The sequence below is a fragment of the Pseudomonas sp. GW531-T4 genome, from assembly GCF_017349615.1.
Classification (GTDB): domain Bacteria; phylum Pseudomonadota; class Gammaproteobacteria; order Pseudomonadales; family Pseudomonadaceae; genus Aquipseudomonas; species Aquipseudomonas chlororaphis_I.
Genome location: NZ_JACMZT010000004.1, coordinates 56980 through 243177 on the forward strand (window position 1 = coordinate 56980; position 186198 = coordinate 243177).

The following is a 186198-nucleotide window of genomic DNA, read 5'->3' on the forward strand; positions in this document are numbered from 1 at the left end:
GTGCACAGCGGGCATGCCCATGGCGAAGGACGCAACGTGCTGCTGGTGGAAGACAACCCGGTCAACCAGACCGTGATCCAGGCCATGCTGCGCAGCCTGGGCTTCACGGTCAGCATCGCCACCGACGGCGCCCAGGCCATTCGCAGCGCCGAAAGCCTGATTTTCGAGGCGATCCTGATGGATTGCCGACTGCCGCTGATCGACGGTTACGAGGCCACCCGGCAGATCCGCCAACTGCCCGGATGCGCCGACCTGCCGATCATCGCCTTGACCGCCAACGCCTTGCAGGGCGACCGCGAAGCGTGTTTGTCGGCGGGAATGAACGATTACCTGGCCAAGCCGTTCAAACGCACGGATCTGCAGCAAATACTCCAACGTTGGGTGCAGTAGCGGCCATTTATCGACCATCTGCGACTGGCGTGAAGGGCGAAAGTGCGGCAGTCTTAGGCACCCGAACAGGCCCCTCACAGGGCCTGTATAATAATTTCAGTGCACAAGTGTACATTCATGTCCCTTGTGCTGTGACTTTCACCACAACGCAATAGTCTATGAGTAGGCTGCCGGCTCGAGGCATGAACGCTTCGATCGGCCGGGAAGATTTGCCCCACCCTGCCGCATGGGACTATTGAGGAGCTCGCATGACCAAACAAAACGCCTTTACTCGGGAAGATCTGCTGCGCTGCAGTCGCGGTGAGCTGTTCGGCCCAGGTAACGCGCAACTGCCCGCCCCGAACATGCTGATGGTGGATCGCATCACTCATATCAGCCAAGAGGGTGGCAAGTACGGCAAAGGTGAATTGGTCGCCGAGCTGGATATCACCCCCGACCTGTGGTTCTTCGCCTGCCACTTCGAAGGCGATCCGGTGATGCCGGGCTGCCTGGGCCTCGACGCCATGTGGCAACTGGTTGGCTTCTTCCTGGGCTGGCAAGGCCTGCCGGGCCGCGGTCGCGCCCTGGGTTCGGGCGAAGTGAAGTTCTTTGGCCAGGTGCTGCCGACCGCCAAGAAAGTTACCTATAACATTCATATCAAGCGCGTCCTCAAGGGCAAGCTGAACATGGCCATCGCCGATGGTTCGGTCAGCGTCGACGGCCGCGAAATCTACACCGCCGAAGGCCTCCGGGTCGGCGTTTTCACCTCCACTGACAACTTCTAAGGGTTATCCGCATGCGCCGCGTCGTTATCACTGGTCTGGGCATCGTTTCGTGCCTGGGCAATGACAAAGAGACCGTCTCCGCTAACCTGCGTGCAAGTCGCCCTGGCATCCGCTTCAACCCGGAATATGCCGAAATGGGTCTGCGTAGCCAGGTTTCCGGCTCCATTGACCTCAACCTCGAAGAGCTGATCGATCGCAAGATCTATCGTTTCGTCGGCCACGCGGCGGCTTACGCCTACCTGGCCATGAAAGACGCCATCGCCGACTCCGGCCTGACCGAAGAGCAGGTTTCCAACCCGCGTACCGGCCTGATCGCCGGCTCCGGCGGCGCCTCGACCCTGAACCAGATGGAAGCGCTGGACATCCTGCGCGAGAAAGGCGTCAAGCGCGTTGGCCCATACCGTGTCACGCGGACCATGAGCAGCACCGTTTCCGCGTGCCTGGCCACTCCGTTCAAGATCAAGGGCCTGAACTACTCCATCGCGTCTGCCTGCGCCACCAGTGCCCACTGCATCGGTACCGCCATGGAACAGATCCAGATGGGCAAGCAGGACATCGTGTTCGCCGGCGGCGGTGAAGAAGAACACTGGAGCCAGTCGTTCCTGTTCGACGCCATGGGCGCCCTGTCCAGCCAGTACAACGAAACCCCGGACAAGGCTTCCCGTGCCTACGACGCCAAGCGTGACGGTTTTGTCATCGCCGGCGGTGGCGGCATGGTGGTGGTCGAGGAGCTCGAACACGCCCTGGCCCGCGGCGCGAAGATCTACGCCGAAATCGTTGGCTACGGCGCGACGTCCGACGGCTACGACATGGTGGCGCCAAGCGGCGAAGGTGCAATCCGTTGCATGCAGATGGCCATGTCCACTGTCGACGCACCGATCGATTACCTGAACACCCACGGCACCTCGACTCCGGTCGGCGACGTCGCGGAAATGAAAGGCGTGCGTGAAGTGTTCGGCGACAAGGCTCCAGCCATCAGCTCCACCAAGAGCCTGTCGGGTCACTCCCTGGGCGCCGCCGGCGTTCACGAAGCGATCTACTGCCTGCTGATGATGGAAGGCAACTTCATGGCCGGTTCCGCCAACATCGAAGAGCTGGATCCGGAAGTGGCCGACATGCCGATCCTGACCAAGACTCGCGAAGACGCCACCATCAACACCGTGATGAGCAACAGCTTCGGCTTCGGCGGCACCAACGCCACCCTGGTCCTGAAGCGCTGGCAGGGCAAGTAAGCCCCGCCGCTTCGCTCTATGAAAAACGCCCCGACTGGTTCGGGGCGTTTTTTATTGGGCGACTGTTTTCCCGAAGCCCTTACACCGAGAAACGCGCCACCAGGGTGTTCAGGTCCACCGCCAGCCGTGACAGCTCCTGGCTCGCGGCGCTGGTCTGGTTGGCCCCGGCCGAGGTCTGCATGGCCAGGTCGCGGATGTTCATCAGGTTGCGGTCCACCTCCCGAGCCACTGCCGCCTGCTCCTCCGAGGCGCTGGCAATCACCGTGTTGCGCTCGTTGATCAGGGTGATCGCCCCGGCGATTTCCTCCAGCGCCGCCCCCGCCGCCTTGGCCAGCTCCAGGGTCGAACGGGCCCGGCTGTTGCTCTGCTGCATGGAGCTGACGGCCTGCTCGGTGCCCAGCTGAATGCCGCCGATCATCTGCTCGATCTCCTGGGTCGATTGCTGGGTGCGATGAGCCAGCGCCCGCACCTCGTCGGCCACCACGGCGAACCCGCGGCCGGCATCCCCGGCCCGCGCCGCCTCGATGGCGGCATTCAGGGCCAGCAGGTTGGTCTGCTCGGCCACCGAACGAATCACATCCAGCACCTTGCTGATGCCATAGACCTTCTGCGCCAGCTCTTCGACCTGGGAGGCGTTGGCGGTCACGTCGTCGGCCAGGGACTCGATGGACTGTACCGTCTGTCGCACCTGCTCACGCCCATGCTGGGCAATCAGGTCGGACTGGCGGGAGGCCTCGGATGTCGCCACGGCATTGCTGGCCACCTCCTCCACCGCGGCGGTCATCTGGTTCACCGCCGTCGCCGCCTGCTCGATTTCTTGGCTCTGCTGGTGCAGGCCGCGCGTGGCGTCCTCGGTCACGCAACTGAGTTCCTCCGAAGCGGAAGCCAGCTGGCTGGAAGAGTCGGAGATGCGCCGGATGGTCTCCCGCAGGCTGTGCTGCATGGCCTTGAGCGCCTGCAGCAGGCGCGCCGGCTCATCCTTGCCGCTGATGCGGATGTCCTCGGTCAGGTCGCCGCCGGCCACCACTTCGGCCACGTTCAGCGATTGCGAGAGCGGCAGCACAATGCTGCGGGTCAGCAACAGGGCCAGGACAATGGTCATCAGGCCAGCCACCACGACCATCACGACTACCCAGACCTTGGCGTTGCTGAACACCGCCCTGGCCAGCTCGGTGGCCAGGTTGGCGTTGTGCCGGTTCAGGGCCACCAACTCATTGAGGGTGCCCGCCAGCTCATCGGCCAGCTGGCTCATCTCGCCATTGACCACCGCGACCGCATCCTCGACCCGCCCCTGTTGCGACAGTGCCATTACCTGGTTCTGATGCTCGAGGTAGCGCTTCTCGGCGGCTTTGTAGCGATCGAACAGCACACGCTCTTGCGGCAGCACAATCAGCGCGTTATAGCGCTCCTGGGCCACCGTCATGCCGCGCTTGATTTCATTGAGTTTGCTTTCGTTCTGCGCCAGGGCCTGGGGGCTGCGGTTGAGCAGCAAGCGCATGGTCAGCGCGCGGACCCGCAGCAGGTCCTGATTCATTTCGCCCACCGACATCACACTGGGCAGCCAGTTGTTGTCGACCTCGTCGGACTGCGCGCGCATGTTCGCCATCTGCAGCAGGGCGAACGCCCCCAGACCGAACACCATCAACGCCAGCAGGCCGAAGCCCAGGCCCGCGCGCGGTGCAATGTTGAGACTCCTGATGCTCATTCTCCGGTTCCTTCCAAAAGCGCTGCATTCGCCATGCAGCGGGCTGCTGTTGAAAGTATCGGGTCGCGGAAAATTTGCTTAAGACGAAAACGTGATATCAAAACGCCCAAGCACTCCGATGCCTGGGCGTAAACGATTCAGCGTACGGTAAAACGCTGCTGGACCAACAAACGGTCGCCCTGGAACACCATGAAGCGCCACTCGCCGGGGATCACCTCATGACTCTCGGTGAACTCATAGGCCATGATGTCCTGCGGCGCGCCCGGCACCAGTTTCTGGGTCACTTCGAGCTTGTCGTGACGCTGGCCATCCGGGGTGCGGATACCCGGTGTGAAATACAGCAGGGTCAGCGGCACATCCTCGGCCACCTTGCCGGCCAGCTGATAACGCAGGCCGAACTTGGTGCCCAGCCGCGCAGGCACGATCTCGGTCTGCTCGATGTTCTCGTTGCTGCGCCGCAGCACCCGCTCACCCGACTGCAACGCGGCCTTCGGCCCCTCGAACACACCATATTCCACCGGTCCTTCGACACGGACTTCAGCACTGGCAAGGCCACTGAGCATCATCAGCGCCGCCAATGCGCTTAAACGGGTGAGGTGCATATCGCGCTCCTTGATTGAGATGGCGCGAGCCTATGACGCAGGCATGACAGGCTGATGACAAACCTGCATCGCCAGCGCCTTGGCAACGCCCGCGCACTGGCGCCACCCAGGATCAACGAGTGCGCGGCAGCACGGCGAGGAAGTTGTCCCGGGCCACCTTGCGCGCCACGTCCTCCGGCAAGGCATCGAGGAAGGGATCGAAGCTGCGCATTTCCCGTCCCAGCTTGTTGAATCGCCCGACAACGTCCGAACCCAGCATGAACCGCTCGGGAAAGCGTTCCACCAGCTTTACCCACTCCGTCCGGGGCACGCCCTGCTCATCCAGCAGGTACGGCCTGAGCACGCTCCAGGACAGGTCGATATACAGGTTGGGATAGGACTCGAGCATCCGCGCCAGGGTCGGCAGGAGAAAACTCAGCTGCACCTGGTGCCGGTGGATCTCCATGCTGGTGCCCGCGTGGGCCCAGATAAAACGCGTGTGAGGGTGATTGCGCAGCGGCTCTTCGATTTCCCTCAGGTACAGCGGGTTCTTTTCGCGCTTGGAGGTGATGTTGGAATGCAGCATCACCGGCAGGTCGTTTTCCGCCGCCAGGTGATAGATCCGCGTCATCGCCTCGTTATTGGCCCGTGGCGTATCGCCGGAGGTCAGCGCGGTCAGGTCGTCGTGGCGGGTAAAGACCTCGCCGATGCCCTGCCACAACCCCGGATTGAGGTCGAGCATGCGCTGGATATGGGCCTCGGAGTTCTTGTCGTTGGGGTTGAAGCCCGACAGGAACGGATGGAAGTGCCGGCGCTGCTCGGGCGTCAGGCGATTCACCGCGGCGGCGACAATCACATCGGTAGCGCTGTACCAGTAGGCATCGGCGTCGTCGCCGGCGTAATAGCGCGGCCGCTTGGGTTCGTCTTCATGCCATTTCTTGGCCACCGGGATACCGGAAATCATCACATGCTCGATGCGATTGTCGGCCATGGCCTTGAGCAGCTTGTCCATGCCCGCCGACTCCTGGAAGAAGTCGACGTAATGCAGGTGGGCATCGCTGTAGGCGTAGTCGCGGGCCTGGACCCAGGCGCTCGGCAGCAGCAACAGCAAGGTGCTCAGGTAGATCCAGCGCATGGGTGGGCTCCTGTCGATTCACGCTGGGTAGACCCTGCCCCGGAGGCGGCGGTTCAGAAAAAGGAGAACGCACAACCAGCGTAATGCTCTATAACTGCACCACCTTTCAACGACTGCTCACTGCCCGAGGTCCGTCATGACTATCACCGTCAACACCGAATCCAGCGAAGGTTTCCGCCACAGCATCCAGATCGATGACCACCAATTGTTCGCCGACCTGCCCAAGACCCTGGGCGGCGAAGGTTCCGCGCCGGAACCCCACGACTTTTTCGATGCTGCCCTGGGCGCCTGCAAGGCCCTGACCCTCAAGCTGTACGCGCAGAAAAAAGAGATTCCGCTCACCGGCGTCACGGTCGAGGTCAAGCACGACAACAGCCAGGAGCAGAAAGGCAAATACGCGCTGCACGTCAAACTGACCCTCAAAGGCGTGCTCACCGACGCCCAGCGTGAAGAGCTGCATCGCGTCGCCGACCGCTGCCCGGTGCACAAGCTGATGACCACCGCCGAGGTGAGCATCGAGACCCACCTGTCCGAAGGCGCCTTCAGCCAATAGCGCCACGGGCTGCACAAGCGGGTTATGCTCCCGGGCATAACCCGATCAGCCTGGAATGCACCATGAACACACCGCTCGTGATTCGCCCTCGCGCCGAGGACGTCGAAGGCCAACCCATCCTGCGTCCGCTGCCCTCGGCCCAATGCCGCAGCGTGGGGCCCTTCGTGTTTTTCGATCACATGCTGCAAACCCGCTACCCCGCGGGCAAGGGCATGAATATCCGCCAGCATCCGCATATCGGCCTGTCGACCCTGACCTACCTGTTCCAGGGGCAGATCCAGCACAAGGACAGCCTCGGTTCCGACCAGGTGGTGAACCAGGGGGATGTCAGCTGGATGACCGCCGGCAGCGCCATCGCCCACGTCGAACGCACCCCGCAGGCGCTGATCGACAGTGATTTCAGCATGCACGGCCTGCAAGTCTGGCTGGCCTCCCCCAAGGCCCATGAACAAGGCCCGGGGCACTACAGCCATCACCCGGCCGCGACCCTGCCGGTCAGCGACAACCTCGGGGTCAGGATCCGCATGATCGCCGGCAGCGGTTTCTGCCTGGAATCGCCGGTCCCGGTGCTCTCCCCGACCCTGTATGCCGAAATACAGCTGCAGACCGCGACCACCCTGCTGATCCCCGCCGAACACGAGGAACGCGCCCTGTACGTGCTCGAAGGCGACGCCCAGCTGGACGGCGAGCCCGTCGAGCCCCATGCGCTGGTGATCCTGCCGGCCGGCACCACCCCGACCCTGTTCGCCGACAGCGACTGCCACGCCGTGCTGTTCGGCGGCGCGCCGCTGGACGGTCCACGGCGGATCAACTGGAACTTCGTCTCCAGCGACCCGGCCCGTATCGATGAAGCCCGCCAGCGCTGGGCCGCCGGCGACTGGCCGACGGTGCCGGGGGAAAGCGAACGAATCGAACTGCCCAAGGGCAAAGGCTCGCCGTCCCCCTCTGTAGCGCCGGGCGTTCAATAGCCTGGGCAGGTCAAGTACTGGCCCAGGCTCTACTGCCGCCAGGCTGCGCAACCAGCTACCGGCCGGCGCGAGCGGTTGCGGGTAGCCGGATCCCGGCCTATGGTCCAAGCGATGCATAGCCTGCGACCGCCGCGCGATGATTCGCCGTGGGTCGCTGTCCATCCAGCGCAACGTTGCGCAGCGAGGTGACCACATGCCAAACGACTCCCGTCCTGCCGTGCTCGAACTGATCGGCAACACGCCGCTGGTGCGTGTCAGCCGTTTCGATACCGGCCCCTGTACGCTGTTTCTCAAGCTTGAATCGCAAAACCCCGGAGGTTCGATCAAGGACCGTATCGGCCTGGCGATGATCGACGCCGCCGAACGCGACGGCCGCCTGCGCCCCGGCGGCACCATAGTCGAGGCCACTGCCGGCAACACCGGCCTGGGCCTGGCCCTGGTCGGCCGCGCCAAGGGCTACCGGGTGGTCCTGGTGGTGCCGGACAAGATGTCCACCGAGAAGGTCCTGCACCTCAAGGCGATGGGCGCCGAGGTGCACATCACCCGCTCCGATGTCGGCAAGGGCCACCCCGACTACTACCAGGACATGGCGGCGCGGCTGACCAAGGAGATTCCCCACGCCTTCTTCGCCGATCAGTTCAACAACCCGGCCAACCCGCTGGCCCACGAATGCAGCACCGCGCCGGAAATCTGGGCCCAGACCCAACATGATGTGGACGCCATCGTGGTCGGCGTCGGTTCGGCCGGCACCCTGACCGGGCTGACCCGTTTCTTCCGTCGGGTACAGCCGGACCTGGAGATGGTGCTGGCCGACCCGGTGGGCTCGGTGATGGCCGAATACAGCCGCAGCGGCACCCTGGATACGCCCGGCTCCTGGGCCGTGGAAGGCATCGGTGAAGACTTCATTCCGTCCATTGCCGACCTTTCCAGCGTGCGCAAGGCCTATTCCATCAGCGACGAGGAAAGCTTCGAGCACGCCCGCCAGCTGCTGCGCGCCGAGGGCATTCTCGGCGGCTCTTCGACCGGCACCCTGCTGGCCGCGGCCCTGCGCTACTGCCGCGAGCAGACCAAGCCGAAGCGGGTGGTCAGCTTCGTCTGCGACACCGGCACCCGCTACCTGTCGAAGATCTATAACGACCAATGGATGAACGATCAGGGCCTGCTTGCGCGCAAGCGCTATGGCGACCTGCGCGACCTGATCGCGCGGCGCTTCGAGGACGGCCGGGTGATCAGCGTAGGGCCGGACGACACCCTGCTCACCGCCTTCCAGCGCATGCGCCTGGCCGACGTCTCGCAACTGCCGGTGCTGGTGGACGGGCAGCGGCTGGTCGGAGTGATCGATGAGTCGGACATCCTGCTGGGCGTGCACGAAGACGCTTCGCACTTTCGCCAGACCGTGGCCAGCGCCATGAGCGATCAGCTGGAAACCCTGCCTCCCAGCGCCAGCCTGGCCGAACTGGAGGCGGAACTCGACCGTGGCTTCGTGGCGATCATCGCCGACGCCTCGGGCTTCCACGGTTTGATTACCCGGGTCGACATGCTCAATCACTTACGGAGATCGCTAACATGAGTCAACAGGATGAAACCGGCGCGCCGCGTGCCTTCGCTACCCGGGTAATCCATGCGGGGCAGACGCCGGACCCTTCCACCGGGGCGCTGATGCCGCCGATCTACGCCAACTCCACCTATGCCCAGCAGAGCCCCGGGGTGCACAAGGGCCTGGACTACGGGCGCTCGCACAACCCCACGCGCTGGGCGCTGGAACGCTGCGTAGCGGACCTTGAGGGCGGCACCCAGGCCTTCGCCTTCGCCTCCGGGCTGGCGGCGATTTCCAGCGTGCTCGAACTGCTCGACGCCGGCGCGCATATCGTTTCCGGCAATGACCTGTATGGCGGCACCTTCCGCCTGTTCGAACGGGTGCGCCGGCGCAGCGCCGGGCATCGCTTCAGCTTCGTCGACCTGTCCGACCTCTCGGCCTTCGAAGCGGCGTTGCAGGACGACACCCGGATGGTGATGGTCGAGACCCCGAGCAATCCCCTGCTGCGCCTCACCGATCTCGCCGCCATCGCGCGCATCTGCCGCGCGCGGGGCATCATCTGCGTCGCCGACAACACCTTTGCCAGCCCGTGGATCCAGCGCCCGCTGGAGCTGGGCTTCGATATCGTGCTGCACTCGACGACCAAGTACCTCAACGGCCACTCCGACGTGATCGGCGGCATTGCGGTGGTCGGCCAGAACCCCGACCTGGCCGAGCGCCTGGGCTTCCTGCAGAACGCCGTGGGGGCCATCGCCGGGCCGTTCGACGCCTTCCTCACCCTGCGCGGGGTGAAGACCCTGGCCCTGCGCATGGAACGCCACTGCAGCAACGCCCTGGAGCTGGCGCAATGGCTGGAACGCCAGCCACAGGTGGCGCGGGTCTACTACCCGGGCCTGCCGTCCCACCCGCAGCACGCCCTGGCGCGACGGCAGATGCAGGCTTTCGGCGGGATGATCTCCCTCGATCTGAACTGCGACCTGGCCGGCGCCAAGCGTTTTCTCGAGAACGTGCGGATCTTCGCCCTGGCCGAGAGCCTGGGCGGGGTGGAAAGCCTGATCGAGCACCCGGCGATCATGACCCACGCCAGCATTCCCGCGGAAACCCGGGCGCAGCTCGGCATCGGCGATGGGCTGGTGCGCTTATCCGTGGGGGTCGAGGATGTCGAGGACCTGCGCGCCGACCTGGCCCAGGCGCTGACGCGGATCTGAATGGCTGACAGGCACAAAAAAGCCCGCCTGGCGTACAAGGCGGCTCGCTGAGAGCCGCATTGCATCGCCAGGCGGGCTTGTCGTTCCCGGGGCTCAGCCCTTGAACACTTCATCCAGCAGGTTGTGCATCGAGGTGAAGGCACGGCCCGCGGTCCTGGCGTCGTACATCATCATGCCCGGCACATTGGCGTGCGGATCGGTGAAGGAATGCACCGCGCCGCCGTAGCTCAGCAACTGCCAATCCACGCCTGCGGCATTCATTTCTTCTTCGAAGGCCGGCAACTGCTCTTTCGGCACCAGCGGGTCGGAGGCGCCATGCAGCACCAGTACCGAGCCCTTGATGTTCCGCGCGTCGGCCGGGTTCGGCGTATCCAGGGTGCCGTGGAAGGACACCGCGGCTTTCAGCGGCGCACCGCTGCGGGCCAACTCCAGGGAGCAGCAACCACCGAAGCAGAAACCGAAGGTGGCCAGCCTGGCCTTGTCCACCGCGGCTTCCTGCTGGCTTTGCAGCGCCTCGAAGGCCGCCTGCATGCGCTTGCGCAGCAGGGCCCGGTCATCCTTCAGCGGCATCATGGCGGCGCCCGCCTCGTCGCCGTTGCTCGGACGGACCTGTTGCCCGTACAAGTCGGCGATCAGCACCACATACCCCTTGGCGGCCACCGCCTCGGCGATCTTCTCGGCACCGGCGCTGACCCCCATCCAGTTCGGCGCCATCAACAGCCCCGGACGCGGACCCTGCTGGCTGGCATCGAACGCCAGGCGGCTTTCATAGGCTTGACCATCAATCTGGTAGACCAGGGAACGAACAGTGACTTGGCTCATTTCAGACTCCTGATTCAAAAACACCGGAATGAAAAAACCCGCCGAAGCGGGTTTTTATGCAACGCAGTTAAACCGACAGTTCAACCAGCAGCTTGTTCAGACGACGCACATAGGCGGCAGGGTCTTTCAAGCTGTCGCCGGCCGCCAGGGCCGCCTGATCGAAGAGGATGTGCGACAGGTCGCCGAAGCGCTCGTCGCTCTGCTCGCCGTCGAGTTTCTCGATCAACGGGTGAGCCGGGTTGAATTCGAATATCGGCTTGGAATCCGGCACCTTCTGCCCGCTAGCCTCGAGGATCTGGCGCATCTGCAGGCCCAGGTCCTGCTCGCCGATCGCCAGGATCGCCGGGGAGTCGGTCAGGCGGTGGGAAACCCGCACTTCGCTGACGGTATCGCCCAGGGCGGTCTTGATCCGCTCCACCAGGCCTTCCTTGCTCTTGGCGACTTCTTCCGCGGCCTTCTTGTCCTCTTCCGAGTCCAGGTTGCCCAGGTCCAGGTCACCACGCGCCACGTCGACAAAGCTCTTGCCGTCGAAGTCGCTCAAGTAGCTCATCAGCCACTCGTCGATGCGGTCGGTCAGCAGCAGCACTTCGATGCCTTTCTTGCGGAAGACTTCCAGGTGCGGGCTGTTCTTGACCTGCGCGTAGGTTTCGCCGGTGAGGTAGTAGATCTTGTCCTGACCTTCCTTGGCGCGCGCCAGGTAGTCGGCCAGGGAAACATTCTGCTCGCCGTCGTCGCCCTGGGTGGAGGCGAAGCGCAGCAGGCCGGCGATCTTTTCCTTGTTGGCAAAGTCTTCGGCCGGGCCTTCTTTCATCACCTGGCCGAAGTTTTTCCAGAAGCCCTTGTATTGCTCAGGCTCGTTCTTCGCCAGTTTTTCCAGCATGTCCAGCACGCGCTTGGTCAGCGCCGACTTCATGGAGTCGATGATCGGGTCTTTCTGCAGGATTTCCCGCGACACGTTCAGCGACAGGTCGTTGGAGTCGACCACACCCTTGATGAAGCGCAGGTACAGCGGCAGGAAGGACTCTGCCTGATCCATCACGAACACGCGCTGCACGTACAGCTTCAGGCCTTTCGGCGCTTCACGCTGGTACAGGTCGAATGGCGCACGGGCCGGCACGTACAGCAGCGAGCTGTATTCCAGCTTGCCTTCGACCTTGTTGTGGCTCCAGCTCAGCGGATTCTCGAAGTCATGGGCGATGTGCTTGTAGAACTCCTGGTATTCCTCGTCCTTGATCTCGGTACGCGGACGGGTCCACAGGGCACTGGCGCGGTTGACGGTTTCCCATTCCTGCGCAGGTTTCTCTTCACCCTCGGCGGCAGCTGCCTCTTTCGGCAGCTCGATCGGCAGGGCGATATGGTCGGAGTACTTCTTGATGATGTTGCGCAGGCGCCAGCCATCGGCGAACTCGTCGTCGCCGGACTTCAGGTGCAGGACGATACGGGTGCCGCGGTCGGCCTTGTCGATGGTCGCGACTTCGAACTCGCCTTCGCCCTTGGAGGACCAGTGCACGCCCTCGCTGGCAGCGAGGCCGGCACGACGGCTGAAGACATCGACCTTGTCGGCGACGATGAAGGCGGAATAGAAGCCCACGCCGAACTGGCCGATCAGGTGCGAATCCTTCTTCTGGTCGCCCGTGAGGTTTTTCATGAAGTCGGCGGTGCCGGACTTGGCGATGGTCCCCAGGTGGGTGATCACATCTTCCCGGCTCATGCCGATGCCGTTGTCTTCGAGGGTGACGGTCTTGGCGTCCTTGTCGAAGCTCACACGGATTTTCAGCTCCGCGCCACCTTCCAGCAACTCAGGCTTGGACAGGGCTTCGAAGCGCAATTTGTCGACAGCGTCAGAGGCGTTCGAGATCAGTTCGCGAAGGAAGATTTCCTTGTTGGAATACAGCGAATGGATCATGAGGTGCAGCAGTTGCTTTACCTCGGTCTGGAAGCCCAGGGTTTCCTTTTGAGTTTCCACACTCATGGTCATCAAACTCCAATCAGATGGCATAAGCCGCGCCCGGAGGGCTTACGGCGGGATGTCCACAGAGTTGGGGGCTAGACCTGAGATTTCAAGGGCCTGGACTTTCTTCGAGCTTGAAATGTGCTCGGGCGGTGGCAATCGGCTCCTCCGCGCTGCTCTGCCAGGCGGTGATGGCCACGTTCGCCACCCGCCGGCCCTGGCGGCAGACCTGGCACCTGGCATAGGTATCGCGAAACTGCCCGGCCCGCAGATAATCGAGGGAGAAGTCGATGATCTTCGGCACTCCGGGCGAACCGGTGCCAATCAACAGATGCAGGGCCGCGGCCAGCTCCATGAAACCGGCGATCACCCCACCGTGCAGGGCCGGCAGCAACGGGTTGCCGATGTTGTCGCGGTTGGCGGGCAGGCGAAACAGCAACTCATCACCCTGTCGCGAACACTCGATGCCGATCAGCCTGGCGTAGGGAATCAGCTGCAGCAGTGCGGCGTAATCGCCCTGCTGGTGGGCACGCTGCACTTGTTCCTGGAAATCGTCGCTCATGGCTGCTCACCCTTGATGGCGCCGGCAAAACCTTTGCTGCCCTTGATGCCCTTGCCCATGCGCATGCGCATGAAGGTGCCCACCACATGGGCAACGGGGTGCTCGGGATCGTCCTGATAGGCAAAACCGCGGGTGAAAATCACATCGCTGCTCACCCGATAGCACTGGGCAAAGCCGTACACGCTTTTGCCCGGTTCCGCCGGATGCATGTAATCGATGCGCAGGTCCAGGGTCGGGCAGACTTCGAACTCCGGCAGGACGCACAAGGTGGCCATGCCGCAAGCGGTGTCCATCAACGAGGTCAGCGCGCCACCATGGATCACTCCGGTCTGTGGGTTGCCGACTATCTGCGGGCTGTAAGGCAGCGTCAGGGTGATGCCGTCTTTTGAAGCGCTGTGCACGCTCATGGCCAATACCTGGCAATGGCGCAGCGCCGACAAAAACCGCGTCGCACGCTCAAAAACAGGGTTTTGCTCCATAAGGCAATTCTCTAGTTGATGTCAAAACCGCTCAGTTAACGAGACAGGTAAAAGTTCCATATTGCTGGCACTTTATATATCTTTAGCTTTCAAGGAACTTAACCTGTAGAGCCATGCTCGAAAGGCCAGAAGATATCTTCAATAAGGAGAAACACCCCATGCGTAAGACTTTAGCTATTGCCCTGATGCTGACCGCTTCCCTCGGTCTCGCTGCCTGCGATAAAAAATCCGAGGACAAAGCTCAAGATGCCAACCAACATGCTGAGCAAGCTCAACAGAAACTGAACGAAGCTCAGGATAAAGTGAACGAAGCCGCAAAAGAAACCGTCGATGCAGCCAAAGATCAGGTTGAATCGAGCAAAGCAGCTGTTGAAGAAGCTGCCAAGGAAGCCGCTCCTAAAACCAACTAATCCGGTTTTAGTGCAGCAAAAAGAAAGCCCGCCTAGTGCGGGCTTTACTTTGTCTGGAATAACCTCTAAGCCAACAGGCGGCGAAAAATCGGACTAAGCATCAGCAACATTGAACAGAGCAGACCGATAAACCAGACCAGACTGCGCTGCCAGGCAAGATCCGCCCAATAACACAGCAGATAGATAACCCGCGTAATGACAAAGACAATCGCCAGCCCATCGATCAACCAACCCTGAGTCTGGGTGGTATGGGCCATCAGCACCCCGACCGCGAATAACATGAAGGCTTCGAAGCTGTTCTGGTGCGCCGCCAGCGCCCGGGCACCGAATCCCGTAAGTTGCGCCTGTTGCTGGCGTGGCAGGTGATTGTCGTAACCGCCCTGCTCTTTCATGGCCCTGGCCACCGGCATCCGTGCCACGTAAATCAACAGTGCGCTGATAAACACACACCAGAACGCGATACTCATCAGGCTATCTCCTTGTTCGCCTCAGGCAATGGCGCCTCTGTAGGGGTATAGACCATCACGTCCAACACGTCGGAATGAAACTCCCGGCGGTACAGCACCAGCACCACGCCCGCGCTCATCAGCATGAACAGCCAGGGGCTGACGAACCAGGCCAGCATGCTCATGCCGAAGTAATAGGAACGCAGGCCGAAGTTGAACTGGTTGGCGGCCATGGAAATCACCCGCGCAGCCCGCAGGGCAAAGGCTTTTCGCTCCTGTTCGGAAACATGTCGCTCACCGATCATCGGCGCCGAGCCGACGAGGATGGCGGCGAAGTTGTACTGGCGCATGCACCAGCTGAAGGTGAAGAAGGCGTAGACGAACACCAGGGCCAGGCACAGCAGCTTGATCTCCGACATGCCCTGGGAGGCCTGCTGCACCATGGGAATGTCGGCCAGCAGCGACACCGCACGCTCGGAAGCACCGAGCACGGTAAGGATACCGGCGAGGATAATCAGGGTGCTGGAAGCGAAGAACGAGGCATTGCGCTCCAGGTTGCCGATCACGCTGGCGTCGGCGATGCGGTTGTCGCGCAGCAGCATGCGGCGCATCCAGTCTTCCCGGTACAGGTGCAGCACGCTGGCCAGGCACGCGGTGTCGCGGCCCTTCCACGTGGCGTAGCGGGTATAGCCACCCCAGCAGATGACAAACCAGAGGGCGGCGATGAGATGGATCAGGTTGGCTTCGACGAACGACATGCAGGTTCCCGGATAGGCGTTGGCAGAGTGCGGATACAACTGGCACTGCTTCGACGTTGATCGAGGAAAAAAGACACCATCCCTCGCCCATAAAAAATGCCCCGCATCGCTGGATACGGGGCATTTTTTTATGGTTACTCGGTGCCCGCTCGTGACGGGCATCGGGCAGATAGCGGTTTAGGCCAGGGCTTCGCTGCGCTTGCCCAGCAGGCGGTCGCAGACTACAGCGACTACCAGGGTCATGACCGAAGGCACCAGCCACGCCAGGCCCTGCTCGCTCAGCGGCAGGTGCATCAACTGGGTTGGCATCCAGTCCGCCAGGCCGGCGCCCTTGAGGGCGTCGATCAAGCCGAACAGGAAGGACACCAGCATCACCGGACCGACGATGCGGCCTTGCTCATGCCAGAAGTCCTTGCAGAAGCTCAGGGCCACCAGGGCGATGCACGGCGGGTAGATGGCAGTCAGCACCGGGATGGAGAAAGCGATCAGCTTGGTCAGGCCCAGGTTGGACACCAGCAGCGAGAACGCCGCCAGGATGATCACCAGAGTCTTGTACGACAGCGGCAGTACGCGGCTGAAATACTCGGCGCAGGCACAGGTCAGGCCGACCGCGGTCACCAGGCAGGCCAGGGAAATCAGCACGGCCAGGAAGCCGCTGCCCAGGGAGCCAAAAGTGTGTTGCACATAAGCGTGCAGCACCGCCGCGCCATTGGTGGCGCCGACCGCGACTTCGTGGCTGCCCGAGCCCAGGCGGAACAGGCTGACATACACCAGCGCCAGGCCGACGCCGGCAATCAGCCCGGCGATGATCGCGTAACGAGTGATCAGGCGTGGCGACTCGACACCGCGAGAGCGGATGGCGTTGACGATGACGATGCCGAACACCAGTGCGCCCAGGGTATCCATGGTCAGGTAACCATTGATGAAGCCTTGGGAAAACGGCGCCGCGACGTATTCGGGAGTCGCCACACCGATATCACCGGCCGGCAAGGCGAACGCGGCGATGCCCAGTACGGCCAGGGCGATGATCTTCAGCGGCGCGAGGAAACGCCCAACGGTGTCCAGCAGGCGTCCCGGGTAGAGGGAGATGAAAAACACCAGCAGGAAATACGCCGAGCTATAGAGGAACAGCGCCAGCGGGCTTTCGCCGGTCAGCGGCGCCAGGCCGACTTCGAAGGATACGGTTGCGGTACGCGGCGTCGCGAACAACGGGCCGACCGCCAGGTAGCAGACCGCCGCCAGCAGGCCACCGGCGATTTTGCCGATCGGGCTGCTCAGCGCGTCCATCGCCCCGCCGACCTTGGCCAGCGCAACGACGGTCACCACCGGAAGGCCCACGGCGGTGATCAGAAAGCCCAGCGCCGCGATCCAGACGTTAGGTCCGGACTGCAAGCCGACGATAGGCGGGAAGATGATATTGCCGGCCCCGACGAACAGGGCAAAGGTCATAAAACCCAGTGCCAGAATGTCCTGGCCTTTCAACACTTTCATTAAGGAAATACCACACTACTGAATCGGAATTTAGAGAGGGATTTCCCTTATGGGTGAGGGAAATGCTGTCGGTCCGTATAGGACTGACCCGTTTAGCGCGCAGCTTCCTTGTGGGACGCAGACGCAAAAGAGGCGGCTAGCCTACCGAATTTGTAAGACAAACGCACTGTTAGAGGGCGAACTGTCCGATAAGCGACATTTGCGTGTCGCGTTTACGTATTAAAAGCAGCTGCAAGATACAAGTTTCAAGCAACAAGCTTCTCTTGCAGCTTGCCGCTTGAGGCTTGCAACTGCTCTTAACGAACAAAGGCCACCCGAAGGTGGCCTTTGTCAGCAGAGTTGCAAGCTAAGCGCGAGGCTTACTTGACAGCCCAGCCAGTCAGCTCGGCCAGGGCCTTGCCGATGTCTGCCAGCGAACGCACGGTTTTCACGCCTGCGTCTTGCAGAGCAGCGAATTTCTCGTCTGCAGTGCCTTTGCCGCCAGAGATGATTGCGCCAGCATGGCCCATGCGCTTGCCCGGAGGAGCAGTCACACCAGCGATGTAGGAAACAACCGGCTTGGTCACGTTAGCCTTGATGTAGGCAGCCGCTTCTTCTTCAGCCGAACCGCCGATTTCGCCGATCATCACGATCGCTTCGGTCTTCGGGTCTTCCTGGAACAGCTTCAGGATGTCGATGAAGTTGGAGCCCGGGATCGGGTCACCACCGATGCCGACGCAGGTGGACTGACCGAAACCGGCGTCAGTGGTCTGCTTGACGGCTTCGTAAGTCAGGGTACCGGAACGGGAAACGATACCGACCTTGCCTGGCAAGTGAATGTGACCTGGCATGATGCCGATCTTGCATTCGCCTGGAGTGATCACGCCTGGGCAGTTAGGGCCGATCAGGGTAACACCCAGCTCGTCGCACTTGACCTTGGCATCCAGCATATCCAGGGTAGGAATGCCTTCGGTGATGCAGACGATCAGCTTGATGCCGCCGAAAGCCGCTTCCAGGATGGAGTCCTTGCAGAAAGGAGCTGGAACGTAGATCACGCTGGCGGTGGCGCCAGTGGCAGCTACAGCGTCTTTCACGGTGTTGAAGACAGGCAGGCCCAGGTGCTCGGTGCCGCCTTTGCCCGGAGTTACGCCGCCAACCATCTTGGTGCCGTATTCGATGGCTTGCTGGGTGTGGAAACTACCTTGCGAACCGGTAATACCCTGGCAGATAACTTTGGTGTCTTTATTGATCAGGACGCTCATTATTTGCCCTCCGCAGCTTTGACAACTTGTTGAGCAGCGTCGGTCAGGCTGGTAGCAGCGATGATGTTCAAGCCGCTTTCTGCCAGTACTTTAGCGCCCAGTTCAGCGTTGTTGCCTTCAAGGCGAACAACAACCGGGATTTTCACGCCGACTTCTTTCACTGCACCGATGATGCCTTCGGCAATCATGTCGCAACGAACGATGCCGCCGAAGATGTTGACCAGTACTGCAGCGACGTTGGTGTCGGACAGGATGATCTTGAAGGCTTCGGTCACGCGCTCTTTGGTAGCGCCACCACCTACGTCGAGGAAGTTGGCTGGCTTGCCGCCGTGCAGGTTGACGATGTCCATGGTACCCATGGCCAGGCCGGCACCGTTGACCATGCAGCCGATGTTGCCTTCCAGGGCCACGTAGTTCAGTTCGAACTTGGCAGCGTGCGCTTCGCGCGGATCGTCCTGCGACGGATCGTGGAAAGTCTTCAGCTTAGGCTGACGGTACATAGCGTTGGCGTCGATGTTGATCTTCGCGTCCAGGCAGTGCAGATCGCCATCAGCCTTGATCACCAGCGGGTTCACTTCCAGCAGAGCCAGATCGTGGTCCTGGAACAGTTTGGCCAGGCCTACGAAGATCTTGGCGAACTGGGCAACTTGCTTGCCTTCCAGGCCCAGCTGGAAAGCCAGCTCGCGCCCCTGGAATGGCTGAGCGCCAACCAGTGGATCGATAGTGGCTTTGAGAATTTTTTCTGGAGTGTCGTGAGCGATTTTCTCGATGTCCACGCCACCTTCGGTGGAAGCCATGAACACGATGCGACGGCTCGAACGGTCGACGACAGCGCCCAGGTACAGCTCTTTAGCGATATCAGTGCACGATTCAACCAGGATCTTGGTGACTGGCTGACCATTGGCGTCAGTCTGGTAAGTCACCAGACGCTTGCCCAACCACTGTTGAGCGAATGCTTTAGCGTCTTCTTTGCTGCGAACCAGCTTTACGCCGCCCGCTTTACCGCGACCACCGGCGTGAACCTGGGCTTTGACAACCCACTCGGAGCCGCCGATCTTGTCGCAAGCTTCTGCTGCTTCTTCCGGGGTGTCTACCGCGTAGCCTTTGGATACTGGCAGGCCGTATTCAGCGAACAGCTGCTTACCCTGATACTCGTGAAGATTCATGCTTTTTACCGTCTTCGTTAGGTACTGCGCATTCGGCGCTGCGCTCTTGATGAGTGCCGCGCCACCTGTGACCGCTCCCCACCGGACTCCCCTGCCCCGCCTCCGCAACCTGGGCTGCGGCACGACGCCTGAAGATTCCCGTGAGGTCGAGTCCAGCGGACGTTCCGCGGTGAGTCTTGCTCGCAAGGCTCACGACGGGCAATCCGCCGTGGTTTCTTATTGTCTTAACGCTTTTTGCGGTTGGCGATGTGGATGGCGCCGCCATTCACTGCCAGTGCTGCTTCGTGCAGCGCTTCGGACAGGGTCGGATGGGAGAAAACCATCATGCCCAGGTCTTCGGCGCTGGTGCCGAATTCCATGCCGATCGCACCTTGCTGAACCAGCTCCGCCGCGCTTGGGCCGATCACGTGGACGCCCAGTACGCGGTCAGTCTTGGCATCAGCGATGACTTTTACGAAACCACCGGTGTCGTTGGCTGCCATGGCACGGCCGCTGGCTGCGAACGGGAAGGTGCCGACGTTAACTTCAACGCCTTCAGCTTTCAAGGCCTGCTCGGTCTTGCCAACCCACGCGATTTCCGGGTGAGTATAAATAACCGAAGGGATCAGGTCATAGTTCATCTGAGCCTTGTGGCCCTTGATGCGCTCGACGACCATGATGCCCTCTTCCGAGGCCTTGTGAGCCAGCATCATGCCGCGAACCACGTCGCCGATCGCGTAAACGCCCGGTACGGTGGTGGCGCAGTGATCGTCAACGTGCACGAAACCGCGCTCGTCGAGGGTCACGCCGCAATCGGCAGCCAGCAGATCAGTGGTCACCGGACGGCGACCAACGGCTACGATCAGCTTGTCGAAAGTGATGTTCTGTTCGCCGTTGGCATCGGTGTAGGTCACGACCACTTCTTCGCCGTTGACCTTGGAGCCGGTGACGCGAGCGCCCAGCTTGATGTCCAGACCCTGTTTGGTCAGGGTTTTCAGCGCTTCCTTGGAGACGGCGGTGTCGGCAGCCATCAGGAAGGTGTCCAGGGCTTCCAGGACAGTCACTTCAGCGCCCAGACGGGACCATACCGAACCCAGTTCCAGACCGATCACGCCAGCGCCGATCACGCCCAGGCGTTTTGGTACGGATTGGAATTCCAGGGCGCCGGTGGAGTCGACGATCACTTTCTGATCGACCGGAGCCGGTGGAATGTCGATTGGACGGGAGCCTGGCGCCAGGATGACGTTCTCGGCTTCGATCACTTCCACCGAGCCGTCTGGCTTGGTGACTTCGACTTTCTTGCCGGCCAGCAGTTTGCCGTGGCCCTGGATGGAGGTCACGCCGTTGGCCTTGAACAGGGTGGCAACACCGCTGGTCAGGTTTTTCACGATGTTGGCTTTGCGGCCGACCATCGCAGGCACGTCCATGGACACGCCAGCGTGGCTGATACCGTGGATCGCGAAACCGTCTTGGGCTTCGTGGAATTTCCAGGAGCTGTCCAGCAGCGCCTTGGAAGGGATGCAGCCGACGTTCAGGCAAGTACCGCCGAGGGCCAGCTTGCCCTCCTTGTCGGTATATTTCTCGATGCAGGCAGTCGTGAGGCCGAGTTGCGCAGCTTTAATGGCAGCTACATAGCCGCCAGGGCCTGCGCCAATCACTACCACGTCGAATTTCTGAGTCATGTGTCATTCCTTCTCGAATCAAACCGGACGGCCTCTTGTGGAGGCCGTCGTGGGACGAAGCTGTTCGTTTCGGCGAAAGGCCGATCATCGCTGATCGGCCCATGCTACGAAATCAGATATCCAGCAGCAGACGAGCCGGGTCTTCCAGCAGGTTCTTGATGGTAACCAGGAAGGTCACTGCTTCTTTGCCGTCGATCAAACGGTGATCGTAGGACAGAGCCAGGTACATCATCGGACGGATAACCACCTGACCGTTGATCGCCATAGGACGCTGCAGAATGTTGTGCATGCCCAGGATCGCCGCTTGCGGCGGGTTGACGATCGGAGTCGACATCATCGAACCGAAAGTACCACCGTTGGTGATGGTGAAAGTACCGCCGGTCATTTCTTCCATCGACAGTTTGCCGTCACGGGCTTTCTTGCCGAAGGTGGCGATGCCGCCTTCGATTTCAGCCAGGCTCATCAGTTCGGCGTTACGCAGAACCGGAACCACCAGACCGCGGTCGCTGGAGACGGCAACACCGATGTCGGCGTAGCCGTGGTAAACGATGTCGGAGCCGTCGATCGAGGCGTTGACCGCCGGGAAACGCTTCAGCGCTTCGGTGGCAGCCTTGACGAAGAACGACATGAAGCCCAGGCGTACGCCGTTGTGGGACTTCTCGAACAGATCCTTGTACTTCGAACGCAGGGCCATGACTTCGGTCATGTCGACTTCGTTGAAAGTGGTCAGCATCGCCATGTTCGACTGGGCTTCGACCAGACGCTCGGCAACCTTGGCACGCAGACGGGTCATTGGAACGCGCTTCTCGACGCGGTCGCCGGCAGCGAATACCGGAGCAGCGGCGGCTGGAGCAGCAGCCTTGGCAGGCGCGGCAGCCGGAGCGGCTTTCTTGGCAGCAACGGCTGCAACCACGTCTTCCTTGGTCACACGACCGCCTTTGCCGGTACCGGCAACGGAGGCGATGTTGATGCCGTTCTCTTCAGCCAGCTTGCGCGCGGCTGGAGCAGCGATTGGATCGTCTTCGCCTTCGGCGGCAGGCGCTGCGGCCTGAGCGGCAGCTGGTGCGGCAGCGGCTGGAGCAGCGGCAGCGGCAGCGCCTTCAGCGATGGAGCCCAGTACTTCGTCGGACAGAACGGTATCGCCTTCGTTCTTGACGATAGCGCCCAGCACGCCGTCAGCGGTGGCCAGAACTTCCAGCACGACCTTGTCGGTTTCGATGTCGACGATCAGTTCGTCGCGCTTGACGGCGTCGCCCGGTTTTTTGTGCCAGGTGGCAACGGTGCCATCGGCAACCGATTCCGGGAAAGTGGGGGCTTTGATCTCGATAGCCATTATCTGTGGTTCCTTAAATTCGGTTTCAGGTGCGCGAAGGCGTTAAACAGTGAAAGCATCTTGCAGCAGTTTTTCCTGCTGCTCGGCGTGCATCGATGCGTAACCGCATGCAGGTGCAGCCGAGGCTTCACGGCCCGCGTACTCGAGTACGAGCGACTTGTCGTGATTACCAACGATGCGGCGCATGTGGTGCTGGCTGCAGTACCAGGCACCCTGGTTCATCGGCTCTTCCTGACACCAAACGACATGTTTGAGGTTGGTGTACGGAGCCAGGACTTCGTTCAAGTCGTCCTCAGGGAACGGGTACAGTTGCTCGATACGCACGATGGCGATGTCGTCGCGGCCTTCGGCACGGCGTTTTTCCAGCAGGTCGTAGTAGACCTTGCCGCTGCACAGAACCAGACGATTCACGCCTTTTGGATCCTGGGCATCGATTTCCGGAATAACGGTCTGGAACGAACCTTCCGCCAGATCTTCCAGGGTCGAGATGGCCAGTTTGTGACGCAGCAGCGATTTCGGAGTCAGGACCACCAGCGGCTTGCGCAGCGGGCGAATCACCTGACGACGCAGCAGGTGGTAGATCTGGGCCGGGGTGGTCGGCATGCAGACCTGGATGTTGTGCTCGGCGCACAACTGCAGGTAACGCTCCAGACGAGCCGAAGAGTGCTCCGGACCCTGACCTTCATAACCGTGCGGCAGCAGCATGGTCAGACCGCAGAGACGGCCCCACTTGTGCTCGCCACTGGTGATGAACTGGTCGATCACCACCTGGGCACCGTTGGCGAAGTCGCCGAACTGGGCTTCCCAGATCACCAGCGCGTTTGGCGTGGTGGTCGAGTAACCGTATTCGAACGCCAGTACGGCTTCTTCGGACAGGAACGAATCGTACAGATCGAAACGTGGCTGGCCTTCGTACAGGTGCTGCAGCGGAATGTAGGTGCTGGCGTCTTTCTGGTTGTGCAGGACCGCATGACGGTGCGAGAACGTACCGCGGCCGATGTCCTGGCCGGTCATGCGGATCGGGTGACCTTCGAACGCCAGGGTCGCGTATGCCATGGTTTCGGCATAACCCCAGTTGATCGGCAGGCCGCCGGCTTGCATCTTCTGACGGTCTTCGTAGATCTTCGCGACCTGGCGCTGAACCACGAAGCCTTCCGGCAGCTCCAGCAGCTTGGCGGACAGTTCCTGCAGGGTCTTCAGATCGAAGGTGGTGTCGTGACGCGCAGTCCAGGCGTGGCCCAGATATGGACGCCAGTCCACGAACAGCTCTTTGTTCGGCTCTTTGACCAGGCTCTTCACGACGTGCAGGCCGTTGTCCAGCGCGTTGCGGTATTCGTCGACTTTCGCCTGAACACGCTCGGCGTCGAGCACGTTGGCCTGGACCAGACGATCGGCATACAGCTCACGGGTGGTGCGCTGTTTGGCGATCTGCTGGTACATCAGAGGCTGGGTGCCGCTTGGCTCGTCCGCTTCGTTGTGGCCGCGACGACGGTAGCAGACCAGGTCGATCACCACATCGCGCTTGTACTGCATGCGGTAGTCGATGGCCAGCTGGGTCACGAACAGTACGGCTTCCGGATCATCACCATTCACATGGAGGATCGGCGCCTGGATCATTTTCGCGACGTCGGTGGCGTACTCGGTGGAACGCGAGTCCAGCGGGTTGCTGATGGTGAAACCGACCTGGTTGTTGATCACGATGTGCACGGTACCGCCGGTCTTGAAACCGCGGGTCTGCGACATCTGGAAGGTTTCCATCACCACGCCTTGACCTGCGAATGCAGCGTCACCGTGGATGGAGATTGGCAGAACCTTGTCACCGGTCTGGTCGTTGCGACGATCCTGGCGGGCGCGCACCGAACCCTCGACCACTGGCGAAACGATTTCCAGGTGGGACGGGTTGAAGGCCATGGCCAGGTGAACTTCACCGCCGGTGGTCATCACGTTGGACGAGAAGCCCTGGTGGTATTTCACGTCACCGGAGCCCAGCTCGACCTTCTTCTTGCCTTCGAACTCGTCGAACAGCTCGCGCGGGTTCTTGCCGAAGGTGTTGACCAGGACGTTGAGGCGACCACGGTGGGCCATGCCGATCACGACTTCCTTGGTGCCGTAGGAACCGGAACGCTGGATCAGCTCGTCGAGCATCGGGATCAGGCTTTCGCCGCCTTCCAGGCCGAAACGCTTGGTGCCCGGGTACTTGGTGCCCAGGTATTTTTCGAGGCCTTCAGCTGCGGTGACGCGCTCGAGCAGGTGACCCTTGATATCCGTGGAGTAGGTCGGACGGCCGCGCACGCTTTCCAGACGCTGCTGGAACCACTGGCGCTGCTCGGAATCGGTGATGTGCGTAAATTCAGCGCCGATGGTGCGGCAATATGTCTGCTGCAACGCTTCGTGAATTTCGCGTAGGCTCGCTTCCTCTTTGCCGATGAACAGGTCGCCGGCACGGAAGGTCGTATCAAGATCGGCATTGGTCAAGCCGTAATGATTGATTGACAGGTCTGCAGGTGCAGGACGCTGCCACAGCCCCAGCGGGTCAAGCTGGGCTGCCTGGTGGCCACGCATACGGTAGGCCTGGATCAATCGCAGCACTTCAACTTGCTTCTTCTCGTGCTCGCTGCTCACGCTACCGGCGGATACCGGCTGGGCGCGGCGCTGGTTCTTTGCCAGCAACACGAAATGATCGCGGATTGTCGAGTGCGAAACATCGATGGCAGTGCTGCCGTCGGTAGGCAACTTCTGGAAGTAAGTGCGCCACTCTTCTGGCACAGCGTTAGGGTCGTGCAGGTAGAGCTCGTAGAGCTCTTCCACATAGGCAGCGTTACTACCGGATAGGTAGGCGCTGTTCCACATGCGCTGCATCACGCTTTCTTGCATGCTTGGTCACCCTCGGTTAGGGGAACACCACCGGCGAAGACACCGAGCAAACTTGCAAAAGTCCGAGTGCAGCGACCAAAACAAGCCACTTAGGATCACGCTGATAGTCCGGGTACCAGCCCGGATGCCCCTGCTTGTCTCATTTCTTCAAAATACGAGCGGCAACTTTGTGAGCTGCTGCTCAGCTTAAAACTACGGCGCCGGTTGAAGCCTGCGCCGTAGCCTCTACGGGTACAGCGGTCCTGCCTTTACAACACAGCTGGGTTACAGCAGCTGAATCACACGCCGCTCGAGAGCAGCATGTTACGTATGTGACCGATGGCCTTAGTCGGGTTCAGGCCTTTCGGACAAACGTTGACGCAGTTCATGATGCCGCGGCAGCGGAATACGCTGAACGGATCATCCAGCGAAGCCAGACGCTCGGACGTCTTGGTGTCGCGGCTGTCTGCCAGGAAGCGATAGGCTTGCAGCAGTGCAGCTGGACCCAGGAACTTGTCCGGGTTCCACCAGAAGGACGGGCAGGAAGTCGAGCAGCAAGCGCACAGGATGCACTCGTACAGACCATCGAGCTTTTCGCGCTCTTCAGGGGACTGCAGACGTTCGATGGCCGGAGCCGGCGTGTCGTTCTGCAGGAATGGCTTCACCTTCTCGTATTGCTTGTAGAAGATGCTCATATCGACGACCAGGTCACGGATAACCGGCAAACCTGGCAGCGGACGAACAACCAGCTTGTTGTTCTTTACCACGGCAGACAGCGGCGTGATGCACGCCAGGCCGTTCTTGCCGTTGATGTTCATGCCGTCGGAACCGCAAACGCCTTCACGGCAGGAGCGACGATAGGAGAAACCTTCGTCCTGCTCTTTGATCAGCGCCAGTACGTCCAGCACCATCAGATCCTTGCCACCGGTGTCGACCTGGAAAACCTGGGTTTTCGGCGCGGAGTCGGTGTCAGGGTTGTAACGATAAACTTCGACTTGCAACATATCGATCACCCTTTAGTAAGTCCGGACTTTTGGTTCAAAAGTCGGAACAGTCTTCGGCGAGAAGTTAACGGCACGCTTGGCAACGCGCTTCTCACCCGGGAAGTACAGGGTGTGGCACAGCCAGTTTTCGTCGTCGCGGTCTTCGAAGTCTTCACGGGCATGAGCGCCGCGGGACTCTTTGCGCACTTCGGCAGCGATGGCGGTGGCTTCGGCCACTTCCAGCAGGTTCTGCAGTTCCAGTGCTTCGATACGGGCAGTGTTGAACGCCTGCGACTTGTCGTTGATCTTGACGTTGGCGATACGGGTACGCAGCTCGGCCAGCTGGGCAATGCCCTTCTGCATGTATTCGCCGGTACGGAATACGCCGAAGTAGTTCTGCATGCAGCTTTGCAGCTCGCGACGCAGGGTAGCCACATCTTCGCCATCAGTACGCTCGTTGAGAGCGTTCAGGCGTGCCAGTGCAGCCTCGATGTTGGCGTCGGTCGCGTCATCGTATTCGATGCCGTCGGTCAAGGCTTTTTCCAAGTGCAGGCCGGCAGCGCGGCCGAATACCACCAGGTCGAGCAGCGAGTTGCCGCCCAGGCGGTTGGCACCGTGAACCGATACACAAGCCACTTCGCCCACAGCGAACAGACCGTGGATGATCTCATCCACGCCTTCGGCGTTCTGGGTGATTGCCTGGCCATGAATGTTGGTCGGCACGCCGCCCATCATATAGTGGCAAGTTGGAACTACTGGTACTGGAGCAACCACCGGGTCAACGTGAGCGAAAGTCTTGGACAGTTCGCAGATGCCTGGCAGACGGCTGTGCAGCACTTCCTCGCCCAGGTGGTCGAGCTTGAGCATCACGTGGTCGCCATTCGGACCACAACCGTTGCCGGCGATGATTTCTTTAACCATCGAACGGGCAACAACGTCACGACCGGCAAGGTCCTTGGCGTTCGGAGCATAACGCTCCATGAAACGCTCGCCGTGCTTGTTGATCAGGTAACCACCTTCACCACGGCAACCTTCGGTCACCAGTACACCGGCGCCGGCGATGCCGGTCGGGTGGAACTGCCACATTTCAATGTCTTGTACCGGCACGCCGGCACGCAGCGCCATGCCGACACCGTCACCGGTGTTGATCAGGGCGTTGGTGGTGGATGCGTAGATACGACCCGCGCCGCCGGTCGCCAATACGGTGGCTTTCGCGCGGATGTAGGTGGTTTCGCCGGTTTCGATGCAGATCGCGATCACACCGACGAACGCGCCTTCCTGGTTCTTCACCAGGTCAACGGCGTAGTACTCGTTCAGGAAGGTGGTGCCGGCTTTCAGGTTGCCCTGATAAAGGGTGTGCAGCAGCGCGTGACCGGTACGGTCGGAAGCTGCGCAGGTACGGGCAGCCTGGCCGCCTTTACCGTAATCCTTGGACTGACCGCCGAAAGGACGCTGGTAGATACGACCGGTTTCGGTGCGGGAGAACGGCAGACCCATGTGGTCCAGTTCGAAAACCGCGGCCGGGCCTTCCTGACACATGTATTCGATAGCGTCCTGGTCACCGATATAGTCGGAACCCTTGACGGTATCGTACATGTGCCAGCGCCAGTCATCGTTCGGGTCGGCCGACGCGATGGCGCAGGTGATGCCGCCCTGAGCCGACACAGTGTGCGAGCGGGTCGGGAACACCTTGGTGATCACTGCAGTCTTGTGGCCGCCCTGGGCCAGCTGCAATGCGGCACGCATGCCGGCGCCGCCGCCACCAATGATGATGGCGTCGAAAGAAATCGTTGGAATGTTAGCCATGAATCAGATACCCCAGAGAATCTGCACACCCCAGACGAAGTAGGCGAACATTGCAACGCCGCATACTGCCTGGAAAAGGAAACGTACTGCAGTCGCCGATTTGCCCAGCGCCATCGGCGTCAGGTAGTCGGTCGAAATGGTCCACATGCCGACCCAGGCGTGAGCGCCCAGAGCAACCATGGCCAGCAGGCTGAAGATACGCATCCAGTTGTTGGAGAACAGTGCGTGCCATTGCTCGTAGCCAAGGCCCGGGTTCGCAACGAGGTATCCGATCAGGAAGATGAAATAAGCCGCGAGAACGACCGCAGACACACGTTGTGCCATCCAGTCATAGAGGCCCGAACGCGACAGGTTCGTGACGTTAGTTACCATATCCAAACTCCTGCCAGAACGATTACCACCACGGATACGGCGATAACGATTTTAGAGCCCAGCTTGCCGCCTTCCAGCGTCTCACCGATGCCCATGTCCATGATCAAATGGCGCACACCGGCAACCAAGTGATACAGCAAGGCGGACAGGATGCCCCAAATCACTAGCTTGGCTAGCGGACTGGTCAGACACGCTTTCACCTCGCCGAAGCCTTCCTCGGAGCTGAGCGACTTGTCCAATGCATAAAGCATGATGGCAAGGCTCACAAAGAGGATGACACCGGAAATACGGTGAAGGATGGACGTGTAAGCAGTGACTGGGAGTTTGATGGTCCTTAGGTCTAGGTTTACAGGTCGTTGGCTATTCACGGCTTTTTTCACACTGAAGAGCCCCTAACAATCAGGGCAAAGTTGTTGGGGAGTGCACTGGTCAGGTACCCACCACCCAGGGAGTGACGACCCCCATCAAACCGGGCCCGAAAGCCCATGGCGGTCGGTGGCCGAGTATAGACAGTTAGGCTACTAATGACAACGCAATCACCTTCCCCTAATAGCTCATTGCGTTAGGCGGATAAAAGGCGTAAATGGCGGGGAATTTCGAGGAAAAAGTACGGTTAAAGCCTTCTGGGGCAAGACTTTAGGCAAATTGACATTCGGATTTATCTCACTATAGTGGTGCGGGCCCTGCGTGGGGGGTCTGTCTGATGATTTCAAGCATAAATAGGAGGCCACATGGCTGACAAAAAAGCGCAGTTGATCATCGAGGGCGCAGCCCCCGTCGAGCTGCCCATTTTAACCGGCACCGTTGGTCCCGATGTAATCGATGTTCGGGGCTTGACGGCCACGGGCCGCTTCACCTTTGACCCGGGTTTCATGTCGACCGCCTCCTGCGAGTCGAAAATCACCTATATCGACGGCGACAACGGCATTCTGTTGCACCGCGGCTACCCGATCGAACAGTTGGCTGAAAAGTCGGACTACCTGGAAACCTGCTACCTGCTGCTCAACGGCGAACTGCCGACCGCAGAACAGAAAGCCCAGTTCGTCAGCAACGTGAAGAACCACACCATGGTTCACGAGCAGCTGAAGACTTTCTTCAACGGCTTCCGTCGCGACGCCCACCCGATGGCCGTCATGTGCGGCGTAGTCGGTGCCCTCTCGGCCTTCTACCACGACTCCCTGGACATCAATAACCCGCAGCATCGCGAAATCTCCGCGATCCGCCTGGTTGCCAAGATGCCGACCCTGGCCGCGATGGTTTACAAGTACTCCATGGGCCAACCCATGATGTACCCGCGCAACGACCTGTCGTACGCGGAAAACTTCCTGCACATGATGTTCAACACCCCGTGCGAGATCAAACCGATCAGCCCGGTGCTGGCCAAGGCAATGGACCGGATCTTCATCCTCCATGCCGACCACGAGCAGAACGCATCGACCTCCACCGTACGCCTGGCAGGCTCCTCGGGCGCCAACCCGTTCGCCTGTATCGCTGCCGGTATCGCCGCACTCTGGGGCCCGGCTCACGGCGGCGCCAACGAAGCGGTACTGACCATGCTCGACGAAATTGGCGATGTCTCGAACATCGACAAGTTCATCGCCAAGGCCAAGGACAAGAGCGATCCGTTCAAGCTGATGGGCTTCGGTCACCGCGTCTACAAGAACCGTGACCCACGCGCCACCGTCATGAAGCAGACCTGCGACGAAGTGCTGAAAGAGCTGGGCATCAAGCACGACAAACAACTCGAACTGGCCATGCGCCTGGAAGAGATCGCCCTGACCGACCCGTACTTCATCGAACGCTCGCTGTACCCGAACGTCGACTTCTACTCGGGGATCATCCTCAAGGCCATCGGCATTCCAACCAGCATGTTCACCGTGATCTTCGCCCTGGCGCGTACCGTCGGCTGGATCTCGCACTGGAAAGAAATGCTCTCCAGCCCTTACAAGATCGGCCGCCCTCGCCAGCTGTACACCGGCTACGAGTCGCGCGACATCACCAAGCTGGAAGACCGCAAGTAAGACCTGTTGCCTTGCGCTAACGTCTTGACTGCAGCGGATACGGCCTCTTTATAGAGGCCGTATTTGTTTATGCTCCCCTCCCCCGCCATTTCCCTGTAGCAGCCTGTGTTCGGCCGCACAGCGGATATGGAACGCCAACTCCATCCCCCTCTCACTGAAGAGCTTGCGAGCGCTGCGCGCTCGATCGCAGGCTGCGCCAGCGGCTACAAGGGACGGCCCATTCCTGGAACCAATAAAAATGCCCCCGTCTTTCGACAGGGGCATTGGTTTGCAACTCAGCTTATATATAGAAGCCGATACCCAAAGGCCTTAGTGCGATACCGCCCCGCTGGCGCCCAGGCCGGTCTGCGAGCGTACGAATTGCGGGAAGAACAGCGCCCGCTCATTGTCAGCCGCAGTGGACTTGTCGGTGATGGAGAAGAACCAGATCCCGATAAAGGCAATGATCATCGAGAACAGCGCCGGGTACTCGTAAGGGAAGATGGCTTTCTCATGCCCCATGATCTGCACCCAGATGGTCGGGCCGAGGATCATCAGGCCCACGGCACTGACCAGGCCCAGCCAGCCGCCAATCATCGCACCGCGGGTGGTGAGCTTCTTCCAGTACATGGAAAGCAGCAGTACCGGGAAGTTGCAGCTCGCCGCGATGGAGAACGCCAGGCCGACCATGAACGCGATGTTCTGGCTCTCGAACAGGATGCCCAAGGCAATCGCCAGCACACCCAGGCACACGGTGGTGATCTTCGAGACGCGGATTTCATCCTTCTCGTTGGCCTTGCCCTTCTTGATCACGCTAGCGTACAGGTCATGGGAAACCGCCGAGGCACCGGCCAGGGTCAGGCCAGCCACCACCGCCAGGATAGTGGCGAAGGCCACCGCCGAGATGAAGCCGAGGAACACGCTGCCGCCTACGGCATTGGCCAGGTGCACCGCCGCCATGTTGTTGCCGCCGAGCAGAGCGCCCGCCGCATCCTTGAACGCCGGGTTGGTGCTGACCAGGAGGATCGCGCCAAAACCGATGATGAAGGTCAGGATGTAGAAGTAGCCGATGAAGCCGGTGGCATACAGCACGCTCTTGCGCGCTTCCTTGGCGTCGCTCACGGTGAAGAAGCGCATCAGGATGTGCGGCAGACCCGCGGTACCGAACATCAGCGCCAGGCCGAGGGAGAACGCCGAGATCGGATCCTTCACCAGGCCGCCCGGGCTCATGATCGCTTCACCTTTGGGGTGAACCTTGATGGCTTCGGAGAACAGCATGTTGAAGTCGAAGTTGACATGCTTCATGACCATCAGCGCCATGAACGAAGCGCCGGACAGCAGCAGGACCGCCTTGATGATCTGTACCCAGGTGGTCGCCAGCATGCCGCCGAACAGCACGTACAGCACCATCAGGATACCCACCAGGATCACCGCCACATGGTAATCAAGGCCGAACAGCAGCTGGATCAGCTTGCCGGCACCGACCATTTGCGCGATCAGGTAGAACGCCACCACCACCAGCGAGCCGCAGGCCGACAGCGAGCGGATCTGGGTTTGCCCCAGGCGATAGGACGCCACGTCGGCAAAGGTGTACTTGCCCAGGTTGCGCAGGCGCTCGGCGATCAGGAACAGAATGATCGGCCAGCCCACCAGGAAGCCGATCGAATAGATCAGGCCGTCGTAGCCGGAGGTGAACACCAGGGCGGAAATCCCCAGGAAGGACGCCGCCGACATGTAGTCACCGGCAATCGCCAGGCCGTTCTGGAAACCGGTGATCTTGCCACCCGCGGCATAGTAGTCGGCCGCCGACTTGTTGCGCTTGGAGGCCCAGTAGGTGATGCACAGGGTGGCCCCGACGAACAGCACGAACATGATGATCGCCGAGACATTGAGGGGTTGTTTATGTACTTCGCCGGTCAGGGCGTCGGCCGCCCAGAGACTTGGAGCAAAGGCCGCGACGCTAAAAAAGGCCAATAGACGCCGGATCATTGCTGAGCCTCCTTGAGAATCGCATTGTTCAGGTCGTCGAATTCGCCATTGGCGCGTCGCACGTAGATGCCGGTCAGGACAAAGGCCGCGACAATCAACCCGACACCAATGGGAATGCCCCAGGTGATGGATGATTCAGGACTGAGTTTTGCCCCCAGTACATGGGGTCCGTAGGCAATCAGCAGGATGAAGCCCGAATAGAGCCCGAGCATGACCGCCGACAGTATCCAGGCGAATCGTTCGCGCTTGCTGACCAGCTCCTTGAAACGCGAGCTGTTTTGAATCGAGAGGTAAATGCTGTCGTTCATTGTTTTTATCCTCGCAGCACAGATTTTAGTTGGAACGTAGTCCACTCTATGCAGCTCTGGAGCCGGTTCCAGACGACCTTAGTATTAGAACGACAGCCTCCCTGACAGGCACTTTTACGCCGGGCAAAACAAAAGGCCGCCGGGTGCGAACTCCCGGCGGCCTCGAGACCTGCAAGCTAGACGCCTCGCGATCAGTTAGCGGTCCACTCGGCAACGCGCTCAGGGTGTTTGGCCACCCAGTCCTTGGCCGCGGCTTCCGGCTTGGCGCCCTCTTGAATTGCCAGCATCACCTCGCCGATTTCATCCTTGGAAGCCCACTGGAACTTCTTCAGGAAGGCCGCAACCTCCGGCGCCTTCTTCTCCAGGCCTTTGCTGCCGATGCTGTTGACGGTTTCAGCGGCGCCGTAAACACCTTTCGGATCGTCCAGGAAGCGCAGCTTCCACTTGGCGAACATCCAGTGCGGCACCCAGCCGGTGACCGCGATGGAGTCCTTCTTCTCTTCGGCACGGGTCAGTTCGGCAATCATCGCCGCGCCCGAACTGGCTTGCAGCTTGTAGTCCAGGCCGTAGTCCTTGATGGCCTGGTCGGTCTTGAGCATCACGCCCGAACCGGCATCGATACCGACGATCTTGTTCTTGAAGGTGGTGTCATCCTTCAGGTCGGCGATGCTCTTGGGCTTGACGTACTCCGGCACGATCAGGCCGATTTTCGCGTCCTTGAAGTTGGGACCGTAGTCGACCACCTTGTCCTTGTTCTTGGTCCAGTACTCGCCGTGGGTCACCGGCAGCCAGGCCGACAGCATGGCATCCAGCTTGCCGGTGGCCACGCCCTGCCACATGATCCCGGTTGCCACAGCCTGCAACTTCACGTCATAACCGAGTTTCTGCTTGATCACCTCAGACGCTACATACGTGGTCGCCACACTGTCCGACCAACCGTCGACATAGCCGATGCTCAGGGTTTTGCTATCGGCGCTGGCCAGGGTTGAACTGATCGCAAGTACCAGACCGGCACCTGCGCCTAAGAGTCGTCGCATCTTCATCGTTACTTCCCCGAAAGTGCTGCGCCCGACGGATGCCGAGCCGCGTCAACCTGTTGTTATGGTGCACAGCGCCCTCATCACGCCCCACCAACTTGCTCGAACATCAGCGCGATTGCCCTATGAGAGCCCTGACGCGTCGATCATCAACCTGACGCCAAAGGTGACCTGCTCTGACTGCGACCTCAAAACATTCAGCAACGACACCAGTTCGCCAGTAATCAGGGCATGCCCAAAACAGTCGCCCAATCCCGCCCGAACTTTGCATGTCAAAATCATGCAGGCCACCTGGGCAGCGGCAAATCCGGGTAAGATGCCCGGCTTCGTTTCCTGACGGCCTGACCATGCCCTCGATTGCCCGCTTCCCGCTCCTGCCCTATCTATTCGCCTGCCTGCTGGGAGTCTTCGCGCTCTGCGGTTTCTGGTACGGCCTCGGCCAGCCGGTGGTGCTGCCGGATGTCGCCAGCGCCAGTCACAAGTTGCAATGCGCGTCCTACACCCCGTTCGACAAGGACCAGTCGCCCTTCGACCAGCCGTTCAAGTTGCGCCCGGAGCGCATGGACGCCGACCTGGCATTACTGGCGACCCGCTTCGAGTGCATCCGTACCTATTCCATGACCGGCCTCGAAGCCCTGCCGGACCTGGCGCGCAAGCACGGCCTGAAGCTGATGATCGGCGCCTGGATCAACAGCAACCCGGTGGACAGCGAAAAAGAGGTCGACCTGCTGATCGCCTCGGCCAATGCCAACCCGGATGTGGTGAGCTCGGTGATCGTCGGTAACGAAGCCCTGCTGCGCAAGGAAGTCACCGGCCCGCAACTGGCCAGGCTGATCAACAAGGTCAAGGCTCACGTCAAGCAGCCCGTCACCTACGCGGATGTCTGGGAGTTCTGGCTCAAGCACCCGGAAATCGCGCCGGCGGTGGACTTCCTGACCATCCACCTGCTGCCCTACTGGGAAGACGATCCGTCCAACATCGACGCCGCGCTGAACCATGTGGCCCAGGTGCGCCAGGTGTTCGGCAACAAGTTCGCGCCCAAGGACGTGATGATCGGCGAAACCGGCTGGCCCAGCGAAGGCCGCCAGCGCGAAACCGCCCTGCCGAGCCGGGTCAACGAGGCCAAGTTCATCCGTGGTTTTGTGGTCATGGCCGAACAGAATGGCTGGCATTACAACCTGATCGAAGCCTTCGACCAGCCGTGGAAACGCGCCAGCGAAGGCGCCGTCGGCGGGTACTGGGGACTGTTCGATGCCGACCGCCAGGACAAGGGCGTGCTCGCCGGGCCGGTATCGAACCTGCCTTACTGGCCATTGTGGCTGGGCGTGGGCGGGGTGATCTTCCTCGCCACACTGATCCTCGGTGGCCGGGTCCGCGGAACTCGTGCGGCCTTGGTCCTGCCTTTACTCGGCGCCCTCGCCGCCTGCTCCATTGGCGCCTGGGGCGAGCTGGCGCGAGTCACCAGCCGCTTTGCCGGGGAATGGTTCTGGGCAGGCCTGCTGCTGGCCCTGAACCTGTTGGTGCTGGCCCACGCGGCACTGAGCCTGAGCCCCCAAACCGGCTGGCGCCAGCGCGCTTTCGACAGCCTGGAAAAACGTGCCGGCTGGCTGCTCGCCGCCGCCGGTTTCGCCGCCGCGGTGATGATGCTGGAGCTGGTGTTCGACCCGCGTTATCGCAGTTTCCCCAGCGCCGCCCTGCTCCTGCCAGCCCTGGTCTACCTGTGCCGCCCGGTGCGGGTGCCGCGTCGCGAAATTGCCCTGCTGACCTTTATCGTCGGTGCCGGCATCGCTCCTCAGCTGTATCGCGAAGGCCTGGAAAACCAGCAGGCCTGGGGTTGGGCTCTGGTCAGCGTGCTGATGGTCGCCGCCCTGTGGCGCAGCTTGCGGGCTCGCAAAGCCTGATCAGAACCGTGTAGGAGCGAGGCTTGCCCGCGATGGCGTCGCCGCGGTTTAGCAGTCATACCCCGCGTCATCGTTGATCGCGAGCAAGCTTCGCTCCTACAGAACAGCGCGAGGCGCCCTTACCAGCCGCAAGGCACCGATGACGATGGCAAACACTGCCAGGCTGGTGTTGTAGAGCGCCAGCGCCGGAAAACCGAACAGCAGCGCCAGCACCGCCAGGCTCCAGCCGGCACGACCCGGTATCACGAAGGCGATCAGGGCCGCCGCCAGCGCCGCCCAGCCCATGACCTTGAAGTGGATCAGCAGCCCCAGGCTGGAACGTGCCTGGCACTCCCAGCGGCTGGCTTCGTCGACACAGACGCCGACCCATCGAGCGTCCTCCATGAAGCCGTAGCGCACGCCATAACTGGCGGCCAGCCACAACGGCAGGACAACAAGCAGCAGAATCACGGGAAGACGGCGGGACATGAAGCACTCCGATAAGCGAAAACGGCGCCCAGCATAATCGCCCGAGGCCGGTAAGCAAGCGTGTTGCACAGATAACTGTTGAGCAAACAGCGACAAAGTGTATCGTCTGGCGACTATTACCGCCGATCCGGCTTTGCCCTGCCTTGATCGTTTTTTGTGCCGTGCCATGGCACTTCGGCAGCAACCCGGTGGTCATAGCCTGCGAACTTCACTCGGCACCTTCCTCTACAGGGATTTAGTCATGCTCCGTTCCTTGCGCTTCGCTGCCCTGTTTGGCGGCCTTATCTCGAGTGCGTCCGCGCTCGCGGTCGACATCGACGCCGCCAGCTATGGCTACCCCTTGACCAACCCGTTCGAGGCGACCATTGCCACCACTCCGCCGGACCTGCGTCCGAAGCTGCCGAGTGACGACGATATCAATCAGTCCGACCGCAGCCTGACCTTGCGCCCCGAGCGCGAATTCATCCTGCCGGACAACTTCTGGGCCGTGAAGAAGCTCACCTACCGCATCGCCGAGCAGGACCATGCCGCACCGCTGATCTTCCTCATCGCCGGCACCGGCGCGCGCTACGACAGCAGCCACAACGAATACCTGAAGAAGCTCTATTACCAGGCCGGCTATCACGTGGTGCAGCTGTCCTCGCCCACCAGCTTCGACTTCATCAGCGCCGCCTCGCGGTTCGCCACGCCGGGTGTGACCAAGGACGATGCCGAAGACATATACCGCGTGATGCAGGCGGTACGCGCGCAGAACCCGAAACTGCCGATCACCGATTTCTATCTCACCGGCTACAGCCTCGGCGCCCTGGACGCGGCCTTCGTCAGCAAGCTGGACGAAACCCGGCGCAGCTTCAACTTCAAGAAAGTCCTGCTGCTCAACCCGCCGGTCAACCTCTATACCTCCATCACCAACCTCGACAAGCTGGTGCAGACCGAGGTCAAGGGCATCAATAACACCACCACCTTCTACGAGCTGGTGCTGAACAAGCTGACCCGCTACTTCCAGCAGAAGGGCTACATCGATCTCAACGATGCCCTGCTCTACGACTTCCAGCAGTCCAAGCAGCACCTGAGCAACGAGCAGATGGCGATGCTGATCGGCACCTCGTTCCGCTTCTCCGCCGCCGACATCGCCTTCACCTCGGACCTGATCAACCGCCGCGGCCTGATCACCCCGCCCAAGTACCCGATCAGCGAAGGCACCAACCTCACGCCATTCCTCAAGCGCGCCCTGCAATGCGACTTCGACTGCTACCTCACCGAGCAGGTGATCCCGATGTGGCGCGCCCGCACCGACGGCGGCAGCGTGCTGCAACTGATCGACCAGGTGAGCCTGTACGCGCTCAAGGATTACCTGCAGGACAGTCCGAAAATCGCCGTGATGCACAACGCCGACGACGTGATCCTCGGCCCCGGCGACCTGGGGTTCCTGCGCAAGACCTTTGGCGACCGGCTGACGGTCTACCCCCATGGCGGCCATTGCGGCAACCTCAACTACCGCGTCAACAGCGACGCCATGCTGGAGTTCTTCCGTGGCTAAACATCTCCTGCTCATCGCTGCGTTATTCTGCGCAGGCTATGCCAATGCCGACGACGGCCAGACCGCGACACCCGTGGTCGCAGACGAGGATGGCTTCACCCAACCGCTCAAGCGGCTCAAGTTCAACCCGGGCCTGGACCAGCGCGAGTTCGAGCGCTCGACCCTCAACGCGCTGAATGTCTACGACCCGCTGGAGTCGTGGAACCGCCGGGTGTACCACTTCAACTACCGCTTCGATCAATGGGTGTTCCTGCCGGTGGTCGACGGTTACCGCTACATCACCCCGAGCTTCCTGCGCACCGGTGTGAGCAACTTCTTCAACAACCTGGGCGACGTGCCGAACCTGGTCAACAGCCTGCTGCAGTTCAAGGGCCAGCGCTCGCTGAACACCACCGCCCGCCTGCTGGTCAACACCACCATCGGTATCGGCGGTCTCTGGGATCCGGCCACCAGCATGGGCCTGCCACGCCAGAGCGAAGACTTCGGCCAGACCCTGGGCTTCTACGGCGTGCCGGGCGGCGCCTATTTCGTCCTGCCGATCCTCGGCCCCTCGAACCTTCGCGATACCGCCGGATTGGCCGTGGACTACACCACCGAGTCGGCGATCAACTTCCTCAACGTCTCCGAGGTCAGTTCGAACCACCCGGAACTCTGGGTCCTGCGCAGTATCGACAAGCGCTATCAGACCAGCTTCCGCTACGGCCAGCTGGACTCGCCGTTCGAGTACGAAAAAGTCCGCTACGTCTACACCGAATCGCGCAAGCTGCAAATCGCCGAGTGATCCCTCCAGGGCCCTGCCATTCGTGCAGGGCCCTTTTCTTCGCCGCACCGATACCCTCGCCCTTCTCAGCACCTGCACCCTCTCCGGAAGCAGAAAAATCCTCATTGGAATTTCCCAGGCAAGTAGATACGATGCTAATCATTAGCTAGCTATCTATGTGCCTTGCCAATGAAAAGCCCCACCCTGCGAATCCCCGATTTCTGGCTGGCCGTCCTGGCTCCCAGCCGCAACGACCTGCTGTTCGCCATCAGGAACATGATCGCCGGGGGCATCGCCCTGTACCTGGCCTTTCGTTTCAACCTCGAGCAGCCGCAATGGGCCCTGACCACCGTGTTCATCGTCAGCCAGCCCAGCAGCGGCATGGTCCTGGCCAAGGGCGCCTTCCGCCTGCTCGGCACCTTTAGCGGCGCCCTGGCCTCGATCCTGCTGATCGGCCTGTTCGGCCAGGCGCCCCTGTTGTTTCTGCTGGCGATGGCGCTGTGGCTGGCCTTCTGCACCACCGGCGCTTCGCTGCTGCGCAATCATGCTTCCTACGGCTTCGTACTGGCCGGCTACACCGCGGCGATCATCGCCCTGCCCGCCACCACCCATCCGCTGCTGGTGTTCGACCAGGCCGTGGCCCGCTGTTCGGAAATCAGCCTGGGAATCATCTGCGCGGCGATCGCCAGCACCGTGTTGTGGCCGCGCCGGGTCGAACAGGCGCTGGCCACCCAAGGCAAGCTCGCCTGGCAAGCCGGCATGCGCGCCGCGGCCTCCGAGTTGATCGGCCAGGACCAGCGCAAAGGATTGCTGGAAGCCCTCGGCAAGCTGGTGGCGGTCGATGCCCAGCGCGATCACGCCTGGTTCGAAGGGCCTCAGGGGCGTCGGCGCTCCCAGGCCCTGCGGGTGCTCAGTCGCGACTTGCTGAGCCTGTTGCGCGCCGCCCGCGGCGTGGCCCGCCAGCGGCTGATGCTCGACAGCGCGGCGAATGCCGCGGTGGCACCGCTGATCGAACAACTGGCCACGGCCCTGGAACACAGCCACGAGGCAGACATCGCCCAGCTGTCGGCACGCCTTCAAGAGGCACTGCAGGACCGCAGCCTGTCGCAGGATGCACATCTGTGCCTGATGCAATTGGCCCAGGTGCCGGCGCTGCTGGAACGCAGCGCGCGGACTCTGCAGGCCGTCGAGCAGGGCCGGGTACCCCATGGCGCGCCTGGCGCCCTGTCCTGGCACCGGGATATCGAGCAAGGCATCCTCGGCGGCCTGCGCAGCGCCCTGGCGTTTCTCGCCGTGGCCGGCTTCTGGGTGCTCTCGGCCTGGCCCTCCGGCCTGGGCGCGGTATCGATCTGCGGGGTGGTGCTGAGCCTGTTCGCCGGCCGGGAAAACCCTTCCGCCTCCAGCCTCAACTTCCTCAAGGGCATCGCCCTGTCAGTACCGATCGCCGGCTTTGTCGGCCTGGGATTGCTGCCCGGCTGGGATGGTTTCCCGCTGTTGTGCGTGGGGCTCGGGGTGCCGCTGTTTTGCGCTTCGCTGTGCATGAGCAAACCGCGGATGGCGCCAATCGCGTCGGCGTTCTGCATCTTTTTCGTCAACAACGTCGGCCCCGGCAACCTGATGACCTACGACCTGGCCAACTTCCTCAACAAGGCCATGGCGACCCTGGTCGGCGTCGGCATCGCGGTCCTGGTGTTTCGCCTGGTCAGCCTCAACCCCGGCGAACATCACTATCGGCGGATGTTCCGCGCCTCGCTGTTCGACCTGGCGCAACTCACTTCGCGCCCGCTGGAGCAAGCCGAGAGCTGGTTCGGCGGGCGCATGGCCGACCGCTTGATCCGCCTGGCGCGCTACTCCGAAAGCCTGCCCCAGGAACGCCGCCAGCACTGGGACAACGGCCTGCTCGGGCTCGACCTGGGCGACGAACTGCTGCAATTGCGCGCCAGCCTGGGCGCCGCGGTCGGCGCCCTGGGCGTCGAGCGCGGGCACTACCTGCAGAGCATCGCCACGCTGCTCAAGTCGGGCGGACCGACGCCACGCCGCAGCGATCGACTGGACGCTCCGACCGTCGCCCTGCTCAAGGCCCTGGAGCAGGCGCCGCAACTGCCGGAACAGGACCTGGAAATGGCCAGGGCGGCGCTGCTGCAACTGCAATTCACCTGGCACAAATGGTGCCGCCTGACTCGCCACGAACCCGGCGTGGCGGCTGTCGCCCAGGGGCAATGAGCGGGCAAAAAAAACCGCCACGCGCCGGTGGCGGCGGGTGGCGGCATAACGCCCTGGGAAAGCCCCTCAGGCTTGCAGCAGCGGGAACAGCGAAATCACCAGCAGCAAGGCCATGCCGTAGTTGAACAGGCGCAGCCAGCGCGGATCGCGCAGGACATTGCGCAGCACGCTGCCGAATCCGGCCCAGACCCCGACGCTCGGCGCGTTGATCAAGGCAAACAGGCTGGCGATTACCACCACGTTGAAAAAGTAGCCCTGCAATGGCGTATAGGTGCTGATGGCCCCCAGCGCCATGACCCAGGCCTTGGGGTTGACCCACTGGAACGCCGCCGCCCCCCAGAACCCCAGCGGCCGGCCCTTGCCGTCAACTTCCTGGGACACCGGCCCGGAACGGGCGATGTTCCAGGCCAGGTACAACAGGTAGGCCGCACCGACATAGCGCAGCACCTTGTACAGCACCGGGTAGGCCTCGAACACGGCGCCCAGGCCCAGGCCAACGGCCAGTACCAGCACCAGGAACCCCGAACTGATCCCGAGGATATGCGGCACCGTGCGGCGGAACCCGAAATTCACCCCCGAGGCCAGCAGCATGGTGTTGTTCGGTCCGGGGGTCACCGAAGTGACAAAGGCAAACAAGGCGAAAGCCAACAACAAGTCGATCGACAACGGCATACAGTCATCCTGAGAAGTACATGCTCCGAACAGAGCCCTGAGTCATTGTTTTCGCCCCGGCGATCGCCACGGGCGAGGCTTATCCACGCTTACAGCAAGGACCCGATGAAGCCCGCGGCGACCATGGCGTAGAACGCGCCGCAGACCAGGCCGAAAGCCTTGCGCGTGCGGACGAAAAACGGCTCCGCCGAACGCGCGGAAAACGCCAGGGCGTAGGCACAGAAAATCACGAAGCCGGCGACCGCACAGCTGCCCACCAGCACGAAGCTGGCCCAGGAGGGCGCCGTGGCGCTGAGGCCGACGGTGGTCACGGTGAACCAGGTCAGGGCCGCCTTGGGGTTGGTCAGGTGGATGCCCAGCCCTTGCAGGTAGAACCCCAGCGTGCGGCTCTGTTTGGCCCGGGCGCGATTGAGGTTGACCGCGCTCGCGCTCAGGGCGCCGCGGATGGATTTGTAGGCCAGCCATAACAGGTAGCAGGCGCCGAGGATCTTCAGCCAGACCAGCACCTGGGTGTTGGACATCAGCAAGGCCGAGACGCCCGCGGCCGTCATCGCGCCCCAGCACAACGAACCGGAAATGACCCCGGCCGCCAGCGCCAGCCCCGGGGTACGCCCGTAGCTGAGCGAGGTGTTGGCAATCGCCAGGTTACCCGGGCCAGGGCTGGCGGTTCCGATGACATAAACGGCCATAGCAGCACCAAAGCTCGATAAATCAAACATTTGACGGTCTCTCGTAGAAGTCGCGGGAGCAGGGTTTACCAACCGGGATGCCGCCCCGCGCGGGCCGGCATCCCTCCTCGCTACTTGAAGCAGCGATGATCGGGTTCTTCGGCCCGGATCTTTTCCATCCAGGGTTTGAGTTCGGATTGCTTGTACAGCCGCTCGCCCCAGCGCTCGGGCGACACCGGCAGCGGACGGCCTTGCAGGATGTAGTCGGTCAACAGGTGGATGAACTGCTGCAGGCAATAGGCGCCGACATGCAGGCGCAGCGAAGACGCGGTTTCCGCCGGGGCGATGTTGAAACGCGCGACGTGGATGATGTCGCCGCTGTCCACCGAGGGCGCCAGGTGATGGCAGGTCGAACCGTAGGTTTCGTCCTGGTAGTAGATCGCGTAGTGCTGGCTGCCCAGGCCGCGGTACTTGGGCGGCGCCGGGTGCAGGTTGATCGCGCCCTTGCGGGCCCGCTGATAGATGCTCGGCGGGAAGATGAAGTCGCCGCGATAGGAAATGATCCAGTCGCCTTCCCAGTCTTCCAGGTGATACGGATAGGGGTCGCCCGGGTCCCAACAGAACACTTCCAGGTTGGAAAAAACCGTCTTGGCGAATTCAACGCCGTGATCGCACCAGTCCATGGTGCACACCGACAATAGAACTTTGTCCTTGCATGGTTCGATGGTCTGCATAGTCTTTTCCACTATTGGCTGTTGGTACATTTCGAACCCCCCCCCGGTCCGCCCTCCCCGCTAACCCTGCTGGCAGGCCTCGACTACCGCCGTGAAGCGCTCGACCATTTCGGCGATTTCCGCCTCGCTGGAGATGAAGGGCGGCGCGAACAGCACGTGGTTACCGTGAACACCGTCGGCGGTTCCGCTGCCCGGATAAATCAGCAGCCCTTGTTCCAGCGCCTGCGCCTTGAGGCTTGCGGCGTAACGGCCGCCACCGTGATAGGGCTCGCGGGTGTCCCGGTCCTGAACGAACTCCACGCCGACGAACAGGCCGCGTCCGCGCACATCGCCGACATGCTCGAAGCGCGCCAGGCACTCGCGCAGGCCGTGGCGCAGTTGCTCGCCGCGTAGGCGCACGGCCTGCAGCAGGTTCTCGTCCTGGATGACCCGCTGCACCTCCAGCGCAACGGCGCAGGCCAGTGGATGATTGACGTGGGTCTGGCCGTTGCCCAGCACCCCGGAGTTGCCCGCCATGGCCTCATGCACCCGGCTGCTGACCAGCAACGCCGAGATCGGCTGGTAACCGGCCGCCAGGCCTTTGCCGACCGCGACCATGTCCGGCACGATGCCGTCGTCTTCGTAGGCGAAGAACCTGCCGGTGCGGCCCATGCCGGCCATCACCTCGTCGAGGATCAGCAGCACGTCGTGGCGCTCGCACACCGCCTTGATCTTGCGGAAGTACCCCGGCACCGGCGGCACCGCGCCGTTGGTGGAGCCGACCACGGTCTCGGCGAAAAACGCCGCCACCCTGTCGCTGCCCAGCGCCCTGATCTTTTCGTCCAGTTCCAACGCCAGGCGCGTCCCGTACTGCTCGTCGCTTTCATCGGTGCCCTGATGGCGATAGGCATAACAGGGCGAGACGAATTCGGCGGACCCGAGCAACGGCTCGAAGACCCCGCGACGCTGCAGGTTGCCGGAAATCGACAGGGTCCCCAGGGTGCTGCCGTGGTAGCTCTGCTGGCGCGAGATAAAGATCGATTTGCCCGGCAGCCCGCGCTCGCACTGATACTGGTAGGCAATTTTCATCGCCAGCTCCATGACCTCGGAACCGCCGGAGAGAAACTGCGCCTTGGCCAAGCCGCCGGAGGCCCCCACCAGCAGGTCCGCCAATTCCTCGGCGGCGCCCGTGGTGAAGCTGCCGGCATGGGCCCAGCTGAGCTTTTTCGCCTGCTGCTCGATGGCCGCGGCGATCCGTGGATGTCCATGTCCCAGGCTGGAAACCGCCACCCCGCCGCACGTGTCGAGGTAGCGTTTGCCCGAAGCATCCTCAAGCCAGACCCCAGCGCCATTGACGGCGTGAATCGGTGAGGCATTCAAGTTCTTGTAGATGACCGTTGACATGGATCCGAGCCCTTGCAGTTATTCGGCCTAACGGGTGTTTTCCGGGTGGTCCCACGCCGTCGAGCCTTGATGGAAACGCTGGCTGAAGCGCGAGGAATTGAATATCCGGCGCGCCCAACCGATCGGTAGCAACACCACAGCGAACATCAACAACGAAAGCAACCTGAGCATGGCCTTGTCTCCTGAATAAAAAGTGAGTGAGCGATCAGTCCAGCGGGATCTCGTTGCGCCAGTCGACCTCTTCGACGAACTCCGGCTGGGTCGTGCGCTCGAGAATGAAGCTGCCCAGCACCAGCACATCCATCTCGGTGCGCATGAAGCAGGCGTAGGCTTCTTCCGGCTTGCACACGATCGGCTCGCCGCGCACGTTGAACGAGGTGTTGACCAGCACCGAGCAGCCGGTGCGTTTCTTGAAACTGCGCAGCAGATGGGTGAACGGCGCATTGTTTTCTTCGGTCACCGTCTGCACCCGCGCCGACAGGTCGACGTGGGTCACCGCCGGCAACTGCGAACGGATCGAGTTGATGCTGCCCAGGCCACGCTCGGGGCCGCCGGGCTGCAACGACTCGGCGGTCTTGATCGAATCGGTGACCTGCGAAACCATCAGCATGTACGGGCTCTTCTCGCAGATGTCGAAGTAGATCTGGGCGTCCTCGTCCAGCACCGCCGGGGCAAAGGGCCGGAAGGATTCGCGGTACTTGATCTTCAGGTTCATGGTGCGCTGCATCTCGGGATTGCGTGGATCGCCGAGGATCGAGCGCGCGCCCAGGGCTCGCGGGCCGAACTCCATGCGCCCCTGGAACCAGCCGACCACGGCGCCGTCGGCCAGGTGCCGCGCAGTTTCGTCATACAGCTCGGCCCCCTCGAAGCGCTGGTACGGATACTGGTTGGCGTCGAGGAACGCCTGGATCTCTTCATCGCCAAAGCCCGGCCCCAACAGGCTGCCGCTCATGGCGTCGAGCTTCTTGCTGCCCAGGTGCGGACGCCCGGTGCGCTTGACCGAATAGTCCATGGCCGCCCCCAGGGCACAACCGGCGTCGCCGGCCGCAGGCTGAATCCAGATCGCGTCGAAACGTCCGGAACGGCTGAGCACACCGTTGGCCACACAGTTGAGCGCCACGCCACCGGCCAGGCACAAGTTGCGGTAACCGGTCTGCCGCACGGCCGCGGTGGCCAGCCCCAGCACCACTTCCTCGGTCACCTGCTGCACCGAGGCCGCCAGGTCGCATTCGCGCTGGGTGATCGGGCTCTCCGGCTTGCGCACCGGACCGCCGAACAGTTCCTCGAACGCCTCGCCGACCATGCGCTCGCCACGCAGGTACTCGAAGTACTTCATGTTCAGGGTGAAGGAGCCGTCGGCGCGGATGTTGATCAGTTCCTTGCGGATCTTGTCGGCATAGATCGGCCGGCCGTAAGGTGCCAGGCCCATGAGTTTGTACTCGCCGGAGTCGACCTTGAAGCCGCAGTAATAGGTGAACGCCGAGTAGAACAGGCCGACCGAGTGCGGATAGGAAATCGAGTTCATCAGGTCGAGCTTGGAACCGTCGCCCTTCCAGATCGTGGTCGAATGCCATTCGCCGATGCCGTCGATGCACAGCACCGCCGCCTGTTCGAACGGCGACGGGAAAAACGCCGCCGCGGCATGGGAACGGTGGTGCTGCGAAGCGATGGTGAGCGGTCCGGTACCACGTCCCAGTTCCTCGAGTTTCTCGTCGATGAACTTGAGCACATTGAGCTTCCAGCGGATCCATTCCGGCATGGTGCTGATGAAGGTGCGCGCACCGCTGATGCCGCCACTGGCGAAGGAGGAAATCATCCGCGAGAACTTTTCCTGCGGGTCTTCGTAGTAGACCACGGCGGTCAGCTCATCGAGGCCGATCCCCTCGGCGTCCAGGCAGTACTTGATGGCATTGGCCGGAAACGCCGCGTCGTGCCGCACCCGCGTGAAGCGCTCTTCCTGGGCCGCAGCCACCGGCACCCCGTCCTTCACCAGCGCCGCTGCGCTGTCGTGATAGAACGCCGAAATCCCTAATACGTAAGTAGCCATTTAAACGCTCATCCTCATAGCTTCATGCCAATCCATGGAAATTCCCTGTGTCTGTGCACAGTCCGTCATCCGTGCAACCAACTTGAGACCGGCAGGCTTTTTAATGCCGGAATCAACGACACCACCAACAACACACTCATTGAAATGTTGAACAGCCGGAGCCGGTTCGGCTCGCTGAGAAAGCGCCGCAAATAACGTCCGAACAGCACCCAGACCATCGAGCAGGGCGAGCCGAAGAGAAAGAAGATCAAGGCGATCAGCAGGATCTGCGCACTGTAGGAACCGACCGGCGTGGTGTAGGCCAGGACCGCGCCCACCGCCATGATCCAGGCCTTGGGGTTGACCCACTGGAACAGCGCCGCGCCGGTGAAGCCCAGCGGGCGCCCACCCTGGTCGTCGAGATCGACCGTGGGCGCCGTGGCGATCCGGTAGGCCAGATACAGCATGTACAGGGCACCGATCACCTGCAGGATGTCATGCAGGCTGGGATAACGATGGAACACCGCGCCGGCGCCGAGCCCCACCGCGATCAGCATCAGTGGAAAGCCGATGTTGATGCCCGCGACGTGGCGCAGGGTGCGGCTGATGCCGAAGTTGACCCCGGAGGACATCAGCATCACGTTGTTCGGCCCCGGCGTCACGCAGGTGGAAATCGCGAACAGGATGACGGCGTAGTAGTCCAGATTCTGCATGCCCCAGGCTCCGCTCAACGATAGTCTTCAAGGGTGCCGCGGCGACGAATGTCGACCGACACGCAATGGAAGCCGCCACTGAGGCTGCGGGCATGGCGCATTTTCAGCGGCGCCACATCGATACCGTGTTTCTCCAGGGCGCGAATCAGCGGCACTTGCTGGTCGTTGATCACCGCCAGCGCCGGGTTGACCATGATGAAGTTCATGCCCTGCCAGATCGACGCGCGCGGGTAGGACCAGCAATAGCCGGTGTCGACCATTTCCGGCGCCCAGATGATGTCCCAGTTCTTGAACAGCGCCGGCACCTGGTCCTTGCGGATCCGCTCCGGACACAGCACCACCAGCCCCGGGCGGACCACGGTGATGGTGGTGTCCAGGTGCGTGCCGTCGTACACGCCGCTCACCGGGTGCACCCGGTAACGATCGCCCAGCACCCGCTGCAGCCACTGGCAACCCAGTTCGTTACCGCTGCGCGAAACCAGATAGAGGATGTCCTCGCCGACGCGGATCACGTTGGCGGCGTCGAAGATCGGCTCGTCATTGGCAATGATCGAGCCGTTCTTGGGGTTGATCCGGTAGGTGCTGTCCAGCAGCTGCGGCTTGGGCGCGGAAATCCAGTTGGAGCCGCTGGCAAAGTATTCGGCCAGGTGCCGGCGATAGGCGAACGGTTCCAGGTAGCGGCTGCGCAGCGCCATCGGCGCCTCGATGATGGTCTGGCCGATGGGTAGCAGCACATCCCGCGGGCAGTAGTTGTATTCGCCGTCGGTTTTCCAGGCGCAAGTGCCGAATACCGCGCGATGGTCAGTGACGTCCGGGCGCCGCACTATGACCCCGTGGGAACGCAGGAAGGCGGCAAAGGCGTCCAGGTCCTCGCTGGCTTCCTCGATCACCTGCTGCGGATAGGAGCCGGATGGAATGTCCTCGATGTAGTCATGCTGCTCGCTGTAATCCAGGGCGAACAGGCCGCGGTCGGGTCGCGGCACCTGCGCGCCCTGGGCGACGCCGACGATCATTTCTTCCAGCGGATCCCACTCGTTGTGCACGTTGACCAGAGACATGGACACTCCTTGATGTTCAGGCCGTTACGCCAACCGGCGCGGCAGGGACAATAGGTTCATGGTGAAACAGCGCCTGATCCTCGCCCCGCGTCTTGCTCCGGGGCAGCACCGCGCCCGCGGAGCCGATGCCCAGACGCTGCAACCAGGACGTCAAGCGGTCCGGCTGCGGTGCCAGGGACTCGTAGCCGACGCGGACCCGCAGCCAGTGTTCTGCCAGTTCCGCCGGCTTCGTCGCGGCGACCTGGCGCATGTAGGCGTCGATGGCGTCCACCGCCCAGGCCGAATGCCCGGTGGTGACGTTATCGATGGTGTTGTGCAGGTCGACGAACGCCGTGCTGAAGCCGTAGTGCCGGAGGAAGCGCCGGGCCGAACGGTAGCTGCCGCCCACCCCCGACAGTTCCATCGCCAGGTTCATGCCGAGGATTTCCGGCATGAAGGTCACCGGCAGCTTGCCCAGGCACAGCCAGTAGACCGGCAAGCGGAACGACGCCTCGCGCAGCCGCTCATCCTCGGCGAACTCGCGGGCACCGGTAGGCGCCAGCTCCAGCCCCATCTGGCGCAGGCCGTCGCGGTAGATCTTCGGATGGTTCAGCGCATAGGAGCCGTTGCCCAGCTCGTCCCAGTAAGTCTGGAACAACGCGTAACCGACATGGGACGAGGCCAGCGTCAGGTCGGTGAAACCTTGCAGCCAGGCGCCGTCGATCAGGGTCAGCGGTGCCAGTTGCAGGGTGGAATCGACGATTTCTTCGCGCGACGGCATGGCCGCCGGGTCGCTTTCTTCGAACTCCTGACCGTGGCGGTCGTGCTTGTCCAGTAGCCATTCGCGCAATACGCCGACATTCCAGGACTCGGGCAAGGTGCGTTCCGAGTTTTGCAGCGAGCGGCGCGACTGCTCCAGCCAACGCGTCACATAAGCCTGGGCAAAAGCCTGGGTGCGAGGCGCCAGCGCCCTGCCCTGCAAGACGAAATAGGCCTCGCGCAGGCTCTTGGGCCACTGGCCCTGCTCCTGAATGCCCTCACCCAGCACCTGTGGAACCACTGCATTGCAAGGGCTTGGCGTTGGTACTTGGGCAGCTTCTGCGCGCTGGATCGGGCCGGACAGGCCATCGATCCATTTGCGGATGACGCTCAGGTCGGCCTCGCTGAAGATCCGGAACATGCGCCCGTTCGGCGCGACCAGTGTATTGACCAGCAGACTCTTCTCGGCGTTGCCCGGCACGATCAGGCGGCTGCGCGAAAGCATCTCCAGCAGCGGCACCGGGTCGACCTGGGCCTCACGCAGCCACTGCGCCAGGCTGCGGCCTTCCATCTTGTAATCCTGGTGATAGACCGCGCCGGCCCGGGCCATGCGCTGGATCATCTTGCCCATCAGGCGCTCGGGCGATACCGCCGCCCGACAGTGCACCAGCAGCCGCTCGTTGAACGTCTTCAGGGCCGCGAACAACCACTGGGCGCCCGCCTCCAGTTGCAGGCGGCGAATGTTGCCCTGATTGGCGACCTGCTCGCAGACCCACAGGGAGATCTCCAGCGCCGAGCTGTCGCCCGCGCTTTCATCCAGTTGGTTCAGGTCGAGTCGGCGGACATCCAGCTGCTGCGCGTCCAGCACCGCCCACCAGGGGCTCAGCCCCAAGGCACGCCAGGCATAGTCGATGCCGCACAGGGTGTCGCCAAAGGCATCGCTGCGGCGGCTCACCGCTTGCAGCAATGCCGGTAATTCGAACAGTTCGTCGGGCAGGTCAGGGAGCGTGGAAAGCTCGAACGGCGAAACCGCATAGGCGGTCAGCCCCGCCTGCACCAACAGCGATTTGAAGTGATCAGCGCGCGATGCCAGGGGCCGCCCGACGCCGACGTCGTGGGCCAGTAGCTCCATGAGCCTGAGCTGCGCGCTGTCCTCGAAAACCCCGGGGGCGCTCATGCCTTGCAGCCAGCAACCCAGCACCGAGGCCAATGGCGCCGAGTGCACCAGCAGGGCCTCGGCGAATTCCCGTTGGTTGCCCAGCTCCGCGGCCTGGCTGGCCAGTTCGCGGTAAACCCGGGCCTGCTCGTCACGCCAGAGCTCGATCTGCACCCGCACCCCGGACAGACCTTCCGCACCGGTTTCCCCCGGTGCGGCCAGGCCCATCAGACGCCGAATACTGACATCCCCCAGAAAGCTCTCGGGGTTGCTGACTGATCGATAAAACTGGCGCCACATACTGTTTACTTCCCTTCCAGGTTGGAGACCAAGGCAATCCATTGCCGGCCCTCAGTCATCGGCAAGCAATGACATCGGGTGTCGAGATCAGAACATCGGGTAGATCGAAGAGTCCGGCTTCTTCTTTTTCTTCTTGCCGAAGAGGCGTTGGAACAAGCTCTTGATGTAACTCATGGCAGACTCCTTTAAAGAACATCGAGGATGATTTTCGAGACGAAATCATTCCCCTGGTCGGTGAAGTGAATACGGTCGACGAACAACCACTGTTCAGGCCGCAGGGCCTCGGACAGCAGCGGCGTAATGTTCACGAAACGCACGCCCATCTTCTGGGCGCCCTCGCGCAGGCGGGCGGCATAGGCCTCGCAGACGCTAGGTTGCAGGATGTCGCCATAGACCTCGCTGAAACTGCCGGCGCGATCCAGCTCGGCGAACAGCTGTTCTTCCTCGTCGCAGCCCTTTTCCCGGACCCAGCCGGCCAGCGGCTGCAGAATGAAGGTCAGCTTGGCACCCATGTCGGCCGCCAGCGCGCGCCAGGTATCCAGGTGACGCAGGGTCAGGTCGGCGGCGTAGTCGATCTGCTCTTCCATGGTCGGTGGCGGCTCGGGCGTCGGCTCTTCCTGTTCCTTGCCGAGCAAGGCGCGGAACATGCCGCGCTTGGGCGCCTGGGACTCCGGACGCATGGCGTCGAAGAATTGGTTGCAGTTGAAGAAAGCGCCGTGTTCGCCACGGCTGCTTTGTGGCTGGCGGGCCAACCCCAGGTTGTTGAACCCGGAAAACAGCACGATTTCGTCGACCTTGGGCAGCAAATGACGGTAAAGGGTGAAGAGCGTCAGTTCCTGGGTCGAGTTGAAACTGCGTCCGCCGAAGTTGATCCAGGGCTTGCTGTCCGGATCGTTCTCGGCCAGGCGCGAAGGCAATGTCCAGGCATCCGAACTGGCACCGATGCCAAACACGGTCGAGCTACCGGCCAGCACCCGCACGCTCTTGGCGTGGCGGCTGTTGGCCACTGAATACTGTATGCCCAGCAGTTCCGAATAGCGGAAGCCCGAGGTATCTGTATTGACCACCTCCGAACGGTGGTCGGTAGGATGGAAATACATCAAATAAGGCAGCCAGCGAACCTCACCACCGTCGGTGAACTTCTGCTCGTACTCAGCCATCTGTGGAGTCAGTTTGATCCTTGCCGTCATTACCCTGCTCTTCCTTGAGAAGTCATCGTCTAAAGTAGCCTGAGGGGGAAGCCCGTTATACGTTGCCCGGGGGGACTCTGAATTGCGTCGCAACTGTATTTAAGAACAACCAGTACAGTGCGATGCGGGCCATCTTCCCAAAGGCAACCACTGTCTTATAGGTACACGCCGGATGATTTTTCTCAGTACAGATTGCTTTTTTGCCTCTAAAAATTTTCAAAAAAAGTGGAATCTGTAACTTTTTATACGACAGATGAGTCGCTACAGTCCCCCGCATGACTCGATACCTGAATCTCGCCGAATACATCAGCAGCCGCATTGAGCAGGGGTTATACGGGCCGGGGGAGCGTTTGCCTTCGGTGCGGGCCCTGAGCCTCGAGCACGGCGTCAGCCTCACCACCGTGCAACAGGCCTATCGGGTTCTGGAAAGCTCGGGACTGGCTATCCCCAAGCCCAAGTCGGGCTATTTCGTCCCGGCCGGCCGGCGTTTGCCGGAGTTACCGAAGATGGGACGGCCGTCGTTGCGGCCTGTGGATATCTCCCAGTGGGACCTGGTGCAGGACCTGATGCGCCAGGAGCAGAACGCCAATGCCATTCAACTGGGCTGCGGCATGCCCGACACTACGGCGCCGACCCTCAAGCCGCTGCTGACCGCCCTGGCGCGAATCAGCCGGCGCAGCGACAGCCCGAGCCTGCAATACAACCACCTGCAAGGTGTGCTGAGCCTGCGCGAGCAGATTGCCCGCCTCGGCGTCGACTCCGGTTGCCGCCTGACGCCCGCGGAAATCGTCGTCACCAGCGGCTGCCAGGAAGCCCTGTCCATCGCCATCCGCGCCCTGTGCGAACCCGGCGACATCGTGGCCATCGCTTCCCCCTGCTTTCACGGCATCATCCAGCTGCTCAAGGCCGCCGGCCTCAAGGCCCTGGAGATTCCCACCGACCCGGTCACCGGCATCAGCCTGGAAGCCATGGAAATGGCCCTGGAACAGTGGCCGATCAAGGCCATCCAGCTCACGCCCAATTGCAACAACCCGCTGGGCTACATCATGCCGGACGATCGCAAGCGCGCGATGATCCGCCTGGCCCAGCGCTACGACGTGCCGATCATCGAAGACGATATCTATGGCGACCTGGCGTTCCGCTACCCGCGGCCGCGCACCCTGAAGTCATTCGACGACGACGGGCGCGTGCTGCTGTGCAGTTCGTTCTCGAAAACCCTGGCGCCGGGCCTGAGGATCGGCTGGATCGCCCCGGGGCGTTACCTGCCGCAAGTGCTGCACATGAAATACGTCGGCTCCGGCACCACCGCGACCCAGCCGCAGCTGGCGGTGGCCGAATTCATTGCCAAGGGTCATTACCTGCCGCACCTGCGACGGATGCGCAAACAGTACCAACGCCATCGCGACCTGATGACCGAGTGGGTCAGCCGCTACCTGCCGGAAGGCACCCGGGTCAGCAAACCCCAGGGCGGGTTCACTTTGTGGGTGGAGTTGCCGGACGAGTTCGACACCTACACCCTGAACCGGCTGCTGGAAGCCGAGGACATCCAGATCGCCAACGGCAATATCTTTTCCGCGGCCGGCAAGTACCGCAATTGCCTCAGGCTGAACTTTGCCGGCGTGCCCAACCGCAAGATCGAACAGGCGATCAACAAGATCGGCCTGGCGGTCGCGCAACTGCTCCCTGCCTGACAGACCCTCGCCCTCGCCCCTCGTCCTGCAGCGGCGAGGGCCTTCAACGAATCAGGCCCTGGCCGCGCGCCACAGCTTGCCACCCAGCGACACCACGACCAGTACCGCGGCGCCGGCGATGATGCCGGCTACGGCATTGAGCAGCGTCGGCATGATCAGCGAAAACCCGCCAACCACCTCGGCCGTGTGCGCCGTGACAGTCTCGATCCAGTGATGCGCCGCCGGCACGCCGTGGGTCAGGATGCCGCCGCCGACCATGAACATGGCCGCGGTGCCGATCACCGAGAGGCTTTTCATCATGTAGGGCGCTGCGCGCAGGATCGCGCCGCCGATGCTTTTTGCGACCTGGCCCGGCTTCTGCGTCAGCCACAGGCCGAGGTCGTCGAGCTTGACGATGCCGCCCACCAGGCCATACACGCCGACGGTCATGACGATGGCGATGCCCGAAAGCACCACCACCTGCTGCATCAACGGCGCGTCGGCGACGGTGCCCAGGGTAATGGCGATGATCTCGGCCGAGAGAATGAAGTCGGTGCGGATCGCGCCCTTGATCTTGGTCTTCTCGAAGGCCACCAGATCGGTGGCCGGGTCCGCCACGGCTTCGATCAGTTGCTGGTGCTCGGCCTGATCCTCGGCCTTGCTGTGGAGAAACTTGTGGGCGAGCTTTTCAAAGCCCTCGAAGCACAGGTAGGCACCGCCGAGCATCAGCAGCGGTATCACCAGCCAGGGCGCGAAGGCACTGATGGCCAGCGCCGCGGGCACCAGGATCAGCTTGTTCAGGAACGAGCCCTTGGCCACCGCCCAGACCACCGGCAATTCGCGCTCGGCGCGCACCCCGGAAACCTGCTGGGCATTGAGCGCGAGGTCGTCCCCCAGCACCCCGGCGGTCTTCTTCGCCGCCATCTTGGTCATCAGCGCCACGTCGTCGAGTACCGTGGCAATATCGTCGATCAGCACCAGCAAACTGCTTCCGGCCATGGATCAGGGTTCCTTGAGGTCATAAATGTTGCGAAGCATAGCGCGCAACGAGGGCCGGCGGGGCATTCTTGAGCCTCGCGCAAGGCCGGTGCTACCATGCGCAACCGCCCGAACAGGCAAGGAATCACCTGGTTTATGAGCACCATCCGCGAGCGCAACAAAGAACTGATCCTGCGTGCCGCCAGTGAAGAGTTTGCCGACAAAGGCTTCGCTGCGACCAAAACCAGCGACATCGCGGCCAAGGCGGGGCTGCCCAAACCCAACGTCTACTACTACTTCAAATCCAAGGAAAACCTCTACCGCGAGGTCCTGGAAAGCATCATCGAGCCGATCCTCCAGGCTTCGACCCCGTTCAACGCCGACGGCATGCCCAGCGAAGTACTGAGCGGCTACATCCGCTCGAAGATCCGCATCTCCCGCGACCTGCCCTTCGCCTCCAAGGTGTTCGCCAGCGAGATCATGCACGGTGCCCCACACCTGAGCCCGGACCAGGTCGAGCAGCTCAACGCCCAGGCCAAGCACAACATCGATTGCATCCAGACCTGGATCGATCGTGGCCAGATCGCACCCATCGACCCGCACCACCTGATGTTCAGCATCTGGGCCGCGACCCAGACCTACGCCGACTTCGACTGGCAGATCTCGGTGGTGACCGGCAAGGCCAAGCTGGACGAGTCCGATTACGAAGCCGCCGCCCAGACCATCATCCGCCTGGTGCTCAAGGGCTGCGAAACGGACCAGTAAGGCAGCCCCTGTAGCCGCTGCCGCAGGCTGCGATAAGGCCGAAGGTCTTCAGCGATCTTCAGATCTTGCGCACCCGTGGTGTGCGATCGCAGCCTGCGGCAGCAGCTACACGGCTACAGATCAGGCACTCACACCCGCATCCGCCCGCAAGCCCTGCGCCTCGATGGCGCTGATCGCACATTGCTCGTCGATGTCCGAGGTGTCGCCACTGATGCCGATCGCACCCACCACCACCCCCTGCTGATCACGAATCAACACCCCACCCGGCGCCGGCACCACGCTGCCCTGCCCCAGGCTATTGAGCGCGGCGATAAAGGCCGGCCGCTGCTGCGCATCCAGCGCCAGCAGGCGCGAGCCCTTGCCCAGGGCGATCGCGCCCCAGGCCTTGCCGATGGCGATCTGTGGCCGTAGCAGGCTGGCCCCGTCTTCGCGCTGCAAGGTCACCAGATGCCCGCCGGCATCGAGCACCGCAATGGTCAAGGGTGCCGCGCCGATCTCACGGCCAAAGGCCAGGGCCTTGTCGGCCAGGCTGACTGCAACGTTCAAGGTTAAAGCGCTCATGGGTGCCGTCCTTATTTTGTTATTGGGAAAAATTGGGGTGTTCCGATAAGAAGATCGATACAACAAATAGAACACAACAAACTTTATTTTTGTATACAATAATTTTCACAAACCCCTGCTTCCGACGAAAAGCTGCCTGTTTATCGGCACCGGACGAACGCATCCAAGCGCGAGAGAAAATGGATTGACCTGCGACACTCGCCATGAATACACTCAGCGCAAAGCCACTTGTATACAATTACAAAACGTAAGAGGCACAAAACCATGAGCAAAATGAGAGCAATCGAAGCCGCCGTTCTGGTGATGCGCCGTGAAGGGGTCGATACCGCTTTCGGCATCCCGGGTGCCGCCATCAACCCGCTGTACTCCGCCCTGCAAAAGGTCGGCGGCATCGATCACGTCCTCGCTCGCCACGTTGAAGGCGCCTCGCACATGGCCGAGGGTTACACCCGTACCAAAGCCGGCAACATCGGCGTGTGCATCGGCACCTCCGGCCCTGCCGGCACCGACATGGTCACCGGCCTGTACAGCGCCTCGGCCGACTCGATCCCGATTCTCTGCATCACCGGCCAGGCCCCGCGGGCCCGCCTGCACAAGGAAGACTTCCAGGCCGTCGACATCACCAGCATCGTCAAGCCGGTGACCAAGTGGGCGACCACCGTCCTGGAACCGGGCCAGGTGCCCTACGCCTTCCAGAAAGCCTTCTATGAAATGCGCTCCGGCCGCCCCGGCCCGGTGCTGATCGACCTGCCGTTCGACGTGCAAATGACCGAGATCGAATTCGACATCGACGCCTACCAGCCGCTGCCGCTAGCCAAGCCTTCGGCGAGCCGGGTCCAGGTCGAAAAGGCCCTGGCCCTGCTGGATCAGGCCGAGCGGCCGTTGCTGGTTGCCGGTGGCGGCATCATCAATGCCGATGCCAGCGAACTGCTGGTGGAATTCGCCGAACTGACCGGTATCCCGGTCATCCCGACCCTGATGGGCTGGGGCAGCATCCCCGACGATCACCCGCAGATGGTCGGCATGGTCGGCCTGCAGACGTCCCACCGCTACGGCAACGCCACCCTGCTCAAGTCGGATGTGGTCCTGGGCATCGGCAACCGCTGGGCCAACCGCCACACCGGCTCGGTGGACGTCTACACCGAGGGCCGTAAATTCATCCACGTGGACATCGAGCCGACCCAGATCGGCCGGGTATTCACCCCGGACCTGGGCATCGTCTCCGACGCCAGCTCGGCGCTGACCGTGTTCATCGAAGTCGCTCGCGAATGGCAGGCCGCCGGCAAGCTGAAGAACCGCAGCGCCTGGCTGCAGGATTGCCAGCAGCGCAAGTCGAGCCTGCAGCGCAAGACCCACTTCGACAACGTGCCGGTCAAGCCGCAGCGGGTGTATGAAGAGATGAACCAGGTGTTCGGCAAGGACACCTGCTATGTCAGCACCATCGGCCTGTCGCAGATTGCCGGCGCGCAGTTCCTGCACGTGTACAAGCCACGCCACTGGATCAACTGCGGCCAGGCCGGCCCGCTGGGCTGGACCATTCCGGCGGCGCTGGGGGTGGTCAAGGCCGACCCGAGCCGCAAGGTGGTGGCGCTGTCGGGCGACTATGACTTCCAGTTCATGATCGAAGAGCTGGCCGTGGGCGCGCAGTTCAAGCTGCCGTACATCCACGTGGTGGTGAACAACTCCTACCTGGGCCTGATCCGCCAGGCGCAGCGCGGTTTCGACATGGACTACTGCGTGCAGCTGTCCTTCGACAACCTCAACGCCCCGGAACTCAACGGCTACGGCGTGGACCACGTCGCGGTCGCCGAAGGCCTGGGCTGCAAGGCGCTGCGGGTATTCGAGCCCGCGGGCATCCAGCCGGCCCTGCGCCAGGCCCAGGAAATGCTCGAGCAGTTCAAGGTGCCGGTGATCGTCGAGATCATCCTGGAGCGTGTCACCAACATCTCCATGGGCACCGAGATCAACGCGGTCAACGAATTCGAAGACCTGGCGCTGGTTGGCAACGACGCCCCGACCGCGATTTCCCTGCTCGACTGACACCCCTATGTAGCCGCTGCCGAAGGCTGCGATCGCATCCGCAGGATGCGCAAGATCTCAGGATCGTCGAAGGCCTTCGGCCTTATCGCAGCCTGCGGCAGCGGCTACAGGGATTGATACCTCTACAGGAGACCACCATGCCGCGTTTTGCCGCCAACCTGTCCATGCTGTTCACCGAACAGGACTTCCTCGCCCGCTTCAAGGCCGCCGCCGAGGCCGGCTTCAGTGGTGTCGAATACCTGTTCCCCTATGAATTCAGCTCCGCCGAGATCAAGGCGCAACTCGACGCCCACGGCCTGACCCAGGTGCTGTTCAACCTGCCTGCGGGCGATTGGGTGAAAGGCGAGCGCGGTATCGCCTGCCTGCCGGACCGGGTCGAAGAGTTCCGCGCCGGGGTCGACCTGGCCATCGCCTACGCCCAGGTGCTGGGCAATACCCAGATCAACTGCCTGGCCGGCATCCGCCCACAAGGCGTCGACGATGCCACGGTGGAAAAGACCTTTATCGCCAACCTCAAGTACGCCGCCGAGAAACTCCAGGCCGCGGGCATCAAGCTGGTGATGGAAGCGATCAACACCCGCGACATCCCGGGCTTCTACCTGAACAACACGGCCCAGGCCCTGTCGATTCGCGAGCAGGTCGGCAGCAGCAACCTGTACCTGCAATACGACATCTACCACATGCAAATCATGGAGGGCGATCTGGCCCGGACCCTGTCCGGCCACCTGGACGCGATCAACCATGTCCAGCTGGCGGACAACCCGGGGCGTAACGAACCGGGCACCGGCGAGATCAACTACCACTTCCTGTTCGGGCATCTGGACAAGATCGGCTACCAGGGCTGGGTCGGTTGCGAATACAAGCCGCTGACCACCACCGAAGCCGGCCTGGGCTGGCTCAAGAGCCACAACGCAATCTGATCGCACACCGCGTCATCGTTCATCGCTGTAGGAGCGAGCTTGCTCGCGAAGGTCGTCAACGATGACGCAGGCATCCTGAATGAACACGGCGCCCTGCCATTTTTCGCGAGCAAGCTCGCTCCTACAGAGGGCGTGCTACCTAACAAAAAGAGGATTTTCTCATGGCTAAAATCGGATTCATCGGCACCGGCATCATGGGTCACCCAATGGCCTCCAACCTGCAAAAAGCCGGTCACAGCCTGTTCCTGTCCCAGCACCACGACGCGGCCCCGGCCGACCTGGTCGCCGCCGGCGCGGTCGCCCTGGCCAGCCCCAAGGAAGTGGCCCAGGAAGCCGAATTCATCATCGTCATGGTCCCGGATACCCCGCAGGTCGACGACGTGCTGCTGCGCGCCGACGGCGTGGCCGCGGGCGTCGGCCCGGGCAAGGTGGTGATCGACATGAGTTCGATCTCGCCGACCGCGACCAAGGCCTTCGCCGCCAGGATCAACGAGAAAGGCGCGCAGTACCTGGACGCCCCGGTGTCCGGCGGTGAAGTCGGCGCCAAGGCGGCGACCCTGAGCATCATGGTCGGCGGCGACAGCCAGGCCTTCGAGCGCGCCCTGCCGCTGTTCCAGGCCATGGGCAAGAACATCACCCTGGTCGGCGGCAACGGCGACGGCCAGACCGCCAAGGTGGCGAACCAGATCATCGTCGCCCTGAACATCCAGGCGGTGGCCGAGGCCCTGCTGTTCGCCGCGAAAAACGGCGCCGACCCGGCCAAGGTGCGTGAAGCGCTGATGGGCGGCTTCGCCTCCTCGAAGATCCTCGAGGTGCACGGCGAGCGCATGATCAAGGGCACCTTCGACCCGGGCTTCCGCATCAGCCTGCACCAGAAGGACCTCAACCTGGCCCTGCAAGGCGCCAAGGAGCTGAACATCAACCTGCCCAACACCGCCAACGCCCAGCAAGTGTTCAGCACCTGCGCGGCCATCGGCGGCAGCAACTGGGACCACTCGGCGCTGATCAAGGGCCTGGAACACATGGCGAACTTCTCGATCCGCGACAAGTAAGAGAACGCCAGTAAATCCCCTGTAGCCGCTGCCGAAGGCTGCGATCGACTTGGGCGGCACTCCGACGCAGCAGGCGCGCACTTGCACATCGCAGGAAGGTTCTTCGAACCTTATCGCAGCCTTCGGCAGCGGCTACAGGTTGCGTGACAGCCACACCTCGAATAACAAGAAATCCGGGAGCCCGCCATGCCGGTCGATCCGCAACAATTCCTCCGTGAGCTGTTCGCCACAGCCATCGACGCCGCCCACCCGCAGCACGTCCTCGAAGCCCATTTGCCCAACGACCGCAGCGGCCGGGTGATCGTCATCGGTGCCGGCAAGGCCGCCGCGGCCATGGCCCAGGTGGTCGAACGCTGCTGGTTGGGTGAAGTCAGCGGGCTGGTCGTCACCCGCTACGGCCACGGCGCGCCCTGCGAAAAAATCGAAGTGGTCGAAGCCGCTCATCCCGTACCCGATGCCGCTGGCCTGGCCGTGGCCAAGCGTGTGCTGGAACTGGTCAGCGACCTGTCGGAACAGGACCGGGTGATCTTTCTCCTGTCCGGCGGCGGTTCCGCCCTGCTGGCCCTGCCCGCCGCGGGCATCAGCCTGGCGGACAAGCAGTCGATCAACAAGGCCCTGCTCAAGTCCGGCGCCAGCATCGGCGAGATGAACTGCGTGCGCAAACACCTCTCGGCGATCAAGGGCGGCCGCCTGGCCAAGGCCTGCTGGCCAGCCACCCTCTACACCTACGCGATTTCCGATGTACCGGGCGACCTGGCCACGGTCATCGCCTCCGGCCCCACCGTGGCCGACCCCAGCACCTCGGCCGAGGCCCTGGCGATCCTCAAGCGTTATGCCATCGAGGTACCCGCGGCGGTGCGCACCTGGCTGCAAAGCCCGGAGTCGGAAACCGTCAAGCCCGGCGACCCGAGCCTGGCCCGCAGTCACTTCCAGCTGATCGCCCGGCCACAGCAATCGCTGGAGGCCGCCGCGGTGAAAGCCCGCCAGGCCGGTTTCAGCCCGCTGATCCTCGGCGACCTGGAAGGCGAGTCCCGCGAGGTGGCCAAGGTCCACGCCGGCATCGCCCGCCAGGTGGTGCTGCACGGCCAGCCGCTGGCGGCGCCCTGCGTGATCCTGTCCGGCGGTGAAACCACGGTCACCGTGCGCGGCAATGGCCGCGGCGGGCGCAATGCCGAGTTCCTCCTGAGCCTCACCGAAAGCCTCAAGGGCCTGCCCGGCGTCTACGCCCTGGCCGGCGACACCGACGGCATCGACGGTTCCGAAGACAATGCCGGCGCCATCATGGCCCCGGACAGCTACGCCCGCGCCGCCGCCCTGGGCCTGAGTGCCAGCGACGAGCTGGACAACAACAACGGCTATGGCTACTTCGCGGCCCTGGACGGGTTGATCGTCACCGAACCGACCCGCACCAACGTCAACGACTTCCGCGCCATCCTGATCCTCGAGAGCCCCAAACATGACGCCTGACAAAAAGGTCAAAATCCTCGCCACCCTCGGCCCGGCCATCGACGGCATCGACAACATCCGCGAGCTGGTGCAGGCCGGGGTGAATATCTTTCGCCTCAACTTCAGCCATGGCGACCACGCCGATCACGCCCAGCGTTACCAGTGGATCCGCGAAGTCGAAAAGCAACTGAACTACCCGCTGGGCATCCTGATGGACCTGCAAGGCCCGAAACTGCGGGTCGGCACGTTCGCCGAAGGCAAGGTCCAGCTGCATCGCGGCCAGGCCCTGCGCCTGGACCTGGACAGCACCCCGGGCGACCAGCGCCGGGTCAACCTGCCCCACCCGGAAATCCTCAAAGCCCTGGAGCCGGGCATGGACCTGCTGCTGGACGATGGCAAGCTGCGTCTGCGGGTCACCGCCAAACACGCCGACGCCATCGACACCACGGTACTCAACGGCGGCGAGCTGTCGGACCGCAAGGGCGTCAACGTCCCGCAGGCGGTGCTCGACCTCAGCCCGCTGACCGCCAAGGACCGCCGCGACCTGGACTTCGGCCTGGAACTGGGGGTGGACTGGGTCGCCCTGTCGTTCGTGCAGCGCCCCGAGGACATTCATGAAGCCCGCGCGCTAATCGGCGACAAGGCGTTCCTGATGGCCAAGATCGAGAAACCCTCGGCAGTCACTCAACTGCGCGAGATCGCCGAACTGAGCGACGCGATCATGGTGGCCCGTGGCGACCTCGGGGTGGAGGTGCCGGCCGAAAGCGTGCCGCAGATCCAGAAGAACATCATCGGCACCTGCCGCCAGCTGGGTAAGCCGGTGGTGGTGGCCACGCAGATGCTCGAATCCATGCGTTTCTCCCCCGCCCCGACCCGGGCCGAGGTCACGGACGTGGCCAACGCGGTGGCCGAAGGCGCCGACGCGGTGATGCTCTCGGCGGAAACCGCCTCCGGCGAATACCCGCTGGAGGCGGTACAGATGATGAGCAAGATCATCCGCCAGGTGGAAAGCGGCCCGGACTACCAGACCCAGCTCGACGTCAGCCGGCCCCAGGCCGAAGCCACGGTGTCCGATGCCATCAGCTGCGCGATCCGCCGCATCAGCAGCATCCTGCCGGTGGCGGTGCTGGTGAACTACAGCGAGTCCGGCAGCTCCAGCCTGCGCGCGGCCCGGGAACGGCCGACGGTGCCGATCCTCAACCTGACGCCGAACCTGTCCACCGCGCGTCGCCTGACGGTGGCCTGGGGCGTGCACTCGGTGGTCAACGACCGCCTGCGCCAGGTCGACGAGGTCTGCTCCACCGCCCTGGAAATCGCCCAGGCGCAAGGCATGGCCAAACGCGGCGACACCCTGTTAATCACCGCAGGCGTGCCATTCGGCCAACCGGGCTCGACCAACTCTCTGCGCATCGAAACCCTGATCTGAGCCCTGTAGCCGCTGCCGAGCCTGCGAGGCTGCGATCGAAGTGGGCGGCACTCCGACGCAGTCCTCGCCAGGCCCGAGCACTGGACTTGCCTGGAACACGGCATTGCCTGATTGACGGCCGCTACGCGCCCGATCGCAGCCTCGCAGGCTCGGCAGCGGCTACAGGAGTCAACTTTCCATGCCTTCAGAACACTTCAACGCCCACTGTCCCGACTGGGCCACCGCCCTGCTCAACGGCTTCAGCCAGATCTTCCTCCAGCGCCATCCGCTGTGCGGCCTGCTGTGCATGCTGGCCATCCTCCTGAGCGCTCCGGCGCTGCTCGGCGGTGCGCTGCTGGGCGGCGTGGCCGGGCTGCTCACCGCACAGCGCCGGGGCTATGCCAAGGCCGACCGGCAAGCCGGGCTGTTCAGCTACAACGGGGTCCTGCTCGGCCTGCTCCTGGGCCTGCGCTTCGACTGGTCGGTACTGCTGCCACCGCTGATCATCGCCTGCGGCGGCCTCAGTGCGATCCTCACCCAGCAATGGCTCAAACGCGCCCGCGATCAATATTGCCTGCCGGCCTACACCGCGCCCTTCGTCGGCCTCGGCTGGTTGCTGCTGGGCCTGGCCGCACCGCTGCCCGCCAGCGTCGACACGCCCTGGGCCGAACCCAATGCGCTGGCGCTGCTGCTGGCACTGCTCCAGGGGCTCGGCCAGGTGATGTTCCTCGAACATCCGCTGGCCGGGGTGCTGATTGCCCTGGGGTTGCTGCTGGCTGATCGCCGGGCGGCCGCTTGGGCGCTGTTCGGTTCGGCGGCGGGCCTGGGCTTCGCCCTGCTGCAACAGGAACAGGCCGGCGCCCTGCAGGGCCTTGGCGGCTACAACAGCGCCCTGGTGGCCCTGGCCCTGAGCCAGGACCGCCGCCGGTCCTGGCTGGCGCTGCCGGGTATGCTCCTGGCGCTGCTGCTCACCCCGGGCTTCGCCGCGCTGGGCCTGCCCGCTCTGACCGCACCCTTTATCCTCGCCTGCTGGCTGGTCCGCGCCGCGCTGCGGGTGCTGCGCCAGGCCGCCATGGACAGCACGCCTTGCGCTACCGGGGCCAATCCCCCTAGGCTTCGCTGACCTTCCATTCAGGCGAACAGCATGGACAGCAACACGGACAACAACCGGCACTGGCGCGAGCGTCTCTACGTCATGATTTTCCAGACCGACACCGTGGCCGGTCGACGCTTCGACAGCACCCTGTTGCTGATCATCCTCGCCAGCCTGGTGATCGTGATCCTCGACAGCATCGACGAGGTGCATCAGAACTACGCCAATGTGCTGGCCTATATCGAATGGGGTTTTACCCTGATCTTCGCCATCGAATACGGCCTGCGCCTGTACTGCTCGCCCAAGCCGCTGCGCTACGCCTTCAGTTTCTACGGGCTGGTGGACCTGCTGGCCATCGTGCCGGGGATCCTCGCCCTGTATTACAGCGACGCCCAGTACCTGCTGATCATCCGGGTGATCCGCATGCTGCGCATCTTCCGCGTGCTCAAGCTCAGCCCGTATCTCAAGCAGGCCAACTACCTGATGTCGGCGCTGCGCGGCAGCAAGCAGAAAATCATCGTGTTCCTGCTCAGCGTGTCGACCCTGGTCACGGTGTTCGGCACCCTGATGTATGTGGTCGAGGGGCCCGAGCATGGGTTCACCAGTATTCCCAAGGGCATCTACTGGGCCATCGTCACCCTGACCACCGTGGGCTTTGGCGATATCGTGCCGAAGACGCCGCTGGGCCAGGTGATTTCGTCCCTGGTGATGATCACCGGCTACTCGATCATCGCCGTGCCCACCGGGATCTTCACCGCGGAACTGGCCAATGCCCTGCGCGGCGAACAGCTCAAGCACGACTGCCCGGTGTGCAGGAAGAACGACCATGAGCACGGCGCCGCGTTCTGCTCGCGATGTGGCAATGCGTTGTTCCCGAAAGTGGTCCAGGGAAACTGAATAAGCAAAGCACTTTTTAATCTTTAAAGAGATATACCGCCCCGGCTATAGTCGGCGGCAAATTGCCTTCACTCTCGAATACTTCACTCTCAACAAAAAGGAATGTGCAGTGAAAAAACTCGTTAGCGCCTCTCTCCTGGCCGCCGGCCTGGCACTGGGCAGCGTCGCCCAGGCCGCCCCGACCCTGCTCAACGTTTCCTACGACGTGATGCGAGACTTCTACAAGGACTACAACACGGCCTTCCAGAAGCACTGGCAGGCCGAGCACAACGAGAACATCACCCTGCAGATGTCCTTCGGCGGCTCTAGCAAACAGGCGCGCTCGGTGATCGACGGCCTGCCGGCCGACGTCATCACCATGAACATGGCCACCGACATCAACGCCCTGGCGGACAACGGCAAGCTGGTGCCGGACAACTGGGTGACGCGCCTGCCGAACAACAGCGCACCTTTCACCTCGGCCACCGTGTTCATCGTGCGCAAGGGCAACCCCAAGGCCCTGAAAGACTGGCCGGACCTGCTCAAGGATGGCGTGCAGGTAATCGTGCCGAACCCGAAGACCTCGGGTAACGGCCGCTACACCTACCTGTCGGCCTGGGGGTATGTGCTGAAGAACGGCGGCGACGAGAACAAGGCCAAGGACTTCGTCGGCAAGCTGTTCAAGCAGGCGCCGGTGCTCGACACCGGCGGCCGCGCCGCCACCACCACCTTCATGACCAACCAGATCGGCGACGTGCTGGTGACCTTCGAGAACGAAGCGGAAATGATCGCCCGCGAATTCGGCCGCGATCAGTTCGAAGTCATCTACCCGAGCGTCTCCGCCGAAGCCGAGCCGCCGGTATCGGTGGTCGACAAGGTGGTTGACAAGAAAGGCTCGCGCGCCGCGGCCGAGGAATACCTGAAGTACCTGTGGTCGCCGCAAGGCCAGGAAATCGCCGCCAACAACTACCTGCGCCCACGGGACCCGAAAGTCCTGGCCAAGTACACCGATCGTTTCCCGAAAGTCGACTTCCTGTCGGTGGAAAAAACCTTCGGCGACTGGCGCACCGTGCAGAAGACCCACTTCAACGATGGCGGGGTCTTCGACCAGATCTACGGTGGGAAATAACCAGCCGGCCATAAAAAGCGACCTTCGGGTTAATGCCCATCAATTGAAAATAAGGAAATTGTAGGAGCGAGGCTTGCCCGCGATGGACTTGAGAGCACTGCGTTTACCCAGTAAGTGCGCGCTATCGTTAACGACCATCGCGAGCAAGCTTCGCTCCTACAGAGAATCACCTTCGCTTGACTGACTGGTATTAACGCTCGGGTCGCCTGGGATCTAAAGCCCGGCGGCAGCTTCGAACAACACTGCCTTCCCCGCCTGCTGCTGCTCCGGCAACATTGCCTCGGCCTCGATCTCGATCAGCCACTCGGGCAAGGACAGGCCGCTGACGATGATCCATGAAGACGCTGGCGGCTGCTGGGGGAAACGCTGCAGCAGCACCTGGCTGATCTGCTCCTGCTGGTCGCGGGCCGCTTCGGCGATGTAGATCCGCAGCATGACCACGTGGCTCAGGTCGCCGCCCGCCGCCGCCAGGACCCGGGCGATATTGTCGAAGCTCTGCTCGGTCTGCTCGCGCAGCCCCGGGCCGACGCAGACCTCGCGCTCATCGACAGCCACCTGGCCGGACAGCAGCAGGCGCCGCCCACCGCGTACCTCCACCGCCTGGCTGAAACCGTACTGCAGGGAATTGAAAACACTGGGCGGATTGAAGACTGACTTGTGCATGGGAACTCCGCTGCGATAGACGACCGCAAACCCTAAACCAAGCCCCTGCCCAAGGCCATCCGAAACCAGGCCGTTGAAACACCCGGCAACGTAACAGCCTGCCAGCTACATCGGCGGCGTCACCCCATCCTTGCCGGCGGAGATCGACTGCGCGGTGAGTGTGCCGTCCGCGCTCTGGGACACGAACATCACCACCTTGACCCCGGCCTTGAGCAGGCTGCGGTCACCCGGCACCAGGTTGACGATGGGCACGTCGTCCGGCACCAGGATCGTCTGCTGGCCGCCCTTGTAGTTGACGGTCAGGGTCCGGCCGTTGCTCACCACCAGGTCGCCGACGCTGCCATTGGTCATGCTGCTGCCCTTGACCAGGTCGAAGGGCCGATGACCGTCGCCGGTGCCGGCCATCTGCGGCGGGAACACATGGACCTCCAGCGCCTTGAGGCTGCCATCGGCCTGCGGCACGGCGGCCGAACCTATGTAGCTGCCGGGCTTGATGTCCTCGATGTTGGCCAGGGTCACGGCGCGGACCTGGGTCTGCGGCGTGAGGTTGATGGTGACGTTCTCGCCGCTGTTGACGTGGACCCGCACCGCGTCGCCGGCGATGCTGGTGATTTCCCCGCGCACGCCGATGCGCATGCCCGGCGCGTCCTGGGCCTGGGCCGGGCCGGCCAGCAGCAGTGCACCGAGGGTGATCGCTTGAGCGCCGCCGAGCAGGCGGCGAAGACACAGATTCATGGGACGGACTTCCTGTGATGAAAGGTGGCACAGACGTCGAAACGAAAGCACTCCAGCGTCCGCGGGACAATGAGCGAGCTATGGAACTGAATGTAAGTAAATGTATCATCGCAACGCGAGACCGGTCGTCTGCCGCTCTGCGCCGGTCTCGCCAGGCATTTATTCCTGCACGGCATGAATGCTATCGCTCGTCAGCTTCTACCGCGTCACGGGCCAGCCCCTTAGCCTCGCCCGCATCCCTTTCGCTGCAACGAGAATCGCCATGACTGCCACGACCCAGCGGCTGCCTGCCGCCACCACGACCATGACCCGCGGCATGGTGCTGCTGTTCGCCTTCTGCTGCGGCGCCATAGTCGCCAACATCTACTACGCCCAGCCGATCATCGAGCTGATCGCCCCAGATATCGGCCTGAGCAGCACCATGGCCAGCCTGATCGTGTCGCTGACCCAGATCGGCTACGCCCTGGGCCTGTTCTTCCTGGTGCCCCTGGGCGACCTGCTGGAAAACCGCCGGCTGATGATCCTCACCAGCCTGGTGGCCATCGCCAGCCTGCTGGGCGCCGCGTTCATCGAGCAGCCCAATGCCTTTCTGCTGGTCTCGCTGCTGATCGGCTTCAGCTCGGTGTCGGTGCAGATCCTGATTCCCCTGGCCGCGCACCTGACGCCGGAGGAGTCCCGTGGCCGGGTGGTCGGCGGCATCATGGGCGGCCTGCTGCTGGGCATCCTGCTGGCGCGTCCGGTGTCCAGCGTGGTGGCCGACCTGTTCGGCTGGCGCGCGATGTTCATTGCCGCCGCGCTGCTGATGGCCGCCATCAGTGTGGTCCTGCTGCTGACCGTGCCCAAGCGCCAGCCCGCCCACAGCGCCACCTACGGCCAGCTGCTGGGTTCGCTGGGCAGCCTGCTGCGCCAGCAACCGGTGCTGCGCCAGCGAGCGTTTTACCAGGCCTGCATGTTCGCCACCTTCAGCCTGTTCTGGACCGCGGTGCCGCTGGAGCTGGCGCGCAACCATGGCCTGTCGCAAAGCCAGATCGCCCTGTTCGCCCTGGTCGGGGCTATCGGTGCCATTGCCGCGCCGATCAGCGGGCGCCTGGCGGATGCCGGCCACACCCGCGTCGCCTCGTTGCTGGCCATGCTGTTCGCCGCCCTGAGCTTCCTGCCGGCCTTTATCCACCCGGCCTACAGCGTCATCGGCCTGGCGGTGACCGGCGTGGTCCTGGATTTCTGCGTGCAGATGAACATGGTCCTTGGCCAGCGCGCGGTCTACGCACTGGATGCCCATAGCCGCGGCCGCCTCAACGCGCTGTACATGACCAGCATCTTCATCGGCGGCGCCGTCGGCTCGTCGATTGCCAGCGCGGTATACGAACACGCCGGCTGGCTGGGCATAGTCGGCGTCGGCAGCGCCTTGCCGCTACTGGCCCTGCTGCGTTTCCTGAGCACCTCGCAGAAGGCCCTGCCCGTCACGGCCTGAGTGCATCCTGATCCTCTCGGATCGCAAACCGGGGGGCCATGCTCGATCGTTCAAACACAAGGAGTCTCGATGGACCGGCTGGCAGCCATGCAAACCTTCGTTCATGTGGTGGAAAGCGGGTCTTTTTCCGCCGCCGCCCGGCTTCTGGATATCGGCCAGCCGGCCGTGTCGAAAACCATCGCCCAGCTGGAGGCGCGGCTGGCGGTACGGCTGTTGCTGCGCTCGACCCGCGGCCTGACGCCCACTGAGGCCGGCATGGCATTTTTCGAGCGCGCCAGGCGGGCCCTCGAAGAGGCCGACGAAGCCGATCTCGCGGCGCGTGGGGCCGGTTCGGGGCTCAGCGGCACCCTGCGGATCTGCGCCGCGGTGACCTTCGCCCGCCTGCATGTCGTGCCGCACCTGGGAACCTTTCTCGAGCGCCATCCCGACCTCGACATCGACGTGGTGCTGGATGACCGCAACATCAATCTGGTGGAAGCCGGCATTGACGTCGCCCTGCGCATGGGGCCCTTGAGCGACTCCGGGCTGACCGCGCGGCGGATCGGCGAATGCCGGCGCGTGGTGCTGGCCACCCCGGATTATTTCGCCCAACACGGCGAACCCGCCTGCCCCGCCGACCTGGGCCAGCACCAGGCGATCATCTACAGCCTCGGCGGCGGTGCCCACTGGCGCTTCGAACGGGGTGACGAACAGCAGTCGGTGACGGTCCGCGGGCGGATTCGCGTGAGTGCCGCGGAGGGGCTGCGCGAATCGGTGCTGGCCCACCAGGGGCTGACCCTGGCCTCGCAATGGATGTTCGCTCCCGAGCTGGCCAGCGGCGCGGTGCGCGAGGCCATGCCGGACTGGGCGCTGCCCCGCCAGGAGCTATGGGCGGTGTTTCCCACCGGACGGCTGACCAGCGCCAAGGCCCGGGCCTTCGTCGAGTTTGTCCAGCAGCAACTGGCCAGCTCCGGGCCAGACGCTGCCCAAGGCTGAGCCGGGGTGCGCGCGGATTCAGATCCGCTCGCGCACCAGCACTTCGACCTTGGCCGCCTCGCCCCACTGGCGCACCCGCTCGATCAGCGCCAGGTCGGTCTCGCCCACCAGGTACAGGGTCTCGATCGACTGCTTGGCCGCCCACTCGACGAAGCCGCACTGCTCGAAGGTGCTGACAGACGCCAGCTGGAACTCGTTTTCATAGAACCCCGGCGCCACCGCGACCCGGGTGTCCTGGGCGCTGACCTCGGGCAGGAACGGACAGGCCAGGTGCACCACGTCCCACTTCGCCACGCGCCAGTTGTGCAGCGCTTCGTCGAAGCGGCTGCGGGCGCCGCGGACAAAACCCAGGCCGTCGATCACCATGCGCCGGTTGATGATCATCCACACCTTGCGCTTGCGCGGAGCCTTGAGCAGCACCTCGCCGGTGACCTTCGAGGCGCGCAGGGCCAGGGCAATTACCAGCAATACCGGAACGAAGTAGCGATAGACGGTCTCGGCGTTGGTGGCGCGGGTCAGTTGGTACAGCCTGGACACCTCGCCCCGGGCCTTGCGCTGGTCGCCCAGGGTTTCATCCAGCCGGCCGAGCCAGGCCAAGACGGGCGGCGCCGAATACCGGGCGCGAAGCTCATCCAGTGTCTGGACCACCGTCCCCACCGAGAGCGCCGTCAACTGCCCCTGCGCCGTTCTCTCTAGGGCAGCAAAACGCTGACAGAGCGCGTTCACCTGCGCGGCATCGGCGGCGCTATGGACAGTCGCGGCGGCACGACAATGATCCGGCCCCAACAGATCGTCGATCTCGGCCTTGAGGCGCCTCTGGGTCGCGGCTTCATTGGACTCGGCCAGTCGATAGTCGCTCTGGAACCATTCGGTCCTGACGTTCTGGGTCTCGCTGATCAGCGCCAGCGAGGCCAGCAGCAGCCAGCCGTAATCCACGCGCTTCCAGCCGACCTCGCCCAGGGGAAAGACCGAGATGAAGCTCCAGCAGAAGAAGTAGTAGAGGAAGATGAACAGCACCAGCAGGTACACCGGTGCCAGGGAGAAGTAGATCAGCTGCGGCACTTCGACATCGGCGAAGCCATGCAGGGCGAGCAGGACAGCGACAACACAGAGCCAGAAGGCCATGGGCGCGAAATAGGGTTTGTTCAGGCTTTTCTTCATCGGGCGCTCGGATGGCGATACTCAGGAACACCCCGGGGTATCGGCCATCCAACCGGCTGCTTGAACCGGCCCCGTCCGCGATCCGCTCAGTGGTCGCGGCTTACCGCAAGCCGCTTACTGGAACTGGCGCCCCAGCCCCGACGGCACGCCGTGGATATCGGTCTCTTCCCATGGCCCGTCGGGGCTGATGGAACGGCTCCAGCCGTTGTTCCAGCGGTAATAGGTGCGCTGGCGGTAGAAAGTGTTGGTCTGGTTATCCAGCACATAGACGCCCAGGCGCGGATCCCAGTGGCTGTTGCCACCCGGCGGCGGCGCGAAGCTCGCGGAAGTGCGCGGCAGCGGCTTGGCCGGCTTGATCGGCGTGGCGGGTTTGCTCGGGGTGCTGGGCGGCGTCGGCTTGGTGCTGGGCTGCGCGGGCGGAATCGGTGGCAGGGTCTCGGGCGGCATCGGCTCCTGGACCGCACAGGCGCTCAACCCCAGGACCAGTGTTAACAGGGTGATGCGGGCAATGGCGGTCATGGCGGCTTCTCTTATTTATCCGGGCTGTCGATGGTCAGTTGTTGCGGCGCGGTGGTGCTGCTGGCCAGGGGCTTGCTGCGACCGACCCACTCGCCAGCCGTCGGTTGGCCGGCGCGGGAAATGCGTGCAACCAGTTGGACTTCCGGGAAGTTCGACAGTTTCAACTGCGGCATCATCGCGTCGGCATCCCCCAGCTCCACCGTCACCGGCAGGTCGGCCACGGTCAGGCGCTTGGCCGCCAGCGGCGCCGGCGGCCCGGAAGTGGCGCGGGCAAAGATGAACACGCTGTCACCCGGCTGCACCTTGGCTTTCAGATCGGCGGCCAGGTCGACCCGCACCTTGAGCAGCGCGGCGGCCTTGGGCGCGGGCGCCTGGGCCACTTTGCCGCCGCTGGCCAGCAGCTTCTCGGTCGCCCGGTCGATACCGCCCTGCAGCGCAGCGCGCGAGTTGTCGTCCGCCGGCAGTTGCGCCAGCAGGCGGTTCCAGTAGTCGATGGCCTCTTGATAACGCTCGCCTTCGAAGGCGGCGATCCCCAGCAGGCCGAGGCTGGTGACTTCCTTCGGGTCGGCCTTCAGCGCTTCGTCGGTCAGGGCCTGAACCTTGTCCGACCATTTTTTGCCGTCGGCAAAGTACTGCGCCTGCGCCCACTGGCCGAGCAGTTCCGGCTGGCGCCCGGCCAGGGCCACAGTGCGCTCGAAGATCTTCGCCGCGTCCGCCGGGCGGTCCTGGGCCATGTAGGTACGACCGAGGAAGTACAGGCCCTCGGCGGAATCCGGCTGGGCGGCGACCGCGCGCTCGAGGCGGCGGGTCATCTCTTCCATGGATTGCGGGGCCTGGGCGAATTCACGGGTCAGCTCGACTTTGTCGCTGGCGCCGAAATGCAGATACAGACCCAGCCCCAACAGCGGCACCAGCAGCGCCGCCAGCAACGGCAGCGGCTTGCCCAGGCCAGACACCCGGGCCGGTTCGGCGCCCTCGGTGTCGGCCAGCAGTTCGCGCGCGGCTTCGGCGCGGCCGCTGTCCATCTGCTCGGCGCTGAGCACGCCTTCGGCCTGCTGGCCTTGCAGCTCGGCCACGCGTTCTTGATAAAGCGCCACGTTCAGCGCGGTACGATCCTCTTCACGCTGGGCGCGACGGCCGCGTAGAACCGGGATCAGCAGAAAACTCAGGGCTACCAGGAGCAGCAGGCCTGCGGCGAGCCAGAAATCAATCATTCGCGGTCTTTATCCAACAGTTGGTCGAGGCGCTGACGCTCCTCGGCGGAAAGTGTGCTCGGGCTGTCGCTGCGCTCTACGCGCCGACGCCGGACGATCACGGCGATGATCACCACCCCCCCCAGCAGCAGGCCGGCGGGGCCGAACCAGAGCAAGGCGGTCTTGCCGGTCAGGGCCGGCTTGTAGCGCACGAAGTCGCCATAGCGGTCGACCATGAAGTCGATGATCTGCTGGTTGTCCTTGCCTTCGCCGAGCATGCGGAAGATCTCCTTGCGCAAGTCCGCGGCGATCGGCGCATTGGAGTCGGCGATGTCCTGGTTCTGGCACTTGGGGCAACGCAGCTCTTTGGTCAGTTCGCGAAAGCGCTCGCGCTCGGCATCGTTGGCGAACTCGTAGGTATCGATCGCGGCGTGGGCCACACCGGCGATGCTCAGGCCCAGGACGGCCGCGGCCAGCCAGCGCTTCATGGCTTGGCCTCATCGGCCAGGGCCTGGTACTTGGCGGCCAGCTTCTCGCGCCACACCGCTTCGTCGATCACCCCGACGTATTTGTCGCGGATGATGCCCTTGGCGTCGATGAAGAAGGTTTCCGGCGCGCCGTACACCCCGAGGTTCAGGCCCAGGGTGCCCTCCTCGTCGCGGATATCCAGCTGGTAAGGGTTGTGGAACTCGGCCAGCCACTTCAGGGCGTCGGCGTTGACGTCCTTGTAGTTGACGCCATAGATGTTCACGCCCTGCTGCGCCAACTTGTTCAGCACCGGGTGCTCGACCCGGCAGGAAATGCACCAGGTGCCCCAGACGTTGACCAGCGCCGGCTTGCCCAGCAGGTCGGCGCGGGTCAGGGTCTTGTCGCCCTGCACCGACGGCAGGGAGAACTCCGGGAACGGCTTGTCGATCATCGCCGACGGCAGCTCGGCCGGGTCCAGGTACAACCCGCGGTACAGGAACACCGCCACCAGCAGGAACAGCGCCAGCGGCAACAACATTATCCAGCGTCTCATGCAGTGGCTCCTGTCATGCCCAGGGCTTCGCGCACCCGGGTCTTCACCTTGACCCGATAACGCCGGTCGAGGGCCGCCAGCAGGCCACCGAAACCGGTGAGCAGGCCGCCGAACCAGATCCAGCGCACGAATGGCTTGACGTGCACCCGAACGGCCCAGGCGCCCTCGCCCAGCGGCTCGCCGAGGGCGACGTAGAGGTCACGGGTGAAACCGGCGTCGATCCCGGCCTCGGTCATCACCGAGTTCTGCACCGTGTAGAGACGTTTTTCCGGGTGCAGAACGGCGATTTCCTTGCCGTCGCGGACCACCCGCACCGTGCCCTTGTCGGAGGTGAAGTTGGGGCCTTCGAAATGCTTGGCGCCCTCGAAGATGAAGTGATAACCGGCCAGGTCCATGGACTCGCCCGGCTCCAGGCGCAGGTCGCGCTCGGCGCTGTTCTGGCTCGACAGCACCACGCCCAGGGCGCAGACCGCGATGCCCAGGTGCGCCAGCTGCATGCCCCAGTAACTGCGGGTCAGGCCCGGCAGGCCCTTGATCAGGCCTTTGTGGCGGGTCTTGTCGAAGATGTCGCGGACTCCGGCGAGCAATACCCAGGCCGCCAGCATGAAGGTCGCCAGCACCGCCCAGTTGAAGTCGCCATAGGCGATACCGGCCACCACCGCCAGCGCGGCGCTGCCCAGCAGCACCGGAGTCAGCATGCTCACCAGCCATTTGACCGGGGTGTCTTTCCAGCGCACCACCACGCCGATCGCCATCACCACCATCAGCAGCGCCATCAGCGGGATAAACAGCGCGTTGAAGTACGGCGGGCCGACCGACAGCTTGGCCCCGGTCAGGGCGTCCAGCACCAGCGGGTACAGGGTGCCCAGCAGGATCATCGAGGCCGCCACCACCAGCACCAGGTTGTTGCCCAGCAGCAGGGTTTCCCGCGACCACAGGTTGAAACCGACCTGGCTCTTGACCACCGGCGCGCGCAAGGCGAACAGGGTCAGCGAACCGCCGACCACGAACAGCAGGAAGATCAGGATGAACACGCCGCGCTCGGGGTCCGAGGCAAAGGCGTGGACCGAGGTCAGCACCCCGGAACGCACCAGGAAGGTTCCCAGCAGGCTCAGGGAGAACGCAGCGATGGCCAGCAACACGGTCCAGCTCTTGAACACACCACGCTTTTCGGTGACCGCCAGCGAGTGGATCAATGCGGTGCCCACCAGCCACGGCATGAAGGAGGCGTTTTCCACCGGGTCCCAGAACCACCAGCCGCCCCAGCCGAGTTCGTAGTAGGCCCACCAGGAGCCGAGGGTGATACCGATGCCGAGGAATGCCCAGGCGACTATGGTCCAGGGCCGCGACCAGCGCGCCCAGGCCGCGTCCAGGCGACCGCCGAGCAGCGCGGCGATGGCGAAGGCGAAGGCCACGGAGAAACCGACATAGCCCATGTAGAGCATCGGCGGGTGCACGATCAGGCCGATGTCCTGCAGCAGCGGGTTGAGGTCGCGGCCATCGCCGGGCACCTGCGGCAGGATCCGCGCGAAGGGGTTGGAAGTGACGATCAGGAACAGCAGGAAGCCGGTACTGATCATGCCCATCACCGCCAGCACCCGCGCCAGCATCACTTGCGGCAACTGCCGGGAGAACACCGACACGGCGAAGGTCCAGCCACCGAGGATCAGTGCCCAGAGCAGCAACGAGCCCTCGTGGGCGCCCCACACCGCGCTGAACTTGTAGTACCAGGGCAAGGCGCTGTTGGAGTTGCTGGCGACATAGGCCACCGAGAAATCATCGACCATGAAGGCGTAGGTCAGGCAGCCGAAGGCGAAGGTCAGGAAGGCGAACTGGCCCCAGGCCGCGGGCTGCGCCAGGCCCATCCACAGGCGGTCGCCGCGCCAGGCGCCGAGCAGCGGCACCACGGCCTGGACCAGGGCAAAACACAGGGCCAGGATCATCGCCAGATGGCCGAGCTCGGGAATGAAGATTGCGGATGTCATCGGTCAGCCCTCCTTGGCCGGAGCCGGCGCCATTTGCCCACTGTCTTTCAGGGCCTTGGTCACTTCCGGCGGCATGTACTTCTCGTCGTGCTTGGCCAGCACTTCGTCGGCCACCACCACGCCGTCGGCATTGAGCTTGCCCAGGGCGACGATGCCCTGCCCTTCGCGGAACAGGTCCGGGAGGATGCCGCGGTAGGTGATGGTCACGGCCTTGTTGAAGTCGGTGACCACGAAACGCACGTCCAGCGAATCCGCCGAGCGTTGCAACGAGCCCATCTGCACCATGCCGCCGGCGCGGATCCGTGTGTCATGGGGGGCTTCGCCGTTGGCGATCTGGGTCGGGGTATAGAACAGGTTGATGTTCTGTTGCAGGGCGCTCAGCGCCAGGCCGACGGCAACGCCCACGCCGCCCAGCACGCCGAGGATGATCAACAGACGCTTTTTACGCAGCGGATTCACTGATTGTTCTCCCGGCGCAGACGACGCGCCTCTTGTTGCAGGTAACGCTTGCGGGCCAGCAACGGCACCGCCACGTTGAGGACCAGCACCACCAGGCAGATGCCGTAGGCTGACCAGACATACAGGCCGTGATGGCCCATGGCGAGAAAGTCGGCGAAGGAAGCGAAACTCATGATGCGGCCTCCAGGCTGTTCTGCACTTCGGCCCTGACCCAGCTGGCGCGGGCTTCGCGCTTGAGCACTTCAAGGCGCATGCGCAGCAACAGCACGGCGCCGAAGAAACAATAGAAGCCCAGCACCGTCAGCAACAGCGGCAGCCACATCTCGACGGGCATCGCCGGTTTTTCGGTGAGGGTGAAGGTCGCGCCCTGGTGCAGGGTGTTCCACCACTCCACCGAGTATTTGATGATCGGGATGTTGATCACCCCGACGATGGCCAGCACCGCGCAGGCCTTGGCGGCGCTGTCGCGATTGCTGATGGCGTTGCCCAGGGCGATCAGACCGAAATACAGGAACAGCAGGATCAGCATGGAGGTCAGGCGTGCGTCCCAGACCCACCACGAGCCCCAGGTCGGCTTGCCCCAGATGGCCCCGGTGACCAGCGCCACGGCGGTCATCCAGGCACCGATGGGCGCCGCGCATTGCAGGGCGACGTCGGCCAGTTTCATCTTCCACACCAGGCCCACCAACCCGCACACCGCCAGCATCACGTAGATGGACTGGGCCAGCATGGCGGCGGGAACGTGGATGTAGATGATGCGAAAGCTGTTGCCTTGCTGATAGTCCGGCGGCGCGAAGGCCAGGCCCCAAACGACGCCGACGGTGATCAGCAGCAACGCTGCGATGCTCAACCAGGGCAACAGCCTGCTGCTGATGCCGTAAAACCACTTGGGCGAGCCGAGCTTATGAAACCAGGTCCAGTTCATACTGTTTCCATCACGGGTGCCGCGCGTTGTCACGCACGGCCAGGGTCTTTACTGATCAAAATTTGATCAGACCTCATTATTCGCCGACGCTGATCTTCAGGCCAGCTGCTATTGCAAAAGGTGTCAGGGTTACTGCCAGGGCGGTCAGGCTACCAAGCCACAGCAGATAACCGGTCGCCGGCATGCCCTGCAAGGCCGCCTGCAAGGCGCCGCTGCCGAGAATCAATACCGGGATGTACAGGGGCAGGATCAGCAGCGCCAGCAACAGGCCGCCACGCTTGAGTCCTACCGTCAACGCCGCGCCCACCGCTCCCAGCAGGCTGAGCACCGGAGTGCCCAGCAACAGGGACAGCAACAGCACCGGCAGACAGGCTGTGGGCAGACCGAGCATCAATGCCAACAGGGGCGCAAGCAATACCAGTGCCAGGCCGGAAAAGGCCCAGTGTGCCAGTACCTTGGCCAGAACCAGAAGAGGCAGGGGGTGCGACGAAAGGACCCACTGTTCCAAGGATCCGTCCTCGAAATCACTGCGAAAAAGCCCGTCCAGCGAGAGCAAAACCGATAATAAGGCCGCTACCCAGACTAGCCCTGGAGACAAGGTTTGCAACAATTGTGTCTCAGGTCCCACCGCCAATGGGAACAGTGAGACGACAATCGCGAAAAATACCAGCGGGTTGGCCAGTTCGGCGGGACGGCGGAACAGCAGCCGGGATTCGCGGGCAACCAGCAGTCCGAAAACACTCATACGGCCCAATGCCCCAGATCGATGTCGCGATAGCCGGCCGGCATGCGGCTCAGTGTGTGGTGGGTGGTGAGAATCACCATGCCACCACGTTCGCAATGGCCGGCCAGGTGTTCTTCCAGTTGCGCCACGCCCTGTTTGTCCAGGGCGGTGAAGGGTTCGTCGAGGATCCACAGCGGCGGGCTGTCCAGGTACAACCGGGCCAGCGCCACCCGGCGCTGCTGGCCGGCGGACAGGGTGTGACAGGGCACATCCTCGAAGCCGCGCAGGCCGACCGCCGCCAGGGCCTGCCAGATCGCCTCGCGCCCGGCGGGCTGATGCAGGGCGCAGAGCCAGCTGAGGTTTTCCTCGGGGGTCAGCAAGTCCTTGATCCCGGCCGCATGGCCGATCCACAGCAGGTTGCGCGCCAGCTCCGCGCGCTGGGCGTTGAGCGGCTGGCCATTGAGCAGCACCTGGCCACTGGTCGGCTGCATCAGCCCTGCCAGCAGGCGCAACAGGCTGGTCTTGCCGCTGCCGTTGGGGCCGCTGATCTGCAACATGTCGCCGCTGGCCAGACGCAGTTCGAGCTTTTCGAAGAGCAGCCGCAGGTCGCGCTCACAGGCAAGCGCTACGGCTTCTAGAAGAGGACTGGTCAAATGATCGCGGGCCTTTACGGTTCAAGTCGGCAGTGGAGCAGCCGTTAAAGAGATGCAGAATAAACGCATCGGCGGCCTGTTCCAGAGAGCTGCGTCAAACTTTTGCGATGTTTTCGCCACGCCCCCCGAAGACGGGCGGCATTATACATGCGATGCCCTACTCTCAAGAGGGCTTATTTCTCCACAGGTTGTGTCCAGATGACAGGCGAAATCACCCTTCCTCCGCTGCCACAGCTGACGCCGGGAACCGTGCGCGCGCTGCCGATCAGCGGTGAGCTGCTCAAATTGCTGCAGCCGCTGGAGGGCCTGATCGCCGCCGGCCAATCGGCCAAGGCCGAAGTGCTGTCGCTCAAGCAGGCAGACCAGACGTTCCAGCTGTTGCTCAAGCTGACCCTCGACAGCGGCCGGCAGACCACCGTCCAGGCCACCAGCAGCCAGCCGCTGCCCCTGGGCACCAGCCTGGCGGTGACCCAGCCGTCGGCCGGCAACCTGGCCATCACCGTGCAGCAGGCGATTGCCGCCAGCGTCGCCACCCTGACCCGTATCGACACCGCGCAGCTTCCAGTGGGCACCCTGCTGCAAGGCAAGGTGCTGACCACCCAGCTGCAACCCCAGGCAGCCGGACAACCGGCGGTCTACCGCTCGCTGGTGAGTCTGCTCAACACCGCCCTGAGCGGCAGCACCCTGAGCATCGACAGCCCGCAGCCCTTGCGCATCGGCAGCCTGCTGAGCGCCCTGGTGCAGGGCTCACAGAGCTTGAACTTCGTTCAGCTGAGCGGGCGCCAGGAGCAACTGGCGATCGCCCAGCAACTGGCCACCCAGCAAAGCCGCCAGGCCTCGCTGACCGGCCTGATCAATGCCTTGCAGAATCTGCCGCCGTCCGACAGTACCTCCAGCGAGCTGCGTGCCGCGGTGGACAAGCTGCTCGCCGGCCTGCCCGACCTGCAGCAACTGAGCAACCCCAAGGCGCTGGCCCAGGCCCTGGGCAACAGCGGCGCCTTCCTCGAATCACGGCTGCTGGCCGGTGACAATCCGGCCCTGGCCGGCGACCTGAAAGGCAACCTGCTACGGCTGATCGCCCAGATGACGCCGGGCCTGCCGAGCAGCACCAGTTTCAACGCGATCATTGCCGCCAATACCCTGGCCCAGGTGCTGCCGAGCTTTGTCCGCAGCGCCCTGGGTACCCTCGGCCAGGTCAGCGCCAGGCCCCAGCCGGGCGGTTTCCCCCTGCCCTCGCGGCTGCTGCAAAGCCTCGAAGAGGAAGGCGACCTGGAACATCTGCTGCGCCTGGCCGCGGCCGCTGTTTCGCGCTTGCAGAGCCATCAGCTGGCGAGCCTGGAACAGAGCGGCCTGACCGATGACGGCCGGCTGCTGACCACCTGGCAACTGGAAATCCCGATGCGCACGATGCAGGACGTCGTGCCCTTGCAGGTCAAGTTCCAGCGCGAAGACCCGGCGGAAAAACCGCCCGAGGAAAAACGCCAGGAACGCGAACCGAAGCAGCAGCTGTGGCGCGTCGAACTGGCGTTCGACCTCGAACCCCTGGGCCCGCTGCAGGTGCAGGCGCAATTGCTCAAGGGCCGCCTGTCCAGCCAGCTCTGGGCCGAGCGACCGTTTACCGCGAGCCTGATCGAAAGCCATCTGGGCAGCCTGCGTGAACGGCTGCTGGCGTCCGGCCTGGATGTCGGCGACCTGGACTGCCATCTCGGCACGCCGCCGCAAGGTCCGAAAACCCGACTGGAACAACGCTGGGTCGATGAAACAGCATGAATAATCCCAACCCGCCACGCCAGGCCATCGCCCTCAAGTACGACGGCCAGCACGCCCCCACGCTGACCGCCAAGGGCGACGACGAACTGGCCGAAGCCATCCTGAAAATCGCCCGCGACTATGAAGTGCCGATCTATGAGAACGCCGAACTGGTGAAACTGCTGGCGCGCATGGAACTGGGCGACAGCATTCCCGAGGAGTTGTATCGGACCATCGCCGAAATCATCGCCTTCGCCTGGAACCTCAAGGGCAAGTTCCCGGCCGGGCATGAGCCGCAGGAAGCGGCGCTGGAGAAGGATGTCACCGACTGCGGCGACGATTACTGACTGTAGCCGCTGCCGCAGGCTGCGATAAGGCCGAAGGCCTTCAGCGATCCTAAGATCCCTGCGGCCGTTCCGGCCGTTCGCAGCCTGCGGCAGCGGCTACGGGATTTCAGCCTTTGTGCAACTTGCTCATCAACTCGGCCTCGGCCTGGGTCAAGCCGCAGGACTGAGTGAGTTCGTCGACGCTGGCGCCCATGCCCACCAGGCGCGCGGCCTGGGCGAAGGACAGGCTCGACGGATCGCGCTGCTCCAGCTGGGCCAGCTTGTCCGGCAACGGGCCGACCACCGCGCGCAGCTCATGCAGGTCCTCGCCCATGCGCACCGTACCGTTCTGGTAATCGTCGACGCGCTTGGCCAGGTCCTTGATGCGCTGATCGCGCAGCGCATCGCCATGGGCCTGCTGGGCGGCGATCTGCCGCTGAGCGCGGATGTAGGCCAGGAACATCGCCAGCGTGCCTGCCCAAAAGAGGAACAGGACAATAACCGCAACCTCGAGAATCAATCAGATACTCTCCAGTTCCGACCACTCTTCTTCGCTCATCATCTTGTCCAGCTCAACCAGAATCAGCAGCTCGCCGTTCTTGTTGCACACGCCCTGGATGAACTTGGCCGACTCTTCGTTACCGACGTTCGGTGCGGTCTCGACTTCCGACTGACGCAGGTAAACCACTTCCGCCACGCTGTCGACCATGATCCCGACCACTTGCTTGTCGGCTTCGATAATCACGATGCGGGTGTTGTCGTTGACTTCGGTCGGCACCAGGCCGAAACGCTGGCGGGTGTCGATCACGGTCACCACGTTGCCGCGCAGGTTGATGATGCCCAGCACGTAGCTCGGGGCACCCGGCACCGGTGCGATCTCGGTGTAGCGCAGGACTTCCTGGACGCGCATCACGTTGATGCCGTAGGACTCGTTATCCAGCTTGAAGGTTACCCATTGCAGGATCGGATCTTCGGAACTCTGTGCAGACGACGACTTATTCATACCCCTGACCCCTCAAAAAACCGTTGGAAACGGTGTGTGTTCTGTGTGGCTGCACCGTCGGCGCAGCCTGTTGTTGGTCTATATCGGCTTCGGCGCCGGTTTGCTGATAGCCATGTGTTTCGCCCCGCCGCTGGCGATCAGCTCGGCCAGCTCGGAAACGTCCAGCAGCGCACACATGTGCTCGATGACCGTCCCCGCCAGCCATGGCCGCTGGCCACGGTGGCTGCGCCACTTGATTTCGTTCGGGTCCAGGCGCAACGAACGGCTGACCTGATGCACCGCCAGCCCCCACTCGTAGCCCTGGACCGAGATCACGTATTGCAGGCCCTGGCGGAAGTCGTCGCGGTAGCGGTCGGGCATCACCCAGCGCGCGGTATCCAGCACCTTCAGGTTGCCGGCCTGGCTCGGCAGGATCCCGAGGAACCATTCCGGCTGGCCGAACAACGGCGTCAGTTCATGCCCCGCCAGAGAGTAAATCGACCCCAGGCAGACCAGCGGCACCGCCAGGGTCAACCCGGCGACATCGAACAGCAGGCACTCGAAGGGTTCCGCCGCCCAGCTCGGCCGGTCGTCACCCGCCACCGGGGGTGGCGTGCTGCTGGGTGGCCGATGCACCTCGACCACCGGCTCGACCAGGCCTTGCAGCAAGGGCACAACGGTCGACAAGGTGGCCGGCAATGGCGCGGACGCCTCCAGCACGGGGACGACCACGGATTCCTCGACCGGCGCGACTACAGCCGCGGCTGGCGGCGTACGCTGGACCTGGGCATCGCGAGCCTGTTCTTCGAGCACCGCGGCCTGGAACTCATCCAGGACCTCGCTCGACACCGCTACTTCCTCTACCGCTGCCTGAACCTGCGGCAGTGCTTCGGGAACCGCGAATTCTTCTTCGGTGGCGTCCTGCAGCAACGCGTCCAGGTAGGACTGCAGCGCCAGCTGCGGCCGGGACGTAACGTCGACAGGACGGTTCATGAGGATGCCCACGGATAAAACCCAGCACAGTGACCTGTAGGGTTTATCGGCCAGACCGGCAGCAGACTTGAATGCTCCGCCACGTCAGGCCACCTGCGGGACAAGTTGCTGGGCCAGCAAGTGCTTGAGCAAGGCGCGATAGGCCAGTACGCCACGGCTCTTGCCGTCGAACTGCGAAGGCGTCAGCCCGGCCCGGCTGGCATCGCGCAGGCGTGTGTCGACCGGGATGTAGCCCTGCCAGATCTCATCCGGGAACTTGTCGCGCAACACCCGCAAGGTGCCCAGGGACGCCTGGGTCCGGCGATCGAACAGGGTCGGCACGATGCTGAACGGCAGCGCCTGTTTACGCGAGCGGTTGATCATCGCCAAGGTATTGACCATGCGCTCCAGGCCCTTGACCGCCAGATGCTCGGTCTGCACCGGGATCACCAGTTGCTGGCTCGCCGCCAAGGCATTGACCATCAACACGCCGAGCAACGGCGGGCTGTCGATCACCGCATAGTCGAAATCCTGCCACAGCTGCGCCAGGCTCTTGGCGATCACCAAGCCCAGGCCGCTCTGCCCCGGCGACTGGCGCTCCAGAGTGGCGAGCGCGGTGCTCGATGGCAGCAGGGAAATACGTTCGTCGCTGGTCGACAGCAGCAACTGCCCGGGCAAGCCCTCGGGAACGCTGCCCTTGTGCAGGAACAGGTCGTAGTTACTGTGTTCCAGGCTGTCGGGGTCATAGCCGAAATAGCTGGTCATGGAGCCGTGGGGGTCGAGATCGACCACGACCACGCGCTTGCCCGCCTCGGCCAGCAACCCGGCTAAAGCGATGGAACTGGTGGTCTTACCGACGCCACCCTTTTGATTGGCAACTGCCCAGACTCTCATTCAGATTGTTCCTCCCGGCAGGCGCGGGCCGACCGAGAAATAGCACCCAGTTATAAAGCCGGTGACGGAGAATTGACGGCACTCTCGCGTCCCGGCGTCTTGACTGGCGTAGGTGCAGTTTGTGTGCCAGCCCGCTTCAATGCCGCATCCGGTGTTGCATGGGCGGTGCCGGTGCCTGTCAGGCTGCGGCGTACATCGAGATTGCGCGACACCACCAGCACCACCCGACGGTTGCGGGCACGGCCATCGGCCGTCGCGTTATTGGCTACCGGCTGGAACTCGCCGTAGCCGACCGACGCCAGGCGCTGCGGATTGACCCCCTGCATCGCCAGCATCCGCACGATGCTCGCCGAACGGGCCGACGACAGCTCCCAGTTGGTCGGGTACTGCGCAGTCTGGATCGGCTGGTTGTCGGTAAAACCCTCGACGTGAATCGGGTTGTCGAAGGGTTTGAGGATCGCCGCCACCTTGTCGATGATGTTGAACGCCAGGTCGCTGGGCATGGCATCGCCGCTGCCGAACAACAGGCTGGAGTTGAGTTCGATCTCGACCCACAGCTCATTGCCGCGCACGGTCATCTGGTTGGAGCTGATCAGGTCGCCAAAGGCTGCGCTGATATCGTCGGCGATGCTTTTCAGCGGGTCGCTGGCGCCGGCGATACCGGCATCGGTCTGCTCGCTGTCCTTGACCAGCGGCTTGGCCGGGGTCACGGTCTGGGGCCGCTCCTCACCGATGGGAATCGGCTTGAGGGCGCGGTCCGAGTCGGTGAACACACCGATCAGCGCTTCGGAAATGACCTTGTACTTGCCCTCGTTGATCGAGGAGATCGAGTACATGACCACGAAAAAGGCGAACAGCAAGGTGATGAAGTCCGCGTAGGACACCAGCCAACGTTCATGGTTGACATGTTCTTCATGCCGGCGACGACGGGACATAGTCCATTACTCCCATCAATCCATGAAGCCTTGCAGCTTCAACTCAATGGAACGAGGGTTTTCACCTTCGGCAATCGACAGGATTCCTTCAAGCAACATTTCGCGATAACGCGACTGCCGCAAGGCTATGGACTTGAGCTTGGCGGCGATCGGCAACAACACCAGGTTGGCGCTGGCCACGCCGTAGATGGTCGCGACGAAGGCCACGGCGATACCGCTGCCCAGCTGCGACGGGTCGGCCAGATTGCCCATGACATGGATCAGGCCCATGACCGCACCGATGATGCCGATGGTCGGCGCGTAGCCGCCCATACTTTCGAAGACTTTGGCCGCTTCGATGTCACGGCTTTCCTGGGTGTAGAAATCCACTTCCAGGATGCTGCGGATGGATTCCGGCTCGGCGCCGTCCACCAGCAGTTGCAGACCCTTGCGCGAGTAGGTATCGGGCTCGGCATCCGCCACGCCTTCCAGGCCCAGCAGGCCTTCCTTGCGGGCGGTCAGGCTCCAGTTGACGACGCGATCGATGCCGCCAGGCAGGTCGACCCGCGGCGGGAACAGGATCCAGCCAAGGATCTGCATGGCCCGCTTGAAGGCGCTCAGCGGCGACTGCAGCAACGCCGCACCGATGGTCCCGCCCAGCACAATCAGCGCCGCCGGACCATTGGCCAGGGCCGACAGATGACCGCCTTCCAGATAGTTGCCACCGATGATGGCGACGAACGCCATGATGATCCCGATGAGGCTTAGCACATCCATCAGAGGCAGGCCTCGACCAGGTGCTTGCCGATGTCGTCCAGGCCGTACACCGCATCCGCCAGCTCCGCCTTGACGATCGCCATCGGCATCCCGTAGATCACGCAGCTCGCTTCATCCTGGGCCCAGACCGCGCTGCCGCCCTGCTTGAGCAGGCGCGCGCCTTCGCGACCGTCGGCGCCCATGCCGGTGAGCACCACCGCCAGAACTTTGTCACCGTAGGACTTGGCCGCCGAACCGAAGGTGATGTCCACGCACGGCTTGTAGTTCAGACGCTCGTCGCCCGGGAGGATTTTCACCGCGCCACGGCCGTCGACCATCATCTGCTTGCCACCCGGTGCCAGCAGCGCCAGGCCCGGACGCAGGATGTCGCCATCCTCGGCTTCCTTGACACTGATCCGGCAGAGCTTGTCCAGGCGCTCGGCGAACGCCTTGGTGAAGGCCGCCGGCATGTGCTGGATCAGCACGATCGGCGCCGGGAAGTTGGCCGGCAACTGGGTCAGCACCCGCTGCAGGGCCACCGGGCCACCGGTGGAAGTACCGATGGCCACCAGCTTGTAGGCCTTGCGCTTGGGGGCCGCCGACGAGCCAGTGGCTGCCGCGCGGGCAGGAACCGGCGCCGGAGCCGGACGCGCCGGGGCCGTGCCGCTGAAACTGCTGGAGCTCGATGGCGCAGGCGCATGTGCCGCCGCCGGTTGTGGCGCCGGCGCGCTGTAGCTGCTGAAACGACGGTTACTGCGCGAGATGCTGTGGACCTTCTCGCACAGCAGTTGCTTGACCTTCTCGGGATTGCGCGAGATGTCTTCGAAGTTCTTCGGCAGGAAATCCACCGCACCGGCATCCAGCGCATCCAGGGTCACCCGGGCGCCTTCATGGGTCAGCGAGGAGAACATCAATACCGGCGTCGGGCAGCGCTGCATGATGTGCCGCACCGCCGTGATGCCATCCATCATCGGCATCTCGTAGTCCATGGTGATCACGTCCGGCTTGAGCGCCAGAGCCTGATCGATCGCCTCTTTACCGTTGGTCGCGGTACCGACGACCTGGATATTGATATCCGCTGAAAGAATTTCCGAGACGCGGCGGCGGAAAAAACCCGAATCATCCACCACCAGGACCTTGACTGCCATAAACACTCCGTTAGGCGGGGCAAGGCAAATGGCCCCGCCCCTCCGGTATTCAAATACGCCGTGCGGCGTAACGCTTGAGCATGCTCGGAACATCGAGAATCAGGGCGATGCGGCCGTCACCGGTAATGGTGGCGCCAGACATGCCCGGAGTTCCCTGGAGCATCTTGCCCAGTGGCTTGATGACGACTTCTTCCTGGCCGACCAGTTGATCGACGACGAAGCCGATCCGCTGGGTGCCGACCGAAAGGATCACCACGTGGCCTTCGCGCTGCTCTTCGTGAGCCGCGGAACTGACCAGCCAGCGCTTGAGGTAGAACAGTGGCAGCGCCTTGTCGCGAACGATCACCACCTCCTGGCCGTCGACCACGTTGGTGCGCGACAGGTCCAGGTGGAAGATTTCGTTGACGTTGACCAGCGGGAAGGCGAACGCCTGGTTGCCCAGCATCACCATCAGGGTCGGCATGATCGCCAGGGTCAGCGGCACCTTGATGACGATCTTCGAGCCCTGGCCCTTGGTCGAGTAGATGTTGATCGAACCGTTGAGCTGGGAAATCTTGGTCTTCACCACGTCCATGCCCACACCGCGGCCGGACACATCGGAGATCTCGGTCTTGGTCGAGAAGCCCGGGGCGAAGATCAGGTTGTAGCACTCGGTGTCGCTCAGGCGATCGGCGGCATCCTTGTCCATCACCCCACGCTTGACCGCAATGGCGCGCAGGACGTTCGGGTCCATGCCTTTGCCGTCATCGGAGATCGACAGCAGGATGTGGTCGCCTTCCTGCTCGGCCGCCAGCACCACCTTGCCGCCACGGGACTTGCCCGCCTCCTCGCGCTCTTCCGGCGACTCGATACCGTGGTCGACGGCGTTGCGCACCAAGTGCACCAGCGGGTCGGCCAGGGCCTCGACGAGGTTCTTGTCGAGGTCGGTCTCTTCGCCGACCAGCTCCAGGTTGATCTCTTTCTTGAGCTGGCGGGCCAGGTCGCGAACCAGGCGCGGGAAGCGCCCGAAGACCTTCTTGATCGGCTGCATCCGGGTCTTCATCACCGCGGTCTGCAAGTCGGCCGTGACCACGTCGAGGTTCGACACGGCCTTGGACATGGCTTCGTCGCCGCTGTTGAGCCCCAGGCGCACCAGGCGGTTACGCACCAGCACCAGCTCGCCGACCATGTTCATGATTTCGTCCAGCCGCGCGGTATCGACCCGCACCGTGGTTTCGGCTTCGCTGACCGGCTTTTCCGCCGGGGCGGCTGCCGGAGCACGAGCAGGTGCCGGAGCAGCGGCGGCTGCCGGTTTCGGTGCTTCGACCTTGGCTTCGGCTTTCTTCACTGCCGGCTTGGCGACAGCGGCAGGCGCCGAAGCCGTGACCGCCGTTGCACTCCCCTTGGTCGCGGCGGCAGCCGCTACTTCAGAGAACTTGCCCTTGCCATGCAGCTCGTCGAGCAGGGATTCGAATTCCTGGTCGGTGATCAGGTCGCTACCGGCGGCGGCCGCACTCGGTGCAGCCGGCGGTACCGCCGCGGCCACTGCGGAATCCAGCGCCTCTACTGCAAAGTTGCCTTTGCCGTGCAACTGGTCCAGCAGTGCTTCGAATTCGTCATCGGTGATTTCGTCGCTGGCCGCGGCTTTTTCCGCAGCGGGCGCCGTGGCCGAAGGTGCCACCGCATCCGGTGCGAACTGGCCCTTGCCATGCAATTGGTCGAGCAGCGACTCGAACTCGGCGTCGGTAATTTCGTCGCTGGCTGCTTCGCCACCGGCTGCGGGTGCAGCAGGGGCAACAGCGGCCGGGGCTTCGGCCTCGGCCTTGGCGGCATTGAGCGAATCGAGCAGCTGCTCGAACTCGCTGTCGGTGATATCGCCGGACTCGCTTTCGGCCGATTCGGCAACCGGCTCAACAACTGTCTCAACCTCGGCCACCGGCGCGGCGACCTCCTCGGCTCCGGCAGGCTCGGCCAGGCGGGCCAGGGCCGCCAGCAGTTCCGGAGTGGCGGCGGTGATCTCGGTACGCTCGCGCACCTGGCCGAACATGCCGTTCACCGCGTCCAGTGCTTCGAGCACCACGTCCATCAGTTCCGCGTCGACGCGACGCTCACCCTTGCGCAGGATATCGAACACGTTTTCGGCGATGTGGCAGCACTCCACCAGCTCGTTGAGCTGGAGGAAGCCGGCGCCCCCTTTTACAGTGTGAAAACCGCGAAAAATTGCGTTGAGCAGATCCGCATCGTCCGGCCGGCTTTCCAGCTCGACCAGTTGTTCGGACAGTTGCTCTAGAATCTCGCCGGCCTCAACCAGAAAATCCTGAAGGATTTCTTCATCGGCGCCGAAGCTCATGTATGGGTGCTCCTACTAGGTCGTGATGACGGTTAATGACGGATCGCGTTGGAACTGTGAGCGTGCCAGGCAAGGCGCGAGACGCTGGCAAGGGTCGTTTCCTTGCCGAGTCTCGCAACGCCGCATGGCGCGCTCACAGTTCCAACCCTTCGGGCCGCGCCCCGCAAGGCGCAATCCGTCGTTACTCGTCGCTCATTTGGAAAAACCAAACCACTCTCCTCGTGCCTAGTCTTGCGCCTTGCGGGGCGGCGGCGCGACCGTCATTAACCGTCGTCACGACCTAAAATCCAAGGCTGGAAAGCAAATCGTCGACATCGTCCTGACCGGATACAACGTCTTCACGTTTATCGGCATGAATCTGCGGACCTTCACCCTTGGCCAGATGTTTTTGCGGATCTTTTTCAGCGAGGATCGATTCACGGTCATGTTCGATGCCGGCAAAACGATCGACCTGGCTGGCCATCAGGACCAGTTTGAGCAGGTTGCTCTCGACTTCGGTGACCAACTGGGTCACGCGCTTGATCACCTGACCGGTCAGGTCCTGGTAGTCCTGCGCCAGCAGAATGTCGTTGAGGTTGCTCGATACCGCCCGCGTCTCTTGCTCGCTGCGGGTCAGGAAACCGTCCACCCGGCGGGCCAGGTCGCGGAATTCTTCGGCGCCCAGTTCGCGACGCATGAAACGTCCCCAGTCGGCGCTCAGGGCCTGGGCTTCGCTGCTCAGGCCATTGACCAACGGGGTGGCGCTCTCGACCAGATCCATGGTGCGGTTGGCCGCGGCCTCGGTCAGCCTGACCACATAGGACAGGCGCTCGGTGGCATCCGTGATCTGTGAAACTTCCTCGGCTTGCGGCATATGCGGGTCAATCTGGAAATTGACGATGGCGCTATGCAGCTCGCGGGTGAGCTTGCCGACTTCCTGGTACAGGCCGCGGTCACGGGTCTGGTTGAGCTCATGGATCAGTTGCACGGCTTCGCCGAACTTGCCTTTTTCAAGGCTGTCGACCAGTTCGAGTGCGTGTTTTTTCAGGGTCGATTCGAAATCGCCCAATGAAGATTCGTTGTGCTCCATAGCTCCCCCGTGGCGGAATGGTTCCACATCTCAACCGATGCGTTCGAAGATCTTCTCGATCTTTTCTTTCAACGCCTGGGCCGTGAAGGGCTTGACCACATAGCCGTTTACGCCGGCCTGGGCAGCTTCGATGATCTGTTCGCGCTTGGCTTCAGCGGTCACCATGAGTACCGGCAGGTGCTTGAGTTTTTCATCGGCGCGCACATGGCGCAGCAGATCGATACCGGTCATGCCAGGCATGTTCCAGTCCGTTACCAGAAAGTCGATGCTCCCACTGTTGAGGACCGGAATGGCGGTGGTGCCATCGTCAGCCTCGACCGTGTTGGTGAAACCCAGGTCACGCAACAGGTTTTTTATGATCCGCCGCATCGTTGAGAAGTCATCAACGATGAGGATTTTCATGTTCTTGTCCAATTCGACCTCCAAGCAGTCTTAAACGCGTCCAGCACCTGAACGCGCCATTCAATCAATCAGGCAGAGCACTCAACGACTGCATGGAATACACACCGCGAGGCCGGCAACGTCGTGCCAGTCTCGTCCGCAGTGTCCCCCACACTGCCTGTCAGCGCGCTCGCCACTCTCCCAAACGCCCCCGCAAACGGGCCGCGCACTGGCTGTGTAACTGGCTGACCCGCGATTCGCTGACCCCCAGGACCTCACCGATTTCCTTGAGGTTCAGCTCTTCGTCGTAGTACAGCGCCAAGACCAGTCGCTCACGCTCCGGCAAATTGGCAATCGCGTCCGCCAGCGCAGCCTGGAAACGTTCGTCCTCCAGGTCGCGCGACGGCTCGAGATGAGCACTCGCGCCATCCTCATGCAGCCCTTCATGCTCGCCGTCCTGCAACAGGTCGTCGAAGCTGAACAGGCGACTGCCCAAGGTGTCGTTCAAAATCCCGTAATAATCGTCGAGACTCAATTGAAGTTCGGCCGCAACTTCATGATCTTTAGCGTCACGACCGGTTTTAGCTTCAATTGCGCGAATGGCATCGCTCACCATCCGGGTATTGCGATGTACCGAACGCGGCGCCCAGTCACCTTTACGGACCTCATCGAGCATCGCACCACGGATACGGATACCCGCGTACGTCTCGAAACTCGCGCCCTTGCTCGCGTCGTACTTGGTCGACACTTCGAGCAGACCGATCATCCCGGCCTGGATCAGGTCTTCGACCTGGACACTGGCCGGCAGGCGCGCCAGCAGGTGATAGGCAATACGCTTGACCAGGGGCGCATAACGCTCGATCAATTCGTACTGGCTGTCACGTGCCGACTTTTTGTAAAGGTTGTAGCCGCTGGCGCTCATAGCACCGGTCCCGCTGTCTGATGCACTAGCCGCTCGACGAAAAATTCCAGATGTCCACGTGGGTTGGCCGGCAACGGCCAGGTATCGACTTTCTGCGCAATGGCCTTGAACGCCAGCGCGCACTTCGAACGCGGAAACGCTTCATAGACCGCACGCTGCTTTTGCACGGCCTTGCGCACGCATTCGTCGTAAGGCACGGCGCCGACATATTGTAGGGCCACGTCCAGGAAGCGATCCGTGACCTTGGTCAACTTGGCGAACAGGTTGCGGCCTTCCTGCGGGCTCTGCGCCATGTTGGCGAGCACGCGGAAGCGGTTCATGCCGTAGTCGCGGTTGAGCAGCTTGATCAGCGCGTAGGCGTCGGTGATCGAGGTCGGCTCGTCGCAGACCACCAGCAGGACTTCCTGTGCGGCGCGGACAAAGCTGACCACCGAGTCGCCGATGCCGGCAGCGGTGTCGATCACCAGCACATCGAGGTTGTCGCCAATGTCGCTGAAGGCCTGGATCAGGCCGGCATGCTGCGCCGGGCTCAGATGAACCATGCTCTGGGTGCCGGACGCCGCCGGCACGATACGGATTCCACCCGGCCCCTGCAGCAGCACATCGCGCAGCTCGCAGCGGCCTTCGATCACGTCGGCGAGGGTCCGTTTGGGGGTCAGCCCCAATAGCACGTCGACGTTAGCCAGACCCAGGTCGGCGTCCAGCAGCATGACGCGCCGGCCGAGCTCCGCTAGGGCCAGGGACAAGTTCACTGACACGTTAGTCTTGCCGACGCCACCTTTGCCGCCGGTCACCGCGATCACCTGTACGGGATGCATGCTGCCCATGTTCGTTCTTTACCTTGTCTTACTTAGACGGGGCCACATAACTGGCTGCGCGTTCACTAACGGAACAATGCCTGGCAGACCATCGATGTAGGTACATTGCAATCTTTTCATGATTCCCTCAGCCAACCCGCTTGGTCGGGTTGTGGTAGAGGTCAGCGAACATGTCAGCCATGGCTTCTTCGCTGGGTTCTTCCTGCATCTGCACGCTCACCGCACGACTGACCAGCTGATGACGGCGTGGCAAGTGCAAATCGTCCGGAATCCGTGGGCCATCGGTCAGATAGGCAACGGGGAGTTCGTGACTGATCGCCAGGCTCAACACCTCACCAAGGCTGGCGGTTTCATCCAGTTTAGTCAGGATGCAGCCGGCCAGCCCGCAACGCTTGTAGCTGTGGTACGCGGCGGTTAGAACCTGTTTCTGGCTGGTGGTTGCCAATACCAGATAATTTTTTGCCCGGATCCCGCGTCCAGCCAGACTTTCCAGCTGCATGCGCAGGGCCGGGTCGCTGGCTTGCAGGCCGGCGGTGTCGATCAGCACCACGCGTTTGCGCAGCAGCGGATCGAGGGCTTGCGCCAGGGATTGGCCCGGATCGACATGGGTCACCGAGACATTGAGGATCCGGCCCAGGGTCTTGAGCTGCTCCTGGGCGCCGATGCGGTAGCTGTCCATGCTCACCAGCGCGATGTTCTGCGCGCCGTACTTGAGCACGTAACGGGCCGCCAGCTTGGCCAGGGTGGTGGTCTTGCCCATGCCGGCAGGGCCGACCATGGCGATCACACCGCCCTCTTCCAACGGCTCGACTTCCGGGGTCACGATCATCCGCGCCAGGTGGGCCAGGAGCATGCGCCAGGCCTGGCGGGGCTCGTCGATTTCTGTGATCAGCGCCAGCAGGTCGCGGGCCAGCGGACCGGACAAACCGATACGCTGCAGGCGCCGCCAGAGGTTGGCCTGCTCGGGCCGGCTGCCTTGCAGCTGGCTCCAGGCCAGGGAGCCGAGCTGGACTTCCAGCAGCTCGCGCAGGCCGTTGAGTTCAAAACGCATCGAGTCCAGTGCCCGCTGATCGACAGCCGGCGCGGCGGCCACCGGGGCCGGGCGATGGGGCTCGTTGAACGTCGGTTCGATCAGTGGCTCGGCGGCGGTCAGCGGCAGGCCGGCGAACAGCTGGCGATTGGTGCTGCCGTCGCCATCGCCACGTAGGCTCAGTTCGGCCTGGGCGGTGACGATGCGCGACTGAGTCTTGCGCAGTTCGTCCTCGAGTTCCATGTTCGGAACCCGGGGCGCCAGCGCCGACAGCTTGTAATCCAGGGCAGCCGTCAGCTCGACACCGCCGGCGATGCGGCGATTGCCAATGATGGCGGCGTCGGCGCCCAGCTCATCACGAACCAGCTTCATGGCCTGACGCATATCGGCGGCGAAAAAACGCTTAACTTGCATAACCCACTACCTCAGCCGTTGGGCCCTACTGTCGCAACGATGGTCACTTGCTTGTTGTCAGGGATTTCCTGGTAAGCCAACACGTGCAAGCCCGGGACTGCCAGGCGTCCAAACCGCGAGAGCATCGCGCGGACCGGACCGGCTACCAACAGAATCACCGGTTGACCTTGCATTTCCTGGCGCTGCGCGGCTTCGATCAACGAACGCTGCAGCTTCTCAGCCATGCTTGGCTCCAACAGAACACCCTCTTCCGAGCCTTGTCCTGCCTTCTGCAGACTATTGAGCAAAATCTGTTCCAACCTGGGCTCCAAGGTGATCACAGGCAGCTCGGACTCAGTCCCTACAATGCTTTGCACGATGGCGCGCGACAATCCGACACGCACTGCGGCCACCAAAGCGGCAGTATCTTGACTCTTGGCGGCATTGTTCGCGATGGCTTCGGCAATGCTGCGGATATCGCGCACCGGCACCTGTTCGGCCAGCAGCGCCTGCAGCACCTTGAGCAGCTGGGACAACGACAGAACGCCCGGCACCAGTTCCTCCGCCAGCTTCGGCGAGCCCTTGGCCAGCAGTTGCAGGAGCTGCTGGACTTCTTCGTGGCCGATCAGCTCGCTGGAGTGCTTGTACAGAATCTGGTTGAGGTGGGTGGCGACCACGGTACTGGCGTCGACCACGGTGTAGCCCAGCGACTGCGCCTGGGCGCGCTGGCTGATCTCGATCCACACCGCCTCCAGGCCGAAGGCCGGATCTTTGGCGGTGATGCCGTTGAGCGTGCCGTAGACCTGCCCCGGGTTGATCGCCAGCTCGCGATCCGGATAGATCTCGGCCTCGGCCAGGATCACCCCCATCAGCGTCAGCCGGTAAGCGCTGGGCGCCAGGTCGAGGTTGTCGCGAATATGTACGGTCGGCATGAGGAAGCCGAGATCCTGGGACAACTTCTTGCGCACGCCCTTGATCCGCGCCAGCAGCTGCCCACCCTGGTTGCGGTCCACCAGGGGAATCAGGCGATAGCCGACTTCCAGGCCGATCATGTCGATCTGGGTCACGTCATCCCAGCCCAGCTCCTTGGTTTCCATGGCGCGGGCTGGCGAAGGCAGCAGTTCCTGCTGGCGCTTGACCTCTTCCAGCGCCTTGACCTTGACCACGTTCTGGCGCTTCCAGAACAGGTACGCGGCGCCGGCCGCCAGGGCCGCCATGCTCAGGAAGGAAAAGTGCGGCATGCCCGGCACCAGGCCCATCACCGCCATCAGGCCGGCGGCGACAGCCAGGGCCCGGGGCGAGGCGAACATCTGCCGGTTGATCTGCTTGCCCATGTCTTCGGAACCGGAAGCACGGGTCACCATGATCGCGGCCGCGGTGGACAGCAGCAGCGATGGCAATTGCGCCACCAAACCGTCACCGATGGTCAGCAAGGCGTAGACCCGGCCGGCATCGCCGAAGGACATGTGGTGCTGGAAGATACCGACCGCCATGCCGCCGATCAGGTTGATGAACAGGATCAGCAGGCCGGCGATGGCGTCACCGCGGACGAACTTGCTGGCACCGTCCATGGAACCGTAGAACTCGGCCTCCTGGGCCACTTCCTGGCGGCGCGCCTTGGCCTGGGCCTGGTCGATCAGGCCAGCGTTGAGGTCGGCGTCGATAGCCATCTGCTTGCCCGGCATCGCATCGAGGGTGAAACGCGCGCTCACCTCGGAAATCCGCCCGGCGCCCTTGGTCACCACCACGAAGTTGATGATCATCAGGATCGCGAACACCACGATACCGACCACGTAGTTACCGCCGATCACCACCTCGCCGAAGGCCTGGATCACCTTGCCCGCGGCGGCGTGACCGTCCTGGCCGTGGAGCATCACCACCCGTGTGGAGGCCACGTTCAGCGCCAGGCGCAACAGGGTCGCCACCAGCAGGATGGTCGGGAATACCGCGAAATCCAGCGGCCGCAAGGCATACACGCAGACCAGCAGGACGACGATCGACAGGGCGATGTTGAAGGTGAAGAACACGTCCAGCAGGAACGGCGGCACCGGCAGCATCATCATGGCCAGCATGACCAGCAGCAACAGCGGCACACCCAGGTTCCCCCGACTGAGGTCAGCCAGGTTAGTGCGAGCCGTACTGATTAACTGAGAGCGATCCACCGGTATTCCCCGTTCCCTTGAAGCAAACTTTTGACGCCTGGAGGCGGCGCAGGGCGGGTATTGCAAGAAGCCTTCCAACTTTGGCCCGGAAGGAAAACTGATTTATGGCGTTGCGCCATCAGTCGTCATAAAAGGCGTTTTCAGCGCCATCGCGAGCAAGCTCGCTCCTACAGGCCGGGCGTGAATTCTGTAGGAGCGAGCTTGCTCGCGATAACGTCGGCACAGCCAAACGCCGACCTCAGGAATCGCGCCGCAAATCCGGCGGAATCGGCAGGTCCTTGAGCGGATCGGGACGCTTGCCCTTGCCGGCGCGGTGCTGGCGAATCTGATAGACATACGCCAGCACCTGGGCCACCGCCAGATAGAGCCCGGCGGGGATTTCCTGTTCCAGCTCGGTGGAGTAGTAGATCGAACGCGCCAGCGCCGGCGACTCCAGCAACAGCACTTCGTTGGCCACGGCGATCTCGCGGATCTTCAGCGCCAGGAAATCGCTGCCCTTGGCCAGCAACACCGGCGCCCCGCCCTTCTCGGCGTCGTACTTGAGCGCCACGGCGTAGTGGGTCGGGTTGGTGATGACCACGTCCGCCTCGGGAATCGCCGCCATCATCCGCCGTTGCGACATCTCGCGCTGGACCTGGCGAATCCGCTGCTTGACCTCCGGGCGCCCTTCCTGGTCCTTGTGCTCGTCCCGCACTTCCTGCTTGGTCATCAGCAGCTTCTTGTAGCTCTGGTACAGCTGCACCGGCACGTCCACCGCGGCGATCAGGATCAGCCCGCAGGCCATCCACAAGGTACTCCAGGCCACCACTTGCACGCTGTGGATGATCGCCTGCTCCAGCGGCTCGTGGGCGATCCGCAGCAGGTCGTCGATATCCGAGCGCAGCACCGACAAGGCCACGATCAGGATCACCACGAACTTGGCGAAGGCCTTGAGCAGCTCGATCAGCGAGGTCGGCGACACCATGCGCTTCATGCCGCTGAGCGGGTTCATGCGACTGAACTTGGGCGCCAGGCTCTTGGTTGAAAACAGCCAGCCGCCCAGGGAGATAGGGCCGATGAGCGCCGCCAGCACCAGGGGCAGCAGGATCGGCATCGCGGCGATAATCGCGATCTTGCCCGAATGCAGCAGGTACAGGCCCATGGCGCCGGGGCTGAGCAACACCTCGCGCGGCAGGGAGAAATTCAGGCGCATGATTTCCAGCAGGTCCTGCGCCACCCCCGCGCCGTAGATCAGCAGGCCGGCGGCCCCGATCATGGTGATCGCCAGGGTGTTGAGTTCTTTGGAGCGGGCGATCTCGCCCTTTTCCCGGGAGTCCTTTTTACGTTTCTCCGTGGGGTCTTCTGTCTTGTCCTGACCGCTCTCGCTCTCAGCCATGGTTCACCGCGCCTGCGCCAGGTTGCGCAGCAACTGCAGGGCCTCGACGGCCAGCGGTTGGTACTGGTTGAGAATGTCGCCGAGGCTGACCCAGAAAATCACCAGGCCCAGCACCAGGGTCAGCGGAAAGCCGATGGAGAAGATGTTCAGCTGCGGCGCCGCGCGGGTCATCACGCCAAAGGCGATGTTCACCACCAGCAGCGCGGTGATCGCCGGCAATACCAGCAACAGGGCGGCGCCCAACACCCAGCCGAGCTTGCCGGCGATTTCCCAGAAATGGTTGACCAGCAGCGCGCTGCCCACCGGCAAGGTGGTGAAGCTTTCGGTCAGCACCTCGAAGACCACCAGATGACCGTTCATGCCGAGGAACAGCAAGGTCACCAGCATGGTCAGGAACTGCCCGATCACCGCCGCCGAAACGCCGTTGGTAGGGTCGACCATGGACGCGAAGCCCATGCCCATCTGCGTCGAAATGATCTGCCCGGCGATCACGAAAGCCTGGAAGAACAGCTGCAAGGAAAAGCCGAACAAGGCGCCGATGATGATCTGCTCGGCAATCAGCAGCAGTCCACTGAGATCCAGCGCGTTGACCGCCGGCATGGGCGGCAGGCCCGGCACCAGCACGACGGTGATGGCCAGGGTGAAATACAGGCGGATACGGGTCGGCACCAGGGTCGTACCGAAGACCGGCATGGTCATCAACACGGCGCCGATACGGAACAGCGGCAGCATGAAGCTCGCGACCCAGGTGCTGATCTGCGTATCGGTAAGCGCCAGCAGAGACATGGCTTAGCCGATCAACTGCGGAATACTGCCGTACAACTGCAGGATGTATTCCATGAAGGTTTGCACCAGCCAGGGACCGGCGACGATCAGCGTCACCAGCATCACCAACAGGCGCGGCAGGAAGCTCAGGGTCTGTTCGTTGATCTGGGTAGCGGCCTGGAACATCGCCACCAGCAGGCCCACCAGCAGGCTGGGAATCACCAGGATGGCGACCATCATGGTGGTCAGCCAGAGCGCTTCGCGAAACAGGTCTACTGCGACTTCAGGCGTCATAGCGCGTCACCCGCCAACAAGGTTCTAAACACCACCGAAACTGCCCGCCAGGGTACCGATGATCAGGGCCCAGCCATCGACCAGCACGAACAGCATGATCTTGAACGGCAGGGAAATGATCAGCGGCGACAGCATCATCATGCCCATGGCCATCAGCACACTGGCGACCACCAGGTCGATGATCAGGAACGGAATGAAGATCATGAAGCCGATCTGGAACGCGGTCTTCAGCTCCGAGGTGACGAAGGCCGGTACCAGGATCGTCAGCGGCGCCTGGTCCGGTGTCGCGATGTCGGTGCGCTTGGACAGACGCATGAACAGCTCCAGGTCGCTGCTGCGGGTCTGGGCCAGCATGAAGTCCTTGATCGGCACCTGGGCCTTGGCCACCGCGTCCTGGGCGTTGAGTTTCTCCGCCAGGTACGGCTGCAGGGCATCCTGGTTCACCCGGTCGAACACCGGGGCCATGATGAACATCGTCAGGAACAACGCCATGCCGGTGAGGATCTGGTTCGACGGCGTCTGCTGCAGGCCCAGGGCCTGGCGCAGGATCGAGAACACGATGATGATCCGGGTGAAGCTGGTCATCAGCATGACGAACGCCGGAATGAAGCTCAGCGCGGTCATGATCAGCAGGATCTGCAGGCTGACCGAGTATTCCTGCTGGCCGTCGGCATTGGTGCCGAGGGTGATCGCCGGGATCGACAACGGGTCGGCCGCCAGCGCCAGCGGCGCCGCCAGCATCAGGGCCAACGTCAAGAGGAGGCGCAACGGCATTACTTCTTATCCTTCTGATCCTTGCCCAGCAGCTCCATCAGGCGCTGGGCAAACTCCGGAGTCGCCTGCTCGGTGCTCGGCACCTGCACCGGCTCCTTGAGCACATGCAACGCAGTGATGGTGCCCGGCGTCAGGCCGAGCAGAATCTGTTCGTTGCCGACCTGCACCAGCACCAGCCGGTCCCGCGGGCCAAGCGCCCGCGAGCCGATCAGCTCGATGACCTGCCCCTTGCCGGCCGGTCCGGCCTGCTGCACCCGGCGCAACAGCCAGGCGAGGAAGAAGATCAGCCCCACCACCAGCAACAGGCCCAGCACCAGCTGGGTCAGCTGACCGGCCACGCCGCTGCTGCCAACCACTGGTGCGGCGGTACCGGCCGCGGGCTCGGCGGCCAGCGCCCAGAGCGGCCAGGCCAGGAACAGCGCGAGTGCCTTTCTCACTTAGCGCAGCTTCTTGATGCGTTCGCTCGGGCTGATCACGTCGGTCAAGCGGATGCCGAACTTCTCGTTGACCACTACCACTTCGCCATGGGCGATCAGCGTGCCGTTGACCAGCACGTCCAGCGGCTCGCCGGCCAGGCGATCGAGCTCGATCACCGACCCCTGGTTGAGCTGCAGCAGGTTGCGGATGTTGATGTCGGTGCTGCCGACCTCCATGGAGATCGACACCGGGATGTCCAGGATCACGTCCAGGTTCGGCCCGTCGAGGGTCACCGGCTCGTTGTTCTTCGGCACACTGCCGAACTCTTCCATCGGCAGGCGATTGGACGCCGGCGCGCTGGCCGCATCGGCCGCCAGCAAGGCATCGATATCGTCTTGCCCGGCATCGCCGGTTTCCTGCAGGGCGGCCGCCCACTCATCAGCCAGGGCCTGGTCTTCTGCGGAAGTCATTTCGTGTTCGTCAGCCATGTTGTCCTCGGCGGGCAAAAAATCATTAACAAAGCGAATTCATAACAACGCCGCTCAACGGCGCTCGATCGGCTCGATCACTTGCAGGGCCAGGTTGCCCTTGTGCGAACCGAGCTTGACCTTGAACGCCGGTACGCCGTTGGCGCGCATGATCATGTCTTCGGGCAGTTCCACCGGGATCACATCCCCTGGCTGCATGTGCAGGATGTCGCGCAGGCGCAACTGCCGGCGCGCTACCGTGGCGCTCAAGGGCACATCCACGTCCAGCACGTCTTCGCGCAGGGCCTTGCTCCAGCGCTCGTCCTGGTCGTCCAGGTCCGACTGGAAGCCGGCGTCGAGCATTTCCCGCACCGGCTCGATCATCGAGTACGGCATGGTCACGTGCAGGTCGCCGCCACCGCCATCGAGCTCGATGTGGAAGGTCGAGACCACGATCGCTTCGCTCGGGCCGACGATGTTGGCCATGGCCGGGTTCACTTCGGAGTTGATGTACTCGAAGTTGACTTCCATGATCGCCTGCCAGGCTTCCTTCAGGTCGACGAAGGCCTGCTCCAGCACCATGCGCACCACGCGCAATTCGGTCGGGGTGAATTCACGGCCTTCGATCTTGGCGTGACGACCGTCGCCGCCGAAGAAGTTGTCCACCAGCTTGAACACCAGCTTGGCGTCGAGGATGAACAGCGCGGTACCGCGCAGCGGCTTGATCTTCACCAGGTTGAGGCTGGTCGGCACGTACAGCGAGTGCACGTATTCGCCGAACTTCATCACCTGCACACCGCCCACCGCCACGTCCGCCGAACGGCGCAGCATGTTGAACATGCTGATACGGGTGTAGCGGGCGAAACGCTCGTTGATCATCTCCAGGGTCGGCATGCGTCCGCGGACGATGCGATCCTGGCTGGTCAGGTCGTAGCTTTTGACGCTGCCGGGCTCGGCGGCGTGTTCGGTCTGCACCAGACCGTCATCGACGCCATGCAGCAGCGCGTCGATCTCATCCTGGGACAGCAGGTCCTGCACGGCCATGTCGTGTTCCTACTGCAGTACGAAGTTAGTAAAGAGCAACTGCTCGACCACCACTTTGCCGACCTCTTTCTGGGCCACTTCCTGCACACTGGCGGTGGCCTTCTGGCGCAGCATTTCCTGGCCGACCGGAGTCGCCAGGGTGTCGAAGCTCTGGCCGGAGAACAGCATGACCAGGTTGTTGCGGATCACCGGCATATGCACTTTCAGCGCGTCCAGATCGGCCTGGTTGCGCGCCAGCATCGTGATGCTCACCTGCATGTAGCGCTGGCGGCCGTTCTGCGTGTAATTGGCCACGAAGGCCGGCGCCATGGGCTCGTAGATGGCCGCCGGCTTGACGCTGCTGGTCGCCTCGGCCGTCTCGGCAGGCTTGCTCTGGGCACTGCTGTGCATGAAGTACCAGGTAGCCCCGACGGACAAACCGATCGCCAGCAACAAGGCCAGAACAATCAAGAGGATAAGCTTGAGTTTGCCTTTCCCGGCGGGGTTTTTCTCTGCTGCTTCGCTCTTCGCCATGCCAATAATCCGTCACTAATCGGGTTTTCACAGTCGCACGGCAAGGCAAGAGCAAGTGTTATGCCAGATTTGTCTGAACCGAAGGGATAGGGCAGCGCAAAGCAAAAGATCGCCAGCCGCGGCACCACGCGACTGGCGATCTTCTGTTCAATGACGCCTGAAGCGGGTCAGGCGTAATAGTCGACGGCGCTGGTGCCGATGACCGTGCTGGTGCTGGCGGCGACTTCGGCGGCGCTCGGCGGCAACTCTTCATCCACGCCATCCAGGCGCCCGCCACTGGCATGGGTGCCGTTGCTGCGATGCTGCCCCTGCTGGGCCTGCTCCTGGCCACCCTGCCAGTTGCGCGACTGGTCGGAGACGTTGACGTCCACCTGCCCCATGCCTTGCTGGTGGAACATGTCGCGCAGGCGATGCATCTGCCCTTCGAGGGCCTCGCGCACGCCGACATGGGCACTCATGAAGGTCACCTGGGTCTGCTGGTCCGGCACCATGTTCACGCGAATATCCAGGCGCCCCAGCTCGGCCGGTTGCAACTGGATCTCGGCCGACTTGAGGTTGACGCTGGACAGGTACATGACCCGGTTGACCACCTCTTCGGTCCAGCCGCTTTGATGCATGGCCAGCGGCTGGTTCACCGGGACGGCGTTGGCGGTCTTGGGCGTGGCCGCCTGGGTCAGGGCCGCCAGGCGGTTGGCGAAATCGTCGACGCGGGTGTCGCTGGCAGCGCTCTTGAGGTCCTTGAGACCGTCATCGAGCAGACCGCTGAAGGCCTTTTCGCCGCCCTGTTCGGTGCTGTCCTTGTCCACCTGCAGGTCCAGCATGTTGGCCATGCCACTGGCGAAGGTCTGGGCCGAAGTCGGTCCGTCATCGGCCACCACGGTCGGCGCCGCCTTGTTCTGCGCCTGGCTGGAAGCCGAGACATGGCCGCTCTGCTCCATCGCCAGGCGTACTACCGGCAGCGCGTCCAGCGGGTCGGCTTCAGGGTCGAATTCCGGATCGACCGGCACCGGCGCCACGCTACTGGCCACCACCGGTACAACCGGCGGCGTTTGCGGCTGCACTGGCGGCTGTGCCGGGACCGGCGCGGCCGCCACTTCCGGCTCGGGCACCGGCAATGGCACCGGCTGGGCCGCCTGCATCAGCGCCGGATCGAGGGTCGGGTCGACCGGCGTGCCGTCGGCCAGCGCCTGATCGCTGCTCGCGGCCTGGTCATCGGCGACCTTGTCGTCACTGGCAGTGGCCTTGTCGGCAGGCAAGGTTTTGCCGCTATCGGCAACCGCCGGCTCGGGGGAGGCAGCCTTGCCCTTGCCCGGATCCACCTTGGCAGCGGCTTCGACACCCTTGTCACGAGCCGGCTTGATGGGGCCGTCGGCGGCCGCTACCGGCTTGCCGAGCGCTTCCTTGGCGAACACCCGGGCAAAGCTTGCGCCTTTATCCCCGGGCTCGGCGGCGCTGGCCTGGGGGGTGGCGGAAGCCGCTTGAGTCTTGGCCTGGGAGGCGGCCTGAAGCAGCATGTTCGGGGTAAGGGGCATGAAAACGGTCTCCGCTGCACTGGGATCGTAGGTACAGTTGAGAGACTTGATTGCAAAGGTCGAGCCAGCTTTGCTGGCTCGCGGGAAAAAGCCTGGGTTGCTACGGTTTTTCAGCAGTGAAAACGCTGGCGTTCCTGCTGGCACAGCTGCCGGACAATGGCGAATTCGCCATCGATCTCGCCCACCAGCTGCTCGATACCACGCAACGACGAGTCCTGGGCACGCTGCTCCAACTGATGACAGAGCTCGGCCAGGCGAATCGCCCCCATATTGCTGCTGCTGCCCTTGAAGCTGTGTGCAGTGGCGACAAGTTGACGGGGGTCGTCGACCTTGTGCAACTGGCGCAAACGCTCTTCGGAGTCGCAGAGGAAGGTGTCGAGCAACAACGGATACTCATCCTCCATGACTTCCTGCAATGCGTTCAGCACCTCGTGATCCAGATGAATTTCAGCCACTTGCTCACTCCTTGATCAAGAATCGGCGAATTATGCCAGAGGCTCCCAGGAAAACTCCACGCAGGCACTACGACCATCGTCAGACCAGCTGGCACGCTGGCTGAGCTGACGGATCAGGCTGACGCCACGCCCGGACAGGCGGTCGCCATCGACGGGCCGCGCCATCACCCGGCCGACATCGAAACCACTGCCACTGTCCTCGACCCGGATCAGCAAACGACCGCCAGCACCTTGAGGCTCCACCTGCAGGTGCACCCGCACAAACCCCTCCTGCAACGCTTCCAGGCGTACCGCGCGCTCCTGGTAATAGCGGGAAAAGCCCTGGGCATCGCGCTTGAGGCTTGAATCCAGGCGCAATACGCCATGCTCCAGGGCGTTGGAATACAACTCGGCCAGCACACTGTAGAGCGCCCCGCTCTGCGCCCGCAGGCCATGCACCTCCAGCAACAGTTGCAGCAGGTAAGGCAGAGGATTGAAGCGCTTGAGGGTGGCGGCGCGATACTCGAAACTCACCGACCAGTCCAGCGGGCAGGACTGACCGCTGTCGGAATACACCAGCGCCGGCGGCGTCAGCTGCCGGGCCTCGAGCAGGCTGACCTCGACCATGCTCACATCGTCCCGCGCATCGCCGCCAAACTCGCTCAGGGCCCGCTGGATCTCCTCGAACAGCAGGTCCGGCTCGCGGTTGGCGGCAAACACCTGCTGCAGGCGCTCGACACCAAACAATTGTTCGTTGGCGTCGCAGGTGTCGATCACCCCATCGGACAACAGGAACACCCGGTCGCCCAGGGCCATGGGAAAGACTTCGGTGCGGTCGTCGAATGCCTCGGCGCCCAGCACCCCCAGCGGCAGATGGTGGGCCACCAGCGGCACCCGCTCCCCGCTTGCCAGGCGATGCAGATAGCCATCCGGCATGCCGCCGTTCCACACCTCCACTGCCCGCCGCTGGAAACTCAGGCACAGCAGCGTCGCACAACAGAACATGCCCACCGGCAGGATGCGCTTGAGCTTGGCATTCATCTCGCGCAGGGTTTCCGGCAGCCCGTAACCCTTGGCCGTCATGCCGTAAAACACCTCGGCCAGGGGCATCGCGCCCACGGCCGCCGGCAAGCCGTGGCCAGTGAAATCCCCCAACAGCACATGCATGTCGCCCGTCGGGGTAAAGGCAGCCAGCAGCAAGTCACCGTTGAACAGCGCGTACGGCGATTGCAGGTAGCGGATATTCGGCGCGCTCAGGCATCCGGAATGCGCCACCTTGTCGAACACCGCCTTGGCCACCCGCTGTTCGTTGAGCAGGTAGTCATGGTGCTGGGTGATCTGGTCGCGCTGCTGCAGCACGGTTTCCTGCAGGCGCCGCAAGCGATCCATGGCCTTGATCTTGGCCGCCAGGATCACCGGACTGTAGGGTTTTGCCAGAAAATCGTCGCCGCCGGCTTCGAGGCAGCGCGCCAGCGCCTCGCTCTGGGTGAGCGAGGTCAGGAAAATGATCGGCACCAGCGCTTCGCCAGCCAGGCGCTTGATCTGCCGGGCCGCCTCGAAACCGTCCATCACCGGCATCATCGCGTCCATCAGCACCAGGTGCGGGCGCTGCTGGACGAATAGTTCCACCGCCTCGGCGCCGTTACTCGCCGTCAGCACCTCGTGCCCCTGGCGCCGGACGATGCTCGACAGCAACATGCGGTCGCTCGTGCCGTCTTCGGCGATCAGCACGCACAGGGGTGCCTCGATCGACTGCATGTCGATCAACTGATGTCGAACAGTTTGTCGAAATTGGAAATGGCGAGAATCTTGCGCACGTCCGAGTTGCTGTTGATCACTCGCACGTCGGAATCGTCGCCGCCGGCGTGATCGCGCAGCAACAGCAGCATGCCCAGGGCAGAACTGTCGAGGTAGGTGGCGTCTTTCAGGTCCACCACTATGGATTCGGGCTTTCTGTTGAGGCGCTCGTAGGACTCGCGAAACTCTTGATGTCGGCCAAAATCGAAACGTCCCTTGATCGAAATCGTCAGTTTTTGCCCGTCCGGTGATACTTCAGTAACGACTGACATGATACCGCTTCCTTGTGATTGGCAATCTGTACAAGGTTTAGCACCCCGTACAAGCATGGGCAACCCGAACCGCCGAAGCGTCGCTGACGAGCGCCTGGCGGCGACGAACGGAATGGCGCTCAGTACGGATCCTGGCGCGGCAGGCGCTGGGACAGCTCGTCGAGCAGCTTCTGCTCGCGCTTGTCTTCCAGTTGGCGGGCTTCATCGATGTAGCGCTGCACCAGCTTGCGCAAGCCTTCGACCCGGGCATAGGCCTGCTGCCAGGTTTCCCGGGCGCGGTTGAGATTGTTCTGGTGCCAGGCCAGGCTTTGCCGCTGCTGCCCCACGGCGGTTTCCAGCTGATTGAGGAAGTGCTGGTAGTTCATCAGCCATTGGCCGGAAACCCCGCCGCTGCCCCGCTCGATCCACTGCTGCTGGTATTCGGCACGAAAGCGCTCCAGGTCCCCCAGCTTGCTTTCCGCCAGGCGCACCTGACCCTGGAAATGCCCCAGGCGCTGGGCGGCGGTGCGCTCGGCGCTTTCGGCCATTTCGACCACGGGCGCCAGACGCGCGGCACGGCTGTTGGCCATGGTGGATCAGCCGCCCGGCGCCGGAGCGAAAACCATCTCCAGATGGGCTTCGCTTTCACCCAGGCTGATGCTGTCGTTGAGCCCCTGGCGCAGGTAGGTGACCATCGACGGCTGCAGCGAGATGGCGGTGTCGGTTTCGCGATCGCCGCCCGGTACATAGGCGCCGACGCTGATCAGGTCGCGCGCCTGCTGGTAACGCGACCACAGCTGCTTGAAATACTGGGCGCGGGTCATGTGCTCCGGGGTCACCACCGCCGGCATGACCCGGCTGATGGACGCCTCGATATCGATGGCCGGGTAATGCCCCTCTTCCGCCAGGCGCCGTGACAGCACGATGTGCCCGTCGAGCACGCCACGGGCCGAGTCGGCGATCGGGTCCTGCTGGTCGTCGCCTTCGGACAGCACGGTGTAGAACGCGGTGATCGAGCCGCCACCGGCCTCGGCGTTGCCCGCGCGCTCCACCAGTTTCGGCAGCTTGGCGAATACCGACGGCGGATAACCCTTGGTCGCGGGCGGCTCGCCGATGGCCAGGGCGATTTCCCGCTGGGCCTGGGCGAAACGGGTCAGGGAATCCATCAGCAACAGGACGTTCTTGCCCTTGTCGCGAAAATATTCGGCGATACGCGTGCAGTACATGGCCGCACGCAGACGCATCAGCGGCGCATCGTCCGCCGGCGACGCCACCACCACGGAGCGCTTGAGCCCCTCCTCACCGAGGATGTGCTCGATGAATTCTTTAACTTCACGGCCCCGCTCACCGATCAGCCCGACCACGATGATGTCGGCCTCGGTGAAGCGGGTCATCATGCCCAGCAGCACACTCTTGCCCACGCCGGTACCGGCGAACAGGCCAAGACGCTGACCGCGACCCACCGTCAATAATCCGTTGATGCAGCGAATGCCCACGTCCAGCGGCCGGCTGATGGGGTCGCGCTTGAGCGGGTTGATGGTCGGACCGTCCATCGGCACCCAGTCCTCGGCCTTCATTCCACCCTTGCCGTCCAACGCACGGCCGGCGCCGTCGAGAACCCGGCCGAGCATGCTCATGCCCATCGGCAGGCGGCCGGTATGGGCCAGCGGCACGACCCGAGCGCCCGGCGCGATGCCAGTGACACTGCCGACCGGCATCAGGAATACCTTGCTGCCGGAGAAACCCATCACCTCAGCCTCGACCTGCACCGGGTGATAGCTGTCGTCGTTGATCACCATGCAGCGCGTGCCCATGGCCGCCCGCAGGCCTTCGGCCTCCAGGGTCAGGCCGACCATGCGCAGCAGGCGACCTTCGAGAATGGGCTGGTTCGGCAGTTCGGTGGCGTCGGCGTAGCTGCTCAGGCGCTTGCCGAAGCTGGTGCGGTCAAGGCGCATCGGTGGGGTCCTGCGCGAGGTCGACAGGGTCGACATCCGCGGCGGGCTTGCCCGTGGCGGCCCCCAGCTCGACGCTCAGGTCCGGTTCGGCGGGATGCAAAGCCTGTTCGTGAAGCTGGTCGGACAGCTTGTCCATGATCTTGGCGATCCGCGTTTCCATGGTCGCGTCGATACGGCTGTGCTCGGTCTCGACCCGGCAACCGCCCGGCAACAGGGCTTCGTCTTCGACGATGCGCCAGCTTTCCTCATGGCGCTCGCGCAGGCTTTTGACCTGGGCGAAGTCCTGCGGATTGACGTACAGGCGCACATTGCCCACGCCCAGCGGCAGCAGCTTGAGGGCTTCGCGCATGACATGCTCGATCTGGCTGGAGTCGATGGCCAGCTCGCGCTGGATCACCTGGCGCGTCATGTGCTGCACCAGGTTGACCAGGGCTTTTTCGATCTGTGTGTCCTGTTCGGCGATCGGCTCGAACAAATTGCCCATCAGCGTTTCCAGCGCTGCCAGCTTGGTGCTCAGGGCCACTTCGGCTTCCTGGCGGACCTTCAGCGTGGTGCTGTGGAAACCTTCCTTTTCGCCCGTGGCGAAGCCTTCGTTATAGGCTTCCTGGCGAATGCTCTCGAGCTCTTCGAGGGTCAGTGGCTGGACTTCTTCCAGCGGCACTTCCTCGATCTCCGCTGGCGGCTCTTCAACCGGTTCCGGCTCGGGCTCGGGGACATGGGGATCGAAACTGGGCAGCGCCCAGACGTCGAAACCACCGACGTCCCGAGCGCGAATCAGGTCGCTGTGGGATTCATCACTGCTGGACGACATAAAGCGACCTTAGATCATTTCTTCGCCGCCCTTCCCGCCGAGAACGATTTCTCCGGCTTCGGCCATACGGCGGGCAATGGTGAGGATTTCCTTCTGCGCGGTTTCCACATCGCTGACGCGCACCGGGCCCTTGGCCTCGAGGTCGTCGCGCAGCAGTTCGGCAGCCCGCTTGGACATGTTCTTGAAGATCTTTTCCTTGACGCCTTCGTCCGACCCCTTGAGGGCCAGGACCAGCACGTCGGAAGACACTTCGCGCAGCAACGCCTGGATGCCGCGGTCGTCGACATCGGCAAGGTTGTTGAACACGAACATGAGGTCTTCGATCTGACCGGACAGGTCTTCGTCGACTTCGCGGATCGAGTCCATCAACTGGCCTTCGATCGAGCTGTCGAGGAAGTTCATGATGTCGGCAGCACGCTTGATACCGCCCAGGGTGGTACGCGAGGCGTTGGAGTTGCCGGCGAACTGCTTCTCGAGAATCTGGTTGAGTTCTTTCAGGGCGGCCGGCTGTACGGTATTGAGCGAGGAAACCCGCAGAATGATGTCCAGGCGCGCCTTGTGGTCGAAGTTGCCGAGCACTTCGCCCGCCTGGTCCGGATCGAGGTACGCCACCACGATCGCCTGGATCTGTGGGTGCTCGTAACGGATCACGTCCGCCACGGCGCGCGGCTCCATCCACTTCAGGCTGTCCAGGCCACTGGTGTTGCCGCCCAGCAGGATGCGGTCGATCAGGCCGTTGGCCTTGTCCTCGCCCAGGGCCTGGGTGAGCATCTTGCGCACATAGTCGTCGGAGCCCACGCCCAGGCTGGTCTGGTCGCCGACGATGTCGACGAACTCGCTCATCACCTGCTCGACCTGCTCGCGATGCACGTTGCCCATCTGCGCCATGGCCACGCCCACTCGCTGGACCTCTTTGGGGCCCATGTGGCGCAGCACCTGCGCGGCATCAGTGGAGCCCAGGGACAGCAGCAGAATCGCGGCCTTGTCGACCCGGGTCAGTTTGGCGGTAGCGGCTCGGTTATCACTCATCTGCGTTAATCCACTCTTTCACGACCTGGGCCACGCGACCCGGATCTTCTGCCACCAGACTCTTGATTGCGTTCAACTGTGCGTCATAGCCTTCGCTCGGGCTAGGCAGCAGGATGCTTTGCGGGCCGCCGAGGCTGACGCGATCGTTGGCCAGCTCGCCATCCAGGCCACCCATGCCGCCGAGTTCGACATCGCTGCCGAGACCCGCCAGTTGCTTGCCCTTGCCGCCACCGGTGATGTTGTTGAGCACCGGGCGCAGCACGCCGAACACCAGGACCAGGATAAACAGCACGCCCAGGACCTGCTTCACGATGTCCCAGAACCAGGGCTGCGAGTAGAACGGAATGTCGGCGATCACTTCACCACGATCGGCCGAGAACGGCACGTTGATCACACTGACGCTGTCGCCACGGCTGGCGTCGAAACCCACGGCGTCCTGCACCAGGCGGGTAAAGCGCGCCAATTCGTCGGCGCTCCAGGGTGCGCGGGTGGTTTCGCCGTTGGCCGCATTGACCTTGACCTGATCGTCCACCACCACCGCCACCGACAGCCGGTTCAGACGACCCTGCTGTTGCTTGGTGTGGCTGATGGAGCGATCCAGCTCGAAGTTCTTGGTGGATTGTTGACGCTTGTCGTTGGGGTACGGCGCCAGCATCGGCTGGCCGGTGGCCGGGTCCATAATCTGCTGGCCGTTGGCGTCCAGCAGCGGCTGGCCTGGCTGCACCATGCCAGCGGCAGCGGTAGAGCCACCGGTAGTCTGAGGCGCGCTGGCCGGCGACGGCGGCTGGTTGCTCAGGGCGCCAGGAACGCCTTGCGGGCCCAGGCTGCTGGAGCGTTGTTCGTTGACCGACTGCTCGCTGCGCAAGGCCGGCTGGTCCGGGTTGAATTGTTCGGAAGTCGACTCGACGGCGCTGAAGTCCACATCGGCGGACACTTCAGCCTTGTAGCGGTCGTTGCCCAGAATCGGTTGCAGGATGTTGTGCACCCGCTGGGTCAGCATGCTTTCCATGCGGCGGCTGTAGTCGAATTGTTTGCCGGCCATGGTCAGTTCGGAGTTTTCCGCCTGGTCGGAGAGCAGGTTGCCCTTCTGGTCGACCACGGTGATCTGCGACTTGCTCAGTTCGGGAACGCTGGTCGCCACCAGATTGACGATGGCCACCACCTGGCCCGGCTCCAGCGAACGACCGGAATACAGCTCGACCAGTACCGAAGCGCTGGGCTTGCGCTCGTCGCGCACGAACACCGAGCTTTTCGGGATCGCCAGGTGCACGCGTGCGCCCTTGACGTTGTTCAGGCTGGAAATGGTCCGCGCCAGTTCGCCTTCCAGGCCGCGACGGTAACGGGTCGCTTCCATGAACTGGCTGGTGCCCAGGCCCTGCTCTTTATCGAGAATCTCGAAACCGATATTGCCGTCGCCTGGGGCCACGCCTGCGGCCGCCAGCTTGAGGCGTGCACGCGGCAGGTCGTCGGCCTTGACCAGCAAGGCGCCGGAATTGGGCTCGACGGTGTAAGGAATGTCGGCGGAGGCCAGGGTGTCCATGACCTGCTTGGCGTCCATGCCGGCAAGGCTGCCGTACAACGGACGGTAATCGGGTTGCTGGGACCACAACACCACGGCAAAACCAATCGCCACGCTGGCAGCCAGACCGACCATGAGGCCAACCTGACGCAACATGGTCATCTCGGAGAGGTTTTCCAGAAAAGACAATCCGAACAGCGGCGGCTTGCCTTCTGTCGGAGTGGCCTTGGCCGGTACGTTATCGGCGACTGCTTCTGCCATGACTCAATCTCGTCCTTAAACCGGCATCTGCATGATGTCTTGGTACGCCTGAACCAGCTTGTTGCGCACCTGGGTCAACGCCTGGAAGGACACACTGGCCTTCTGCGAGGAGATCATCACGTCGGTCAGGTCGACACCGCTCTTGCCGATCTCGAAGGCACTGGCCAGCTGGCTGGATGCCTGCTGAGTGTCGTTGACCTTGTTCACCGCCTGCCCAAGCATGTCGGAAAAACTGCTGCCGCTCACCTGCGGCACCGCGGCCGATTTTGGCTGGGCCATGGCGTCCATTTGCATGGCCCGCATGTCCAACATCAACCGATTAAATTCAATACCTTGGCTCATGGTCTACTCTCTCCGACGACCCGCAATTTTTTGACACTCACGCAGCGGTTAGTGAGGTGTTAGCAACAAGGGTGCCAGCTCCGCGGAGACACCGAACAAAAGCCTGCACGGCTTCAGCCTTAAACGACTCATGTCGCAAACAGATACGCCTCGACATCCATTCCGGCATCGCGCATTTGCGCCAACTTGTAGCGCAAGGTACGCGGGCTGATACCCAGGCGCTCGGCCGCCTCCTTGCGCCGGCCGCGCTCGGCCCGCAAGGTGTCGATGATCATCTGGAATTCCCGACGCCGCAGATCGTCGCCCAAGGCCCCCCCCGACTCGGCGGGCGGCACCTCGGCCTCCACCGGCGCACTGCGCACCGCTGCTACCACGGCGGGCGCCATGGCCGGCAACGGCGCACAGGCCAGCGGCCCGCCCAGGCAGAAATCTTCCGGCTGGATCAGGCCGCCCTGCTGCAAAATGAGCGCACGCTGGATGGCGTTGTCCAGTTCACGCACATTGCCCGGCCACGGATAACCGAGCAGGCATGCCTGCGCCTCGGCGGACAACCGGGCGGCAGCGTGTTTCATTTTATTGACGTGCTTGGCCAACAGGCGCTCGGCCAGCGGCAGGATATCGGCGGTGCGCTCGCGCAGCGGACGCCAGGCCAGCGGGAATACCGACAGCCGATAGTAAAGGTCTTCCCGGAACCGCCCCGCCGCCACTTCGCCGGCCAGGTCGCGGTTGGTGGTCGCCACCACCCGGATATCCAAGGCAATGGGTTTGCGCGCCCCGACCCGCTCGACTTCGCGTTCCTGCAGCACCCGCAACAGCTTGGCCTGCAGGGCCAGGGGCATTTCAGAAATCTCGTCCAGCAGCAGGGTGCCGCCATCGGCCTGTTCGAACTTGCCGGGCTGGGCAGCGATGGCACCGGTAAAGGAGCCCTTCTCGTGACCGAACAGTGTGGCCTCGAGCATATTGTCCGGAATCGCTGCGCAGTTGATGGCGATAAAGGGCTGGCTGGAGCGATGGGACTGCTGGTGGATGTAGCGCGCCAGCACCTCTTTGCCGGTACCGGACTCGCCCGAGATCAGTACCGTGGAATCGCTGCGAGCGACCCGCGCCGCCAGCTCGAGCAACTGCGCACTGGCCGGCTCGAATGCCACCGGCCCTTCACCCTCGACCGCCCCCAGGCAACCCAGGGCATGTCGCGCCACCAGATCCAGCAGGGCCCTGGGCTCGAAGGGCTTGACCAGGTAGTCGGCGGCGCCTTGACGCATGGCCTCGACCGCACGCTCGACCGCGCCATGGGCGGTCATCAGCAAGACTGGCAATTGCGGTTGGCGCGCACGCAGCAGGCCCAGCAACTGATGGCCATCCATGCCCGGCATGTTGACGTCGCTGACCACCAGGCTGAACGACTCGCCAGACGCCGCCTCCAGCGCTTCTTCCGCGCTGCCGACCGCCTTGTAGTCATGACCGGCCAACAGCAGCGTATCCGCCAGGGCCTCGCGCAGGGCGCGATCGTCTTCAACCAGTAGAACCTTAATTGCCATTACCTTCACTCCACTCCTTGAGCGCCGCAGAACAGTGGCAGAACCACCAGCGCACATGTGCCGCGCCCAGGACGCGAGCGCAGCAGCAATTCTCCCTGATGGGCACGCGCCACCGCCTTGACGACTGTCAGGCCCAGGCCGGTTCCCGTGGTCTTGGTGGTGAAAAACGGTTCACCCAGGCGCTCCAGCACAGCAGCGTCGATACCACTGCCGCTATCGCTGACGCACAGCCGTAGGCTGCTGCCACGGGTATAAAGATGGACTTTCAGGCGCACCTGGCCGGCACTCGCCTGGATCGCGTTCTCGATCAGGTTGAGCACCGCCCCCACCAGCGTGTCGCGGTTGCACAGCAACTCGCCGGCATGGCTGTCGCACTGCCAGCGCACGGGCACGTCCTGCACATGGGTCAGGGCCGCTGCCTGCAGCGATTGCAGCAGCGCCTTGGGCGTCACGCGATCGGTCAGCGGCAGTTCGCCCCGGGCGAACACCAGCATGTCGCGGACCTGATGCTCCAGCTCATGCAACCGCTCCTTCAGCCGCCCGGCAAAGCGCTGCTGGGTGGCGACGGGCAGTTCTTGCTCGGTCAAGTGACTGGCGTACAACAGCGCGGCGGACAATGGCGTACGAATCTGATGCGCCAGGGACGCCACCATGCGCCCAAGGGACGACAGGCGCTCATGACGGGCCAGCTGATCTTGCAGGTGACGGGTTTCAGTCAGGTCATTGAGCAGCACCAGCTGGCCTGGCTCAGCATCCAGAGAACGAGTGGCGATCGACAATCGCCGCCCGTCCTTCAGGGAAATTTCATGGCCGTCGTCTTCTCGTGGCGCGAAGCAGCGGGCGATCACATGCCGCCACAGCTCGCCCTCGAGAGGCAGGCCCAGCAGGTCGCAGGCAGCAGGATTGGCTTCACGGACAATGCCCTGGGCATCGATGACGATGACGCCACCAGGCAGCAGATCGAGGAGGTTTTGCAGACGGTTGGCCAGACGCTCTTTTTCCGCCAGCTCCTGCATGCGCTGGGCGCTGACCACGGCCAGCTCGCCCTTGAGCTCGGTCACCCTAGCCTCAAGCATGCTGTAGGAGTCGGTAAGCTGGCTCGACATCTGGTTGAACAAGGCGAACGCCTGCTCAAGGCCAAGCCGGCTTGCCTGCTCTACGGACGACGATTGCCCCTGGGTTTCAGGAACAGGAGACATCTGGGCGGCTTGGGGCATCGTGCTCTCTCGCGTGGCTGACCGTCAGTTAAACGGAACGTTGAGAGAGACTTAGCAATACCCGTGCCGAAAAAAAACCGCCCGGTTTTCAACAGGTTAAAAAACAGGCGTCAATCATCCGCCTGTTCATCACCCTCGCGACGGCTCATGCCGTACTTGCGCATTTTTTCCACCAGCGTGGTGCGGCGGATACGCAGGCGCTCCGCAGCCCGCGCGACAATGCCGTTGGCATCGTCGAGCGCCTGCTGGATCAGACCCTGCTCCAGACCACCGAGGTAGTCCTTCAGGTCCAGGCCTTCCGGCGGCAGCATGGCAGTGGCGGCGAAGTCCGGCGTGTGGCCATTGATCGCCACCCGCTCTTCCAGGTCGCTGCGCAGGCTGTCCACCAGTTGCTCGTCTTCGTCGTCGACATAGCGGAACTTCTTCGGCAACTCGACCACGCCGATAACGCCGTAGGGGTGCATGATCGCCATGCGCTCCACCAGGTTGGCCAGCTCGCGGACGTTGCCCGGCCAGCCGTGGCGACAGAGCGACATGATCGCCGCGGAGTTGAAGCGGATCGAACCGCGCTTCTCGTGCTCCATGCGCGAGATCAGCTCGTTCATCAGCAGCGGAATGTCTTCCACGCGCTCACGCAGCGGCGCCATCTCGATCGGGAACACGTTCAGGCGGTAGTACAGGTCTTCGCGGAAACTGCCGACCTCGATCATGCTCTCGAGGTTCTTGTGAGTCGCCGCGATGATCCGCACGTCGACGCTCTGGGTCTTGTTGCTACCCACGCGCTCGAAGGTACGCTCCTGCAACACGCGCAACAGCTTGACCTGCATCGGCAACGGCATGTCGCCGATTTCGTCGAGGAACAGGGTGCCGCCGTTGGCCAGCTCGAAACGCCCGGCACGGCTGGTGATAGCTCCGGTGAAGGCGCCCTTCTCATGGCCAAACAGTTCGCTCTCCAGCAACTCGGCCGGAATCGCGCCACAGTTGACGGGCACGAACGGCGCTTCGCGACGCTTGGAGTGATAGTGCAAGTTACGCGCAACCACTTCCTTGCCGGTCCCGGACTCGCCGAGGATCAGCACGCTGGCGTCGGTATCGGCCACTTGCTGCATCATCTGCCGCACATGCTGGATCGCCCGGCTGGTGCCGACCAGACTGCGAAAGAGGTTGGGCTCGCGATGGCGACCGCGCTCGCGGGCCTGATCGTACATCTCACGATAGACCTGGGCACGGTGCAGGGAATCGAGCAACTTGCTGTAGCTGGGGGGCATTTCCAGGGTGGAAAGCACTCGACGACGCTGGTCTTCCGGCAAGTCAATGGAAGAATTATCGCCCATTAACAAAACTGGAAGGAACTCATCCCAGGTTGAGAGTGTCTTTAACAGGCCCAAAAGTGCACCAGGAGCATTTACAGTCCCGATGAGGACACAGATTACTTCACGACTTGATGACAATGAGCCGACAGCCTGCTGCCAGTCATGGCTACCGCAGGGTAAATTTTCTTCGCCAAGAAAATTTAAAATCACCGCCAGGTCGCGGCGGCGGACGCTATCGTCATCAATCAGCAGAATTTTGGTTTCACGCCACATGCAATAGCAACTTCCCTAGTCAACTCAATGCCCGGAATCAGGGCAAGCTAGACGCTTGTAGGCATTTTGAGCCTGGTAGACGTCTGAAATCTGAAAACAGCCACTAGTTAAGTCAAAAAAGCGTGCACAGTCAAATTTATGGCGCACTGGATTCGGATTAACTTAGGGGTTAATTAACCGAACAGATGGTAAACCTTTGCTGCGTTCTGTGCTTGATGGATCTGCGACATCTCGTCGACTATCGCCTGACGCTCCCCTGTCGTCACTTCCAGAAGCTGCCGATAAACCCCAAGCAGCTCCTGCAGATTCTCGCGCAACGCGGCTTCATCTTCCGGAGTTTCACTCAAGATGTCTTCCATGCAGGAACGGCAGGCCAGATCCAACTGACCGATCGCTTCCCAGTTACGCTCGGCCAGGGCGGCGACCAGTGCTTCACGGGTTTCTTCGATGCGCTGCAATACAAGACTCATGGTGATCTCCTTAGAACTGCGGACCCGGCGCAGCGATGGCGTCCCAGCCTTCCTTGACGGTGCGCAGCAGATCGGCGACCTCGTCGAGAATCTTTGGATCGGTCTTGATGTTCGCCTCGGTGAGGCGCGTCATCATGTAGGTGTACAAGCTGTCTAGATCACCCAGGGTGTCAGGTGACTTTTCCAGATCGAGCCCTTCACGCAAGCCGCCGATAATGCCGATGGCCTTGCTGATGAATATACCTTTGTTGGGAATATCCTTGCGCTCCATCGCCCCCTTGGCCTGGGCGATACGATCCAGGCCGCCTTCCATCAGCATCTGCACCAGACGATGGGGGCTGGCTTCGGAAGTCTGCGCCTGGGCACCAATCTTCTGGTATTGCCGAAGGGCTAACATCGGATTCATGTTCTACCTCATCAAAACTCAAGGGTTCGTATAACCAGCGTATCGACCTGGCGTCAAAAAACTTTAGATCAAAAGCCAAAAGCCCGGGACGTCATGAACGTTGCCGGGCTTTTGTCGCCTTGTATCAATCAGCCTTTCTGTTGCGCGGTCAACGCCTCGAACATCGAGGTGATGTTGCTGGCGGTGGCTTTCAACTTGCCCACCAGGGTGTCCATGTCGTTGTACTTCTTGGTCAGTACTGCCGTCAGGGTCTCGATACGGCGGTCCAGGGCAGCCTGATCCGAAGCCAGCTTGGTCTTGGTCTTGTTCAGCGCAGTGGTGCGCTGATCGAGAACGCCGCCAGTCTGGGCAAAAGGCGCGATGGCCTTGTCCATGCGGTCCAGCAGGCCGTTTTCACCAGTGAACAGGGTCTGCACCTCGCCACCGAGCTTTTTGTCGTTCATCGCCGCAGTGAACTTGGTGGAGTCGAAGTCCAGGGCACCGGTCTTCTGGTTGGTGGTAATCCCCAACTGCGCCAGAACGGTCAGCTTGTCGCCGGACCCGACTTCCGACAGCGGCGCACGAATGGCCGCCAGGATCGAGCGTGGCAACGAGTCGCCAGTCAACTGGGCCGGGATGGTCGGCTTGCCGTCGTCATCCAGGGACGGCTTGGTCAGCGCGGTAACACTGTTGGCCACTGCGTTGTAAGCATCGACGAACTTCTGGATCGAAGCCTTCAAGCCATCGGTGTTGGCCGCGACGGTAATGGTCGAGGTACCTGGAGCGACCAGGTTGAAGGTCATCCCGGAAACCGCCTTGTCCACCGAGTTGCTCTTGCTGGTCAGCGCCATGCCGTCGACGGTGAACTTGGCATCCACTGCCAGGGCACCAATGGAACCGGCAGAGGTCGCAGTCATCGGCGAACCGGGAGCACCAACGACAGTACTGCCGTCGATTTCCAGGCCAGCAATACCGCTAAGGGAAATATCGGAGCCCGCACCGGTAGTGGTCGAGCCCACCACCAGACGCGATCCAAAGGAGTCGGTCACGATGTTCGCGCTGATACCCGCGCTTTTGAGCGATGCGTCGGCGTTGATCGAGTCACGCACCGACTGCAGGGTAGCGCCGGCTTTTACATCGAGGTTGTAGTTAGTGCCATTTTGACTGATTTTCAGGGTACCAGTCGGAATAGCACTTGTAGTACCGCCAGCGAAGGCAGCACTGGTGACTTTCGAGGAAGTCGCAAGATTCTGCACAGCGACAACATAGTTGCCATTGACCGCGGTATTGCCAGCGACCGCTGTTACATACTTGTTGTCGGAAGTAGTGGCGGCATAGCCGGGAAACTGCGGGTTGGTTTTGCTGCTGAGTTCGGTAATGGTGGTCCGAAAGGTCGACAACAAGGACTTCAAGGTGCCGATGCCGGAGATGCTTGCGGTGTTGTTCGCAGTTCCCCGGTCGATCTGACCTTGCTTGGCCGCTTTGTCAGCGTTCACCAAGGCTTTGACGATAGCACCGGTATCGAGGCCGGAGCCTAGACCGGTACCCGGTAGAATTGGACTTGCCATGGAGATCTCCCTTCAGTGTGTCGCCGGTCTTTTGACCATTACAACGTCCAAAAGAACATAGCAACAATTTTCATGCCAGCTGTCAGACTTTAGCGCTGAACAACAAGCTGCTCGCATCATTCAAACTATTGGCCAACTTCAGGACTTCTTCGTTGGGGATCTGACGAATCACCTCACCGGAGTCACTGGCAATGACCTTGACGACAACCTTGCCAGAAGGCTCGTCGATAGAAAATTCCAGGTTACGTTTGACCGATTGCACAAACTCTTCAATTTCCTTAATGGCCATTTTCAGTTTGTCCTGCTCGGTTTGCGCACTCTTACTCTCTTCCTTGACAGTCGGCAGCGCCACAACGTCCGCTCGAGGCTTCTCCACAGGCTTGTCAGCAACAGGCGTTGCCGGCTTGGCCGCAGGATAAGACAAGTTCAGCTTCACGCTCATATCCATGTCCATCACCTCTTAAAGTAAAAAGCGAGAGAGCACGACCAGCGCACTCCCCCGCCAAAGCTTAGTCAGCTATTACTGAAGCAGCTTCAGTACAGCGGACGGCAGTTGGTTGGCCTGTGCCAGAACTGCGGTGGAAGCTTGTTGCAGAGTTTGTTGCTTGGTCAGCTGTGCAGTTTCAGCAGCGAAGTCGGTATCTTGTACGCGACCCAGTGCAGCACTGGCGTTTTCGTTGATGTTCTGCAGGTTGGAGATGGTGCTGGTCAGACGGTTTTGTGCAGCACCGAGGTCAGCACGGCTGGAGTTGATGGTTGCCAGAGCCTTGTCGATCGCGTCGATCGAAGCCTTGGAGCTGGCTTCGGCGGTGGTGCTGTTGTTACCGGTAATGGCGATAGCACCGGAGTTAACACCCAGGGTGGTAGCGTCGAAGCCGCTGGCCAGAGTGATGGTGATCTGGTTGGTAGCACCGGTGTTGGAACCGACCTGGAAGGTCATGGTGCCAGCAGTACCGTCGATCAGGTTCTTGCCGTTCAGGTTGGTCGACTTGGCGATACGAGTCAGCTCGTCCGACATCGAAGCGAATTCTTTGTTCAGTGCAACACGGTCAGCAGTACCGTTGGAGTCGTTTCGTGCTTGAACGGCCAGTTCACGCATACGTTGCAGGATGTTGGTGGATTCCTGCATCGCGCCTTCAGCGGTCTGAGCGATGGAGATACCGTCGTTGGCGTTTTTGATCGCCATGGTCTGACCGCGGATCTGCGAAGTCATACGGGTAGCGATTTGCAGGCCGGCGGCGTCGTCTTTTGCGCTGTTGATTTTCAGGCCGGAAGACAGGCGAGTCATCGAAGTCGACAGAGCGTCGGAAGCACGGTTCAGGTTCTTCTGAACGTTCAACGATGTGACGTTAGTGTTTACTGTTAAAGCCATGACGAATTCCTCGTTGGTTGGGTACTGCGGCTTCCGGCCCTGGCAACCGCCGGGTATGGCCTAGAGAACCTTCGTAATAGTTATCGTCGGCAATGCAAGTTGCTTTAGGGGATTTTCAAAAAATTTTGCCATCAGCGTGCCACCCCTCGTAAATCAAGGGCTCGGCGTTCTTAAGCCGTGGAAAAATGACGCCAGAAAAATGCCGGAGAGGGCCCGAGCGAGGAGGTCGCCCGGGCAGGCAGGAAATATTTCAGTCCGTCGAGAGGGAACACAGCACTTCAACACATTCGTATTGCAGGTAGTCGGCCAGGGCCAGCCAGTTTTGTTCTTGCTGGCATTCGAACATCAGGCCAAGCAACGCCCCCCAGTCCTGGCGCTGCTCTTGCGACGCGCTATCGATCACCGGCTGGATCGCCCCCATCAACTGGACCATGGTCATGGCCGCCTCAACATCACGCCCCAGGCGAAAGCCCTGGGCGCATTGCTGCAAGCGGGCGATCAACCCTTCGATTTCGCTCATTGGCTGAACTCCGGATGATAGGTCGTCCCGGCGATCATCGCCCCGTCCCGACTGCTGTTATAGAAGCGCACCCGCGGATGACCGGCGATAAAGCGCTCCAGCTCGCACAGGTAACTGCGGAAATTGAGCTGGGTCCTGACCCGCTGGCCATGCCCATCCAGCACCCAGTGCCTGGCCGCGCCCAGCTGCGGCCCCAGCTCACCGTCGAGCCAGCCGGCATGCGTTTTGTTCATCGGGAAGGCAAAGTCGGCACCGAACAGGGTGACCTGCTCGGCGCCCATTTTCACAGCCAGGTCCACCGCCGGATGAATCACGCTGCCACCGACATACAGCTGTGCCTTGGGCAGTTGCTCGCGCATCCGCGCATAAATCGGGCTGGCGGAATACCCGACATAACGCGGCCCCTGCCAGAGCGCCAGAATCTGCGGATCGACCATCGGCAGATAAACCAGGGTGATGGCTGCCGATTTTTCTGGCGGCAGGTGCAGGCCGGAAATCCGGTGATCGATACTGACCACAATGTCCGGCTCGATCCCCTGCTTGAGCAGCGGCCGGTAGGCGGTATCGACACAGATAAACAGAGGCCGCCGGGCTTGGGCGCGAATCTCGCGCAAGCGCTCGAAATGCCGTTCCAGGCTCGGCCCGGTGGCAATCACAAAGACCTCGCGCCCCGGCTGGGTGCCGAACAACTGGGCCACGTCACTGTCACTGGCTACCAGTTCGGCACTCGATTGCAGGCGCTGGGTGACCTCAGGGGAATCGGCCACGAAATCACGGTTATTGAAGGCCAGGTGCACCTCGCTAACCAGACGATCGCGGATCTTGGCGTTGTAGTCATCCGCCAGCACCAGCTCGGACGGCAAGGCGAAGAACGGCAACTGGATTTCCGCCAGATCGCCGGCATAACCCAGTTCCACTCGAGGATCGTTCAACCAGGCCCGCTGATCGAGCAATTGCAGCACCAACGCAAACACCGCGCCGTTCAGGATATGCACCTGCAAGCGTTGCAGCGCCGGGTTTTCCAGCAGTATCTGCTGCAAGTCGCCCAAGCCGGTGCCGTACAGATGGATCACCGGGCTGTCGGCCGGCAGGCTCGCCGCCTGGGTTCGTGCTTCCGCCGTGCGATCGTGGCGGCTGGTGAGCTGAATGCCGGAAATACTCAAGGTCGAACCCAGGCCTTCGACCAGATCCGCCTGCAACCCGGCACTGTCTTCCGCCAGCAACCGTTCAAGCAGTCGTGGCCAGCGAGCCTGTATTGCCTGGGCATTGCCCTCGAAGCTTTCGCTCATGCTGTCTCGCCTATCTTCATGCAAAAAAAATAGCGCTCAGGGTACACCCTGGGCGCTATTTTTGGATGCCGCGGGATCAACTCATGGGCGATAGATAATCGCCGACCCCCAGGACAGCCCCACACCGAAGCCACTCAGGGCCACACGTTGCCACTTCGATTCGAGCACGTGCTTTTCCAGCAGCAGCGGAATGCTCGACGACACGGTGTTACCGGTCTCGACCATGTCCTTGATGAACTTTTCCGGCTCGCCTTCGAAACGGCGCGCCACGGCGTCGACGATCGCCGCACTGCCCTGGTGGATACAGAACGCATCGATCTGCTCCTCCTTCAGGCCCGACTCATCCAGCAATTCGTTCAAATGCGCCGGGACTTTCAGCAAGGCAAAGTTGAACACCTGACGGCCATTCATGAAAAACACCCCATCGGTGACTTTCAGGTGCGGGGCGCCGGAACCGTCGGTGCCGAACTTGGCCTTGCCCAGCTGCCAGGGAGCGTCTTCGCCCATCCAGGTCGCGGTCGCCGCATCGCCGAACAGCATGGTGGTGTTGCGGTCTTCCGGATCGACGATCTTCGAGTAAGGGTCGGCGGTGACCAGCAGGCCGTTCTTCAGGCCCGCGGCTTCCATGAAGCCCTTGAGCGCGTAGATGCCGTAGACATAACCGGAGCAGCCCAGGGAAATATCGAAGGCCGCGACGTGAGTCGGCAGGCCCAGCTTGTCCTGGACGATGGCGGCGGTGTGCGGCAGGCCTTCTTCGTCGCCGTTCTGGGTGACGACGATCAGCGCGTCGATCGACTCGCGCGACAGTTGCGGGTTGTTGGCGAACAGCGCATTGACTGCTTCGACACACAGGTCCGAGGTTTCCTGCGTGGCGTCTTTGCGCGGCAGGAAGGCCGAACCGATCTTGCCCAGGATGAACTCTTCATCCTTCTCGAATTTTGCACCTTGTGCGTAATTGTCTACGCCGGCTACAGGCACGTAGCTCGCAATGCTCTTTATGCCAATCATTACGGCTTCCCAATAATAAACAGCTGAATACCCCGACCACCGGGACCGGGGCTGCCGACAAACAGACATCCTGGCGCCCCTGACGGGCGACAGCGGGAAGAATAGAAGGCTATCACTGCACCGTTTACCGGCCAGGCGCCATCTCCCCGGTCAATACAATACAGTGAAGATGCGCGTTATGACTCGCAGGTCACGCTATTTTGCCGAATCAGCCATACAAACGGCTATTCGACAAATGCCCAATCCAGTGCGGTGCCGCGCTTGAGGGCCTGGCGCGCGCAACGCCCGAGGATCGCGTCGATGTGCTTGGGGGCCAGCCCCAGGCCCGGACGAATGGCCCTGACGTTATCGCCGCTGAACACCTCCCCCGCCGCCATATCGCGGGTGACATAGAGGGAACGGCGGTACAACACCGATTGCCGCTCGGCCTCGGTCGCGCCGTAACGCACCTGGCCCAGAGCCTGCCAGGCACGTTCGGTTTCCACCACCAGGCTGTGCAGCTCCGCCGGCTCCAGGGAAAAACTCGCGTCCACCCCGCCGGCGGCGCGGTCGAGGGTGAAGTGTTTCTCCACCACCGTGGCGCCCAGCGCCACGGCGGCCACCGAAACCCCGACGCCCATGGAGTGGTCGGACAAACCGACCTCGCAGCCGAACAGCTCGCGCAAATGCGGGATGGTCAGGATGTTGCTGTTCTCCGGCGAAGCCGGGTAGGTGCTGGTGCACTTGAGCAGCACCAGGTCCTTGCAACCCGCCTCCCGGGCGGCGCGCACGCTTTCGTCCAGCTCGGCGATGCTGGCCATGCCGGTGGAAATGATCAGCGGCTTGCCGGTGGCCGCGACCCGACGAATCAGCGGCAGGTCGGTGTTTTCGAAACTGGCGATCTTGTAGGCCGGCACGTCGAGGCTTTCGAGGAAGTCCACCGCGCTCTCATCGAACGGCGTGGAGAACGCCAGCATCCCCAGCTCCCTGGCGCGGGCGAAGATCGACGCGTGCCACTGCCAGGGTGTGTGGGCCTTTTCATACAGGGCATACAGCGAGGAACCGGCCCAGAGACTGGCCGGATCCTTGATGAAGAATTCGCCATGCTCCAGGTCCAGGGTCATGGTGTCGGCGGTATAGGTCTGCAACTTCAGGGCATGGGCGCCGGCCTTGGCCGCGGCCTCGACGATCTGCAGGGCAACGTCCAGCGACTGGTTATGGTTGCCGCTCATCTCGGCAATGATGAACGGCGGCGAGCCGGCGCCAATCGAGCGCGAGCCGATCTTGAAACTAGTCATTGGGGTTTTCCTTCGATTCACGCGTAAATTCGCCGGTGGCCGGATCATCCCCGGTACGACGCAATGGATTGCGGGTCATCTCGAACAGGGCCGCCGCCACCCGCGATGCGCCCTGCCCGTCGACCAATTGCCGGGAGCGTTGCGCCAGGCTCTGGCGCTGCGGGTAATCGCCGACGAGCGCCGCGACCGCCTGACGGATCTGCTCGACGCTCACCTGCTCGCTGGGCCCCAGGTAGACATGCATGCCTGCCTCGGCCAACAGCCGGGCATTGGCCTCTTGATTGCCAGCGACGCTGATGCACAGGGTCGGCAGGCCCAGGGCGGCGCGCTCCCAGCTGGTGCCGCCGCCGGCACCGATAAACAGGTCGGCCTCGGCCATCAAGCGGGAAAAGTCGCTGACATAGGCGTGCAAGCGCCAATGCCCGCGACCGGCCGCCAGTTCCTGCATCTGCGCCCAGGCCGGGTTACCGGCCCCGGCGACAAAATCCACCTCCAGGCCGTCGAACGCACTCAAGGCCAGCATCGCCTGGTATGTCTGGCTGGCCGCATCGAAACCGCCGAAATTCACCAGCACCCGATTCGCTCGCTCGCGAATGGCGATCGGCGGGCAGCGGAACTCCTCGCGCAGCAAGGCGAAGTGCGGCCCCAGCAGCGCCCGGCACTCAGCGTCGATCAGGCCGGCGTAGGCCTGGGGCGTGCCGCTGAAGTTCTGGTCGAGTAACAGATCAACGGCATGCCGTCGATTGGCCAGGTCATCGATGGCGGCAATCCGCGGCGCCCATTGCCGCGCCGCCTGCTGCCACTGCCAGTCGAGGCCGTAGTGATCGACCAGCACCCAATCGAATCGCGGTTGATCCTGCAACGCTGCCTGCAAGGCAACGATATCCGCCTGCCAGGGCAGCGGCGCCTCGATGTCCTGCGCGCATTCACCCGGATAACTCGCCGGCAGGGCGAACGTCAGGAAACCCAGCTCGGCCAGACGATCCAACTGCTGCCCGGGCAAGCTTCGGCAAGCGAATGCCACTGTGGCGCCCTGCTCGCGCAACGCCCTGGCCAGGGTCAGGCAGCGGGCGATATGGCCGCTGCCAATGGCCGGCGAGGCATCGGCCCGGATCAGCACCCTCACTCCAGCTCTCCACCGGCTTTTAGCGCCGCGTACAGGTACTCCGCGCGCAGCCAGTCTTCCTCGGTGTCGATGTCCTGCACCAGATGGCGCGGCAGGATCACCGGCAGGCTGAGCGGGGAAAACACCAGGTCGCCGCGCAGCCAGGCCTCGCTGCGCCCCCAGTAGAACTGCCCGGCATCCTGATAGGCCGGCGGCAGGTCCTGGGAGCGCGTGTTGCGAAACTCCGGATAAAGTGAGGTCAGCGCGCCCTGCTCGTCGAGGGTCAGGGCCCGCTGCACCGGAAACGCGAAGCTGCACACGGAAAACGCGAAGGACTTCTCAGGATGAGCCTCCAGCGCCGCCAGGCCCTGGCGCAGGTAGCGCAGCTGCAGCAAGGGCGCGGTGGCATAGATGCAGCAGGTGTAATCGAAGGTCTCGCCACGCTCGCGCAACGTATTCAAGGCATGCACGATCACCGGCCCAGTGCCGGTGAAATCGTCCGCCAGCTCGGCCGGGCGCATGAACGGCACCGTGGCGCCGCTGGCCCTGGCCAGCTCGGCGATCTCCGGGTCGTCGGTACTGACCAGCACCTGATCGAACAACCCGGAGCGCAGCGCCGTCGCAATCGAGCGGGCAATCATCGGCACGCCGTCGAACGGCTTGAGGTTCTTGCGCGCGATGCGTTTGCTGCCGCCACGGGCGGGAATGATGGCGATGGCACTCAAGGCTGGGCGGGCTCCTGGATAAGCTGGCGCAATTGCTCGACCACATACGTCTGCTGCTCATCCTCCAGCGCCGGAAACAGCGGCAGGCTGATGGCCTCGGCGTAGTAGCGCTCGGCCTCGGGGAAATCCCCCGCGGCGAATCCCAGGTCGCGGTAATACGGCTGCAGATGCACCGGGATGTAATGCAGATTGACCCCGACCCCGGCCTCGCGCAATGCCTCGAATACCTCGCGATGGGAGCGGCGGATGCGTTCGGGTTGCAAGCGCACCACGTACAGATGCCATGCCGACTGCGCCTGCTCCTGAGCCTGCGGCAGGGTCAGCGGCAGATCGGCCAGCAGGTGGTCATAACGGGCCGCCAGCTGCCGGCGCCTGGCAATGAAAGCGTCGAGCTTGTCCAGTTGGGACAAGCCCAGGGCCGCCTGCAGATCGGTGATGCGGTAATTGAAGCCCAGCTCGGTCTGCTGGTAGTACCAGGGTCCGTGGCTGGGCTCGGTCATCTGCGCCGGGTCGCGGGTCATGCCGTGGCTGCGCAAGCGCCGCAGGTGGTCCGCCAGTTGCGGGCTGTTGGTCAGGACCATGCCGCCCTCGGCGCTGGTGATGATCTTCACCGGATGAAAGCTGAACACCGTCATCGCCGCGAATTCGCCACAGCCCACCGGCCGCCCGGCATAGGAGGCACCCACCGCGTGGGAGGCATCCTCGATCAGCACGAAGCCATAACGCTGCGCCAGCTGCGCCATGGCGCGCATGTCGCAGCTTTGCCCGGAGAACGCCACCGCCACCACCACCTTGGGCAGGCGGCCCGTGCGTTCGGCGGCCTCCAGCTTGTGCGCCAGCGCCCGGGCATCCATGTTCCAGGTGTGCGGATCGATATCGACGAAATCCACCTCGGCGCCGCAATAACGGCCACAGTTGGCCGAGGCCAGGAAGGTATTGGGCGTGGTCCACAGCCGGTCTCCCGGTCCCAGCCCGGCGGCCAGGCAGGCAATGTGCAAGGCCGCCGTGGCGTTGCATACCGCCACCCCATGGCCGGCCTCGCAGCGGGCTGCCATGGCCTGTTCGAAGCGTTCGATGGTCGGCCCCTGGGTCAGCCAGTCGGACTGCAGCACCGCGACCACCGCATCGATGTCCGCCTGGTCGAGACTCTGGCGCCCGTAGGGAATCATGCCGACAGCCCGGCATGCAGCTCGGCGATCTGGCCCACCGAGAGAAAATGCGGATTGGTGTCGGAGCGGTATTCGAACTGCTCGTCCACCGGTCGCCCGCGCTCGCCCAGGCCGTCCACGGCGAAATCGACATTGACGTTGGTAAAGCGGATCGACGGCTGGATGGTGTAGTGATCGGCGAACTCCAGGGTCATGCGCGCGTCATCCAGCGGCACCATCAGCTCGTGGAGTTTTTCCCCCGGACGAATGCCCACCTGCTTGTGCGGCAGGTTTTGCGCCATGCCACGCGCCAGGTCGACGATCCGAATCGACGGGATCTTCGGCACGAAGACTTCACCGCCATGCATGCGCGAGAAGCTGTCGAGCACGAACTGCACCCCGTGATCCAGGGTGATCCAGAAACGGGTCATGCGTTCGTCGGTGATCGGCAGCTCGCGGGCGCCTTCGGCGATCAGCTTGCTGAAGAACGGCACCACCGAACCCCGGGAGCCGGCCACGTTGCCGTAGCGCACCACGGCAAAACGGGTCGGCTGGTCGCCGGCGATATTGTTCGCCGCGACGAACAGCTTGTCCGACAGCAGCTTGGTCGCGCCATACAGGTTGACCGGGCTGGCCGCCTTGTCGGTGGACAGCGCGACCACTTTCTTCACGCCATTGTCGATGGCCGCGGCGATAATGTTTTCCGCGCCGTTGACGTTGGTGCGGATGCACTCGGTGGGGTTGTATTCCGCGGCCGGCACCTGCTTCAGGGCCGCGGCGTGCACCACATAGTCGATCCCGCGCATGGCCTGGCGCAGACGCTCGGCATCGCGCACGTCGCCAAGGAAATAACGCATGCAGGGCGCATTGAAGGTCTGCTGCATTTCGTACTGTTTCAGTTCATCGCGGGAGAACACCACCACCCGCTTGGGCTGGTATTGCTCCAGCAGACGCCGGATGAAATTGCGCCCGAACGAACCGGTGCCGCCGGAGATGAAAATCGATTTGCCGTTGAACATGCCTTGAGTCCTTTTTCCTGTCAGCCAGGCTTATGCGAGCAGCTGCGCCCAGTCGACACTGGCAGGAGCGCCAGGGGTGAAGCCCTTGCCGCTCCGGCTCAGGTTCTGGTTGTAGGCCACATCGTGCTCGAAGCGGGCCTGCCATTTGTCACGCAGCGCCGCCGCGGCCTGGGCATCGTCCGCCAGGGTGCCCGGATGGAGGATCTGCACCTGCGGGGTCCAGACCGTCAACAGCCCGGCATCGGCGACCTTCAGGCACAGGTCGACATCAGCGAATGCTTCGGCGAAATGTTCTTCGTCCAGGCCGCCGACGGCGTTATAGACGTCCTTGCGAATCATCAGGCAAGCGCCGGAAACCGCCGAATAGTTCTGTTCGGCCAGCAAGCCGTTCAGGTAGCCACTGGCGCCTTTCGGCTCACCGGCGAATGCCGCGCCCAGATGCTCGTTCAGCCCGAGCACCAGGCCGGCCGAGGTGGTCCCACCCTTGGCATCCACCAGGCGCGCGCCGACGATCCCCACTTCCGGCCGCTGCGCCTGATTGAGCAGGCTCTCCATCCAGTCGGCATTGACCACTTCGCCGTCGGCCGCCAGCAGCACCAGGTAGTCGCCGCGGGCCTCCTGGCTCGCCGCGTTGTACAGCGCCGCGCCGCTCAGGCGCTGCGGGCTGCGCAGCACGCGGATACGATCGCCCTTCTGCTCCAGGCTGGTGAGCCAGTCGGCCAGTTCTGCGGACTGGCTATGGTTGTCGGCGATGACCACTTCGTAACGCTGGTAGCGCGTGCGTTGCAGCACGCTGACCAGGCAAGGCTGCAACTGCTCCAGGTTGTCTTCGCTGCGCAGGATGATCGAGGCCAGCGGACGTTCGCCATGACCGTAGTTGATCTGGTAGACGCCGGTTTGCGCCGAGCTGACCTGGGCCCGGTAGCCACGCTTGCCCAGATGACGGGTCAACACCTGGCTGTACTGGGTGTTCTCCTCTGCTGTCGGGGCCTGGCCGAGCAACAGCGGTTCGGCCAGGTGGGCCAGGCCCGCCAGCCCGCCGTCTTCGATCAGGCGCAGCAGCAGGTCGTATTCCATGGCTTGTGGAAAGGCCGTCGAGTAGCCGCCGGCAGCCGCCAGCACATCCCGGCGAATCAGCCAGTGGCCGGCCATCATGTCCGGCACGCTTTGCAGCAGGTCGAGGTTGATACCCGGGCGGAACACATCCTTCAGCGCGCCATCGGCGCCGTAGTGGATTTCGTCCATGGCCACCGCGCGGCACCCTTGCGCGCCGAGCAGTTCCAGGCTCGCGCGCAGCAGGCCGCTGGCGGTGAAACGCTCGCCGGCACGGGCCAGGAGCAACCAGTCACGGGAGGATTGCGCCGCGACCTGGTTGATTCGCTCCACATAGTTGCTGGCGCTGACCTTGACGAAATGCACGGTGTCCTGGGCAGTGGTGGTCGCCGGCAGGTCGCCCGTGGTGAAGACCACCACCTGGAAGGACCGGCAATGGCCGTTGACCAGGCTGTCGAAGGTCGCCTGCAACTTGACCATGTCCGCGTCGAGGTCGAGCAGCAGGATGCCGAAGCTCGGCCCACCGTTGTGCCGGGCCAGGTGCTCGTTGATCGCCTTGAGCTGTTGCGCCTCGGGGTTGCGCGCCTCCAGCCACTTCAGCAGGCGACCCGAAGGCATGTTCTCCAGCAGCCCCGGGCCGTCCTGGAAAGGCACCGACGCCAGGCGCTCGGCCCAGGCCTGCAATTTGCGGGCATCGTTCTGTTCCTCGGAGTCCTGCTCCGTGGAAGCCTGCAGCGAGGCCGCCAGACGCCGGACCACCTCAAGGTTGAACAGGTTGCACGACAGCGCCTCCCACAAGCGGCTGCGCAGGGTGCGATCGGTGTCGTTGGGTTGTACCTGCATCAGTTCCTGCTGCTTGAGCAGTACGCCTTCAAGCTCCTGGAGCTGCAGGCGGCCAGCCGGCATCGCATGCATGAGGAATTCGAACTCGGTCAACAGGTCGAACATCGGCTTGTTGTAGAACGGCATCTCGACGAACTGCTCCGGGCCGAACGAACGCACCGGCTCGGCCCCGGGCTCGACCCAGGCCGAACGGAAAATCATCTTGCCATTGAGCGAGCGCCCGGTGAGCAGGCACTCGGCCATGGCCCTGAAGCTGTCCAGGGCAAGCTGCTTGGCCTGTTGCGGCCCCTGGGCGCTCAAGCCGGTGGGCAACGACGCCAGGAACCCGGCGAACTCCTCGCGCTGGGCCACCGACTTGGCGTCGCCGTAGGTCAGCACCGTCAACACATCGGTGTTGTGCTCCGAGGCGTTGTAGTTGACCTCCCGCACGGCGAACGGGATCGGCAGGATCCGTGCCTTGGCCGAGGCCAGCAGGAAGAAGGTATGGCCGATTTCCTGCCATTCGAAGCTGGTCCCCGGCGGCAGCAGGCTGTACCACTGTTGCAGCAGGTCGGTGCGGGTCACCGCGTAGAACGGCGGCAGGAAATGGCTCATGAACGCCATGACCCGCTCGCCGGCATCTTCCGAGGCGTAGTCCTCGATCACCCGGCAATCGCGCCGGTAGTAGTTCACCTCGGCGGCGCGGGCCAGGTACATCATCCCGTAGCCGTGGCACAGGCCGTAGTCAGGGTTGGCTTCGAGAAACTCCACCGACTCGGTCAGCGCGCCATGCAGCAGGAAGTCGTCGTCGGCGGCAAACACCATGTACGGCGTCGTCACCTGCCCGACACCGTAGGTCAGCTTGTCCTGCAGGCCCTTGTAGGTGTACTGCGGCAGATGCCGGTAGTCGACCTGGGGGAACTGCCCGGCCAGGCTTGCGTCGGCGTGCAGCGAAGAGTCCAGCACCAGGATCTTGCAGGGGTAGGTGCTGTAGTACTGCAAGGTGCGGCGCAAGAACGCCTTGCGATTGTGGGACATCACCACCAGCGTGAAACGCTCGCTCAACGGTGCGCTAGTGTTTTGAGCCTTGTCTTGAACCTGCATCAGTGTTTCCCCACAACCGGCAAAGTGCTGTTACCTGCAAACCATTGAATTCAACGAACGCGACGCAGATAGCCATCCGGCGCCACGGTGATCAGCAGCTTGTTCTGCATCTGGTAGTCGATCTCGAAGTCGCGGTTCTCTTCCAGGTACGCCCAGACCGCGGTTTTCGGGTTGTCGCCCGGGCCCCATGGACGGTCCGGGAAGAAGTCCGCCGGCATATCCTCGACCACGGTGTCCATCACCACGCAGTAGCTGTCCACCGACACCAGCGGCGCATACAGGCGCAGCTCTTCGAGCACGTGCTCGTGGGTGTGGTTGGAGTCCAGGACCAGGATGACTTTCTTGCCCGCGGCCGCGGCACGCACCTGCTCGGCAATCGCCGGATCGATACTCGAGCCTTCGATCATCTTGATCCGCTTGCTCATCGGATGGCTTTCGATGGCTTCGCGGTTATGGGCGCGGATATCCAGGTCGATGCCCAGCACTTCGCCGTGGCCCTGCAGTTCGAGCAGCGAGGCGTAGTAGATGATCGAGCCGCCGTGGGCGATGCCGCATTCAATCACCAGGTCCGGCTTGACCCGCCAGATGATCTCCTGCATGGCCATCATGTCCTGGGGCAGCTGGATGATCGGGCGGCCCATCCAGGAGAAGTGATAGCTGTACTTGTGGCCGGCGGACTCGTTGAAGAAGTCGCGCGCCAGGCCCTTGAGTTTCTGGTCTTCGCCCTGGGCGCGGATCTGCGCCTGACACTCGGCTTCGAAGGCTTGGATAATGCTGTTGTCGGTCATGGTCGGGTCTCAATAAACGTCATTGGAACGAAGCGCTGTCGACTGCGTGATAGACATAACGCCCATCGGTCATGCGCTTGATTTCGTCGAGATAGTTGGAATTCATCACAAACAGGTTGGCGCCCTCGGGCAAGGTCGCCATGACCTCTTCGGGGGACGACACGCGGGCGCCGCTCAGGGGCAGGTAACGGCCCTGCTTGGCCGGATTGATATCCACCACCTGGTCCACCGAAACGCCCGCGCGCTGCAGGAACAGCGAATAGATCACGCCCTTGGACGACGCGCCCCAGATCGCCGAACCCGCCTCGGGCTGGGCCTGGATGATCTGCTTGGCGCGCTCGATGCTGGCGGTGAAATCCAGCGGCATCTCCAGGCGCTCGACCGCTGTCTCGCCCGGCTCACGCAAGGTGCCGAGGTCGGCCACCACGTACAGGTACTGGCCGCCGAACAGGTGACCGGCTTCGTGCACGGTGCCGAACATCCGCCGCAGGTCATCCAGGCGGAAGTAGTTCACATGCTCGTAGAACACGTCGAACCAGGCGCGATGCTCGACGATCCAGTCGAAGCACGGTACTTCGATGTAGATCTGCCCGCCCTGGTTGGCCTCGGCCATCTCCGCCAGGAACGCCCGCGGGTCGGCGATATGCTCCAGCACATGGCGCAACACCACGGCATCGGCCGACAGGCCCAGGCCACGGGTAAAGGGCGCCTTGATCACATCGGCGTTATCGCCCTCGTAGGCCGGGTCGATACCGGTAATGCGGTAGCCCCGCTCACGCAGCAGTTCGAGGAAATAGCCCTTGCCGCAACCGACCTCGATCAACTCGCGGCCCTTGAAATGCCGGGCGATGATGCCCTCGACATCCTGCAGGTGGCGCTGGAACTGCGCCGAGTGGGCCTGCTCGTTCTGGTAGTCGCTGTCGTAGCTCAGCTTGTCGGGGTCGAAAGCCTGGTTGAAGATCAGGCCGCTCTCCTCGTCCTGCACCAGCACCATGTCGGCAGAGGCCGACGCCCTGGCGCTCTGCGCGTCGGCGAAGGTGCGGTTCTGCAGCACCGGCAGGTCCATGACCCGATACAACTCATGCCCCATGTTCTGCTCCCAATAGTTGTTGCAGGCGCTGGTTCGCCCCCCAGAACGCCATGGGCTCATGGGCGGGATAGGGGTAATGCCCCAGGTTCAGGCGGATCATCGAGCCGCGCTCGCGCACCCGTCGTTCGACCAGCGCACGAACCGATATCGGCTGGCCGCTGGAACAGTTGACCACCCCGGAAAAATCCCGCCGTTGCAGCAGCGCCGCAAGGCTGGCGGCGGCGTCCTCGATGGCCAGGTAATCGCGCAGCTGTTCGCCGGCGGACATGTCGAACACCGCATCGCCGGCGTCGATCGCCCGGTCCAGGGCGGCCAGCAGGCTGTTGGGGTTCTGCCCAACACCATGCAGATAGAACAGCCGCGCCCATTGCAAGGTGAAAGGCAGCTGCTGCTGCAGGTTTTCCAGGAACAGCCGCAGGCTGTGCTTGGCCAACCCATAGGGATTGCTCGGCTGCGCCGGTGTCTGCTCGTCGAGCGGACCGCTCTGCATACCGTATTCGAAACAGGTACCGGTGATCATGACCTGGGGCACGCCCGCCTCGACCGCGGCCTTGATGAACCGGTAGTCGGCCATCAGGTTGTGCTCGAGATGGAACAGCGCCTTGTAGTTCGGCAGCCCCGGCCAGGCCAGGTGCGCCAAGGCATCGACGCCCTCGACCAGGGAGGCGATATCGCTATCGACGGCATGCACGTCCGCGGCCACCCGCTCCACCGCTCCAGCCCAGGGCATGGCGGCCAGCTTTTGTGGATCACGGGCCAGCGCCCGCACCTGGCAGCCGCGGGCCAGCAAGGCGGCGACCAGATGCCGGCCGACAAAACCGCTGGCCCCGGTGACCAGTACCTTCAAGCCACTCACAGCAGCTTCAACTCGGGCACGGCGATCACGAAACGTCCGCCCCACTGGCGAACGTGGGCCAGCTGCTCGCTGACTTCCGCCAACAGGTTCCACGGCAGCACCAGCACATAGTCCGGGCGCTCGCTGTCGATACGCTCTGGCGCGACCACCGGAATCCGGCTGCCGGGCAGGAACTTGCCCTGCTTGTGCGGGCTGGCGTCGGCGACCCAGGCCAGCAGGTCCGGCTTGACCCCGGCGTAATTGAGCAAGGTGTTGCCCTTGGCCGCGGCGCCGTAACCCACCACGCGCTTGCCTTCGGCCTTGGCCTGGAGCAGGAAGCGCAGCAGCTCATGCTTGATGCGCTCGGCGGCCGGCGCCAGGGTTGCGTAGTACTCGGGGGTCTTCACGCCCGCGTCGAACTCGGTTTGCAACTGCTGCTGCACCGCCGGTTGCACGGCGCGGCGTTCGCCGTCCTTGCGCTGGACGAAAACCCGCAGCGAACCGCCATGGGTGGTCAACTGGCTGACGTCGAAGACTTCCAGTCCGTTGCGCTCGCACAGTGCCTGCACGGCGGTCAGGGATAGATAGGAATAGTGTTCGTGATATAGGGTGTCGAACTGCGCGCCGGCCATCAGCGTCAGCAGTTGCGGGAATTCGAAGGTGGCCACGCCGGTCGGCTTGAGCAGCGTCGCGAAACCACCGAGGAAATCGTTGATGTCCGGTACATGGGCCAGCACATTGTTGGCCGCCATCAGGTCTGCCGCCCAGCCTTGGTTTTTCAGCTGCGCGGCGGTGTCGCGACCGAAGAACAGCTCACGAATCTCCAGGCCTTTTTCCCGCGCGGCTTGCGCGGTGCTGCGGGTCGGCTCGACGCCCAGGCATTTGATCCCGCGAGCGGCCACGTACTGCAACAGGTAACCGTCGTTGGCGGCGACTTCCACCACACGGCTGTCAGCCGTCAAGCCAAAGCGCTCGACCATCTCGGCCACATAGCGCTCGGCGTGGGCCAGCCAAGTGCTGGAGAACGAACTGAAATAGGCGTATTCGGCATCGAACAGGCTTTCGGCGCTGGTGTAATCCTCGGTCTGTACCAGCCAGCATTGCTGGCACACGGCAACCTTCAGCGGCACCCATTGCTCGGCCTGTTCAAGACGCTCGGCATGCACATAGGCGTTGGACGGTGGTGAGGTGCCGAGGTCGATCAACGGCAGGCTCAGCGGTGCGGCGCACCCACGGCAGTTCATAGACGCACTCCAGCAAAGTGTTGATCGAGCGCGGGATGGCTGGAATCCCGGGCCGACAGATTATTGACAGGCAACGGCCAGGCAATCGCCAGCCGTGGATCATTCACCGACAGACCGCCCTCGTGCTCCGGCGTGTAATCGGCGCTGTGCAGGTAGAGCAGCTCGGCGTCGTCGGTGAGGGTCTGAAAACCGTGGGCGAATCCGGTCGGGATCAGCAGGCTGCGGCCATCGCCGGCCTTCAAGTGCTCGGCGTGCCAGTGCAGAAAGGTCTCGGAGTCCGGACGCAGATCCACCGCCACATCCCACACCTCGCCGCGCAGGCAGGTAATCAGCTTGGCTTCCGGCGCATTGGCGTTCTGGTAATGCAGACCGCGCACACTGCCCTTCTCGCGGGTACAGGAATGGTTGATCTGGCGGATATGAAACTCGCTGCCGAATGCACTCAGACTGCCTTCGCAGAACAGCCGGGCGAAGTGTCCGCGCTGATCTTCGAAGCGTTTGTGCTGGACGCTGAACAGCCCGGCCAGCGGCAGCTGTTTCAAGGAAAACTCGCTCACAGCGCGCCCCGGTACAGGTTCAGTTGGGTGAGGGTCACAGCGCGCATATCGTCGCCACGTTGCCAGGCCAGGTGCCAATCCAGGGTCTGCGCCAGGCATTGCTGCAGCGACCAGCGCGGTTGCCAGGCCAGCAGCTGGCGTGCGCGGCTGCTGTCCAGGCGCAACAGGCCGGCCTCGTGCAGGTCGCTCGGTTCGATGCGCAAGCCGGGGGCCGCCGGCCAGCGCGCGGCCAGCAACTCGACCACTTCGCCGACGCTGCACATGTCCGCTTCGCTTGGCCCGAAGTTCCAGGCCCCGGCGAACTGCGGCCCTTGTTCGTAGAGCCCGGCGGCCAGTTGCAGGTAGCCGGCCAGTGGCTCCAGGGCGTGCTGCCACGGGCGCACCGCCTGCGGGTAGCGCAGGGTTACCGGCTCGTTGGCCGACCAGGCCTTGAGCACATCGGGAATCAGCCGTTCCGGGGCAAAGTCGCCGCCGCCCAGCACGTTGCCGGCACGCGCGGTGGCCAGGGCCAGGCCGTGTTCGGCGTACTTGTCGGCCGGGAAGAATGAGGCGGCATAGGACTGCGCCAGCAATTCGCAGCACGCCTTGCTGCTGCTGTAGGGGTCATGCCCACCCAGGGCTTCGTTTTCGCGGTAGGGCCACAGCCATTCCTGGTTGGCGTAGACCTTGTCGGTGGTCACCAGCACGCAGGCGCGCACGCCGCCGACCTGGCGGATCGCTTCCAGCAGGTTCAACGTACCCATCACGTTGCTCGAGTATGTGCCCAGCGGGTCACGATAGCCCTCGCGTACCAACGGTTGCGCCGCCAGGTGCAGGACGATTTCCGGCTGCGTCTCGGCGATCAGCTCCAGCAAGGCGCCAAGATCGCGCAGGTCGCCACGCTGGTCGTTGATGCCCTCGGCGACCCGCGCCAGCTCGAACAGGCTCGGCTCGGTCGCAGGGTCCAGGGAAAAACCGCTGACTTCGGCCCCCAGGCTTTGCAGCCACAGGGTCAGCCAGCTGCCCTTGAAGCCGGTGTGGCCGGTCAGCAGGACCCGCTTGCCGCGCCAGAATTGCGGGCTCAGTCCCATTGCTTCCATGGGGCCTCCCCACTCTGCCAGAGCTGCTCCAGGTGGTTCTTGTCACGCAGGGTGTCCATCGGATGCCAGAAGCCGTCGTGCTGGAAGGCGTGCAACTGGCCTTGCCGGGCCAGGGTAGTCAGCGGCTCGGCTTCCCACACCGTGTCGTCGGCGCTCAGCAGCGGCAACACCTTGGGCGACAGCACGAAGAAGCCACCGTTGATCCAGCCACCGTCACCGCGGGGCTTTTCGGTAAAGCCCAGGACGCTGTCGCCGTCGCGCTCCAGAGCGCCGTAACGGCCGGGCGGCTGCACCGCGGTGACGGTCGCGTGCTTGCCGTGGGCCAGGTGGAAGTCCACCAGGGCGCCGATATTCAGGTCGGACACACCGTCGCCGTAGGTGAAGCAGAAGGCTTCTTCGTTCTCCAGGTAGCGCCCGGCCCGGCGCAGACGGCCGCCGGTCATGGTTTCCTCACCGGTGTCGATCAGCGTCACGCGCCAGGGCTCGCTGTAGTTCTGGTGAACATCCATGCGGTTTTCCCGCATGTCGAAGGTGACATCGGAGGTGTGCAGAAAGTAGTTGGCGAAGAAGTCCTTGATCGCGTACCCCTTGTAGCCCAGGCAGATCACGAAGTCGTGAATGCCGTGGGCGGAGTACTGCTTCATGATGTGCCAGAGAATTGGCTTGCCACCAATCTCGATCATCGGCTTGGGCTTGAGATGGGACTCCTCGCTGATGCGCGTACCCAGGCCACCCGCCAAAATAACTGCCTTCATCGTCTCCCCTCTTGTTCGTCACAGGGCTCTGCCAAGCTGTACCGAGCTTTTTGCGGGCCTTCTGGATAAAACCTTGTGCCGTTGACGGCGCCTCGCGGATCTGCGGAAACGCTCGTTTTATGGCGATATCGAGGGGGGCTTGCAGGAAACGCGCCAGCTCCTGGGTCCCGGGTCCATGACCCTGGGGCTGTGGAATAGGCCATGGGACAGTACGACAAGAGGTGCTTGAGCGGCGAAACCTGCCCCTGAATCGCCGCCATAAAAAAGCCAGGCGTCTAAGCCTGGCTGGTTGTGTTCCCGCACCCCATCAATCCGGCAACCACCCCTGCAGCCATAGATTCAGGTTGTTGCCCCGCAGCATGTAGTCGCGCAGGACTTCTTCGCGCAGCGCATCGCCCATGCGGTAGCTGGCGTCGGGGTCGGCCAGGTGCATGCGGATCGCCTCGATCCACTCCTGGGTGCTGTTACTCACGACCTTGGTACACGGCAGGTAGCCGCGATAGGCCTCGGTGTCGGTGCAGATCACCGGGTAACCGCAGGCACCGTATTCCAACAGGCGCAGGTTGCTCTTGCAGTCGTTGAAGATGTGAAACTCCAGCGGCGCCAGGGCCAGGTCGAGGTTGAGGCTGGCCAGTTTGAACGGGTAGGCCTGCAGACTAATGACGGAGTGGAACTCATGGACATAAGGCCGCAGCTCGTCCGGACACATGCCGAAGAACACCCACTCGACTTCATTGGCCAGCTCACGCACCACATCGACAATAATTTCCAGGTCGCCGGTGTGGCTGGTCCCTCCCCCCCAGCCTACCCGTGGCTTGCTCGAGGTGCCGCGGCGGCTGGTCAGACTGCCCCAGGGATCGACCGGCAGCATGTTCGGCACGATCCGGATATCGCTGTGCATTCCCGACAGCGTATCGGCCAGAGGTTGCGTGGTGACCACTACCCGATCACACAGAGCAATGCTCTGGCGCAGCATTTCTTCGGTATTGACCGGCGTGTTGCGCGCATGGGAGTTTTTCTTCGGCGCGCTGATCACGTAGTCGTCCAGCTCGAATACCCTCAGGGCACTGGAGTAGTTTTTCATACGCTGGATATCGCTCTCCGCGCCGCCGCTGTAGCGACATTGCAGAATGATCGAATCGGGGGACAGGCGCTCAATCTCCACACTCGACGGGGACTCATAGGCGAACCGACCGAGCAGCCGTCCTTCCTCTTCCAGCGCCATGAGGGGCGCGGTCACCCGGTAATGGCCCACTGCCGTTTTGGTTACCGGCAAGCCGAGCACCAGCGGCAAGGCCCGGGTCGAGAACGGGTTCCAGTTGTCGCGCAGCCCCACCTCCAGGCTGAAGCTGGAATACCCCAGGCTCAGGGCCGGGTTGTAGGCCGGATCGCGGGCGACCAGAGGCATCCAGCGGCGATAGAAGGTGTCGTGCTCGCGCTCCTGTCGCTCCAGGGCTCCTGGCTCTTGCGGCGCCTGCTCGACGGGCGCCAGCATCAAGCTGGCATAGGGCGTCCAGACCACCAGGTAACCGTCGCGGTTGACCCGCAGGCACAGGTCGACATCACTCAGCCCCCGGGAATAGCTGACCTCATCCAGCTGGCCGACACTGTCAAAGACTTCCTTGCGCACCATCAGACAATCGCCACTGACCGCACTCCAGCTCTGCGGCACCTGCAAGCGCTGCATGTAACCGCGGGCGCTGGCGGCCTCGCCTTGGAACGGCGAACTGGCAGCGCCGGCCAGGCCAAGGATCAGCCCCGCATGCACAATCGAGCCGTCCAGGCCGAGCATCCGTGCTCCCACCACGCCGACTTCCGGCCGCCGGGCGTGATTGAGCAGTTCGTCCAGCCAGTCGCTGGAGCAGATCAGGGCATTGGCGCTGAGCAACAGCAGGTATTCGCCGCGCGCCTGTTGCGCTGCGTAATTGCGTACCGCCGCCTCAGTGCCGCTGCCGGCGAACGGCAACACCCGCAGCATGTCGGCGCCCAGCTGCGCCATCGCCTCCAGCCAAGCGGCCATGGCCGGGTCGCGGCTGCCGCCGTCGACGATCAGGATCTCGTAATGGCTGTAGGCGGTCTTTTCGATCAGGCTTTCGGTGCAGCGCTGCAAGGCCGCCAGCGAATCGCCGGCCTGGATGATGATCGACACCAGCGGCCGCTGCGGGAACAGGTAGTCGATGTGGTTGAGCAGCGGCAATTCGTCATGACGAATCCGGTGCTCGACGCCGATCCTGTCCAGATGCGCACCGACCAGGCCGGCGTTGCCCTCGATCACTTCGGGCAGCGACAGCCAGTCGGCGAAATTGTATGGGCTCTCGACCTGGATCTCGGCAATGTGTCCGATGGTCTGTGGCCCCGCCTCTTCCACCAGGCGCCACAGCACGTCATGGGGGGCCAGTTCGCCGAAGGCCGGATCGAAACCGCCCAGAGCCAGAAAACGCTCGCGCTCGAATGCCAGCGTCCGGCCGACATAGGGGTAACCGCGCATCAGGTCCAGGTTGAAGTCCGGCTTGAACACCGGATCGCTGGACTCGCCCTCGATCCGCGCGCCTTCATCGCTGTAGATGCACAGCGCGCCCGGCGTCGCGGCGATGCGCTCGGCGAGGATCAGCAGCGCCGATTCCTGGAGGAGGTCGCCGGCGCGCAGCAGGTAAAACCAGTGGCAACCTTCCAGCTGCGGCACCAGCGCATTGAGCTGCTGCGGCCACGGTGTTTCCAGTGGCAGTTGCAGCACGCGTTCGTGCTCCGCGCATTCGGCATTGGACAGGACCAGGATTGCCTGCGGCGCATACAGCTGCTGCGCCAGGCTTTGCAAGGTCGACTCCAGTGCCACACCATCCGCATCCACATCGATCACCACGGGCACGATCTGCGGTCGCGCTGACCAGCTGGCGATACGCTGTGGCAGATGGCGTTTCTCGGTCTCGCTGAAACGCCGGATCGCCAGCCACTCCTGGTAGAAGTCGGCATAACTTTCGCTCTCGCCGCCGACCCGACCACTGACCACAGTGTTGCGGTTGCCGAGCACCCGGGTCACGCAGAGTTCGTCCCACTGCCAGGATGGCTCGGACATTTTTGCCAGGTCGACGCAACGCACCCAGCCCGAGGCCGGGGCCGACTCGCCGCTGCGCGCGGCGAGCATCTGCGCCAGCCAGTCCCATTCGATCTTCTCCGCCCGCTGCATTTCCGGCTGCTTGCTCAAGCGTTCCGGATACAGGCGCTCGGTGCTCAGCACAGTGTTAAGTAGCGCCAGGTTGCCACGCCGCATCAGGCACACGAACAGCGCCAGATCCAGCAACGCGAGGAAACCTGCGCCCTCCTGGGTCAAGGCTGGCAACAGCTCGAGCACGTCGGCGCGACGCATCAGGGTCGAACTGAAATTGCCAAGGAAGTTGCGTGGCGTGCTCTCGAGGATCGCCAGCATGTCGTCGCCCTTGAGCATGGCGTCGTTCGGCGACAGCCGGGCGTTCTCGACCCGCGGCGGCAGAATGAAGTTACCGGCATCGCTCATCATGCGCAGGGCGCAGACCAGATTGATCTCGGGATGATCGACCAGCACCTGGGCCTGCAGGGCGATGCTCGGGGCGAACAGGCGATCGTCGTCACAGAGGATCTTGATCAGCTCGCCCCGCGCCTCTTCGACACAGCGCAGCAGGTTCTTCTGCAGGCCCAGGCGTTGCGGGTTGCGCAGATAACGCACCGGATGGGGAGGCTCTACGATGGCCTCGACCACCTCACGAATCTCGTCGCCGGCCGAGTCGTCGCAGATGACGATTTCGACCCGCTCCCAGGTCTGGGCCAGCGCACTCTCGAACGCCTGGCTGAAGAAGCGCGGATTGAAGGCTGGGATGACGATGCTGACTAGAGGGCGTTGATTCACGGCGGGAAACTCTCGAGCGGCGGGCCCGGCCTGGTCAGGCGCGGGCCCCGGAACCGCTTAATGAAGACGGTTGACGGCTCGACGGCGCGGCCGCGCTCACAGGAGCGCGACCGGCTCAGGCTCAGACCTTGTTGAACAGGCCCAGCTGGGCAATCTTGCTGAAGGCCAGTTGCGAAGCTTGCAGCATGGTCTGTTGCAGGGTCAGGCGGGTCATCACCTCGGCCGGGTCGGAATCGCGGATCGCCGACTGGGTCTGGGTGTTGGCCGCGCTCAGGCTCAGGTTGGTCTCGTTCTGGATATCCAGCGCCGAACCCCGGCCGCCGATGTCGCTGACCGCGCTCGCCACCTGGTTGGCGCCGCTGGCCAGGTTGGCCATCCCCGCCTGCAACCCGGCATTGAGTTTCTGGATGGCGACCGGATCCCCGTTGGTCGGTGTATTCAGCACCGTACGCAGCTGGCTGATGGTATCGAGGACGTTCTGGGTCTGGTGGTTGTTGACCGCCACCACATACTGGTCGCCCGCCGCCGGGGTACCGCTGAAGGTGAAGTTCACACCAGACGCGGTGGCGGTGGAGCCGGCCATGGTGCCGGTGGAAACCGGCTTGCTGTCAGCAGTCAACGGCGACGCATACAGCTCGTAGTCGGTGGCGCTGGTGAACTTGAGGATCGCACCGCCGCTCGGGAAGCTGGCGTTGTAGGCGTTGTTGTTACTGACGCTGGCACCAGTCACGACCGCGGTCGACGGGTTGCCCGGGCTGCGCGAGACATTGAAGGAGTCGGGCTTGGCCGCCAGGGTGAAGCTGTGACCGGCGATCTCCGTGTTCGGGGGGGTGGCATCGCCGGGTTTCAGGTTGATGCTCAGGCGCAGATCGACGCCACGGAAACTGACGGTCTGTGCCTCGGCGCCCTTGCTGGAGGAGAAGGAGCCATTCTGGCTGGCCTCGGACGTCACGTCGTTGCCGGCGCTGTCGGTGATCTTGAACTGAGTGCTGCTGAGGAAGCTGATGGTGTACGGCTCGCCGCTGCGGAACTCGCTGTTGTACTTCGGATTCGAAGACACCTGGCCGTTGGACAGCGTCACCCGACCGTCATCCACTGCCGGGGCAGTCATGCTGACCTGGCTGCGGCTGGTGTTGATGGCTTGCTGGAAGGCGGCCCAGCCGGTGGTGTTGGTGGCCATGGACATGGTGTCGCCCACTGGCAGGTTCAGCGTGGTCTGGTCGCCGTTGTAGCTGTAGGTGCCGTCGGAATTGCGGGTGAACGGCACGGTGTCGCCCTGGGAACCGGCAAAGATGTATTTGCCGTTTTCGTCCTGGGTGTTCATCAGGCTCAACAGCTGCTCTTCGATCTGCGCCAGTTCGGCGGCATTGGCCTTGCGGTCATCGTCGGTGTAACCGGCGTTGCCGGCTCCACTCGCCAGTTCCTGGGCACGTGCCAGAACGTTGGTGATGCTGGTCAGGACCGATTCGGCCTGGCCCAGGGATGCCTTGATCGAGGTGGTGTTGGCCGAGTACTGGCTCAACAGCGAAGCCTGCTGGCCCAGTTGCAGCAGGCGCGAGGCGCCTACCGGATCGTCGGCCGCGGTGTTGACGCGAACCAGGCTGCTGGCCTCTTCGCTGCTCTTGACCACATTGGCGAAGTTCTTCTGGTAGTTGGCAGCCGAGGACTCGTAAAACTGGGCGGTGGAAATACGCATGGACTACGACTCCTTAAAGGCTGTTGATCAGGGTGGCGAAGGTTTCCTGCGCCGCCTTGATGATTTGCGAGGACGCGGTGTAGTACTGCTGGTACTTGACCAGGTTGCCGGTCTCTTCATCCAGGTCGACCCCGGACAACGAGTCCCGCGCGCCCTTGGCGTTGGCCAGGATCGCCTCGGTGGCCGCACTGTCGAGCTTGCCCTGGCTGGCCTTGGCACCGACGTTCTCCACCAGCTTGCCGTAGGCGTCGACCAGGGTGATGCCCTTGCTGGCCGAACCGGTATCCACGGTCTGCTTGGTCTGTAGCCCCGCCAGCGCGATGCCGTTGCGGTTGTCGGTGGAACCGGCGCCGTTGAACTTGACGTTCAGTCCTTCGCCGTCCTTCGGCGAGCCGGCGACGCTCATTTCCACGGTGAAGGTTTTCTGCACCGGCGGTGTGCCGCCGTCGGTGATCGGGTTGCCGCTGGCATCGACCATCTTGATCTGCAGGTTCAGCGTGTTGTTCTGCCCCGGTACGATCGAACCGGTGCCCATCAACGTGCCCTTGGCATCGTAGTACTTGTAGCCCTGGCTACCGCCCGCGGGGGCGTCGAAGACCAGCTTGACCGGTACCGAGTTCTTGATCGCGGTCTGCATCTCGGCGTTGGCGGCCGAGTTGTAGATGTCCAGCGCCGGCTTGACTGTCGGCAGGCCTGGAATGCTCAGCGAACCGGTCGCCCCTGGCAGCACTTCGGCATTCAGCGGCGCGGCGATGGCCAGGCGCTTGGCGTCGGTCAGTTCGGTCTTGATCGTGGTCGCCGCGTTGCGGGTCGGGGTGATCTTGAAGCTGTCGCCGGCGCTCATAGCCCCGCCGTTGAGGCTCAGGGTGAAACCGTCGATCACCGGTGGCGGCGTGGTGGTGGTGCTGAACGCGCCCAGGCTGGTGCCGTCGGAGCGCTTGACGGTGTAGTCGGTGGCGCTGGTGAAGGTCACCTGGTAGTCGCTGATGGTCAGCTTGCCGGTGTCCTTGATGGTCACATCGAGGTTGCCCGAGCCGGCGCTGTTGTTGCCGTTGGCAATGCTGCGCTGGCTGATCAGGGCCGCACTGTTGATGTTGTTGAACAGCGCCGCGCCAAACTCGCCGTTCTTGTCGATACCTTGTCCGAGCTGGCTGTTGACCTGGTCGGCGATCACCAGGGCCACGCGCCCCAGTTCGTTCATCGCCGGGTCCAGCACCTCGTTGCGATAGCGCAACAGGCCGCCGATCTCGCCACCGGTGACCACCGAGGTCACATCGATAGTGCTCGAGCCGCGATTGAGTTGCAGCGAAGAACGGGTCGGGTCGGTCTTGCCAGGGACCACTTCCAGCTTGCTGGTGGTGTTACCCACGACCAGCGGCTGGCCGCTGCCCAGGTACAGGTCGACGCTCGAGCCGCGCTCCGAGACATCCACCTTGACGAACTGCGACAGCTGGCGCAGCGTCTCGTTGCGCGCGTCGAGCAGGTCGTTGGGCATGCCGCCGCTGGAGACTTCGGAAATCTTCTGGTTCAGCTGGGCGACAGTGGCCGCCAGCTTGTTGACCTGGTCAGCCATGCTGCTCAGGTTGCCGTTGATATTGGCGTTCTGCTCGTTCAACTGGCTGGAAACGGAATTGAAGCGGTTGCTCAGGGCTTGCGCGTCGCTGAGCAGCAATTGGCGCGAGGCATCGTCGGCCGGCTTGGCGTTGACGTTCTGCATCGAGGCAAAGAATTTGGTCAGCGCGCCGGTGATACCGGTGCCGCTGTCCGACAGCAGCTTGTCCACCGGGGTGATCTGGCCCAGGTAAGCGGCGGCATCGCTGTTCAGCGAGGTGGTGGTCTGCAGCTGGGCATCCAGGTAGCTGTTGTACACCCGGCGCACGTCGGCCAGGGTAGTACCGCTGCCGATGAAGACGTTGCCGTACTGGTTCGAAGCCTTGCTGCCCTGCACGGTCTGCTGGCGCGAGTAACCGGCGGTATCGGCGTTGGCGATGTTGTTACCCGTGGTCATCAACGACGTTTGGCTGGCTGACAGCCCCGACATCCCGATATTGAGCAAACTCATGATTCAGACCTTATAAATTCGTGGAAGCGCCCGCCGCAGCGTAGTTCTCGTAGCTCTTCATCTGCTTGGCAATCTGCGAAATCTTGCTTGCGTAATCCGGGTCGGTTGCATACCCGGCTTTCTGCAATTCACGTACAAACTGTTCGGGGTTATCGGCCGCCTTCAGCACTTCTTGATAGCGATTGTTGCTCTGCAACAAGGTCACCAGGTCGTGGAAGCTGTCCTGATACGAGGCATAGGAACGGAACTCGGCCGTCTCCTTGACCATCTGCCCATTTCTGAATTCGCTGGTGATCGCCCGTGCCTGGTCGCCCTTCCAACTGCTGCCGGCCTTGATGCCGAACAGGTTGTGGCTGCTGCTACCGTCCTGCTGGCGCATCACCGATTTGCCCCAACCGGTTTCCAGCGCCGCCTGGGCGACCAGGTAGCGTGGATCGACCCCGATGCGGTCGGCGGCCTGCTGCGCCATCGGCAGCATGGTGGCGACGAATTCATCCGCCGAACTGAAGGCTTTCTTCGCCGGCGCCAACGGTGGCTGGGCCACGGCGCGGCCGTAGATCTGCATGCGTCCGTGCGGCACCGCGGCAAAGCTGCGCGAGCGGTTCTTGACCAGCGCGTCGGTAGCGGCCGTGGTGCGCTCCGGCAAGGCCGTCCGGTTGGTGGCGGCACTGTCGGCCGACGGCACGATGCCCGCCAGCAAGCGATCGGTCAGCTTGCTCGGCAGGGAAATGCGCCGCTGGTTGAGCAGCGCCATATCGTTATGGGTACCGCTGTCGGCGGCGCGCTGTGGCTCCAGCGCACGGGAGGCCCACAACGGACGCTGGCCATTGACCCGCGACAACGGGCCGCCCAATGCCGTGGTGCCGGCAGCGATGGCGGTTGGCGTCGCGACCTTTTCAGTCAGCGCGACCTTTTCAGCCTGGCCACCGGGCAAGGTCGAGGCCGCTGCCGCAGTGGTGGATTTGTTCTTCGACATCTGGCGCATCAGCACATCGGCCAGGCCGATACCACCGCCCTCGCGGGACATGGAAACCGCCAGCTGCTGGTCGTACATTTCCTGGTACTGCTTGGCCGCCGGAGTGTTGAGCGGGTTGTCCTTGCCCAGCGCTTCGGTAGCCGAGCGCATGGACTTGAGCATTTCGTTGAGGAACAGCGACTCGAACTCCTGCGCCACCTTGCGCATGTTGGCGTCGCTGTTCTTGTCGCCGACCTTGAGCTGGTTAAGCCGGTTGAGGTCCGAGTAGGAACCCGAATCGCCGCTGCTGACCAGACCGCTCTTGCGAATATCCATGGCCCCTACCTCAAATCACGATCAGGTCGGCTTGCAGCGCGCCGGCCTGTTTCAAGGCTTCGAGGATCGCCATCAGGTCGCCCGGTGCCGCGCCGACCTGGTTCACCGCACGCACGATCTCGTCGAGGGTGGTGCCCGGGCCGAACTTGAACATCGGCTTGGCTTCCTGCTCGGCGTTGACCCGCGAACGCGGCACGACCGCGGTCTGGCCGTTGGACAGCGGACCCGGCTGGCTGACGATCGGGTCTTCGGTGATGGTTACGGTGAGGCTGCCGTGGGTCACTGCGGCTGGCGAGACCTTGACGTTCTGGCCGATGACGATAGTGCCGGTACGCGAGTTGATGATGACCTTGGCCACCGCCTGACCCGGATCGATTTCCAGGTTCTCGAGGATCGACAGGTAGTCGACGCGCTGGCTCGGATCGAGCGGCGCGGTAACACGGATCGAACCGCCGTCGATGGCCTGGGCCACGCCCGGGCCGAGCATGTCGTTGATCTTGTCGACGATGCGCTTGGCGGTGGTGAAGTCGGAACGGTTGAGGTTCAGGGTCAGGCTGTTGCCCTGGTTGAAACCGCTCGGCACCGCGCGCTCCACCGAGGCGCCGCCCGGGATGCGACCGGCCGACGGAACGTTGACCGTGATCTTCGAACCGTCACGGCCCTCGGCGTCGAAACCGCCCACCACCAGGTTGCCCTGGGCGATGGCGTAGACGTTGCCGTCAATCCCCTTGAGCGGCGTCAGCAGCAAGGTGCCGCCGCGCAGGCTCTTGGAGTTACCGATGGAGGACACGGTGATATCCACCTGCTGCCCCGGCTTGGCGAACGCCGGCAGATCGGCGCTCACCGATACCGCCGCGACGTTCTTCAACTGCACGTTGCCGGAACCCGGCGGTACCTTGATGCCGAACTGCGACAGCATGTTGTTGAAGGTCTGCAGGGTGAAGGGTGTCTGGGTCGTCTGGTCGCCGGTGCCGTTAAGCCCGACCACCAGGCCGTAGCCGATCAACTGGTTGGAACGCACGCCGGAAATGCTGGCGATGTCCTTCAGCCGTTCGGCGTGAGCGTTGCAGGCCGCCGAGAGCAACAGCGCGGCCAGCATGAGGCGTTTGAAATTCAACGTAGCCACCTAGAAAGGGAACAGCGGGCTGAGGAAGAAACGGTCGAACCAGCCCGGCTGGCTCGCATCGGCAAAGGCACCGGTACCCGAATAGGTGATGCGCGCGTCGGCGACGCGGGTCGAGGACACCGTGTTGTCGGTGGCGATATCGTCGGCACGCACCAGGCCGGCAATCCGCACCAGCTCGTCGCCGGTGTTGAGGGTCAGCCACTTCTCGCCACGCACGGCGATGATGCCGTTGGGCAACACGTCGGCCACCGTCACGGTGATCGAGCCGGTCAGGCTGTTGCTCTGGCCGGACTTGCTGTCGCCCTTGGTGGCCCGGTCGCCGCTGTAGCCGACATCGAGGCTCAGGTCACCGCTACCTATCGGGTCATTGGTGCTCAGGCCGCCACCGAAAAACGAAGTCAGGCCGATGCCGGTCTTGCTGTTCTTGTCGATCTGCGAGTTGGCGTTCTTGCTCGCCTGGGTCCGCTCGTTGAGGGTGATGGTGATGATGTCGCCCACGCGGAACGCCTTGCGGTCGCTGTACAGGTTCTGCTCGAAGCCGGCCTGGTAGATCGAGCCGTTGTTGGCCGCAGCCGGCAACGGAGTACGCGGCAACACCGGAGCGTAATACGGGTCATTGGGCTTCGGTGGCGGGGCCACGCAGCCCGCGAGCACGACGAACCCACTCAGTGCGAGAACAGATACAAAGCGATTCATGACCCTACCTCATGGTGCTGCAGGCGGCCGCTGGGCCGCCCCTAGGACTTGATTACAGATTCTGCGTGACGAACGAGAGCATCTGGTCGGCGGTGGAGATCACCTTGGAGTTCATCTCGTAGGCGCGCTGGGTGGTGATCATGTTGACCATCTCCTCAACGGTGCTGACGTTGGAGGTTTCCAGGGTGTTCTGCAGGGTGGTGCCGAAACCGTTGAGGCCCGGGGTACCGACTTGCGGCGCGCCACTGGCGGCGGTTTCCAGGAACAGGTTGTTGCCCGTCGCTTGCAGGCCGGCCGGATTGATGAAGTCGGCGGTCTGCAGGTTGCCGATCACTTGCGAGGCCGGGTTGCCGGCGGTGGTGATCGAGACGGTGCCGTCCTGGCCCACGGTGAAGGTCTGGGCATCGTTCGGTACGACGATCGCCGGTTCCAGCGCGAAGCCGTTGGCGGTGACGATCTGGCCGTTGGAGTCCAGGTGGAAGGTGCCGTCACGGGTGTAGGAAGTGGTGCCGTCCGGTTGCAGTATCTGGAAGAAACCGCGGCCGTTGATGGCCATGTCCAGCGGCTGCTCGGTGGTCTGCAGGCTGCCGGCGGTGAAATTCTTCTGGGTGCCGACGATGCGCACACCAGTACCCAGTTGCAGGCCCGACGGCAGCTCGCTGTCCTGGGTCGACTGGGCGCCAGGCTGACGCTTGATCTGATACAGCAGGTCCTGGAACTCGGCGCGATCACGTTTGAAGCCCGTGGTCGAAACGTTCGCCAGGTTGTTGGAAATGGTGGTCAGGTTAGTGTCCTGGGCGGACAGACCTGTTTTGGCAACCCACAGAGCCGGAAGCATTCGATTCTCCTCGTGCGCCTGTTTTACGGCGCGACGTACTGGTAATTAGCTGATCTGCAAGACCCGAGCCATGGCCTGGTCGTCTTCTTTGGCGGTGTTCATCATCTTGATGTGCAGTTCGAACTGCTTGGAGAGCGCCAGCACCGAGGTCATTTCCTCGACCGCATTGACGTTGCTCGACTCGAGGAAACCCGAGACCAGTTGCACATTGGCGTCAGCCGCTGCCGGCTTGCCGTCCTTGGTATGGATCGAACCGTCCAGCCCCTTGGTCATGTTCTTCAGGTCCGGGTTGACCAGCTTGATGCGGTCGACCTCGGCCATCACCCGTGGGCCTTCGCCCATGGCGCGGATGCTGATGGTGCCGTCCTGGCCGACTTCCACCTGCTGCTCCGGCGGCACGGCGATCGGGCCGCCGTTGCCGATCACCGGCATGCCGTTGCCGGCACGCAACACGCCCAGGGCGTCGATATTCAGGCTGCCGGTGCGCACGTAGCTTTCACCGCCATCCGGGGTCTGCACGGCGATCCAGCCATTGCCGCTGACCGCCACGTCGAGGTCGCGACCGGTTTCCACCAGCGAGCCCGGGGTGAAATCGGTAGCCGGACGCTCGGACATGGCAAAGGCCCGCGCCGGAAAGCTGTCACCAAACACCGGCATCGAACGCGCCTGCTCCAGGTCGCGCTGAAAACCGTTGGTGGAGATGTTCGCCAGGTTGTTGGCATGCGCCTTTTGCGCCAGCGCATTCTGGCTGGCACCGGTCATGGCCACATAAAGGTACTTGTCCACAGTCTTTCCTCTGCATGTCGGACGTTTGCCGTCCACCGCTGTACTGCTGAGCCATAAGCAATAAGCGCACCAACTTGTTTTTCGGGCGGCCGAAGGCAGGAAATCCGGGAGCTTGAGGGCGATCGAAGGAAATCGAGCGATTGTGTCAAAGACGAAAAACCGGCGCAGATATGCCGCTTACGGCAAGGCTCGGCCTCTGCAGCGCAACAAGGCTCTGTAGCCGCTGCCGCAGGCTGCGATTGACTGCGAAGCAGACGCCAACCCCATACCCGCGATCTGATCGAGGTAATACGCTGCCAGCCTTGCGAGCCCTTCGGACTCGATCGCAGCCTGCGGCAGCGGCTACAAGAGTTCAGCTCTCGCCAGCGCCCTTGCCCACTTCGTATTCGCGCAGCTTGTTGGCGATGGTGGTGTGCGACACGCCCAGGCGCTTGCCCAGCTGGCGGCTGCTGGGGTGCTCGGAATACAGGCGTTCGAGGACGGCCTTTTCGAAGCGCCCGACGATGTCGTCGAGGCCGCCTTCCAGGGAGAAGTCGCCAAGGGGTTGGCGCACGCCGTAGTCCGGCAGGCGGATGTGTTCGGCCTTGACCGTGCCGCCGTCGCACAGGGACACCGCCTGGAACAGCACGTTTTCCAGCTGCCGCACGTTGCCTGGCCAGTGGTAATGGCTGAGGCGCTCCATGGCCGCCGGCGCCAGCTTGGGCAAGGCGCAGCCGATCTGTCGGCTGGCCTGGTCGAGGAAGTGTTCCACCAGCGGCGTCAGGCCGTCGAGGCATTCACGCAACGGTGGAATATGCAGGGACAGGACATTGAGCCGGTGATACAGGTCCTGGCGGAACTCGCCGCGGGCGCACAGTTCCGACAGGTCGACCTGGGTCGCGCAGATCACCCGCACGTCCAGGTACACCTCTTCGTCGCTGCCGACCCGACGGAAGCAGCCATCCTGCAGAAAGCGCAGGAGCTTGACCTGCAAGCGCGGGCTCATCTCCCCGACCCCGTCGAGAAACAGCGTGCCGCCGGCGGTCAGCTCCAGCAGCCCAAGCTTGCCTTCGGCCCGGGCGCCCTCGAAGGCCCCCGGCCCGTAGCCGAACAGCTCGGTCTCGGCCATGGATTCCGGCAGGCCGGCGCAGTTGAGCGCCATCAGCGGCGATTGCCCGCGCGGGCTGGCCAGGTGGCAGGCGCGCGCCAGCAGTTCCTTGCCGGTGCCGGTCTCGCCCTCGATCAATAGCGGCGCGTCCAGCGGTGCCATGCGCCGCGCTTCGCGCACCACCGCGGCCATGACTTTCGAGCTCTGGAAGATGCTGTCGAAGCCGCGCAACTCCTGCTTGCGCACGTTATAGATGCGCTCGCCGACCCGATCCGCGCGGTGCAATGTCAGCACCGCGCCGGCCATGGCCTCGCTGTCGTCGTGCTCCGATTGCAGCGGCGCGATGTCCGCCAGAAACACGTCACCCTTGACCTTGACCCGCAGGCCGTTGATCCGCGACTTGTTGGCCCGCACCAGTTCCGGCAGGTCGAAATCCTCGGCATAGCGCGACAGCGGAATCCCCGGTACCTCGTCCACCCGTACGCCCAACAGCTGCGCCGCCGCGCGGTTGGCGGCGACGATGGAACCGCCCATGTCGATGGACAACACCGGGAACTCCAGCGCCCCGAGCAGGGCATTGAGCTCCATATGCCGCCGCTCGCTGGGCATCAGCCCGACCCGCTTGACCCCGAACACCCCGGCGATCGACTCGAACTTCGGCCGCAGCGCCTGGAACTGCAGGTTGATCAGGTTCGGGCAATGCAGATAGATGGCATTGCCATGCTCGCCGCCCACCTCACCCCGGGCGACGTTGATGCCGTACTCCACCAGCAGGTTGAGAATGTCGCGCAGGATGCCGATGCGATTCTGGCAGTGGACTTTGATACGCATAAAGGAAAGGCCCGAAACAGGTAATGGAGGGCGTGAACGCCAGAAAGCGGCGTTTTTGGCACCGTCCGGCACGAACTTTCTGCGGTGTGGCGCAGATAATCGTCAAGATTATGTGACAGTCACCGGCCTTTTCAAATCGACTATTCTCAGTAATAGCGGACCCGCGACGCTTTCGTAACGAAAACTTTACGAAATCGGCCCTGATCCGCCCATTACGTTCACGTCAACCTGCTGCATGGGCTGCAACCTTGGGTTATCTCTAGCGTCAACTGATAACAAGAAGCAGCCCCTGACAGGAGAGCAGCATGAAGCAGACGCAGTACGTGGCCCGCGAGCCCGACGCGCAAGGTTTTATCCACTACCCCGATGAAGAACACGCGGTGTGGAACACCCTGATCACTCGTCAGCTGAAAGTGATCGAGGGTCGCGCGTGCCAGGAATACCTGGACGGCATCGAGAAACTCGGCCTGCCCCACGACCGCATCCCGCAGCTGGGCGAAATCAACAAGGTGCTGGGCGCAACCACCGGCTGGCAGGTAGCCCGGGTGCCGGCGCTGATCCCCTTCCAGACCTTCTTCGAATTGCTCGCCAGCAAACAGTTTCCGGTCGCGACCTTTATTCGTACCCGCGAAGAACTGGACTACCTGCAAGAGCCGGACATCTTCCACGAGATCTTTGGCCACTGCCCGCTGCTGACCAATCCCTGGTTCGCCGAATTCACCCACACCTACGGCAAGCTCGGCCTGCAGGCCACCAAGGAAGAACGGGTGTACCTGGCGCGCCTGTACTGGATGACCATCGAATTCGGCCTGCTGGACACCCCGCAAGGCCAGCGCATCTACGGCGGCGGCATCCTCTCCTCGCCGAAGGAAACCGTCTACTGCCTGTCGGACGTGCCCGAACACCAGGCCTTCGACCCGCTGGAAGCGATGCGTACCCCGTACCGCATCGACATCCTGCAACCTATCTACTTTGTGCTGCCCAACCTCAAGCGCCTGTTCGACCTGGCCCATGAAGACATCATGGCCCTGGTGCACCAGGGCATGCAGATGGGCCTGCACGCACCCAAGTTTCCGCCCAAACCCAAGGCGGCCTGAGCACCCTGCCCTCGCGCAGCGCTCATAAAACCCGTAATTTCCAACAAGAACCGATTTCAGGAACCCACCATGACCGCTCTCAACCAAGCCCATTGCGAAGCCTGCCGTGCCGATGCCCCACAAGTCAGCGACGAAGAACTGCCGGTGCTGATCAAGCAGATCCCCGACTGGAACATCGAAGTGCGCGATGGCGTCATGCAGCTGGAAAAAGTCTTCCTGTTCAAAAACTTCAAATTTGCCCTGGCCTTTACCAACGCAATGGGTGAAATTTCCGAGGCAGAAGGTCATCATCCTGGCCTGCTCACCGAATGGGGCAAGGTCACCGTGACCTGGTGGAGCCACTCCATCAAGGGCCTGCACCGCAACGACTTCATCATGGCCGCTCGCACCGACGAAGTGGCCAAGACCGCAGAAGGACGCAAGTAATGCATTTCGACGCCATAGGCCGAGTACCCGGCGACCCGATTCTTGGCCTGATGGAGGCCTATGCGTCGGACAGCAACCCACGCAAGTTCGACCTCGGCGTCGGTGTCTACAAGGATTCCCAGGGGCTGACGCCGATCCCGCAGTCGGTCAAGCTGGCCGAGCAGCGCCTGGTCGACCGGCAGACCACCAAGATCTACATCGGCGGCCACGGCGACGCGGCCTTTGGCAAGGTGATCAATGAACTGGTGCTGGGCGCCGATTCGCAGCTGATCACCGAACGACGCGCCGGCGCCACCCAGACTCCGGGCGGCACCGGCGCGCTGCGCCTGAGCGCCGACTTCATCGCCCACTGCCTGCCGGGCCGTGGCGTGTGGTTGAGCAACCCGACCTGGCCGATCCACGAAACCATCTTTGCCGCCGCCGGCATCCAGGTCAGCCACTACCCTTACGTCGGCAGCGACAATCGCCTCGACGTCGAGGCCATGCTGGCGACCCTGAACCAGGTGCCCAAGGGCGACGTGGTGCTGCTGCATGCCTGCTGCCACAACCCCACCGGTTTCGACCTGAGCCACGACGACTGGCATCGGGTACTGGACGTGGTGCGCAGCCGCAACCTGCTGCCGCTGATCGACTTCGCCTACCAGGGCTTCGGCGACGGCCTGGAGCAGGATGCCTGGGCGGTGCGCCTGTTCGCAGCCGAACTGCCCGAGCTGCTGATCACCAGTTCCTGCTCGAAGAACTTCGGCCTGTACCGCGACCGCACCGGCGCACTGATCGTCTGCACCCGGGACGCGGAAAAGCTGCTGGATGTACGCAGCCAGCTGGCCCACATCGCCCGCAACCTGTGGTCCACCCCGCCGGATCACGGCGCCGCGGTGGTCGCCACCATCCTCGGCGACCCGGAACTGAAAAGCCTCTGGGCCGACGAAGTGGAAGCCATGCGCCTGCGCATCGCCCAGTTGCGCTCGGGCCTGGTGGAAGCGCTGCAACCCTTCGGCCTGGCCGAACGCTTCGCTCACATCGGCGTGCAACGCGGGATGTTCTCCTACACCGGCCTGACGCCGGAACAGGTCGCCACGTTGCGCAACCAGCACAGCGTGTACATGGTCAGCTCCGGCCGGGCCAACGTCGCCGGTATCGACGCCACCCGCCTGGACCTGCTGGCCGAAGCCATCGCCGAAGTCTGCAAAAACTGAAAAAAGCTATCGCGGGCAAGCCTGGCGCCTACGGATGTCACCTGATTCCGTAAGCGCGAGGCTTGCCCGCGATGCCGTTAAAAGCCCCCCGTCCGATGAAACTCCTTTCATCCTAAAACCCCAGATAAAAATCTTTTTGTCATTTCCAGTGCTGTATCCTGCCCAGGCTTTTTAAAAGCGCGGATCTACCCAGCGATTTAAAAAACAGACCTTGCGAGGAGCAACGAACATGCACGAGATTCCTAATCTCCCCTTCCCAAGCCTGCACGAAACTGAGCAGACAACCCCGCAACAAGCCGGCGCCCAACAGCCCGAGCCGAAAGAAGCCGCCTCCAGCCACAAGGCCGACAGCGAAGACTGACCGCAACACCCAGACAGTGTGGAAAGCGCTCTTTGATGCGCTTTCCACACCGCCTGAAACCCGCTTTCGAGAACCGCCTCCATGACCGACACCTTCAGCGAAACCCAAGCCAGTGTGCTGATCGGCACCGCCGAAAAAATGATCGAGATCTGGAACCGCCTGACGCCGGAAAAACAGGCCGCCCTGCTGGCGCGCTTCGGTACCCAGGAAAACGCCCTGGCCGCCCTGGTCACCACACAATTGCTGGCCCCAGCCCAAGCCTGAGCCCGCGGCGCGCAAAAACTTGCGCCAACCCATCGATTTCTCCACCTGAATCGTTTCAACCCTCGGTATCATAAGCAGCCTATCTATCTCTGCCGCGTCCGTGGACCTTTCCCATGCCAGATACCCAGCGCCCCTTGGCGGTCACGCTGCAAGTCGTCTCCATCGTCCTTTTCACCTTTATCGGCTACCTGAACATCGGCATCCCCCTGGCCGTGCTGCCAGGCTACGTGCACAGCGAGCTGGGCTTCGGCGCGGTGATCGCCGGGCTGGTGATCAGCGTGCAATACCTGGCCACCCTGCTCAGCCGCCCCTATGCCGGGAAGATCATCGACAACCTGGGCAGCAAGCGCGCAGTGATGTACGGCCTGGCCGGCTGCGGCCTGAGCGGCGTGTTCATGCTGCTGTCGGCATGGCTGAGCAGCTTGCCGGTGCTGAGCCTGGCCAGCCTGCTGGTCGGGCGCCTGGTGCTGGGCAGCGCCGAGAGCCTGGTGGGCTCGGGCTCCATCGGCTGGGGCATCGGCCGCGTCGGCGCGCAGAACACCGCCAAGGTGATTTCCTGGAACGGTATCGCCAGCTATGGCGCGTTGGCCGTTGGCGCGCCGCTGGGGGTGCTGCTGGTGGATCGCCTGGGGCTGTGGAGCATGGGCGTGAGCATCATCCTGCTGGCGTTCCTCGGCCTGGCGCTGGCCTGGCCGAAACTGGCGGCGCCGATCGTTGCCGGTGAGCGCCTGCCGTTCATCCATGTCCTGGGCCGGGTGTTCCCCCATGGCTGTGGCCTGGCCCTGGGCTCGATCGGTTTTGGCACCATCGCCACCTTCATCACCCTGTATTACGCCACCCAGAACTGGTCCAACGCAGTGCTGTGCCTGAGCCTGTTCGGCGCCAGTTTCATCGGTGCGCGCCTGCTGTTCGGCAACCTGATCAACCGCCTCGGCGGCTTTCGCGTGGCGATCGCCTGCCTGTCGGTGGAAACCCTGGGCCTGCTACTGTTGTGGCTGGCGCCGGATGCCCACTGGGCCCTGGCCGGCGCGGCGTTGAGCGGCTTCGGCTTCTCCCTGGTATTCCCGGCGCTGGGGGTGGAAGCGGTCAACCTGGTCCCCGCCTCCAGCCGCGGCGCGGCGGTGGGCGCCTATTCGCTGTTCATCGACCTCTCGCTGGGGATCACCGGACCGCTGGCCGGGGCGATTGCCGCCGGTTTCGGCTTTGCCTCGATCTTCCTGTTCGCCGCCCTCGCGGCCTGTAGCGGTTTGCTGCTGAGCCTCTACCTGTACCGCCAGGCGCCGAAGTATCGCGAGGAGCGCGGCGAGCGCTAGGTCGGTACTTGTCGTACAGAGCCTAGTAGTCGACCTTGCCGCGGCCGGCCTTGATGTTGCCGCGCTTGCTCTTGGATTCCAGGCGCCGGGTCTTCGAGCCCAGGGTCGGCTTGGTCGGGCGGCGCTTCTTCTCCACCTTGATCGCGTCGAGGATCAACGCCACCAGGCGCTCCAGGGCATCGGCGCGGTTCTGTTCCTGGGTCCGGTATTGCTGGGCCTTGATGACGATCACCCCATCGCTGGTAATGCGACTGTCGCGCAGCGCCAGCAGTCGCTCCTTGTAGAACGGCGGCAGGGACGAGGCCGGAATGTCGAAGCGCAGGTGCACCGCGCTGGAGACCTTGTTGACGTTCTGCCCACCCGCGCCTTGCGCGCGAATGGCAGTCAACTCGATCTCGGCATCCGGCAGATGCACGTTGTTGGAAATCACCAGCATGGAAAAGGAATCCGCTTTCAGGGCGTTCAGGATACCGCGCCTGCGGATTTGCAGCGCCCACAAAAAACCCGGCCGAGGCCGGGTTTTTCGTTACCGCGCAGGTGTCACTTCAGCGAAGCGTTGGCCGCCTGCAGGCTGTGCTGCGCGCTGCGCTTGTTCTTGATGCCGTAGCAGACCCACATGAAAGCGACCCAGACCGGAATCGCGTACACCGAGATCTGGATGCCCGGGATCATCAGCATGATGCCGAGGATGAACACCACGAACGCCAGGCAGACGTAGTTGCCGTAGGGGTACCACAGCGCCTTGAACAGCGGCGATTGTTTCGTGCGGTTCATGTGCTGGCGGAACTTGAAGTGCGAGTAGCTGATCATCGCCCAGTTGATCACCAGGGTCGCGACCACCAGCGACATCAGCAGCTCCAGGGCGTGCTGCGGGATCAGGTAGTTGAGCACCACGGCGACGAAAGTCACCAGCGCCGAGGCCAGGATCGACATCACCGGCACGCCACGCTTGTCGATCTTCGCCAGGACTTTCGGCGCGTCGCCCTGCTCGGCCATGCCCAGCAGCATGCGGCTGTTGCAGTAGGTGCCGCTGTTGTACACCGACAAGGCCGCGGTCAGGACCACGAAGTTGAGGATGTGCGCCGCGGTGTCGCTGCCCAGCATCGAGAACACCTGGACGAACGGGCTGCCGCTATAGGCATCGCCGGAGGCATTCAGGGTCTCCAGCAGGCTGTTCCACGGGGTCAGGGACAACAGCACGACCAGGGCACCGATGTAGAAAATCAGGATGCGGTAGATCACCTGGTTGATGGCCTTGGGAATCACGGTCTTCGGCTTGTCGGCCTCGGCCGCGGTAAAGCCGAGCATCTCCAGGCCACCGAAGGAGAACATGATGATCGCCATGGCCATCACCAGGCCGCTGACGCCATTGGGGAAGAACCCGCCGTGTTCCCACAGGTTGCTCACCGAGGCCTGCGGGCCGCCGTGACCGCTGACCAGCAGGTAGCTACCCAGGGCGATCATGCCGACGATGGCCACCACCTTGATGATCGCGAACCAGAACTCGGCCTCACCGAAGACTTTGACGTTGGCCAGGTTGATCAGGTTGATCAACACGAAAAACGCTGCGGCCGAGGCCCAGGTCGGCACCTCCGGCCACCAGTAGTGCACGTACTTGCCGACCGCGGTCAGCTCCGACATGCCCACCAGGATGTACAGAATCCAGCAGTTCCAGCCCGACAGGAAACCGGCGAAACCGCCCCAGTACTTGTGTGCGAAATGGCTGAAGGAACCGGCCACCGGCTCTTCGACGATCATCTCGCCGAGCTGGCGCATGATCATGAAGGCGATGAAGCCGCAGATGGCATAGCCGAGGATCATCGACGGCCCGGCCGACTTGAGCACGCCGGCAGAGCCCAGGAACAATCCGGTACCGATCGCGCCGCCCAGGGCGATCAGTTGAATATGGCGATTTTTCAGGCCGCGTTTCAGCTCGCCTGAATGCGAGTTTTGTCCACTCATGAAAAGGGTCTCACGCAAGGTTTGATGATGTTCGATAGACGTTGCAGCCGACAGCAGGCTTAAGCAGCGCGGATCAAACCCCAGCGCAGGCACCAGGAGTTCAGCGTTTGTTTAACGGTCATGCGTCACCTGTTTGTTTTTATCTGTGACGAAATCGAACCCACCACGCTTGTGACGCGGCGGAGTGAACAAGGCGGATAGCCTTGAGATTATTGGCCTTGGGAGCGTGTCTCGAGCATTCGAGCCAGGGCTCGTCATGCGTCGAAAGCAGTCGTTGGGGCGCAAAATGCGCGGATACGCAGTTGGGTCACAGTTAAAACGCCGCGCATTGTACACCCCTGACTCCCTGCCGCCAGACGCAGCTTATCAGCGCGTCGGGGGCCGGAATCGCACGGGGCCTGCTCGATGCCTGGCATCGGCGGCAAGGTTCGGGACAGCCCTATCGGGGTCGTCGACAAAGGTACGATAGCAATCGTCCTTCGGTGGGAATCGGTTGAGGTGAGCCACGGCGTACATTGCGCCTCCTTCTTGTTATGCACCTGCACACAGGCATGGGCTGCATCACACCCGCCTTGAGGCCGCGGAACAAGCGGCTTGGAGCCCGACGGCGGGCAATATCCAGGCAGCGCCGGAAGGTTTTTCTTACAGCGCTGGACGAGGCTCGATTCCATGACTCGATAGCGGGTTTTTCGTCAGCATTTCTTTACAGAGTGGAACGTATTTTTTCCACTTCAGATCGGCATCCGCGGCGACTGCAAATTGACGGCCAGCGGTTTTTTATCTGTCTATTCGCTCAGCTTTTTGTTTTTTCTTGATAATTTTTCAACGCAAAAACAGAACAAAAAGTTCAATAAAAATAATTCAATTATTTTTTTGCATTTCAAAAAACCCTGGACTAGGTTTCCAGCCACTTGCCGGACCACACCCCCGGCAAGCCGAGCGGCCACGTTGAGCAGCCAGGGTTTTCACGCACTCCCCCGTAGAACGCCCGAGCCGCCTCACCGACTGCTTTTATCCGAAAAGTCATCTAGGAGATTCACGATGCAAGCACTGGAAAAAGACTTGGACACTGAACTGCAACTGGACGATTGGTTTGAAGCAGCGACCCACGAGGCCGCGGTGGAAATGATGCAAGCCGATGCGGTAGTGCCGTTCGGCACGGCGATGTGGCCTTTGTAAAAACGGCCATCAGGCAGGAGCGGCCCGGCGGTCGCCCCTGCCTCCACTCGCTGTCTGTCAGGGAGGATCCATGGACAACACCGCAGCCATCCGGCATTTCCTTTACTACCTCGAACACCATCCAGCCCTGGCCGACCGCCAGAGCGCCAGGGTCCTGATCGGCCACACCGCCGAGTACACCGCCACCAGCGCCGCCATCATCGAGCAGGCCAGTGAGCCCTTTTGCTTCACTGCCCTGCGCCTCGACCTCGAGCCCACCTCGGTGCTGACCCAGGCCATCGCCGACTGCGATCTGTATATCTTCTTCTACGACTCCTCCACCCTCTCGCCGCCCCGCCCGCAAGGCCCGGAATTCATCCAGGCGCTGCAGGGCGTGATGGCCGAAAACTGGAAGAAATCGCTGCTGTTCAAGGACTACGGCGACTACTTCTACGACACCTTCAGCGTCGAGCCGCAACGCATCGCCGAGCTCAACGCGACCCTGATCCAGCATATGTCCGAGGCCACCACCCTGAGCTTTCGCGACGACCACGGCTCGTACTTCGAAGCGCCGCTGGACAGCATCAAGAAGTGGACCAACATCAACGGCGTGGGCAACTACGACCTGGCCCCCGGAGAAATCGCCAGCCACAGCGAGGCCATCAATGGCCGGGTGAAATTCGTCGGCACCTTCCTCGGCACCATCCCCTTCGCGCGCAAGTACGGCGTGCTGCAATCGCCACTGGAACTGTGGATCGAGAACTCCACCATCAGCCACATCGCCACCGATGTGCCGGGGCTGGCGGAGGACTTCAACAAATACCTGGACGCCAACCCGTCCAACCGGCGCATCGAGGAACTGGGCATCGGCACCAACGAAGGGGTGAAAGACCTCTACGCGCGCAACTCGGGGTTCGAGGAGCGCCATTGCGGCCTGCACCTGGGGCTGGGCGGCGGTGCCAAGGGTAGCCATCACCTGGACCTGATCTTTGCCAGCGGGGTGCTGGCGCTGGACGACAAGCCGGTGTTCGATGGCAGGTTCGTGTTCTGAGCCAACGAGGGTGTCGATATCGATTCCGCTATCGCGAGCAAGCTCGCTCCTACAGGGATGGATCGCTCTTCTGTAGGAGCGAGCTTGCTCGCGATGCGCCAAAGCGCAAAAAAAACGCCAACCCTGAGGTTGGCGTTTTTTCTTGTTGCCTACAGCTTGCAGCTCAAGGCAGCCTCACTCAGGCTTGCGGCGACCGAAACCCGGGCGCTGGCCGGAACCGGCCGGGGCGCCGCGGCGCTTGCCCGACGGTGCATCCTTGTCGACCAGGACAATGCCCGGACGCTTGGACTTCGGCGCTGGCTTGGCCGGGCGCTTGGTGTCGCTCGGACGATCCGCCACTGGCGTACCGCGACCCGACTCACCACGACCGGCAGCCGGACGCGGCGCCCGTGGAGCGCGCTCGCCATCCTGGCGTGGCACGGGCTTGCGGCCCGGACGCTCGCCTTCGATCTGCGGCTCGCGCGACGGGCGCGGAGCACCGGCGGCAGGCGCGCCATGGGCCGGACGCAGGGTCCGCACGCGCTCGCTCTTGCCCACCGGGCGCGAGGATTTGCGCTGCATGCGTTCCAGCTTGTCCTTGCTCTTGGCGTTGAGCTGCGGCAGTGCCACCGGCGTCAGGCCAACCTCGGCGCTGAGGACGTCCACTTCGTACTGGCTCATTTCGCGCCAGCGGCCCATCGGCAAGTCGGAGTTGAGGAACACCGGACCGAAACGCACGCGCTTCAGGCGGCTGACCACCAGGCCCTGGGATTCCCACAGGCGACGTACTTCACGGTTGCGGCCTTCCATCACCACGCAGTGGTACCAGTGGTTGAAACCTTCGCCACCGGGCGCCTGCTGGATGTCGGTGAACTTGGCCGGGCCGTCTTCGAGCATCACGCCGGCTTTCAGGCGCTCGATCATCTCGTCGTCGACTTCGCCACGCACACGTACCGCGTACTCACGGTCCATTTCATAGGACGGGTGCATCAGGCGGTTGGCCAGCTCACCGTCGGTGGTGAACATCAGCAGGCCGGTGGTGTTGATGTCGAGGCGACCGATATTGATCCAGCGGCCTTCCCGTGGACGCGGCAGCTTGTCGAACACAGTCGGGCGGCCTTCCGGGTCGTCACGGGTGCAGATCTCGCCGTCGGGCTTGTTGTACATGATCACGCGGCGGACCGATTCGGACGCTTCTTCGCGCTTGATCACCTTGCCATCGATGGAGATGGCGTCATGCAGGTCGACGCGCAGGCCAAGGGTGGCCTCTTTGCCATTGACCTTGATCCGGCCCTGGCTGATCCAGGACTCCACGTCGCGGCGCGAGCCGACGCCGATACGGGCGAGGACTTTCTGCAGCTTTTCGCCTGCTGGGCCGATTTCCTGTTGGTCTTGCTGATCTTCACTCATCTGGGCACCTCCCGGTGTGTCGATTCAGGCTTGAGTGGCCTGAACGGTAGTAAAAACAGGTCTTGTGGCGAAGGGATCGCCAAAGGGTCGCGAATCATACGCTCATGGCGCCGGTTGCGCATCAGAGACTAGCCGATAAGTGGCGGCCTACCGGTTTTTCCGCTGGCCGGTGGTAGCCCGACATTTGGCCGCCTGACCTGTAGGAGCGAGCGGGCGGCGATCCGGCTTGCCCGCGATCGGCAACGCCAGGGTATGCCTGGCACACCGCATCAACGTTCATCGCGAGCAAGCTTCGCTCCTACAGAAGCGTGGCGTGATCAGTCTTCCTGTTCGCGTCTTTCGTTCTCGATAGCCTCAGCCAGCGCCAGGGCTTCGGCCTCTTCGTCGCTCAACTCTGGAGCCGGCGGTTCCAATGCCGCCACGGCGGCCAGCAGCTTGGCGCGGGCTTCGGCGACGCCGAGCACATCGTCATCGACTTCTTGCTCCTGCTCGTCGCCTGCGTCTGCTTCGAGTTCGGCCTCGTGCTCGGCTTCAAGCTCCGCGTCGTGCTCGACTGGCACTGTGGCTTCGGCTTCGGCTTCGGCACGAGCTTGCGTTTCGGGGTCGATCTCGGCGCCAACCTCGGCGTCGGCAACAAAGTCGTCCCCGGACGAATCCACCGCGCCATCGCGATGCAGGTCGTCGAAGTCGGTCTTGATCCCCTCCTCCATCGAGTCCAGTTCCAGCAGCAAGGTGTGGAAACTGGTCTCTTCCTTCGGTTCTTCCGGCTCGGCACTGGCGTCGGCCAGGGCTTGCAGGCTGGCGGGCACCGGCGCGTCGTCGAAGTCGAGGACCGGCTCGGTTTCGATCTCGCGCAGCTCGGCCAGCGGCGGCAGGTCGTCGAGGTTCTTCAGGTTGAAGTGATCGAGAAACGCCTTGGTGGTGGCGAACATCGCCGGCTTGCCCGGCACGTCACGGTAGCCGACCACCCGAATCCACTCGCGCTCCAGCAGGGTCTTGACGATCTGGCTGTTGACCGCCACGCCCCGCACATCTTCGATCTCGCCACGGGTGATCGGCTGACGGTAGGCAATCAGCGCCAGGGTTTCCAGCATCGCCCGGGAGTAACGCTGGGGCCGCTCTTCCCATAGCCGGCCGACCCAGGGCGCGAATTTTTCCCGCACCTGCAGGCGATAACCGGAGGCCACTTCCTTGAGTTCGAAGGCCCGACCTTCGCAGGATTTACCCAGAATGGTCAGGGCCTTCTTGAAGACCGCAGGGTCCGGACGCTCGCCTTCCTCGAAGAGTTCGAACAGGCGCTCCATGGATTGCGGTTTTCCCGAGGCCAACAGAAAGGCTTCAAGCAGCGGCGCCAGCTCGCGGGGTTCATTCAGATTCATTGTTTCAGCTCGTTATTCGGCTCGCGCCCGCACATGGATAGCCGTGAAAGGCTCATTCTGTACCAGCTCGACCAGGGATTCCTTGACCAGCTCGAGGATCGCCATGAAGGTCACCACCACCCCCAGGCGTCCTTCTTCCGCGGTGAACAGCTCGACAAAGGGCACAAAACCACCGCCCTTGAGCCGCTCCAGCACCTCGCTCATACGCTCGCGGGTGGACAGCGCCTCGCGGCTGATCTGATGGCTTTCGAACATGTCGCCCCGGCGCAGCACCTCGGCCATGGACATCAGCACCTCTTCCAGGGCGACATCCGGCAGCAGCTTGCGCGCCCGGGCTTCCGGGGCGTCGAGCTTGGGCACTATGACGTCGCGGCCGACCCGGCTCAGGCCGTCGATGCCTTCGGCGGCGGCCTTGAAGCGCTCGTACTCCTGCAGGCGGCGGATCAGTTCGGCGCGCGGGTCTTCCTCTTCCTCTTCCACCTCGGCCGAGCGCGGCAACAGCATGCGCGACTTGATCTCGGCCAGCATGGCCGCCATCACCAGGTACTCGGCGGCCAGCTCCAGGCGCACCGACTGCATCAACTCGACATAGCCCATGTACTGGCGGGTGATTTCCGCCACCGGGATGTCGAGGATGTCGATGTTCTGTTTGCGGATCAGGTACAGCAGCAGGTCGAGCGGGCCTTCGAAGGCTTCGAGAAAGACTTCCAGGGCGTCCGGCGGGATGTACAGGTCCAGCGGCATTTCCATGACCGCCTGGCCGTAGACCATCGCAAAGGGCAGCTCTTGCTGCGCTCCGGCCTGGTCGTCAACGTGTTCCACTGCGGACATTCAGGCCTCGACCATGAAGGGAGCCGGGTCGCCGCAGCCGATACGGATCACTTCCGGCTCGCCATCGGCCAGGTTGATCACGGTGGAGGCCATGATGCCACCAAAACCACCATCGATGATCAGGTCGACCTGATGCTCGAGCAGTTGGCGCATTTCATAAGGATCGTTCATCGGCTCGGTTTCACCGGGCATGATCAGGCTGACGCTCATCAGCGGCTCGCCGAGCTCGGCCAGCAGCGCCAGAGCGATCGGGTGGCTCGGCACCCGCAGGCCAATGGTGCGTTTCTTCGGGTGCAGCAACAGCCGTGGCACTTCGCGGGTGGCGTTGAGGATGAAGGTGTAAGGCCCCGGCAGGTGCGCCTTGAGCAGGCGAAAGGTGCCGGTATCGATCTTGGCGAACAGGCCCAGCTGCGACAGGTCGCTGCAGATCAGCGCGAAGTTGTGTTTGTCATCCAGTTGCCGCAGGCGCCGCACGCGCTCGACCGCGCTCTTGTCGCCGATCTGGCAGCCAATGGCGTAGGACGAGTCGGTCGGGTAGATCACCACGCCACCTGAGCGGATGATTTCGACAGCCTGTTTGATCAGGCGCGGTTGCGGGTTTTCCGGATGAATCTGGAAAAATTGACTCACATTCTCTACCTGTTCAGACGGCGGCAATAATTGGGTCATGTTTGAACCGACACCAGAGCGGCGGCAGATCCTCCGGAACAGGGCGATACTCGCCTATCTCGGACCAGCCTCCAGGGCCATGAAAATCACTGCCGGCGCTCACCAGCAGACCGAACTCCCGAGCAAGGATGGCCAGGCTGCCCACCTGCTCGGCGGGTTGATGGCCGTTGACCACCTCGATCGCGTGGCCACCTGCTTGAATATAGTCGGCAATCAGGCGGCGACGTTTGCTGCGGGTGAAATCGTAGTGCCAGGGATGGGCCAGGCTGACCCAGGCCCCCGCCGCGCGTAGCGTCTCGACGGTTTCCTCGAGGGTCGGCCAGTGCTGCTTGACGTCGCCCAGCTTGCCGGCCCCCAGCCACTTGCGAAAGGCTTCGGCGCGGTCCTTCACGAAACCGGCGCGCACCAGGTAATCGGCGAAGTGCGGCCGGGCCGGCGCATTGCCGCTGTCGCCCAGTTCCTGCTGGATCGCCCGGGCCCCTTCGAGGGCACCCGGCATGCCTTTGAGCGCGAGTTTGCGGCTTATTTCTTCGGAACGCAGCCAGCGACCGTCGTGCAATTTGCCGATGGCTTCGACCAATGACGGCGCATTGACGTCGAAACCGTAGCCCAGCACATGAATGGTCGCCCCACCCCAGGTGCAGGACAATTCGACGCCATTGACCAGTTGCATGCCCAGTTCCCGGGCCGCGAGGCGAGCCTCGTCGAGGCCTTCCAGGGTGTCATGATCGGTCAGGGCCAGGACTCGCACGCCTTTCTCGAACGCACGCGCAACCAGAGCCGCGGGCGCCAGGGCGCCATCGGAGGCCGTGCTGTGGCAGTGCAAATCAACATTCACGGGACTGTTCAACCTCAAGTCAGCTGGCGCTTTCGCTGCCATGGATGTTTGTTATTATGCCGCCACATCCTGCTTCTGGCTGCCACTGTGAAACAATTCATCGACTTCATCCCGCTGTTCCTGTTTTTCATCGTCTACAAAATTGATCCCCGAGTCGTCGACATTGCCGGTCAACAACTGACCGTAGGCGGTATCTACAGCGCCACGGCGGTGTTGATCATCAGTTCCCTGGTGGTATACGGCGCGCTGTTCATCTCCCAGCGCAAACTGGAGAAAAGCCAGTGGCTGACCCTGGTCGCCTGCCTGGTGTTCGGCAGCCTGACCCTGGCCTTCCACAGCGAAACCTTCCTCAAATGGAAGGCGCCGGTGGTCAACTGGCTGTTCGCCCTGGCCTTTATCGGCAGCCACTTCATCGGCGACCGCCTGCTGATCAAGCGCATCATGGGCCACGCGCTGACCCTGCCGGAGCCGGTCTGGACCCGCCTGAACATCGCCTGGATCGCCTTCTTCCTGTTCTGCGGCGCCGCCAACCTGTTCGTCGCCTTCACCTTCCAGAGCATCTGGGTCGACTTCAAGGTCTTCGGCAGCCTGGGCATGACCGTGCTGTTCCTGGTCGGCCAGGGCATCTACCTGTCGCGCCATCTTCACGACACCGAACCCACCACTTCGAAAACCGAGGACTGACATGCTTTACGCAATCATTGCTACAGACGTCGCCAACTCCCTGGAAAACCGCCTGGCCGCGCGCCCGGCGCATCTGGAGCGGTTGCAGCAGCTCAAGGCCGAAGGTCGCGTGGTACTGGCCGGGCCACACCCTGCCGTCGACAGCAATGATCCCGGTGCCGCGGGCTTCACCGGCAGCCTGATCATCGCCGAATTCGACTCGCTGAGCGCCGCCCAGGCCTGGGCCGACGCCGATCCTTACGTCGCCGCCGGTGTCTATGCCAGCGTCGTGGTCAAGCCGTTCAAGCAAGTCCTGCCGTAAATCCTCTCCCGCGCGGTGAACCTTATGGGTTCATCGCGCTCTCAATCGCTCATTATTCTCGTTTGACTGCCGACAACTTGCCCAACACTCGATTGGAATCAGGAGTTCCGATGCGCCAAGCTCCGTTGTGCCTGTTGTTGGTCATGTTAACGATCGGGGCGAGCGCCTCTGCCGAAGAAACCGCGGACCCGGGACATTCCACGCCTTTGTCCCTGAGTGCCGGCAACCAGATCAGCGAATTGCAGCAACGCCTGAAAGATAGCGAGCACCAGCGCGAAGAGCTGACCCGGCAATTGCAGAGCGCCGACAGCGAGCGCGAAAGCGCCCAGCTAAGCCGCCTGCGCCAGGAGAACCAGCGCCTCAAGCTGCAACTGCGCGAAGCCCAGGCCAGTTCCGCGCCGCGCCTGCTGACCGATCAGCAGCAATGGTTCGTCACCGGCGCCGGGGTAGCGCTATTGGCCCTGCTCTGCGGTATCTTCGCCAGTGGTGGACATAGGAAGCGTCGACAATGGCTAAATTGAGTGATTCATGAGCGAGCTGTTACTGATTGACGATGACCAGGAGCTCTGCGAACTCCTGACCAGTTGGCTGGGCCAGGAAGGTTTTCAGGTACGGGCCTGCCACGATGGCCTGAGCGCCCGGCGCGCCCTGGCCGACCACGCTCCGGCGGCGGTGGTGCTGGACGTGATGCTGCCCGACGGCAGCGGCCTGGAACTGCTCAAGCAGTTGCGCAACGACCACCCGGACTTGCCGGTGCTGATGCTTTCGGCCCGCGGCGAGCCCCTGGACCGCATCCTCGGCCTGGAACTGGGCGCCGACGACTACCTGGCCAAGCCCTGCGACCCACGCGAACTGACCGCCCGCCTGCGCGCCGTGCTGCGCCGCAGCCACCCGACCGCGGTGTCCAGCCAGATGGAGCTGGGCGACCTGTGTTTCAGCCCGGTACGCGGCGTGGTCAGCATCGACGAACAGGACATCACCCTCACCGTTTCCGAAAGCCGCCTGCTGGAAGCCTTGCTCAAGCAACCGGGCGAACCGCTGGACAAGCAGGAGCTGGCGCAGATCGCCCTGGGCCGCAAGCTGACCCTGTACGACCGCAGCCTGGACATGCACGTCAGCAACCTGCGCAAGAAGATCGGCCCGCACCCCGACGGCCGCCCGCGCATCGTCGCCCTGCGCAGCCGTGGCTACTACTACAGCCTCTGAACAGATTCCTGATCCTTGTAGCCGCTGCCGCAGGCTGCGATAGGGCCGCAGGCCCTCCTGCATTCGCAAGATCCCTGCGACCGTACCGGTCGTTCGCAGCCTCGCAGGCTCGGCAGCGGCTACAGGGGTTATGTCAGTTTCGCCAAAAACGTCTTTACCCAAGCTTTACCCTTCGCTGACCGCCGCTGACCTTGATCTCCGTAATCTGCACACATCCGGAACTGACCGGGAATGAGACAAGGAGATACACCATGCGCAAGACCCTGATCGCTCTGATGTTCGCCGCCGCCCTGCCGACCGTGGCCATGGCCATGCCGGAAGGCGCAGGTCCCATGGGTCCGATGGATGGCCCGCGACACAGCGAACACATGCGCGGCAAAGGCCCCTACAGTCAGCTGGACCTGAGCCACGAACAGCGCCAGCAGATTCGCAAGCTGATGGGTGAGCAGATGCACGAGCGCAAAGAGCTAGTGCAGAAGTACCTGGAAAAACTGTCGCCGGCCGACCAGAAGGCCATGAAGGACGAGATCGCCGCCAAGCGCCAGAAAACCGAAGCGGATATCCGCGCCCTGCTCAAGCCGGAACAACAGAAAGAGTTTGACGCCATCCAGAAGAAACACGCCGAGCGCCGCGCCGAATGGGCCGAATTCAAGGCCTGGAAAGCGCAACAGCCGCAAAAAGCGCAATAATGCTCTAGCGCTTATCCCATAGCCCAGTGGCGCCCCCACTGGGCTTTCCTTGTTTGAGGACTTCCCGTGCGTTCATTGTTCTGGCGCATCCTCGCCAGCTTCTGGCTGGCCATCACCCTGGTTGCAGGGCTGTCGATTCTGCTTGGCCATATGCTGAACCAGGATGCCTGGATCCTCAGTCGCCATCCGGGCCTCAATACCCTGGCCGAGGAGTGGACGCGCACCTACGAAGAACAGGGCGAAGACGCCGCCCAGGAGATCCTCGAGCAGCGCAAGCACCAGTACCACGTCAACGTACAGGTGCTGAACGAAGCTGGCGACCCGGTGGTCCGCGGTACCTTCCCGCGCCGCGCGGCGGCCCTCGAGGCCCGGCAGAACAACGATGACCGGCGCCTGCCCTGGCGGCGCCTGACCGCCGAATACACCAGCCCGAAAACCGGCGACACCTACCTGCTGATCTATCGCATTCCCCACCCGGAACTGGACGCCTGGCACCGCGACAGCCTGCTGTGGCCGCTGAGCGCCCTGACCATCGCGCTGGTGGTGCTGACCCTGTTCAGCCTGCTGGTGACCCTGTCCATCACCCGCCCCCTCAGCCGTTTGCGCGGTGCGGTGCATGACCTGGGGCAAACCACTTACCAGCAGAACAGCCTGGCTCGCCTGGCCGCCCGCCGCGACGAGTTCGGCGTGCTGGCCAAGGACTTCAACCGCATGGGTTCGCGCCTGCAAAGCCTGATCGGCAGCCAGCGCCAGCTGCTGCGCGATGTCTCCCATGAGCTGCGCTCGCCGCTGGCGCGCCTGCGCATCGCCCTGGCGCTGGCCGAACGCGCCACGGCCGAGGAACGCGAGCGCCTGTGGCCGCGCCTGACCCGCGAGTGCGATCGCCTGGAAGCACTGATCAGCGAAATCCTGGTGCTGGCCCGGGTCGATGCCGACAACGCCAGCGCCGAAGAGGTGGACCTCAATGCCCTGCTCGACAACCTGCTGAAAGATGCCCAACTGGCCTGTCCGGAACAGCCGGTGAAGATCCAGGCCGAATCGCCGCTCAGCCTCAAGGGCTGGCCGACCATGATCGAACGGGCGCTGGACAATCTGCTGCGCAATGCCCAGCGCTTCAACCCGGCCGGACAGCCGATCGAAGTGCGGGCATTGCGTCAGGGAGACCGAATTGTGCTCAGCGTGCGCGATCACGGCCCCGGGGTGGAAACCGAACATTTGCGTCAGTTGGGCGAACCCTTCTACCGCGCCCCGGGCCAGACCGCGCCGGGTCACGGACTGGGCCTGGCCATCGCCCGGCGCGCCGCGGAACGCCACGGCGGCAGCCTGACCCTGGACAATCATCCCCAGGGCGGCTTTATCGCCAGCCTGGAGTTGCCGTTGGTGCCTGACGTTACGGCCCAGGCCTGAGAAGCTTCGCGGGCAAGTCGGATCGCCGCCCGCTCGCTCCTGCAGACTCGCGTCGTTCACCTATCTGGCGAACGGCACTAACTTGTAGGAGCGAGGCTTGCCCGCGATTAGCTATCCGCGACACCGCAACTCTACGATCAGGCCTTGCCTGACCAGGCACTGACGAACTCCGCCGTATCCACCTTGGGCGCGACCCGTGGCTCGTTCAGCGGCGTGCCCAGGTACAGGAAGGCGATGATTTCTTCACCGTCGCCCAGGCCGAGCCCCTTGGCCACATGGGGCGAATAGGACAGCTCGCCGGTACGCCACACCGCACCGATCCCCTGGGCGTAGGCCGCCAGCAGGATGCCGTGGGCAGCACAGCCGGCCGCCAGCCGCTGCTCCGATTTCGGCACCTTGACGTGCTCCTGCAAGCGGGCCACTACAACCACCACCAACGGCGCGCGCAGCGGCATGGCACGGGCCTTGTCCAGGGCCGCCTGGGTCACTTCGCCACCCTGCAATTGCACCGCTTCCACCAGCAGCTCGCCCAACTGTTCACGGGCCGCGCCTTCCACCGTCAGAAAGCGCCAAGGCCGCAACTGGCCGTGATCCGGGGCGCGCAATGCCGCCGCGAACAGCGCTTCGCGTTGCGCCGCCGTCGGCGCCGGGTCCACCAGACGCGGTACGGAAACACGGTTGAGCAATGCGTCGAGAGCCTCCATCGGCCACCTCCTGAAAAAAATGTCCGGCCATTCTACCGATAAGTGCCTTCCGGGTGCCGGTTTACATGCTCCGCACCGCAGGTAGAATGGCGCCCTCCTTATCAGCCCCGAGCGGACCTCATGGCGTTGCCGACCCTACGGATCATTGGTTTCATCATCGGCATTTTCCTGATCACCCTGGCCATCGCCATGGTCATTCCGATGGCGACGCTGGTGCTGTTCGAGCGCACCGGCGACCTGCCGTCGTTCCTCTGGGCCAGCATGATCACCTTCATCGCCGGCCTGGCCCTGGTGATACCCGGGCGCCCGGAGCATGTGCACCTGCGTCCGCGGGACATGTACCTGCTGACGGTGTCCAGCTGGCTGGTGGTGTGCATCTTCGCCGCCCTGCCGTTTTTGCTGACCCAGCACATCAGCTACACCGACTCGTTCTTTGAAAGCATGTCCGGCATCACCGCCACCGGCGCCACCGTGCTCAGCGGCCTGGACACCATGTCGCCGGGCATCCTGATGTGGCGTTCCCTGCTGCACTGGCTCGGCGGCATCGGCTTCATCGGCATGGCGGTGGCGATCCTGCCGCTGCTGCGCATCGGTGGCATGCGCCTGTTCCAGACAGAGTCCTCGGACCGCTCGGAAAAGGTCATGCCGCGTTCGCACATGGTGGCGCGGCTGATCGTGGCGGCCTATGTCGGCATCACCATTCTCGGCAGCCTGGCCTTCTGGTGGGCCGGGATGAGCCTGTTCGACGCGATCAACCACGCGATGTCGGCGATTTCCACCGGCGGCTTCTCCACCTCCGACAGCTCGCTGGCGCACTGGCCGCAACCGGCGGTGCACTGGGTGGCGGTGGTGGTCATGATCCTCGGCAGCCTGCCGTTCACCCTGTACGTCGCCACCCTGCGCGGCAACCGCCGGGCGCTGATCAAGGACCAGCAGGTCCAGGGCTTGCTCGGCATGCTGCTGGTGACCTGGCTGGTGCTCGGCACCTGGTACTGGTGGACCACCCAGCTGCATTGGCTGGAAGCCCTGCGTCACGTCGCGCTGAACGTCACCTCGGTGGTCACCACCACCGGTTTCGCCCTGGGCGACTACAGCCTGTGGGGCAACTTCTCGCTGATGCTGTTCTTTTACCTGGGCTTCGTCGGCGGCTGTTCCGGCTCGACCGCCGGCGGGATCAAGATTTTCCGCTTCCAGGTCGCCTACATCCTGCTCAAGGCCAACTTGAACCAGCTGATCCACCCGCGCGCGGTAATCAAGCAGAAATACAACGGTCACCGCCTCGACGAGGAGATCGTCCGCTCGATCCTGACCTTCTCGTTCTTCTTCGCCATCACCATCTGCGTGATCGCCCTGGCGCTGTCGCTGCTGGGTGTGGACTGGATGACTGCCCTGACAGGTGCGGCCAGTACGGTGTCGGGGGTGGGCCCGGGCCTGGGCGAAACCATCGGCCCGGCCGGCAACTTCGCCACCCTGCCGGACGCCGCCAAGTGGATTCTGTCCCTGGGCATGCTGCTCGGCCGGCTGGAAATCATCACCGTATTCGTGTTGTGTATTCCGGCATTCTGGCGTCACTGATCACGGCCCCGGACTCCTGCAATCGCGCCCGGTATTCGCCGGGCGTGGCATCGAACCAGCGGCGGAAAGCGCGGAAAAAGTTGCTCGGGTCGGCAAACCCCAACAGATAGGCAATCTCCAGCAGGGTCATGCTCGGCTGCGCCAGGTACTGCTCGGCCAGCTCACGACGGGTGTCGTCGAGCAGGGTCTGGAAACTGGTGCCCTCCTCCTGCAGACGCCGTTGCAGGGTGCGCTGGGACAGGTGCAGGGTCTGGGCCACGGCTTCGCGTTTCGGCTCGCCCTGGGGCAACAACCGGCACAGCGCCTGGCGCGCCTTGTGCGTCACCCGGCTTTCGGAGAACCGCGCCAGGTACTCACCGGCAAAACGGTCATGCAGCAGCGCCATGGCTTCATTGGCGGTCGGCAATGGCGCTTCCAGATCGGCACGCTCGAAAATCAACGCATCGTAAGGCGCGTTGAACACCAGCGGTGCATGAAACGCCTGCTTGTAGGGCTCCAGATCGACCGGCACCGCCCCCTGCATCAGTACCTGACGCGGCTGCAGCGTCCGCCCGGTCAACCAGCCACACAGCGCCAGCGCACAGGCCAGAGAGGCTTCGGCACTTTGCCGGGTCGGCGGCAGATGATCGCCGTGCACCGTCAGAATCAGCGCATAACCTTCAGGTAAAAGCCGGAAACTCAGATCAGCGCTTTCCGCGATGATCCGCTGGTAGCGCACCAGGCGCTGGAACCCCTCGGCCAGGGTACGACTGGACATCAAGGCATACCCGGCCACGTTGAAGGAGGCCGGTCGCACCACCTTGCCCATGTTCAGGCCGATCGCCGGGTTGCCGGACTGTTCCACCGCTCGTTGCCAGAGACGGGTCATCGAGTCCTGGGGGAAGCGTGCGTCCGGGTCGTCCAGTGCGGCATAGTCGAGCCCGATCTGCTTGAACAATGCACGGCAATCCAGGCCGTCCATCTCCAGAGCTTTGACAATTCCCATCGCCCAGCTTGCAGAAGTCGTTCGTTCGCTCATGGTGGGTTCTTTTACATGATGAGCCGCATGCCACGGCCGATTTCCCAAGGATACTAAAGTGGCGCCTATTGTCACTGGCCCCAGCCATTGATGACTCTAGACTCAAATAAGCTCCCCGCAGAGTGTCCCGCTGACAGAACAACAACCACAGAGATCGCAGTCGTGGATAACATCAAGCAATTCAACAGCTTCGCCGAGTTCTATCCCTATTACCTGAGCGAACACAGCAACAGCACCTGCCGCCGCCTGCACTTCGTGGGCACGACCCTGGTGATCTTCATCCTCGCCTTCGCCATCGGCAAAGGCGCCTGGCTGTTGCTGCTGGCCCTGCCGGTGGCCGGCTACAGCTTCGCCTGGGTCGGTCATTTCTTCTTCGAGAAGAACCGCCCGGCCACCTTCCAGCATCCGCTCTACAGCCTTCTGGGCGATTTCGTCATGTACCGCGACATGCTGACCGGCAAGGTGCCGTTCTAGGCCTGGCCGGACAGCAAGCCGTCCCGCGCAGCCAGTGCAGGATTGGATCCAAGGCATAGACTCCAATCGTTGCGCAAAAAACAACAAGAGGATTGCCGATGAACGCTCATGCCCGTTTCACCCACATGAAGGATGGCACCCAGGAAGACTGGGCGATCATCGCCGCGGATTTCAGCGCCTACGCCAAGCAGTTGCCGGCACGCATCGTGGCGCACCTGAAGTTGCTCGAGGGCGATTTTGGCGGCTTCCCGGTGGACCGCCTGACCCACTCGCTGCAAACCGCCAGCCGGGCCTGGCATGACGGTCGCGATGAGGAATATGTGGTCTGCGCCCTGCTCCACGACATCGGCGACACCCTGGGTTCCTACAATCACCCGGACATCGCCGCGGCGATCCTCAAGCCCTTCGTCAGCCCCGAGAACCTGTGGATGGTGGAGAAGCACGGGATTTTCCAGGGCTACTACTTCTTCCATCACCTGGGCATGGACCGGCACCTGCGCGAGCAATTCAAGGACCATCCGCTGTATCTGCGGACCGCTGAATTCTGTGCCAAGTACGACGCCGCGGCATTCGATCCAGAGTACGACAGCCTGCCCCTGAGCTTTTTCGAACCCATGCTCGAACGCCTGTTCGCCCAGCCGAAAAACTCGATCTACAAGGCAGCCATGCAGGAACACGCGCCGGCCTGAGGCCTGCTGCGCAGGCCATCGCGGGCAAGCCTCGCTCCTACGGTTAGAGTAGGAGCGAGGCTTGCCCGCGATAACCTCAGATCAGGCGACCGAACCCTCAAGCCAGCTCCGCGACCTTGGCCAGTTCGGCCTTGCGCTGCGCCTCCCGCGCCTGGGCATCGGCCAGGCGATACAGCTCGATGGTGCCGTCCCAATGCTCGATCAGGGCGGTGCACGACTCGACCCAATCCCCGCAATTGAGGTAGTCCACTTCGCCGACCTTGCGGATCTCGGCATGGTGAATGTGCCCGCACACCACGCCGTGCAGCTCACGCTTCACGCATTCGTGAGCGATGGCTTCCTCGAAGTCGCTGATAAAGCTGACCGCGGTCTTGACCTTGTGCTTGAGGTAGGCCGACAACGACCAGTAACCGTAGCCGTAGCGCGCCCGCCAATGATTCAGCCAGCGGTTGAGGGTCAGGGTGAATTCGTAGGCCGAGTCGCCGAGAAAGGCCAGCCAACGGTGGTAACGGGTGATGACATCGAACTGGTCGCCGTGGATCACCAGCAGGTGGCGGCCATCGGCGGTGACATGCACCGCCTCGTCCACCAACTGGATATTGCCCAGGATCAGCTTCGAATAGCGGCGCAGGAATTCGTCGTGGTTGCCGGTGACATAGATCACCTCGGTGCCGCGCTTGCTCATGGTCAGCAGGCGGCGGATCACATTGGTGTGTGCCTGGGGCCAGTACATGCCGCCGCGCAGCTTCCAACCGTCGATGATGTCGCCGACCAGGTAGATCCGGTCGGCGTGATAACCCTTGAGGAACTGCGACAGATGCTCCGCCTGGCAGTCCCGGGTACCCAGATGCACATCGGAAATCCACAAGGTGCGCACGCGTTGTTTACGGCTGGGTCTGGCGAGTTCGGCACTGGTCATGGGCACACTCCTGCATTTTTTGCGAGCTTGCACCCGGGCGATTAATCGCCTGTGACAGAAATACGGCAGTCCGATGACAGCGCTTGACCCCAAGCCGCCGGTGTAGACTGCCGTTCTGCCAAGGAGACTGCGATGAGACCGATCCTCACGCTACGCCAATACAGCCACGACCTGATCGTCCACAGCCACGAACACGCGCAACTGGTGTTCGGCCTGTCGGGCCAGCTCGACTTCGAGGTCGACGGCCAGGGCAGCCAGGTGGTCCAGCAGAGTTTCGTGGTGGTGCCCTCCGGCGCCCACCATGCCTGCGGCAGCCCCAACGGCAGCCGCTGCCTGGTGCTCGATGTGCCCGATGAACATTGGCTGGTGCAGTCGCTGGGCGATCACGCCGATGCCAGTCGCCGCCTGCTCGACAACGCCGGGCGCCTGCCCCTGGATACGGCGCAGAGCCAACTGGTCAACTGGCTGGCCGGCAGCCCGGTCAACGACCCGCTGATTGCCCAGCAAGGCGCCGTGCTGTTGCTGGCCAGCCTCAACCAGGCCAGCCCCGCCAGCGTCGGCGGCCGACGCCTGCCCTATGCCGCCCTGAATGCCCATATCGACCAACACGCCGCCCATCCGCTACAGGTGGCCGACCTGGCGCGGATCGCCGGGCTGTCCAGCGCTCGCCTGCATGCACGGTTTGTCGCCGAATGCGGGCAGACGCCGATGGACTACATCCGTAGCCGGCGCCTGCACATGGCCGCCGGCCTGTTGCGCGACTCGGCACTGCCCATCGGTGAAATCGCCAGTCGCGTCGGCTACAGCTCCCAGAGTGCTTTCGCCGCGGCGGTGCTGCGCGAGTTCGGCGTCTCCCCCGGCAAGCTGCGACGCACCACAGGCCACCGCTAGGCTGTCGACAAAAAACGCGAGGATCGCGACAGACCGGATCCCGCCAGGCTTTTAGACTGGCACCGCTCCGCTCAACCGTCTTGAAGGATTGAAATGACTCCGCGTACTGCCCTTGGCGCCCTGCATATCGGCGCATTGATGTTCGGCCTCACCGGTGTATTCGGCAAACTCGCCGCCGCTTCGCCGGCCATCATCGTCTTCGGGCGCGCGGCGTTCGCGGTGCTCGCCCTGGCGTTCTTCGCCCGCTGCGCCAGCAGCATCCGCTGGCAACGGCTACAGGCTACGGACTGGTGGCGCCTGCTGCTCAGCGGCCTGCTGCTGGCCGGGCACTGGGTGAGTTTCTTCATCGCGGTGAAAGTCGCAGGCGTGGCCATCGCCACCCTGGGTTTCGCCAGCTTCCCGGCCTTCACTGTGATCCTCGAGGGGCTGATTTTCCGCGAGCGCATCCGCCTCAACGAAATCGTTTTGGTGGCACTGGTCAGCGTCGGCCTGGTGCTGGTCACGCCGGATTTCGACCTCGCCAGCCAAGCCACCAGCGGGCTGCTCTGGGCCGTGGGGTCGGGCCTGCTGTTCGCCCTGCTGTCGCTGAACAACCGCGCCAGTTCGGCGCGCATCCCGGCGGTGCAGGCAGCGCTGTGCCAGAACGTGGTGGTTGCCTTGTGCCTGCTGCCGGTGGCGGCGCCGGGCCTGAGCGAGGTGCGCGCCATCGACTGGTTATGGATCAGCCTGCTCGGCATCTTCTGCACCGGCCTGGCCCACAGCCTGTTCGTCGCCAGCCTCGCGGTGATCAAGGCGCGCACCGCGGCGGTGGTGTTTGCCCTGGAGCCGGTCTACGGGATTACCGTGGCATGGCTGCTGTTCAACGAAACGCCGACGCTGCGCATGCTGATCGGCGGCGTCTTGATCATCTTCGCCATCGTGGTCTCCAGCAGCCTGTCCGGCTCAAGCAAAAAAACCGTAGCAGCAGAAGCAGCGTCTCACTGAGTGCGGTCGTTGTGACCGAGGTCGCGCTGCGGGTCGATCTGGTCGCGCACCCGCTGCTTGAGCACCTTGGCTTCGGGGAAACCGCCATCGGCCTTGCGCTCCCAGATCTGTACGCCGTCGCAGGTAATGCGAAACGTGCCGCCGGTGGCCGGTTCCAGGGACACCTTGCCCAGGTCGTCGCTGAAGGTGCTCAGCAGTTCCTGGGCCAGCCAGGCGGCGCGCAGCAGCCACTGGCACTGGGTGCAATAGGTGATGACCACTTCCGGTTTACGTTCTGTCATGGTGCTGCCGACTCCTGGGCTCAAGGGCGTCGTTATAATAGCCGCCTTTATCGCTCGCCCCGAGATCCATGATGCGTCGTTTGCTGTCCTGCCTGCTCCTGTGTTTGCTCCCCGTGTTCCTGCACGCCGCCGAGGCGCCACGGCCGAAGATCGGCCTGGTGTTGTCCGGTGGCGCGGCCCGTGGCCTGGCACATATCGGCGTGCTCAAGGCCCTGGAGGAGCAAGGCGTGAAGATCGATGCGATTGCCGGTACCAGCATGGGCGCGGTGATCGGCGGGCTGTACGCCTCGGGCTACAAGATCGACGAGCTGGAAAAACTGGCCCTGGGCATCGACTGGCAACAGGCGCTGTCCGACGCGCCGCCTCGGGAAGACATACCCTTTCGGCGCAAGCAGGACGACCGCGACTTCCTGGTGAAACAGAAACTCAGCTTCCGTGACGACGGCAGCCTCGGCCTGCCGCTGGGGGTGATCCAGGGCCAGAACCTGGCGCTGCTGCTGGAAAGCATGCTGGCCCACGCCAGCGACACCCGGGACTTCGACAAATTGCCGATCCCCTTCCGCGCGGTCGCCACGGACATCGCCAGTGGCGAGAAAGTGGTATTTCGCAAGGGCCACCTGCCCCGGGTGATTCGCGCCAGCATGTCGATCCCGGCGGTGTTCGCCCCGGTGGAGATGGATGGCCGGCTGCTGGTGGACGGTGGCATGACCGACAACATTCCACTGGATGTGGCCCGCGATATGGGCGTGGACATCGCCATTGTGGTCGACATCGGCACCCCGCTGCGCTCGCGCCAGCAACTGGCGACCGTGGTCGATGTGCTGAACCAGTCGATCACCTTGATGACCCGGCGCAACTCGGAGGAACAACTGGCGTCCCTGCACAAGAGCGACGTGCTGATCCAGCCACCCCTGGCCAGTTTCGGGGTCACCGACTTCGGCCGCGCCCAGGAAATGATCGACGCCGGCTACCGCGCCACCCGCATCCTCGACGCACGCCTGGCGCCGCTGCGCCGGGCCGAACCTATGGATGCCGAACTCAGCGCCGCGCGCACGCCCAGCCAGCGCACCCCGATCATCACCGCAATCCGGGTGGAAAACGATTCGAAGGTCAGCGACGACGTGATCCGCTACTACATCCGCCAGCATATCGGCGAGCCTCTGGACCTGGGCCGGCTGCAGACCGACATGGGCACGCTGTACGGCCTGGACTACTTCGAGCAGGTGCAATACCGCGTGGTCCACAAAGGCAATGACCACACCCTGGTGATCAACGCCCGGGGCAAACGCAGCGGCACCGACTACCTGCGCCTGGGGCTGAACCTGTCCGACGACATGCGCGGCGACAGCGCCTTCAACCTGGGCGCCAGCTACCGGGTCAACGGCATCAACAGCCTCGGCGCCGAATGGCTGACCCGGGTGCAGATCGGCGATCAGCAGGAGCTCTACAGCGAGTTCTATCAGCCATTGGATGTCGGCTCGCGCTACTTCATCGCGCCTTACATCGGCATCGAATCGCAGAATATCGAAGCCGTGCTGGATAACGACCCGATCGCCGAATACCGCCTGGAGCGCTACGGTTTCGGCCTCAATATCGGGCGCCAGATCGGCAACAGCGGCGAGATCCGCTTCGGCGTCGGCGAGGCCTGGGGCAAGGCCGATGTGCGCGTCGGCGACCAGGACCTGCCCAGCGAAAGCTTCAACGAGGGTTACTACGAACTGCGCTACTCGTTCGACTCCCTGGACAATGTCTACTTCCCCCACGCGGGCGAGGACATCGGCCTGTCGCTGCGCCAGTTCGAACCCAGCCTGGGTTCGGACAAGCGCTACCGGCAGTGGGAGTTCAAGCTGGACAAGGCCCTGAGCAGCGGTCCGAACACCTTTATCCTCGGTGGTCGGTATGGCCGGACCCTGGATGAGGCCGAAGTGGTGACCTCGAGCTTCGTGCTGGGCGGCGCCCGCCAGCTGTCGGGCTTCCGCCAGGACGCCCTGTCGGGCCAGAACATCAGCCTGATGCGGGGCGTCTACTACCGGCGGCTGACACCCCGCTCCTACCTGCCCCTGGACTTCCCGCTATATATCGGCGGCTCCCTGGAGCGAGGGCGGGCCTGGAACAACGACAACGAGTTCGACAGCGGCTACATCAACGCCGCCAGCGTCTTCCTCGGTTTCGACACGCCGCTGGGGCCGCTGAACTTCAGTTATGGCATCAACGACGACAACCAGAAAGCGGTCTACCTCAACTTGGGCCAGACGTTCTGAGTCTCAGTGTCCGACTCAGCCTTGGTGGCGGAGCCCGGCTCGTCTGGCTCTTCCAGGCGCCAGACGATCGAGTCGGCATTGAAGGGCGCCGGTGTGGCAGCGGGAGACGCCGGAACGCTGGCGGGCTCGGACGGTGCGATCAGGTCCCAGTCGACATCGATCGAAGGCTCGCGATCGGCAAGCCGCTCTCCTGCCACGGGCTGTACCGGAGCAACCGGGGGTGTTGATCTCAACGACTCCTGGGCTGCCACTGTCGTCACAGCAGTGGCCAGCGTTCGTGTGGGCCGGTTCTCGGGGGTCAACCGCGCTTCCGCTACGGCTGCGGACTGACGACGGCGACGCATGACCAGCACCACCAGCAAGGCCATCAGCAGCAAGGCGGCAAACATCAGCCAGGGATTCGAGCCTTCGACCTCTGGCGCCTGTTCGGCTGGCGGAGGTGGACTGACGGCGGTAGGTGTCGCAGGTGCGGAAGCCGGGGCAGGATTATCAGCAGGCTTGTTCCGGACTTCGGCCAACTGACGTTGCAGCTCCACCAACTGTTGCTGCTGGCGCGCCAGTTGTTCGTCCCGTTGCTGCAATGTGCTCTGCAGCGCTCGGGCCTGGTCCTGCAATTGCTGGTTGGCCTGCTGGGCTTGCGCCAATTGTCCGGCTATAGGGTCAAGCGTCTTGGCCACCGCAGGGGGAGCCTGGGTGGCAATCGCCGGTTCAGGTTTCGCTATTTCCCTCGGGGCAGGAGCTATCTCTGGGCTGCCCGGGGGATCGATCAGCAGCGTGTACTCGCGCAACTGCCGGCCATTGGCCTGGTTCACCTGCAACAGGAAATCCAGGAACGGCTCGTTCACCGGCTTGCTCGACACCACCCGGATCACCCTGCGTTCACCCTGCAGGATCGGGGTAAAGCGCAAGTCCTCGAGAAACGGCAAGCGCTCGACACCGGCCTGCTTGAACTCGCCGGCCGTCGCCAGGCTGACCGCCAACTCGCCCTCCTCCAGGCCTTGCGCCTGCACCAGGGCGATCTCCGCCTCCAGCGGCTGGTTCAGCGCCGAATGCACGGTGATTTCGCCCAGGCCCACCGCCGAGGCCAGGGGCGAATACAGGGTCGCCAGCAGCGGCAGAAGGAGCCAGGGACGATTTCCCAGACAAGATGACCCGACGGCGCCGCGCAGAGCGGCCAGCAGACTCTGGAACATGAGCAACCTTTTTTGAGGACCGAAAGCGACCACAGCGGCGATACGCTGGCTGCGCATGCCGCTGTGGACCTGGTATTTCTTATAGTCCGCCGGTGTCGGTAGCTCAAAAATCCGCGGCGCTAGTTATGCCTCAAGACTTTTCCAGATTGGCCAGGATATGCGCGTGAACCCGCATGCATACCCGCATATCCTCTTCATCGACACCGACGAACAATTCACTGCGCAAGGCGGTGGCGATGGTTTCGATCTGCTCGATCAAGGGCAGCGCCGGGGCGCACAGAACGATCTTCTTCGCCCGGCGATCCTCGACCACCGACTGCCGTTGCACCAGGCCCTGGGTTTCCAGGCTGTCGAGCAGCCGCGCCAGGGTCGGTCCTTCGACGCCGACACTCTGGGCAAGTTCACGCTGGGTCGGAGCTTCATCGAAACGGGCGAGGTGCAGCAGCACCAGCCAGCGGGCCTGGGACAGGCCAAGTCCGGCCAGACGGCGATCCAGTTCGGCGCGCCAGCCTCGGGACATCTGCGCCAACTGCATGCCAAAACGGTGTTGATCGGTTAACGGCATAGACAACTCATGAGTTAGTAGACTGAAAATTAAGAAAAACTAATTATTAGTCAGCTAAGCATGACAGTTGCCGAGTGGCAAGGTTTGCCATGAACTGAATCGTTACATCTTGCCGCCGGACAATTCACATTTCGAATTCCGATTCCAGCGCCGCACGCACGCAATACAGCACACCTTCCGGCACGCGACCGGCAAACAGCTCGGCCACTTCGCTCACCGAAGGCAGCTCGCCTTCGCCGTCGAGAAAGGCGTCCTGGATCTCGCCGAGCAGGTCTTCCGGCAAGTCCAGCGCCTGCTCCAGGGACAGCTGCTGCTTGCCCACGGCTTCGGCGAGCATTGTGTAAACGTTCTTTTCCGAGCACTGCAATTGCCCGGCGATCTGCAGCGGCGTCATACCGGCGCGGGCCAGGGTAATCAGCTCGTGGCGGATGTCGGCCACCACTTTCGGCACTTGGGCCTGGCCGCCCAACACTTCGAGGAACGCCTCGCCGTAGCGCTCCAGTTTGCGCGCGCCGACGCCGCTGACCCGGGCCATTTCCGCCAGGGAGCCGGGCTGGCTGCGGAGCATTTCCAGCAGGGTGGAGTCGGGGAAAATGACATAGGGCGGCACGCCATGTTCTTCCGCCAGTTTGCGCCGCAGGGCGCGCAAGGCTTCCCACTGTTCGCGCTCTTCGCCACGTACCAGTTGGCTGGCCTGGCTGGTGCTGCTCTTGGCGGCGGTCTGCGGCTTTATGTCGCGGCGCAGCTCCAGGCTCACCTCGCCCTTGAGCAGCGGCCGGCAGCTGTCGCTCAGACGCAGGCCGCCGTAGCCTTCCAGATCGATGTCGGCCAGGCCGCGGGCCACCAGTTGGCGGAACAGCGAGCGCCATTCGCCTTCGCTACGCGCCTTGCCCACGCCGAACACGGAAAGATGCTGATGGCCGAAGCTGCGGACCTTTTCCGTGTCCTTGCCCAGCAGCACGTCCACCAGGTGGCCGACGCCATAACGCTGGCCGGTACGATAGATCGCCGACAGCGCCTGGCGCGCCGGCTCGGTGGCATCCCAGGTCTGCACGCCATCGACGCAGTTGTCGCAATGGCCGCATGGCTGCGGCATGTCTTCGTCGAAGTAGGCCAGCAGGGTCTGGCGCCGGCAGCGGGTTTCCTCGCACAACGCCAGCATGGCATCGAGCTTGTGCTGCTCCAGGCGCTTGTGGCGCTCGTCGCCCTCGGAGTTCTGCAGCATCTGCTTGAGCATCAGCACGTCCTGCAGGCCGTAGGCCATCCAGGCATCGGCAGGCAGGCCGTCACGCCCGGCACGCCCGGTTTCCTGGTAATAGGCCTCGAGGGACTTGGGCAGGTCCAGGTGCGCCACGAACCGCACGTTGGGCTTGTCGATACCCATGCCGAAGGCGATGGTCGCGACCATGATCAGCCCTTCCTCGTTGAGGAAACGCTTCTGGTGATAGGCGCGCAGTTCGCTGGGCAATCCAGCGTGATAGGGCAACGCCGGGAAGCCCTGCTCGCAGAGGAATGCGGCCACCTCGTCGACCTTCTTGCGCGACAGGCAGTAGACGATGCCGGCGTCGCTGCGCCGCTCGCCGAGGAACGCCAGCAGCTGCTTGCGTGGCTGCTCCTTGGGAACGATGCGATAGAAGATGTTCGGACGGTCGAAACTCGAGAGGAAACGCTCGGCATTCTGCAAGTGCAGGCGATTGACGATTTCCTCGCGGGTCCGCTTGTCCGCGGTGGCGGTCAGGGCGATGCGCGGCACCTGGGGAAACATTTCCGCCAGTTGGCCCAATTGCAGGTATTCCGGGCGGAAATCATGCCCCCACTGGGACACGCAATGCGCCTCGTCGATGGCGAACAGGGCGATGTCGAGGTTCTGCAGGAACGCCAGCATCCGCGGTTGCACCAGGCGCTCCGGCGCCAGGTACAGCATCTTCACTTCGCCCCGCCGGATGCGCGCGGCCAGGTCGCGCTGCTGCTCGGCGCTCAGGGTGGAGTTCAGCGCCGCCGCGGCGACCCCGAGTTCCTCCAGGGTCGCGACCTGATCGTCCATCAGCGCGATCAACGGCGAGACCACCACCGCCAGACCCTCGCGCAGCAAGGCCGGAACCTGGAAGCACAACGACTTGCCGCCGCCGGTAGGCATCAGTACCAGGGCGTCGCCGCCACTGGCCACGCGCTCAATGATCGCACCTTGGCGGCCACGGAAACTGTCGTAGCCGAAGATGTCCTTGAGGACGCGCTGAGCCTGTTCGAGCATGAAAAACTCCAAAAATCGCTGAAATCCCTGTGCGCAGGCTGGCCGAAAAGACCACGGTTTTCACTGACAAATCCGTTAGCGGACTTTTCCTGGACCGTTACGACGCCTGCCGGGCATCACAAAACGCGCAAGTATACCCGAGCGCTTGCCGGCGAAGGGCGACGACAATGGACCGCTGGTAACCTTCAGGCTCTGCATGAAAAGTGGCTGCACGCTGGGCGCCTTCGGCGCTACGCAGGCCATGCTGCGCGCTAGACGCCTACGGCGTTACGCAGAAACAGGCTCGGAATGCTCATGTAGGTCCCTACAGTCGGGCGCGACCCCGGCCGTTCCTCGCCTGTTTTTGCCTTGCCTGGCCTTCGCTCGCCGACTTTCCTGCAAAGCCTGGAAGCGCGCAAATCTGCGCTGCGGCTGGCCTGAGCGCTCAAGAAGGCCTAGAATTCAGCATCGTTTATTCCCAAGGTAGTCCTTCAATGTCCTTCGCTGAGCAATTAACCCGCCTGCAAGCCTTCCTCGACGCCGATGAGCTGCATGACGAGGCGCTGGACTATGTGGCCGCCCACGGCTACCTGACTGCGCTGTCCATCTGTTCCGAAAGCGTTCCCGACCGTGAGTGGATCGACGCCCTGTTCGCCGAGGAGCCGCACTACAGCGACGCCGCCCAGCGCGAAGAGATCGAATCCACCCTGATTGCCCTCAAGGCCCACATCGCCCGCCAACTGGCCTCCGACGAAGAGTTCGAGCTGCCGTGCGACCTCGACCTCGGCGACGAGCCGGACGACTCCGACCTGCGCGGCTGGTGCATCGGCTTCATGGAAGGCGTGTTCCTGCGCGAAGCGGCCTGGTTCGAGACCGCCGAGGAAGAAGTCAGCGAGATGCTCCTGCCGATCATGGTCGGTTCCGGCCTGTTCGACGAGCAACCCGAGTTCTCCGACATCGCCAGCGATGCCAATCTGATGGACGACATGATCGTGCAGATCCCGGAAGCCCTGACCGCGCTGTACCTGCTGTGCAACGCGCCGGACGAAAAACCGGCCATTCTCAAGCCCCGCCACCACTGAGTCACTGCCTATGGCCAAGCCCATAGGCAACCGCCCCCTGATCCTGCGTTACGTTCTGCTGGCCATCGGCTGGCTGAGCGTAGTGCTGGGGGTGACCGGCATCTTCCTCCCGGTATTGCCCACTACCCCTTTCCTGCTGCTGGCCGCCGCCTGCTTTGCCCGCAGTTCGCCGCGCTTCTATCAATGGCTGGTGGACCATCCGCGGCTCGGCCCATGGATCCGCGATTACCTGGACGGCCACGGCATTCCGCTCAAAGGCAAGGTCTACGCCATCGGCCTGATGTGGCTGAGCATCGGCCTGTCCTGCTACCTCGTGCCCCTGCCCTGGGCCCGCGGCTTCATGCTGACCAGCGCGGTGCTGGTGACAATCTACATCCTGCGCCAGAAGACCCTGCACAGGCCTTGAGCCCGGCCCTTGCGCGCCTCCTTCCTCTGCTCGTGGCAACCCGACCAGCTGCCCATGCTCGCGAAAAATACCGCCTAGACTTCAGAAACCTGCATTCGAGCAGCCCGCCATGCCCGCACGTTCGCGTCGCCCCGAGTGGACACTGCTCCGGCCTCGGCTGGCCGGCTGGTCGCTGTTGCTGGTCTGTTTATGGACCGACCCGGGCAATGTGCGGGCGAACTGGGAATTCGTTTCTGTCCTGAGCACCTTCGAGCACCGCCATCAGGTCCTGGGCCCGGCCCGGGAGCGTCTCGACGCCTGGAACCAGTTATTGCAGGACGTGACCGGGCAACCGGAAGACGAACAACTGAATGCCATCAACCGCTTCTTCAACCAACAACTGAGCTTCAAAGAGGACCAGCGCACCTGGCAGCAGAGCGACTATTGGGCCACGCCGATCGAGGCCCTGCTCAAGGGCGCCGGGGATTGCGAGGACTATGCGCTGGCCAAGTATTTCAGCCTGCGCAGCCTGGGGGTTTCCAGCGACAAACTGCGCCTCACCTACGTCAAGGCCAGGCGCGGCAACCGGCCGCACATGGTCCTGGCCTATTACCCCAGCCCCGGCGCCGGACCGCTGATACTGGACAACCTCAGCAATGACATTCGTTCCGCCGCCCAGCGCCAGGACCCGAACCCGGTATACGCCTTCAATGCCGAGGGGCTGTACCTGCCCGGAGCCGCGGGCGACACGCGCAGCATCGATCCGAAAAAACTCTCGCGCTGGCAGGACGTGCTGAAAAAGATGCAGGACGAGGGCTTCACCGTGGGTAATGGCTGATCCGACAAGGAGTGCCGAATGTCGCTACTCAAGCAACTGTTTCTCGCCATCTGCCTGTTCCTGCTGGTGGCCTTCAGCGGCAGTTTTTTTGTCAGCCTGGAAAGCTCCCGCGAGCAGATGCTCAGCCAGTTGCGCTCCCACGCCCAGGATGCGGCCACCGCCCTGGGCCTGTCCCTGACCAGCCAGGTCGACGACCCGGCGATGATGGAACTGATGGTCAGCTCGATCTTCGACAGCGGCTACTACAACAGCATCCGGGTGGTGAACATCGAAGACGAAAGCCTTCTGCTGGAGCGTTCGGTGCCCGCCAACATCGAAGGCGTCCCCCAGTGGTTCGTCAGGCTGGTGAACCTGCACCCGCAAGGCGGCGACGCCCTGGTCATGCGCGGCTGGGAACAGGTGGCGCGGGTGGAGGTGCTGAGCAACCCGCAGTTCGCCCTGGCCAGGCTCTGGGACAGCAGCCTCGGCGGCCTGCTCTGGCTGCTGGTCTGCGGGCTGCTCAGCGCGGTGTTCGGCGGCTGGCTGCTGCGGCGCCAGTTGCGACCGCTGGATGCCATGGTCAGGCAGGCCGAAGCCATCAGCCACCGTGAGTTCATCAGCCTGCCGACGGCGCCACGCACCCCCGAACTCAAGCGGGTGGTCCTGGCCATGAACCAGATGGTGGAAAAACTCAAGGCCCTGTTCACCGAGGAGGCTGCGCGCAGCGAGAAGCTGCGGGCCGAGTCCTATCAGGACAGCCTGACCGGCCTGGCCAACCGGCGCCTGCTGGACGAACAGCTCGGCGATCAGTTGCTGCTCAACGAGCAGAGTGGCGATGGTTACCTGCTGATGCTGCGGGTCAACGACCTCAGTGGCCTGAACCAGCGCCTGGGCGGCCAGCGCACCGACGCCCTGATCAAAAACATCGGCGACCTGCTCAAGCGCATCGGCACCCAGGCCGACCGGCGCCACTGGCTGGCGGCGCGCAATCGCGGCGGCGAATTCAGCCTGCTCACGCCGGGCCTGGACAGCCGCGGCGCCGAGCGCCTGGCCATGGAAATCAGCGCCACCCTGGAGAACCTGCGCCTGACCGGGGCCAGCGACTGCACGCCGGTGGCGCACCTGGGCATCGTCGCCTACCGGCCGGGCGACCCGCTGAGCGGCGTATGGCTGCGTCTGGACCAGGCGCTGGCGCAGGCCCAGCAGCACCCCGAACGTCCCTGGGCGCTGCTGCAGGACTTCGCCGCCGGCCCCAGCCAGCCGCAGCATGACTGGCGCGCCTGGATCGACGACGCCCTGAGCAACGGCAAGTTGAAGTTGTATTTCCAGCCGGTGGTGCAGTGCGCCGACACCAGCGAGGTGCTGCATCACAAGGTGCTGGCGCGCTTGCTCGACCCGCAGGGCGAAGCCATCGCCGCCGGGCATTTCCTGCCCTGGATCGAGCGTCTCGGCTGGTCGGCGCGCTTCGACCTGGCCATGCTCGAACACACCCTGGATTATCTGGTCGAGCATGCCTGGCCGCTGGCCCTGAGCCTGTCCGGCAGCACCCTGCGCGACCCCGACGCCTTGCAGCGGATCCTCGACCAGCTCAAGGCCCTGCCCGACCTGGCCAAGTTACTGACACTGGAGATCGACGAACGCCAACTGCCCTCGGCCAGCGAGTTGCAGCAATTGAGCCAGCGCCTGCGGGACAGCGGCTACCGGATCGGCCTGCAACATTTCGGCGGCAACTTCAGCCAGATCGGCAATCTCGCCCACCTCGGCCTGGCCTACCTGAAAGTCGATGGCAGCTACATCCGCGACATCGACCGGCAAAGCGACAAACAGCTGTTCATCGAGGCGGTATTTCGCGCCACCCACAGCATCGACCTGCCGCTGATCGCCGAACAGGTCGAAACCCAGGGTGAACTGGACACCCTCAAGGCCCTGGGCCTGTTCGGGGTCATG

The 186198-nt window shown here is 63.1% G+C and carries 177 protein-coding genes and 2 pseudogenes (1 of these 179 only partly in view); 51 read left to right on the forward strand and 128 right to left on the reverse strand.

Going from position 1 to position 186198, the window contains the following annotated elements; all coding sequences use genetic code 11:
• The 3 genes from J4D28_RS04320 to fabB form a co-directional block, all read left to right on the forward strand.
• On the forward strand, positions 1-390 hold the end of the coding sequence (locus tag J4D28_RS04320; protein WP_041987187.1) for an ATP-binding protein. The gene continues 1512 nt to the left of window position 1, outside the view; 390 of the gene's 1902 nt are visible here — the last part of the coding sequence; the start codon falls outside the window, past its left edge; the stop codon is at positions 388-390.
• A 248-nt stretch (positions 391-638) separates the two neighbouring features.
• A complete protein-coding gene (fabA, locus tag J4D28_RS04325) occupies positions 639-1154 on the forward strand; it encodes a 3-hydroxyacyl-[acyl-carrier-protein] dehydratase FabA (RefSeq protein ID WP_007931558.1) in 516 nt (171 codons plus the stop codon).
• Between the two features lie 11 nt (positions 1155-1165).
• Complete coding sequence (gene fabB / locus J4D28_RS04330; protein ID WP_009047783.1) at positions 1166-2386, forward strand: beta-ketoacyl-ACP synthase I; 1221 nt, start codon at positions 1166-1168, stop codon at positions 2384-2386.
• 79 nt (positions 2387-2465) lie between these two features.
• Here the strand turns inward: fabB and J4D28_RS30640 are convergent, their stop codons facing one another.
• From J4D28_RS30640 to J4D28_RS04345, 4 genes and pseudogenes are all read right to left on the reverse strand, one after another.
• On the reverse strand, positions 2466-3329 hold the full coding sequence (locus J4D28_RS30640; protein ID WP_371356849.1) for a methyl-accepting chemotaxis protein: 864 nt from the start codon (positions 3327-3329) through the stop codon (positions 2466-2468).
• A pseudogene (locus tag J4D28_RS30645) lies at positions 3321-4091 on the reverse strand (MCP four helix bundle domain-containing protein); the annotation flags it as partial. The pseudogene J4D28_RS30645 and the gene J4D28_RS30640, both read right to left, overlap by 9 nt.
• Positions 4092-4228: 137 nt before the next feature.
• Positions 4229-4693, reverse strand: coding sequence for a DUF3859 domain-containing protein (locus J4D28_RS04340; RefSeq protein ID WP_007931553.1), 465 nt, complete (start codon positions 4691-4693; stop codon positions 4229-4231).
• Between the two features lie 112 nt (positions 4694-4805).
• The gene (locus tag J4D28_RS04345) at positions 4806-5807 is read right to left on the reverse strand and encodes an amidohydrolase family protein (protein WP_103331291.1); all 1002 of its coding nucleotides are present in this window, start codon (positions 5805-5807) and stop codon (positions 4806-4808) included.
• Positions 5808-5943: 136 nt separating this feature from the next.
• Between J4D28_RS04345 and J4D28_RS04350 the strand changes: the two genes are divergently transcribed.
• From J4D28_RS04350 to J4D28_RS04365, 4 genes are all read left to right on the forward strand, one after another.
• Positions 5944-6360, forward strand: coding sequence for an OsmC family protein (locus J4D28_RS04350; RefSeq protein WP_007931549.1), 417 nt, complete (start codon positions 5944-5946; stop codon positions 6358-6360).
• 62 nt (positions 6361-6422) lie between these two features.
• On the forward strand, positions 6423-7328 hold the full coding sequence (locus tag J4D28_RS04355; protein ID WP_103331290.1) for a pirin family protein: 906 nt from the start codon (positions 6423-6425) through the stop codon (positions 7326-7328).
• A gap of 193 nt (positions 7329-7521) precedes the next feature.
• The gene (locus J4D28_RS04360; RefSeq protein WP_009047778.1) at positions 7522-8898 is read left to right on the forward strand and encodes a pyridoxal-phosphate dependent enzyme; all 1377 of its coding nucleotides are present in this window, start codon (positions 7522-7524) and stop codon (positions 8896-8898) included.
• Positions 8895-10073, forward strand: a complete 1179-nt coding sequence (locus J4D28_RS04365; RefSeq protein ID WP_016702204.1) for a PLP-dependent aspartate aminotransferase family protein — start codon at positions 8895-8897, stop codon at positions 10071-10073. Before J4D28_RS04360 ends, J4D28_RS04365 begins: the two co-directional genes overlap by 4 nt.
• Before the next feature lie 93 nt (positions 10074-10166).
• On the opposite strand, the gene J4D28_RS04370 is transcribed toward J4D28_RS04365, so the two are convergent.
• From J4D28_RS04370 to J4D28_RS04385, 4 genes are all read right to left on the reverse strand, one after another.
• Positions 10167-10895 carry a dienelactone hydrolase family protein gene (locus tag J4D28_RS04370; protein ID WP_016702205.1) on the reverse strand — a complete coding sequence of 243 codons (729 nt, stop codon included), beginning with the start codon at positions 10893-10895 and terminating at the stop codon, positions 10167-10169.
• Positions 10896-10962: 67 nt separating this feature from the next.
• On the reverse strand, positions 10963-12867 hold the full coding sequence (gene htpG / locus J4D28_RS04375; RefSeq protein ID WP_029526163.1) for a molecular chaperone HtpG: 1905 nt from the start codon (positions 12865-12867) through the stop codon (positions 10963-10965).
• A gap of 88 nt (positions 12868-12955) precedes the next feature.
• The gene (locus tag J4D28_RS04380; protein ID WP_009047774.1) at positions 12956-13408 is read right to left on the reverse strand and encodes a PaaI family thioesterase; all 453 of its coding nucleotides are present in this window, start codon (positions 13406-13408) and stop codon (positions 12956-12958) included.
• The gene (locus tag J4D28_RS04385; protein ID WP_009047773.1) at positions 13405-13887 is read right to left on the reverse strand and encodes a PaaI family thioesterase; all 483 of its coding nucleotides are present in this window, start codon (positions 13885-13887) and stop codon (positions 13405-13407) included. Before J4D28_RS04385 ends, J4D28_RS04380 begins: the two co-directional genes overlap by 4 nt.
• Before the next feature lie 158 nt (positions 13888-14045).
• Here J4D28_RS04385 and J4D28_RS04390 point away from each other — a divergent pair, with 158 nt between their 5' ends.
• Complete coding sequence (locus J4D28_RS04390) at positions 14046-14297, forward strand: hypothetical protein (RefSeq protein ID WP_009047772.1); 252 nt, start codon at positions 14046-14048, stop codon at positions 14295-14297.
• Between the two features lie 65 nt (positions 14298-14362).
• Here the strand turns inward: J4D28_RS04390 and J4D28_RS04395 are convergent, their stop codons facing one another.
• From J4D28_RS04395 to sdhC, 12 genes are all read right to left on the reverse strand, one after another.
• Positions 14363-14764, reverse strand: a complete 402-nt coding sequence (locus J4D28_RS04395; RefSeq protein ID WP_009047771.1) for an MAPEG family protein — start codon at positions 14762-14764, stop codon at positions 14363-14365.
• A complete protein-coding gene (locus J4D28_RS04400; RefSeq protein WP_009047770.1) occupies positions 14764-15501 on the reverse strand; it encodes a DUF599 domain-containing protein in 738 nt (245 codons plus the stop codon). The genes J4D28_RS04395 and J4D28_RS04400 overlap by 1 nt, the downstream gene beginning before the upstream one ends.
• A 177-nt stretch (positions 15502-15678) precedes the next feature.
• Positions 15679-16992 carry a branched-chain amino acid transport system II carrier protein gene (gene brnQ / locus J4D28_RS04405; protein ID WP_009047769.1) on the reverse strand — a complete coding sequence of 438 codons (1314 nt, stop codon included), beginning with the start codon at positions 16990-16992 and terminating at the stop codon, positions 15679-15681.
• A gap of 359 nt (positions 16993-17351) precedes the next feature.
• A complete protein-coding gene (gene sucD / locus J4D28_RS04410; protein ID WP_007931513.1) occupies positions 17352-18233 on the reverse strand; it encodes a succinate--CoA ligase subunit alpha in 882 nt (293 codons plus the stop codon).
• Complete coding sequence (sucC, locus tag J4D28_RS04415; protein WP_009047768.1) at positions 18233-19399, reverse strand: ADP-forming succinate--CoA ligase subunit beta; 1167 nt, start codon at positions 19397-19399, stop codon at positions 18233-18235. Before sucC ends, sucD begins: the two co-directional genes overlap by 1 nt.
• Before the next feature lie 224 nt (positions 19400-19623).
• Complete coding sequence (gene lpdA, locus J4D28_RS04420; protein WP_007931507.1) at positions 19624-21060, reverse strand: dihydrolipoyl dehydrogenase; 1437 nt, start codon at positions 21058-21060, stop codon at positions 19624-19626.
• Positions 21061-21172: 112 nt separating this feature from the next.
• Entirely contained in the window at positions 21173-22393 is a 1221-nt protein-coding gene (odhB, locus tag J4D28_RS04425; protein ID WP_009042789.1) for a 2-oxoglutarate dehydrogenase complex dihydrolipoyllysine-residue succinyltransferase, read from the reverse strand.
• 42 nt (positions 22394-22435) lie between these two features.
• Positions 22436-25267 (reverse strand): 2-oxoglutarate dehydrogenase E1 component, encoded by a 2832-nt coding sequence (locus J4D28_RS04430; protein WP_009047767.1) that lies wholly within the window; start codon positions 25265-25267, stop codon positions 22436-22438.
• 278 nt (positions 25268-25545) lie between these two features.
• On the reverse strand, positions 25546-26250 hold the full coding sequence (locus J4D28_RS04435) for a succinate dehydrogenase iron-sulfur subunit (RefSeq protein ID WP_007931501.1): 705 nt from the start codon (positions 26248-26250) through the stop codon (positions 25546-25548).
• Between the two features lie 12 nt (positions 26251-26262).
• Positions 26263-28035: a succinate dehydrogenase flavoprotein subunit gene (gene sdhA, locus J4D28_RS04440; RefSeq protein WP_009047766.1), complete on the reverse strand. Its 1773-nt coding sequence runs from the start codon at positions 28033-28035 to the stop codon at positions 26263-26265.
• 3 nt (positions 28036-28038) lie between these two features.
• On the reverse strand, positions 28039-28407 hold the full coding sequence (sdhD, locus tag J4D28_RS04445; RefSeq protein ID WP_007931497.1) for a succinate dehydrogenase, hydrophobic membrane anchor protein: 369 nt from the start codon (positions 28405-28407) through the stop codon (positions 28039-28041).
• Entirely contained in the window at positions 28401-28787 is a 387-nt protein-coding gene (sdhC, locus tag J4D28_RS04450) for a succinate dehydrogenase, cytochrome b556 subunit (RefSeq protein ID WP_169915034.1), read from the reverse strand. Before sdhC ends, sdhD begins: the two co-directional genes overlap by 7 nt.
• A gap of 351 nt (positions 28788-29138) precedes the next feature.
• Here sdhC and gltA point away from each other — a divergent pair, with 351 nt between their 5' ends.
• The gene (gene gltA, locus J4D28_RS04455; protein ID WP_009047765.1) at positions 29139-30428 is read left to right on the forward strand and encodes a citrate synthase; all 1290 of its coding nucleotides are present in this window, start codon (positions 29139-29141) and stop codon (positions 30426-30428) included.
• 309 nt (positions 30429-30737) lie between these two features.
• On the opposite strand, the gene J4D28_RS04460 is transcribed toward gltA, so the two are convergent.
• The 3 genes from J4D28_RS04460 to J4D28_RS04470 all read right to left on the reverse strand — a co-directional run bounded on the left by J4D28_RS04460 (position 30738) and on the right by J4D28_RS04470 (position 33747).
• The gene (locus J4D28_RS04460) at positions 30738-32396 is read right to left on the reverse strand and encodes a cation acetate symporter (protein ID WP_009047764.1); all 1659 of its coding nucleotides are present in this window, start codon (positions 32394-32396) and stop codon (positions 30738-30740) included.
• The gene (locus J4D28_RS04465; RefSeq protein WP_007931481.1) at positions 32393-32704 is read right to left on the reverse strand and encodes a DUF485 domain-containing protein; all 312 of its coding nucleotides are present in this window, start codon (positions 32702-32704) and stop codon (positions 32393-32395) included. The genes J4D28_RS04460 and J4D28_RS04465 overlap by 4 nt, the downstream gene beginning before the upstream one ends.
• A 191-nt stretch (positions 32705-32895) precedes the next feature.
• Positions 32896-33747 (reverse strand): glycine betaine ABC transporter substrate-binding protein, encoded by an 852-nt coding sequence (locus tag J4D28_RS04470; protein ID WP_009047763.1) that lies wholly within the window; start codon positions 33745-33747, stop codon positions 32896-32898.
• Positions 33748-34088: 341 nt separating this feature from the next.
• Between J4D28_RS04470 and J4D28_RS04475 the strand changes: the two genes are divergently transcribed.
• Positions 34089-35642 (forward strand): beta-1,6-glucan synthase, encoded by a 1554-nt coding sequence (locus J4D28_RS04475; protein ID WP_036985168.1) that lies wholly within the window; start codon positions 34089-34091, stop codon positions 35640-35642.
• A gap of 96 nt (positions 35643-35738) precedes the next feature.
• On the opposite strand, the gene J4D28_RS04480 is transcribed toward J4D28_RS04475, so the two are convergent.
• Positions 35739-36110: a hypothetical protein gene (locus J4D28_RS04480; RefSeq protein WP_009047761.1), complete on the reverse strand. Its 372-nt coding sequence runs from the start codon at positions 36108-36110 to the stop codon at positions 35739-35741.
• Positions 36111-36351: 241 nt separating this feature from the next.
• Here J4D28_RS04480 and J4D28_RS04485 point away from each other — a divergent pair, with 241 nt between their 5' ends.
• The 3 genes from J4D28_RS04485 (at position 36352) to J4D28_RS04495 (ending at position 40633) form a co-directional block, all read left to right on the forward strand.
• On the forward strand, positions 36352-37650 hold the full coding sequence (locus J4D28_RS04485; protein ID WP_009047760.1) for a serine protein kinase PrkA: 1299 nt from the start codon (positions 36352-36354) through the stop codon (positions 37648-37650).
• Positions 37643-38431 carry a VacJ family lipoprotein gene (locus J4D28_RS04490; RefSeq protein ID WP_009047759.1) on the forward strand — a complete coding sequence of 263 codons (789 nt, stop codon included), beginning with the start codon at positions 37643-37645 and terminating at the stop codon, positions 38429-38431. The genes J4D28_RS04485 and J4D28_RS04490 overlap by 8 nt, the downstream gene beginning before the upstream one ends.
• A 168-nt stretch (positions 38432-38599) precedes the next feature.
• A complete protein-coding gene (locus J4D28_RS04495) occupies positions 38600-40633 on the forward strand; it encodes an FUSC family protein (protein ID WP_103331289.1) in 2034 nt (677 codons plus the stop codon).
• 66 nt (positions 40634-40699) lie between these two features.
• Here J4D28_RS04495 and J4D28_RS04500 read toward each other — a convergent pair whose 3' ends face one another.
• The 10 genes from J4D28_RS04500 to J4D28_RS04545 all read right to left on the reverse strand — a co-directional run bounded on the left by J4D28_RS04500 (position 40700) and on the right by J4D28_RS04545 (position 51271).
• The gene (locus J4D28_RS04500) at positions 40700-41305 is read right to left on the reverse strand and encodes a LysE family translocator (protein WP_009042782.1); all 606 of its coding nucleotides are present in this window, start codon (positions 41303-41305) and stop codon (positions 40700-40702) included.
• An 89-nt stretch (positions 41306-41394) separates the two neighbouring features.
• Positions 41395-42024, reverse strand: a complete 630-nt coding sequence (locus J4D28_RS04505) for a LysE family translocator (protein WP_009047757.1) — start codon at positions 42022-42024, stop codon at positions 41395-41397.
• 80 nt (positions 42025-42104) lie between these two features.
• Positions 42105-42707, reverse strand: coding sequence for a formyltransferase family protein (locus J4D28_RS04510; RefSeq protein WP_007931465.1), 603 nt, complete (start codon positions 42705-42707; stop codon positions 42105-42107).
• Between the two features lie 60 nt (positions 42708-42767).
• Positions 42768-44090: an aspartate aminotransferase family protein gene (locus J4D28_RS04515; RefSeq protein ID WP_103331288.1), complete on the reverse strand. Its 1323-nt coding sequence runs from the start codon at positions 44088-44090 to the stop codon at positions 42768-42770.
• A gap of 27 nt (positions 44091-44117) precedes the next feature.
• Complete coding sequence (locus tag J4D28_RS04520; protein WP_007931463.1) at positions 44118-44261, reverse strand: hypothetical protein; 144 nt, start codon at positions 44259-44261, stop codon at positions 44118-44120.
• A gap of 34 nt (positions 44262-44295) precedes the next feature.
• On the reverse strand, positions 44296-46137 hold the full coding sequence (locus J4D28_RS04525; protein WP_009047755.1) for a carbamoyltransferase: 1842 nt from the start codon (positions 46135-46137) through the stop codon (positions 44296-44298).
• 65 nt (positions 46138-46202) lie between these two features.
• Complete coding sequence (locus J4D28_RS04530; protein WP_009047754.1) at positions 46203-46829, reverse strand: LysE family translocator; 627 nt, start codon at positions 46827-46829, stop codon at positions 46203-46205.
• A gap of 14 nt (positions 46830-46843) precedes the next feature.
• Positions 46844-47887 (reverse strand): inosamine-phosphate amidinotransferase 1, encoded by a 1044-nt coding sequence (locus J4D28_RS04535; RefSeq protein WP_103331287.1) that lies wholly within the window; start codon positions 47885-47887, stop codon positions 46844-46846.
• Positions 47888-47903: 16 nt separating this feature from the next.
• Positions 47904-50081: an iron-containing redox enzyme family protein gene (locus J4D28_RS04540; RefSeq protein ID WP_041987168.1), complete on the reverse strand. Its 2178-nt coding sequence runs from the start codon at positions 50079-50081 to the stop codon at positions 47904-47906.
• A 185-nt stretch (positions 50082-50266) separates the two neighbouring features.
• Positions 50267-51271 (reverse strand): inducer of phenazine A, encoded by a 1005-nt coding sequence (locus J4D28_RS04545; RefSeq protein WP_009047751.1) that lies wholly within the window; start codon positions 51269-51271, stop codon positions 50267-50269.
• Positions 51272-51546: 275 nt separating this feature from the next.
• Between J4D28_RS04545 and J4D28_RS04550 the strand changes: the two genes are divergently transcribed.
• Complete coding sequence (locus J4D28_RS04550; RefSeq protein WP_009047750.1) at positions 51547-52962, forward strand: PLP-dependent aminotransferase family protein; 1416 nt, start codon at positions 51547-51549, stop codon at positions 52960-52962.
• A gap of 51 nt (positions 52963-53013) precedes the next feature.
• On the opposite strand, the gene J4D28_RS04555 is transcribed toward J4D28_RS04550, so the two are convergent.
• A complete protein-coding gene (locus J4D28_RS04555; protein ID WP_016702222.1) occupies positions 53014-53940 on the reverse strand; it encodes a DUF808 domain-containing protein in 927 nt (308 codons plus the stop codon).
• Between the two features lie 135 nt (positions 53941-54075).
• Between J4D28_RS04555 and J4D28_RS04560 the strand changes: the two genes are divergently transcribed.
• The gene (locus tag J4D28_RS04560) at positions 54076-54684 is read left to right on the forward strand and encodes a TetR/AcrR family transcriptional regulator (RefSeq protein WP_038631046.1); all 609 of its coding nucleotides are present in this window, start codon (positions 54076-54078) and stop codon (positions 54682-54684) included.
• A 120-nt stretch (positions 54685-54804) separates the two neighbouring features.
• Here J4D28_RS04560 and J4D28_RS04565 read toward each other — a convergent pair whose 3' ends face one another.
• Positions 54805-55245 carry a heme-binding protein gene (locus J4D28_RS04565; protein WP_198919936.1) on the reverse strand — a complete coding sequence of 147 codons (441 nt, stop codon included), beginning with the start codon at positions 55243-55245 and terminating at the stop codon, positions 54805-54807.
• Between the two features lie 264 nt (positions 55246-55509).
• On the opposite strand from J4D28_RS04565, the gene gcl reads away from it, so the two are divergent.
• The 8 genes from gcl to J4D28_RS04605 all read left to right on the forward strand — a co-directional run bounded on the left by gcl (position 55510) and on the right by J4D28_RS04605 (position 65206).
• Positions 55510-57285, forward strand: a complete 1776-nt coding sequence (gene gcl, locus J4D28_RS04570) for a glyoxylate carboligase (protein ID WP_103331190.1) — start codon at positions 55510-55512, stop codon at positions 57283-57285.
• A 137-nt stretch (positions 57286-57422) separates the two neighbouring features.
• Positions 57423-58205 carry a hydroxypyruvate isomerase gene (hyi, locus tag J4D28_RS04575; protein ID WP_016702225.1) on the forward strand — a complete coding sequence of 261 codons (783 nt, stop codon included), beginning with the start codon at positions 57423-57425 and terminating at the stop codon, positions 58203-58205.
• Between the two features lie 161 nt (positions 58206-58366).
• A complete protein-coding gene (locus J4D28_RS04580) occupies positions 58367-59257 on the forward strand; it encodes a 2-hydroxy-3-oxopropionate reductase (protein WP_009047744.1) in 891 nt (296 codons plus the stop codon).
• Positions 59258-59443: 186 nt separating this feature from the next.
• On the forward strand, positions 59444-60724 hold the full coding sequence (locus J4D28_RS04585; RefSeq protein WP_028681916.1) for a glycerate kinase: 1281 nt from the start codon (positions 59444-59446) through the stop codon (positions 60722-60724).
• Positions 60714-62129 carry a pyruvate kinase gene (gene pyk, locus J4D28_RS04590; protein WP_103331189.1) on the forward strand — a complete coding sequence of 472 codons (1416 nt, stop codon included), beginning with the start codon at positions 60714-60716 and terminating at the stop codon, positions 62127-62129. The genes J4D28_RS04585 and pyk overlap by 11 nt, the downstream gene beginning before the upstream one ends.
• A gap of 178 nt (positions 62130-62307) precedes the next feature.
• The gene (locus J4D28_RS04595) at positions 62308-63231 is read left to right on the forward strand and encodes an urea transporter (protein ID WP_103331188.1); all 924 of its coding nucleotides are present in this window, start codon (positions 62308-62310) and stop codon (positions 63229-63231) included.
• Between the two features lie 21 nt (positions 63232-63252).
• Positions 63253-64098, forward strand: a complete 846-nt coding sequence (locus tag J4D28_RS04600) for an ion transporter (RefSeq protein WP_028681918.1) — start codon at positions 63253-63255, stop codon at positions 64096-64098.
• A gap of 109 nt (positions 64099-64207) precedes the next feature.
• A complete protein-coding gene (locus J4D28_RS04605; protein WP_009047739.1) occupies positions 64208-65206 on the forward strand; it encodes a sulfate ABC transporter substrate-binding protein in 999 nt (332 codons plus the stop codon).
• 213 nt (positions 65207-65419) lie between these two features.
• Here the strand turns inward: J4D28_RS04605 and J4D28_RS04610 are convergent, their stop codons facing one another.
• Positions 65420-65869 carry a RidA family protein gene (locus J4D28_RS04610; protein WP_103331187.1) on the reverse strand — a complete coding sequence of 150 codons (450 nt, stop codon included), beginning with the start codon at positions 65867-65869 and terminating at the stop codon, positions 65420-65422.
• Positions 65870-65974: 105 nt separating this feature from the next.
• Positions 65975-66604 carry a DUF5666 domain-containing protein gene (locus J4D28_RS04615; RefSeq protein ID WP_101282001.1) on the reverse strand — a complete coding sequence of 210 codons (630 nt, stop codon included), beginning with the start codon at positions 66602-66604 and terminating at the stop codon, positions 65975-65977.
• Between the two features lie 262 nt (positions 66605-66866).
• On the opposite strand from J4D28_RS04615, the gene J4D28_RS04620 reads away from it, so the two are divergent.
• Together J4D28_RS04620 and J4D28_RS04625 are read left to right on the forward strand one after the other, a co-directional pair.
• Positions 66867-68075, forward strand: coding sequence for an MFS transporter (locus J4D28_RS04620; protein ID WP_103331186.1), 1209 nt, complete (start codon positions 66867-66869; stop codon positions 68073-68075).
• Between the two features lie 69 nt (positions 68076-68144).
• Positions 68145-69050, forward strand: a complete 906-nt coding sequence (locus J4D28_RS04625) for a LysR family transcriptional regulator (RefSeq protein WP_103331185.1) — start codon at positions 68145-68147, stop codon at positions 69048-69050.
• A gap of 18 nt (positions 69051-69068) precedes the next feature.
• Here the strand turns inward: J4D28_RS04625 and J4D28_RS04630 are convergent, their stop codons facing one another.
• The 11 genes from J4D28_RS04630 to ccmA form a co-directional block, all read right to left on the reverse strand.
• Positions 69069-70211, reverse strand: a complete 1143-nt coding sequence (locus J4D28_RS04630; protein WP_103331184.1) for a hypothetical protein — start codon at positions 70209-70211, stop codon at positions 69069-69071.
• A gap of 114 nt (positions 70212-70325) precedes the next feature.
• The gene (locus tag J4D28_RS04635; RefSeq protein ID WP_103331183.1) at positions 70326-70730 is read right to left on the reverse strand and encodes a hypothetical protein; all 405 of its coding nucleotides are present in this window, start codon (positions 70728-70730) and stop codon (positions 70326-70328) included.
• Between the two features lie 11 nt (positions 70731-70741).
• Positions 70742-71944, reverse strand: coding sequence for a c-type cytochrome biogenesis protein CcmI (ccmI, locus tag J4D28_RS04640; RefSeq protein ID WP_103331182.1), 1203 nt, complete (start codon positions 71942-71944; stop codon positions 70742-70744).
• The gene (locus J4D28_RS04645) at positions 71941-72411 is read right to left on the reverse strand and encodes a cytochrome c-type biogenesis protein (protein WP_009047731.1); all 471 of its coding nucleotides are present in this window, start codon (positions 72409-72411) and stop codon (positions 71941-71943) included. The genes ccmI and J4D28_RS04645 overlap by 4 nt, the downstream gene beginning before the upstream one ends.
• Entirely contained in the window at positions 72408-72944 is a 537-nt protein-coding gene (locus J4D28_RS04650; RefSeq protein ID WP_038581077.1) for a DsbE family thiol:disulfide interchange protein, read from the reverse strand. The genes J4D28_RS04645 and J4D28_RS04650 overlap by 4 nt, the downstream gene beginning before the upstream one ends.
• Positions 72941-74929, reverse strand: a complete 1989-nt coding sequence (locus tag J4D28_RS04655; protein ID WP_009047729.1) for a heme lyase CcmF/NrfE family subunit — start codon at positions 74927-74929, stop codon at positions 72941-72943. The genes J4D28_RS04650 and J4D28_RS04655 overlap by 4 nt, the downstream gene beginning before the upstream one ends.
• Positions 74930-74932: 3 nt before the next feature.
• On the reverse strand, positions 74933-75388 hold the full coding sequence (gene ccmE / locus J4D28_RS04660; protein ID WP_009047728.1) for a cytochrome c maturation protein CcmE: 456 nt from the start codon (positions 75386-75388) through the stop codon (positions 74933-74935).
• Positions 75385-75561, reverse strand: coding sequence for a heme exporter protein CcmD (gene ccmD / locus J4D28_RS04665; protein ID WP_009047727.1), 177 nt, complete (start codon positions 75559-75561; stop codon positions 75385-75387). Before ccmD ends, ccmE begins: the two co-directional genes overlap by 4 nt.
• Positions 75558-76313 (reverse strand): heme ABC transporter permease, encoded by a 756-nt coding sequence (locus J4D28_RS04670; RefSeq protein ID WP_053268496.1) that lies wholly within the window; start codon positions 76311-76313, stop codon positions 75558-75560. The genes ccmD and J4D28_RS04670 overlap by 4 nt, the downstream gene beginning before the upstream one ends.
• 76 nt (positions 76314-76389) lie before the next feature.
• A complete protein-coding gene (ccmB, locus tag J4D28_RS04675; protein ID WP_009047725.1) occupies positions 76390-77058 on the reverse strand; it encodes a heme exporter protein CcmB in 669 nt (222 codons plus the stop codon).
• Positions 77055-77690 carry a cytochrome c biogenesis heme-transporting ATPase CcmA gene (ccmA, locus tag J4D28_RS04680; RefSeq protein ID WP_009047724.1) on the reverse strand — a complete coding sequence of 212 codons (636 nt, stop codon included), beginning with the start codon at positions 77688-77690 and terminating at the stop codon, positions 77055-77057. The genes ccmB and ccmA overlap by 4 nt, the downstream gene beginning before the upstream one ends.
• Positions 77691-77888: 198 nt before the next feature.
• On the opposite strand from ccmA, the gene J4D28_RS04685 reads away from it, so the two are divergent.
• Positions 77889-79460, forward strand: a complete 1572-nt coding sequence (locus J4D28_RS04685; RefSeq protein WP_016702239.1) for a flagellar hook-length control protein FliK — start codon at positions 77889-77891, stop codon at positions 79458-79460.
• Positions 79457-79786 (forward strand): EscU/YscU/HrcU family type III secretion system export apparatus switch protein, encoded by a 330-nt coding sequence (locus tag J4D28_RS04690; RefSeq protein WP_009047722.1) that lies wholly within the window; start codon positions 79457-79459, stop codon positions 79784-79786. The genes J4D28_RS04685 and J4D28_RS04690 overlap by 4 nt, the downstream gene beginning before the upstream one ends.
• 106 nt (positions 79787-79892) lie before the next feature.
• Here J4D28_RS04690 and J4D28_RS04695 read toward each other — a convergent pair whose 3' ends face one another.
• From J4D28_RS04695 to J4D28_RS05015, 65 genes and pseudogenes are all read right to left on the reverse strand, one after another.
• Positions 79893-80285 carry a DUF2802 domain-containing protein gene (locus J4D28_RS04695; protein ID WP_016702241.1) on the reverse strand — a complete coding sequence of 131 codons (393 nt, stop codon included), beginning with the start codon at positions 80283-80285 and terminating at the stop codon, positions 79893-79895.
• Positions 80286-80768 carry a chemotaxis protein CheW gene (locus J4D28_RS04700; RefSeq protein ID WP_007922496.1) on the reverse strand — a complete coding sequence of 161 codons (483 nt, stop codon included), beginning with the start codon at positions 80766-80768 and terminating at the stop codon, positions 80286-80288.
• Between the two features lie 78 nt (positions 80769-80846).
• Positions 80847-81740: a CheW domain-containing protein gene (locus J4D28_RS04705; protein WP_103331181.1), complete on the reverse strand. Its 894-nt coding sequence runs from the start codon at positions 81738-81740 to the stop codon at positions 80847-80849.
• An 84-nt stretch (positions 81741-81824) separates the two neighbouring features.
• Complete coding sequence (locus J4D28_RS04710; protein WP_007922498.1) at positions 81825-82613, reverse strand: ParA family protein; 789 nt, start codon at positions 82611-82613, stop codon at positions 81825-81827.
• A 50-nt stretch (positions 82614-82663) separates the two neighbouring features.
• Entirely contained in the window at positions 82664-83548 is an 885-nt protein-coding gene (gene motD / locus J4D28_RS04715; RefSeq protein ID WP_009047719.1) for a flagellar motor protein MotD, read from the reverse strand.
• A 15-nt stretch (positions 83549-83563) separates the two neighbouring features.
• Positions 83564-84304, reverse strand: a complete 741-nt coding sequence (locus J4D28_RS04720) for a flagellar motor protein (RefSeq protein WP_007922500.1) — start codon at positions 84302-84304, stop codon at positions 83564-83566.
• Entirely contained in the window at positions 84304-85431 is a 1128-nt protein-coding gene (locus J4D28_RS04725; RefSeq protein ID WP_009047718.1) for a chemotaxis response regulator protein-glutamate methylesterase, read from the reverse strand. Before J4D28_RS04725 ends, J4D28_RS04720 begins: the two co-directional genes overlap by 1 nt.
• Positions 85432-85480: 49 nt before the next feature.
• Complete coding sequence (locus J4D28_RS04730; protein WP_103331180.1) at positions 85481-87760, reverse strand: chemotaxis protein CheA; 2280 nt, start codon at positions 87758-87760, stop codon at positions 85481-85483.
• Between the two features lie 280 nt (positions 87761-88040).
• The gene (locus J4D28_RS04735; protein WP_009042749.1) at positions 88041-88829 is read right to left on the reverse strand and encodes a protein phosphatase CheZ; all 789 of its coding nucleotides are present in this window, start codon (positions 88827-88829) and stop codon (positions 88041-88043) included.
• 30 nt (positions 88830-88859) lie between these two features.
• Positions 88860-89231 carry a chemotaxis response regulator CheY gene (locus tag J4D28_RS04740; RefSeq protein ID WP_003183998.1) on the reverse strand — a complete coding sequence of 124 codons (372 nt, stop codon included), beginning with the start codon at positions 89229-89231 and terminating at the stop codon, positions 88860-88862.
• 160 nt (positions 89232-89391) lie between these two features.
• Positions 89392-90132, reverse strand: coding sequence for an RNA polymerase sigma factor FliA (gene fliA, locus J4D28_RS04745; RefSeq protein WP_007922505.1), 741 nt, complete (start codon positions 90130-90132; stop codon positions 89392-89394).
• The gene (fleN, locus tag J4D28_RS04750) at positions 90129-90959 is read right to left on the reverse strand and encodes a flagellar synthesis regulator FleN (RefSeq protein WP_007922506.1); all 831 of its coding nucleotides are present in this window, start codon (positions 90957-90959) and stop codon (positions 90129-90131) included. Before fleN ends, fliA begins: the two co-directional genes overlap by 4 nt.
• Positions 90960-91077: 118 nt before the next feature.
• The gene (gene flhF, locus J4D28_RS04755; RefSeq protein WP_009047715.1) at positions 91078-92394 is read right to left on the reverse strand and encodes a flagellar biosynthesis protein FlhF; all 1317 of its coding nucleotides are present in this window, start codon (positions 92392-92394) and stop codon (positions 91078-91080) included.
• An 11-nt stretch (positions 92395-92405) separates the two neighbouring features.
• Entirely contained in the window at positions 92406-94535 is a 2130-nt protein-coding gene (flhA, locus tag J4D28_RS04760) for a flagellar biosynthesis protein FlhA (protein ID WP_009047714.1), read from the reverse strand.
• A gap of 238 nt (positions 94536-94773) precedes the next feature.
• The gene (gene flhB / locus J4D28_RS04765; RefSeq protein WP_009047713.1) at positions 94774-95910 is read right to left on the reverse strand and encodes a flagellar biosynthesis protein FlhB; all 1137 of its coding nucleotides are present in this window, start codon (positions 95908-95910) and stop codon (positions 94774-94776) included.
• Between the two features lie 3 nt (positions 95911-95913).
• Positions 95914-96696 (reverse strand): flagellar biosynthetic protein FliR, encoded by a 783-nt coding sequence (fliR, locus tag J4D28_RS04770; protein WP_009047712.1) that lies wholly within the window; start codon positions 96694-96696, stop codon positions 95914-95916.
• Positions 96697-96699: 3 nt separating this feature from the next.
• Positions 96700-96969 carry a flagellar biosynthesis protein FliQ gene (gene fliQ, locus J4D28_RS04775; protein WP_003184009.1) on the reverse strand — a complete coding sequence of 90 codons (270 nt, stop codon included), beginning with the start codon at positions 96967-96969 and terminating at the stop codon, positions 96700-96702.
• A gap of 24 nt (positions 96970-96993) precedes the next feature.
• On the reverse strand, positions 96994-97743 hold the full coding sequence (gene fliP, locus J4D28_RS04780; RefSeq protein ID WP_016702247.1) for a flagellar type III secretion system pore protein FliP: 750 nt from the start codon (positions 97741-97743) through the stop codon (positions 96994-96996).
• On the reverse strand, positions 97743-98180 hold the full coding sequence (fliO, locus tag J4D28_RS04785) for a flagellar biosynthetic protein FliO (RefSeq protein WP_009047710.1): 438 nt from the start codon (positions 98178-98180) through the stop codon (positions 97743-97745). Before fliO ends, fliP begins: the two co-directional genes overlap by 1 nt.
• The gene (gene fliN / locus J4D28_RS04790) at positions 98181-98648 is read right to left on the reverse strand and encodes a flagellar motor switch protein FliN (RefSeq protein ID WP_009042742.1); all 468 of its coding nucleotides are present in this window, start codon (positions 98646-98648) and stop codon (positions 98181-98183) included. It abuts the gene before it with no gap.
• A 54-nt stretch (positions 98649-98702) separates the two neighbouring features.
• Positions 98703-99671 (reverse strand): flagellar motor switch protein FliM, encoded by a 969-nt coding sequence (gene fliM / locus J4D28_RS04795; RefSeq protein WP_009042741.1) that lies wholly within the window; start codon positions 99669-99671, stop codon positions 98703-98705.
• Positions 99672-99680: 9 nt separating this feature from the next.
• A complete protein-coding gene (gene fliL / locus J4D28_RS04800) occupies positions 99681-100184 on the reverse strand; it encodes a flagellar basal body-associated protein FliL (RefSeq protein ID WP_009047709.1) in 504 nt (167 codons plus the stop codon).
• A gap of 167 nt (positions 100185-100351) precedes the next feature.
• Entirely contained in the window at positions 100352-101716 is a 1365-nt protein-coding gene (locus tag J4D28_RS04805; RefSeq protein ID WP_103331179.1) for a flagellar hook-length control protein FliK, read from the reverse strand.
• 110 nt (positions 101717-101826) lie between these two features.
• Complete coding sequence (locus J4D28_RS04810; protein ID WP_009047707.1) at positions 101827-102171, reverse strand: Hpt domain-containing protein; 345 nt, start codon at positions 102169-102171, stop codon at positions 101827-101829.
• Between the two features lie 30 nt (positions 102172-102201).
• A complete protein-coding gene (locus J4D28_RS04815) occupies positions 102202-103908 on the reverse strand; it encodes a fused response regulator/phosphatase (protein ID WP_103331178.1) in 1707 nt (568 codons plus the stop codon).
• A gap of 5 nt (positions 103909-103913) precedes the next feature.
• Positions 103914-104219: an STAS domain-containing protein gene (locus J4D28_RS04820; protein WP_053268490.1), complete on the reverse strand. Its 306-nt coding sequence runs from the start codon at positions 104217-104219 to the stop codon at positions 103914-103916.
• A 119-nt stretch (positions 104220-104338) separates the two neighbouring features.
• Positions 104339-104788 carry a flagellar export protein FliJ gene (gene fliJ / locus J4D28_RS04825; protein ID WP_009047704.1) on the reverse strand — a complete coding sequence of 150 codons (450 nt, stop codon included), beginning with the start codon at positions 104786-104788 and terminating at the stop codon, positions 104339-104341.
• 6 nt (positions 104789-104794) lie between these two features.
• Complete coding sequence (gene fliI / locus J4D28_RS04830; protein ID WP_028681929.1) at positions 104795-106153, reverse strand: flagellar protein export ATPase FliI; 1359 nt, start codon at positions 106151-106153, stop codon at positions 104795-104797.
• Positions 106143-106964: a flagellar assembly protein FliH gene (gene fliH / locus J4D28_RS04835; RefSeq protein ID WP_103331177.1), complete on the reverse strand. Its 822-nt coding sequence runs from the start codon at positions 106962-106964 to the stop codon at positions 106143-106145. The genes fliI and fliH overlap by 11 nt, the downstream gene beginning before the upstream one ends.
• A gap of 9 nt (positions 106965-106973) precedes the next feature.
• Positions 106974-107993 carry a flagellar motor switch protein FliG gene (gene fliG / locus J4D28_RS04840; RefSeq protein WP_007922630.1) on the reverse strand — a complete coding sequence of 340 codons (1020 nt, stop codon included), beginning with the start codon at positions 107991-107993 and terminating at the stop codon, positions 106974-106976.
• Complete coding sequence (gene fliF, locus J4D28_RS04845; protein ID WP_009047701.1) at positions 107986-109773, reverse strand: flagellar basal-body MS-ring/collar protein FliF; 1788 nt, start codon at positions 109771-109773, stop codon at positions 107986-107988. The genes fliG and fliF overlap by 8 nt, the downstream gene beginning before the upstream one ends.
• A gap of 15 nt (positions 109774-109788) precedes the next feature.
• Positions 109789-110115, reverse strand: a complete 327-nt coding sequence (gene fliE / locus J4D28_RS04850; protein ID WP_007922633.1) for a flagellar hook-basal body complex protein FliE — start codon at positions 110113-110115, stop codon at positions 109789-109791.
• A 128-nt stretch (positions 110116-110243) separates the two neighbouring features.
• A complete protein-coding gene (gene fleR, locus J4D28_RS04855; RefSeq protein WP_103331176.1) occupies positions 110244-111653 on the reverse strand; it encodes a sigma-54-dependent response regulator transcription factor FleR in 1410 nt (469 codons plus the stop codon).
• Between the two features lie 5 nt (positions 111654-111658).
• Positions 111659-112870 carry a PAS domain-containing sensor histidine kinase gene (locus J4D28_RS04860; protein ID WP_016702256.1) on the reverse strand — a complete coding sequence of 404 codons (1212 nt, stop codon included), beginning with the start codon at positions 112868-112870 and terminating at the stop codon, positions 111659-111661.
• A 110-nt stretch (positions 112871-112980) separates the two neighbouring features.
• Positions 112981-114456, reverse strand: coding sequence for a sigma-54 dependent transcriptional regulator (locus J4D28_RS04865; RefSeq protein ID WP_007922638.1), 1476 nt, complete (start codon positions 114454-114456; stop codon positions 112981-112983).
• Positions 114457-114629: 173 nt separating this feature from the next.
• Positions 114630-114926: a flagellar protein FliT gene (gene fliT, locus J4D28_RS04870; RefSeq protein WP_009047698.1), complete on the reverse strand. Its 297-nt coding sequence runs from the start codon at positions 114924-114926 to the stop codon at positions 114630-114632.
• Between the two features lie 10 nt (positions 114927-114936).
• Complete coding sequence (gene fliS / locus J4D28_RS04875) at positions 114937-115332, reverse strand: flagellar export chaperone FliS (RefSeq protein ID WP_016702257.1); 396 nt, start codon at positions 115330-115332, stop codon at positions 114937-114939.
• 128 nt (positions 115333-115460) lie between these two features.
• Positions 115461-116879 (reverse strand): flagellar filament capping protein FliD, encoded by a 1419-nt coding sequence (gene fliD / locus J4D28_RS04880; protein ID WP_009047696.1) that lies wholly within the window; start codon positions 116877-116879, stop codon positions 115461-115463.
• A gap of 82 nt (positions 116880-116961) precedes the next feature.
• Positions 116962-117327, reverse strand: a complete 366-nt coding sequence (locus J4D28_RS04885) for a flagellar protein FlaG (RefSeq protein WP_103331193.1) — start codon at positions 117325-117327, stop codon at positions 116962-116964.
• A gap of 72 nt (positions 117328-117399) precedes the next feature.
• Positions 117400-118251: a flagellin domain-containing protein gene (locus J4D28_RS04890; RefSeq protein WP_009047694.1), complete on the reverse strand. Its 852-nt coding sequence runs from the start codon at positions 118249-118251 to the stop codon at positions 117400-117402.
• 250 nt (positions 118252-118501) lie between these two features.
• Entirely contained in the window at positions 118502-118771 is a 270-nt protein-coding gene (locus J4D28_RS04895; protein WP_009047693.1) for a hypothetical protein, read from the reverse strand.
• Positions 118768-120060: a motility associated factor glycosyltransferase family protein gene (locus J4D28_RS04900; RefSeq protein WP_103331175.1), complete on the reverse strand. Its 1293-nt coding sequence runs from the start codon at positions 120058-120060 to the stop codon at positions 118768-118770. Before J4D28_RS04900 ends, J4D28_RS04895 begins: the two co-directional genes overlap by 4 nt.
• An 81-nt stretch (positions 120061-120141) precedes the next feature.
• On the reverse strand, positions 120142-121068 hold the full coding sequence (locus J4D28_RS04905) for a ketoacyl-ACP synthase III (RefSeq protein ID WP_009047691.1): 927 nt from the start codon (positions 121066-121068) through the stop codon (positions 120142-120144).
• A gap of 224 nt (positions 121069-121292) precedes the next feature.
• On the reverse strand, positions 121293-122345 hold the full coding sequence (gene pseI, locus J4D28_RS04910; protein ID WP_103331174.1) for a pseudaminic acid synthase: 1053 nt from the start codon (positions 122343-122345) through the stop codon (positions 121293-121295).
• Positions 122346-122388: 43 nt separating this feature from the next.
• A pseudogene (gene pseG, locus J4D28_RS04915) lies at positions 122389-123471 on the reverse strand (UDP-2,4-diacetamido-2,4,6-trideoxy-beta-L-altropyranose hydrolase); the annotation flags it as partial.
• Positions 123468-124175 carry a pseudaminic acid cytidylyltransferase gene (pseF, locus tag J4D28_RS04920; RefSeq protein ID WP_009047688.1) on the reverse strand — a complete coding sequence of 236 codons (708 nt, stop codon included), beginning with the start codon at positions 124173-124175 and terminating at the stop codon, positions 123468-123470. The gene pseF and the pseudogene pseG, both read right to left, overlap by 4 nt.
• A complete protein-coding gene (gene pseC, locus J4D28_RS04925; protein ID WP_103331172.1) occupies positions 124172-125344 on the reverse strand; it encodes a UDP-4-amino-4,6-dideoxy-N-acetyl-beta-L-altrosamine transaminase in 1173 nt (390 codons plus the stop codon). The genes pseF and pseC overlap by 4 nt, the downstream gene beginning before the upstream one ends.
• Entirely contained in the window at positions 125341-126342 is a 1002-nt protein-coding gene (gene pseB, locus J4D28_RS04930; RefSeq protein ID WP_009047686.1) for a UDP-N-acetylglucosamine 4,6-dehydratase (inverting), read from the reverse strand. The genes pseC and pseB overlap by 4 nt, the downstream gene beginning before the upstream one ends.
• 30 nt (positions 126343-126372) lie before the next feature.
• Positions 126373-129321 carry a TIGR00180 family glycosyltransferase gene (locus J4D28_RS04935; protein WP_103331171.1) on the reverse strand — a complete coding sequence of 983 codons (2949 nt, stop codon included), beginning with the start codon at positions 129319-129321 and terminating at the stop codon, positions 126373-126375.
• Between the two features lie 50 nt (positions 129322-129371).
• The gene (locus J4D28_RS04940; protein WP_009047684.1) at positions 129372-130109 is read right to left on the reverse strand and encodes a cephalosporin hydroxylase family protein; all 738 of its coding nucleotides are present in this window, start codon (positions 130107-130109) and stop codon (positions 129372-129374) included.
• A gap of 19 nt (positions 130110-130128) precedes the next feature.
• Complete coding sequence (locus J4D28_RS04945) at positions 130129-131199, reverse strand: class I SAM-dependent methyltransferase (protein ID WP_009047683.1); 1071 nt, start codon at positions 131197-131199, stop codon at positions 130129-130131.
• Positions 131189-132046 carry an NAD(P)-dependent oxidoreductase gene (locus tag J4D28_RS04950; RefSeq protein ID WP_174248215.1) on the reverse strand — a complete coding sequence of 286 codons (858 nt, stop codon included), beginning with the start codon at positions 132044-132046 and terminating at the stop codon, positions 131189-131191. Before J4D28_RS04950 ends, J4D28_RS04945 begins: the two co-directional genes overlap by 11 nt.
• Positions 132047-132051: 5 nt before the next feature.
• Positions 132052-133278 carry a class I SAM-dependent methyltransferase gene (locus J4D28_RS04955; protein ID WP_103331170.1) on the reverse strand — a complete coding sequence of 409 codons (1227 nt, stop codon included), beginning with the start codon at positions 133276-133278 and terminating at the stop codon, positions 132052-132054.
• Positions 133275-133835 (reverse strand): dTDP-4-dehydrorhamnose 3,5-epimerase family protein, encoded by a 561-nt coding sequence (locus tag J4D28_RS04960; protein ID WP_101281988.1) that lies wholly within the window; start codon positions 133833-133835, stop codon positions 133275-133277. Before J4D28_RS04960 ends, J4D28_RS04955 begins: the two co-directional genes overlap by 4 nt.
• A complete protein-coding gene (gene rfbG, locus J4D28_RS04965) occupies positions 133832-134914 on the reverse strand; it encodes a CDP-glucose 4,6-dehydratase (RefSeq protein ID WP_103331169.1) in 1083 nt (360 codons plus the stop codon). Before rfbG ends, J4D28_RS04960 begins: the two co-directional genes overlap by 4 nt.
• The gene (gene rfbF, locus J4D28_RS04970; protein ID WP_009047679.1) at positions 134896-135669 is read right to left on the reverse strand and encodes a glucose-1-phosphate cytidylyltransferase; all 774 of its coding nucleotides are present in this window, start codon (positions 135667-135669) and stop codon (positions 134896-134898) included. Before rfbF ends, rfbG begins: the two co-directional genes overlap by 19 nt.
• A gap of 307 nt (positions 135670-135976) precedes the next feature.
• Positions 135977-139549, reverse strand: coding sequence for a glycosyltransferase (locus tag J4D28_RS04975; RefSeq protein WP_103331168.1), 3573 nt, complete (start codon positions 139547-139549; stop codon positions 135977-135979).
• Positions 139550-139670: 121 nt separating this feature from the next.
• Positions 139671-141245 carry a flagellar hook-associated protein 3 gene (locus J4D28_RS04980; RefSeq protein WP_103331167.1) on the reverse strand — a complete coding sequence of 525 codons (1575 nt, stop codon included), beginning with the start codon at positions 141243-141245 and terminating at the stop codon, positions 139671-139673.
• Positions 141246-141258: 13 nt separating this feature from the next.
• Positions 141259-143307 (reverse strand): flagellar hook-associated protein FlgK, encoded by a 2049-nt coding sequence (gene flgK / locus J4D28_RS04985; RefSeq protein WP_103331166.1) that lies wholly within the window; start codon positions 143305-143307, stop codon positions 141259-141261.
• Between the two features lie 10 nt (positions 143308-143317).
• Positions 143318-144598, reverse strand: coding sequence for a flagellar assembly peptidoglycan hydrolase FlgJ (gene flgJ, locus J4D28_RS04990; protein WP_103331165.1), 1281 nt, complete (start codon positions 144596-144598; stop codon positions 143318-143320).
• Between the two features lie 10 nt (positions 144599-144608).
• On the reverse strand, positions 144609-145697 hold the full coding sequence (locus J4D28_RS04995; RefSeq protein WP_053268480.1) for a flagellar basal body P-ring protein FlgI: 1089 nt from the start codon (positions 145695-145697) through the stop codon (positions 144609-144611).
• A gap of 27 nt (positions 145698-145724) precedes the next feature.
• On the reverse strand, positions 145725-146420 hold the full coding sequence (gene flgH / locus J4D28_RS05000) for a flagellar basal body L-ring protein FlgH (RefSeq protein WP_009047673.1): 696 nt from the start codon (positions 146418-146420) through the stop codon (positions 145725-145727).
• Positions 146421-146472: 52 nt separating this feature from the next.
• A complete protein-coding gene (gene flgG / locus J4D28_RS05005) occupies positions 146473-147258 on the reverse strand; it encodes a flagellar basal-body rod protein FlgG (protein WP_009047672.1) in 786 nt (261 codons plus the stop codon).
• 45 nt (positions 147259-147303) lie between these two features.
• Positions 147304-148044: a flagellar basal body rod protein FlgF gene (locus tag J4D28_RS05010; RefSeq protein WP_009047671.1), complete on the reverse strand. Its 741-nt coding sequence runs from the start codon at positions 148042-148044 to the stop codon at positions 147304-147306.
• Between the two features lie 352 nt (positions 148045-148396).
• Positions 148397-149962, reverse strand: coding sequence for a sigma-54-dependent phenylalanine hydroxylase transcriptional regulator PhhR (locus J4D28_RS05015; protein ID WP_009047670.1), 1566 nt, complete (start codon positions 149960-149962; stop codon positions 148397-148399).
• Between the two features lie 305 nt (positions 149963-150267).
• On the opposite strand from J4D28_RS05015, the gene phhA reads away from it, so the two are divergent.
• From phhA to J4D28_RS05040, 6 genes are all read left to right on the forward strand, one after another.
• Positions 150268-151059, forward strand: a complete 792-nt coding sequence (gene phhA / locus J4D28_RS05020; protein ID WP_007930098.1) for a phenylalanine 4-monooxygenase — start codon at positions 150268-150270, stop codon at positions 151057-151059.
• A gap of 69 nt (positions 151060-151128) precedes the next feature.
• Positions 151129-151485 (forward strand): 4a-hydroxytetrahydrobiopterin dehydratase, encoded by a 357-nt coding sequence (locus tag J4D28_RS05025; RefSeq protein WP_007930096.1) that lies wholly within the window; start codon positions 151129-151131, stop codon positions 151483-151485.
• Positions 151485-152681 (forward strand): amino acid aminotransferase, encoded by a 1197-nt coding sequence (locus J4D28_RS05030; protein ID WP_009047669.1) that lies wholly within the window; start codon positions 151485-151487, stop codon positions 152679-152681. The genes J4D28_RS05025 and J4D28_RS05030 overlap by 1 nt, the downstream gene beginning before the upstream one ends.
• 229 nt (positions 152682-152910) lie before the next feature.
• Positions 152911-153042: a hypothetical protein gene (locus tag J4D28_RS30395; protein WP_009047668.1), complete on the forward strand. Its 132-nt coding sequence runs from the start codon at positions 152911-152913 to the stop codon at positions 153040-153042.
• Positions 153043-153123: 81 nt separating this feature from the next.
• Entirely contained in the window at positions 153124-153306 is a 183-nt protein-coding gene (locus J4D28_RS05035) for a hypothetical protein (protein ID WP_025805162.1), read from the forward strand.
• A gap of 113 nt (positions 153307-153419) precedes the next feature.
• The gene (locus J4D28_RS05040) at positions 153420-154619 is read left to right on the forward strand and encodes an MFS transporter (RefSeq protein WP_016702272.1); all 1200 of its coding nucleotides are present in this window, start codon (positions 153420-153422) and stop codon (positions 154617-154619) included.
• Positions 154620-154641: 22 nt separating this feature from the next.
• Here the strand turns inward: J4D28_RS05040 and arfB are convergent, their stop codons facing one another.
• Both arfB and J4D28_RS05050 read right to left on the reverse strand, forming a co-directional pair.
• The gene (gene arfB, locus J4D28_RS05045) at positions 154642-155055 is read right to left on the reverse strand and encodes an alternative ribosome rescue aminoacyl-tRNA hydrolase ArfB (protein WP_029526192.1); all 414 of its coding nucleotides are present in this window, start codon (positions 155053-155055) and stop codon (positions 154642-154644) included.
• Between the two features lie 104 nt (positions 155056-155159).
• Entirely contained in the window at positions 155160-156581 is a 1422-nt protein-coding gene (locus J4D28_RS05050) for an amino acid permease (RefSeq protein WP_016702274.1), read from the reverse strand.
• A 1041-nt stretch (positions 156582-157622) separates the two neighbouring features.
• Here J4D28_RS05050 and J4D28_RS05055 point away from each other — a divergent pair.
• Together J4D28_RS05055 and J4D28_RS05060 are read left to right on the forward strand one after the other, a co-directional pair.
• Positions 157623-157760, forward strand: coding sequence for a hypothetical protein (locus tag J4D28_RS05055; RefSeq protein ID WP_007930088.1), 138 nt, complete (start codon positions 157623-157625; stop codon positions 157758-157760).
• Positions 157761-157830: 70 nt separating this feature from the next.
• The gene (locus tag J4D28_RS05060) at positions 157831-158790 is read left to right on the forward strand and encodes a leucyl aminopeptidase (RefSeq protein WP_103331164.1); all 960 of its coding nucleotides are present in this window, start codon (positions 157831-157833) and stop codon (positions 158788-158790) included.
• Positions 158791-158964: 174 nt separating this feature from the next.
• Here the strand turns inward: J4D28_RS05060 and rluB are convergent, their stop codons facing one another.
• The 5 genes from rluB to J4D28_RS05085 form a co-directional block, all read right to left on the reverse strand.
• Positions 158965-160179 (reverse strand): 23S rRNA pseudouridine(2605) synthase RluB, encoded by a 1215-nt coding sequence (rluB, locus tag J4D28_RS05065; RefSeq protein WP_009047663.1) that lies wholly within the window; start codon positions 160177-160179, stop codon positions 158965-158967.
• Positions 160180-160496: 317 nt separating this feature from the next.
• Positions 160497-161558 carry an SMC-Scp complex subunit ScpB gene (gene scpB, locus J4D28_RS05070; RefSeq protein ID WP_103331163.1) on the reverse strand — a complete coding sequence of 354 codons (1062 nt, stop codon included), beginning with the start codon at positions 161556-161558 and terminating at the stop codon, positions 160497-160499.
• A gap of 12 nt (positions 161559-161570) precedes the next feature.
• Positions 161571-162269 (reverse strand): ScpA family protein, encoded by a 699-nt coding sequence (locus tag J4D28_RS05075; RefSeq protein ID WP_172667002.1) that lies wholly within the window; start codon positions 162267-162269, stop codon positions 161571-161573.
• A gap of 120 nt (positions 162270-162389) precedes the next feature.
• Positions 162390-163019, reverse strand: coding sequence for an L-threonylcarbamoyladenylate synthase (locus J4D28_RS05080; RefSeq protein ID WP_009042694.1), 630 nt, complete (start codon positions 163017-163019; stop codon positions 162390-162392).
• A 13-nt stretch (positions 163020-163032) separates the two neighbouring features.
• Entirely contained in the window at positions 163033-163896 is an 864-nt protein-coding gene (locus tag J4D28_RS05085) for a PHP domain-containing protein (RefSeq protein ID WP_009047660.1), read from the reverse strand.
• Positions 163897-163983: 87 nt separating this feature from the next.
• Here J4D28_RS05085 and J4D28_RS05090 point away from each other — a divergent pair, with 87 nt between their 5' ends.
• The 6 genes from J4D28_RS05090 (at position 163984) to J4D28_RS05115 (ending at position 168183) form a co-directional block, all read left to right on the forward strand.
• Complete coding sequence (locus J4D28_RS05090; protein WP_009047659.1) at positions 163984-164580, forward strand: septation protein A; 597 nt, start codon at positions 163984-163986, stop codon at positions 164578-164580.
• Position 164581: 1 nt separating this feature from the next.
• Entirely contained in the window at positions 164582-164881 is a 300-nt protein-coding gene (locus tag J4D28_RS05095) for a YciI family protein (protein WP_009047658.1), read from the forward strand.
• A gap of 110 nt (positions 164882-164991) precedes the next feature.
• Positions 164992-165402 carry a translation initiation factor 2 gene (locus J4D28_RS05100; RefSeq protein ID WP_009047657.1) on the forward strand — a complete coding sequence of 137 codons (411 nt, stop codon included), beginning with the start codon at positions 164992-164994 and terminating at the stop codon, positions 165400-165402.
• Between the two features lie 7 nt (positions 165403-165409).
• Entirely contained in the window at positions 165410-166087 is a 678-nt protein-coding gene (locus J4D28_RS05105; protein ID WP_009047656.1) for a response regulator transcription factor, read from the forward strand.
• A gap of 251 nt (positions 166088-166338) precedes the next feature.
• Positions 166339-166776, forward strand: coding sequence for a Spy/CpxP family protein refolding chaperone (locus J4D28_RS05110; protein ID WP_009047655.1), 438 nt, complete (start codon positions 166339-166341; stop codon positions 166774-166776).
• Between the two features lie 66 nt (positions 166777-166842).
• Complete coding sequence (locus J4D28_RS05115; RefSeq protein ID WP_028681951.1) at positions 166843-168183, forward strand: HAMP domain-containing sensor histidine kinase; 1341 nt, start codon at positions 166843-166845, stop codon at positions 168181-168183.
• A gap of 137 nt (positions 168184-168320) precedes the next feature.
• Here J4D28_RS05115 and J4D28_RS05120 read toward each other — a convergent pair whose 3' ends face one another.
• Positions 168321-168887 carry a nitroreductase family protein gene (locus J4D28_RS05120; RefSeq protein ID WP_009047653.1) on the reverse strand — a complete coding sequence of 189 codons (567 nt, stop codon included), beginning with the start codon at positions 168885-168887 and terminating at the stop codon, positions 168321-168323.
• A gap of 120 nt (positions 168888-169007) precedes the next feature.
• On the opposite strand from J4D28_RS05120, the gene J4D28_RS05125 reads away from it, so the two are divergent.
• Entirely contained in the window at positions 169008-170462 is a 1455-nt protein-coding gene (locus tag J4D28_RS05125) for a TrkH family potassium uptake protein (protein WP_009047652.1), read from the forward strand.
• On the opposite strand, the gene J4D28_RS05130 is transcribed toward J4D28_RS05125, so the two are convergent.
• Entirely contained in the window at positions 170419-171480 is a 1062-nt protein-coding gene (locus tag J4D28_RS05130) for an AraC family transcriptional regulator (protein WP_103331162.1), read from the reverse strand. The genes J4D28_RS05125 and J4D28_RS05130 overlap by 44 nt on opposite strands.
• A gap of 162 nt (positions 171481-171642) precedes the next feature.
• Between J4D28_RS05130 and J4D28_RS05135 the strand changes: the two genes are divergently transcribed.
• Both J4D28_RS05135 and J4D28_RS05140 read left to right on the forward strand, forming a co-directional pair.
• A complete protein-coding gene (locus tag J4D28_RS05135) occupies positions 171643-171954 on the forward strand; it encodes a DUF962 domain-containing protein (protein ID WP_007929744.1) in 312 nt (103 codons plus the stop codon).
• Between the two features lie 98 nt (positions 171955-172052).
• Positions 172053-172643, forward strand: a complete 591-nt coding sequence (locus J4D28_RS05140) for an HD domain-containing protein (protein WP_028681954.1) — start codon at positions 172053-172055, stop codon at positions 172641-172643.
• Positions 172644-172740: 97 nt separating this feature from the next.
• Here the strand turns inward: J4D28_RS05140 and J4D28_RS05145 are convergent, their stop codons facing one another.
• Complete coding sequence (locus J4D28_RS05145) at positions 172741-173562, reverse strand: UDP-2,3-diacylglucosamine diphosphatase (protein ID WP_009042684.1); 822 nt, start codon at positions 173560-173562, stop codon at positions 172741-172743.
• 132 nt (positions 173563-173694) lie between these two features.
• On the opposite strand from J4D28_RS05145, the gene J4D28_RS05150 reads away from it, so the two are divergent.
• On the forward strand, positions 173695-174453 hold the full coding sequence (locus tag J4D28_RS05150) for an AraC family transcriptional regulator (RefSeq protein WP_009047649.1): 759 nt from the start codon (positions 173695-173697) through the stop codon (positions 174451-174453).
• Between the two features lie 93 nt (positions 174454-174546).
• The gene (locus J4D28_RS05155) at positions 174547-175437 is read left to right on the forward strand and encodes a DMT family transporter (RefSeq protein ID WP_009047648.1); all 891 of its coding nucleotides are present in this window, start codon (positions 174547-174549) and stop codon (positions 175435-175437) included.
• On the opposite strand, the gene J4D28_RS05160 is transcribed toward J4D28_RS05155, so the two are convergent.
• Positions 175431-175718, reverse strand: coding sequence for a SelT/SelW/SelH family protein (locus tag J4D28_RS05160; RefSeq protein WP_009047647.1), 288 nt, complete (start codon positions 175716-175718; stop codon positions 175431-175433). The genes J4D28_RS05155 and J4D28_RS05160 overlap by 7 nt on opposite strands.
• A gap of 71 nt (positions 175719-175789) precedes the next feature.
• Here J4D28_RS05160 and J4D28_RS05165 point away from each other — a divergent pair, with 71 nt between their 5' ends.
• Positions 175790-177979 (forward strand): patatin-like phospholipase family protein, encoded by a 2190-nt coding sequence (locus J4D28_RS05165; protein ID WP_009047646.1) that lies wholly within the window; start codon positions 175790-175792, stop codon positions 177977-177979.
• On the opposite strand, the gene J4D28_RS05170 is transcribed toward J4D28_RS05165, so the two are convergent.
• The 3 genes from J4D28_RS05170 to recQ form a co-directional block, all read right to left on the reverse strand.
• The gene (locus tag J4D28_RS05170; RefSeq protein ID WP_103331192.1) at positions 177952-179172 is read right to left on the reverse strand and encodes a FimV family protein; all 1221 of its coding nucleotides are present in this window, start codon (positions 179170-179172) and stop codon (positions 177952-177954) included. The two genes, J4D28_RS05165 and J4D28_RS05170, sit on opposite strands and share 28 nt — an antisense overlap.
• Before the next feature lie 130 nt (positions 179173-179302).
• Complete coding sequence (locus J4D28_RS05175; RefSeq protein WP_007929752.1) at positions 179303-179737, reverse strand: MarR family transcriptional regulator; 435 nt, start codon at positions 179735-179737, stop codon at positions 179303-179305.
• 124 nt (positions 179738-179861) lie between these two features.
• Positions 179862-181988 carry a DNA helicase RecQ gene (gene recQ / locus J4D28_RS05180; RefSeq protein ID WP_103331161.1) on the reverse strand — a complete coding sequence of 709 codons (2127 nt, stop codon included), beginning with the start codon at positions 181986-181988 and terminating at the stop codon, positions 179862-179864.
• 473 nt (positions 181989-182461) lie between these two features.
• Between recQ and J4D28_RS05185 the strand changes: the two genes are divergently transcribed.
• From J4D28_RS05185 to lapD, 4 genes are all read left to right on the forward strand, one after another.
• Entirely contained in the window at positions 182462-183049 is a 588-nt protein-coding gene (locus tag J4D28_RS05185; RefSeq protein ID WP_007929756.1) for a YecA family protein, read from the forward strand.
• 10 nt (positions 183050-183059) lie between these two features.
• Positions 183060-183455 carry a YbaN family protein gene (locus J4D28_RS05190; RefSeq protein WP_016702286.1) on the forward strand — a complete coding sequence of 132 codons (396 nt, stop codon included), beginning with the start codon at positions 183060-183062 and terminating at the stop codon, positions 183453-183455.
• A gap of 109 nt (positions 183456-183564) precedes the next feature.
• Positions 183565-184272, forward strand: a complete 708-nt coding sequence (locus J4D28_RS05195) for a transglutaminase-like cysteine peptidase (protein WP_009047642.1) — start codon at positions 183565-183567, stop codon at positions 184270-184272.
• An 18-nt stretch (positions 184273-184290) separates the two neighbouring features.
• On the forward strand, positions 184291-186198 hold a 1908-nt coding region (lapD, locus tag J4D28_RS05200; protein ID WP_207246396.1), incomplete at its 3' end, for a cyclic di-GMP receptor LapD.

Bases quoted from the DNA above. Each gene is read 5' to 3' on its own strand.
- fabA (WP_007931558.1), top strand. From the start codon at position 639: ATGACCAAACAAAACGCCTTTACTCGGGAAGATCTGCTGCGCTGCAGT.
- fabB (WP_009047783.1), top strand. From the start codon at position 1,166: ATGCGCCGCGTCGTTATCACTGGTCTGGGCATCGTTTCGTGCCTGGGC.
- J4D28_RS30640 (WP_371356849.1), bottom strand. From the start codon at position 3,329: ATGCAGCACAGCCTGCGGGAGACCATCCGGCGCATCTCCGACTCTTCC.
- J4D28_RS04340 (WP_007931553.1), bottom strand. From the start codon at position 4,693: ATGCACCTCACCCGTTTAAGCGCATTGGCGGCGCTGATGATGCTCAGT.
- J4D28_RS04345 (WP_103331291.1), bottom strand. From the start codon at position 5,807: ATGCGCTGGATCTACCTGAGCACCTTGCTGTTGCTGCTGCCGAGCGCC.
- J4D28_RS04350 (WP_007931549.1), top strand. From the start codon at position 5,944: ATGACTATCACCGTCAACACCGAATCCAGCGAAGGTTTCCGCCACAGC.
- J4D28_RS04355 (WP_103331290.1), top strand. From the start codon at position 6,423: ATGAACACACCGCTCGTGATTCGCCCTCGCGCCGAGGACGTCGAAGGC.
- J4D28_RS04360 (WP_009047778.1), top strand. From the start codon at position 7,522: ATGCCAAACGACTCCCGTCCTGCCGTGCTCGAACTGATCGGCAACACG.
- J4D28_RS04365 (WP_016702204.1), top strand. From the start codon at position 8,895: ATGAGTCAACAGGATGAAACCGGCGCGCCGCGTGCCTTCGCTACCCGG.
- J4D28_RS04370 (WP_016702205.1), bottom strand. From the start codon at position 10,895: ATGAGCCAAGTCACTGTTCGTTCCCTGGTCTACCAGATTGATGGTCAA.
- htpG (WP_029526163.1), bottom strand. From the start codon at position 12,867: ATGAGTGTGGAAACTCAAAAGGAAACCCTGGGCTTCCAGACCGAGGTA.
- J4D28_RS04380 (WP_009047774.1), bottom strand. From the start codon at position 13,408: ATGAGCGACGATTTCCAGGAACAAGTGCAGCGTGCCCACCAGCAGGGC.
- J4D28_RS04385 (WP_009047773.1), bottom strand. From the start codon at position 13,887: ATGGAGCAAAACCCTGTTTTTGAGCGTGCGACGCGGTTTTTGTCGGCG.
- J4D28_RS04390 (WP_009047772.1), top strand. From the start codon at position 14,046: ATGCGTAAGACTTTAGCTATTGCCCTGATGCTGACCGCTTCCCTCGGT.
- J4D28_RS04395 (WP_009047771.1), bottom strand. From the start codon at position 14,764: ATGAGTATCGCGTTCTGGTGTGTGTTTATCAGCGCACTGTTGATTTAC.
- J4D28_RS04400 (WP_009047770.1), bottom strand. From the start codon at position 15,501: ATGTCGTTCGTCGAAGCCAACCTGATCCATCTCATCGCCGCCCTCTGG.
- brnQ (WP_009047769.1), bottom strand. From the start codon at position 16,992: ATGAAAGTGTTGAAAGGCCAGGACATTCTGGCACTGGGTTTTATGACC.
- sucD (WP_007931513.1), bottom strand. From the start codon at position 18,233: ATGAGCGTCCTGATCAATAAAGACACCAAAGTTATCTGCCAGGGTATT.
- sucC (WP_009047768.1), bottom strand. From the start codon at position 19,399: ATGAATCTTCACGAGTATCAGGGTAAGCAGCTGTTCGCTGAATACGGC.
- lpdA (WP_007931507.1), bottom strand. From the start codon at position 21,060: ATGACTCAGAAATTCGACGTGGTAGTGATTGGCGCAGGCCCTGGCGGC.
- odhB (WP_009042789.1), bottom strand. From the start codon at position 22,393: ATGGCTATCGAGATCAAAGCCCCCACTTTCCCGGAATCGGTTGCCGAT.
- J4D28_RS04430 (WP_009047767.1), bottom strand. From the start codon at position 25,267: ATGCAAGAAAGCGTGATGCAGCGCATGTGGAACAGCGCCTACCTATCC.
- J4D28_RS04435 (WP_007931501.1), bottom strand. From the start codon at position 26,250: ATGTTGCAAGTCGAAGTTTATCGTTACAACCCTGACACCGACTCCGCG.
- sdhA (WP_009047766.1), bottom strand. From the start codon at position 28,035: ATGGCTAACATTCCAACGATTTCTTTCGACGCCATCATCATTGGTGGC.
- sdhD (WP_007931497.1), bottom strand. From the start codon at position 28,407: ATGGTAACTAACGTCACGAACCTGTCGCGTTCGGGCCTCTATGACTGG.
- gltA (WP_009047765.1), top strand. From the start codon at position 29,139: ATGGCTGACAAAAAAGCGCAGTTGATCATCGAGGGCGCAGCCCCCGTC.
- J4D28_RS04460 (WP_009047764.1), bottom strand. From the start codon at position 32,396: ATGATCCGGCGTCTATTGGCCTTTTTTAGCGTCGCGGCCTTTGCTCCA.
- J4D28_RS04465 (WP_007931481.1), bottom strand. From the start codon at position 32,704: ATGAACGACAGCATTTACCTCTCGATTCAAAACAGCTCGCGTTTCAAG.
- J4D28_RS04470 (WP_009047763.1), bottom strand. From the start codon at position 33,747: ATGAAGATGCGACGACTCTTAGGCGCAGGTGCCGGTCTGGTACTTGCG.
- J4D28_RS04475 (WP_036985168.1), top strand. From the start codon at position 34,089: ATGCCCTCGATTGCCCGCTTCCCGCTCCTGCCCTATCTATTCGCCTGC.
- J4D28_RS04480 (WP_009047761.1), bottom strand. From the start codon at position 36,110: ATGTCCCGCCGTCTTCCCGTGATTCTGCTGCTTGTTGTCCTGCCGTTG.
- J4D28_RS04485 (WP_009047760.1), top strand. From the start codon at position 36,352: ATGCTCCGTTCCTTGCGCTTCGCTGCCCTGTTTGGCGGCCTTATCTCG.
- J4D28_RS04495 (WP_103331289.1), top strand. From the start codon at position 38,600: ATGAAAAGCCCCACCCTGCGAATCCCCGATTTCTGGCTGGCCGTCCTG.
- J4D28_RS04500 (WP_009042782.1), bottom strand. From the start codon at position 41,305: ATGCCGTTGTCGATCGACTTGTTGTTGGCTTTCGCCTTGTTTGCCTTT.
- J4D28_RS04505 (WP_009047757.1), bottom strand. From the start codon at position 42,024: ATGTTTGATTTATCGAGCTTTGGTGCTGCTATGGCCGTTTATGTCATC.
- J4D28_RS04510 (WP_007931465.1), bottom strand. From the start codon at position 42,707: ATGCAGACCATCGAACCATGCAAGGACAAAGTTCTATTGTCGGTGTGC.
- J4D28_RS04515 (WP_103331288.1), bottom strand. From the start codon at position 44,090: ATGTCAACGGTCATCTACAAGAACTTGAATGCCTCACCGATTCACGCC.
- J4D28_RS04520 (WP_007931463.1), bottom strand. From the start codon at position 44,261: ATGCTCAGGTTGCTTTCGTTGTTGATGTTCGCTGTGGTGTTGCTACCG.
- J4D28_RS04525 (WP_009047755.1), bottom strand. From the start codon at position 46,137: ATGGCTACTTACGTATTAGGGATTTCGGCGTTCTATCACGACAGCGCA.
- J4D28_RS04530 (WP_009047754.1), bottom strand. From the start codon at position 46,829: ATGCAGAATCTGGACTACTACGCCGTCATCCTGTTCGCGATTTCCACC.
- J4D28_RS04535 (WP_103331287.1), bottom strand. From the start codon at position 47,887: ATGTCTCTGGTCAACGTGCACAACGAGTGGGATCCGCTGGAAGAAATG.
- J4D28_RS04540 (WP_041987168.1), bottom strand. From the start codon at position 50,081: ATGTGGCGCCAGTTTTATCGATCAGTCAGCAACCCCGAGAGCTTTCTG.
- J4D28_RS04545 (WP_009047751.1), bottom strand. From the start codon at position 51,271: ATGACGGCAAGGATCAAACTGACTCCACAGATGGCTGAGTACGAGCAG.
- J4D28_RS04550 (WP_009047750.1), top strand. From the start codon at position 51,547: ATGACTCGATACCTGAATCTCGCCGAATACATCAGCAGCCGCATTGAG.
- J4D28_RS04555 (WP_016702222.1), bottom strand. From the start codon at position 53,940: ATGGCCGGAAGCAGTTTGCTGGTGCTGATCGACGATATTGCCACGGTA.
- J4D28_RS04560 (WP_038631046.1), top strand. From the start codon at position 54,076: ATGAGCACCATCCGCGAGCGCAACAAAGAACTGATCCTGCGTGCCGCC.
- J4D28_RS04565 (WP_198919936.1), bottom strand. From the start codon at position 55,245: ATGAGCGCTTTAACCTTGAACGTTGCAGTCAGCCTGGCCGACAAGGCC.
- gcl (WP_103331190.1), top strand. From the start codon at position 55,510: ATGAGCAAAATGAGAGCAATCGAAGCCGCCGTTCTGGTGATGCGCCGT.
- hyi (WP_016702225.1), top strand. From the start codon at position 57,423: ATGCCGCGTTTTGCCGCCAACCTGTCCATGCTGTTCACCGAACAGGAC.
- J4D28_RS04580 (WP_009047744.1), top strand. From the start codon at position 58,367: ATGGCTAAAATCGGATTCATCGGCACCGGCATCATGGGTCACCCAATG.
- J4D28_RS04585 (WP_028681916.1), top strand. From the start codon at position 59,444: ATGCCGGTCGATCCGCAACAATTCCTCCGTGAGCTGTTCGCCACAGCC.
- pyk (WP_103331189.1), top strand. From the start codon at position 60,714: ATGACGCCTGACAAAAAGGTCAAAATCCTCGCCACCCTCGGCCCGGCC.
- J4D28_RS04595 (WP_103331188.1), top strand. From the start codon at position 62,308: ATGCCTTCAGAACACTTCAACGCCCACTGTCCCGACTGGGCCACCGCC.
- J4D28_RS04600 (WP_028681918.1), top strand. From the start codon at position 63,253: ATGGACAGCAACACGGACAACAACCGGCACTGGCGCGAGCGTCTCTAC.
- J4D28_RS04610 (WP_103331187.1), bottom strand. From the start codon at position 65,869: ATGCACAAGTCAGTCTTCAATCCGCCCAGTGTTTTCAATTCCCTGCAG.
- J4D28_RS04615 (WP_101282001.1), bottom strand. From the start codon at position 66,604: ATGAATCTGTGTCTTCGCCGCCTGCTCGGCGGCGCTCAAGCGATCACC.
- J4D28_RS04620 (WP_103331186.1), top strand. From the start codon at position 66,867: ATGACTGCCACGACCCAGCGGCTGCCTGCCGCCACCACGACCATGACC.
- J4D28_RS04625 (WP_103331185.1), top strand. From the start codon at position 68,145: ATGGACCGGCTGGCAGCCATGCAAACCTTCGTTCATGTGGTGGAAAGC.
- J4D28_RS04630 (WP_103331184.1), bottom strand. From the start codon at position 70,211: ATGAAGAAAAGCCTGAACAAACCCTATTTCGCGCCCATGGCCTTCTGG.
- J4D28_RS04635 (WP_103331183.1), bottom strand. From the start codon at position 70,730: ATGACCGCCATTGCCCGCATCACCCTGTTAACACTGGTCCTGGGGTTG.
- ccmI (WP_103331182.1), bottom strand. From the start codon at position 71,944: ATGATTGATTTCTGGCTCGCCGCAGGCCTGCTGCTCCTGGTAGCCCTG.
- J4D28_RS04645 (WP_009047731.1), bottom strand. From the start codon at position 72,411: ATGAAGCGCTGGCTGGCCGCGGCCGTCCTGGGCCTGAGCATCGCCGGT.
- J4D28_RS04650 (WP_038581077.1), bottom strand. From the start codon at position 72,944: ATGAGACGCTGGATAATGTTGTTGCCGCTGGCGCTGTTCCTGCTGGTG.
- J4D28_RS04655 (WP_009047729.1), bottom strand. From the start codon at position 74,929: ATGACATCCGCAATCTTCATTCCCGAGCTCGGCCATCTGGCGATGATC.
- ccmD (WP_009047727.1), bottom strand. From the start codon at position 75,561: ATGAGTTTCGCTTCCTTCGCCGACTTTCTCGCCATGGGCCATCACGGC.
- J4D28_RS04670 (WP_053268496.1), bottom strand. From the start codon at position 76,313: ATGAACTGGACCTGGTTTCATAAGCTCGGCTCGCCCAAGTGGTTTTAC.
- ccmB (WP_009047725.1), bottom strand. From the start codon at position 77,058: ATGAGTGTTTTCGGACTGCTGGTTGCCCGCGAATCCCGGCTGCTGTTC.
- J4D28_RS04685 (WP_016702239.1), top strand. From the start codon at position 77,889: ATGACAGGCGAAATCACCCTTCCTCCGCTGCCACAGCTGACGCCGGGA.
- J4D28_RS04690 (WP_009047722.1), top strand. From the start codon at position 79,457: ATGAATAATCCCAACCCGCCACGCCAGGCCATCGCCCTCAAGTACGAC.
- J4D28_RS04700 (WP_007922496.1), bottom strand. From the start codon at position 80,768: ATGAATAAGTCGTCGTCTGCACAGAGTTCCGAAGATCCGATCCTGCAA.
- J4D28_RS04705 (WP_103331181.1), bottom strand. From the start codon at position 81,740: ATGAACCGTCCTGTCGACGTTACGTCCCGGCCGCAGCTGGCGCTGCAG.
- J4D28_RS04710 (WP_007922498.1), bottom strand. From the start codon at position 82,613: ATGAGAGTCTGGGCAGTTGCCAATCAAAAGGGTGGCGTCGGTAAGACC.
- motD (WP_009047719.1), bottom strand. From the start codon at position 83,548: ATGTCCCGTCGTCGCCGGCATGAAGAACATGTCAACCATGAACGTTGG.
- J4D28_RS04720 (WP_007922500.1), bottom strand. From the start codon at position 84,304: ATGGATGTGCTAAGCCTCATCGGGATCATCATGGCGTTCGTCGCCATC.
- J4D28_RS04725 (WP_009047718.1), bottom strand. From the start codon at position 85,431: ATGGCAGTCAAGGTCCTGGTGGTGGATGATTCGGGTTTTTTCCGCCGC.
- J4D28_RS04730 (WP_103331180.1), bottom strand. From the start codon at position 87,760: ATGAGCTTCGGCGCCGATGAAGAAATCCTTCAGGATTTTCTGGTTGAG.
- J4D28_RS04735 (WP_009042749.1), bottom strand. From the start codon at position 88,829: ATGGAGCACAACGAATCTTCATTGGGCGATTTCGAATCGACCCTGAAA.
- J4D28_RS04740 (WP_003183998.1), bottom strand. From the start codon at position 89,231: ATGAAAATCCTCATCGTTGATGACTTCTCAACGATGCGGCGGATCATA.
- fliA (WP_007922505.1), bottom strand. From the start codon at position 90,132: ATGAGCGCCAGCGGCTACAACCTTTACAAAAAGTCGGCACGTGACAGC.
- fleN (WP_007922506.1), bottom strand. From the start codon at position 90,959: ATGGGCAGCATGCATCCCGTACAGGTGATCGCGGTGACCGGCGGCAAA.
- flhF (WP_009047715.1), bottom strand. From the start codon at position 92,394: ATGCAAGTTAAGCGTTTTTTCGCCGCCGATATGCGTCAGGCCATGAAG.
- flhB (WP_009047713.1), bottom strand. From the start codon at position 95,910: ATGGCTGAGAGCGAGAGCGGTCAGGACAAGACAGAAGACCCCACGGAG.
- fliR (WP_009047712.1), bottom strand. From the start codon at position 96,696: ATGTCTCTGCTGGCGCTTACCGATACGCAGATCAGCACCTGGGTCGCG.
- fliQ (WP_003184009.1), bottom strand. From the start codon at position 96,969: ATGACGCCTGAAGTCGCAGTAGACCTGTTTCGCGAAGCGCTCTGGCTG.
- fliP (WP_016702247.1), bottom strand. From the start codon at position 97,743: ATGCCGTTGCGCCTCCTCTTGACGTTGGCCCTGATGCTGGCGGCGCCG.
- fliN (WP_009042742.1), bottom strand. From the start codon at position 98,648: ATGGCTGACGAACACGAAATGACTTCCGCAGAAGACCAGGCCCTGGCT.
- fliM (WP_009042741.1), bottom strand. From the start codon at position 99,671: ATGGCCGTGCAGGACCTGCTGTCCCAGGATGAGATCGACGCGCTGCTG.
- fliL (WP_009047709.1), bottom strand. From the start codon at position 100,184: ATGGCGAAGAGCGAAGCAGCAGAGAAAAACCCCGCCGGGAAAGGCAAA.
- J4D28_RS04805 (WP_103331179.1), bottom strand. From the start codon at position 101,716: ATGCCCCTTACCCCGAACATGCTGCTTCAGGCCGCCTCCCAGGCCAAG.
- J4D28_RS04815 (WP_103331178.1), bottom strand. From the start codon at position 103,908: ATGCAGTCGATCGAGGCACCCCTGTGCGTGCTGATCGCCGAAGACGGC.
- J4D28_RS04820 (WP_053268490.1), bottom strand. From the start codon at position 104,219: ATGTCAGTCGTTACTGAAGTATCACCGGACGGGCAAAAACTGACGATT.
- fliJ (WP_009047704.1), bottom strand. From the start codon at position 104,788: ATGGCCAACAGCCGTGCCGCGCGTCTGGCGCCCGTGGTCGAAATGGCC.
- fliI (WP_028681929.1), bottom strand. From the start codon at position 106,153: ATGCGCCTTGACCGCACCAGCTTCGGCAAGCGCCTGAGCAGCTACGCC.
- fliH (WP_103331177.1), bottom strand. From the start codon at position 106,964: ATGTCGTCCAGCAGTGATGAATCCCACAGCGACCTGATTCGCGCTCGG.
- fliG (WP_007922630.1), bottom strand. From the start codon at position 107,993: ATGAGTGATAACCGAGCCGCTACCGCCAAACTGACCCGGGTCGACAAG.
- fliF (WP_009047701.1), bottom strand. From the start codon at position 109,773: ATGGCAGAAGCAGTCGCCGATAACGTACCGGCCAAGGCCACTCCGACA.
- fliE (WP_007922633.1), bottom strand. From the start codon at position 110,115: ATGAGCCAAGGTATTGAATTTAATCGGTTGATGTTGGACATGCGGGCC.
- fleR (WP_103331176.1), bottom strand. From the start codon at position 111,653: ATGGCAATTAAGGTTCTACTGGTTGAAGACGATCGCGCCCTGCGCGAG.
- J4D28_RS04860 (WP_016702256.1), bottom strand. From the start codon at position 112,870: ATGCCCCAAGCCGCCCAGATGTCTCCTGTTCCTGAAACCCAGGGGCAA.
- J4D28_RS04865 (WP_007922638.1), bottom strand. From the start codon at position 114,456: ATGTGGCGTGAAACCAAAATTCTGCTGATTGATGACGATAGCGTCCGC.
- fliT (WP_009047698.1), bottom strand. From the start codon at position 114,926: ATGAGTCTTGTATTGCAGCGCATCGAAGAAACCCGTGAAGCACTGGTC.
- fliS (WP_016702257.1), bottom strand. From the start codon at position 115,332: ATGAATCCGATGTTAGCCCTTCGGCAATACCAGAAGATTGGTGCCCAG.
- fliD (WP_009047696.1), bottom strand. From the start codon at position 116,879: ATGGCAAGTCCAATTCTACCGGGTACCGGTCTAGGCTCCGGCCTCGAT.
- J4D28_RS04885 (WP_103331193.1), bottom strand. From the start codon at position 117,327: ATGGATATGAGCGTGAAGCTGAACTTGTCTTATCCTGCGGCCAAGCCG.
- J4D28_RS04890 (WP_009047694.1), bottom strand. From the start codon at position 118,251: ATGGCTTTAACAGTAAACACTAACGTCACATCGTTGAACGTTCAGAAG.
- J4D28_RS04895 (WP_009047693.1), bottom strand. From the start codon at position 118,771: ATGAGCGAAATCGAAGGGTTGATCGCCCGCTTGCAGCAATGCGCCCAG.
- J4D28_RS04900 (WP_103331175.1), bottom strand. From the start codon at position 120,060: ATGAGCGAAAGCTTCGAGGGCAATGCCCAGGCAATACAGGCTCGCTGG.
- J4D28_RS04905 (WP_009047691.1), bottom strand. From the start codon at position 121,068: ATGATTGGCATAAAGAGCATTGCGAGCTACGTGCCTGTAGCCGGCGTA.
- pseI (WP_103331174.1), bottom strand. From the start codon at position 122,345: ATGACTAGTTTCAAGATCGGCTCGCGCTCGATTGGCGCCGGCTCGCCG.
- pseC (WP_103331172.1), bottom strand. From the start codon at position 125,344: ATGATTCCCTACGGGCGCCAGAGTCTCGACCAGGCGGACATCGATGCG.
- pseB (WP_009047686.1), bottom strand. From the start codon at position 126,342: ATGTTCAACGGCAAATCGATTTTCATCTCCGGCGGCACCGGTTCGTTC.
- J4D28_RS04935 (WP_103331171.1), bottom strand. From the start codon at position 129,321: ATGCAGGTTCAAGACAAGGCTCAAAACACTAGCGCACCGTTGAGCGAG.
- J4D28_RS04940 (WP_009047684.1), bottom strand. From the start codon at position 130,109: ATGACCGACAACAGCATTATCCAAGCCTTCGAAGCCGAGTGTCAGGCG.
- J4D28_RS04945 (WP_009047683.1), bottom strand. From the start codon at position 131,199: ATGGGGCATGAGTTGTATCGGGTCATGGACCTGCCGGTGCTGCAGAAC.
- J4D28_RS04955 (WP_103331170.1), bottom strand. From the start codon at position 133,278: ATGAACTGCCGTGGGTGCGCCGCACCGCTGAGCCTGCCGTTGATCGAC.
- rfbG (WP_103331169.1), bottom strand. From the start codon at position 134,914: ATGGAAGCAATGGGACTGAGCCCGCAATTCTGGCGCGGCAAGCGGGTC.
- rfbF (WP_009047679.1), bottom strand. From the start codon at position 135,669: ATGAAGGCAGTTATTTTGGCGGGTGGCCTGGGTACGCGCATCAGCGAG.
- J4D28_RS04980 (WP_103331167.1), bottom strand. From the start codon at position 141,245: ATGCGTATTTCCACCGCCCAGTTTTACGAGTCCTCGGCTGCCAACTAC.
- flgK (WP_103331166.1), bottom strand. From the start codon at position 143,307: ATGAGTTTGCTCAATATCGGGATGTCGGGGCTGTCAGCCAGCCAAACG.
- flgJ (WP_103331165.1), bottom strand. From the start codon at position 144,598: ATGGATATTCGCAAGAGCGGTCTGGTCAGCAGCGGCGATTCGGGTTCC.
- J4D28_RS04995 (WP_053268480.1), bottom strand. From the start codon at position 145,697: ATGCTGGCCGCGCTGTTGCTCTCGGCGGCCTGCAACGCTCACGCCGAA.
- flgH (WP_009047673.1), bottom strand. From the start codon at position 146,420: ATGAATCGCTTTGTATCTGTTCTCGCACTGAGTGGGTTCGTCGTGCTC.
- flgG (WP_009047672.1), bottom strand. From the start codon at position 147,258: ATGCTTCCGGCTCTGTGGGTTGCCAAAACAGGTCTGTCCGCCCAGGAC.
- J4D28_RS05015 (WP_009047670.1), bottom strand. From the start codon at position 149,962: ATGCGTATCAAAGTCCACTGCCAGAATCGCATCGGCATCCTGCGCGAC.
- phhA (WP_007930098.1), top strand. From the start codon at position 150,268: ATGAAGCAGACGCAGTACGTGGCCCGCGAGCCCGACGCGCAAGGTTTT.
- J4D28_RS05025 (WP_007930096.1), top strand. From the start codon at position 151,129: ATGACCGCTCTCAACCAAGCCCATTGCGAAGCCTGCCGTGCCGATGCC.
- J4D28_RS05030 (WP_009047669.1), top strand. From the start codon at position 151,485: ATGCATTTCGACGCCATAGGCCGAGTACCCGGCGACCCGATTCTTGGC.
- J4D28_RS30395 (WP_009047668.1), top strand. From the start codon at position 152,911: ATGCACGAGATTCCTAATCTCCCCTTCCCAAGCCTGCACGAAACTGAG.
- J4D28_RS05035 (WP_025805162.1), top strand. From the start codon at position 153,124: ATGACCGACACCTTCAGCGAAACCCAAGCCAGTGTGCTGATCGGCACC.
- J4D28_RS05040 (WP_016702272.1), top strand. From the start codon at position 153,420: ATGCCAGATACCCAGCGCCCCTTGGCGGTCACGCTGCAAGTCGTCTCC.
- arfB (WP_029526192.1), bottom strand. From the start codon at position 155,055: ATGCTGGTGATTTCCAACAACGTGCATCTGCCGGATGCCGAGATCGAG.
- J4D28_RS05050 (WP_016702274.1), bottom strand. From the start codon at position 156,581: ATGAGTGGACAAAACTCGCATTCAGGCGAGCTGAAACGCGGCCTGAAA.
- J4D28_RS05055 (WP_007930088.1), top strand. From the start codon at position 157,623: ATGCAAGCACTGGAAAAAGACTTGGACACTGAACTGCAACTGGACGAT.
- J4D28_RS05060 (WP_103331164.1), top strand. From the start codon at position 157,831: ATGGACAACACCGCAGCCATCCGGCATTTCCTTTACTACCTCGAACAC.
- rluB (WP_009047663.1), bottom strand. From the start codon at position 160,179: ATGAGTGAAGATCAGCAAGACCAACAGGAAATCGGCCCAGCAGGCGAA.
- scpB (WP_103331163.1), bottom strand. From the start codon at position 161,558: ATGAATCTGAATGAACCCCGCGAGCTGGCGCCGCTGCTTGAAGCCTTT.
- J4D28_RS05095 (WP_009047658.1), top strand. From the start codon at position 164,582: ATGCTTTACGCAATCATTGCTACAGACGTCGCCAACTCCCTGGAAAAC.
- J4D28_RS05100 (WP_009047657.1), top strand. From the start codon at position 164,992: ATGCGCCAAGCTCCGTTGTGCCTGTTGTTGGTCATGTTAACGATCGGG.
- J4D28_RS05105 (WP_009047656.1), top strand. From the start codon at position 165,410: ATGAGCGAGCTGTTACTGATTGACGATGACCAGGAGCTCTGCGAACTC.
- J4D28_RS05110 (WP_009047655.1), top strand. From the start codon at position 166,339: ATGCGCAAGACCCTGATCGCTCTGATGTTCGCCGCCGCCCTGCCGACC.
- J4D28_RS05120 (WP_009047653.1), bottom strand. From the start codon at position 168,887: ATGGAGGCTCTCGACGCATTGCTCAACCGTGTTTCCGTACCGCGTCTG.
- J4D28_RS05125 (WP_009047652.1), top strand. From the start codon at position 169,008: ATGGCGTTGCCGACCCTACGGATCATTGGTTTCATCATCGGCATTTTC.
- J4D28_RS05130 (WP_103331162.1), bottom strand. From the start codon at position 171,480: ATGAGCGAACGAACGACTTCTGCAAGCTGGGCGATGGGAATTGTCAAA.
- J4D28_RS05140 (WP_028681954.1), top strand. From the start codon at position 172,053: ATGAACGCTCATGCCCGTTTCACCCACATGAAGGATGGCACCCAGGAA.
- J4D28_RS05145 (WP_009042684.1), bottom strand. From the start codon at position 173,562: ATGACCAGTGCCGAACTCGCCAGACCCAGCCGTAAACAACGCGTGCGC.
- J4D28_RS05150 (WP_009047649.1), top strand. From the start codon at position 173,695: ATGAGACCGATCCTCACGCTACGCCAATACAGCCACGACCTGATCGTC.
- J4D28_RS05155 (WP_009047648.1), top strand. From the start codon at position 174,547: ATGACTCCGCGTACTGCCCTTGGCGCCCTGCATATCGGCGCATTGATG.
- J4D28_RS05160 (WP_009047647.1), bottom strand. From the start codon at position 175,718: ATGACAGAACGTAAACCGGAAGTGGTCATCACCTATTGCACCCAGTGC.
- J4D28_RS05165 (WP_009047646.1), top strand. From the start codon at position 175,790: ATGCGTCGTTTGCTGTCCTGCCTGCTCCTGTGTTTGCTCCCCGTGTTC.
- J4D28_RS05170 (WP_103331192.1), bottom strand. From the start codon at position 179,172: ATGTTCCAGAGTCTGCTGGCCGCTCTGCGCGGCGCCGTCGGGTCATCT.
- J4D28_RS05175 (WP_007929752.1), bottom strand. From the start codon at position 179,737: ATGCCGTTAACCGATCAACACCGTTTTGGCATGCAGTTGGCGCAGATG.
- recQ (WP_103331161.1), bottom strand. From the start codon at position 181,988: ATGCTCGAACAGGCTCAGCGCGTCCTCAAGGACATCTTCGGCTACGAC.
- J4D28_RS05185 (WP_007929756.1), top strand. From the start codon at position 182,462: ATGTCCTTCGCTGAGCAATTAACCCGCCTGCAAGCCTTCCTCGACGCC.
- J4D28_RS05190 (WP_016702286.1), top strand. From the start codon at position 183,060: ATGGCCAAGCCCATAGGCAACCGCCCCCTGATCCTGCGTTACGTTCTG.
- J4D28_RS05195 (WP_009047642.1), top strand. From the start codon at position 183,565: ATGCCCGCACGTTCGCGTCGCCCCGAGTGGACACTGCTCCGGCCTCGG.